Below are 227,801 nucleotides of genomic sequence, written 5' to 3' on the forward strand. Positions count from 1 at the left end.
GCCAGAACAGGTCCGCCATCGCCGCCTCCGTGCTGCAAACGGCGGCGCCAGAACAGGTCCGCCATCGCCGCCTCCGTGCTGCAAACGGCGGCTCTGAATCACAAAACCAGAATTCTCGCAACGTCTTGGTTCGGTTCACACCCTAGATACATGGGCTTTCAATGAGAGCGCACGGAATTTCTTCGAAGCTGCCGATTTCAAGCCGTTTAATATCGTCATGCGCAAGAAGCTAGGCAATTCTGCTTAGGTTGCGAGCGGGTGGGATGGCGATATCTACTTACCTAGATTATCGATCGGGAGAAGACCGGCGAAAATCCACCTGACCCATTCTTAGAGCGAATCCGCTGCGTCCGACCCCGTCCACGTCGTCGCGAGAAATTCGTATCGCGCTCGAAGGCGGATGTGTGGGGACGGGCAGTTTGGAACAGTCAGGAACCGAAATCTCGGAAGACCTACGGTCCACGCAGCGTCAAGCGGCGGCCAACGCTGCTTTCAAAGCTCGAATTTCCTGGTCGCGAACCTCCACGACCCTTCGCAGGTTGAGCAGTCCGATCACCTGCTTCGCCAGGGCGTTCAGGCACTCGGTCTGTTCCTCGTTCAGGCCACCCGGGCGCGCCACCGTGTCGATGACGCACAGCGTGCCCAGGGTCTGGCCCTCCGGCGAGGTCAGGGGGGCGCCTGCGTAGAAGCGGATGCCCGGTTCGCCCGTGACGAGGGGATTGGCGCAGGTCCGTTCGTCCTTGGTCAGGTCGGGGATCACCAGCAATCCAGGGCGCCCCAGGGCATGGGCACAGACCGACGCGCTGAGATCGGTCTCAGAGGGTTTGAAGCCGGAGCGGGCTTTGAACCACTGCCGGTCCGCGGCCACGAGGCTCACCAGGGCCACCGGGACCGCACAGACCGAACGGGCGAGCAGCACGATCCCGTCGAAGCTGGCTTCCGCATCGGTGTCGAGGATCGCGTAGGCATCCAGCACCGCCAAGCGGTCGGGGTTGCCGATAGCGGCCACCGGGTCACGGTCGTTGCTCATCCGGTCAATCTTTCCGTCGGCTGTCGGCAGCCCCGGAGGGCGAACCGATCAGGCGGCGCAGGACGCGGCCCACCTGTTCGGCCGAGTAGGGCTTTTGCAGCAACTCGAACCCATGGTTGTTCTGCCCGGCAAGAACGTGGCTGTAACCCGAGGTCAGCACCACAGGCAGCCCGGGGAAGTCGCTGCGGATCGCTTTGGCGAGTTCGAGGCCGCCCATTCCGGGCATCACCACGTCCGAGAACACCGCGCGGAACGTCTCCGTTCCGGTCTGAAGCCGCTCCAGCGCCGCTTCGCCGCTGACCACAAGCTCCGTCTGGCAACCAAGGTCTTCCAGAAGCTGGGTCGCGGTGAGCCCGACCTCGATGTTATCCTCGACGATCAGGATGCCTTGTCCGTAGCCCAGCGGCGACAGCAGCGCATCCGGATCCACGGAGTCGATCACCCCGGCTCCGCCTTCGGCCCGAGGCAGGTAGAGGGTGAAGGTCGTGCCGTGTCCGAACCGGCTGCTCACATCCACGTCGCCGCCCGATTGCTTGGCGAATCCGAAGACCTGGGAGAGGCCGAGGCCGGTGCCCTTGCCGACCTCCTTGGTGGTGAAGAACGGCTCGAAGATCCGCTCCATCTGCTCCGGGGCGATACCGCTTCCGGTGTCGGTCACCGAGACCGATACGAACGTCCCGTTCTGCGCGGGATGGCTTCGGATGACGGGGATCTGCTCCACGGGCCGCACGGCGACCGTCAGTTCCCCCTCGCCGTCCATCGCGTCGCGGGCATTGACCGCCATGTTGACCAGCGCGGTGTCGAACTGGCTCATGTCGGCATTGATGTAGCAGGGGGCCGGGGAAAGCTCGGTGGTGATCCTGATGCGGGAGCCGGTCAGCGTGCGGATCATCTCGCCGGTCCGGCGTAGGCTCTCGCAGGCGTCGAAGACCTCCGGCGTCAGCGGCTGCCGCCGTGAGAAGGCCAGCAACTGATTGGTGAGTCTGGCGGCGCGCTCGACCGTGTCGGAGATCGCGCCGATGTAGCGGGCACGACGCTCGTCGGAGAGATCGGGCCGCTTGAGCAGATCGGTGGACGACTTGATGACGGTCAGCAGGTTGTTGAAGTCGTGAGCGACGCCGCCGGTGAGCTGGCCCACCGCTTCGAGTTTCTGCGACTGTCGGAGGGTGTCCTGCGTGGTCGTCAGTTCCGCTTCGGCTCGCAGGCGGGCCGAGATGTCTCGGGCGTAATGGAATGCGCCGATGACCTGACCGGCATCATCCCGCAGCGGCGAGTAGGACACCTCCCAGTAAGGCTTGACCCGGTCGGGGTCGCCGAACTCCTCGGTCACCGAGAAGGCCTCCCCCGTCAACGCCCGCTCCATGAGATTGCGCATGACGGGCGCCTGGTCGGGCGGGAAGAGGTCCGGGAACACGTCTCCGAGCTGAACACGGTAGGCGAAGATCCGGTGGAATTCGTCGCTGTGCGCCTGGTTGAAGGCGATGAGGCGGAACTCCGTATCGAAGGCGCAGATCGGCGCGACGCTCGCCTCGACGAGATCGCCGTAGAGGCGGAGTTTGGCGGTGCGCTCGGCTACCCTCGCCTCCAGCGTGTCGTTCAACTCGCGCAGGGCGATCTCGGCCCTACGCCGCGCCGTGATGTCGGACGCCGCGCCGTACCACTCGGTAATGTTGCCCTCGGCATCCAGCAGCGGCACCGCGCGGGAAAAGGCCCAGCCGATGGTGCCGTCGACCTGATTGACCCGATGCTCGATGGAGTAGGTCGATTGGGTTCGGATCGCCCGTGCGATCTCCGCCCGGACGGCTTCCCGGTCGGCGGCCGGGATGTACTCGTCCAGCCAGTTCCGGTTCGCGCTGGAGGTGTCGGGGATGAAGTTACCGCCCGCGAGCTGGTCGAGTTCGGTCCAATCGGCGTTGATCCGGTAGCGCACCTCGGAGGAGCTGCGGATCAATGCAGCGAGGGTCTGCTCGCTTCGCTGGAGGGCGAGTTCGGTCTGCCGTCGTGCAGTGATATCGGAAAAGAGCACCGCGACCTGCCGCAGGCTGGCCGGCTCGACGCGATGCGCGGTGACGGCCAAGTCCCGCCCCGTGGCGACCAGGTGCTGCTCGAACTTGATCGGCACGCCGGTCCTCAAGACCTCGGCGTAGCGGTGCACCCACTCGTCGGCCTCGGCGCCGACGATCTCACGCAGGCGCTTGCCGACGGCATCCGGGATGCCAGAATTCGCGGTGTAGGCCGGGTTGGCCTCGATGTGGATGTAGTCGCTCAACGGTCCTTCGGGACCGTCCAGGAACTCGATGACGCAGAACCCCTGCTCGATGGAATCGAACAGCGTTCGGTAGCGCGCCTCGCCAGGATGACGGGCAAGGCCAGCCTCTGCGCTCATGGACGGGCGGTCGAGCTCGGTCATGGCTTCGAGGATGGGCCCGGCGATATCCGCTGAACGTCCTTCGTCTCCTGATGGGATCGCAGCAGGCGCACGGCCGCGCGGATCAGGTCGCTCGCGGAGGCATATTCTCCGCGCATGACCTGATCATCGACCCACGCGGCGAGCGGCTCGGTCAGCGCGATGTGGCGGGAGTGCTTGGCGGGCATAACCCTCGATAGCATCCTTCCTCGGCGGGGTGTTTCCTATTCGACACCTGCGACGCGATGGACGGCCCTTCGGACCAGCCCGGGCGTGATCTGAGCCAGTCCCTGAGAGACCAGCGTGAACCGTATCGCGTGACATCACGTCGTTGTGATCTAGGTTAAAAGAAGAAGCCATGTTCTTTGGCGAACTCGACCTAGGAAGGTTCGCCGGTGTCCGACGCAATCCGCAACTTAATGGACGTGATCCTGAGAGGAATCGTTGAGGACGAGGGATTTGCACGCGAACTGGCCGACGCTGCTTTCCAGCTTGGGTCTGACGACGACCTCGTGTCGGTTCAGGTTCTGTGCAGCCTGAGCCGGCAGCATCGCGTGCGCGCGATCAAGGGACGGGCCGAACTCGCTGCCCTCGCGGAGCGATACATCCGCGGCGAATGCCCGTGAGAGGATCGGGCTGGAGGAGCGCTCCTACGGCAGGAGCTTGTAGCCGCCGCCCTCGGTGACGAGAATCGCCGCGAGGGCCGGGTTCGGCTCGATCTTCTGGCGCAGGCGGTAGATGTGCGTCTCGAGGGTGTGGGTGGTGACCTGGGCGTTGTAGCCCCAGACCTCGGCCAGCAGCGTGTCGCGGCCCACCACCTCGCGCCCGGCCCGATACAGGAAGCGCAGGATCGCGGTCTCCTTCTCGGTGAGCTTCAGCTTGGAGCCGCGCTCGCCCACCAGCAGCTTGGCGCCGGGCCGGAAGGTGTAGGGACCGATCTGGAAGACCGCGTCCTCGCTGGCCTCGTGGCTGCGCAGATGGGCGCGGATGCGGGCGAGCAGCACCGCGAACTTGAACGGCTTCGTGACGTAGTCGTTGGCGCCCGCTTCCAGGCCCTCGACGGTGTCGTCCTCGGAATCCTGCGCCGTCAGCATGATGACCGGGCCGCGATAGCCGCCGCGGCGCATGGCCCGCACGCCCTCGCGCCCGTCCATGTCGGGCAGCGCGACGTCCATCACCACGAGATCGATGCGGTCGTCGGTGACGCGGGCGATGGCGCTCTGGGCGTCCACCGCCGTCAGCACGGTGAACTCGTCGTAGAGATCGAGCTGTTCCATCAGCGTCTCGCGCAGCGAGGCGTCGTCGTCACAGATCAGAAGGCGATGGGTGTTCGGCATCGACCGAAGGACTTTCAGGCAGTTTCGCGGGGTTCGTCTGCGGTTGTCGGGCTGCAGACGAACGATGACGCCGAGGCTTCGGCACACAAGCACATTCCAAGGCAACGATGATGACACGGTGGCATCGTCATGCCTTATGTAAATCACACCGTGCACACTTAGCCCACAATCTCAACTGCGCACAATACGGTTGTGCGCAGTCTATCCGGCCCCTACGGCGCGGCGCGGCCGAAAGTTTCAGGGGCCGGACCGGAGCGTCTGGCGCTCCGCATCGGGGAATCGCCCGGCCGGCCGCCCAGCCCCGGCGAAAAACTCGATTGGCAGCCTGCGGGCGGGCACGCGATAAGCGGCCGATGAAGCGCCCCCCGAAGCGAACGACCCAGCGCGTCGCCCTGCCACACCTGCGCGTGCGCGCCCTCGTCACGGACCGGAGCCGGGGCCAGCTCCTGGCGGGCGGGGCGATCGTCCCCTGCGCCCTCGGGCGGGCCGGGATCACCCAAACCAAGCGCGAGGGCGACGGCGCCTCCCCGCGCGGCCGCTTCCGCCTGCGCGGCGGTGTCTACCGGCCGGATCACTTCGCGAGCCGCCCGGCGAGTCCCCTCCCCTTGGCGCCGAGCGCGCCGGGGGACGGCTGGTGCGACGATGCGCGCGACCGGCGCTACAACCGGCCGATCGCCCTGCCGGCACCGGGGGTGGGGCACGAGCGGCTATGGCGGGAGGACGGACTCTACGACCTCGTGGTCGACCTCGATTACAACCGGGGGCCGATCCGACGCGGGCGCGGCTCGGCGATCTTTCTGCACGTGGCGCGGCCCGGCTTCCTGCCGACCGAGGGCTGCGTCGCCCTCCGGCGCGCCGATCTGGTCCGGCTGCTGCGCCGGATCGGCCCGCGCACGCACCTGTGGATCGGTTGATCCTGGCGGATCAAGTGAACCCCGCACCTCGGGCGGCGCGGGCCTGCAGGGCGGCGAGGCTGCTGCGCACGGCGATGGCGAGGGGCGTGTGCGGCTCCTCCCCCAGAAGGGCGACGAGGCGGGCATTGTCGAGTTCGAGGCTCGTCGACCACAGATAGCGCATCTCGATCACCTCGCGCAGGAAGGTGACGAAGGGCGCCCCGGCATAGACCGGCAGCCACCGGAACGGCCGGACCGGCGGGCGCGCGCCATGCGCCCGGCCCGCCGCTTCAGCCACCGCCTCGGCCACCGCATCGGCCACCGCATCGGCCATGCCGCGCCCGTGCAGGTGATGGCCGCGGAAGTGCAGGCTCAGGCAGCGCGGCAGGTCGGCCTCCCGGTCGGCGAGGCGCGCGAAGGTCTCGGCGAGATCGGGCAGGTAGGCCCAGGCATGGCCGGCGCCCGGCACCTCGGGGGTGACAACCCGGCGCACGGGTCGGCCCTCCCGCATCAGCACGGTGGTGACCCAGGAACTCGGGGCGCGCGGGCCGAAGAAGTCGCCGGCGCGGACCACCAGCGAGGCGAGGCCGGCCTCCGCCGCCGCCGCCGCGAGCATCGCCTCCATCTCGACCCGCACGGCCCCCTTGCGGGTGCGGGGATGGCGGGGCGCGTCCTCGCCGAGGCGGGCGCCGCCCTTCGGGGTGAACACATCCGGGCCGTAGACGTAGAGGCTTCCCGGCAGCAGCAGCCGCGCCCCCGCGCCCTGTGCCGCCGTGATCGCGTGGGCCAGCATCGGCATCGCGAGGCCGCGCCAGTTGCGGTAGCCGGGCGGGTTGGCCCCGTGGAACAGCACGCGGGCGCCGGCGGCGGCGCGCACCAGGTCGGCCTCCCGCAGGGCGTCGCCCGCGACCCAGTCGAGGCCCTCCGGCCCGCTCAGTCTGGCCCGGTCCGGGTCGCGGGCGAGGCCGCGTACCCGCCAGCCGTGCCGCAGCAGCGCCTCCGCCACCGCCCCGCCGATGCCCCCCGTCGCCCCCGTGACCAGGGCCAGTCGCTCCGTCATCGCCTTCACTCCTCTGTCGAAATCCACGCGAGGATGCAGGCGGCGAGGCTCTACGCCCATTGCCGAAAGGTAGTGACCTGCCATACGAAAATGCATGGATGGTCCTTTGGAACACCGAAACGCCGATCCGGACTGGCACCTGTGGCGGGCCTTTCTCGGCGTGGTCCAGGCGGGCAGCCTGTCGGGCGCGGCCCGCGCGCTGAGCCTGACCCAGCCGACCCTGGGCCGGCAGATCGCGGCCCTGGAGCGAAGCCTGGGCCTGACCCTGTTCACCCGGTCGAGCGACGGCCTGCGGCCCACCGACCGCGCCCTCGACCTGCTGCCCCAGGCCGAAGCGATGGCGGCGGCCGCGGCCGCGCTGATGCGGCGGGCCTCGGGCGCCCCCGACGCGATGCGGGGCCGCATCCGCCTGACCGCCAGCACCTTCCTGGGCGGCGCCGTGCTGCCGGCCCTGCTGGCAGGCTTCCACGACGCCCATCCGGGGGTCGACCTCGAACTGTCCTTGAGCGACCGGACCGAGGATCTGCTGCGCCGCGATGCCGATCTGGCCGTGCGCAACGTCGCCCCGACGCAGAGCGCCCTCGTGGCCCGGCGCATCGGCACGGCGCCGATCCGGTTCTACGCCCACCGCGCCTACGTCGCCCGGCGCGGCGTTCCGGCCTCGGCGGCGGATCTCGGCCGGCACAGCCTGATCGGGCGCGCGGCCCATGCCGAGCGGGTCCGCCCGAGCCTCGGCCACGACCTGACCTTCGCGTTCTCCTGCGCCGACGATCTCGGCCTGCTGGCGGCGCTGCGCGCCGGCTTCGGCATCGGCTACTGCCAGGACGGCATCGCCCGGCGCGACCCGGATCTGGTGCCGGTCCTGCCCGAGATCGTCCTGGCCGAGGTCGGAATCTGGCTCGTCATGCACGAGGACCTGCGCACGACGCGCCGCATCCGCGCCCTGTTCGATCATCTGGCCGGGGGGCTGAAGGCGTATCTGGACGGCCCGGAGCGGGATGTTTCGAGACGGTCGCCGAGGTCCTGATCGAGGCGCCCCCCCCGCGTGTTCGCCACACCCTTGCCGGCGGACCGCGTCCCCCTCCCCTGTGTGGGGAGAGGGAGCGGCGCTGTCCTGCCGAAGACCCCGGCTGCCGGATGCCCGGTCAGCCCGCCACGGCGGCGGAGACCGCCGTCAGGGCCGTCATGTTGACGATGCCCCGTACGGTGGCGGTGGGGGTGAGGATGTGGACCGGCTTTGCCGCCCCGAGCAGGATCGGGCCGACGGAGACGCTCTGGCCGGCCACCACCTTGAGGGCGTTGAAGGTGATGTTGGCCGCCTCCAGGTTCGGCATGACGAGGAGGTTGGCCTCGGCGGTGAGGGCCGAATCCGGCCGCAGGCGGCCCAGGATCGTCCGGCTGAGCGCCGTGTCGGCCGACATCTCGCCGTCGATCTCGAGATCCGGCGCGCGGGTGCGGATGAGCGCCAGGGCCTCCCGCATCTTGCGCGACACCGGATCGTCGATGCTGCCGAAATTCGACGCCGCGACCAGGGCGACGCGCGGCGTCTGGCCGAAGCGGCGCATCTCCGCAGCGGCCTGCACCGTCATGTCGGCGATCTCCGCGGCGCTCGGGTCGCGGTGGATGTAAGGATCGCAGATGAACAGCGTGTGCCGGGGCAGTTGCAGCAGGCCCATGGCGGCGAGCCCCTGCGCGCCCGGCTTCAGGCCGATCGCCCCGGCCACCTCCGCGAGGTGGGCCGGATAGGTGCCGGTGGTGCCGCAGAGCAGGCCGTCGACCGCGCCGGCGGCGAGGAGCCGGGCCGCCTGCACGGTGGCGCGGGCCTCAGACGCCGTCTCGGGCGCTGTCTCGGGCGCGGTCTCGGCGACGTGCACGTCGGTGCCGATGCGGATGCGCAGGCCGAGACCGGCGATCTTCCGGGCGATGGTCTCGGCCCGTCCGACCAGGACCGGGGTGGCGAGGCGCTCGTCGACCACCACCTGGGCGGCGCGGAGCACGCGGTCCTCCTCGCCCTCCGCATAGGCGATCCGCTTCAGGCCCGTCTCGGAGGCCGCGGCGAAGACCGGCTGCATCACCGTGCCGGAGGTGTAGACCAGGCGCTCCAGGGAGCGGCGGTAGGACTCGACGTCCTGGAACGGCCGGGTGGCGACGCCGCTGTCGATGGCGGCCTGGGCCACCGCCGGGGCGACGGTGGTGATCAGGCGCGGGTCGAACGGGCGCGGGATCAGGTAGTCGGGCCCGAAGCGCAGCTCGTGGCCGCCATAGGCCGCCGCGACCACATCCGACGGCTCGGCATGGACGAGGTCGGCGATGGCGCGCACGGCGGCGCGCTTCATCGCCTCGTTGATCTCGGTGGCGCCGACGTCGAGGGCGCCCCGGAAGATGAAGGGGAAGCACAGGACGTTGTTGACCTGATTCGGGTAGTCCGAGCGTCCGGTGGCGATGAGGCAATCCGGACGCACCTGCTTGGCCAGCGCCGGCAGGATCTCCGGGTCGGGGTTGGCGAGCGCCAGGATGATCGGCCTGTCGGCCATGCTGGCGACCATCTCGGGCTTGAGCACGCCGCCCTGGGAGACGCCGAGGAAGATGTCGGCATCCTTGACCGCATCGCCGAGGGTGCGTGCCTCGGTCTCGCGGGCATAGGCGCGCTTCTGCGCGTCGAGGGAGGCCATCCGGTCGGTGGAGACCACGCCGCGGGAATCGCAGACGACGATGTTCTCCTTGCGCAGGCCGAGGCCCACCAGGATGTTGAGGCAGGCGATGGCGGCGGCGCCCGCGCCCGAGCAGACGAGGCGGGCCGTCTCGATCGGCTTGCCCACCACCTGGAGGGCGTTGATCAGGGCGGCGGCGGCGACGATGGCGGTGCCGTGCTGGTCGTCGTGGAAGACCGGGATCTTCATGCGCTCGCGCAGCTTCGTCTCGATGACGAAGCATTCGGGGGCCTTGATGTCCTCGAGGTTGATGCCGCCGAAGGTCGGCTCCAGGCGGGCGACGGTCTCGATGAACTTCTCCGGGTCGGTCTCGTCGATCTCGATGTCGAACACGTCGATGCCGGCGAACTTCTTGAACAGGCAGCCCTTGCCCTCCATCACGGGCTTGCCGGCGAGCGCGCCGATATTGCCGAGGCCCAGCACCGCCGTGCCGTTGGTGATGACGGCGACGAGGTTGCCGCGCGAGGTCAGGCTGTAGGCCTCGTCGGGCGCGTGGTGGATGGCCATGCAGGCGGCCGCGACGCCGGGGGAATAGGCGAGCGCGAGATCGCGCTGGGTGCTCATGTCCTTGGTCGGCTGGACCGCGATCTTCCCCGGGGTCGGAAAGCGGTGGTAGTCGAGGGCGGCCCGGGTCAGGGCGGCCTCGGTGCCGGCATCGGCGTTGGCGGCGGCGCCCGCGGTGCGCAGGTCGGTGTCCTTGCTCATGGTGTTCGTTCCACAGATCGGTTGCTAAGGGGTCCGCGACGGGGCCGGCGCGTGCCTCGTCCGGGCATCGGCCGGCCGTTCCCGGTCCGCGTGGCCCGGGGTCGGGTCGTCGCCTGGGCGGCCCCCGGAGACGGGGCCGCGCGGTTCGCAGGCGGTCAGTGAGCCTTTTTCGGCCCGTCCTTTTTCGGCATGTAGAGGTCGGTGATGGTGCCTTCGAAGGCCTCCGCCGCCAGCCCGATCGTCTCCGACAGGGTCGGGTGCGGGTGGATGGTCAGGCCGATATCCTCGGCATCCGCCCCCAGCTCGATGGCCAGCGCCGCCTCCGCGATGAGGTCGCCGGCCGAGGGGCCGACGATGCCGCAGCCGAGGATGCGGTCGGTCTCGGGATCGAACAGCACCTTGGTCAGGCCCTCCTCGCGCCCGAGCGCCAGCGAACGCCCGGAGGCCGCCCACGGGAAGACGCCCTTGCCGAGCGTGATCCCCTTCGCCCGGGCCTCGTTCTCGGTCAGGCCGACCCAGGCCACCTCGGGGTCGGTATAGGCCACCGAGGGAATGACCTTGGCGTCGAAGGCGCTGGGCTTGCCGGCGGCGACTTCCGCCGCGACCTTGCCCTCGTGGGTCGCCTTGTGGGCCAGCATCGGCTGGCCGACCACGTCGCCGATGGCGAAGATGTGGGGCACGTTGGTCCGCATCTGCCGGTCCACCGCGATGAAGCCGCGCGCGTCGACGGCGACCCCCGCCGCCTCGGCGCCGATGCGATGGCCGTTGGGGCGCCGCCCGACCGAGACCAGCACCTTGTCGAAGGTGTCGGTCGCCGGCGCGCTGCCGCCCTCGAACGAGACCTTCAGGCCCTCGGACGTGGCCTCGACGGCGGTGACCTTGGCCTTGAGGTGGATCGCCTCGTATTGTTTCTGGATGCGCTTCATCAGCGGCATGACCAGGTCCCGGTCGGCGCCGGGGATGATCTGGTCCATCAGCTCGACGATGGTCACCTTCGAGCCGAGGGCGTGATAGACGGTCGCCATCTCCAGCCCGATGATGCCGCCGCCGATCACCAGCAGGCGGCCCGGGACGCCGTCGAGTTCGAGCGCCCCCGTCGAGTCGATGACCCGCGGGTCGTCATGCGGGATGAAGGGCATCTGCACCGGCTCGGAGCCGGCCGCGATGATGGCGTGGTCGAAACCGATCACGCGGGTCCGGCCCTCGTGCTCCACCGCGACCTGATGCGGTGAGACGAAGCGGGCCTCGCCCATCACCACCGTGACCTTGCGCTGCTTGGCGAGGCCCGAGAGGCCCCCGGTGAGGCGCTTGACCACCCCGTCCTTCCAGGCCCGCAGCTTGTCGATGTCGATCTGCGGCGCCGTGAAGCTGATGCCGTGCGCCGCCATGGCGTGACTCTCGTCGATGACCTTGGCGGCGTGCAGCAGGGCCTTCGACGGGATGCAGCCGACATTGAGGCAGACGCCGCCGAGATTCGGCCAGCGCTCGACCAGCACCACCGACTGGCCGAGATCGGCCGCCCGGAAGGCGGCGGTGTAGCCGCCGGGACCCGCGCCGATGACGAGCACCTGGGCCCGCATCTCCTCGCCGGACACGGGGGCCGCGCCCTTCGGAGCCGGGGCGGGCGCCGCTCCGCCGGTCGCGGTGGCCGAGGAGCCGTAGCCGGCCTGACCCTCGCCCGGGGCGTGGCCGCCCGGGGAGGCGGACGCGGCACCGGATGTCGTCGTGTCGGTCACCGTGGGCTTCGGCGCGCCGGTGCCGGCGGCCTCGGCCATCACCAGGATCAGGTCGCCCTGGCTGACGCTGTCGCCGGGCTTGATCCGCACCTCGGCCACCGTGCCGGCCACCGGGGACGGGATGTCCATGGTGGCCTTGTCGGATTCCAGCACGATGATCACGTCGTCGACCGCGATCACGTCGCCGGGGCCGACGCTGACCTCGATCACGGGCACGTTCTGGAAGTCGCCGATATCCGGCAGGTGGACGTCGTTGCTGCTCATCAGGTCACCTCACTCGTTGGGTCGCGCGGGCCGGGCTCCGTCGTCAGACGACGAGGCGGCGGACGTCCTCCAGGACGTGGGCGAGGTGGCGGGCGAAGCGCGCGGCGAGCGCGCCGTCGATGACGCGGTGATCGTAGGAGAGCGAGAGCGGCACGATCAGGCGCGGCTCGAACGCGGCGCCGTTCCAGACCGGGCTCATCTTGGCGCGGGCGACGCCCAGGATCGCGACCTCGGGGGCGTTGACCAGCGGCGTGAAGGACGTGCCGCCGATGCCGCCGAGGCTGGAGATCGAGAAGGTGGCGCCCTGCATGTCGGCCGCCCCGAGCTTGCCGTCGCGGGCTTTCGCCGAAATCGCCCCGAGGTCGCGGCTGATCTCGATGATCCCCTTGCGGTCGGCCTCCTTGATCACCGGCACCACGAGGCCGTCCGGCGTGTCGACCGCGACGCCGATGTTGTAGTAGCGCTTGAGGATCAGCGCGTCCTTCTCGGGGCTGAGCGAGGCGTTGAATTCGGGGTGCTTGCGCAGGGCCGAGACGGCGGCCTTGATCAGGAAGGCCAGCAGGGTGACGCGGTAGCCGTTGTCCTTCAGCGCCTTGCCCGCGTTGTCGAGCTCCTTGCGGTAGGCGTCGGTCTCGGTGATGTCCGACTCGTCCTGGTGGGTGACCAGCGGCACGTTGAGCCAGGACCGGTGCAGATGCGCGCCGGAGATCTTCTTGATCCGCGACAGCGGCTGGGTCTCGATCGGGCCGAACTTGGAAAAGTCCACCGCCGGGATCTCCGGGATGCCCATGCCGCCGCCGGCAAACGCGGCCGTGCCGGAGGCGCCGGCGGCCGGCGCGGCCGAGCGGGTGAGATGCCCCTTCACGTCCTCCTTGGTGATCCGGCCCTTCTCGCCGGTGCCCTTCACGGCAGTCAGGTCGAGGCCGAGTTCGCGGGCGAGGCGGCGCACGCCGGGGCTGGCATGGACCTGCGAGAAATCGGGAAGGGTGCCGACCGGCGCCGCAGGCGCAGTCGGGGCGCTCGGGCGGGAACTCGGGGCAGAACTCGAGGCCGGCTCCTGCTTGGCCAGGAGCGCGGCGCTGTCGGCGCCGGCCGGGGCCTCGGCGGCCTTGGCTGGGCTGCTGGAGGCCTTGGCGGGGCTGCTGGAGGCCTTGGCGGGGCTGCTGGAGGCCTTGGCGGGGCTGCTGGCCGCCTCGCCCTTGAACACCAGGAGCGGCGAGCCTTCGCTGACCTTGTCGCCCAGCTTGACCAGGATTTTTTCGACGACGCCGGCGCTCGGCGAGGGCACGTCCATGGTCGCCTTGTCAGATTCCAGCGAGACCAGCGGGTCGTCGGGTCCGATCGTGTCGCCCTCCTTCACGTGGATCTCGATGATCGGGATCTCCTTGAAGTCGCCGATATCCGGAATCTGGATCTCGATGCCCATTGCGCTTCTCCCTGGCTTGAGTCGGAACCTCTCGCGGGCTCCCTCGTCCGGTGATGTGTTCGGTGAAAGGTCGGGGATTCGGGGGCGCCGGATCAGACGGTCCAGGGTGCCGGCCGGTCCGTATCGATGCCGTACTTGGCGATGGCGTCGGCCACCGTCCGGGCGGGGATCACGCCGTCCTCGGCGAGGCTGTGCAGGGCCGCCACCACGACCCAGTGCCGGTTGACCTCGAAGAAGTCGCGCAGGCGGGCGCGGTAGTCGGAGCGGCCGAAGCCGTCCGTCCCGAGCACGCGGTAACGGCCCGGCACCCAGGTGCGGATCTGGTCGGCGAACAGGCGCATGTAATCGGTGGCGGCCACCACCGGGCCGGTGCGCCCGGTCAGGCAGGTCTCCATATGGGAGAGGCGCCGGCCCTCGAGCGGGTGCAGGAGGTTCCAGCGCTCCGCCGCCATGGCGTCGCGACGCAATTCGGTGAAGCTCGGGCAGCTCCAGATGTCGGCGCTGATCCCGAAATCCTGCGCCAGCAGGTCGGCGGCGGCGATGACCTCCCGCAGGATGGTGCCCGAGCCGAGGAGCTGCACGCGCAGACCCTCGGTCGTTTCCTTCGGGCCTTCCTTGAAGAGGTACATGCCCTTGATGATGCCGGCCTCGGCGCCCTCGGGCATGCCGGGGTGCTCGTAGTTCTCGTTCATCACGGTGATGTAGTAGAACACGTCCTCCTGCTCGGCATACATCCGGCGCAGGCCGTCCTGCACGATCACCGCCACTTCGTACGAGAAGGTCGGGTCGTAGGAGACGCAGTTCGGGATGGTCGACGCGATCAGGTGGCTGTGGCCGTCCTCGTGCTGCAGGCCCTCGCCGTTGAGGGTGGTGCGCCCGGCGGTGCCGCCGATGAGGAAGCCGCGCGCCCGCATGTCGCCCGCCGCCCAGGCGAGGTCGCCGACCCGCTGGAAGCCGAACATCGAGTAGTAGACGTAGAACGGAATCGTCGGCGCGTCGGAATGCGAGTAGGAGGTCGCGGCCGCGATCCAGGACGACATCGCGCCCGGCTCGTTGATGCCCTCCTGGAGCATCTGACCGTTCTTGTCCTCCTTGTAATACATGAGCTGGTTGGCATCCTCCGGCCGGTAGAGCTGGCCGACCTGCGAGAAGATGCCGAACTGGCGGAACATGCCCTCCATGCCGAAGGTGCGGCTCTCGTCGGGCACGATCGGCACGATGCGGTGGCCGATGGTCTTGTCGCGCAGCAGCGTGTTGAGGATGCGCACGAAGGCCATGGTGGTGGAGATCTCGCGGCCCGCGGTCTCCTTGAGCTGGGCCGAGAAGGCCGAGAGCGGCGGGATTTCGAGAGCCTGCGATTTGCGCCGGCGCGCGGGCAGCGGTCCGCCCAGGGCTTCCCGCCGCGCCATCAGGTAGCGGTGCTCGGGGCTGCCCTCGGGGAACTTGATGAAGGGGATCTCCGTCAGCTGGTCGTCGGTCAGGTCGATCTGGAAGCGGTCGCGGAACTGGCGCAGCACCGCCTCGCCCATCTTCTTCTGCTGATGGGTGATGTTCTGGCCCTCGCCGGACTCGCCCATGCCGTAGCCCTTGACGGTCTTGGCCAGGATGAGGGTCGGCTGGCCCTTGTGCCGGGAGGCGGCGCTGTAGGCGGCAAAGACCTTGCGCGGGTCGTGTCCGCCGCGGGTGAGGCGCCAGATGTCGTCGTCGCTCATGTCGGCCACCAGGGCCGCGGTCTCGGGGTAGCGCCCGAAGAAGTGCTCGCGGATATAAGCGCCGTTCTTCGACTTGAAGTCCTGGTACTCGCCGTCGACGCATTCCTCCATCAGGCGCGCCAGCATACCGGTGCTATCCTTCTGGATCAGGGCGTCCCAGCCCGACCCCCACAGCACCTTGATGACGTTCCAGCCCGCGCCCCGGAAATCGGCCTCCAGCTCCTGGACGATCTTGCCGTTGCCGCGCACCGGCCCGTCGAGGCGCTGGAGGTTGCAGTTGATGACGAAGACGAGGTTGTCGAGCTTTTCGCGCGCCGCGAGCGCGATGGCGCCGAGGCTTTCCGGCTCGTCCATCTCGCCGTCGCCCATGAAGGCCCAGACCTTGCGGCCATCCGTCTGCGCCAGGTTGCGGTGGTGCAGGTAGCGCAGGAAGCGGGCCTGATAGATCGCCATCAGGGGGCCGAGGCCCATGGAGACGGTGGGGAACTGCCAGAAATCCGGCATCAGCCAGGGATGCGGATAGGACGACAGGCCCTTGCCGCCGACCTCCTGGCGGAAGCCGAGGAGCTGGTCCTCGGTGAGGCGCCCCTCCAGGAAGGCGCGGGCATAGATGCCGGGCGAGGAATGGCCCTGCACGTAGATGAGGTCGCCGCCGTGGTGGGCGTCGGCCGCGCGCCAGAAATGCATGAAGCCGGTGTCGTAGAGGGTCGCGGCCGACTGGAAGCTGGCGATGTGCCCGCCGAGTTCCGACGAATCCTTGTTGGCCCGCAGGATGATCGCGATGGCGTTCCAGCGGATGGCCGAGCGGATGCGGTGCTCGATGACCCGGTCGCCGGGATGCGGGTCCTGCTTCTCGGGCAGGATCGTGTTCAGGTAGGCGGTGTTGGCCGAGTAGGGGACCGGAGCGCCCTTCTTGCGGGCCCCGTCGATGACCTGCTCGATCAGGTAATGCGCCCGCTCCGGCCCATCGACGTCGAGGACGCCGTCCAGCGAATCGAGCCATTCCTGCGTCTCGACGGGATCGAGGTCGCGGCTACGCTCCATGGCATCCTCCTGAAGGCTTTTTCTGCGGGCCTTGGGACCCGCTTATGTGGCTGATCCCCGCTGAGCAGCGTTCGTGCCACCTGCAACCAAGCCCGGTTCTCCTTTCGCCGCAATGGCTTCGGGGAATCACCCCGTATTTGGTCTGCGAATTTTGTTACGGGTTTCAGTTTTTTTGTCCGGGTTTCCGGACATGCGGCGGTCTGGTGCGAGGCCCCCCGCGAGCTGACGCACCCGCCATCGCCGGCCGCACCCCCTCCCCCCGACAGTCCCGATCCCGGCGACCGCCGGGGCGAGGCCGTGGGACGAGGCGAGCGTCGCACGAGAGATTCCGGAGCGAGGGGCTTCTGAACGCGAAAGAGCCGGTTCCGTCGCGACGGAACCGGCTCTCATGAAGGCGCCAGAACGGGTGGACCCGGCTCAGTGCACCAAAATCTTGGACAGGAAGTTCTGCGCCCGCTCGGAGCGGGCGTTGCCGAAGAAGTCGTCCTTGGTGGCGTCCTCGACGATCTCGCCCTTGTCCATGAAGATGACCCGGTTGGCGACCTTGCGGGCGAAGCCCATCTCGTGGGTCACGCACATCATGGTCATGCCCTCGCGGGCGAGCTGGACCATGACGTCGAGCACCTCGCCGACCATCTCGGGGTCGAGGGCCGAAGTCGGTTCGTCGAACAGCATCACCACCGGGTTCATGGCGAGCGCGCGGGCGATGGCCACGCGCTGCTGCTGGCCGCCCGAGAGCTGGCCCGGATACTTCTTGGCGTGGGCCGAGAGGCCGACCCGGTCGAGGAGCTTCAGGCCGGTATCCAGGGCGGCGCCCGGATCGCGCTTGAGCACCTTCATCTGGGCCAGGGTCAGGTTCTCGGTGATCGACAGGTGCGGGAACAGCTCGAAATGCTGGAACACCATGCCGACCCGGGCGCGCAGCTTCGGCAGGTTGGTCTTCTTGTCGTGCACGGCGGTGCCGTCGACCACGATCTCGCCCTTCTGGAAGGGCTCCAGGGCGTTGACGCACTTGATCAGGGTCGACTTGCCGGAGCCCGAGGGGCCGCACACCACCACGACCTCGCCCTTGTTCACGGCGGTGGTGCAGTCGGTGAGGACCTGGAAGTCGCCGTACCATTTGCTGACGGACTTCATGGTGATCATGGGGCCCGCGGTGCCGGGGGCCTGCGACGTGTTCAGCGGAGTGCGCATGGGAGGAATCCTCAAGGCTCGGGATGCGGCGGGACGCTCGGGCGTCAGCGGATGATGGCGATCTTCTTCTGGAGATGGCGCACCGCCATCGAGGCGATGAAGCAGACCGCGAAGTAGACCACGGCCGCGAACAGATACATTTCCACGAGGCGGCCATCGCGCTGGGCGATCTTCGAGGCCGCGCCGAGGAAGTCGGTGATCGAGAGCACGTAGACCAGCGAGGTGTCCTGGAAGAGCACGATGGTCTGGGTCAGCAGGATCGGGGTCATGTTTCGGAAGACCTGGGGCAGGATCACCGTGCGCATGGCCGAGAAGTAGGTCAGGCCCAGGGCCGAGGCCGCCGCCGCCTGGCCCTTGGGGATCGACTGGATGCCCGCGCGCATGATCTCGGAGAAGTAGGCCGCCTCGAACAGCGTGAAGGTCACCAGCGAGGAGGTGAAGGCGCCCACCGTCATCGGCCGGTCGGCCCCGGTCACCCACTGCCCGAGATAGGGCACCAGGAAGTAGAACCAGAAGATCACCAGCACGAGGGGCAGCGACCGCATCAGGTTGACGTAGCTCTTGGCCACCAGCGGCACCACCGGGATGCTGGAGAGCCGCATCATGGCGATGAGGGTGCCGAGGACGATGCCCCCGAGGGCGGCCAAAGCCGTCAGAGTCAGGGTGAAGCGCATGCCGTCGAAGAACAGGTACGGCAGCGCGGAGGTGATGACGGAGACGTCGAAATTCGCGAGCATCGCGGCGATCCTTGAAGAACGTGGCGGCGGGGGACGGGCCTTCAGCGATGGCCCGGGACGGCGACGCGACGCTCGATCCAGCCGGAGATGAAGATCACCACGACGTTGATGAGCACGTACAGGATGGTGGCGGCGGTGAAGGCCTCGAACACCTGGAACGAGAATTCCTGCATGGCGCGGGCCCGCGCGGTGAGTTCGAGCAGGCCGATGGTCAGCGCCACGGAGGTGTTCTTGAGGTTGTTCAGGAATTCCGAGGTCAGCGGCGGCAGGATCATCCGGTAGGCGCTCGGCAGGAGCACGTAGCGGTAGGTCTGGTACACCGTCAGGCCCATGGCGGTGCCGGCCATCTTCTGCCCGCGCGGCAGGGCCTGGATGCCGGCGCGCACCTGCTCGGCGACGCGGGAGGCGGTGAAGAAGCCCAGGCACACCACGGCGGTGTAGAACGGCGCGTTGGGGAGCTGCTTGACCCAGCTACCCCAGGATTCCGGCAGCACCTCCGGCAGGACGAAGTACCAGAGGAACATCTGCACCAGCAGCGGGATGTTGCGGAACAGCTCGACATAGACCGTGCCGACGGTGTTGGCGGTCTTCGACGGCAGGGTCCGCATCACGCCGACGACCGAGCCGAGGAAGAAGGCGATGACCCAGGCGCAGAGCGCCGTCACCACCGTCCACATCAGGCCCGAGAGCAACATGTCCGCGTAGGTCCCGGTGCCTTCCGGGGAGGCCTCGAAGAAGATGCCCCAATTCCAGTTGTAGTTCATCGCGTCGTCGTCCCCTGTGATCGGGCATCCGGGCGAGCGCCCGTGGCGAGAAGGCGGGCGCGCGCCCGTGAATGTGGCGGTGCTGTGTCGGACAGTGCCGAGACCTTGAGCGGAAGGTCCAGGGCCTTGACGGCCATGGCCGGGTCCCACGCTGACATTTCCAGAGATTTGCCGCTTTTCCGGGCAGGTGCAGCTTTACGGCACGCAGGTGCCCGCGCTCCGCGCCGAGGGGGCGGAGCGTGGGGCACGGGTCGATTCGGATCGGGTCGGGGGAAAACGGGATTCGGGCGCGGCATCGGTGGCCGGCCCCCAAGCATCATCCGGACCAGAGCGCGGGACTTGGCGCATCCTCGCGGGACTTGGCTCACCCTCGCGGGGCTTGGCTCACCCTCGCGGGACTTGGCGCATCCTCGCGGGACTTGGCGCATCCTCGCGGGGCTTGGCACATCCTCGCGGGGCGTGGCTCACCCTCGCGGGGCGTGCACGCCGCTCAGGCGTGGGCCGGATTGGCCGCCGGGGCAGCGTCCCGGGCCGGACGGCCGAGGGTGAGGATCAGCCCGGCGGCGACGAGGCAGAGAGCCCCGGCGGCGAAGAAGGCCGGCAGGTAGCTCGCGAGTTCGGTGCGCGAGAGGCCGGCCCCGTACGCGATGGTCGCCGCCCCGAGCTGGTGCCCGGCGAAGACCCAGCCGAAGACCAGGTTGGCGCGCTCGCGCCCGAACCGCGCCGCCGTCAGCCGGACGGTGGGCGGCACCGTGGCGATCCAGTCGAGGCCGTAGAACACCGCGAACAGCGACAGGCCGACGAAGGAGAAATCCGAGAACGGCAGGAACATCAGCGAGAGGCCGCGCAGGCCGTAGTACCAGAACAGGAGCCAGCGGTTGTCGTAGCGGTCGGAGAGCCAGCCCGAGGCCACGGTGCCGACGAAATCGAACACCCCCATGGCGGCGAGCACGCTGGCGCCCTGCACCGGCCCGATGCCGTAATCGGCGCAGAGCGGGATGAAGTGGGTCTGGATCAGCCCGTTGGTGCTGGCCCCGCAGATGAAGAAGGTGGCGAACAGCACCCAGAACACCCGGGTGGCGGCGGCGTCCCGCAGGGCCGCGATGGCCCCGCCGGCGCTCGGCCCGGGCGGGATCTTGCCCGCCACCGGCGGGATCTTGTCCATCGCTGGCGGGGTCTCGCCGTAAGGGGCCAACCCCAGATCTTCCGGGCGGTCGCGCATCAGGGCGAGCACGCCGAGGCCGGCCGCCAGGAGGAGCCCGCAGATCACCAGCAGCGCGGCGCGCCAGCCCAGGGCCTCGGTCAGGGCGGCCAGCAGGGGCAGCACCACCAACTGTCCGGTGGCGGAACTCGCGGTGAGCAGCCCGACGACGAGGCCGCGCCGGTGCGAGAACCAGCGGGTCGCCACCGTGGCCCCCAGCACCAGGGCGGTCAGCCCCGTGCCGATGCCGACCACCACGCCCCAGAGCAGGACGAGCTGCCAGACCTGGGTCATCCCCAGGGAGGCCAGCAGCCCGCCGGCGATGAGCAGGAGGGCCAGGAGCACGATCCGGCGCGGGCCGTAGCGGTTCATCAGGGCGGCGGCGAACGGCCCCATCAGGCCGAACAGGACCAGGCGCACGGCCAAAGCCGAGCCGATCGTCGCCGTGTCCCAGCCGAATTCCCTCTGCAGCGGCAGGATCAGCACGCCGGGCGCCCCGACCGCGCCGGCCGTCACCAGCATGGTCAGGAAGGTCACGCCAGCCACCGCCCAGCCATAATGCAGGCCGCGACGGGCCAACCCGGCCGCGACGGCATCGGAGAGGCGGAGGGTGGGATCGGTGGCCATGGCGCGTCGCTCCGAGGCGCCGGCTGCCGGGGCGCTGCGCCTTGCATAGGCGCATATGCACGTATTAGACAAGCGATCCGTGCCCGCCGGAGTGCCCCGTGGACGAGTTCCAGCCTCGCGCCGTGATCTGCCACTGTAACGCGATCCGCCAGGGCGCCCGTCAGGTGACGCAGTTCTACGACCGACACCTCGCCGCCATGGGCCTGCGCACCTCGCAATATTCCATGCTGATCGGCCTGCGGCGGCTCGGGCCGATCTCGATCAACGGGCTCGCCGACGCGATGGCGATGGACCGGACGACCTTGGGCCGCGCCCTCAAGCCCCTGGAGCGGGACGGCCTCGTGGGCGTCGGCCCGGGTCCGAACGGGCGGACGCGCGCCCTGCACCTCACCGAGGCCGGGCGGCAGCGCCTCGCCGAGGCCGAACCCCTCTGGCGCGTGGCCCAGGCGGATTTTGAGGCCCGCTACGGCGCGTCCGAGGCGGCGGACCTGTGCACCGCCCTGGCGCGGGTGGTCCAGATTCTGTGATGCGAGTTCCGCAGCATGAGGGTCGCTCAACCCCCCACCTCCAACGCCTCCCCGCAAACGCCTCCCCGCAGGAGGGAGGAGGGCTGCGTCACAGGTCCGAAAACCTGGATGCAGGAATCCAACGGCCTGTCGAAGGAAGCGTAGCGGGCTCGACGTCTCGGCACGATCAGCACGTGAGGCGGAGGGCCCGAGCGTCGCTCCCCCGTTGCGCGCCCCCTCGCCTCACCCCTTGCGCGGGCGGGCGCCGAAGATCGCGGTGCCGACGCGGACATGGGTGGCGCCCATCTGGATCGCGGCCGGGTAATCCGCGCTCATGCCCATCGAGAGGATCGGCAGGTTGTGACGCGCGGCGATGCGGGCCAGCAGCGCGAAATGGGCGGAGGGCGGGGCCTCGGCCGGAGGGATGCACATCAGGCCCTGGATCGCCAGGCCGTGGGTCTCGCGGCATTCGGAGAGCAGAGTGTCGACGGCGGCGGGCGAGACGCCGCCCTTCTGAGGCTCGTCGCCGGTATTGACCTGGATCAGCAGCTTCGGCGTCCGCCCGGTCCGTGCGATCTCCTTGGCGAGCGAAGCGGCCAGGGACAGCCGGTCGAGGCCGTGGATCACGTCGAACAGCTCCACCGCCTCGCGGGCCTTGTTCGATTGCAGCGGCCCGACGAGGTGGAGTTCGACATCCGGGTAGCGCTCGCGCAACGCCGGCCACTTGGCCTTCGATTCCTGCACGTAGTTCTCGCCGAACAGGCGCTGCCCGGCCTCCAGGGCCGGCAGGATGCCCTCCGCCGGGATCGTCTTCGACACCGCCACCAGGGCGACCGAGGCCGGATCGCGCTCGGCATCCTCCGCCGCCTGGGCGATCTGGTGGCGCACCGCCGCGAGCCCGGCCACCACGTCGGCGGCGCTCGGGGGAGAGGGGTTGTCGCCAGCGATTGGGGCGTCGGGAGCGGCGTCGGCCATGGTGCCTCGGAAATGCGTCGGGGGAACGGGTCCGGCAGGGACTGTCTGCCAGGGGGACTATCATTCCGAACGCAGGCCGCAAGACGGAAGCTCCCATCCGGGAGGCTTCACGCAGGCCGCAAGACGGAAGCTCCCATCCGGGAGGCTTCCGCGCAGGCTCGTGTTGACCCCTCCCCTCCCCGTGGTAGTCCGACCGTCAAACCTCCCGGCGGCCCCGCGACGACGCGCGGGCGGCCCCTCGCTTCCCGAACCCCGGCGCCCGGCCCATGACGACCACCCCCGCGACCACCCCGACGCCCGAGCGCTACAACGCCAAGGAGACCGAGCCGCATTGGCAGCAGGCCTGGACCGAGGCCGGCATCTACGCCACGAAGAACGACGACGACCGGCCGAAATACTACGTGCTGGAGATGTTCCCCTATCCGTCGGGGCGCATCCACATGGGCCACGTGCGCAACTACGCCATGGGCGACGTGGTGGCGCGCTACAAGCGGGCGCGCGGCTTCAACGTGCTGCACCCGATGGGCTGGGACGCGTTCGGCCTGCCGGCCGAGAACGCCGCCATGGAGCGCAAGGTCAACCCACGCGATTGGACCTACGCGAACATCGCGACGATGCGGGGCCAGCTCCAGAGCATGGGCCTGTCGCTCGACTGGAGCCGGGAGATCGCCACCTGCGATCCCGATTACTACAAGCACCAGCAGCGCATGTTCCTCGACTTCCTCGACAAGGGGCTGGTGACGCGCCGCACGGCCAAGGTGAACTGGGACCCGGTGGACCACACCGTGCTGGCCAACGAGCAGGTCATCGACGGGCGCGGCTGGCGCTCGGGCGCCCTGGTGGAGCAGCGTGAGCTGACCCAGTGGTTCTTCAAGATCACCGACTTCGCCCAGGACCTGTACGACGCCCTCGACGGCCTGGAGCGCTGGCCCGAGAAGGTGCGGGTGATGCAGAAGAACTGGATCGGCCGCTCGGAAGGGTTGGAGGTCCGCTTCGCCCTTGCGGCGCCGCCCGCGCATGGGGCGCCGGAGATCACGGTCTACACCACGCGGCCCGACACCCTGTTCGGCGCGAAGTTCCTGGCCATCGCCGCCGATCACCCGATCGCCGCGGCCCTGGCCCCGGCCCATCCGGCGCTCCAGAGCTTCATCGAGGAATGCCGCCGCACCGGCACGGCCCAGGCGGCGATCGATACGGCGGAGAAGCTCGGCTACGACACCGGGCTCACGGTGCGCCACCCCCTCGATCCGTCCTGGCTGCTGCCGGTCTACGTCGCGAACTTCGTGCTGATGGAGTACGGCACCGGCGCCGTGTTCGGCTGCCCGGCCCATGACCAGCGCGATCTCGACTTCGCCAACAAGTATGGCCTCGGCAACACCCCCGTGGTCTGCCCGGAGGACCAGGCGGCGGCCACGTTCGTGGTGACCGACACCGCCTATGACGGCGACGGGCGGATGATCAACTCGCGCTTCCTCGACGACATGACCACCGACGAGGCCTTCCACGCCGTGGCCAACCGGCTGGAGGCCGAGATCCTGGACGGCGCCCCGGTGGCGCAGCGCAAGGTGCAGTTCCGCCTGCGCGACTGGGGCGTCTCGCGCCAGCGCTACTGGGGCTGCCCGATCCCGATCATCCATTGCGACAGCTGCGGCCCCGTCCCGGTGCCGGTGGCCGACCTGCCGGTGAAGCTTCCCGACGAGGTCTCCTTCGACGTGCCCGGCAATCCGCTGGAGCGCGACCACGCCTGGCGCAACGTCCCCTGCCCCACCTGCGGCAAGCCGGCCCGGCGCGAGACCGACACCATGGACACCTTCGTGGATTCGTCCTGGTACTATGCCCGCTTCACCGCGCCCTGGCTCCAGGACGCGCCAACCGACCGCAAGGCGGTCGACCAGTGGCTCGCCGTCGACCAGTATATCGGCGGCATCGAGCACGCGATCCTGCACCTGCTCTACGCCCGCTTCTTCATGCGGGCGATGAAGGCCACCGGCTGGTCCGGCGTCTCCGAGCCGTTCGACGGCCTGTTCACGCAAGGCATGGTGGTCCACGAGACCTACAAGGATGCGGCCGGGGCCTGGGTGCCGCCCGCCGACATCCGGATCTCGGGCGAGACCGGCGCCCGCGAGGCGTTTCACGTGAAAACGGCGGCGCCGATCACCATCGGCGCCATCGAGAAGATGTCGAAATCGAAGAAGAACGTGGTCGACCCGGACGACATCATCGCCAGCTACGGCGCCGACACCGCGCGCTGGTTCATGCTCTCCGATTCGCCCCCCGAGCGCGACGTGATCTGGACCGAGGATGGGGTCCAGGGCGCCGCCCGCTTCGTCCAGCGCGTCTGGCGTCTGGTCTCTCTCGCGGCCGCCGGGGACGCCGCATCGGGCTCCCACGACGCCGCCCTGCGCAAGGCCGCCCACAAGGCCCTCGCCGCCGTGGAGGAGGACGTCGAGCGCCTGCGCTTCAATCGCTGCGTCGCCCACATCTACACCCTGGCCAATGCCCTCGACGAGGCGCTGCGGGGCGGTGTCTCGGGCCCCGTCGCGGGCGAAGCCGCCGGCATCCTGACGCAGCTCATCGCCCCGATGATGCCGCACCTCGCCGAGGCCTGCTGGCAGGCGCTCGGGCGTGACGGGATGGTGGCGCAGGCGGCGTGGCCGGAGGTCGAGCGCGGCCTGCTGGTCGAGGACACGGTCACCCTGCCGGTGCAGATCAACGGCAAGAAGCGGGCCGACGTCACCGTCCCGCGCGCCGCCGACGTGGCGGCCGTCGAGGCCCTCGTCCTGGCCGATGAGGCCGTGCAGAAGGCCCTCGAGGGGCGTGCCCCGAAGAAGGTCATCGTGGTGCCGGGCCGGATCGTGAACCTCGTGGTCTGACACGGTCGCCGACCATGATCCTGCCGGATAGGAAACGTAAAGCTTGCAGCGAATAGGCTGTCGTCGGACCCCGGTTCGCCGTACAGACGGACGGGACGAGAGAGCGGGACGACGGCAGGCATGATGCGCTTGGCAAACGGCACTGGGGCGGTTCGGACGCGGGCGACCGGCACGATCGGGCGTGCCGCGCGGGTCGTGGCCGTCGCCGCCCTGGCGCTCGACCTGTCGGCCTGCTTTCGCCCGCTCTACGGCCCCACGGCCTCGGGCGAACCGATGTCGGCCCTGCTCGCCTCGGTTCAGGTCGACGACGTCGCCATGGCCCAGGGCCAGGAGCGCCTGGGCCATTACCTGCGCAGTGAGCTGATCTTCGATCTCGACGGCTCGGGCCAGACCGCGCCGAAGCGCTACCGCCTGAAGATGCAGGGCAGCGAATCGGTGCAGACCCCGATCGTCTCGTCGCTGACCGGGCGCGCCGAGGCCGGCACCATCGTGGGCACCGTAAAATACGCCTTGGAGGATCTCAGCGGCACCAAGATCATCAGCGAGGGCGTAGCGACGTCGACGGCGACCTACGACCGCTCGATCCAGCGCTTCGCCAGCCTGCGCGCCGCCCGCGACGCCGAGATCCGACTGGCCAAGGTGCTGGCCGAGCAGATCAAGACCCGCATCGCCTCGGTGCTGGTGACGAAACCCTGAGCGGGACGCGCGCGTGACCGCCGTCAAGGCCGGCGACGTCGATGGCCTCATCCGGCGGGGGCCCGATCCGCGTATCGCGGTGCTGCTCGTCTACGGCCCCGATACCGGTCTCGTCTTCACCCGCGCCAAGACCCTGGCCGAAGCCTTCGTCAGCGATCCGGGCGACCCCTTCGCCATGATCAAGATCGACGGCGACGTGCTGGCGCAGGACCCCGGCCGCCTCCTCGACGAGGCCGGCACGGTCGGGCTGTTCGGCGGCACCCGCACGATCTGGGTCCGGGCCGGCAGCCGCAACTACGCCCCGGCCGTGGACGCCGCCCTGAAGGCGGAGATCCACAACGCCCGGATCGTGGTCGAGGGCGGCGATCTCGGCAAGTCCGCTCCCCTCCGGACGCTCTGCGAAAAGTCGCCGAAGGCCCTCGCCCTGCCCTGCTACCCGGATGACGAGCGGGCGCTCGGCGACCTGATCGACCGGACGCTGCAGGATCAGGGCCTGCGCATCGCACGCGACGCCCGGGACATCCTCGCCACCAGCCTCGGAGGCGACCGGGGCGCCAGCCTGTCGGAAATCGAGAAGCTGGCGCTCTACGCCCGCGGGCAGAGCCAGGTGAGCCTGGACGATGTCGAGGCGGTGGTCAGCGACGTCGCCGGCAGCGTGCTCAACACCCTGATCGATGCGGCTTTCGCCGGCCGTACCGGAGAGGTCGAGCGCGACTATCGCCGCTTCCGCCACGAGGGCATGGACCCGTCGGTGATGCTGGGCTCGGCCCTCCGCCATGCCCTGACCTTGCTGGCGACGCGCCTCGCCGGAGAGGGTTCGAGCGCCAGCCAGATGGTGGCGAACTGGCGCGGCCTGCATTTTCGGCGGAAAGCCCAGGTGGAGACGCAGCTCGCGCGCTGGTCACCCCCTGCCCTGCGGCACGCGATCCAGCTGTTGCAGGACTCGGTCCTGGCCTGCCGCCGGGCTGACCCGGAGCTGGCCCACGCCCACGCGTCGAGCACGCTCCTGCGCATCGCCGGCGAGGCGGCCCGGCGCCGCTGATCGGGCGGCCCCGGTGCGGGGCCTCAGGGGCGTGGCCTCAGGCCTCGGGCAGCGTCACCCGGAAGCGCCGGCACAGACCGTCGAGTTCGTCGGCGGTCTCGTAGCGGATGCGGATCTCGCCGGCGCCCGCGACCTTCGACTTCACCGCCACGCTGACGCCGAGCGCCCGCGCCATCGCCTGTTCGAGGGTGCGGATCTCCGCATCCTTGCCGGCGGCACGACGGGGCCGGCCGGGGCGGGGGCCGTCGCCCTCGGGCACCTCGGCGGAGGCCAGGGCCTCGACCTCGCGGACCGACAGGCCCTCCTCCACGATCCGCCGCGCCACGCCCTCGGGGTCGCGCACCGCCAGCAGGGCACGGGCATGGCCGGCGGTGATCTCGCCGGCGACGACCCGGTCCTGGATCGACGGCGACAATTGCAGCAGCCGCAGGGTGTTGGCGAGATGGCTGCGGCTCTTGCCGAGGATCTCGGCCAATTCGCTCTGGCTGTACTGGAACTCGCTCATCAGCCGCTCGTAGCCGGCCGCCTCCTCAATGGCATTGAGGTCGGTGCGCTGGACGTTCTCCAGGATGGCGAATTCGAGCGAGGTCCGGTCGTCGATCTCGACGGTGACGACCGGCACGTCGTGGAGGCCGGCCCGCTGGGCGGCGCGCCAGCGACGCTCGCCCGCCACGATCTCGTAGGTGTCGGGCACGCCCGCCAGCGCCCGGACCACGATCGGCTGGATGATGCCCCGCACCTTGATCGAGGCGGCCAGCTCTTCGAGATCCGACTCGTGGAAGCGGCGGCGCGGGTTACGTGGGTTCGGGCGCAGGAACTCCACCGCGACCCTGCGTTGCGCCTGGGATTTGCTCGCCTCGGCGTTGTCGTCGCCGAAATCCCCGATCAAGGCCGCGAGGCCGCGCCCGAGCCGGGGCCGCACCACATCATCCGCCATCGCCACCTGCTTCAACTCCGAACGCACTGGGTCATGTCATGGGGTGAGGGCAGGGCGCCCCCACCCGTCTCAGGCCGCGACGGGCAGGCGCCCCTCGCGCTGGATGATCTCGGAGGCGAGGCGCAGATAGGCCTGCGAGCCCGCGCATTTGAGATCGTAGAGCAGCACCGGCTTGCCGTGCGAGGGCGCCTCGGACACGCGCACATTGCGGGGGATCATGGTCTCGTAGACCTTCTCGCCCATGAAGCTGCGCACATCGGCCACCACCTGCGCCGACAGGTTGTTGCGGGGATCGAACATGGTCAGGACGATGCCCTGGATGGTGAGGCGCGGATTGAGCGCGCCCCGCACCTGCTCCACCGTGCGCAGCAGCTGGCTCAGGCCTTCGAGGGCGAAGAACTCGCACTGGAGCGGCACCAGCACGGCGTCCGAGGCCGCCAGGGCGTTGATGGTGAGGAGGTTCAGCGAGGGCGGGCAATCGATCAGCACGTAGGTTATGCCGGCCGTGCTGCCGGTCTCGCCGATGCCCTTGAGGACATTGCGGAGCCGGTGGGCGCGGTCGGGCGCGCTGGCCATCTCCAGCTCCAGGCCGAGCAGATCCATGGTCGAGGGCGCCACCATCAGCCGCGGTACCGCCGTGGGGATGCAGGCCTGGGCCAGGGACGCCTCACCCGCGAGCACGTGGTAGGTCGAGACTTTGCGTTGGCGCCGGTCGATGCCGAGCCCCGTCGAGGCGTTGCCCTGGGGATCGAGATCGATCACCAGCACACTCTCGCCGATGGCCGCCAGGGCGGTGCCGAGATTGATCGCCGTCGTGGTCTTGCCGACGCCGCCCTTCTGGTTGGCCAGGGCCAGGATGCGCAGCGGCCGATCCGGATGGGCTCCGGCCGTCGGTACGGGAGTCGGATCGCTTGTCATGAATCCACGCGAGATAGGGTCGTGACGCGGACGATCCGCGCTTCCGACTCGGTTCGGCTCGGCACGAGATCGTAAACGAATCTCCACCGTTGCGCGGCCTCGGTCAATTCCGACTGGACGTCACGTCCTTTCGGAAACAGGCCGACCGTGCCGGTTGTCAACAGGGGCTCGGCCCAGGCGAGAAGCTGGGTGAGGGGGGCGACCGCCCGGGCACACACCACGGCGACGCCCTGATGGGCCGCGATAGCCTGCTCGATGCGGGCGTTGTGAACCCGGGCCGGCGCCCCGGTGAGGCGGGCCGTCTCGGTGAGGAAGGCGCATTTCCGCGCGTTGCTCTCGATCAGGTCGACCCGGAAATCCGGGCGGTCGTGTCCGGCGATGGCCAGGACCAGACCGGGCAGGCCGGCCCCTGCCCCGAGATCGAGCCAGGTCGCGGCGTCCGGTGCAAGGTCCAGGAGTTGCAGCCCATCGGCGATGTGGCGACTCCAAACCTCGGACAGGGTACCGGGTCCGACGAGATTCTTGATGGTCTGCCAGCGCCGCAACTGCTCGACATAGATGTCGAGGCGCCGCGCTGTTTCACGTGAAACATGCGCTTCGGCCAGGATCCGGTCGCGGTCACGCTCAACCATGGGCCGCGACACCCCGACCGGCCCGGCGCGCATGAGCGGCCAGCAGGGTCAGCGCCGCCGGCGTCACCCCCTCGATTCGGGCCGCCTGCCCCAGCGTCCCCGGCCGCACCGCTTCGAGCTTCAACCGCATCTCGTTCGAGAGCCCGGCGATGCCGGCATAATCCAGGCGCACCGGCAAGGCGACGGCCTCGTCCCTGCGGAACGCGGTGATGTCGGCCTGCTGCCGGTCGAGATAGACCGCATAGGTCGCATCGGTGCAGAGGCGGTCGGCCACCCGTGCCGGCACGGCCTGCAATTCGGGCCAGACGGCGCCGAGGCGGTCCCAGTCGATCCCCGGATAGGACAGGAGTTGGAAAGCGCTCCGGCGAATCCCGTCCTGGTTGAGAGCGATGCCGACGGCTTGCGCCTGGTTCGGGGTCAGGCTCAGGGCATCGAGCTGCGCCCGCGCGGCGTCGAGCGCCGTCTGCGAGGCCGCGAAATGCTCGGCCCTGTGGCGACCGACGCAGCCCAGGGCGGCCCCCCTCGGGGTCAGCCGCTCGTCGGCATTGTCGATGCGCAGCGAGAGGCGATACTCGGAGCGCGAGGTGAACATGCGATACGGCTCGCTCACCCCGTGGGTGACGAGATCGTCGATCATCACGCCGAGATAGGATTCGGCCCGGTCGAAGATCGCCGGGGCCGAGCCGCCGACGAGGCGTGCGGCATTGATGCCGGCGACGAGCCCCTGCCCCGCCGCCTCCTCGTAGCCGGTGGTACCGTTGATCTGCCCGGCGAGGAACAGGCCGGGCAGGCGCTTGGCCTGCAGGGTGGCATCGAGTTCGCGCGGATCGACGTAGTCGTACTCGATGGCGTAGCCCGGTCGCAGGATCGTGGCGCGCTCAAGACCCGGGATCAGCGCGATGACATCGCGCTGGACGCTCTCGGGCAGGGCCGTGGAGATGCCGTTGGGATAGACGGTCGGATCGTCCAGGCCCTCCGGTTCGAGGAAGATCTGGTGTCCCTCGCGGTCGCCGAAGCGCACGACCTTGTCCTCGATCGAGGGGCAGTAGCGCGGCCCCCGGCTGGCGATGCCGCCGGAATACATCGGCGAGCGATGCAGGTTGGCCCGGATGAGATCATGCACCGCCTGCGTGGTGCGGGTGATGCCGCATTCGATCTGCGGCGTGGTGATCCGGTCGGTGAGGGTCGAGAACGGAACCGGATCGTCGTCCGCCGCCTGCATCTCCAGGCGCGACCAGGCGATGGTGCGGCCGTCGAGGCGGGCCGGCGTCCCGGTCTTGAGGCGTCCCAAGGCGAAGCCGGCGCGATCGAGCGTCAGGGCCAGACCCACCGAGGGCGCCTCGCCGACACGACCGGCCGGGATCTGGGTTTCGCCGATATGGATCAAGCCGCGCAGGAAGGTGCCGGTGGTGAGCACCACGGCGCCGCAGGGGAGGGCGCGGCCGTCGTTCAACAGGACCGCCGCGACACGTCCCTGCGTGATGGTGAGGTCGGCGACCTCCGCCTCGATCACCGTCAGGTTGGCGGTCTCGGCGATGGCGGCCTGCATGGCGCGGGCGTAGAGCTTGCGGTCGGCCTGGGTGCGGGGGCCGCGCACGGCCGGTCCCTTACGCCGGTTGAGCAGGCGAAACTGGATGCCGGCCGCATCGGCGACGCGGCCCATCAGGCCGTCGAGGGCGTCGACTTCGCGAACCAGATGGCCCTTGCCGAGGCCGCCAATGGCCGGATTGCAGGACATGGCGCCGATGGTGGCGGCCTGATGGGTCACGAGGGCCGTACGCGCGCCGATCCGGGCCGCGGCGGCCGCAGCCTCGACGCCGGCATGGCCCCCGCCGACGACGATCACGTCGTAGGAATCAGGTGTGTGGTGCATGGGATCGATTAAGCGTCTGGCGCGTGGATGGTCAACGCGCGCCGAGCGAAGATTGCGGTTTCCACGTGAAACAAGAGGCTTGTGCGCCCGCAGGACAACAGGGCGCTGCGCCTTGCGCCGGCGCTCGTCACTTGCCGATGCAGAAGCCCGCAAACAGCCGGTCCAGCATCTCCTCGACGCCGACATGCCCGGCCACTTCCCCCAGCGCACGGACCGCGAGGCGCAGATCCTCCGCCGCCAGTTCGGGCAGCGGGGCGCCGGCGAGCAGGCGGTCGAGATGGTCCCGGCATCGGCTGAGCCCGAGGCGGTGGCGTTCACGGGTGATCAGCGCATCGCCGCTTCCGATCGCCTGCGCGGCCCGGGCTTCGATGGCGGCGAGCAGGCGATCGAGTCCGGCCCCCGTCAGAGCCGAGATCGCGATGCAATCGGTGTCGTTCGAGGAATCGCCGAGACCGAGATCGCACTTGGTCCGGACGTGGAGCACCGGACTGCCCGGATCGGGCGTGGGTGTCGAGTCCCGCTCGGCGTCCGGCCCTTCCAGCATCACGATCAGGTCCGCCTGGGCCATGCGGGCCCGGGTTCGCCGGATGCCCTCCGCCTCGATGGCGTCCGCCGCCGCGCGCAGACCGGCCGTGTCGACCAGGATCACCGGCAGCCCGCCGAGGTCGCAGCGGACCTCGATGACATCGCGCGTCGTGCCCGGAAGATCCGAAACGATCGCCGCCTCGCGCCGGCTCAAGGCGTTCAGCAGCGTCGACTTGCCGGCATTGGGCGGACCGGCCAGCACCACGGTGAAACCGTCGCGCAGGCGCTCGCCCCGGTGACCATCCGCCAGGACGGCAGCAATCTGATCGCGAATTGCCCGCGCCCGCTGGCTCAGCGCCGCATCGAGCGCAGCGTCGTCGACATCGCCCTCATCGGAGAAATCCAGCGCCGCCTCGACGCCGGCCAGGAGATCGATGAGCCGGGTGCGCCAATCGGCGACCTGACGGCCGAGGGCGCCATCGAGTTGGCGCAGGGCTTGGCGCCGCTGCGCCTCAGTCTCGGCATCGATGAGGTCGGCGATACCCTCGGCCTCGGTCAGGTCGAGGCGCCCGTTGAGGAAGGCCCGGCGGGTGAAGGCACCGGGCTCGGCCGGTTGGCATCCGGGGATCTCCGCCAGCGCCCGCAGAACGGCCGTACGGACCGCAAGACCCCCATGCAGATGGAGTTCCGCCATATCCTCGCCGGTGAAGCTGGCGGGACCCGGCATCCAGGCGACCAGCGCCTCATCCAGCGGGTCGCCGTCCGGCATCCGCAAGGTGCGCAGCGACAGGCGCCTGGGAACCGGCAGGGGAGGGGCGAGGGCGCGGATCACCGCGGCCGCGTTCGGCCCGCTGATCCGGATCACGCTGACGGCGGCCCGGGCTGGCCCGGTCGCCGGCGCGAAGAGGGTGGTGGTTTCGATCATCCGTGCGGTGCCCCGCAACCCGACAATTCCGGTCTCAGAATATAGACCGGTCTCGGAATATCGTTATGCCGGCAAACCAAATTGGTTTCTTGCGGGAAATTTTTGGGAAATAGGCAGGACGATGCTTGTCCCCGGGGCAGCGCAAGCCCCGGGGTCACCCCGTCTCAGGTGTTCATCGAGTCGAAGAAATCGTTGTTGCTCTTGGTCTGGCGCAGCTTGTCCATCAGGAACTCGATCGCGTCGGTGACGCCCATCGGGTTGAGGATGCGGCGCAGGACGTAGGTCTTCTTGAGCGCGTCCGGCGGCACCAGGAGCTCTTCCTTGCGGGTGCCCGAGCGCGTGATGTCGATGGCCGGGAAGATGCGCTTGTCCGAGACCTTGCGGTCGAGAATGATCTCGGAGTTGCCGGTGCCCTTGAACTCCTCGAAGATCACCTCGTCCATGCGCGAACCGGTGTCGATGAGCGCCGTGGCGATGATCGAGAGCGAACCGCCCTCCTCGATGTTGCGGGCGGCACCGAAGAAGCGCTTCGGGCGCTGAAGGGCGTTGGCGTCGACGCCGCCGGTCAGCACCTTGCCGGAGGACGGCACGACGGTGTTGTAGGCCCGGCCCAGGCGGGTGATCGAGTCCAGCAGGATCACCACGTCGCGGCCGTGCTCGACCAAGCGCTTGGCCTTCTCGATCACCATCTCGGCGACCTGCACGTGGCGGGTGGCCGGCTCGTCGAAGGTCGAGGCGATGACCTCGCCCTTCACCGAGCGGATCATGTCGGTCACTTCCTCGGGGCGCTCGTCGATGAGCAGCACGATGAGGTAGCATTCCGGGTGATTGATGGTGATCGACTGCGCGATGTTCTGCATCAGCACGGTCTTGCCGGTGCGCGGCGGCGCCACGATCAGGGCGCGCTGGCCCTTGCCGATCGGGGCCACGATGTCGATGATCCGCGGCGAGAAATCCTTCTTCGGCGGATTGTCCAGTTCGAGCTTGAAGCGCTGCGTCGGGAACAGCGGGGTCAGGTTGTCGAAATGGACCTTGTGCTTGATCTTCTCCGGGTTCTCGAAGTTGATCGTGTTGACCTTCAGCAGCGCGAAATAGCGCTCGCCGTCCTTGGGACCGCGGATCGGCCCCTCGACCGTGTCGCCGGTGCGCAGGCCGAAGCGACGGATCTGCGTCGGCGAGATGTAGATGTCGTCGGGACCCGGCAGGTAGTTCGATTCCGACGAGCGCAGGAAGCCGAACCCGTCCTGCAGCACCTCGCAGGTGCCGGCGCCGATGATCTCGACCTCCTTGGCCGCGAGTTGCTTCAGGATCGCGAACATCAGTTCGGCTTTGCGCATGGTCGAGGCGTTCTCGACCTCGACCTCTTCGGCGAACGCGATCAGGTCGGTCGGCGTCTTGGATTTGAGGTCCTGAAGCTTGACCTCGCGCATGCCGTCGAGATCGGCGGCGACGATTCCGCCCTCGACCGGGCTTTCCTCGGGGAGGGCATCGTACTGTGACGTCATGGGGATTCAGAACCGGCGGGAAGGGCGAGGCGGGGCAGGGAAACAGGAACTGGCAGGTGGGGAGTTTGGTCGCCGGGCGCCGTTTCGGCACCGATCAGGCGGTCCGCTTCCAGGGGAAACGGCCCCGCGCATCGTCTTAGCGGAGCCTTGGGCTCACGGATGCAACACGGCGTAACGAGGAGAGGCCCTATCCGTAGCGCGTTTCCCGGGTTTTTGCAAGATCGCCGCGATGGGGCCTCTCAGCGGCGGCGCAGGCGCACGTAGAGGGCTCCGGCGCCGCCATGGTGGCGCGCCGCCTCCTCGAAGCCGAGCACCACGTGGCGCAGGTCCGGCGCGCGCAGCCAGTGCGGCACGCTGCGGCGGAGCACCCCGCGCTCGGAGAAGGCATCGTCGTAGGTGGGGCCGCCTTTGCCGGTGACCACGAGCACATGGGTGTGCCCGGAGGCGCGTGCCCGCATCAGGAAGCCGATCAGCGCGCCGTGCGCCTGGGCCTGATACATCCCGTGCAAATCGATCCGGGCATCGACCTGCAGCGCGCCCCGGCGCAGGGCGAGGCGCACGCGGCGCTCCAGGCCGGGCGCCGGGGCCGGGCTCGGCGCGATCACGGGGGCCGGCGCCGCCGGCGGCGGGCTCGGTTTCAGGGCGGCGCGCTTGGCCAGCGTCCGGGGCATCGGCTTCGGAGGCATCGGCTTGGGCGGCGCGGGTTTCGGGGGCTCGGATGTGGCGCTGGCAGCCTTCGCCGCGGCCTTCATCGCAGGAGGCTTCGCAGCGACAGGGGTGCCCATTCCGGTGGCGTCGGCGGCGTTTGCAGCCTTGGGCCGCCCCGGCCCGCGTCCGCGCAAGGGGGTGATCAGCCGGGCGATCTCACCCCACAGATAGGCGTCCTCGCTGGACAGGCCGCGCGGGCGTCGGGGCGTCTTCATGGCGCGCGGCGGGTCTCGGGGCTGGGCTTCGGGTTGGTTTCGGGTTTGGGCAGCAGCACCACGAACCCGACGGGATCGCGCAGGTTCCCGGCGGCGATGCCGGCCTCGGCGCCGGTGCCGAGATAGAGGTCGCCGCGGGCCGGGCCGACGATGGCCGAGCCGGTGTCGGCGGCGACGACGAGACGCCCCGGATCGGGGGAGCCGGCGATCCGGCCTTCGAGCCAGAACGGCAGGCCGTAGCGCCACAGGGTGGCGTCGACGGCGAGGTTGCGCCCGGGGCTCAGGGGCACGCCGGCCCCGCCCGGCGGCCCCAGCGCCGGGTCGTCGATCTCCGCCAGACGGAAGAAGATGTAGGAGGCGTTAACTCGCATCAGGCGCTTGGCCTGCGCGGGGTTCGCCCGCAGCCAGCCGGTCCAGCGCGCCAGGGTGAGCCCGTCGAGGGGCAGGTGCCCCTCCGCCACGATGAGCTTGCCGATGGAGGTGTAGGGGCGGCCGTTGCGGCCGTCATAGAGCACCCGGACCGAGCGCCCGTCGGTCAGGCGGACCCGACCCGAGCCCTGGACCTGGAGCACGAACAGGTCGACGGCGTCGCGCAGGTAGAGGAGGGGCCGCGCGCGGTCGCCCAGTACCCCGTCCTCGATCGCGGCCCGGTCGGGATAGGGCTCGAACCCGTCGCCGACCCGGCGCGCGGCGCGCAGGGCCGGATCCAGGCCGGGCCGCGTCTCGCCGGGCTCGAGCCCGACGAGGTCGTCGGGGCGCGCCAGCACCGCGGCGGTGAAATCCGGGCTCGGGGTGGCGGAGCCGACGAGTTCCGGCTCGAAGTAGCCGGTGAGAAAGCCCGTTCGCCGCTCCGGGTTGCCGCCGGCGGCGGGGCGGACGATGCGGTAGGCCGCGAAGGCTTCGGAAAAGAACCGCGTTGCCTCGGCCTCGGCCACGGTCTCGGGCATGGTCTCGGCCACGGTCTCGGCCCTGGCACAGGCCGCCGCCAGGGCCTCGGCCGAGCCCATGACGGTGGCGGGCTGGGGCGTCGCCGGGCGGGTCCGGCAGGTCCGCCGGAAGGCCGCGAGGGTCGCGGCCGGATCGGCACCGGGAAAGCCCGGCAGGGCGGCGGTGTCGACCGGCTCCAGAAGGGCATCGCCCACCCGAAACGACTCCCCCACCCGAAACGACTCCCCCACCCGAGACGACTCGCCCACGCGAAACGGCTCGGCCGCGGGGGCGGCCGAGCCGGGGGAGGGGAGGCTGAGGGCGGCGAGGACAGCCGCCGCTGGACGGGAGAACCGGGTCACGCGCGCTCGGGTACCTTGGACACCTTGGGCACCTTGGCGACCGGGCGGCTCAGGCGCCGGCTTCCGTGGCGACGAGCTGCCAGTTCGGGTCGCGGGCGCCGAGCGTCCGGGCGAAGGTCCAGACGTCGGGCACCTCCACCACCGCTTCGGCGCTGCCATCCGTCACCTGGCCCTGCGCGTCGCGGGTGGCGGTGATGAGGTGGGAGAGGAAGCGCACGGTGACCTGGGCCACGCGGTTCTTGACGTCGACGGCCACGATCTCGGCCTTGTCGAGGGAGACGAAGGTGGTTTCCACGGTCTCGCGGCGCGCCTCGCGGGCGTCGATCTCGCGCTCGAAGCCCTCGCAGACCTCCCGGGAGAGCAGGCTGCGCAGGGTCTTGCGGTCGCCCTTCGCGAAGGCGATCACGATGGCCTCGTAGGCGCTGCGGGCGCCCTCCACGAAGGCGCGCGGATCGAAGGCGGGCTCGACCTGGACGATGGCTTCGAGGCCGTGGGCGATGGCCGAGCCGGGCTCGGCGATGCCGCGCCAGTCGCGCACATCGGTCTTCACCGCACTCTGGCCGCGATCGGCCTGCGGCTGGGCCCGGTCGGCGCCCGGCAGCCGCACCACGTTGTCGGCCTCGCCGCGCGCGGCCGGCGGCTCGGTGCGGCTGCGGTCCACCGGCTTGAACGGCGAGCGCTCGGTGCCGGTCTTCTGACCCAGCACCGAGCGCAAGCGCCAGATGACGAAGACCGCCAGGGCGAGAAAGATCAGGGTCGTCAAGTCGAAGGAGTCCTGCATTACCGATCCGATCGTGGCCGTGGCACGAATACGTTACTTCCCGGGGCTCTGGAAACCCGGCCCGGCTCCTCGGCTGACGTGTCTGTCCGAGTCGCGCTCGACCGGAACGCGCCGAACCGAGCCGCATCCCGCCGAGATCCGTTCAGCCGGAAGACGCTCGACCCCGGTCGCGCATATCCGCCCATGTCGCGCATTCGCCGGGTCTCGCGCAAGCCGCGGGCCGGCTCGGCGCCTCTCGATGCGAAGATATGGATATCCGGTGCGCCGATTCCAGGTGAAGGCGCGCGCCTGCGCCGCCTTGACCCGGCCGGGCTGTCCCGCGGGGTTCGGACGGTCGGGTTGTCCGGGGTCAGGTCGTCCGGGCCGGGCCGAACCCGCCTTCGCCTTGTCCCCTGCGAGCGCGCGTGATAGCGCGCTATCGCGCCGGCCGGGCGGCGAGGGCGTGCCGGTGCGCAGGCCGGTCGACTCGGTTCCGGGGGCCGGGAGCACCGCTGTCCGAGGCCGCGCCCCCTCAAGATGTCGCCCCGCCGCGGACCGAAGACCCAGGAAGAGGACAGAACGCCATGGCCGACACTCCGAACCCGAACGGCAACAGTGGCGCCACGGCGCAGCCCGACGACGGAACGCCGACGATCAACGCGCTCGCGCAGTACAGCAAGGATCTCTCCTTCGAGAATCCGAATGCGCCGCGTTCGCTGCAGCCGCAGGAGACCGGCCCGCAGATCAACATCCAGGTGAACGTCAACGCCAAGCAGATCGCCGAGTTCGACTTCGAGGTCGACCTGACGCTGGAGGGCGATGCCAAGATCGCCGGTGAGGTGCTGTTCGCCTTCGAGCTGACCTATTCGGGCATCTTCCGCATGCGCAACATCCCGGAGGATCAGTTGCATCCGGCCGTGATGATCGAATGCCCGCGCCTGCTCTTCCCCTTCGCACGCCAGATCGTCGCCGAGGCCGTGCGCAACGGCGGCTTCCCGCCCCTGTACATCGATCCGATCGACTTCGTCGGCCTCTACCGCCAGAAGGCGATGGAATCGCAGGCCCAGGGCGCGACCGGACCGCTCGCCTCCTGAGGATCTGATCGTCCCGCATCCGCCGGCCCCTTGGCCAGTCGATGCGGGCGGCTGCCACACGTTGCATCGTCGCCGCATCGCACATCCCTGGATTGCTATAGCGACCGTCGCGCCGCGCCCATTCGGCGTGGCGGCCCGGGACAGAACCGGCGCGGGCCCGCTCCACTGCCGGACTCGCGGGACCCGCGGAGGATGCGATCACGCGCAGGGCTTCGGCCGCCGGCTCGCCGCAAGTGCCCGCACTCCGGTGGGCGGCCGCGCGGCCGGGCCGAACCACGACCGGACCCCGGGGCGGCACCAAACCTGAAACGGCACGAGGCCTGAATCAGGACGAGATCGGAATTGGATCGAAGAACGGGCTTGGCCGTTACTCACGTCCCGTTTCGTCGCGGCCGCCATGACGGCCGGCCGATCTGCGCCGTGGCACGTTCGGACCCCGAGGCGCCGGCGGATCGCCCCAGCCCCGGACGCGTATGCTCGCCACCCAGCACCTCGCCCTGATCAACGTCTTCACCGGCGACATCCAGGGCGGGCTCGGCCCGTTCCTCGGCACCTGGCTCGCGGAATCCGCCGCCTGGAGTCCTTCCCGGATCGGCTTCGTCACCACCCTGGCGGGGATCGGCTCGCTCCTCCTCAGCGGCCCCTTCGGCGCCCTGGTCGACCGCCTCGGCCGGCCTCGGCTGCTGATCGCCCTGGCCTGCGGAGCCATCCTGTGCGGCACCCTGCTGCTGCTGCCGGCGCGGGGCGTCCTCCCGGTCTTCGCCGCGCAGATGATGGCGGCGGCGGGCGGCACCCTGCTGCTCCCGGCCGTCACGGCCCTGACTCTCGGCATCGTCGGCAAGGACCGCTTCCCGAAGCAGCAGGGCCGCAACCAAGCCTTCAACCACCTCGGCATCCTGCTGGCAGCCGGCGGCATCAGCCTCGGCACCGGCTGGTTCGGCCCCGCCATCGCCTTCTGGGTGCTCGGCGGCATGGCGGTGCTGGCCATCGCGGCGACGCTGACGACGCCGGGCCATTGCTACAGCGAGCGCCGGGCCGTGGGCTGGCAGGAGGATGCGGACGACACACCGGAGCGCGCCGGCCTGCGCAGCATCGTGGCCAACCGCAAGCTCCTGGTGCTGGCCGTGGCGCTGGCGCTGTTCAACCTCGGCAACGGCGGCATGCTCTCGCTGCTCGGGCAGAAGCTGGTGGCCACCGCGGTCGACGCCACGAGCTGGACCGCCCGGTACGTCATGGTGGCGCAGCTGGTGATGATCCCCGTGGCGCTCTTCGCCGGATCGCTCGCCGACCGGCGCGGCCGGCGCCAGCTCCTCATCGCCGCCTGCGCGGTGCTGCCGGTCCGCGCCGTGCTCTCGGCCTTCATCGACGATCCCCTGTGGCTGATCTCCGCCGAGATCCTCGACGGCGTCGCCTCGGGCATCATCGGCGTCGCGGTGCCGGTGGTGGTCGCCGACCTGACCTGGGGTTCCGGACGGACCCAGACGGCGCTCGGGTCCCTCAACGCCCTCCAGGGCATCGGCGGCGCCCTCTCGGCCTGGTACGGCGGCCTCGCCCAGGCGGTGCTGGGCTGGACCGGCGCATTCCTGGCGCTGGGGGCACCCGCCCTCGTCGCCCTCGGCCTCGTTCTGTGGCTCGACACCACCAGCGAGGGCCGGGGCCGCGCGGCGAAGGGCGGAGCGAAGGCAGCCGAGAAGACCGGGATCGAGCCGGACGCCGACCGGCACGGCGCCTGAACGCCGCGTCGCTCCGGCGCCGATCGCCACCCGGCGGAACGGCGCCGGTCCGCTTCCGTTGGGCGAGGAGGCCCTGGCGGCGCGCAGGCTCCGGGCGGCGCGGACTCACCTCTGGAGCGAAGACACGATGGACGATCGACCCGACGGCCGAACCTTCCAGGTCACCGAATCGCGCGCCGTGCCCTGGCTCAGCATCGTGTTCGGCTACGGCCCGATGCTGCCCTTCGTGGTCGGCGCCGCCATCGCCTGGGTCCGGCCCGGCGACACCCTGGGCGAGGCCGCCCTGCTCCTGACCCTCCTGTGGGGCTGCGCCATCCTGCTGTTCCTGTCGGGCGTGCGCCGCGGACTCAGCTTCCGCACCGAGGGCGGGCCGACCCTCACCCAGATGGCCACCATGATCGGGCTGTTCAGTCTCGGCTTCGTCGCCCTGGCGCTGGCGATCCTGGACGAGGCGGTGGCCGCGCTGGTCCTGCTCCTCGTCGGATTCGGGGCGATCGCGGTGCTCGACCCGATCGCGGCCCGGCGGGGCGAGGCGCCCCTGTTCTTCGCCCGCCTGCGCCCGGTCCAGATCCCGATCGCGCTCCTCAGCCTCGCGGCCCTCCTGGCCCTGAAACTCTGACGCGCATCCCTGCCGGGGCCTGCGCGCTTGCCGCTCCCCGCCGCCCGCGATAGAGCCCCCGGGACCCCGAACAGCCCCGACGGACACGCATCCTATGGCCAAGGCCGATTCCAACCAGGCCGACTCGAACAAGGCCGACACGCTGAAGCCGCGCCTGCCGCGCGGTTTCGTCGACCGGCGCGCGGACGAGATCGCCGCCCAGCACCGCATGCTGGAGACGATCCGCCGGAGCTTCGAGCTCTATGGCTTCGAAGCGCTGGAGACGCCGTTCGTGGAGTACACCGAGGCGCTGGGGAAATTCCTGCCCGACCTCGACCGGCCGAACGAGGGCGTGTTCTCGTTCCAGGACGACGACGAATCCTGGCTGTCGCTGCGCTACGACCTGACTGCGCCGCTGGCCCGCCACGTGGCCGAGCACTTCGACGCGATCCCCAAGCCCTACCGGAGCTTTCGCGCCGGCTACGTCTTCCGCAACGAGAAGCCGGGTCCGGGCCGCTTCCGCCAGTTCATGCAGTTCGATGCCGACATCGTCGGGGCCGGCTCGGTGGCGGCCGATGCAGAGATCTGCATGCTGATGGCCGACACGCTCGAGAAGCTCGGGCTCACCGGCCAGTACGTGGTCAAGGTCAACAACCGGAAGGTGCTCGACGGCCTGATGGAGTCGATCGGGCTCAGCGGTCCCGACAAGGCCGGGCAGCGCCTGACCGTGCTGCGCGCCATCGACAAGCTGGATCGCCTCGGCGATGCCGGCGTGCGCGAATTGCTGGGCGCCGGCCGCAAGGACGAGAGCGGCGACTTCACCAAGGGCGCCGGGCTGGCCGATGAGGCGATCGGCCGGGTGCTCGCCTTCACCGGCTGGACCGGCCCCGGATCGGCCCCGGCCGAGACCGCCACCACGCTGGCGAATTTCGAAACCTCCCTGGCGGGCAGCGCCATCGGGCTGGAGGGCGTGCGCGAACTCGCCGACATGGCCGCCCTGTTCGCCGCGGCCGGCTACGATGCCCGCATCCGCATCGACCCTTCCGTCGTGCGCGGGCTCGAATACTACACCGGCCCGGTCTACGAGGCGGAGCTGACCTTCCCGGTCACCAACGACGAAGGCCAGGTGGTGCGCTTCGGCTCGGTCTCGGGCGGCGGCCGCTACGACGGCCTCGTGGGGCGTTTCCGCAGTGAGCCGGTGCCGGCGACCGGCTTCTCCATCGGCGTCTCGCGCCTGTTCTCGGCCCTGCAACTGGTGAAGAGCCCGCTCCTGGACGGCCTTGCCAAGCCCGGCCCGGTGGTGGTGCTGGTGCTCGACCGGGACAACATCGCCGATTACCAGCGCCTCGTCGCGTCCCTGCGGGAGGCCGGCATCCGGGCCGAACTCTATCTCGGCGGCTCGGGCATGAAGGCGCAGATGAAATATGCCGACCGGCGCGGCAGCCCGTGCGCCATCATCCAGGGCTCGAACGAGCGCGAGGCCGGCGAGGTCCAGATCAAGGACCTGATCGAGGGGGCCAAGGCCGCGGCCGCCATCACCAGCAACGCCGAGTGGAAGGCCGCGCGCCCGGCCCAGTTCTCGGTGCCGGTGGCCGAGATGGTCGAGCGGGTGCGCGAGGTCCTGGGGCGCCACTTCTGAGGCTCCGGGCTTCGCATATCCAGGGTCGCGACATCACAGCGTGCCCCCCTTCCGCCCTGTGGGAGGGGGCAGCGTGGACGTGGTTGGGTGACCCATTGCCGGCTGAGGCGCGCGGAGCCACCCCCACCTCCAAACTCCTCCCCACGAGGGGGGAGGAGCGCCGCGCCGAGCCTGCACGCTTGAACAGGAGGGCCACCCGGCCCGGCGATCAGGCGACCGAGATGTCGACCTGGATGTTGCCGCGGGTGGCGTGCGAGTACGGGCACACCACGTCGGCGCGCTTCACCAGATCCTCGGCCACCGCCCGGTCGAGGCCCGGCAGGGTCGCCTTCAGGGCCACCACGAGGCCGAAGCCGGTGCCGTCGTCGCGCGGGCCGATGCCGACGCTGGACTCGATCTTGGACTCCTCCGAGACCTGGATCTTGTCCTTGCCGGCCACGAACTTGATCGCGCCGAGGAAGCAGGCGGCGTAGCCGGCCGCGAAGAGCTGCTCCGGGTTGGTGCCGGCGCCACCGCCGCCGCCAAGCTCCTTCGGCGTCGAGAGCTTGACGTCCACCTTGGAATCGTCGGTCGCGGCGGAGCCTTCACGGCCGCCAGTGGCATGGGCGTGGGCGGTGTAGAGTGCCTTCATGGGTATCTCTCCTGAAGCTCGGACGAACGGATCGGGCGCGGTCCCGCTTCGACGTTTTCGATTGCGCGCAATCTAGTTATTTCCTCGCATAGGACTTGATTGTGCGCAATATGAAATTTGCATAAGACCATGATATCGCGTCGGCTTCGGTGCGATGCGCAGCGCGAAGGAAAGCCTCATCATGTCGGGACGGCAGACCCGCACGCTCCCGGAGCCCATCCCGGCTTCGGACACGACGGATGCCCTCAGCCTGGACAGCCAGCTCTGCTTCGCCGTCTATGCGACGGCCCATGCCTTCGGGCGCGCCTACCGCACGCTGCTGAGCGGCCACGACCTGACCTACCCGCAATATCTCGTGCTGCTGGTTTTGTGGGAGGAGGAGGGACTGACGGTCAAGGAGATCGGGCAGCGCCTGTTCCTCGATTCCGGCACCCTGACGCCGCTGCTGAAGCGCCTGGAGGGGGCCGGCCATGTCCGGCGCGCCCGCGACCGGGCCGACGAGCGCCAAGTCAGCATCTTCCTGACGGCGACCGGCCGGGCCCTGCGCGCCCGCATGGAATGCGTGCCGGGACTCGCCGGCGGCATGACCGGCCTCGATGTCGACGGGCGCCGCGCCCTCCTCGACACCCTGGTTCAGCTTCGGGCCTCGCTGCACGACGCGCTCGCGACCGAGAGGGCGACCGACGCCCCCGGTGCCAGCCCGGCGCCCTGATCCGACGACACGGTCCCCGAGACGAAGAAAGCCGGTCCCGCGTTCCAGCGGGACCGGCTCTCCGGAGCATCCGGGTGGCCCGGCCTCGAGGCCGGGTCCGGGGTGCTTACTTCTGAGTGCCGAGGTAGGCGATCACGTCGGCGAGCTTCTTGTCGTCCTTGAGACCCGGATAGACCATCTTGTTGCCCGGCACCTTGGCCTTGGGGTCCTTCAGCCACTCCTTGAGGTTGGCCTCGTCCCAGGTGATGCCCGAGCCCTTGAGGGCGGCCGAGTAGTTGTAGCCCTCGTGCGTGCCGGCCTTGCGGCCCACGACGCCCTTGAGATCCGGGCCGACGCCGTTCTTGCCGAAGGCGTGGCAGGCCTTGCAAGGCGCGAAGGCCTTCTCGCCGGCAGCGGCGTCGCCGGCCTCCTGGGCCTGGGCCGACAGCGGCAGCAGAAGCGCGAGCGCGGCGCCGAGGATGAGGTGACGCATGGTTGTTTTCCTCCGTTGGGCGGCAGAAGCCGCCTTGCTTATGGCAGAGCTTGACGATTTAGAACAGATTGAGACTGGAAACGTGCGGACTCCGCCGAGGGTGTCTGCGACGAAACGAAGCTTCACGGCAGAGTTTTCGTTCCTCCGGTTCTCGAAGAGCCGATCCCCGGGTGCGGTTGTCGTTCCGTTGCCTTAAGATCCCGGACAATCGTCGCCTCTCCGCGTTCCGGATGATCGGTCTAGACCGACGCACCTGAGCGCAGGCTGAAGACGAATCCATCGCGAGGAGCGCCCCATGTCGATCGCCTTTCCCGTGCCCGACGCCGCCATCGTCGCCCGCCGCGACGCGATCATCGCCGGCCTCCGGCCGCTGGTGGCGCCCGAGGCGCTGGTGACGACCGAGGACGAGCGCCGCGCCTTCGAGACCGATGGGCTCACCGCCTACCGCAAGATGCCGCTCGCCGTGGTGCTGCCCTCGACCACCGCGGAGGTCTCGGCCGTGATGGCGTTCTGCCACGCCAACGGCGTCAGGGTGGTGCCGCGCGGCGCCGGCACGTCGCTGGCCGGCGGCGCCATCGCGCAGGAGGACGCGGTGATCCTCGGCGTCTCGAAGATGAACCGCATCGTGGCGATCGATTTCGAGAACCGCACCGCCCGCGTCGAGGCCGGCATCACCAACCTGGCCATCTCGGGCGCCGTCAGCCACGAGGGCTTCTTCTACGCGCCCGACCCGTCGAGCCAGCTCGCCTGCACCATCGCGGGCAATATCGCGATGAATTCCGGCGGCGCGCACTGCCTCAAATACGGGGTCACCACCAACAACCTGCTCGGCGTCACCCTGGTGATGAACGACGGCACCGTGGTGGAGATCGGCGGCGCCCATCTCGACGCGCCCGGCTACGACCTGCTCGGCCTCGTCTGCGGCTCGGAGGGGCAGCTCGGCATCGTCACCGAGGCCACCGTGCGCATCCTGCGGGCGGCGGAGGGCGCGCGCCCGGCCCTCGTCGGCTTCGGCTCGGTGGAGGATGCGGGCGCCTGCACGGCGGCGATCATCGGCGCCGGCATCATCCCGGTGGCGATCGAGTACATGGACCGCGAGGCGATCCTGATCACCGAGGATTTCGCCCAGGCCGGCTATCCGCGCGACGCCGAGGCCATGCTGATCATCGAGGTCGAGGGCTCCGATACCGAGTGCACGGCGATGCTGGCCCGCATCGAGGCCATCGCCCGCGACTACAACCCGACCAGCATCCGGGTCTCGAAATCCGAGGCCGAGAGCGCCGCCATCTGGAAGGGCCGCAAGTCCGCCTTCGGCGCCACCGGCCGGATCTCGGACTACATCTGCATGGACGGCACCATCCCCACCGGCCAGCTCCCCGGCGTGTTGGAGCGGATCGGGGCGATCTGCGCCGAGAAGGGCCTGCGGGTCGCCAACGTGTTCCACGCCGGCGACGGCAACCTGCACCCGCTGATCCTGTTCGACATCAACACGCCGGGCGAGATGGAGAAGGCGGAGGCGGCCGGCGACGAAATTCTGAAGCTCTGCGTCGAGGTCGGCGGCTGCCTCACGGGCGAGCACGGCGTCGGCATCGAGAAGCGTGAGCTGATGCGCTTCCAGTATGCCCAGGAAGACCTGGAGCAGCAGATGCGGGTGAAGAACGTCTTCGACCCGCACTGGCTGATGAACCCCGCCAAGGTGTTCCCGCTGGAGGGGCGCCTGCTCGCCTGAAGCGCCGGGACTTCAGGCCTCGGCGCCGAAGGCCTCGCACCGGAAGGCGCCGTAATCGGTGCGGGCGAGGCGTTCGGCCAGAGCCGGCAGGAACAACGTCGCCTCCTCGGCGAGCCGCCACGGCGGGTTGATGACGATGAGGCCGTTGCCGTTGAGCCGGGTCGGATCGGGCTCGGACACCAGGAGGTCGAGGCGCAGGGCCGGGCGGGTCAGAACCCGGTCGAGCTGCGCCACCATGTGGTCGACCTTGGCCACGTCCTTGATCGGGTACCAGCCGAGATAGATGCCGGTGGGCCACTTGGCGACCGCCCGGGCCAATGCGGTCCCGAGGCGGTCGATCTCGCCCAGCTCCTCGTAGGGCGGGTCGATCAGGACCACGCCACGGCGCTCGGGGGGCGGGATCAGCGCGTTGAGCGCCGTCCAGCCGTCGAGATGTATCACCTTCGACAGGGAATCCTGGTTGAAGCGCAGCCGCAGGGTCTCGGCATCGGCCGGATGCAATTCCACGAACACGCCCTGATCGGTGGGGCGCAGGAACTCCCGGATCAGGGCGGGCGAGCCCGGATAGGTGTCGGCCCCGTGCCGCTCCCGCACCGCCGCCACAGCCGCGCGGTAGGGCGCGAGCAGGGCTTCCACGGCCTCGGGGAAGGGCGTGTCGAGGCGACCCCAGCCGTCACGCCACTCGCCGGTGCGGCCGGCCTCGTCGGCGGTGAGGTCGTAGAAGCCGAGGCCCGCATGGGTGTCGATCGCCCGGAAGCCCGTCGGCTTCAGGCAGAGATGCGCCAGCACCCGGCTCAGCACGAGATGCTTCAGGACATCGGCGAAATTGCCGGCGTGGAAGGCGTGGCGGTAATTCATGGGGTCCGGGCCTGTCTCACCCCGCCCCCGGCGCTCCGGCGCGGGGTGGGATCGCGCCATCCTCTAGCGCGCGGCGTCGATGGCAACCTCGCCCGAGCGGCAATTCTGGCGGGCCACCTCGGGGCAGGGGGTGAAGCCGCGCAGATCCTTGGAGAAGCAGATCCGCACCTCCTGGAGCTGGCCGCTCCGGCAGGTGACCGACATCATGTCGGGGCGCAGGCCACGGTTGGCCGCGACGAACTGCCGGGCGATCTCGATCGGCGCCAGCCGCGTGTCGCGCTCCGGCGCCTGGAAGGCATCCGGAATGGTCACCGCCGCGCGGGCGTCGCGCGCCGCTTGGAAATAGGAGACCGGGTCGAGCCCCGAACAGGTGCCGTGGGTGCGCCACTCGTGCCGGGCCAGCCCCTCGCTCGGGTAGACCTCGCCCGCCACCGCGATCGCCTGCCGGGTCGGCGAGCGCTCGACGGAGGAGCAGTTCGCCGGATAGCCGCGGGTGTATTGCGGCCACAGGCCGTGGACGACGAAGCCGAGGCCGCGTCCCGGCCGGCACTGGCCCTGCGCCTCGCGCCGGGCGCCCGGCCCCTCGCAATAGGTCGGCGACCAGGACAGGGCCAGGACGTAGAAGTCGAAGGAGCCCGGCGTGCCGCCGCGCTCGAAGCCCTGGGCCAGCGCGGGCGACGCCATCAGCGCCAGGGTCAGGCCCGCCAAGGCGCCGCGTGCGCGCGCCCCAGGCCCGGCGACAGGGCTCACGGACGGGCTTCGCGGCAGGCCGAGGAATAGGCGTAGGAGAGGTTACGATCGAGGCCGTGGACGCAGAACTCGATGCCCCAATCGGCGCCGATGATCCCGAGACCGTCGCGCACGGAGTAATCGACCTTGCGGCGGATGCCGTCCGAGGTGGTGGCGACCGCGCTGCAGAAGCGGCGCGGAACGTAGTCGAGGCCCCAGGGCCGCCACGCCGTGCGCTCGATGTGCTCGTAGCGCAGGATGGTCAGGGACGAGTTCCAGAACTTCGTCTCCTTCTCGGCGAAGTGCGACGAGAGTCGCTCCAGCACCTCGGGGGCCTGGCAGCCGGGGATGTCGGCCTCGTAGTTGAACTCGCGCTCCTCGGCGGGGGTGATCTCCTCGCGGCCGGAACGGGCGAGCGCCGGCTGAAGGCTGCCCGCCAGGACGAGGCCGAGGGCGAAGGCGGTGGAGAGGGGGTTCGGGCGCATGCCGGCGTCTTTGTTCCGCTGGAGTCCGTGAAGCATGCCCGGACGATGGCGCCTGGCTCGGCGCTGTCAAGCACGGCGCCGGCCGCGCCGTCGTTTTCCGGGCGCCCTGGGGTTCGCCGGGCACACCTGATCAGGCGGGAAGCATATCAGGCGGGAAGCATATCAGGAGCGAGCGGTCCCCCCGCGTCACATGACGTTTCGAGCCGTCAGTAGATCGGTTCGGCGAGGCCGGGACCGGCCGAACCCGGGGCGGCGAGCGAGAGCGGCTCGGCCTCGAATTCATGCGGCGGCAGGGCGGCCGCGACGCGCGAGCCCGGGACGCGCGCAACCGCCGGGCGCGACGCGGCGGCAACAGCCGCCGGGGGCGAGCGCATCGGCGCGGCCGGCGCCCGGGCGAGCTGCGAGGCGGCCGAAGAGGCAGGCGAAGAGGTTGGCGCCCTGGCGGGTTGGCGGGCCGACATCGGCGTCACGCCGTAGGGATCGTCCTCCTCCACGTCGATCGGGGCCTGCGGCGGGGCCGGCAGCCGCTCCGGCGGACGCGGCCGGGCGGTGGCGCGCGGCACGCCGTCGCCGCCGAGCTGGGGCACGAACTTGATCAGCGGCTGGCAGATGCGGCGCAGGCCGCGCGGATCGTGGCGGGCGAGGTCGACGTGGATGTGGTCGTAGTGGAACACGTTCGAGCCCGGCGCCAGCACGGTGGAGAACCGGGCGCAGGCCCCGAGGAAGACCTCGCGCAGGAAGCCCTGCTCGGCCTCGGTGCCGCGCCAGCCGCCCTTCACCGTGATGACGTAGCCGTCGGCGAGCTTGAACGACATGATGTCGACGGCATTGCCGAAGGAATGCTCGGAGAGCTTGGCGCCGGCCTGGTTGTTGCGGCCCCGGCAGGCATAGGTGCCGGCATTGATCTCGGCCACGGGCTGTCCGAAATACAGGTTGGCCGCCGGCTGGATCGTGTCGGCGAGCCAGGCCTCGGCCTCGGCCAGCGCCGGGCAGGCCAGGGTCACGCGCTGCTTGAGGGCCACGGTGCCCTTGCCGAGGCGGGTGACGCGGTAGGGCTGCAGCATCCCGCAGACGCCCGGCCCGCTGATCTCCTTGGACGGGGTGACGAACTCCGTCGTCTCCACGAGACGCTTGGCGTTGCAGGCCTGCTCGGTCTGGTCACGCCAGGGCTCGCGCTGCTCAAACTTGTTGAGTGCACAGCCGGTGAGGCCCGCGCCGAACAGCGTCAGGGCCGAGAACGCGAATACGCTACGCCACATGATGCGGACGATGCGCAGCGTTGCGTAAACGATGCGTCAACGATGCGGCGCGGAACCCGTGGGCTGTGGACGGGTGTTGACAGCGGCCCTTCGAGACGGGACCAAGCCTCCATGCTGTCCCTCGTCGATCTCCGCACCCGCATCGCCGCCGGTCATCTCGATCCCGCCGGCGCCATCCGTCTCGCCGAAGCCGCCATCGCGGCCCACGACCCCGGCATCGGGGCGATCGTGAGCCGAAATCCCACGCCGAAGGTCTCCGAAGCGGGACCGCTGGCCGGCATCGCCGTGGGCATCAAGGACATCATCGACACGGCCGACCTGCCGACCCAGATGGGGTCGCCGATCTATGCCGGCTGGCAGCCGAAGGCGGACGCCGCCATCGTGGCGCGGCTGCGGGCGCTCGGGGCTGTGCCGCTGGTCAAGACCACCACCTCGCCCTTCGCGAGCCACGACCCGACCGCGACGGTGAACCCGCGCGATCGCGGCCACACCCCCGGCGGCTCCTCGGCCGGCTCGGCCGCGGCCGTCGCGGCCGGGATGGTTCCCCTGGCGCTCGGCACCCAGACCGGCGGCTCGGTCATTCGTCCGGCGGCCTTCTGCGGCGTCGCGGCGATCAAGCCCTCGTTCCGCCTTCTGCCGACGGTGGGGGTGAAGACCTTCTCGTGGGCGCTGGACACCCTCGGGCTGTTCGGCGCCGGCATCGCCGACATCGCCCAGGCCCTGAGCCTGATCGCGGACCGGCCGGCCCTGGATCTCGGCGACGACGCGCCCGCCCCGCGCATCGGCCTGTGCCTGCAGGGCTTCGCCGCGGCCCCCGACGCGGCGGCGCTGGCCGCCCTCGACCGCGCCGCCCGCGCGGCCGAAGCCGCCGGGGCCCGGGTCGCGGACCTGACCCTGCCGGCGCCGCTGCCCGAGGCCTGGACCCGCCATCCCGTCATCCAGGATTACGAGGCGCGCCAGGCCCTGGCCTGGGAATACGCTCATCACCGCGCGCATCTCAGCCCGGAGCTCGGCGAACAGCTCGACGCGGCGCAGACCCTCGTCGCCGCCCAGTACGACGAGGCCCGCCGCAGCGCGCACCGCGCCCGGCGCGTCCTCAAGGACCTGTTCGGCGAGATCGACGTCATCCTGACCCTGTCCGCCCCGGGCCGGGCCCCGGCCGGCCTCGGCACCACGGGCGACGCCCGCTTCAACCGGCTCTGGACCCTGATGGGCGTCCCCTGCGTGACCGTGCCGGTCCCCGGCGACGGCCTGCCGCTGGGCGTCCAGATCATCGCCCGCTTCGGCGACGACGGCCGCGCCCTCGCGGTGGCCTGGATGATCGAGCGGGCGCTGGCAGCTTAGCTCCGGAAAGAACGCCGTGAATCGACCCCGTCCCGGCGCCAGCGCCGGCCTTTCCCCGCCCGGCCTCTCACCGATCGCCCCGATGCGTTCCTGGAAGCAGGCTGTGGCCCGGGCCTTCGACGGGGCCGAGGGCTATGACGGCGCGGCGGCGATCCAGGCCCTGGTCGCCGACCGGCTGGCGGCGCGCATCGCGGCCGCGCCGCTGGCGCCCGAGCCACGCATCCTCGAGGTCGGCTGCGGCACCGGATTGCTGACCGGCGCCCTGCACCGGGCCTTTCCGGACGGGTCCCTCCTCGCCACCGATCTCGCACCCGCCATGATCCTGCGCTGCCGCACGCGGCTCAGCCGCGCGCAGTCCCTCCGCCTCTGCGTGATGGATGCCGAGCGGCCCTGCCTGGCACCCGGCTTCGATCTCATCGCCTCCAGCCTGGCGGCGCAATGGTTCGAGGACCTCGCCGGCACGCTGGCCCGCCTCGCCGGCCTGCTGGCACCCGGCGGCCTGCTGGCGGTGGCGACTCTGGCCTCGGGCACCTTCGCCGAGTGGCGGGCGGCCCACGCCGCCCTCGGCCTGGAGGCGGCGACGCCGCGCTATCCCACCCGGGCAGATCTGGCGGCACTCACCATTCCCGGCTGTACCCTCGCGGTCTCGACCGAGCCCCTCGGCGAATCCCACGCCGATGGCCGCGCCTTCCTGGGGGCCTTGCGGGCCATCGGGGCCGGCACGCCGGGAGCGGGGACGCCGCTCTCTCCGGGCGCCCTGCGGCGGGTGCTGCGGCGGTTCGAGGCCGGTGGAGCGCAGGTGACCTACGAGGTCGCGACCCTGATCATCCGGCGGGAGCCCTGAGACTCCCGGACGAGCCGGGGGTTTTCACGTGCAACAGGGAGTGCAACAGTGAGCGCAACAGGGATTCGCGCATTTCAGGCCGCCGGAGGTCCGGCACCGGCCTCGCGGCGGCGCAGCAGGAACACGCCCTGCGCGCCCATCAGGTTCCACACCCACCAGGGCATCGAGAACCGCATCGGCCGGCCCCGCGCGTCGAGGGCGGTCGCCTTCTCGATCTCGGCATTGACCGTCCGGCACAGGCCGACGAAGTCCCGGATGGTGCAGTGGTGGATGTTCGGGGTCTCGTACCATTCCTCGGGCATCAGGGCCGTGACCGGCATCCGCCCCCGCAGCGCCAGTTCCGAGCGCACCCGCCAATGGCCGAAATTCGGGAACGAGATGATCACCTGGCGCCCGATGCGCAGGAGGTGCTCCAGCACGATGCGGGGATTGCGCGTCGCCTGGATGGTCTGGGACAGGACCACCACGTCGAAGGCGTCGTCGGGGTAGTTCGCGAGATCCGTATCCGCATCGCCCTGGATCACCGGCAGGCCCTGGGCGAGGCAGGCATTCACGCCCTCGCGCGAGAGTTCGATGCCGCGCCCGTCGACGCCGCGCCGGTCGCGCAGCAGGGCCAGCAGGGCTCCGTCGCCGCAGCCGATGTCGAGCACCCGGGCATTCGGGGGCACCAGATCGAGCACCACCAGGTGATCGACGCGGGTGCTGCCGGCTTCCGCCCGCGGCAGGGTCTGCGCCGTCTCCCAGGGCCGGGGGGCGGACATGTCCGGCCGCGTCACAGGCCGCGGGCCCGGGCGGCGGCGTCGATGAAGCCGCGCGCGGCGGCGAACATCACCGGTTCGTCGAGCAGGAAGGCGTCGTGGCCCTTGTCGCTCTCCACCTCGACGAAGGCGACGGGGGCCGAGGCGGCGTTCAGCGCGTGCACGATGGCGCGGGATTCCGAGGTCGGGAACAGCCAGTCGGAGGTGAAGGACATCACGCAGAACCGCGTCTTCGTCCCCTTGAAGGCGTTGGCGAGCACGCCGCCCTTGTCGGCGGCGAGGTCGAAGTAATCCATCGCCCGGGTGAGGTAGAGATAGGCGTTGGCGTCGAAGCGCTCGACGAAGCTGAGGCCCTGGTGGCGCAGGTAGCTCTCGATCTGGAAATCGGCGTTGAACGAGAAGGTCGGCGCCGAGCCGCCCTGGAAGCGCCGGCCGAACTTCCGGTGCAGGGCCGGCTCGGACAGGTAGGTGATGTGGGCGCCCATGCGGGCGACGCCGAGGCCCTTGGCGGGGCGGCTGCCGACTTCGAGGTAGCGCCCCTCCGCCCAGGCGGGATCGGCCATGATCGCCTGGCGCCCGACCTCGTGGAAGGCGATGTTCTGCGCCGAATGGCGCGGACCCGTGGCGATCGGCATCGCGGCGAAGACCCGCTCGGGGTAGCTCGCCGCCCATTGCAGCACCTGCATCCCGCCCATGGAGCCGCCGATGCAGAGGAATAGGTCGCGGATGCCGAGCCGGTCGAGCAGCATCGCCTGGGCGCGGACCATGTCGCGGATGGTCACCAGGGGAAAGTCGAGCCCGTAGGCCCGGCCGGTGTCCGGGTCGAGGGAGGCCGGGCCGGTGGAGCCCATGCAGGAGCCGATGACGTTCGAGCAGACGACGAAGTAGCGGTCGGTGTCGACGGGCTTGCCCGGCCCCACCAGGGTCTCCCACCAGCCGCGCTTGCCCGTCACCGGATGGGTGTGGGCGAAATGCTGGTCGCCGGTCAGCGCATGGCAGATCAGGACGGCGTTGGAGCGGTCGGCGTTCAGGGTGCCGGCGGTCCGGTAGGCGATCTGGAACGGCGCCAACTGCACGCCGGCATCCATCGCCAGGGGCTCGTCCCGGCCGAACTGCGCCACGAGGCCCTGCGGTTCGCGGGCCTGCGACCCCTCCGCACCCGTGCCATCGGCGCGCGCCGGTTCGTCTTCCGGCGTGCCTGGCTTGATGGCGGTATCCAGCGACATGGGCATGAACGGGTTAGGGCATGAACGGGTTGGAGGAGGCGGCGCGGCGATCCCTGAGGGCAGGAGCGGCGAAGGCCGGTATGGCATTCGCGCAGGGACCATGCGACTCGTGGCTTTGAGGTAGTGTGCGGCCCCTCACGCGTCAACGAAAGGGCTCTGCTGCAACGCTCGGCTCTGGCCCTTCGGCCCGCGCGATCGTAGACCGGGCGGCGGTGACGGGGCGGCGAGACCCCGCCGCCGGTCGTTTCCTTCACCTCCGCACCCGCGCGAGCCCCGCATGCGCTTCACCACGAGACCCGCGCCGCCCCTCGACAACCTCGGCGACCTGCGTGCCGAGATCGACCGGATCGACGCCGAGATGCATGCCCTGCTGATCCAGCGCGGATCGATCATCGACCGGCTGATCACGGTCAAGCGCACCTCGGCCAGCGGCTCGGCCTTCCGGCCGGGACGCGAGGCCTCGATGATGCGGCGGGTGGCCGAGCGCCATCGCGGGCTGCTGCCGCTCGACACCGTGGAGGGCATCTGGCGGGTCATTATCGCCACCTTCACCTACGTGCAGGCGCCGTTCTCGGTGCATGCCGACATCTCCGGCGGGGACGCGCCGATGCGCGATTCCGCCCGCTTCCACTTCGGCTTCACGGTGCCCTATCGGCCGCACCCGACCTGCCTCGCGGTGATCGAGGCGGTGGCGGCCTCGCGCGGCGACCTCGGCGTCTTCCGCCTCGATCCCGACGGCTCGGGCGCCCCCTCCGACGCGGCACCCTGGTGGGAGGGCCTCGTCGGGGAGGGCCGCCCCAAGGTCATCGCCCGCCTGCCCTTCATCGAGCGCCCCACCCACCCGGCCGGCACCCCGGTCTTCGTGGTGTCGAACCCCCTCGACGACCCGGCCGCGGCCCAGCGCGACTGGGTCCTGCACGCCACCCGCGTCGCGGCCTGGGAGCCGGACGCCGCCCGAGCCCTGCAGGATCTCTACGGCGAGGTCGTCGCCCGCGCCCCGCGCGGCGACGGACACGGCCTGCTCCTGGCCGTCCCGGGCGGCGTCGGCGCCCGCCAGCTGCACGAGGCGCTCACCCGCGCCGGGGCCGCGCCGGAAGCCCTCGACGAGATCGGCAGCCACGCCGCGCGTTTCCGGGTCTGAGGCGTTTTTCGGGTCCGAGGCGTTTTTCGGGTCCGAAGCGTTTTCGGACAGTCGCCGCCCCCCGCACCGACGGAGACCGTCACGGCCATGCCGATCCTCACCCTGGAGAACGCCCACGCCTGCGTGACGGAGGCGCTGGTCCGCTGCGGCACCGGTCCGGCGGCGGCGGAGAGCACCGCTCGCGCCCTGGTCGGGGCCGAGGCCGACGGCCTGGCGGGGCACGGCCTGTCGCGGGTGCCGGCCTATGCCGCGCAGGTCCGCGCCGGCAAGGTCGTGGGGCGGGCCGAGGTCGCGGTCGAGACCCCCCGGCCCGGCCTCCTCGCGGTGGATGCCGCGCACGGCTTTGCCTATCCGGCCCTCGATGCCGCCGTCGCCCATCTGCCCGCGATGGCACGCGCCCAGGGTATCGCCGCCGCCGGCATCCGGCGCTCGCACCATTGCGGCGCGGCCGGCCGCCCGGTGGAGGCCCTGGCCGAACAGGGCCTCGTCGCCCTCCTGTTCGCCAACACGCCCGCCGCGATGGCGCCGTGGGGCGGTGCGCGCGCCGTCTTCGGCACCAACCCGATCGCCTTCGCGGCCCCGGTGCCGGGCCGGGCCCCGATCGTCATCGACCTGTCCCTCTCGAAGGTGGCGCGGGGCGCCATCGTGACCGCCCGCCGGCGCGGCGAGACGCTTCCCGAGGGCTGGGCCCTCGACGCCGAGGGCCGGCCCACCACCGATCCCGACGAGGCCCTGGCCGGCACCATGGTGCCCCTGGGCGAGGCCAAGGGCACCGCCCTGGCGCTGATGGTCGAGATCCTGGCGGCCGGGCTGGTGGGGGCGCGCTTTGCCGGCGAAGCCTCCTCGTTCCTCGACGCGGCCGGCGACCCGCCCGGCACGGGCCAGCTCCTCATCGCCCTCGATGCCGGCGCCTTCTCGGCTGAGGCGGGATCGCGGTTCGCCCTGCTGGCCGAATCGATCGAGGCGCAGGACGGCGCCCGCCTGCCCGGAAGCCGGCGCCTCGCCCTGCGGGCGCGGGCGCGAACGGAGGGGCTCACCGTGTCCGAGGCGCTGCTCGCCGAGATCGCGGCCGCCTGAGGCGGCTCCGGCGCGCGTGAAACCCGGGATCGCCCTCCCGCCGGGATTCGACCGGGCAAGGATTTGGTGGGCAGGGATTTGGTGGGGCAAGGATTTGGCGGGGCAAGGATTTGACGGGGCCGGGATGGAACGCCCGATGCTCGCAAAGCCGGGCAAGCTTTGTTAGACGGACGCCAGCCCAGCCCCGGCGGCCTTCAGGTCTTCTGCTCCGATGTCCTCTGACACGATGTCTTCCGACACACTGTCTTCCACCTCACCGTCATCCGCCGCGCCATCGCGTCCGGTGCCGCGTCCGGGCGTGCTCGCCATCGAGGCCTACGTGCCGGGCAAGAGTGGCGCGCCGGGCCTCGGCACGGTGCACAAGCTCTCCTCCAACGAGACGCCGCTGGGTCCGAGCCCGAAGGCGGTGGCGGCGATGCGGGCGGAAGCGGCCAAGCTCGAACTCTATCCGGAGGGCACGTCGCGGGTGCTGCGCGAGGCGATCGCCGCCCGCTACGGCCTCGATCCGGCCCGCATCGTCTGCGGCGCGGGCTCGGACGAGCTCCTGTCGTTCCTGGCCTACGCCTATCTCGGCGCCGGCGACGAGGGCGTGTTCACCGAGCACGGCTTCCTGGTCTACCGGATCGCCATCCTGGCCGCCGGCGGCACGCCCGTGGTGGTGAAGGAGCGCGACCTGCGGGCCGATGTCGACGCCCTGCTGGCGGCCGTGACGCCGCGCACCCGGATCGTCTACCTCGCCAACCCCAACAACCCGACCGGCACCTACCTGCCCTTCGACGCGGTCCGGCGCCTGCATGCGGGCCTGCCGCCGAACGTCCTCCTGGTCCTCGACGGGGCCTATGCCGAGTACGTGCGGGCGAACGATTACAGTGCCGGCCTCGACCTCGTGCTCGAGGCCAACAACGTCGTGATGACCCGGACCTTCTCGAAGATCCACGGCCTGGCGGCGCTCCGCATCGGCTGGATGGTGGGTCCCGCCGAGGTGGTCGACGCGGTCAACCGCATCCGGGGGCCGTTCAACCTGTCGGGCGCCGGCATCGCCGCGGGGGCGGCCGCCATCGCCGACGACGTGCACGTGGCGGCGGCTGTCGCCCACAACGACACCTGGCTCGCCCGGATGATGGAGGCGGTGCAGGGGCTCGGCCTCATGGTGACGCCGAGCGTGGCGAACTTCATCCTGATCCATTTCCCCGACGAGCCGGGGCGCAGCGCGGAGGCGGCCGATGCCTTCCTGTCTGCCCGGGGCGTCATCACCCGCCGGGTCTCGTCCTACGGGCTGCCGCACGCCCTGCGGGTCACCATCGGGGGCGAGGCCGGCAACGCCGCCTTCCTCGACGCCCTGACGGCCTTCGTGCGGGGCGAGACCGGTGCCTGACATCACGACGCCTGAGATCGACACGCCCGACGTCCATACGCCCGGCATCGACACCCTGGCCATCGTCGGACTCGGGCTGATCGGCTCCTCGATCGCCCGCGGCGCCCGGCATTACGGCCTGGCCCGGCGCATCGTCGCCGTCGACCGCGATCCCGGCGTGCTGGAGCGGGTGCGGGCGCTCGCCCTCGCCGACGCGGTCACGGACGACCTCGCGACCGGCGTGGCCGAGGCCGACCTCGTCATCCTGTGCGTGCCGGTGGGCGCCGTCGGCGCGGTCGCCGAAATCATGGGACCCCACCTGAAGCCCGGCGCCATCGTGTCGGATGTGGGCTCGGTCAAGGCCTCGGTGGTCGCGGCCGTGGCGCCGCACCTGCCGGAGGGCGTCCATTTCGTGCCAGCGCATCCCGTGGCCGGCACCGAGTATTCCGGTCCCGATGCGGGGTTCTCGACCCTGTTCTCCGGGCGCTGGTGCATCCTCACGCCGGCCGAGGACACCGATCCGGCGGCGACCGCCCGGGTCCAGCGCTTCTGGGAGGGCCTGCGCGCCATCGTCGAGACGATGACGCCGGAGCATCACGACCTCGTCCTGGCGATCACCAGCCACGTGCCGCACCTCATCGCCTACAACATCGTCGGCACCGCCGCCGACCTGGAGGCGGTGACCCAGTCCGAGGTGATCAAGTTCTCGGCCGGCGGCTTTCGCGATTTCACCCGCATCGCCGCCTCCGACCCGACCATGTGGCGGGACGTGTTCCTGACCAACAAGGACGCGGTGCTGGAGATGCTGGGGCGCTTCAATGAGGATCTGGCGGCGCTGGCCCGCGCGATCCGCTGGGGCGATGGCGAGGCCCTGCACGACCTGTTCACCCGCACCCGCGCCATCCGCCGCGGCATCGTCGCCATGGGCCAGGAGACGGCGGAGGCCGATTTCGGCCGCGGTCGGCCGAACGACCCGGCGGCCTGAAGCGCCGCCGGCCCGGAATCCGGCCTCTCAGTAGAGCGGCGGCAGCTGCACGCCGGGGATCGGGAACGGGCCGAGCGTCACCCGCCCGTCACCGAGCCGCAGGGGCGGCAGGGGCTTGAGGGCATCGTCGGCCGAAGCCGCCACACCCGCCTCGGCGCTGGGTGTCGTGCGCCGGCCCATGAGCTGGCCCACGAGGCTGCCGATGAGCGCGCCCTTTTCCGCGCCGAAGCGTTGTCCCATGACCTGACCGACCAGGGCCTCGACGCCGGCCGCGCGCAGGTCGAGCTGGCCCTGCGGCCGGTGCTGCGCGTCGAGGTCGAGCCGTCCCTTGGCCTGGAGCCGGCGGTCGCCCTTGGCCAGCGACAGCAGGGCGAGGTCCAGGCTGCCGCCGGCCGCACGCCAATCCTCGAGTTCCCGGGCGACGGTGCCGGTACCGAGGGCGGTGGCGCGGTTCACCGTGGCGTCGAGGGCGAGATCGGCCGGATCGACGTTGCCGAGCGCCGCGTCGGCCAGGGGCAGGCGGATCCGGTTCACCCGCAGGCTGGTGTCGACGGCCCCCTCGGAGGCGAAGCGCCCCGGCGTCGGGCGGGCGTGGAATTCCAAGTGCCCGGTGTCGAAGTCGATCGGGTCCGCCCCGGCGCCGCGCACGGAGCCCTTGGCGTCGTTCGCCACCAGGGACGCCCGCACGAAGCCATCCGAGGCGCCGTGGAAGCTGCCCTCCAGGGAGGTCCAGGTGGCATCCGCCGTCAGGTCGCCCTGTTCCACGTGGAACGGGCCGCCGACCTCGAGGATGCCCTGGCGCGGCTGGTAGACCTGCACCACGGCGGTGACCGGCCCCAGGGTGAAGCGGCTGTCGGAGCGATCGAAGGCCAGGGAGGCGCAGCGCAGCTCGATCCGGAACGGATAGCCCGTGATGCTGCGATCGGCGCAGGTCCAGTTCCGTCCGTCGGCGGCTTCCCGAGCGAGCCACGCGTCCATCTCGGTCGCGGCCCGGTGGCGGATGTAGAACCAGCCGAGCGACCAGGCGGTCACCAGCACGGCGAGCAGGATGTAGGGGAGGAACAGCCCCTTGCGCGAGGGGGGGCGGGTCGGGGTCGGACTATGCGCCATCGCGTCTGGGTATCCTGCGCTCGCTTCACGGGATCGCGGCTCTCAGGGAGGCCGCCCGGATGCAAGGCTTGGCAGGGTTTCGGCGGCGAAAGCATGGCGGGGCCGTCATCCCGGCCCATCGGGTCTCGGCCGTCCCGCGTCGTGCGGGCCGGGCAGGCCACCCGTTTCCGGGCGACGGGCGACGCCGCGATCAGTTCGCGGCGTCGGCCCTCTGGTCGCTGCCGAGGTCGGCCACGATGGCCTCGCGCTCGGCCTCGTCCTCGGCGAGCCGATGGACATGCATCTCGGTGGCGCCCCTGTGGCGTGCCCGTGCGATCCAGTTGCGGTGCAGGCGCTCGCGCGGGCTCTGGCCGGCGGAGGCCACCGAGATCAGTTCGCCGACCCCGGACGCGTCGCGGCGCACGGCCATCACCACGGCCTCGCCCATGTCGTCGAGTTCCGGCTCCGCCAGTTCATGGATGCCGACCACGTAGCGCCGACCGGACCGGCCGCGCCACGCGCTCAGCACCAGGGCAGGCGTCCCCCGCAGGCCGGCTGTCGTCCTCAGGCGTTCCTCGCGCACTTCCTGCCTCCGGGCTCGATCGTCCTTCAGGTCGCGAAGTGCGGCCGACCAGGACAGGGCTCTCTTGTTCGCCATTTGTTCCACATTAATCTTAACGTTTCGTTGGCGTCAAGCACGACGCCTCGACCTCCAATGAGATGGGGATGAGTGGAGTTATCCACAAGCCATGCACAGGCCGGAGACGTCCTCAGGCGACGGGCGAACCCGTCCGGTCCACCCGTGTCCGAAGGTCGGGCTCGGATCCCGGACCAGCACCCGGAACGGGATGGCCGCCGGCTGCGAGTTCGGCCCGTCCGGCGGCTTCCAGCGCGTCCGAGGCCGATTCGATCCGGTCCTGCACCAGTTCGAGGAAGCGGGGCCGATCCAGGCCGGGCGGGATCGGGGCCAGGAACTCGATCACCGACGTTCCGGGGCGCCGCACCAGCCGGTGGCGGGGCCAGTGCAGGCCCGTGTTGAGGGCGACCGGCAGGCACGGCACCCCGAGGGCCGCATACAGGTGGGTGATGCCGAGCTTGTAGGCTGGGGGGGCTCCGGGCGCGCGGCGCGTGCCTTCCGGGAAGATGATGAGCTGGCGGCCCGCCCGGATCGCGGCGGCGGCGGCCTCGTTCATCGTCGCCATGGCGCGGGCGCCCTTGCTGCGGTCGATGGCGACCATGCCGGCACGGGACAGGTACCAGCCGATCAGCGGAATCCAGAGCAGCTCGCGCTTGAGGATGTAGGCGAAATCCGGGAAGGCGGTGACCAGCGCCAGGGTCTCCAGGGCCGATTGATGCTTGGCCGCCACCAGGAGGGGACCGGGCGGGATGTTCTCGACGCCGCGGAACTCCACCCGGACGCCGCCGAGCACGCGCAGCAGCCACAGGGTGACGCGGCCCCAGACCTGCGCCAGCCGGATCACCGCCCGACGGGAGACGAGGGTCGGCAGGCCGGCGATCGCGATGATCGTGGTGACGACGTAGAAGGCGAGGTTGAACGCGAGCGAACGAACGAGAAGCATCGGGAACCCGGATGAGACACCCCGGAACGGGGCGCGGCCCGACTCTCCTGTAGCGCGCAGTGCGGCCGCAGGCCAACCGAGGCTGGGTGGTCCCGGTCCGCCCCGGTACTCAGTAGCCGTCGGCCAGGGTGCCGCGCTGGCGTGGATCGGCGGCGCCGGCGAGGAGGCCGTCGGCGGCCTGGATCGAATTGGCCGAGCCGGAGGTGGCCCCGACCTTGATCCGGTGTCCGCGCGCCCGCAGGAGCGCCAGGGTGTCGGGCGACAGGCCCTCCTCGGCCATCAGCACGTCCGGCTGCCACTGGTGGTGGATGCGCGGGGCGGCGACCGCCTCGGCGAGGTTCATGCGGAAGTCGAGGACGTTGACGATGACCTGCAGCACCGTCGAGATGATGCGGCTGCCGCCGGGACTGCCGGTCACCAGCACGAGGCGGCCGTCCCGGAACACGAAGGCGGGGGTCATGGAGGAGAGCGGCCGGGCGCCGGGCGCCACCGCGTTGGCGACGCTGCCGACGAGGCCGTAGGCGTTGCGGGCGCCGGGCTTGGCCGAAAAGTCGTCCATCTCGTTGTTCAGGAGCACGCCGGTGCCCTCGGCCACCAGGCCGATCCCGTAGGAGAAGTTCAGCGTAGTGGTGTTCGAAACCGCGTTGCCGGCTCCGTCCACCACCGAGAAATGGGTGGTCTGGTCGGATTCGAAGGGCAGGGGATCGCCGGCCTTCACCGCGTCGGCGGGCCGGGCGCGGGCCGGGTCGATGCCGGCCCGCAGGCCCGCCGCGTAGGGCTTGGCGATCAGCCCCTCCACCGGGACCTGGGTGCGGGCCGGATCGCCGAGCCAGGTGGCGCGGTCGGCATAGGCCGGCTTCATCGCCTCGGCCAGGACGTGGAGGGCGTCGGCGCTCCCCGCGCCCATGCGGGCGAGGTCGAAGCCCTCCAGCACGTTGAGGATTTCGATCAGGTGGATGCCGCCCGAACTCGGCGGCGGCATCGACGCGATGGCGTAGCCCCGGTAGGTGCCGCGCACCGGCTCCCGGAGGACGGGGCGATAGGCGGCGAGGTCCTCGGCCGTCATCACGCCGCCGGCCGCCTGCACGGAGGCGGCGATGCGGGCGGCGATGGGGCCGGTGTGGAACGCGTCCGGGCCGGAAGCCGCGATGGCCGCGAGGGTGTCGGCGAGATCGGTCTGGACCAGACGGTCGCCGCGCTGGAGGGGTTTGTCGCCGGCAAAGAAGATCGTTCGCGAGGACGGCCAGCGGCCGAGCAGCCCGGCGGCGCGGGGCAGCGAATCGGCGAGACCCGACTCCACCGGAATGCCGTCGCGGGCAAGTTTCTCCGCCGGGGCGATCAGCGCGGCCAGGGTGAAGCGGCCCGAACCGTAGAGACGATGCGCCTCGGCCAGGCCCCGCACGGTGCCGGGCACGCCCACCGCCTTGCCGGTGCGGGTGGAGGCGGCGCGGTCGGGCTCGCCCCCGGCATCGAGGAACATGTCCGAGCGGGCTGCGGCCGGAGCGGTCTCGCGATAATCGAGGGCGATGGTCTCGTCGCCCTCCGCCCGGTGAATCATCATGAAGCCGCCGCCGCCGAGATTGCCGGCGCGCGGCAGGGTGACGGCGAGGGCGAAGCCCACCGCCACGGCGGCGTCGACGGCATTGCCGCCGGCCTTCAGGATCTCGACGCCGACGCGGGTGGCCCGCGCCTCCTGCGACGCGACCATGCCGTGGGCGCCCAGCACCGGCAGCAGGCGGGCGTCGTCGGACTGGATCGGCGGCGGCTCGGGTGCGGCCTGCGCGGCGCCGGACTCCCCAACGGTCCCCTGCGCCAAACCCTGTTGCACCGCGCCAGGCCCCGAAGCGGCGAGGACCAGGGCGAGGCCGAGGCGCGAAGGGGTGAGCCGCATGTCAGGCACGTCCGTTGTCGCGGTCGGAAGGGGCGCCGGAAAGGACGCCGGAAGGGACGCCGGAATGCCGGCCGGCGATCAGCCAGTACACGAGGCCGGAGGCGGCGCCGGTGAGGAACAGCACGGCGGTGATGCGGCCCTCCAGGGCCAGCGCCTCGGAGCCCGTCCCCGGCCGCGACAGGCCGCGGGCCAGCCAGGGCAGGCAGGCGGTGAGGAGGCCGGTGCCGGCGCCGTACCAGGTGGCGGCGCGCCAGTGGAGGACGGTGCCGAGGATCGCCACCAGCACGGGCGGCACCACGAGGAGCACGAACAGCGCGCGGGCGATGGCGGCCAACGCGAACAGCAGGGTCTCGGGGCCGATGCCCGAGGCGAGGTCGGTCAGGCCCGCGAAGAGGCCGACGAGGCCGAGGCGCGACAGGGCCGCGCTGGTCTCCGGGTCGAGCATCGCTCCGAGGGCCAGGATGGCGGCCCCGCACGGGATCGCCAGCACCAGCGCCAAAGCGGCGACGAAGAGGTGCCCGAGGAGACGCACCCGTCAGTCGTCGTCGCCGTCGTCGGCTCCCGCATAGACGCCCTCGGCGCCGATGCCATCCTCCAGCATCATGCGGGCGCGGGCCCGCAGCTTCTCGGTCTCGCTCTTGAGCTGCCCGCAGGCGGCGAGGATGTCCCGGCCGCGCGGCGTGCGGACCGGCGACGCGTAGCCGGCTTCATAGACGATCTCGGAGAAGCGCTCGATGCGCTCCCAGTCCGAGCATTCGTAGATGCTGCCCGGCCAGGGATTGAACGGGATCAGGTTGATCTTGGCCGGGATGCCCTTGAGCAGCCGCACCAGCTCGCGCGCATCCGCGTCGGTGTCGTTGATGCCCTTCAGCATCACGTATTCGAAGGTGATGCGGCGGGCGTTGTTCAGGCCCGGATACGACCGGCAGGCGGCCAGCAGCTCGGCCAGGGGATATTTTCGGTTCAGCGGCACCAGGGTGTCGCGCAGGTCGTCGCGCACCGCGTGGAGCGAGATCGCCAGCATGGCATGGGCCTCGTCGCCGAGGCGCTGCATCTGCGGCACGACTCCGGAGGTCGAAACCGTGATGCGCCGGCGCGAGAGCCCGAGGCCCTCCTGGTCGGCCATGACGCCGACGGCATCGACGACGTTGTCGAGATTGTACAGGGGCTCGCCCATGCCCATGAAGACGATGTTGGTGACCTTGCGCCGGGTCTCGTCCTCGCCGGGGGCGGAGGGGTTCTGCCCGGCCCAGTCGTTGAGATGGTCGCGGGCCACGACGAGCTGCGCCGTGATCTCGGCCGCCGTCAGGTTGCGCACGAGGCGCTGGGTGCCGGTGTGGCAGAACGAGCAGGTGAGCGTGCAGCCGACCTGGCTCGAGACGCAGAGGGTGCCGCGCCCGCGCCCCGGGATGTAGACGCACTCGATCTCGGCGCCGCGATTGTGGTCGTGCTTTCCGGTGGGCGCCATCCGCATCAGCCACTTGCGGGTGCCGTCGCGCGACACCTGCTCGGTGATCACCTCCGGCCGGTCGAGGGTGTAGGCCTCGGCGAGCTGAGCCTTCAGGCCCTTGCCGACATTGGTCATGTCGTCGAAGGCCTTGGCGCCGCGCACGTTGAGCCAGTGCCAGATCTGGCCCGAGCGCATGCGCTGCTCGCGTTCGGAGACGCCGATGGCCCCGAGCCGGGCCTTCAGCTGCTCGCGGGTGAGCCCCACGAGGGAAGCCCGCCCGAGCGGGGCCGCCTGCGGCTCGAACTCGGGCAGCTTCTCGATTGCGGAAACGGCGCTCGCGTCGCGCCGGGCGGTGTCGAACGACGCCGTCGCCATGATGGACTGAACCTTCGGACTTGGAATGGGTCCGATATAGGTGATTCAGGGCCGAAACGCGAATGCGGGTGAGGTCTGTGCCGGGATCATAACCGGCGACCCCGCCTCCGTGCCCCGTCAACCGACGTCTATGAGCCGGCAAACAATCTATTGCGCCGGCTTGGTTTCCGGTGCCGGCGCCGGAGGCGCTTCGGCCGAGGCCGGCAGCAGAACGTTCTTGGTGATGGTGCCCTCGGGGCCATACTCGCCGGCCACGGCGAGGCAGGCTTTCTCGCGGTTGAGCTGCATCTGGTTCGACATCAATGCGAAGATGGTCTGGACCCGTCCGCCGAAGGGTCCGCGCGGACCGACATCGGCCGCGCGTACGTTCTGCTTCTCCAGCAGCGCATCGAACTCCTCGGTGCCGATGCGATAGCCGCAGACGTTGGACGCGGCGAAGATGTAGGCGGCGAATTCCAGCGCCCGCGGCGACGGCGCGTTGCGGATCTGGGCCTGGGCGGAGGCCGGCAGCAGGAGGCACGCGGCGAGGCCGGCGGCCGACAGGGAACGGACGAACATGGGCGGGTTTCCTCGATCGCGGATTCTTAAGCTCCGCTTAGAGGCGTGAGATAGATCGCGCCGGCCCGTCGTCAAACCGCACGGCGGTTCAGGGGAGCCGCCAGTCGATCGGCGCGAGGCTGTGCGCCTCGAGCCAGGCATTGGCGGCGTCGAAGGGCCGGGACCCCGGAAAATCCCGCGCCCGGTTGAGCGGGGAGGGATGGCCCGACGCGATGACGCCGTGGCGCTCCCCGTCGATCAGCGCGGCCCGGGCGCGGGCCTGTGCGCCCCAGAGCAGGAACACGGCGGGCTGCGGGCGGGCGGAGATCGCCGCCACCGCCTGATCGGTGAGGGCGGACCAGCCGTAGCGCAGGTGGGCGCCGGCCTTGCCGGCCTCCACCGTCAGCGCGGCGTTGAGGAGGAGCACGCCCTGCCTGGCCCAGGGCGTCAGGTCTCCGCTCCGGGACCGGCTCGACTCCGTGGACGGTCCGGTGCCCGGCGGCAATTCGGCCAGGATCACCTTGAGCGAGGCGGGCAGCCGGCGGGGACCCACATACGAGAAGGCGAGGCCGTTGGCGTCGCCGGGGGTCGGATAGGGGTCCTGGCCCAGGATGACCGCCTTGACCCGATCCAGGGGCGTCAGCGCGAGGGCGTTGAAGATGGCGTCCGGCGCCGGCAGCACGGTGGCGCCCGCCTTGATGCGGGCATCGACCCGGGCGGCGACCGCCTCGGCGGAGCCGTCCGCGAAGAACGGCAGGGCGAGCCAGGGCGAACCGGAGCTTCGGAACCGGGCGAGGGCGTCGGCGACGGGGGTGTCGGGCATCAGCGGACCAGGATGCGCCCCTCGGTCGGGGCGGGGAGCGGGGCGTTGGCCCGGATATAGGCCATGACCTCGTTGGCCACGAGCTTGCCGTCGGTCCGCCCGATCAGGGTGCGGCCGCGCGCCAGTTCGCCGTAGCCGTTGCCGCCGTCGTACAGGAAGTTGTTCGACGCGACCGTGTAGGTCGCCTCCGGCGCCAGGGTCCGTCCGTCCACGGTCAGGTCGACGATCCGCCTCCCCGCCGGCGCGGCGGGATCGAGGGTGACCACGAGGCCGGAGACCTGCGGGAAACGGCCCGCGGGGCGGCCCCAGTCGGACAGCGCGCCTTCGAGGAGGCGATGGATCTGGGCACCGCTGAGGTCCACGAGCACGACGGTGTTGCCGAAGGGCAGTTCGGTGAGGATGTCGCGGCGGGTCAGCGTCGCCCCCGCCGGATAGACCCGGTTGCCCCGGATGCCGCCGCCATTGGTGATGGCGATCGCGGCACCGGTGGAGGCCCGCATCGCGTCGGCCACGAGGCTGCCGAAGCTCGCCTCATGCGCCCGCACCGTGGCGATGCGGCTGTCGAGGGGACCGCGGATCTCGCCCACCGGGACGTCGAGTTCCCGCGACAGAGCAGCTTCGAGGCGGCGCACCACGGCCTGGGTCTCGGGATCGGGGACCACCTGGGCCGAGTCGTGGACCCGGAAGCTCGGGCGCCAAGCGACGCTGCGGGTCTTGCCGGTTCCGGTCACCGTCGCGGTGACGTCGATGGCCGTGACGTAATGGGCGTCGAAGCTCGATTCCACCATCACGGTCTGGCCGTCGTAGCGCAGCATCAGGTCGTGGTCGTGGCCCGAGAGCAGGATGTCCACCAGGCGCGCCGCCACGATGGCGTCGTCCGTGGGCCGGGCCGTGTGGCAGACCCCGACCACGAGGTCGACGCCCTCGGCGCGCAGGGCCTGGACCTCGCGGGACAGGGTTTCGATCTCGGGTCCGAAGCGCAGGTCGCCCGATTGCGATTTCTCCGGCGTGCTCGCAAGCGCGATGCCGACCACGCCGACCCGGATGCCGCCGAGGGTGACCACCATGCGGTCGCGCAGGCCGGGGAGCGGCCGGCCCGCCCCGTCGCGCAGGTTGGCGGCGAGCGTCGGGAAGGTCGCCTCGCCGATGCGCTGGGCGAAGACCGCCGGGCCGAAATCGAATTCGTGGTTGCCCGGCACGAACACGTCGGGCGGTGCGAGGTTGAGGAGTTCGACGATGTGGGCGCCGCGATCGAAGCCCGACATCAGCGAGGGCGAGAGGGTGTCGCCCGCATGGGCGTAGAGCATCGGCACCCCCCGCGCCCGCTCGGCCTTCACGATGGCGGCCAGCCGCGCGAAGCCGCCCCGGCCGTCGATGTCGGCCATCTGGTAGACGTCGTTGACGAGGAGCAGGGTGAAGGTCGGATCGGGCAGCGAGGCAGGAACAGGGGCAGGAACAGGGGCAGCTACGGCCGGGCCGCTCAAGCCGGCGGCGAGGCCCATTCCGAGGCCGAAGGTCTGGCGGCGGTTGGGGCTCGGCATGGGGTCGTCCTGGCGGCATCGCGGGCGGCCCGGCGGAAGACCGCCGTCCGATCGGTTTTCTAGGCCGCCATCGATGATCCCGCTATGACGGTCGGGGCCGAGCCCGCGAGGATCGCGCGCGACTGTCACGGCCGCGCGCTCGTTTCGGACAGGTGAATCTTCGGGGAAGGTGGATCGAGGCTCTGCCCGCGCGGCCTCAGCGCGACACGAAGGTGTCGCGAACGGCCTTGGCGTTGCGGCGGACCATGGGCCAGAGCCAGGCGCCGGAGGCGAGGAAGACGCCCGGCGGCATCGGCTTCAGTTCCACCGCGAGGCGCTCGGCGAGGCCGGGGCAGGCCAGCGCCACGGGGGGGGCATCGGTCTTGCGGTAGACCACCGCGGTGTTCTCGCGCGGGTAATCCGGATGGGGCACGAGGCCGGACCGGCGGGCGTTGAGGTCGAAGGTCTCGCGCACGAAGCCGTGGACATGGGCGAAGTGGAAGCGCTCATGCGCCGGCTTGCCGGTGGTGGCCATGTCGGGCACGGCGGCGAAGAGAACGCCGTCCGGCTTCAGCCAGCGGGCCAGACGCTCCATCACGTCGGCGGGGTCGCGCAGGTGCTCCAGCACGTGCCGCGTCGTGACGACGTCGAAATACCCCTCGGGGAAGCGCGCATCCTCGTCGGCGTCGTCCAGCACCTCGACGCCGTGATGGGCGCGGGCGTAGTTGGCGTAGTCGCGCCCCGGCTCGACACCGATCGCCTCGCAGCCCTTGGCGCGGGCCTCGGCCAGGAACTCGCCCGATCCGGAACCGAAATCGAGCACGCGGGCACCCGGCTTCAGCTTGGGCGCCAGGAGGCCGGCGCGGAAGGCGGCCTCGCGGGCGGAGCGCTTGAGGTGGACGCGGGGCGGGCCGCCCGCGAAGGCGAGCTGGTAATCGGCGCGGTAGGCGTTGGCGTAGTAATCCGACAGCTCGGCCGGGGTGGGCATCGGGTCGGTGCGGATCAGGCCGCACTGGCGGCAGGCGATGGAACGCAGGATCTTCAGCCGCCGGTCGCTCTCGGCCACCACCACCGATTCCGCCGATCCGCAAAGATTGCAGGCGGTCGGTCCTCCCGTATAGGGATAGCCCGTGAAGGGCATGAAGTGGTTGAAGAAGTACCGGGGAGACGGCATGTCGCGCCTTCATCCATCGCGTGATCGCTGGAAGGCTCCGTGCTCTAGATCGATATGGGCACCGACACAACCTGTCCCCATCTGCGCCTCCCTCGAGCCCGGCTGCCCGGGCGTTACGGAAACCCGATGAACGAACGCGTCGCACCGCCGTCCCCGCAGGAGGGCCTGTCGCTCCCGACCACCGCCACGCACGCGCCCCTGCCGGCCGAGCATCCGCCGGTGCGCTGGGGTCGGGTCGGCGTGCTGCTGATGAACCTCGGGACGCCCGAGGGCACGAGCTACTGGCCGATGCGCCGCTACCTCAAGGAATTCCTGTCCGACCGCCGCGTCATCGAAGTGCCGCGCCTGATCTGGTGGCCGCTCCTCAACCTCATCATCCTGACCAAGCGGCCGGGGCCGAAGGGCCGCGACTATGCCAGCGTGTGGAACAACGAGCGCAACGAGGGCCCGCTGAAGACCATCACGCGGGGCCAGGCCGAGCGGCTGCAGGCGGCGATGGGTGATTCGGTGGTGGTCGACTGGGCCATGCGCTACGGCAAGCCGGAGGTGCGCCTGCGCATCCAGGCCCTGCTCGACCAGGGCTGCGATCGCATCCTGCTGGTGCCGCTCTACCCGCAATACGCGGCCGCGACCTCGGCCACCGCCTGCGACCAGGCCTTCAAGGCCCTGATGCAGATGCGCTGGCAGCCCACGGTCCGGGTCTCGGCCCCGTATCACGACGACCCGGTCTACATCGACGCGATGGCGACCTCGATCCGCGAGGGCCTGGCCAAGCTCGATTTCGAGCCCGAGGTGATCCTGACCTCGTTCCACGGGGTGCCGAAGAGCTACCTGCTCAAGGGCGATCCCTACCATTGCCAGTGCGTGAAGACCGGCCGCCTGATCCGCGAGGCCCTGGGCTTCTCGACCGACAAGATGCGCACCACCTTCCAGTCGCGTTTCGGCAACGAGGAATGGCTGCGGCCCTATACCGACGAGACCGTCCAGACCCTCGCCAAGAGCGGCGTCAAGCGTATGGCGATCGTGGCCCCCGGCTTCACCGCCGATTGCCTCGAGACGCTGGAGGAGCTCGACGGCGAGAACCGCCACTATTTCGAGGACAATGGCGGCGAGCAGTTCGCCTACATCCCCTGCCTCAACGACAGCGATCTCGGCATGACGGTGATCGAGACCGTGGTCCGGCGCGAATTGCAGGGCTGGCTCTAGATCGCGCGGCGCCGGGGCCATCGCCAAGCGCCGAGTCGGTTGCTACTAGAGCCCCCGATGAGGCGGCAGGCGACACGATGACCAGACCGGAGGCAGGCGGGGGAACCGCGGGCGAACAATCGCAGGATCACCTGCGCCTGCTCGCCCATTTCCAGGGCGCCGGCTACGGCGTCGTGACGCCGCCGGTGCTGCAGCCGGTGGAGCCGTTCCTGGAACTGTCGGGCGAGGACATCCGCCGACGCATCTTCGTGACCCAGGACGCCTCGGGCAGCGAACTCTGCCTGCGGCCGGAATTCACAATCCCCGTGTGCCGCCACCATCTCGCGCACGTGCCGAAACTCTCGGCACCCACAGGCGCCTCGTCGCCTGCACCCACGGCCCCGCGCAGCGCCGATTACAGCTATCTCGGGCCGGTCTTCCGGCTGGCCGGCGACGAGCCCGACGAGTTCCTCCAGGCCGGCATCGAATCGGTCGGGCGCACCGACACGCCGGCCGCCGATGCCGAGGTGATCGGCCTCGCCCTGGAAGGTCTCGCCCTGCTCGGACGCCCGGACGTCGCCGTCCGCCTCGGTGACATGGGCCTCATCGACGCGCTGCTCGACGCCCTCGCGGTGCCGCCGACCGCCAAGCGCCGCACCCTGCGGGCGCTCGCGGCCGGGCGCTCCCTCGATGCCGTCACCAACGGCCTGCGCACCGAGGACCCGCATGCCGGCCTCCTCGCGGCGATCCAGGGCCAGGACCCCAAGGGCGTGCGCGCCTTCGTGGAGGACGTGCTGTCGATCGCCGGGATCTCGCGGGTCGGCGGCCGCAGCGCCGGCGAGATCGCCGAGCGCTTCCTCGCCAAGGCCGCCGCGCAGGCCAGCGGCGGCTCCGGGCTCAACCCGGAGAACCGGGCCGTGGTCGAGCGCTATCGCGCCATCGAGGGCGACCCCGACACCGCCGCCGCCGCCATGCGCGACCTCGTCCGCGAGGCCGGCCTGGACCATCCCCCGTTGGAGGCGGCGCTGGAGCTGTTCGAGGAGCGCACCGGCTTCATGGCCGCCCGCGGCCTGCCCGTCGCGCGTTTCCGGTTCTCCGGGGGCTTCGCCCGCAACCTCGACTACTACACCGGCTTCATCTTCGAGGGCACGGCGCCCGGTGCGCCGAAGCTGCCGCTCGTCGGCGGCGGCCGCTACGACGGCCTGCTCCAGCATCTCGGAAGCCCCGTGCCGGTCCCCGCCGTCGGCTGCGCCGTCTGGCTCTCGCGGGTCGCCGCGGACGCCGAAACCGTGAAGGAGGCAGCCCGTGGCTGAACCGGATTCCCTCGTCCTCGCGGTTCCCTCCAAGGGCCGGCTGCAGGAGAACGCCGCCGCCTTCTTCGCCCGCGCGGGCCTCAAGCTGGCGCAGAACACCGGCGCCCGCGACTATCGCGGAAAGCTCGTCGGGGTGCCCGGCGTCGAGGTGCGCTACCTCTCGGCCTCCGAGATCGCGGCGCAGCTCGCCAGCGGCGCGGCGCATCTCGGCATCACCGGCGAGGACCTGATCCGCGAGTCGCTGCCCGACGCGCGCGGTCAGGTCGAGCTGCTGACGCCGCTCGGCTTCGGACAGGCCACGGTGGTCGTCGCCGTGCCGCAGGCCTGGATCGATGTCCGCGCCATGAGCGACCTCGACGAGGTCGCCGCCGAGATGCGGGTCCGCCACGGCAAGCGCCTGCGCATCGCCACCAAGTACATCAACCTCACGCGCCGGTTCTTCGCCGAGCACGGGGTCGCGGATTACCGCATCGTCGAGAGCCTGGGCGCTACCGAGGGCGCGCCGGCGGCGGGTTCGGCCGAGATCATCGTCGACATCACCACCACGGGTGCGACGCTGGCCGCCAACGCCCTCAAGATCCTGGAGGACGGGATCATCCTGCGCTCGGAGGCGAACCTCGTCGCCTCCCTCAACGCCCCCTGGGGCGAGCCCCAGCGCCGGGCCCTGCGGGCGGTGCTCGGCCGCATCCAGGCGGAGGAACGGGCCCGCACCACCCGCGAGGTCCGGGCCGCCATGCCGGACGACGGCGACATCGATCTCGCCGGCATCGCCGCTCTGCACGATGCCGAACTGCCCTACGGCGCCCCCGAGGGGCGTGGCGAGATGGTGCTGCACTGCCCCGTCGACGCGGTGTTCGAGCTCGCCGACGCCCTGGTCAAGGCCGGGGCCGGAGCCGTGAACGTGCGCAAGATCGACTACGCGTTCACCCCCGACAACCCGCTGATGGATCGTTTGCTGAGCCGGCTCGGATAGGAATTTCGCCGGCTTTCTTTTCACGCTCGGCGGGTTTGCTCGCCCGCTCGTGCTCGCTACAGCGGCCCCTGCTTGGCGAATTCCGAAAACACCGCCCGCAGGGTCTTGAGCCGGCCTTCATAGGCCTGCTTCAGGCAGGCGACGTCGCCGCCGCAGGTGCGGCGCTCGGTGAGCCAGGTTTCCTGATCCTCGCGCAGCTTGGCATTGCCGCCCATCGGCAGCATGGCCCGCAGGATCTCGAAACGGGTGGCCATCTCCACGTCGAGGTCGTTGAGGGACAGGTGAGCGCAGATCGCCTTCTCGTCGGCGGCCTCGGCCTTGTCGCAGGGAAAGCTGGCGGCCGAGGCCGGGGCCGCTGCCAGCGTGAGGGGCAGGGCGCCGAAGCGCAGGGCCTTGAGGAGAGGGCGGACGGTCGCAATCATGGTGGGCCTCGCGGGGTCGGTGGATCGAGGAATCGTCAGAAACCCAGCAGCCCCCGGGCGCGCAGCCGCGCCAGGAGCGGCAGCAGCGGCAGGCCGAGGATCGTCGAATGGTCGCCGGCGATCGCGGAGAACAGGTGGATGCCGAGGCCTTCGAGCTGATAGCCGCCGACGCTCGACCGGATTGTGTCCGGCCCGGCGCAGTCGACATAGGCGGCGATCTGCGCCGCCGTGAGGGGCCGCATGGTCAGGCGCGCCGTCTCCACGAAGGTTTCGACCACCCCGCCGTCGATGGCCAGCGCCACCGCCGAATGCAGCGCGTGGGTGCGCCCGGCGAGGCGGCCGATCTGCTCGCGCGCGGCGGCCGGGTCCGCCGGCTTGTGAAACAAGGTGCCGTCGCAGGCGAGGACCTGGTCCGCCCCGACGACGACGCGCGATGGCCGGCGCGCAGCGACCGCGCCCGCCTTGGCCTCGGCGAGGCGCCGGGCCAGGTCGTCCGGGGCGAGCCCGGCCGCTTCCGCCTCCACCGCGCGCTCGTCGACGCCGGGGTTTTCCGTCTCGACCGCCAGTCCCGCGCCGCTGAGGAGGCCGCGCCGCGTCGGGCTGGTGGAGGCGAGGAGGAGGGGCAGGGCCCCGCGCCACAGGGAACTCGTCATGCGGGGCAGCCCCTCAGGAGGCGATGAACTTGAGGCGGTGCTCGCGGTGCAGGTCGAGGATGGCCGCGGCCGTCTCCTCAATGGAGCGCCGGGTCACGTCGATGGTCGGCCAGCGATGCTTGGCGCAGAGGCGGCGGCAGGCGGCGATCTCGTCGGCCACCGCGCTGCGGTCGACATAGAGCGAGGAATCGTCGGCTTTCAGGCTGAGGAGCCGGTTCTGGCGGATCTGGACGATGCGTTCCGGGCTGGCGAGCAGCCCGACCAGGAGGGGTTTTCGCGCCGTCTCCAGGGTTTCGGGCAGGGGCATGCCGGGCACCAGGGGGAAGTTCGCGGTCTTCAGCCCGCGATTGGCGAGGTAGATCGCGGTCGGCGTCTTCGAGGTGCGGCTGACCCCGACGAGGATGACGTCGGCCTCGTTGACGTCGAGCGGCAGGTTGCCGTCGTCATGGGCCAGGGTGAAGTTCATCGCGTCGATGCGCTTGAAGTACTCGGCGTTGAGCATGTGCTGCGCGCCGGGCCGGGCCGTCGAATCCGCTCCCAGATAGGATTGCAGCAGCGCATGCACCGGCTGCAGCACCGAGAGGCAGGGCGAGCCGGTCTCGCGGCAGGCCGCCTCCAGCCGCTCGGTCAGGTCGTGGCCGACGAGGGTGTAGAGCACGAGGCCGGGAGCGGCCTCGATCTCGGAGATCACCCGCTCGAGCTGCGGGGCGGAGCGCACCAGCGGATAGACGTGCTCGATGGCCGAGACGCCCTCGTACTGGGCGGCGGCCGCGCGGCCCACGTTGATGAGCGTCTCGCCGGTGGAATCCGACACGAGATGCAGGTGGAAATAACTACGGCTCATCGAAGGGCTGTCTCCTCCGGCCTGAGGTCCAGGATGCATGACGATCACCCGTCATGGTCTTGTCCACCGGGCTCGGTCAGGGGAGTCGATAAGGGTGGATAAGCCGGCTTGCCCGAAGGGTCCAGCGGGGGCCCGGGTCGTGTTATCGACTCCGGCGTCAACACCCGATCACACCGGCGCGATTCCCGCGCGGTTTTGGGAGAATCCGGGACCGAAGCCCGGTCGGGCGCCGCCGGGCAGGGGCAAGGCACTGTAGGCCATCACCTATCCCGAACATTGGACCCAATCCGTTAAAGCCTGATTAACGCCGCGGCCGCGGGGACGCCCTGTGGACGATTTTCCGGTCCCGCCATCCAGCCCTCTAAAAGAAAAAACAGAGTCCTAGAATCTCTCTTTCCTTTTAGAGAGCCGGTGTGGGGATGACGTCCGGAGCGCCCATCAGGCACCCGGACCCAACAAGAGTTTTCGGGAGACACGGGTTTTCGGAAGACGTGTGTTTCCGGAAGAGGCGGGATTTTGGAAGAGGCGGGATTTTGGAGAGGGAGGGCTTTCGGAACAGGAGGTTTTCCGAGCGACACGGTTTCGGGAGGAAGACATTTCGGGAGGAAGACATCCGGCGCTTCGGTGCTACATACCGGCCACACGGGATTGGGACGTCGGGAGATCGGATGAGCCAGGCAGTTGCAGGGAACCGCACGGGACAGGACCGGGCGGTCCTGCGGGTTCTCGCGGGCGAGGCCCTGCCCCGTCCACCCGCCTGGATAATGCGCCAGGCCGGACGCTATCTGCCCGAGTACCGGGAGGTCCGGGCCAGGGCCGGTTCCTTCCTCGACCTCTGCTACAATCCCGACTTCGCCACCGAGGTGACGCTGCAGCCGATCCGGCGCTTCGGCTTCGAGGCCTCGATCCTGTTCTCCGACATCCTGGTGATCCCGGACGCGCTCGGCCAGACCGTGCGCTTCGTGGAGGGGGAAGGGCCGCGCCTCGACCCCATGGCGGGCCGGGCCGAGTTCGAGCGCCTGCGCGAGGCCGGCGATCCGGCGATCTTCGCCCACCTGGAGCCGGTCTTCGAGACGGTGCGGCGCCTGCGCGCGCAACTGCCCCACGAGACCACCCTGCTCGGCTTCTGCGGCGCGCCCTGGACGGTGGCGAGCTACATGATCGGCGGCCGCGGCACGCCGGACCTCGCCCCCTCCCGGGCGCTGGCCCGGCAGGACACCGCCCTGGTCGAGGCCCTGATCGACCGCCTCGTCACGGTGCAGACCGAATACCTCGTGCGTCAGCTCGAAGCCGGGGCCGATGCGGTGCAGATCTTCGAGTCGCATGCGGGCGCGCTGCCCGACGCCCGCGGCGCCGGCGAGATCACCGAGGAGGCCGTCAACGAGGTCGCCGAGAGCGCGCTTCCGGACGCGACCGAGCGCGATGCCCTGACGCGCTGGTCGCTCCAGCCCATCGCCCGGATGATCGCCGGGGTCCGGGCCCGGGTGCCGGGCGCCCGGATCATCGTGTTCGCCCGCGGCTCCGGGCTCGAAGGCCATGCCCGCGTGGTGCCCGAGACCGCCGCCGATGCGGTCGGGGTCGACTGGTCGGTGGATCTCAAGGCGCTTCGCCAGACGGTGCCGGCCAGCACGGTGACGCAGGGCAACATCCATCCGGAAACCCTGATCGAAGGCGGAGCTGCCCTCGACGCGGCGGTGGACGGGGTGCTGGCGGCCACCGAAGGGCTGCCGCACATCTTCAATCTCGGCCACGGCATCACGCCGCAGACGCCGATCGCCCATGTCGAGCGCATGCTCGCCCGATTGCGGGGCTGAGGCCGACGTGGACGGGCTCTACCCCTGGCTCAAGGCCCTGCACCTCGTCGCGCTCATCTCCTGGATGGCGGCGATGCTCTACCTGCCGCGTCTGTTCGTCTACCACGCCGCCCTGGTGCCGGGACCGCATGCGGCGGGCCAGTCCGAGACCTTCAAGGTCATGGAGCGGCGCCTGCTGAAGGCGATCATGACTCCGGCGATGATCGCCACCTGGGTGTTCGGCCTGACCCTCGCCTGGATGAGCGGCTACTATGCGGCCGGCTGGCTTCAGGCGAAGTTCGTGCTGGTGCTGGCCATGAGCGGCGTCCACGGCTGGCTCGCCCGGATGGTCAAGGACTTCGCCGCCGACCGGAACACGCGCGCGCCGAAATTCTACCGCATCCTCAACGAGGTGCCGACGCTGCTGATGATCCTCATCGTGATCCTGGCCGCGGTGAAGCCGAGTTTTTGGTGATCGTGTCGAACGCGGGCGTTTCTCTCGAGGCAGGACGCATTCCCGTCCCCAAACGGGGAGGGGAGGGAGCTGATCCGAGGCGGAGTTGATGGCCGAGCACGCGCACGATCACGATCATCACGGCCATCGCCATTCCCACGGGGGCGGCGGCCATTCGCATGGCGGTGGTGGCCATGTCCACGCGCCGGCCAGCTTCGGGCGCGCCTTCGCCATCGGCATCGCCCTCAACGTCGCCTTCGTGGTCATCGAGGCGATCTACGGCTTCGCCAGCGAGTCGATGGCCCTGGTGGCCGATGCCGGCCACAACCTCTCGGACGTGCTCGGCCTGCTGGTGGCCTGGATCGCCTCGGTGCTGGTGAAGCGCAGCCCGACGCCGCGCTTCACCTACGGCCTGCGCGGCTCCTCGATCCTCGCCGCTTTGTTCAACGCGGTGTTCCTGCTGGTCGCCACCGGTGCCATCGCTTGGGAAGCGGCCGTCCGCCTCCTCGCCCCCGAGCCGCAGCCGGTGGCGGGCCTGACCGTGATGGTGGTGGCCGGCATCGGCATCCTCATCAACGGCCTCACCGCCTGGCTCTTCGCCTCGGGCAAGGGCAGCGACATCAACATCCGCGGCGCCTATCTGCACATGCTGGCCGATGCCGCGGTCTCGGCCGGCGTGGTGGTCACGGGCCTCATCATCGTGCTGACGGGCGCGGCCTGGATCGACCCCCTGGTCAGCCTCGTCATCGCGGGTCTCATCATCTGGGCGACCTGGGGCCTCCTGCGCGACAGCGTGGTGATGTCGCTCTCGGCGGTGCCTCCCGGCATCGATCCGGCGGCGGTGGGCGCCTACCTGCGGGCCCGCGCCGGGGTGACCGACCTGCACGATCTCCACATCTGGCCGATGAGCACCACGGAGATCGCCCTGACGGCGCATCTCGTGATGGGGCCGGGCCACCCGGGCAACGGCTTCCTCATCGCCACCGCCGAAGAGCTGCGGACCCGTTTCGGCATCGGCCACACCACCCTGCAGATCGAGGAGGCGGGCGGCCCCGCCTGCCCGCTGGCCGGAGATTGCACCGTATGATCCGTGCCTTCGTCGTCGGACATCCCATCGCGCATTCGCGCTCGCCGCTGATCCACGGACACTGGCTGCAGGAGCACGGCATCGCCGGGAGCTACGAGCGCATCGACGTGACACCGGAGGTGTTCCCGGCGTTTCTCGCCTCACTGCGGGAGAAGGGCTTTGCCGGCGGCAACGTCACCATCCCGCACAAGGAGGCGGCGTTCCGGCTGGTCGAATCGCTGACGCCGCGTGCCGAAACGATCGGGGCGGTGAACACCCTGTTCTTCGACGGGTCCGAACGGCTCTGCGGCGACAACACCGACGCCCCGGGCTTCGTGGCCCATCTCGACCAGAGCCTCGGCCTCGACTGGACCGGGCGCGGCGGTGGCACCGCCCTGGTGCTCGGGGCCGGGGGCGCCGCCCGCGCCATCGTGGTCGGCCTCCTGGAGCGCGGCCTGGCGCGGGTCCGGGTCGCGAACCGGACGCCGGCCCGGGCCGAGGCCCTGGTCGCCCTCGATCCCGCGCGGGTCGAGGCCGTCGCCTGGTACGACCTGCCGGACGCGATGGCCCGCACCGGGCTCCTGGTGAACACCACCTCGCTCGGCATGGTCGGGCGCCCGCCCCTCGACCTCGATCTCCTGCCCCTGCCCGAGGATGCGGCGGTGGCCGACATCGTCTACGCGCCCCTGGAGACGCCGCTGCTGGCGGCCGCGCGGGCACGCGGGCTTCCCGCCGTCGACGGCCTCGGCATGCTGCTGCATCAGGCGGTGCCGGGCTTCGCCCGCTGGTTCCGGGTGACCCCGCGCGTGACACCGGCCTTGCGCGCCCGGATCGTGGCGGATCTCGCCCCCGCATGAGCATCCCGGGCATGAGCATTCTGGGCATGAGCATCCCGGGAAGCAGCGTCCCCGGAACTCGCCCGGTCGTCCTCGGGCTCACCGGCTCGATCGGCATGGGCAAGTCCGCCACCGCGGCGATGTTCGCGCGGCACGGGGTACCCGTGCATGACGCCGACGCCGCCGTGCACGCCCTCTACGGCGCCGACGGCGCGGCGGCCCCCGCCATCGGCGAAGCCTTTCCCGGCACCCTGGCGCCGGACGGCTCCGTCGACCGGACGCGGCTGCGCGAGGCCGTCATCGGCGCGCCCGAGCGCCTCGCCGCCCTCGAAGCGCTGGTCCACCCCCTGGCGCAGGCGGCGGCCCGCGCCTTCCTCGCCCGCCACGCCGGGGCGCCCCTGGTGCTCCTCGACATTCCGCTCCTGTTCGAGACCGGGGCGGCGGCGCGCTGCGACCGCGTCCTGGTCGTCACCGCCCCGCCCGAGGTGCAGCGCGCCCGGGTGCTCGCCCGGCCCGGGATGGATGCCGCGACCTTCGAGGCGATCCGCGCCAAGCAATGGCCCGACGCCGAGAAGCGGGCGCGCGCCGACTTCGTCCTCGACACCAGCCTCGGCTTCGCGCACGCGGAGGCCGAGGTGGCGGCCCTCATCCGGCAATTGACCGGGAGCGCCGGACCGTCCGCGCCTTGACGCGATCTTAGGACGGCGCATGGTCCGGTCGCCCGGACCCACCCTCAGGATTCTTCGATGCTGCGCGAGATCGTTCTCGACACCGAGACCACCGGAACGGATGCGAAGAACGGCGACCGCCTGATCGAGATCGGCTGCGTCGAGCTCATCAATCACGTGCAGACCGGCAAGGTCTTCCACAAACTCGTGAATCCGACCCGGCCGGTGTCCCAGGGCGCCTTCGGGGTGCATGGCATCTCCGACGCCATGCTCGCCGACAAGCCGCTCTTTGCCGACATCGTCGACGAATTTCGCGACTTCTGCGGCGATTCCCCCCTGGTGATCCACAACGCGCCCTTCGATGTCGGCTTCCTCAACATGGAATATGCCCGGCTCGGGGCGGTGGCACCCCCGCCCATCGACCTCGCCGACGTGGTCGACACCCTGCAGATCGCCCGCCGCAAGCATACGGGGGCCGCCAACAGCCTCGACGCCCTGTGCGCGCGCTACGGCATCGACACCACGCGGCGGACCAAGCACGGCGCGCTCCTCGACGCGCAGATCCTGGCGGAGGTCTATGTCGAGCTGCTCGGCGGCAAGCAGACCAGCCTGGGCCTCGCCATGACGGAAGTCGAGGAGGTGGTCATCATCGGGGACGGCGGCGAGGTCGTGCCGGTCGGTCCGCGCCAGCTGCGCCATCGGCTCACGGAGGCCGAGCGGACGCGGCACGCGGCCTTCATCGCGACGCTGGGCGGCGGTGGTGCCGTCTGGCGCGACTATCTCGGCGACGAAGAGACCGCCTGAGGGCACCGAGCGAACCGGTACGACCCGAGGGGGTCACACGGGAGCGGGGCGACGCCGCATTGCTGCGACGCACGAGACCGCATATTGCGCCGCAGCAAAGACCCCCCCATATACCATCCAGCTGGATGGTGACGGGACGGTACGATGCTCGATCTTGAGGACAAACCCAGGGCGCCGATCCGGGTCGGCGACACCGAGAAGATCACGATCAATCTCGGCTACGTCGATCTTGGCCATATCGACCTTCTCGTATCCGAGAGCGTCTACGCCAATCGGAGCGATTTCATCCGCACCGCCGTGCGCAACCAGATCGCCCGCCACGGCGACGTCACCCGGCAATCCGTGGCCCGGAAGGGCGTCGAACTCGGCCTGCGCCGCTACGACCGGGCCGAACTCGAAGCGGCGCGCGCCAGCGGCATCCGCCTCGATATCCGGGTGCTCGGACTCGCCAGCATCGCCCCCGACGTCACGCCGGAACTTGCCCGCGACGCCATCGCGTCGATCGAGGTCATGGGCAGCCTTCAGGCGAGCCCGGCCGTCAAGGCGGCCCTCGCCGACCGCCTGCGCTGACACTTCCGTTCTGATGCGTTTCCCGATCTCGCAGCGTTCGACTCACGGTCGAACCGGAAAGCGAACCCCATGACCGAATCTTCAAACCGGATGCAGGACCGCCTCGCCGACATGATGGAGGCGACCCGCCTCACGGCCGCCGGCCGGCTGCAGGATGCGACGGATCTGCTCCAGCGTGGTTTCGCCGGCGGTGCGTCGGCTGCCCGGCCTCCGGCCGAGATGGGCGCCGCGGTGAGCGATCCCCGCACCATCGATCTCGTCGCCGCACATGTTGAAACCGGCCCGGCTCCGGCCGGTGCCGGCCCAGCACCCGAGCCGAACGGGGCGCGCGCCCGGCCGACTGCCGCCGCCCCGGAGGAGCCCGGCCGCGCCGCAATCCTCCCCGCGATCCTGCCCGAGACGCTGCGCAAGGTCGTGGAGACGGTGACCCGGAGCATCGCCCCGGTGATCGGCGGGCTCGGACGGACCGGCCAGGGAGCGGCCAGCGCCGGCCTGGGTCAATTCGCAGCCGGCCTCGGCGGCAGCCTGAAACACGGTTTGGGCAATGGCTTGAGCGGTGGTCTGGGCAACGGATCCGGAACCGGCTTCAACCAGGCCCGGGCGCCCCTCACCGAGGGTGGCACCTTCACCGAGCACAGCTTCGCCAATGCGGCCGGGGCGCGGGACTACAAGCTGTTCGTTCCCAGCGACGCCCGCCCGAACCTGCCCCTGGTGGTGATGCTGCACGGCTGTACCCAGTCGCCCGACGACTTCGCCGCCGGCACCGGCATGAACGCGCTGGCCGAGACGGAAGGCTTCCTCGTCGCCTACCCGGCCCAGACCGGGCGCGCCAACGGCCAGCGCTGCTGGAACTGGTTCCAGCCCGTCGACCAGGGCCGGGATTCGGGCGAGGCCGGGATCATCGCCGGTCTGACCCGCGCCATCATCGCCGAGCACCGCATCGATCCGGCCCGCGTCTACATCGCCGGCCTGTCGGCGGGGGGCGCGGCGGCGGTGAACATCGCCCGGGTCTATCCCGACCTCTACGCGGCGGTGGGCATCCATTCCGGCCTCGCGGCCGGCTGCGCCCGCGACGTCTCGACGGCCCTGACCGTGATGCGGCTCGGTCCCGTGGCGTCGGCCGATGGCGCGACCACCGAGGTGCGGGTGCCCACCATCGTGTTCCACGGTGAGAGCGACGGCACGGTCAACCCGCGCAACGGCGAGCAGGCCCTGGCCCAGGCCGGCATCGACGGCCTGACGCCGGAGGCCACCGAGGCGACGAGCCCGGGCGGATTGCCCTACACCCGCACCCGCTACGCCGATGCGGCCGGACGGGTCGCGGTGGAGGGCTGGATCGTGCGCGGCCTCGGCCATGCCTGGTCGGGCGGAGACGCGGCCGGAAGCTACACCGACCCGCGCGGTCCCGACGCCTCACGGGCGATGCTCGACTTCTTCCGGGCCAGCCCCCTGGCGGCGCGAACCTGAGGCCTCACCCGACGGGCACGTTGTCGATGAGGCGCGTGCGGCCGAGATAGGCCGCTGCCAGCACCCGGGCCGGCCGGGTCGCGTGGCTCACGGGCGCCAGCGTCTCGGCGTCCCGGACCTCGAGATACTGCACCGGATCGAAGCCGGCCGCCGCCAGCGCGGCCCGGCCCCGCTCCACCAGGATATCGGCACTGGTCCCGGCCGCCAGCCCCGCGGCGATGTCGGACAGGACGGCCTGGAGGCGCGGCGCCCGCGCCCGCTCGTCGGGGGTGAGATAGCGGTTGCGCGAGGACAGGGCGAGGCCGTCCGCCTCGCGCAGGGTCGGCACCCCCTGGATCTCCACGGGCAGGTCGAGGTCGTGTACGGCGCGGCGGATCACCAGGAGCTGCTGGTAGTCCTTCTCGCCGAACAGCGCGCAGTCGGGCTGGACCTGGTTGAGAAGCTTGGCCACCACCGTGGCGACGCCGGAGAAGTGCCCCGGTCGGTAGGCCCCGCACAGGCCCTCGGTGAGCCCGTCGACCTCGATCCGGGTCGAGAAATGCTCGGGGTACATGCCGGACACCTCCGGCAGATAGGCGGCGTCGACCCCGGCCTCGGCCAGCAGGGACAGGTCGGCCTCGGTGTCGCGCGGGTAGCGCGAAAAATCCTCGTTCGGGCCGAACTGGGTCGGATTGACGAAGATGCTGGCCACGACGCGCTGCCCCAGGCTCCGGGCCCGCGCCATCAGGGCGAGGTGTCCAGCATGAAGCGCCCCCATGGTCGGCACCAGCACCACCCGCTCGCCGGCCCGGCGCCAGGCAGCGACCTCGGCGCGCAAGGGGACGACGGCCGTGAACCGGAGCAGGGCGGTGGAATCGGACATCGGCAGGTCGTCCTCGGCAAATTTTCGGTACGGTCGCGATGCGAACGTCGCGTTTCGCGCGAGACCTAATCGCACCGTCGCCGGGATGCCAGCCGCCTCAGGGACAATAGGGCCGCAGCGGCCGTCCGTAGGGATCGTCGATGCCGAGCGGCGGGGTGAAGCCGTAATAGCTCGGCTTGCCGAGCCCATAGGCTGAGCCGACATAGCTCGGATCGCCGGGGGCATCGGTGGGGATGGGAACCCGCCGGGGGATGCAGCCGGCCAGGCGCCGGCGCGGCACCGGTCCGCGGTGAACCACGCCACCGTCCTCCTCGGCTCGCGGGAAGTAGCGCGGCAGGCCCTCGGGCTCCGCCGGGGCGCCGTCCAACGCGCGGCCCGGGGTCGGATAGGCGAGGCCGCCGAAATCCGCCGCCCCGGCGGGGATCGGCGCCAGTCCGGCCAGGAGCACGAGCACCGGCCCGCCCCGTCTGATCGCCACAGAGCCACGCCGCATCGGGTCCCCCTCGCGCGAGACGACCTTTCCTCGCGGGACGACCTTGGCAGGCGGGCGTGAACCGACCGTTAACCATAGGCGGTCGCGATGACCCGGCCGATCGCCGCGTGGGCTGCGTCGCGCGCCTCGGCCGACGCCGTAGAGCCCGTCAGGTACAGCGCGGCGATCAGGGGCGGCCGGGCCGGTGGGCGCAGGATCGCCACCACGTTGGCGGTGCCGTAGGCGCCGCTGCCGGTCTTGTCGCCGACGCTCCAATCGCCCGGAAGCCCAGCCCGCAGCCGCTTCGTGCCGGTGCGGGCCGCTGTCATCCAGCCCTCGAGCCGGGCGCGACTGCCGGGCGTGAGCGCGTCGCCGAGGAGGATTGTCCGGACGGTCGCCGCCATCGCGGCCGGCCGGGTGGTGTCGCGCGGATCGCCGGGCTCCGCGCTGTTCAGGTCGGGCTCGGTGCGGTCGAGCCGGGTCACGGAATCGCCGAGGCTCCGGCAATAGGCCGTGAGGGCGGCGGGACCGCCGAGCGCCCCGAGCAGCAGGTTGGCGGCGGTGTTGTCGCTCCATACCATCGCGGCCGCGCACAGCGCCGCGACGGACATCGCCCCGGCTTCCGGCCCGCCCTCCTTGAGCGCCCCGCCCGTGATCGGGGCGTACACGTCGAGATCGGCCGCCGTGTAGGCGATCCGGCGGTCGAGCTGGTCCTGGCCGGCCTCGACCCGGGCCAGGATCGCGGCGGCGAGCAGCAGCTTGAAGGTGCTGCAGAGGGGGAACGCCGCATCGGCCGCAAGCTGCAGCGAAGGGCCGCCCCCCGTATCGAGGACGGTGATGCCGACCCGCCCGCCGAGGTCGCGCGCGATCTGTTCGAAAGCCGCGCCGGCCTCGACGAAGCGGTCCGGCGAGGCCTGAACCGAGCCCGACAGGACCGGCACGACCATAACCGGCAGGACCGCGCCAGCGCGCAGGATCGTGCGCCGGGTGAGCGTCATGGGGTTGCCGAGCGCGCCGGCGGCGCTGCGGCCGAGGGTGCCTTGCAACCGTCGAGGGCGGCGAGGCGCGGTCGCGTCTCCGCCAACGCCGGTGCCACCGTCACGGGCCTGGCCAGGGCATGGGCGAGGGCGGGCAAGTCGAGGGCAGGCAAGTCGAGGGCAGGCAAGTCGAGGGCCGCCGCCGGACCCTGGCCGTAGAGGCTGTCGTCCAGCGCCGCGAGCCCGGCCGCGATCTCCGGCTGCGTCTGCCAGGCGCGGGCCAGGTCGGGCCGCCCCGACAGGACGGGGTCGAGCACGGCGCGAAAGGCCCGCGCGTCCCTGGCCGAGGCGGCCCGCCTCAGGGCGCGCCGCGTTCGGGCGTCGAGACGGCGGCGGCGGACGTCGCGGCCGGTTCCGACGCCGATCAGGGCGAGGCCGAGCCCGAAGGCGCCGAGGGCGGCCGTCACCACCAGGAGGGGGGAGGCCGGCACGATCGGCTTGGCCTCGTCGTCGCGGTCGGGCAGGCCGCCGCCGATCTGGCGGGCCGGGATCTCGGCCTCGCGCAGGGTCCGGGACACCGTGTCGAACCACGGGATCACGATCGCGTCGAGGGGGATGACCTCATCGATGGCGGGGCGCACGTCCCACTGGTAGGTGGCGCGCGCCACCGGGCCGGACGGGGTGATGAGGGTCTCGCGGGTGACCGGTCCGGCGAAGGTGAGGATGCCGCGCGTGCGCATCACAGGCCGGGGCGGCAGCCCCTCGGCGACCAGGCCCTGCGCCTCCAGGGTGACGATGCGGCGGGTGGTCTCGCCGAGCTTCACCGTCTCGGGATCGGGGCTCCAGGAATCCGTGATCGTCACGTCCTTGGCCGGCAGCCACCACGGCTCCTTGGCGTCGGGGCCGCCCACCGGCTTGGTCCAGGTGGCGACGGGCAGGTTCACCGGAGCCGAGGGCACGTCGACCACGACGCGCTTGCCGCCCTCGTTGACGGTGAGGCGGTGGATGAAGGGATCGATGGTGAAGTCGCCCGGATGGTGCGGGAAGATCGCCACCACCCGGTCAAAGGCGATCGCCACCTGTCCGTCGGGCAGGCGGGTCTTCGACCAGGCGTCGCGGCCGAGCTGGGTCCAGCTGAAATTGGCGAGCGACGGCTGGATCACCTCTTCGAGCAGGATCGCCTGGCGATAGACGCCGTGGATGCGCAGCAGCACCATCTCCCGCGAGAACGGATCGGCGTTGCCGTTGCGTTCCGGGGTGACCGTGAGAGTGAGATCGCCGGGACTGATTTCGGCTCGGAGGGGAACGGGCGCGAGGAGGAAGGCCGTGAGGCAGGCAGCGACGATGCTGCGCCGGTGCAAGAATCCTGGCGGCTCGCCGTCATCCCGGGGCCGTGCGGCGGATGGCTCGGAACGATCGCTCACCATGGATTGCTCCCACCCGGCACGGCGGTGCCGGCCTCGATGCGGACCGCCTGCTCGGCCTTCAGGCGCAGCTTGAGATAGCGCCCCGGATCGTCCGGCAGGGTCTGGAGCCAGAGGCGGTCGGGCCGGATCTCGTGGGCTTCGAAGCTCTTGGTCACCCGGCGCACCTCCCGCTCGGGGGCGGCCGCGACCATGGCCGAGCCGGCGCCGGTGCGGCCGCGTCCGGCCGCGTCGCTGGCCGAGCCCCGGGCCTCGCCCTTGCCGGAATCCACCGAGACCTGCTCGGCCTTGCCGCGGCGGGCGACCTTGCTGTTGCCGGGGGTCGAGGAGGTGGTGCCGCCCTCCTTGTTGCCGGCGAGGCCTTCGCCGCTGGAGGTGGCCTGGGTGTCGTCGTTGGGGTCCTGGTTCGAGGTCTTGTTGTAGCGCGCGCCCACCGTGGCGGTGGCATTGGCCACGCCCCCGCCCTTGCCGGGATCGCCGGCGCCCTCGTCGACCAGGCGGGCGATCAGCGAGCGGTTGGCCTGGGCGTCGGCATCGCGCGGATTGTATTGAAGCGCGGCGTCGTAGGCGTCGAGAGCGCCCTGCAGGTCACCGGATCTCGCGAGCGCATTGCCGAGGTTGTAGGCGTTGCGGCGGCCGCCGCTGCGGAACAGCGCAGCGGCCTCGTCGTAGCGGCCGGCCTGGTAGAGGGCCGGGCCGCGCCAGGCCGGATCGTCGAGCACCCAGGCGGCGGCGCCGGGCAGTCCGGCGCCCATCAGGGTGCGGCCGAGGTTGGTGCGCGGCTGGGTGCTGGCGGTGAGGGCGAGGATGCCGGCGCCCGCGAGCCCGAGGCCGGCGAGGCGGGCCCACCGGGTCCAGTCCCGGGGCGGCGCGGGCAGGGCGGATAACAAACCGATCGCCATCAGGCGCTCCTCATCAGGCGGCCCTCCGGAACAGGACGAGGGCCGGCAGCAGCGCCAGCAGCACGAGCCAGCGCCCGAGATCGGCGAAGGCCAGCACGGTGTAGCCGCCGGCGGCGAGGTGCTGCGCCGTGCTGACGCCGACTGCATCGAGCACGGGGGCGGGCTGGTCGAGGACGGCGAAGCGCCCGGCGCCCGCATCGGCGAGGCGTTCGAGAGCGCCCCGGTCGGGTTTCGGCGAGCCTGTCGGCAGGCCGGGTCCGGCGGGCACGAACACACCGTGCAGGTGCCAGCCCTTCGCCCGGATTGCGGTCGCCTCCCGCAGGGCGGCGTCGCCGATGCCGTCGCCATCGGTGACCAGGACCACGTCGCCCGCGATCACGCCGGCCTCCTCCAGGGTGCGGCGGGCCAGCGCCAGCCCGCGCTCGGGATGGGTGCCCCGGTCGGGCACGGTGTCGCCGTCGAGGGCGAACAGGGTCGAGGACAGGGCGTCGCGGTCGGTGGTCGGCGGGGCGGCGAGGTAGCTGTCTCCGGCATAGACCACCACGGCGACGCTGCGGGTCCCGGCCGCCTCGGCCACGCCCTGGGCGATCTGGCGCACATCCTTGAGGTGCCCGCCCTCCGCGATGGAGCGCGACAGGTCGACCACCACCACGGTGGCGTCGAGGTTGCGGAAGGTGGCGGCGTCCGGGCGCTCGACGGCGGGGCCGGTCAGCGCCAGGGCGATCAGACCGGCCGCGAGGGCTGCGGCGAGGTTCGCCTGCCGGCGTCCGCCCAGCACCGCGCCGCGCTTGGCGAGGAGCGCCATCAGGGCGGGATCGACGGCCCGGGTCCAGTCGCCGAGCGGCGCCGAGCGCCAGGCGGCGCGCAGCGCCAGGGCGGCGACGAAGGGGATCGCCACGAGCCACCAGGGGCGCAGGACCGCGATGGTGTCGAGGACGCTCATGCGGTCCGCCGCGACGCGAGGAGGCCGGCCGCCGCCAGGAAGGCGAGGGCGGCGGGCCAGGGCCAGAGGTCTTTGCGCAGGGGAACCGGCGGGGCCTTGGCGCGACCGCCCTCGATCTGATCGATCGCCTCCGCCATGGCCATGAGATCGTCGGTGGTTTTCACGCGAAACATCCGGCCGCCGGTGAGGTCGGCGATGTCCCGCAGGGTTTCGGTGTCGACCACGTCCTGCTCGCCGTCGGCATTCGAGAGGTCGCGGGGGCCGAGCGCGATGGTGTGGACCCGGATGCCGAGTTCCTTGGCGAGGCCGGCGACGTCGCGGGGGGTGGTCTGGCCGGCATTGTTGGCGCCGTCCGTCATCAGGATCACCACTTTGGCGGTGGCCTGCGGCGCGCCCTCAGCCTGCGGCACGCCCCCGGCCTCGGCCCCCGTCGGGCTCAGGCGCTTCAGGGCGAGGCCGAGGCCGTCGCCGATGCCGGTGGAGCGGCCGACGAGGCCGATGGTCGCCTCGTCCAGGGCACGGGCGACCGTGGCGGTGTCGAAGCTCGGGCTGGCGGCGACGTAGGATTCGTTGGCGAAGATGACGAGACCGATGCGGTCGCCGGCCCGGCGGCGGATGAAGTCGGTGCCGACGCGCTTAACCGCGGCGAGCCGGGTCACGGTCTGGCCGTCGAGGGCGAAGTCGCGCCGCTCCATCGAGCCGGAGAGGTCCATCGCCAGCATGATCTCGCGGCCCGAGGCCGGAAGGGCGGTGGCCGGCAGGACGAGGCGGGGGCCGGCCAGGGCGACCACGAGGGCGCTCCACAGGGTCCAGATCAGGACGGCGCGACCCCGACCGCGCGCCGCGATGCTCTCGCCCCGCGCGGCCTCGGCCACCAGGGAGGCCGGCACCCGCAGGGCGCCGCTCGATCCCACCCGCTCGGCCGGCATCAACCGCGCGGCCAGCAGCGGCAGGGGCAGCAGCAGCAGGGCATAGGGACTCGCGAGGTCGAAGGCGGAGGCGAGGGCGGTGAGCCCTTGTGGCAAAAGTCCCGTCATCATGGCTCAGGCCCCGATCCGGGCGAACAGGCGGGCCAGTTCGGCATCCACCGGCCCGGGCTCGGGCGCGCCGCGCTGGTAGAGCCCATCGGCGAAGATGCGGCCGGCGCCGGCGCTGAAGAAGGTCGTGGCGAAGAGGCGGTCGAGGGTGGCGGCCCAGGCGGCCCCCTGCGCGTCCGCCGCCGCATCGCCCTGGAGCGTCCGGGCGAGGCGGCGAAGCAATTGGGCCTGGGCCACGCGGCGGCTCTCCGGCGGCAGGGCATTGGCGGCGGCGAGTTCGCGCAAGGCGGCCCGCCGCACCGAACCGCGCCGCCGGGCGCGCAACCAGCGCAGCAGGCCGAAGGCGAGGGCGGCCGTGAACCCGAGCGCGATGGCGAGCATCACGGCGCCCTGCGCGGCCCCGGTTTCGGCGGGCAGGTGCAGGCCGCGCAACTGGTCGAGGCTCGGAGCGGCGTCGGAGTTCACGCGGTGATCCCCTGATTCACGTGAAACACGTCAGAGCACCGCATCAAGGCGCTCCATCAGCGGGGCGTAGGCTTCGGGGCCGGCTTCCACGTCGAGGCGCAGGCCCTCGATGCCGCGCCGGGCATAGGCGACGAGGCGCGCATCCGCGCTCGGCGGCGCGTCGGCGCTCTTCCGTGCCGTGTCGGCCCGGCTCGCCTGGACGGTGCCGCGCCGGCCGTCCGGCGTGGCGAAGGGGTAGAAGCCGGGCGGGCGGGCGCGCTCGAAGGCATCGCTGACCAGGACGAGGCGAATCGATAGGCGTTCGGCCATGATGGTCAGGAGATGGTCGAAATCGGCGCCCGGCGTATCGAGGGCGCTGCCGATGACGAGGTGGCCACCCGAGGGCAGCAGGCTCTGGGCGAGGGTGAGCGCCGCCGCCAGGGGCGGATCCGCGCCGCCGGCCTCCGACAGGGCACGGGCATGGGCCAGCGCCAGGGCGCCGGTGATCGCCGTCATGGCCCGCTCGCCGCCGGCCGGGCGCACCACCAAGGGCTCGCCGGCCCCCACGGCCACGAGGCCGATGCGGCCGCCGTCGCCGACGATGCGCCAGCCGAGCAGCACCAGGGCCTCGGCCGCCGCCACCGAGCGGAGCGCCCGCCTGGTGCCGAATAGCATCGAGGGCCGGAGATCGACGAGGAGCACCACGGCGCGGTCGCGCTCGTCGTGGTGGGTGCGCACGTGCAGGATGCCGGTGCGGGCGGTGGCGTTGCGATCGATGTGGCGGCGGTCGTCGCCCTCGGACCACAGGCGCACGTCGTCCGGCTCCGAGCCGCGCCCGCGCCGCCGGGTCACGATCCCGCCGGGCAGGCCCGCGAGGGTCCGGGTGGCCGGGCCGGTGCCGCGCCGGGCGAGGTGGCGCAGGCCCATCAGCGCCTCGCCGGAGAGGTGGATGCCCGGCGCCAGCAGCGGGTCGGTGTCCGACAGGGCGGCGGGGGCCGGGCTCGGGACAGACATCGTCGCGCTCAGAGCGCCCGCACCCGCTGGATGAGGCCGCGGATGATGCCCCGCGCCGTCTGGCCCTCGGCCGCGGCGCGCCAGGTCAGGCCGATGCGGTGCGCCAGCGCGTCGGCGGCCAGATCCGCCACATCCTCCGGGATGACGTGGTCACGGCCGCGCAGATAGGCCCGCGCCTTGCCGGCGAGCATCAGCGCCAGCGTGCCGCGCGGCGAGGCCGGATGCTCGATGGCGGCGCGCAGGTCCGGGGCCGCCGCATCGGTGCGGGTGCCGGCGACCAGGCGCACGAGGTAGTCCTTGAGCGCCGGGGAGACGTAGACGTTGAGGGCGGCCTCGCGGGCGGCCCGGATCTCCGCCACCGAGAGCCGCACCGGCATGGCTTCGGCGTGGTGGTTCAATTCGCCCTCGACGAGATCGAGGATGCGGCGCTCGGCGGCCTCGTCCGGCATCTCCACCAGGACGTGGAGGAGGAAGCGGTCGAGCTGCGCCTCGGGCAGGGGAAAGGTACCCGCGTGCTCGATCGGGTTCTGGGTCGCCACCACCATGAACGGGTCGGGCAGGGCGTGGGTGTGGCCCGAGACCGTGATCTGCCCCTCCGCCATCGCCTCGAGCAGGGCCGATTGCACCTTCGGGGGGGCGCGGTTCACCTCGTCGACGAGGACGAGAGAGTGGAACAGGGGGCCGGGCAGGAATTCGAAATCGCCGGCATCCTGGCGCCACACCGTGGTGCCGGTGAGATCGGCCGGCATCAGGTCGGGAGTGCACTGAATGCGGGCGAAGCTGCCGTCGAGCCCGTCCGACAGGCGTTTGACCGCGCGGGTCTTGGCAAGGCCGGGGGCGCCCTCGATGAGGAGATGACCGCCGGTGAGGAGGCCGATCAGCAGGCGCTCCACCATCGCGTCGGCGCCGATGAGCCCGTGCAGCAGGCCGTCGCGCAGGGCGAGGATGCGCCCGCGCAGGGCGGCATCCACGGGCGGAGCGCCGGACGCCGGACGCTCGGCGAGGATCGCGCCGCTCATGCGGACAACGCCGCTGGTGCGAGCAGGCTCGCGTCGATCGGACGAATCGCCCGGATCGTCTGGGGGGCAGGAACGGTGGGCCGATCCATGCGCGTCTCCTCGGTGGCTTTTTTGGATGCGAATTCTTGAGCGATCCGCAGTCTTCGGGTGTGCCCGCTGCGCGGGGCGGGCGTCAATCCCGCGCCGACCTCCACGAGGCCGCAGGCTTGCGCTGGGGTTGCCCGTTCGAACACCCCGTTTCGAGCACGATCCGGACCGGAGCCTCGCCCGCCCAGACTTGCCTGCCCAGACTTGCCCGCGGGGATTCGCCCGCCCGGGCTGGATCAGAGCTTCTTCGACATCGGGGCCATGCCGTGGCCGGCCATGCCTTCGCAGCAGCAGGCGGCCTTCTTGGCCCGGGACGGTTTCATGCCGCCCGCACGCAGATCCATCTTGTTGCTCTTGCCGCACATCATGCCGGCGCCGCCGCCGCAGCAACCCGCAGCCTGGGCGGGGACGAAGCTGGCGAGCGCGAGGCCGGCGGCCAGAACGAACGGAGTCAGACAGGTCGGCATCGAATAGGTCGGCATCGGCGAAAATCCTGTTGGTCAGCAGTGAAGCGGTGGATGGAACCGGAGAACCGCCTGCTTCTAACAGAATCGTCACCGGCCGTGACTGCGAACCGTTGGCTCGGGGCGCGCGTTCCCCCGGCCCCTGCCGGAGGCGCCGCCCGTGACCACGGATCTGTTCCCCACCTTCGCGTCCCGTTGGATCGACATCCCGGCCGGGCGCTTCTTCGCACGGGTCGGCGGGCCGGAGGAGGCGCCGCCGGTGCTGCTGCTCCACGGCTTTCCGCAGAGCCACGCCTGCTGGCATCGGATCGCCCCGGCGCTCGCCGAGCGCCGCCGCGTCATCTGCCTCGACCTCAAGGGCTACGGCTGGTCTAGCGCGCCCGAGGGCGATCCGCGTCACGAGGCCTACGCCAAGCGCACCCTCGGGGCCGAAATGGTGGCCGTGATGGAAGCGCTCGGCTACGTCCACTTCGCCCTCGTGGGGCACGACCGGGGCGCCCGCATCGGCTACCGTCTCGCCCTCGACGAACCCGGCCGGATTGCCCGGTTGGCGCTCCTCGACATCCTGCCGACGCTGGTCCAGTGGGAGCGGATCGAGGCCGACCCCCCCAAACCCTCGCCGCGCACATCCTCGCACTGGCAGTTTCTGGCCGAGCCGGCACCGGGCCCCGAGCAGGCCATCGGCCGGGATGCGAATGCCTATTTCGAGGGGCTCCTGCGGGATTGGAGCGGGGACACATCCCTGCGGGCCTTCGCGCCCGCCGCCCTGCACCTCTACCGGCAGGCCTGGGGCGTGCCCGAGCGCATTCACGCCTTCTGCGAGGATTACCGGGCGGGAGCCACCCGTGACCGCGAGGCCGACCTCGCCGATCTCGCGGCCGGACGGCATCTGGCCTGCCCGACCCTGATCCTCACCGGCGACGGCTATCTCGATCGCAGCACCGAGACGCCGCTCGCCGCCTGGCAGCGGACCTTCGCGCCGAAGGCCGTCGCGACCGAGATCGCCTCCGGCCACTTCCTGGCCGAGGAGAACCCCGCCGCGACCCTGGCCGCCCTCCAGACCTTCCTGGACTGAGGGCGCACGGGCGTGATGTCCGGCGACTAAGTGCCGGCCGATCAAGTGTCCAGCGGAACGAGGTCGGCGATCCGAAGTCGTCATAACGGCTCGAACCTCATCCCCAAATGTTCCGTCCTCGACCCGGCGCGAGATGAGCGGAAACCCTCGGCAACATGGCAGGATAAGGAACCGGAAAAAATCACGCTGCGTGACTGAGCAAGGTCTGAATGCTTCGGAGGTACAACCAAGCGGACGCATAAGATTCATCAAATGCATCGAATTTCGGTTTCGTTAACGCTTGTTTCAGCGAATTATCACAGAACCGTGAGAGGAGCGCCGCGTCACCGAGAGGCCGATCATGGTCCCGCGACGGCGTCATCCACGGGGGTTGCGATGCGCGCGTTCAACGATCTCAAGCTGATGGCAAAGCTCGCCATTCCCAGCTTGGTCCTCATCCTGGTGGCGGTGGGCCTGGTGGCCCTGGCGCGCTCCAGCCTGGCGACGTTGGACCAGAACACGACGCAGATCATCGAGGTGCGCGCCACGCGGCTCTTCCTGGCCCAGAAACTGGCCCTGGCCATCGACGAAGCGGTGATTGCGGAGAAGAACGCCATCATCGAGACCGACGAGACCCTGATGAAGACGGAGTTCGGCCACTATCAGGCGAACCAGAAAACCGCTTCCGAGACCCTCGAGCGCCTGATCGCCCTGGCCGACACGCCGGAGCGCCGGACCATCCTCACGGGAGTTCGAACCGACCTCCAGAGCTTCTTCACCGCCGCCGAGCGCTCGGTCACCCTGGGGCTCCGCAACGAGAACGAGGCCGCCGCCCGCATCTCGAAGCAGGAGGTTCGGCCGGCCCGGATCAAGCTCACCGAGAGCGTGGCGACGCGCGTCGCCTCCAACCTGCGCGATCTCGATGCCGCCAAGCAGGACGCGACCGAGACGGCGCAGAGCGCCACCCGCACCCTCATCCTCACCGCCACCATCGGCCTCGGCATCGCGGTCGGCCTGCTGGCCCTCATCACGCTCTACGGCGTCACCCGCCCGCTCGCCGGCATGACGGCGGCGATGGAACGCCTGGCGGCCGGAGACCACGCGGTGGCGGTGGCGGGCCTCGAACGGCGGGACGAGGTCGGCCTCCTCGCCCGGTCGCTCCAGGTGTTCAAGGACAATGCCGTGGAGGCCCGGCGTCTCGCGGCCGCGCAGGCGGCGGAGGACGAGGCCAAGATGCGCCGGGCCCAGCGCCTCGACGCCCTCACCCAGGCCTTCGAGCGCAACGTCTCGACCCTGACCCAGGGGCTGGCGGGCGCCGCCACCGAGATGGAGGCCACCGCGCAATCCATGAGCAGCGTCGCCGGCCAGACCAACCAGCAGACCGTGATCGTCGCCGGCGCCGCCGAGGAGACCTCCGCCAACGTCCAGACCGTGGCCGCCGCCAGCGAGGAGATGTCGGCCTCGGTGCAGGAGATCGTGCAGCAGGTGAGCCTGTCGGCGCGCATCGCCAGTCAGGCGGTGGAGAACGCCCAGCGCACCGACGCGACCGTGCGGCGGCTGGCCGGCACCACGGAGCGGATCGGCGCCTTCGTCGACGTGATCTCCAGCATCGCGGCCCAGACCAACCTGCTGGCGCTGAACGCCACCATCGAGGCGGCGCGGGCCGGCGAGGCCGGGCGCGGCTTCGCGGTGGTCGCCTCCGAGGTGAAGGAACTGGCCGGCCAGACCGCCAAGGCCACGGGGGAGATCGGCGAGCGCATCACAGAGATCCGCAGTGCGACCCATGAGGCGGTGGCCGACATCGAGACGATCAGCCGGATCATCGCCGAGATGTCGACCTATGCCGGCTCCATCGCCGCCGCCATGGAGGAGCAGGGGGCCGCGACCCAGGAGATCACCCGCAACGTCCAGGAGGCGGCGCGCGGCACCGAGGAGGTGACCGTCAACATCGCGGGCGTGCGCGACGGGGCCGGCCAGACCGGTGCGGCCGCCTCCCAGGTGCTCAGCGCCGCCCAGGAACTGGCGCGGCACTCGGAGAGCCTGACCCGCGAGGTCGGCGGCTTCCTGGCCGATGTGAAGGCGGCCTGACGGCACCTCCAGGGCGTCACCCCTCTCCGGAGGCGGCGTACATCTCCAGGGTTGACGCCCTTGGCGGTTGGCGGGAAGGAGAACCCATCCTTCAGACGGATGCGCGGCCCCGCCCGGAGGCGGGACGGGGCCGCGCCCGCCGCCCGCACGAGAGCGAACCCGCGCATGACGACCTCCTTCCTGCCGATCGACCGCGCCGTGATCGCCCGCGAGGCGGCCAAGATGCTGCTCGAGATCAAGGCGGTGCATTTCTACCAGGACACGCCCTTCACCTTCACGTCGGGCTGGGCGAGCCCGGTCTACATCGACTGCCGCAAGATCATCTCGTATCCGCGCCTGCGCTCGACGCTGAACGATTTCGCCGCCGCCACCATCGTGCGCGACATCGGCTACGAGTCGATCACCCACGTGGCCGGCGGCGAGACCGCCGGCATCCCGTTCGCGGCCTGGATCTCCGACCGGCTGATGCTGCCGATGCAGTACGTGCGCAAGAAGGCCAAGGGTTTCGGCCGCAACGCCCAGATCGAGGGCGAGGTGGTGGAGGGCGCCCGGACCCTGCTGGTGGAGGATCTGGCCACCGACGGGCGCAGCAAGGCGCTATTCTGCAAGGCCCTGCGCGACGCGGGCGCCCAGGTCGACCACTGCTTCGTGATGTTCTTCTACGACATCTTCCCCAACAGCCGGCAGGCGATGGCCGATCTCGGCATCCAGCTGCACTACCTCACCACCTGGTGGGACGTGCTGGCGGTGGCCAAGGAGAGCGGCCACTTCGACCCGAAGGTGCTGGCCGAGGTCGAGAGCTTCCTGCACGAGCCGGCCAAGTGGTCGGCGGCGCATGGGGGCATCTCGGACTATCCGCAGGCGTGATCCGCCGGCCGGATCGCCTTGTCATGGTGCCGTCACGGGACACCGTCAGGGCAGCGCGATGAGTTCCATCCTGTCCGGGCCGCTGCCCGAAGCGGTCAATTCGGCGATCAGCCTCATCGTGGCCTTCGGGCTCGGCACCCTGATCGGGGCCGAGCGGCAATATCGCCAGCGCACGGCGGGCCTGCGCACCAACGTCCTGGTGGCGGTGGGGGCGGCGGCCTTCGTCGATCTCGGCATGCGTCTCGAAGGGGCCGCCGGCGGCACCCGCACGGTGGCCTACGTGATCTCGGGCGTCGGCTTCCTCGGCGCCGGCGTGATCATGAAGGAGGGCATGAACGTCCGCGGGCTCAACACCGCCGCGACCCTGTGGTGCTCGGCGGCCGTGGGCGCCTTCGCGGGCGCCGACTTTCCCCTCGAGGCGGCCTTCGTCACGGCGGCCGTGCTCGCCGGCAACACCCTGCTGCGGCCCCTCGTCAACGCCATCAATCGCGCGCCCATCGACGAGAGCCAGACCGAGGCCACCTACGAGGTCCAGGTGACCGTGGCGGCGGACGGTGCCGGCCCGGCCCGCGACCTGCTGGTCGAGCGCCTGGAAGCGGCAAAGTACCCGGTCGGCGGCATCGAAGTGGTGGAGCGCGGCGAGGACACCGTCGAGGTGGTGGCGACCCTGGTGGCGACGGCGGTGACGTCCGCCGAACTCGACGCCGTGGTGGCGGCCCTGGAGCGGATGCCCGGTATCGAGCACGCCACCTGGTCGGTGCAGACGGCGGATTGACCGCTCAGGTGCGCCGGCACACCTCGGCGCGGGCGGCCCGGATTGCCGGAACCGCTCATCCGTCCAACCTCCTCCGCTGAGGGTCGGGCGGCCCGGCCCGAGGGCGGCGCGCCCGTCCGCGAACCAGGGACACGATCACATGGCATCCCAGAAGAACGCGCTCATCGTCGGGGCCTCGCGCGGCCTCGGCCTCGGCCTCGTCGAAACCTTCCTGCAGCGGGGCTGGCGGGTGACCGCGACTCAGCGCTCCGCTTCCCCGGGCCTCGCGGCGCTGGCCGACGACGCTCTGACGATCGAGACCGCGGACATCGACGACGATGCCGCCGTGGCGGCCCTGCATGACCGCCTCGCCGGCCAGAGCTTCGACTTGGTCTTCGTGGTGGCGGGCGTGGCGACGCAGGCGCACGATCCGGCCCATGCCGTGCCGCGTGACGTGGCCGCCCAGGTCTACCTGACCAACGCGATCAGCCCGGTGCGCTTCGCCGAGGTCTTCCTCGACCGGCTGGCTCCGAAGGGTCTCGTCGCCTTCATGAGCTCGATCCTCGGCAGCGTCGGCCTCAACGATTCCGGTGGCTGGGAGACCTACCGGGCGAGCAAGGCCGCCCTCAACACCCTGGCGCGCAGCTTCGAGATCCGCCATCGCGAAACGGGGTTCGGCGTGCTGCTGCTGCATCCGGGCTGGGTCCGCACCGAGATGGGCGGAGCCGATGCCGACATCGACGTCGCCACCAGCGTCACCGGCATGGCCGACGTGATCGCGGCCCGGCTCGGCCGGACCGGGACGGCCTATCTCGACTACACCGGCAAGACGCTCGACTGGTAGCCTCTCACGCCGCGATCAGGGGCGTTCGATCGGCGGACGCCCGCGACGCTCGATGATGACTGGCGGCCGACGGCGCTCGACGATGACGGTGCGGGGGGCCCGGTTCGGGCTCGCCGCCGTGAAGATGCGCTCCGGCATCCGCTCGGGCATCCGTTCCACCTTGGCCTGGGCTGCGGCGACCACGTGCTCGCGCACCGCGTCGAGGGGCAGGCCGATCAGGCCGGCGGCGATCTCGACCTGCTGTTCGATGTCGTCAGCGAGATCCTGCGCGGCGGCGACCGCCTCGGGAATCGTCGGCGGCTCGCGCCGCACGCGGATCGGCGGCAGATCCTGGAAGGATTTCGAGGTCTTCTTCACGGCGCGACTCGCTAGGGGCATGCGCCGACTGTAATCCCGATTTGCCGGTTTGTGCAGTGCACACATTTGCGGGCGCCCCGTGCGTTTCCTGCAGTGGGACGCGTCGCGCGGCAGCCGGATGGATTTTCGATCAGGGATCCGGGTTCGGCGCGGACGGAGCGGCCTCCCGAGACGCAGGTTGCCGACCGGACAGGCAGTTTCCAGCGTCACCATGACGCAGACGGGGCGATCGCCGCGTCGGCGGTTGCGACGGGTCGAACCCCAGGAGATAGTCGCGCCCATGCCGACCGCCCTGCTCGACCTGTCCGACCCGCGCCTCGTCCCGGCCCGGCCCGAGATCGCCGATATCCGCCTGCGAGGCCGCGTCGACGCCGCCCGCTACGTGGTCGGCGAAGCGCGCAGCGTCGTCGTGCCGGCCGCGCCGCTGACGCGGGCGCCGCGCTTCGATGCCGGTCTCGAGACCGAGGCCGTGATGGGCGACGCGGTCACCTTCTACGGAGCCGACGAGGGCTTCGCCTTCGTCCAGCTCGCCCATGACGGCTATGTCGGCTACCTGCCGGAGGCGGCCCTCGGACCCGTCGGGGGGCCGACCCACCGCGTCACCGCCCTGCGCAGCTTCCTGTATCCCGGACCCGACCTGAAGCTGCCCGCCACCGGCTACCTGACGCTCGGCGCCCGCGTCCAGGTCCAGGACTCGGTCGGCGACTTTCATCGCCTCGCGACCGGGGGCTTCGTGTTCGCCGGACATTGCACGGCAGCCGATGTCCTGGAGCCCGACTACGCCGGCACCGCCGAGCGCCTCGTCGGCACGCCCTATCTCTGGGGCGGACGCACCAGCCTCGGGCTCGACTGCTCGGGCCTCGTCCAGCTCTGCCTGGCGCTGGCGGGGATCGCGGCGCCGCGGGACGCCGACCAGCAGGAGCGCGGGCTCGGCGAGCCGCTCGCCCCGGACGTCGACGGGCTCCGGCGCGGCGACGTCGTGTTCTGGCGCGGCCATGTGGGGCTGATGCTCGACGCCACCCGCCTCATCCACGCCAACGGCCACCACATGGCGGTGGCGGTGGAGCCCCTCGCCGAGGCCGTCGCCCGCATCCGGGAGAAGAGTTTCGGGCCGGTGACGTCGATCCGGCGGCTCAACCCTTCAGCCGCATCTTGATCCGGTAGACCAAGCCGTCGCGGACGTCGCGGTAGGCGTCGAGGCGCTGCTCGCGGGTGCCGTCCTGGATGTGGGTCGGGTCGGGGGTCGGCCAGTACTCGACCTCGACCGCGTTGGTACGGGTCAGTTCCAGGGCGGCGTGGTGGGCTTCTGGCGCCAGGGTGATGATGAGGTCGAAGTTCAGGCCCTCCCATTCCTCGAGCTGGGCCAGGGTGCGCGGCTTGTGGCGCGCGGCATCGATGCCGATCTCGTCCAGCGCCGCCACCATGAACGGGTCGGCGGGCTCGCCCGAGCGGACGCCGGCCGATTGCACGTAGATCGACTTGCCGAAGTAGTGGCGTGCGATGGCTTCCGCCGCGAGCGAACGCACGGCGTTGAAGTTGCACATGAACAGGGCCGACTGCACGCGCGTCTTCTTCGGGCCGGTCGCGTCCGCCATCCGGTCTTCTTCTCAGCCTCGCGCTTCGAGAGGGGGCGCCGCTCGGGCCTCGCGGGTCACGACTTCCAGTGCAAGGCGAAGACCAGGGTGAACAGGCGCCGCGCGGTGTCGTGGTCGAGGTCGACCTTGCCCTCCAGGCGCTGGCGCAGCAGGTCGGAGGCCTCGTTGTGCAGGCCGCGCCGGCCCATGTCGATCGCCTCGATCTGGGTCGGCGAAGCGGTGCGGATGGCGTTGTAATAGCTCTCGCAGATCATCTCGTAGTCGCGGATCACCCGGCGGAACGGGGTCAGCGACAGCAGGTGGGTCATGACGGGCTCGCCGTCCTCGCGCTTGATGACGAGGGCGAGCTTGCTCTCCACCAGGCCGAGGGTGAGGGCGTAGGGGCCCTCGCGCCCGGGAATCGTGAAGCTGTTGTCCTCCAGGATGTCGAAGATCGCGATGGCGCGCTCATGCTCCTGATCCGGGTTGCCCCGGCCGATCGACTCCTCGTCGAGGGTCACCACCGCGAGGCGGTGAGGCGATTGGGGCTCGCTGGATTTGGCCGCACCGGACATCGCACCCTCACAGGTTCAGGCGGATCGCCACCGAGCGGGCGTGACCCTCCAGGCCCTCCGACCGTCCGAGGGCGATGGCCGCAGGCCCCAGCGCCCGGAGGGCCGCCGGGTCGCAGCGCAGGATCGTGGTGCGCTTCATGAAGTCGAGCACGCCGAGCCCGGAGGAGAACCGCGCCGAGCGGGCGGTGGGCAGGACGTGGTTGGGGCCGCCGACATAGTCGCCGATGGCCTCCGGGGTGTGCGAGCCGAGGAAGATCGCGCCTGCGTTGCGCACCTTGGCGGCGAGCCCCTCGGCATCCTGCGTCTCGATCTCGAGGTGCTCGGGGGCGAGCCGGTCGACCAGCGGCACCGCCTCGTCGAAGTCCCGCACCACCACGATCGCGCCGTAGTCGCGCCAGCTCGCCCGCGCGATGTCGGCCCGCGGCAGGGTTCCGAGCGCCCGCTCCACCGCCTCGGCGACGTCGCCGGCGAGCGTCTCCGAATCCGTGATCAGGATCGATTGGGCCGCGGTGTCGTGCTCGGCCTGGGCCAGGAGATCGGCCGCCACCCAATCGGGATTGGCGTGCGCGTCGGCCAGGATCAGCACCTCGGAGGGACCGGCGATCATGTCGATGCCGACCTGCCCGAACACCCGGCGCTTGGCCGCCGCCACCCAGGCATTGCCGGGGCCGACGATCTTGGCCACGGGGGCGATGGTCTCGGTGCCGTAGGCAAGCGCCGCCACGGCCTGGGCGCCGCCGACCCGGTAGACCTCGTCGACGCCGGCGAGCTGCGCTGCGGCGAGCACCAGCGGGTTCATCGTGCCCTCCGGCATCGGCACCACCATGACGACGCGCGGCACCCCGGCGACGCGGGCGGGAATCGCGTTCATCAGCACCGAGGAGGGATAGCTCGCGGTGCCACCAGGGACGTAGAGGCCGACGGATTCCAGTGCCGTCCAGCGCCAGCCGGCGGTGACCCCCAGGCTGTCGGTGGCGCTGTGGTCGGCGGGCACCTGGGCGGCGTGGAACGACTCGATCCGGGCGGCGGCGAAGCGCAGGGCCTCCAGGGCCTCGGGCGGGCAGGCCGCGACGGCGGCCTCAATCTCGGCCGGGGTGACGCGCAGGGACGCGACGGTGAAGTCCTCGCCGAGCCGGTCGAAACGGCGGGTGTAGTCGACGAGCGCATCGTCGCCGCCCGCGACCACGCCCGCGATGATGCCGCGCACGGTCTCGTCGACATCCTCTGAGATCTCGCGCTTGACGCTGAGCAGACGCGCGAAGGCGGCGGCGAAGTCGCCGTCGCGGGAATCGAGACGGACCATCAGGTGTTTCCTTCTCGGGCCTGTCCCGCTGGAGCCTGTCCCGCGATCGCGGCGCGCCCGGCGACCACGGCCTCGTGGTCGGGACGCCCCTCGACCTCCCAGACCGGACCGAGATCCTTCAACTGGACCTCGATGCATTCGAGTTCGAGCTGGATCGCCGCGCCGCCGGCGAAGACCAGGGTGGCGATGCCGGACGGTGCCTCGGACGGCGCGAACGTGATGGCGAGGAGTTCGAGGGGCGTCTCGGCGTCCGCACCGGGCGTGATGCCGCGGGTGCGCACCTTCAGCACCCGCTCGAAATGGATGCCTGTCAGGCGGCGGCGCGGCGGCGCACCGTCCTCCGCCGACCAGTCGAAGCGACGCGCCACCAGGACGAACCGATGCTGCGCGCTGAGATAGGCGAGGTCGCTCCCCTTCAGGATCGCGTCCTGCAGGTGGGCGGAGATGACGCCCAGATCTTCGGCGTCGAGGGCAGCGAGCCTGAGAAGCTCCATGATCGGGTGTCGCGCTCCTGTCGGTGGGCCGGCCCGGTGCGGGCTCGGCCGCTCGCGGTGTGGGAGCCGTAGGTAGCGAGGCGACCCGCCCACGGCAACTGGCGGCTCGGAACTCCGCCATTGTCCCGCTTGCCGGACCTGCTACGGACGCGTCGCTGCGCCGGCTTCGTGTCGGTGTCGGCGAACGGAGTTTTGACCGTGTCTCTTCCCCCTCTGACCGAGGCCGCCGGCACCCCGGGTCAAGCCGAACTTTCCGCGCACTCCACCCGTCCCGCGCTGGCAGCGCCGGGTGCGGTCATCGCCATCCCGGTGCGCAACGAGGCCGAGCGCATCGCGGCCTGCCTGCGAGCCATCGACGCTCAGACCGGCATCCCACCGGGAAGCCTCGGCGTCGTGCTGTTTCTCAACAACTGCACCGATGCCACGGAGGCGATCGTGGCCGATCTCGTGCCGCGGATGTCGATGCCGGTCCGCGTCACCCATGTGACGTATGCGGGCGCCCATGCGGGCTGGGCGCGGCGCGAGGCGATGAACCGGGCGGCCGATTGGCTCGGGGCGGACGGCATGATCCTCTCGACCGATGCCGACAGCCGGGTTCCGCCGGACTGGGTCGCGCGCAACCGGGCCGCCCTCGACCGGGGCGCCGATGCGGTGGCGGGCCGCATCGCGCTCGATGCGGACGAGCGCGCCCTGCTGCCGCCCTCCCTGCATTGGCGCGGAGACCGGGAGGACATCTACAGCGATCTCCTCACCGAGGCCGAGGCGCGCATCGACCCCGATCCGCACGATCCCTGGCCCTGCCACCGCACCACCATCGGCGCCACCTTGAGCGTCAGCGTCGCGGCCTACCGGGCGGTGGGGGGCATGCCGGCGATCGCGCTCGGCGAGGATGGCGCCTTCGTGGCGCTGCTGCTCGCCCAGGGGCTGCATGTCCGGCACGATCCGGCCATTCTGGTCACGGTCTCGGGGCGCCTCGTGGGACGGGCGCCGGGCGGCGTCGCCGACACCATCCGGGCGCGCTGCGAGAAGCCCGACAGCCTGTGCGACGCCCGCCTCGAATCGGTACCGCGGGCCCTGTTCCGCTACGCCTGGCGCCGCCGGCTGCGCCGGCTGCACGCGGCGGGCCGGCTCGGCACCGAGCGCGGCTGGGCCAAGGCCCTGCGGATCACCGAGGCGGAGGCCGCCCGCGTCGCGGCCCATCCCCTGGCGGGCCACGCGGTGGCCGAGGCCGAACGTACCAGCCCGCGCCTGGTCCACCGGCCCCTCGGCCCGCGGCAATTGCCCGGCCAGATCCGGCTCGCCCGGGCGGTGCTCCCGGCGGTGCGCCTGGTCACCCGGTTCCTCGGCTGACATGCCCCTTTTTCCGATCACCGCAGGTCCTCAGGCGGCGTTCAGCCCGGGGTCGCTAGATCGGGGAGCAACGAGACGGACCATCCGAGGGGATCACGCCATGACCCGCAAGACCATACAGACGACGATCCTCGCCCTCGCCACCGCGGCGACGTTCGGCCCGGGCCTCGGGATCGTCGCGGCGCAGGCGCAATATTACGGCGACCACGATCGTCCCCATCGCTACGAGCGCCGCTACGACGAGGATCGCTACGAGCGCCGGCGCTACGACGAGGACCGTTACGACCGGCGACCGCGCGGCTACGGCGGCGAGGGCTTCGGACGCCTCTGCCTGACCCAGCGCGGCAACTGCATCACCCGCCCGCAGCCCTACGGCTCCCGCTGCGGCTGCGACATCCCCGGTTTCGGGCGCAAGCACGGCGAGATCGGCGGCTGATCCGCCCGGCTCTCCGCCCCGAGCGGGCGGCGAGCCGGTCCCGTCAGCTGCGGACGCGGGTGATCTCCGCGCCGCAGCGGGCGAGCTTGGCCTCCAGGGCCTCGAAGCCGCGGTCGAGGTGGTAGACCCGGTTGATGCTGGTCTCGCCCTCGGCCGCGAGCCCTGCGATCACGAGGGAGACCGAGGCGCGCAGATCGGTCGCCATCACGGGCGCGCCCTTCAGGCGCTCGACGCCCTCGACGATGGCCAGATCACCTTCGAGGCGGATCTTGGCGCCGAGGCGGGCCAGCTCCTGGACGTGCATGAAGCGGTTCTCGAAGATGGTCTCGCGGATGTTCGACTGGCCCTTGGCCAGCGTCATCAGCGCCATGAACTGCGCCTGCAGGTCCGTGGGGAAACCCGGGAACGGATCGGTGGTGATGTCGACGGCGGCGATGCCGCCACCGTTGCGGCGGATGCGGATCGTGTCGGTGCCGGAGGTGATCTCGGCGCCCGTGGTCGAGAGCACGTCGAGGGCCGAATGCAGCAGGTCGGCACGGGTGTTCTCCAGGGTGACGTCACCCCCGGTCATCGCCACCGCCATGGCGTAGGTGCCGGTCTCGATGCGGTCTGGCAGCACGTCGTGGCGGGCGCCGTGCAGGCGCGAGACGCCCTCGATGGTGATGCGCGGCGTGCCGGCGCCCTCGATGCGGGCGCCCATCTTGGTGAGGCAGGCCGCCAGATCGACAACCTCAGGCTCGCGCGCGGCGTTCTCGATCAGGGTCGAGCCGTTGGCGAGCGCCGCCGCCATCAGGGCCACGTGGGTGCCGCCGACCGTGACCTTGGGGAAGTGGATCTCGCCCCCGCGCAGGCCATTCTTGGCCTTGGCGACGACGTAGCCGCCATCGACCTCGACGGTGGCGCCGAGGCGCTCCAGCGCCATCAGCAACAGGTCGACCGGGCGCGTCCCGATGGCGCAGCCGCCCGGCATCGAGACCCGCGCTTCGCCGAAGCGGGCCAGCAGCGGCGCGATCACCCAGAAGCTCGCCCGCATGGTCGAGACCAACTCGTAGGGCGCCGTGGTGTCGATGACGTTGGAGGCGGTGAGGCGGATGGTCTGGCCGGTCTCGGTGGTCTGGCCCGGGCGCTTGCCCACCACCATGTGGTCGACGCCGTGATTGCCGAGAATGCGCAGGAGCGCGTTGATGTCGGCGAGCCGCGGCACGTTGCCGAGTTCCAGGGTCTCGCCCGTCATCAGGCTGGCGATCATCAGGGGCAAAGCGGCGTTCTTGGCACCCGAGATCGGGATCACGCCGTGCAGCGGGCGGCCGCCGATGATGTTGATGCGGTCCATCGTGTCTACAACCTTGCCTAAATCTTGCCCTCCGGGGGCGCAGGTCGCGCCGCTGACCGGAGACATCGAACGTGAAACCGGGCGGGACGCGCGCCGTCCGCGTGGAAACAGCACCGTTATAGCCAAGTTTTGTCGAAAAGGAGGTTCGGCGCGTCCGATTATGCTTCCCCGCCGGACTCGGGTGTTTCCTCGGGTCCGGAACCGAGCGAACGCCCGCGCACCTGTGCCTTCCGGCGGCGCAGGTTGTCGCGCAGGGCCGCCTTCAGGCGCTCGGCCCGTTGCTCGGCCGCGTTGCGCGGGGTCTTTTTCGTGTCGGCCTGCGTGTCGGCCTGGGATTCGTCGTCCGTCATGCGTCGCAGGGATCCGGTGGAGCGGGATCGGGCGGGGAGGGGCCTAGCGTGGTCCGCGACGCGCCGGGAGGCCCCGCGCGACCCATCGTCGCCACGTCGCTGTGTCGGCTTTGCATCCCCTGGTCGATGGATGCAAACCAGGAATGCGGATGTCGACTTGAACCAATTCCAAGTTCACCTGTATCGTCGCGACCGTGTCGGGGAAACCCGAAGTCAGGGCGAGCGTCGTCAGCAACTCCTTCATGGAGCGTGCGCCAAGCTCGCCACCGAGACCGATTGCATCAAGGGCCCCCCGCACGAGGGTCCGCGTGGAAACGATCCCGCCAGAGGCCGCGATTCCACCGCCGGCCCCTCAGCCCAAGCGTGAAGGACGGATGCCCGTGAACCGCATGCCCGCGACGATCAAGATCAGCGACACCAAGCAGGGAGCGGGCCAGCAGGGAGCGGGCCAGGGAGCGGGCTGTGAGTCCAAGCCCGCGATCACGTCTGCAATCAAGGCTGCGATCACGACGGGGTCCATCGGTCAGGGCCGGATCGACTACGAGTCGCATTTCCGCACCGCCCTCGACCGCCTGCACAGCGAGCGCCGCTACCGGGTGTTCGCCGATATCGAGCGCATCGCCGGCCGCTTCCCGACCGCGCATTGGCGCAAACCCGATGGCGGCACCTCCGAGATCACGGTCTGGTGTTCCAACGACTACCTCGGCATGGGCCAGCACCCGGACGTGGTCGGCGCCATGACCCGCACGGCCGCCCGCTGCGGCGTCGGCGCCGGCGGCACCCGCAACATCGCCGGCAACAACTCGCCGCTGGTCGACCTGGAGCGCGAGCTCGCCGACCTGCATGGCAAGGAGGCCGGCCTCGTCTTCACCTCGGGCTACGTCTCGAACCAGTCCGGCATCTCGACGATCGCCAAGCTGATCCCGAACTGCCTGATCCTGTCGGATGCCTTCAACCACAACTCGATGATCGAGGGCGTGCGCCATTCGGGCTGCGAGAAGCGGGTCTTCCGCCACAACGACCTCAAGCACCTCGAGGAACTGCTGATCGCGGCGGGCGACCGCCCGAAGCTGATCGCCTTCGAGAGCGTCTATTCCATGGACGGCGACGTCTCCGACATCGGCGCGATCTGCGATCTCGCCGACCGTTACGGCGCCATGACCTATCTCGACGAGGTCCATGCGGTCGGCCTCTACGGCCCGCGCGGCGGCGGCATCTCCGAGCGCGACGGGGTGATGCACCGGGTCGACGTGATCGAGGGCACGCTGGCCAAGGGCTTCGGCTGCGTCGGCGGCTACATCACGGGATCTGCGGTCCTGTGCGACGCGGTCCGCAGCCACGCTCCGGGCTTCATCTTCACCACCGCCCTGCCGCCCGCCATCGCGGCGGCCGCCATCGCCTCGGTGCGCTACCTGAAGCGCTCGACCGTCGAGCGCGAGGCGCACCAGCGCCAGGCCGCCCGGACCAAGACCGCCCTGGAGGCCGCCGGCCTGCCGGTGCTGCACACCGACACCCACATCGTGCCCGTGATGGTGGGCGACGCCGAGCTGTGCAAGGCGGCGGCCGATCATCTGCTGGAGCACCACGGCATCTACATCCAGCCGATCAACTACCCCACCGTGCCGCGCGGCACCGAGCGCCTGCGGATCACGCCCTCGCCCTTCCACGACGATGCCCGCATCGCCAAGCTGACGGCGGCGTTGACCGAGACCTGGGACACCCTCGACCTCCCGCGCGCCGGGACGGTGTTCGTCGAAGCGGCCGAGTAGCCGCCGCGCTTCAGTTCAGGCGCCAGATCGCGCCGGTGAGCATGGTCGCGAAGCCGACCCAGGCGGCGTAGGGCACCAGCAGCCACGCCGCGGCCCGGTCGAAGCGCCAGGACAGGCGGATCGTCCAGAGGATCATCACCCACATCGCGGCCGAGACCACCAGGGCGGCGCCCAGGGCGTGTGCGGCGAAGAAGGTCGGGGTCCAGGCGGCGTTGAGGGCGAGCTGCACCGCGAAGGCGACCAGCGCCAGCCGCCACGCGCCCCGGGTCGGACCCGTGCGGGGTTTCGCCCCGAGGAGCCGGAAGGCCGAGAGCGCGATCATCCCGTAGAGGATGGTCCAGGCCACCGGGAACGCCCAGTTCGGCGGGTTGAAGGACGGCTTCGTCAGCCCGGCATACCATCCGTCGATATTCGCACCGGTGGCGGACGAGCCGAGCACGGCCGTCAGCACCACCGGCAGGATCGCCACCGCCAGCCGCCACGGCAGGGCAAGGGCGGGCTCGGTGGGAATATGGATCGGCGACGATGCTGGCGCACGGGACATGACGAACGGGATTCCTTGCCTTCGGCGGGGTTCTCGCCCTGATATGGGGAGAACGCCTTGGAGAGAGACAGACCGCCTTGCCCGCGGTCCGTGCACCGGTCCGCGCCGGCCGGTCAACACAACCCTGACGGACGGACACGCCCCATGTCGGAACCGAACGCACCGAAGCCGCCTTCGGATGCCCCGCCCGCCTTCGCGAAGCGCAGCCTCGCCGCCCAGGCCCTGGGCCGTGTCGACCCGGTGACCCGGGCCGTGGTGGCGCCCCTGCACGTGGCCACCACCTTCCTGCGCGATCCCGACAACGGCTATCGCTCGGGCTTCTCCTACGCCCGCCCCGACAACGCCACGGTGCGGGAGGCGGAGGCCGTGCTGGCGATGCTGGAGGATGCGGCGGCCGGCGCCCTGCTGTTCGGCTCCGGCATGGCGGCGGCCACCGCCGTGTTCAGCGCCCTGGAGCCCGGCGACCACGTGGTGGCGCCCCGGGTGATGTACTGGGGCCTGAAGCGCTGGCTCAACGCCGAGATGCCGCGCCGGCGCATCGCGGTCGAGTTCGTCGACATGGACGATCTAACGGGCCTGGAGCGGGCGATCCGGCCGGGCGCCACGAAGCTCGTCTGGATCGAGACCCCCGGCAACCCGCTCTGGACCATCACCGACATCGCCGGGGCCGCCCGCCTCGCGCACGCGGCGGGTGCCCGGCTCGCCGTCGATTCCACCGCCGCCTCGCCGATCCACACCCGGCCGCTGACGCTCGGCGCCGACATCGTGATGCACTCGGCCACCAAGATCCTCAACGGCCATTCCGACGTGGTGGCGGGGGTGCTCGCCGGGGCGGTCGCCGACACGTTCTGGGAGCGTCTCGCCGCGATCCGCTCGGGCGGCGGTGCGATTCTCGGCCCGTTCGAGGCCTACCTGCTGATGCGCTCGCTGCGGACCCTTCCCCTGCGGGCGGCGGCGCAGGCCGCCGCGGCGGCCGAACTCGCGCGCCGGCTCCAGGCTCATCCGTGCGTCTCGCACGTGCTCTATCCCGGCCTGCCGGACGATCCCGGCCACGCGGTGGCGGCCCGGCAGATGGAGGGCGGCTTCGGCTTCATGCTGTCGATCCGGGTGCGGGACGGCGAGGGGGCGGCCATTGCGACCGCGGCGCGGGTGCGGCTGTGGAAGCGGGCGACGTCGCTCGGCGGCGTCGAGAGCCTGATCGAGCACCGGGCCTCGGTCGAGGGGCCGGATTCCCCGTGCCCACCGGATCTCCTGCGGCTGTCCACGGGGATCGAGGCGGTGGACGACCTGTTCGCCGACCTCGACGGGGCCCTCAGGAATACCTGATATTTTCGCGTGGTGCGGGGAACGGGATTCGCGCGTTGGTGCGCAGGATCATCCCGAGAGACCGCTCCACCATGCCGAAGCCTGCCCTCCTCACCGGAGCCTTCGCGCTCCTCCTCCTCGGCGCGCCCGCCCGGGCCGAGACCGGACCGCCCGAGCTGAACATCGAGAAGACCTGCCGGTCGGCAGCCTCCGCGAGCGTGAGCGACAATGCCAGCCAGGAAGGCTGCCTGCGCTCCGAGCGGGCCTCGCATGACGAGGTCAAGCGCCGCTGGAACGAGTTCACGCCCGCCGCCAAGCGGCAGTGCGAGAAGCAGTTCGAGGCCGGCGGCTTCCCGTCCTACGTCGAGATGGTCACCTGCCTCGAACTGGCCAGCGGCACCGGCCTGCCGCGACAGGCCGACGATGCCCGCGCCGGCCAGGGCACCAGCAGCGCCACGAAGGAGCCGAGCCCGGCCCAGCGCACCGACCCGATCAAGGTGCTGGAGAAGCAGTAGCGCCTCAGCTCGAGGAGGCCGGAACCTCGTCGGCGAGCCAGGTCGGTTCGACCCGGCCACGACCGGCCTCGGCCGCTCCGCCCCGGCTCTGCGCCAGGGCGGTGAGTTCGGGCGCGCGGGCCGTGTCGTCCACGGTCAGGAACAGGCGCCGGGCCTGCGAGATCCGGCCAAGTCGGGCGCTGCTGGTCAGCACGCTCTGGGCCGGGCTCGACAGCAGGCCGAGGGCGACCGGCGCCATCCAGAGGGCGAGCCAGGGATCGCCGGCCCAGGCAAGGCCTGCCGTCAGCAGGGCACCCGCCACGAGGGTGTCGACCTGGAGCCGGCACGCCTCCGTCCACGGCACGCGGCGGTCGTCGCGCACCTGTGCGTCCCAGCGCACCACCCGGCCGACGAAGGTGGTGGCGACGGCGCCTGCGGCGAACAGCGTCATCACCGGCCAGAGCAGGACCCAGATCGCCTGTTCGAGGATTGCGCTCTTGAGGAGCGAGGCGGTGCCGCCGAAGGCCGCCCGCCGCTCGGCCGAGGCGAGGACGTGGCCGAGACTGAGCAGCTTCGGCACAGCCAGGATTGTGACCACCAGGGCGGCCAGCGCGTGGGCGGCAGCCCCCGTTCCCGTGAGGCCGTAGCCGAGCAGGCCGAGATCGCCGGTACGGGACGCCTGAAGCGTGCCGAGGGCGAGGAACAGCACCCAGAGCGGGCAGGCCATGTAGGACAGGATGCCGACGGCGAGGTGCCAGCGGCTGGCGGGGCGCAGGCCCGGCATGGCCGTGACGCGCAGGTGCTGCATGTTGCCCTGGCACCAGCGGCGCTCGCGCCCGAGGAGGTCGACGAGATTCGTCGGCATCTCTTCCCAGGTGCCGCCCATCTCCGGCAGCAGGCGAACCTCCCATCCGGCCCGGCGCAGGAGCGCACCCTCGACGATGTCGTGGCACAGGATCTCGCCGCCCAGCGGCGCCTTGCCGGGCAGCACCGGCAGCTCGGCATTGTTGGCGAAGGCCGCGACCCGCACGATCGCGTTGTGGCCCCAGTAGCTCCCGTCCGGCCCCTGCCAGGTCTCCAGGCATCGGATGGAGAGCGGCGCGTAGAGCCGCACGGCGAATTGCTGGATGCGGGCGAACAGGGTGTCGCGCCCGGTGGCGTAGGACACGGTCTGGATCAGGCCGACCCGGGGGCTCTCCTCCATCAGCCGGGCGAGGCGGCGCATGGCGCTGCCGGTCATCAGGCTGTCGGCGTCGAGCACGATCATGAAGTCGTACGCGGACCCGTAGGTCTTGCAGAACTCGGCGATGTTGCCGGCCTTGCGGCCGGCATTGTCGCGGCGCCGGCGATAGCGGACCCGCGGCAGGCCGGGTCCGTTCTGGCGGGTCCAGGCCTCGATGCGGGCGAATTCATGCTCCTCCACCGCCGCGATGGCGCCGTCCCGCGTGTCGGACAGGACGAAGATGTCGATGTCGCCGCCGGTGCCCCCGGCCTGCTGAAGCGAGCGGGCCATGACCCGCAGGGCCGCGAACACCGCCACGGCGTCCTCGGCGTGGATCGCCACCACGGCGGCGGTGCGGCTCAGGCCCGAGGCCTCCGCCGGGATCGTGAGGGAGCGCCGCTCCAGGGCGGATTTCGCCCGGTCGCCGAAGGCCGTGGCGACGAGGCCGTAGACGTACTGCCAGGCCACGAAGGCCTGCCACGTCATCACGAGGGCGAACAGCCCGAGCACCGCACCGGCGAGGAGGCCGGACGGCGTCCCATAGGCGCCGAGCGCCAGGGCGGTGACAAGGGCACCGAGAGCCAGCGGCGGCAGGGCCAGCAGCAGGCGGCGGCCCAGAAAGGCGGCCGGCGCTTCCGGCCCGATTTCCACCGGCCCCGGGATTTCAGCCGCCGGGGCGTCGTGCGACAACCTGTGGGACATGGGGCGCGGGAAACTCGAAGGAGGGACACCGCGATCCACCACCGGGCACGATGCCGGCAAAGGGGAAGCGATGCGCGATGGCGAGGGTCTCGAAGGATGCGGGGACACCGAGTCCTTCTCGCGGCGGCAGGCCCTGCGAACCACGCTCGGCGTGGCCGTTGGGATGATCTTGCCTACCGCGCATGATCTGAATGCGGGCCGAACGCGCGCCGAGACCCCGGACTCCCGATCATTTGATGCGGTGAAGGCCAAAGCGCGCGCGCTCGCGGCCAGCCCGTACCAGGCCCGACCGGACGATCTGCCGCCGCCGCTCGCCGGCCTGTCCTACGACGGCTACCGCGCCATCACCTTCCGGCCGGAGGCGAGCCTGCCCCTCGGCCGCCGCTTCTCGGCCCAGCTGTTCCATCGCGGCTTCCTGCAGCGCAAGCGCGTCGCCCTGTACCGGCAGCCGCGCAACGGCCCGGCCCAACCGATTCCCTACGCCTCCGACCTGTTCGACCTCGGGCCGGCCCTGGGAGGACAGAGCTTCGCCCCCGATCTCGGCTTCGCGGGCTTCCGGCTGCACTACGCCTTCGGTGCCGATCGGCCGGGGGACCAGGAGGAGGTCCTGGTCTTTCTCGGCGCCTCCTACTTCCGGCTGCGCGGGTTCGGCCAGGAATACGGGCTCTCGGCCCGGGGTGCCGCGATCCGCACCGGGGGGCCCGGCACGGAGGAATTTCCGGATTTCACGGCCTTCTGGATCTGCGAGCCGGAGGCCGATGCCCGCACCCTCGAGATCTGGGCCCTGCTCGACTCGCCGAGCCTCGCCGGAGCCTACCGCTTCCGCGTGGCGCCGGGCGATCCGTCGGTGATGGACGTCGAGGCGTCGCTCCATCCCCGCACCGCCCTGGAGCATCTCGGGCTCGCCCCCCTCACCAGCATGTTCCTGCACGGGGCGAACGGGCCGGGCGCGCGGGGCGCCGAGCCCTTCGACGATTTCCGTCCGCAGGTGCATGATTCCGACGGGCTCGCGGTGGTGACGCGTGGGGAGCGCTTGTGGCGGCCCCTGGTCAACGGCCGGGCCCAGCCGCAGATCTCCGCCTTCGGCGCCGATCCGCTGGAGGGTTTCGGCCTGCTCCAGCGCACGCGCGACTTTCCTGCCTATCTCGACGTCCAGGCCCGGCACGAGGCCCGGCCCGGGCTCTGGGTCACGCCCGGATCGGGATTCGGAGCCGGTGCAGTCCGTCTGTTCGAGATCCCGTCCCGCGAGGAGTACATGGACAACATCGTGGCTGCCTTCGTGCCCGGCGCGCCCGTGCCGGCCGGGACCGAGCGCGCCGTGTCCTACCGCCTCACGACGGTGGGGGCCGAGCCGGCGAGCGTCGTGCCCGGCACCCTCGGCCGTGTGGTCTCGACCCGGGTGGGTTCGGCCGAGCGCCTGCGCCCGACCACCCCGCCGAGCCCGGGCCGGCGCCTCTACGTCGTGGATTTCGAAGGGCCGGGCCTGCCGGCCGACCGGGGCGCGACACCGACCGCGGACGTCTCCGCCAGCGCCGGCACGATGGTCGATCCCGTGGTGGAGTTCGTGCCCCAGACCGGCGGCTGGCGGCTCTACGTGGAGTGGCGCCCACCGACGCCGCTGCCGCCGGGCGACGCGATCCTGCGCGCCCGCCTCGTCCAGGACGGCCGGGCCGTGACCGAGACCTGGGACATGCCGGCCTGAACCGGCGGAGGGGCGGCGGGTTTGACCGGTCCGCACGCAGCCCTGTAGACACCCGGCCCCACCCGGAGACGCCTCATGGCCGCCATCAACACGAGTCTCGCCGCCGAACTCGGCGTCGCGGAATGGCAGGTGAAGGCCGCCGTCGACCTGCTCGACGGCGGCGCGACGGTGCCGTTCATCGCGCGCTACCGCAAGGAGGTCACCGGCACCCTCGACGACACCCAGCTGCGCAATCTGGAGGAGCGTCTCGCCTACCTGCGCGATCTCGAAGCGCGCCGGGCGGCGGTGCTGGAGGCGATCGATGCCCAGGGCAAGCTCGAGGCCGGGCTGAAGGCGCGGATCCTGGCCGCCGACACCAAGGCCCGTCTGGAAGACCTCTACCTGCCGTTCAAGGTCAAGCGCCGGACGAAGGCGCAGCTCGCCCGCGAGGCCGGACTCGAACCCCTCGCCGACGCCGTGCTGGCCCGGCCCGACCTGTCTCCGGAGGCGGCGGCCCGGACCTACGTGGACGCGGCCAAGGGCGTGGCCGATGCCGAGGCCGCGCTGGAGGGGGCGCGTGCTATCCTGATCGAGCGTTTCAGCGAGGACCCGGAACTGGTCGGGAATCTGCGCGAGACCGGCTGGCTGCGCGGCCGGATGGTCGCCACGGTGAAGGCCGGCCAAGCGGCATCGGGCGAGAAATTCTCGGATTATTTCGACTTCTCGGAAGCCCTCGTGAAGCTGCCCTCGCATCGCATCCTCGCCCTGTTCCGGGGAGAGAAGGAAGAGGTGCTCGACCTCGCCATCGCGGATGCGGTCGGCGACACGCCGGCCAAGGGCCAGCCCGGATCGCAGGAACTTCGCATCGCGAAAGCTTTCGGCATCCGCGACCAGGGGCGGCCGGGCGACGCCTTTCTGATGGAGACGGTGCGGCGGGCCTGGCGCACCCGCCTGAAGCCCGCCACCGATACGGACCTGCGCGCCCGGCTCTGGGCCGTGGCGGAGGCCGGCGCCGTCTCGGTGTTCGCCGGCAACCTGCGCGACCTCCTGCTGGCCGCTCCGGCCGGCGCGCGCCCGACCCTCGGGCTCGATCCGGGTTTCCGCACCGGCGTGAAGGTCGCGGTGGTCGACGCCACCGGCAAGGTGATGGCCACCGACACCGTCTACCCGCACGAGCCGCGCCGCGACTGGAACGGCGCGCTGGTCGCCCTGGCCAAGCTCTGCCGGGCTCACAAGGTCGAGCTTGTCGCCATCGGCAACGGCACCGCCTCGCGCGAGACCGACAGGCTCGCCGCCGAACTCATCGCCAAGCAGCCGGACCTGACGCTCACCAAGGTGATGGTCTCGGAGGCCGGCGCCTCGGTCTACTCGGCCTCCGCCTATGCCAGCGCGGAACTGCCCGAGCTCGACGTCTCGATCCGTGGCGCGGTCTCCATTGCCCGGCGCCTGCAGGACCCGCTGGCCGAACTCGTCAAGATCGAGCCGAAGGCGATCGGCGTCGGCCAGTACCAGCACGATCTGGCCGAGGGGAAGCTGGCGCGCTCCCTCGACGCGGTGGTGGAGGATTGCGTGAACGGCGTCGGCGTCGACGTGAACACCGCGTCGGCGCCGCTCCTGGCCCGGGTCTCGGGCCTGACCGCGCGGGTCGCCTCCAACATCATCGTGCACCGGGATGCCAACGGTCCGTTCCGCAGCCGCGTCAGCCTGAAGAAGGTGGCGGGGCTCGGCCCCAAGGCCTACGAACTCGCCGCCGGCTTCCTGCGCATCCGCGACGGGAGCGACCCCCTCGACGCCTCGGGCGTCCACCCGGAGGCCTATCCGGTGGTGCGCCGCATTCTCACCGCCACCGGCCAGCCGATCCAGGCGCTGATCGGCAATGCGGGCGCCCTGCGCAGCCTGGACCCCCAACAATTCACCGACGCGACCTTCGGCCTGCCCACGGTCACCGACATCCTGTCGGAGCTGGAGAAGCCGGGCCGCGACCCGCGCCCGGCCTTCCGCACCGCGACCTTCCAGGAGGGCGTGGAAAAGATCTCCGACCTGAAGCCCGGCATGCGGCTGGAGGGCGTGGTCACCAACGTGGCGGCCTTCGGCGCTTTCGTGGATGTCGGCGTGCACCAGGACGGCCTGGTCCACATCTCGATGCTGGCCGACCGCTTCGTGAAGGACCCGCGCGACGTGGTGAAGCCCGGCGACGTCGTGCAGGTGCGGGTGGTCGAGGTCGATCCCAACCGCAAGCGCATCGCCCTCACCATGCGTTCGGACGAGCCCGGCGCGCCGCGCCGTGACGGGCGGGAGGCCGCCCCCGCGCGGGGACCGTCCTCGGCACCGCGGCCGTCCTCCGCACCGAGGCCGTCTTCGACGCCGAAGCCGGCGGCGACCCCCAAACCCGGCGGCGCTCCTGTGGAGCCCGGTGGCGCCCTTGTCGAACCCGGCGGCGCCCTGGCCGAGGCCCTGCGCCGGGCCGCTCTGGCGAAGGGGATGCCGAAGCGCTGAGCGGCCGGCAGCGCTGAACGGTCGACGGGAGGCCTGCCTCCCGCCGGTCGCTCCAAAGTCCTCCGTTTGTCGTGTCGGGATAACCGGTTTCCACTGATCCCTGACAAACTCTAGTGGAAGAACGGCAGCGCGTGCGGCGCGTAGAGGCCGAAACCCAGGAGGGCCAGGCCCGCGATGCCGAGGACCCCGCCACCGACCACCAGGGCGAAGATGCCGGTGATGACCTCGGCCGACGCGAGCACGATGCCGATCTGGAAGGCGGCCGAGGCGAACTCGTAATGGTGGTAGCGGTGGAGGGCGAGGTCGCGCACCTCCTGCGAGTGCCGCGCCTTCTCGGCCAGCTCCTTGCGGCCCTCGCCGGTGGCGGGTTCGCTGTCCCAGCGGGCCAGGGTCTTGGCCCACTCGGCGCGCTTGGCCTTCACCGCCTCGGAATTCGCGACGTCCGGCGGCAGCAGCGCCAGGGTCTCGTCGGCGGTCTTGAGGACGGTGCCCCGGATGGTGCGGGCCTGGAAATAAGCCCATTGGTTGGAGGCCTCGACGTTGGCCCCGAGGGCGTCGGTCTGGGCGCCCTTCGCCAGGGTCTCGGCAAGCGCCAGGAACAGCGCCAGCACCGAGATCAGCAGCGCCACGCGCTTGTTCGAACTTCCCCCCGCCCCGTGACCACCCGACATGCCGACCCCGCTGAGATTTGGACGGCGGCAGTCACACCCGATCGCGTCCGCGGGCGCAAGGCGATTTTTCGTCAGTTCGGAAACACGTGGCCGCCGATGATCCACAGGCCCACGGGGCTTCCGGCCGCGAAGCGGTTGGTGTCGGCGGCCTCCACCACCACGGTCTTGCCCTCGGGCCGGTCGACCTCGATGCGCTGGCGCCCCTGCGTCCGGTAGGACGAGCGCACGACGCCTTCGAGATGGACCTGATCGCCCTCGGCGAACTGGAGCTGCCAAGGCCGGGCGTAGAGCTTGATCGGACCGACCAGGCCCTCGGGCGCCCTGACCGGGGTGAGGCGGCCGTTGACCCGGACCTCGCCTCCTTGCGCGATTGCCTCGACCTCGATGGTGTCGCCGAGAAACTTCAGCACCGTGGCGGAGACCGGGGCCTCCTGCACCTCGTCGGGGGTGCCGACCTGCTCGAGGCGGCCTTTGTCGAGCACGGCGACGCGGTCGGATAGCTCCAGGGCCTCGTCCTGGTCGTGGGTGACGAAGATCGTGGTCTGGCCGGTGCGGTCGTGGATCTCGCGCAGCCAGCGGCGCAGGTCCTTTCGGACCTGGGCGTCGAGGGCGCCGAACGGCTCGTCGAGGAGAAGCACGCGCGGCTCCACCGCGAGCGCCCGGGCCAGCGCGATGCGCTGGCGCTGGCCGCCCGAGAGCTGGCTCGGATAGCGGTCGGCGAAGCCGGACAGCTTGATCAGGTCGAGCAGGTCGCCGACCCGGCGCTTGATCTCGGCCTTGGCCGGGCGCTCGGACCGCTTCCGGGCATTGAGGCCGTAGGCGATGTTCTCGGCGACGCTCATGTGCTTGAACAGGGCGTAGTGCTGGAACACGAAGCCCACCGCGCGCTGCTGCACGGGCAACCGCGTCGCGTCCTCGGCCCCGAAGACGATGCGGCCCGCATCGGGAAAGTCGAGGCCGGCGATGATGCGCAGCAGCGTGGTCTTGCCCGAGCCCGAGGGGCCGAGCAGGGCCAGCAGCTCGCCTGCCCGCACGTCCAGGGAGAAGTCGTGCAGCACCGCGGCCGTGTCGAAGGTCTTCGACAGCGCCTCGACCCGGATGGCGGTGGAGCCGCCCGCCCGCTCAGTGCCCACGGGCGCCTGCGGCGATCTCGTCGGCATAGCGCCATTCGAGGACGGATTTGACGCAGAGGGTGACGAGGGCGAGGCCGGCCAGGAGGGAGGCGACGGCGAAAGCGGCAACGAAGTTGTACTCATTGTAGAGGATCTCCACGTGGAGCGGCAGCGTGTTGGTGAGGCCCCGGATGTGGCCGGAGACCACCGAGACCGCACCGAACTCGCCCATCGCGCGGGCATTGCAGAGGAGCACGCTGTAGAGGAGGCCCCAGCGGATGTTGGGCAGCGTCACCGTCCGGAAGGCGTGCCAGCCGGAGGCTCCGAGGGTCAGGGCCGCTTCCTCCTCCGCCGTGCCCTGTTCCTGCATCAGGGGGATGAGCTGGCGGGCGACGAACGGGAAGGTGACGAAGATGGTCGCCAGCACGATGCCGGGCACCGCGAAGATGATCTGGATGTCGTGATCGAGCAGCCAGGGGCCGAGCAGCCCCTGCGCCCCGAAGACCAGCACGTAGATCAGGCCCGAGACCACGGGCGAGACCGAGAACGGCAGGTCGATCAGGGTCACCAGCAGGTTCTTGCCCCAGAACTCGAACTTGGCGATGGCCCAGGAGGCCATAATCCCGAAGACCAGGTTGAACGGCACCGCGATGGCGGCGGTCAGCAGGGTCAGCCGGATTGCCGCGTGGGCGTCGGCCTCGGTGAAGGCGGCCAGATACGCCTCAATCCCCTTGGCGAAGGCCTGGGCGAACACGGTGAGGAGCGGCAGCACCAGGAACAGGGCCAGGAACAGGATCGCGACGGCGATCAGCAGCCAGCGGATCCAGCGGCCCTCGGTGACGACGCTGGCCGGACGCGCCTCGGCCAGGGCGACGGGGGCGAAGGTCTCAGACATAGCCGAATCTCCGCCGGCTCCAGGCCTGGATCAGGTTGATGGCGAGCAGGGTGAGGAACGAGATGCCGAGCATGAGGGTGGCGATGGCGCAGGCGCCGCCGTAATCGTACTCGGACAGCTTGATGACGATGAGGAGGGGCGCGATCTCGGAGACGTAGGGCAGGTTCCCGGCGATGAAGATGATCGAGCCGTACTCGCCGACGCCGCGCGCGAAGGCGAGGGCGAATCCGGTGAGCACCGCCGGGATCAGCGGCGGCAGCACCACCCGCACCAGGGTGTGGACACGGCCCGCCCCGAGGGTGGCGGAGGCCTCCTCGATCTCCTTGTCGATCTCGGCGATCAGGGGCTGCACCGTGCGCACCGCGAAGGGCAGGCCGATGAACACCATGGCGATGTAGATGCCGACCGGCGTGTAGGCGGCCTCGATCCCGATCCGGGCGAGCTGCGCTCCGACGAGGCCGTTGGGCGCATAGAGGGCGGCCAGGGCGATGCCGGCGACGGCGGTCGGCAGCGCGAAGGGCAGGTCCACCACCGCGTCCACGATCTTGCGGCCCGGAAAGCGATAGCGCGTCAGCACCCAGGCGATGAGGAAGCCGAACACCGAGGCGGTGAGAGCGGCCAGCAGAGAGACGCCGAAGCTGACGCGCAGCGCGCTGGCGACACGCGGGTCAGTGGCGACCTCCCAGATTCCCGAAAGCCCGAGCCCCGAGGCGCGCGTCACCAGGGCCGCCAACGGCAGCAGCACGATCAGGCCGAGGCAGGTCAGGGTGTAGCCGAAGGCGAGCCCGAAACCGGGGATCACGCTCGGGCGGAGGAAGCGCCGCTTCGCCCGGGTGGGCGGGTTGGCGCGCGGGGGCGGGGCCATGGCGGTGTCCTGCTCAAGTCTCGGGCCCCGCCCGGGCGGGGGCGGGGATCAGGTCGCGGCGGCTCAGCGCCCCGCCTTGCTCAACTGGTCGAACAGGCCCCCGTTGTCGAAATTCTTCTTCTGGATCGCGTCCCAGTCGCCCTGCAGGTCCTCAATCTTGAACAGCTTCAGCTCGGGCAGCTGCGCCAGATCCTCGGGCTTCGCGGCCGCCCGGTTCAACGGACGATAATGGTGCTTGGCGAAGATGGCCTGGGCCTGGTCGGAATAGAGGAACTGAAGATAAGCCTCGGCCTGCTTGCGGGTTCCCTTCTTGTCGACGTTCGCATCGACCAGGGCGACCGGCGGTTCGGCGTAGATCGAGGTCGGCGGCACCACCACATCGAACTTGTCGCGGCCGAACTCCTCGAACACCAGGTAGGCCTCGTTCTCCCAGGTCGGCAGCACGTCGCCGAGGCCCCGCTGGGCGAAGGTCACGGTGGAGCCGCGGGCGCCGGTGTCGAGCACGGGGACGTTCTTGTAGACCTCGCCCACGAAGGCGTTGGCCTTGTCGGCGTTCTTGCCCTCTTTTTCGTAGGCGTAGCCCCAGGCCGCGAGGAAGTTCCAGCGGCCGCCCGCGGAGGTCTTCGGGTTCGGGGTGATGACCTTGATGTCGGGCTTCACGAGGTCGCCCCAGTCCTTCACGGCCTTCGGGTTGCCCTTCCGCACGAGGAACACCACGGTCGAGGTGTAGGGCAGGCCCTGGTTCGGCAGCTTGGTGCGCCAGTCCGCCGGGATCTTCTTCGAGATGCGGCTGATGGCGTCGATGTCGGAGGGGATGCCGAGTGTGACCACGTCGGCCGGAATGCCGTCGATCACCGTGCGGGCCTGCGAGCCCGAGCCGCCATGCGCTGCGCGCACCGTGACGGTCTCGCCGGTCTTGGCCTTCCACGCCTCGCTGAACGCCGCGTTGATCTCGCGATAGAGTTCGCGCGTGGGATCGTAGGAGACGTTCAGCAGCTCGGTCTGGGCACACGCGAGGGTGGGCGCGAGCACGGCCGCGGCGAGGCCGGCGCCGAGCAGGACCGCGTGGCGCCGGGTGCGTCCGGTGGTCCGGGAAGGGGTCTCGCTCACGGGAATCTCCGAAATCTGCTGGTACGGCCCGACCTGGAGCGGTGACGCGACCCAGGCCAGACGACGCTGGTTTCGTTCGTTTTAACGAACGTTGTCAAGCGCTGCGGTGCGGCAGGAAAGAGGATCGGGAACAGAATTGTTCCGCCGGCCTCGCGCTGCTCGCTGAGCAATTTCCCGAAAAGGAAAGGTCCCTCTCGACTGGCCTCCGGTGCGAGAAGAAAATGCTACCTTGACGGGGGTTCTATAGAAAGGACGTTTTTTCGATCAACGTCGCGCAGAGCGGATCGCCGGAAAGCCCCGGTCGGGCCGGAACCGTCCGAGGACGCGAGGGCAGAGCCTGCTCGTGGGAAAGCCCGGTGCCGGAGCCATGCTCCAGACGGCGCCCGGGCGCGAATCCGTGACAGCCTCGGTCAAACGGAGGCGGCGCGAATCAGCCTACGGCCGAGGAAGGCCCCCGGTCGACGGTGTTCGGATTGTGCGGCGTGGGGAGGGGCCGGCTTGTGGGCGGGTGACGAACGGGCGCGAAGCGGGCCGGGTGCGGGGCCCCGGCGCGAGCCGGTCGCGCGTTCAGTCGGCCGCGACGGCGATGAGCGAGAACAGGGACGCCAGCAGAATGTTGCCGACGACGACGAGAGCGAGCGTGATCATGGATCTGCTTTGCGTACGAGCGCGGCGGAGTGCAGGCGCTCATCTGATGCAGGGTCCCTAGCCGTTCCTGCCTGAACTGTCCGTGAATTCCCGCACCCGCAGGGGAAACATCCGGAAACGCGGTAAACCCGTCACACCCGATCCGGCCGGGGTTTCGGGGCAGAGCTGGTTCGGGGCAGGGCTGGTTCGGTCGAGGTTCTCTGGGGGGCAGCCCTCAGCCCTTTGCCTTCCCGAGGCGAGCGATCAGTGCTTCCAGGCGGGTGCCCGGCGGGTCCGCCAGCATGCCGGCGTAGAAGGTCCGCAGGCTCTGGCCGAGATGGCGCCGGATGCCGGGGCTGAGCGACGGGGCGGCGGCCCGCGCAGCCTCCGGGGCGGGAGAGCCCTCGCTTCGGGTCTTGGGCATGGATCGCACCCCGGACATCTGCGGCTCGCATCCTGTCGAAGCCAAGGAAGGCCTCCGCGGCGGACGGCCGACGCGTGACCATGCCAGGGATCGGTTAAGGATACGCTCATGCAGAGGTCGGGCCGCAGAGATCGGGCCGTACAGGCCAGGCCGCGCAGATCGAGCCGCGCCCTGCGCGGGACCACGCCGCCGAGGGTTGTCAACTCCCTAAGCTAAAGCGTGGGTGTTAAAAAAAAGCTCCGCGCTTGGCCTCACGGGGAAACGGCGCGCGCACAACGACTTGGCCGCTCGCAGGCGGTTCGTCGCAATGCGGAAACGGCTAACGGAGGGTTTCAGGTTGTGGACGAATCTGCCGGGATTCGCTTACAACATCCAAGCTCACGGCGCCGCAGAGTGGTTGTTTCTCGAACTCCCGCAACCAACACCGGGAATTATATTTGGCATGCAGAATATTACCATTACCGAACGAGAACGTGATGCTGTATTAGCTGCGCTCCGCTATTACCAATTCTATCGGTTGCAGGGTCATCCCTTCAGCCCTCACCAGGATCACTTGATCGATGCAATCGCCAGCGGTTCCGGCGAGGCCCTCGATCTCGCTGAGATCGACGATCTCTGCGCCGGCCTGAACGGCAACGACCACGCTCTCGCGTCCCTCGCCAGCGCCTGACGCCCGCTTGGTTGGCCAAGACGCCCGCTTGGCCAAGGGCGCTTCGGACGCCGACCTGCACGCCACACGCGCCGGCCCCGGATGGTGGGGCCAGCGCCCACCGGATCAGCCCGAGCGGAGGTCCGTCGGGCCGATCCAAGACCTGAGACGCCAGAAACTCCTGAGATCCTAGATCCCTCAGAGACCGTCCGGCCTCAGGGCGCGGTGTCCACCTGCTTCTGGGCCCGATCGACCGCCGCGGCGCAGGCCTGGGCATCGCCCTTCTGGTCGGCCGTCCGCGCCTCGTCGAGGGCCACCTTCGCCTGCATCGCCTTGTCGCCGCCCTGACCGGCCTCAGCCGATTTCTCGGGCGGTGCGGCCTCCGCCGAGGCGCTGCCACCGCTTCCGGTGACGCCCTGTCCGGCGCGGGCGCTGGCCGCGGCCTTGCCGCTGGTATTGGCCGAGATCGCCTCCTTCGCCAGATCCTTCACGGGTCCTTCGAGCTTGGCGATCCGGTCGCCGCACGGCGTGGCGAGGGCCGGCGCCACACCCGTGGCGAGAAACCCGGCGGCCAGAGCCCCGCTGGCGAGAAACCCGGCGGCAAGCCTCACGAAACGCGTCATCGATTGCTGTCCTTGATTCGGTGAGGAAGGCCGGCCCTGAGAGGGCCGCACCCTGTCGGGTTCAACCGTCCGAAACGGACCCGGGCTCCCTCAAACCATGGGAAAACCGCGCGACGGGGCGTCGGACGGGGCCATTGGGTCTGCGGTTCGGGGCACACACAGGAAAACCCCGGCGCATAAAAACCTATGCGCATGAAAAAGCCCCCGGCCCGGGGGACCGGGCCGGGGGCTGCGCCGTCACGGCGATGCGTGGCGGCGATGCGTGGCGGCGATGCGTGGCGGCGATGCGTGGCGGCGATGCGTGGCGGCGATGCGTGGCGGCGATGCGTGGCGGCGATGCGTGGTGATGTTTCCCGGCGCGATCAGGCGCTCAGCTGGTCGCGAATCGGCAATTGCCGGATGCGCCGGCCGGTGGCGGCGAAGATCGCGTTGGCGATCGCCGGGGCCACGGGCGGCACACCGGGCTCGCCGACGCCGCCGAGGGGGCGGCTGTAGTCCGGGTTCGGCAGCAGGTGCACGTGGATCTCCTTCGGCGCCGCATCGATGCGGGTGATCTCGTAGCCGTCGAAGTTGTTCTGCTGCGCGCGTCCATCCTTGAAGGTGATCTCGGCCGAGAGCGCGAGGCCCATGCCCATGACGACCGCGCCCTCCATCTGCGAACGGATCCGCTCCGGATTGACCTGCGGCCCGCAATCGACGGCGATGTCGACGCGCTTGACCTGCACCTCGCCCTTCGGGCCGACCGCCACCTCCGCCGCCACCGCCGTGTGGGTGACGAAGCTGTAATGGCCGGCGATGCCGAGGCCGGTGCCCTTCTCCATCTTGCGGCCCCAGCCGATGCCCTTGGCGGCGGCCTCGATGACCTTGCGCAGGCGCGCCGTCTCGATCGGGTAGCGGGCCGGGTCCTCGCCGTAGTTCCAGACGTCGCTGATGCTCGTCGGGTCGATGACGCGGTCGGGACCGATCAGCGCCAGCAGGTACTCCTTCGGGTCCCGTCCCGCCGCGTGAGCGAGTTCGGACACGAAGGACTGGATCGCGAAGGCGTGCGGAATGTTCGAGACCGAGCGGAACCAGCCGATGCGTACGTGGGCGTCCGCCGCCGGGTTCTCGAGGCGGATGTTGGGCACGGCGAACGGCGTGTTGGTCAGGCCCATGCCGAGCTCGAACGGCAGCTCGTGCTTCGGATCGGGGGCGAAGATCGACCCGATGGTGGGCGCCGCCGAGCGGTGCAGCCAGGCGATCGGCATGCCCTTGTCGTCGAGCCCGGCCTCCAGCCGCTCCACCGAGATGGTGTGATAGTAGCCGTGGTGGAGGTCGTCCTCGCGGGTCCAGATCAGCTTGACCGGCGCGCCGTCCACGGCCTGGCTGCACAGGGCCGCTTCCAGCACGTAATCGGGCTTCGACTTGCGGCCGAAGCCGCCGCCGAGCAGCGTCACGTGGACCTTCACCTTGTCGGCGGGGAGGTTCAGCTTCTTGGCGAGGCGGTCATGGGTCGCCTGGGGCGCCTGGGTGTTGGCCCAGGCTTCGCAGAACCCGTCCTTGATCCGCACGGTGGCGGCCGGCGGCTCCATCGGAGCCTGGACGAGGTGGGGCACGAAGTACTCGGCCTCGAGCTTCGTCTTGGCCTTGGCCATGGCGCCGGCGACGTCGCCCTGGTCGCGCACGACCTTGCCGGGCGCCCGCGCCGCCTTTTCCAGCTCGCCCCGGAAGGCGACGGAATCGTAGGAGGCGTTCGGGCCGTCGTCCCAGGTGATCTTGAGGGCCTCGCGAGCCTTCATCGCCGCCCAGGTGTTTTTCGCAATCACCGCCACGCCGCCGATCGGCTGGAACTCGGACGGGATCTCGGGGGCGTCGATCTTGAAGATCTTGACGACGCCCGCGACCTTCTTGGCCTCGCTGTCGTCGAAGTTCACCACTTTGCCGCCGTAGACGGGCGGGCGGGCGATGAGGCCGTAGAGCATTCCGTCGAGGCGGGTGTCGATGCCGTACATCGCCGTGCCGACGGTGAAGTCGTGGTTGTCGATCAGGCCGATCTTGCCCTTGCCGATGTAGCGGAAAGCGTCCTGCTTCTTGAGCACGACGCTCTCGCGGGCTGGCACCGGGAGATCGGCGGCGGCGGCGGCGATCTCGCCGTAGCTCACGGTGCGCTTCGACTTGGCGTGGGTGACGACCGAGTTCTCGGCCTTCACCTCGCCTGCAGGCACGCCCCACTGCTTGGCGGCGGCCTGGACCAGCATGGCGCGGGCCGCGGCGCCGGCATGGCGCAGGTGCGGGAAGAAGTGGCGCAGCGAGCGCGAGCCGTCGGTGTCCTGGTTGCCGAAGCGGGTCTCGTCACCCCAGGCCTGCGCGACCTTCACCTTCGCCCAGTCGGCTTCCAGCTCGTCGGCCACCACCAGAGCGATGGAGGTGCGGACACCCTGGCCCATCTCCGAGCGATGGCAGGTCACCGTCACGGTGCCGTCGGGCGCGATGGCGATGAAGACCTTCGGGTCGTCCTGCCAGCCATGCGGCATGGCATCGGCGCCATATTTCTTGGGCTCGTCCTTCTTGTCCTCGGCCTGGGCCGGCTCACGCCAGGACAGGGCGAGCACCAGGGCGCCCATGCCACCGAGCATGGCGCGACGGCTGACATTGGCGAGGACGCTGGGACCGGACACGGTCTCGGCGGGGGCGAGGTCGGTCGGCGCGGTGGCGCGGTCCGCCATGGTCTGAGCTTCGTGGATCACAGGCGCTCTCCCTTATTCGCGGCGGGCTTCTGGCCGGCACCGGACGTTTGACCGGCACCGGACGGTTGGCCGGCAGCCTGGTGAATCGCGGCGCGGATGCGCGGATAGGTGCCGCAGCGGCACAGGTTTCCGCTCATCGCCTCGTCGATCTGCGCATCGGTGGGCTTCGGGGTGTCGGTCAGGAGCGAGGCGGCCTGCATCATCTGCCCGCACTGGCAGTAGCCGCATTGCGACACGTTGAGGTCGCGCCAGGCGACCTGGACCGGATGGTTGCCGTCGGGGGACAAGCCCTCGATGGTGACGACGGCCTGCCCCTCGGCGGCCGAGACGGGGGTGACGCAGCCGCGCACGGCGGTACCGCCCACGTGGATGGTGCAGGCGCCGCACAGGGCCTGCCCGCAGCCGAACTTGGTTCCGGTGAGCCCGACCTCATCGCGCAGATACCACAGCAGCGGCATGTCGGGATCGCCGTCGAAGCTGCGTTCAGCTCCGTTCACGGTCAGTTTGATCATCGGTGTATCCTGTCATGGATCAGGCCACGGGCCGGTGGGGATCGGCGTCACGCCAATCCGTCAACCGGCGGGAAGCCGTCAGGGTCACATGTCGGGCGTCGGGTGAGGCGACATCGGCCGCCGTCCCGCAGAAGAGTCCTGAGATGCGGCGGCGGATCCGGCTGCTCGATCACGAGAGCCGTCGCAGCGCGCGAAGCGCCCACGCCCCGCACCTCGGAATGAATACAATTAAACGCTGGGGCTGTTGCAGCGCAACCGGACGGAGGCGTCGTCATCCGTCTCGGATTCGGTGATCCGCCCCGCATGTGCCGTTGCGCACGGTGTGAAGACAGGGGCGTGATCCGAGGGCCGGTCCCGGATGTTGTCTCGTCCGGCTTGCGCCCCGATCGCGAAAAACCGACGGGCCTCGGTAAAATCCGGCTCATGTCCCGGTGTCAGGTCTCGACCAGCCCGGAACTCGATCCCGACGCCTCGGAATCGCCCGCCCCATGCGGCAGGGCCAGATAGTCCGACGAGCGCATCTCGATCAGGCGCGACACGGTGCGGTCGAACTCGAAGGCCTCGCGCCCCTCGGTGGCGGTGTAAAGGTCGTGCGGCTCGGCCGCCGCCGAGGCGATGAGCTTCACATGCGCGTCGTAGAGGGTGTCCACCAGGGTGATGAAGCGCTTGGCCTCGTTGCGGTTGTCCGGCCCCATCACGGGGATGTCGGAGAGGATGACCGTGTGGAAGGCGCGGGCCACCGCCATGTAGTCGGAGGCGCCGAGGGGCAGGGCGCAGAGATCCGCGAAGCCGAAGCGGGCGACGCCGCCGGTCTCCTCGGGCACGGCGACGTCGTGGCCCTTCACCCGCAAGGTGGCGGGGCGGCCCTTCGCCTTGCCGGTGAGGCCCTTGAAGGCGGCTGCCAGGGCCGCCCCCGCCTCGGCATCCGCCGGCACGTGATAGACCGAGGCGCCGCCGAGCTTTTCCAGGCGGAAATCCGTGCGGGAATCGAGGCGCAGCACCTCGACCCGCTCCTGGAGCTCGGCAATGAAGGGCAGGAACAGGGCGCGGTTGAGCCCACCCTCGTAGAGCCGGTCGGGCTCGACGTTGGAGGTCGCCACCACGGTGACGCCGCGCTTGAACAGGGCGCCGAACAGGCGGCCCAGGATCATCGCGTCGGCGATGTCGGTGACGGTGAACTCGTCGAAGCAGAGCAGGGTCGCTTCGTCGGCCAGGGCATCGGCCACCACGGGAATCGGGTCGTCGCCCTTGGCCGTGCCGGCCTTGAGGGCCTGGCGATGGGCATGGATGCGCTCATGCGCGTCGGCGAGGAAGCCATGGAAATGCACCCGGCGCTTCGGCTCCGGGGCGGCTTCGTGGAACAGGTCCATCAACATGGTCTTGCCGCGCCCGACCGAGCCCCAGATGTAGAGCCCCTTCGGCGGCGTCGCGGCGTCGTCCCGGCGTCCGAACAGCCAGCCGAGCGCGCTGCCCTTGCGGGCGCGCTTGCGCCGGCCGAGTTCCAGAACCAGCCGGTCGAGGGCGCGCACGAGGTGGACCTGCGCGGGATCGCGCTCGATGGACCCCGCGTGCACCAGCGCCTCGTAGCGGTCGGAGACCGGACCGGGGGACACGGCGCCGGCGATGGCCTGGTTCGACGGCCTCGGACCGGATGAGGAGGGGGCGTTCACGGTGCAGTCGACCTGTTCGCGGAGAGATCGGAATCGGGAGACGGGCGGCCGGTGGAATCGCATGCCCGGCGGTCTGCCGGTCTGACGCGGCCCTTCAGCCGGATCAAGCCCCGACAGGGTTATGCCTCGACCAGGGTATGGCCCACCCGGGGGACGGCGCCGGACGCACGGCAGCGGGGCGTTTTGCTGCATTGCACAAACGTGGCCGCGATGCCACATCGACGGAGCCTTGAGGGAGGCTACGCCCGGACCCGGCGCGCCCTGCGCGCCCCGAACCCGGAGACCGGCAACCGATGCCTGAGACGCGTCCGACCTTCCAACCGATCATCCGTCGCCTGTGGCCCAACGATGGCCCGGCGGTGGAAGCTTATTTCCTGCGGCTCGACCCTGAGACCCGCGCCAACCGCTTCATGGGGGCCCTGAGCGACACGGCCGCCCTCCGCTATGCCCGCACCGCCATGAGTGCCGAGGGCCTGATGTTCGGTGGCTTCGTCGACGGCACCCTGCGGGGGCTCGGCGAGTTGCGCCCTGCCTCCGCCCCGCCGCCCGGCTTCGTCCTCGGCGCGGAGGCGGAGGCCGCCTTCGCGGTGGAGACGCCGTTCCGCCGCAACGGCCTCGGCCAGGCCCTGTTCCGCCGCATCGCCGCCGCTGCCCGCAATCGCGGCGTCCGCGACCTGCACGTGCGCTGCCTGGCCTGGAACCGGCCGATGCAGGGCCTGGCCAACAAGGTCGGGGCGGACCTGCGCATCACCGGCGGCGAGGCGGACGGCGCCCTGCATCTGCCACGTCCGACTCCGGTCTCCCTGTGGCAGGAGGGCGTGACCGAGGCGGTCGATTTCACCCTGGCTCTCACGGCGGCGTGAGCGCGGGCTTTCCCGGACGCGGGCCGCGGAGTATCGAGAGACGAGGGTATCAAAGGACAACGAAGCCGCCGGGCTGGTTCGACCGACGGCCGGGAGGTCACCCACGATGACGGATGGATCTCGATGACCGATGCCTCTCGCCAAAGCCTTTTCGCCCTCATCGTCTGCGCCGCGCTCCTCGTCTGCGCCGCGCTCCTCGTCTGCGCCGCGCTCCTGCCGGGGGCAGCCTCGGCGCAGACGCGCCCCGACGTCACCGCCATGACCTGCGCCGAGGCCTCGGCGCTGGTCACGCGGGCCGGCGCCATCGTGCTGACCACGGGGCCGATCACCTATTCGCGCTTCGTGCGCGATGTCGGGTTCTGTCCTCTGCCGGAAACGACGCGCCCCTCCTGGGAGATGACGCGCGACGATCCGAAATGCTTCGTCGGCTACGTCTGCCGCGACAAGTTCAACGAGGGGCAGAGCCGCGACTGATCCACCGGCTCGAGGATCCCTCGAGATGGGGATCGTGGGTCAGGCCTGTGTCTCCACCCCCGCAAAGGCTTAAGGCCAAGCTGCCTTGTTGTCGCCCTGCGCCCTGCCGATGCTCGGCACAGAGACATCGCCCCCGAGAGGCCGAGCGCCCAACGAGAGGTCGAGTCCCCAGGGGCCGAGTCATGAACCAGCTCGAGATGAGTCTTCTCACGAACGCATCGGGGCTGCCCGTCGGCGTAACGAGCCGCCCGGCCGAAGTGTTGCTCGAACGTTCGGTGGCCGATGCTTTGCGGATCATCGCGGCGGCCTGCGCCGAGCGGAACGCAGCGCCGGTCAAGGCTGCCCGGCGCCAGCTCGCGGAAGTCTACGGCGCGACCCGTCTCAGCCGCCGGCGCGAACGCCAGGGCGCCTCGGCCTGACCGCTGTCACCGCGCCGGGCGCTCGGCCAGCCAGATGGTGTGGCGCGCGCCCCGCGACCGCCCGGCCCGGACGCCGACCGTCTCCACCCGGAAGCCGCCGCGCGCGAGGCGCTGGGTGAAGGCCGGGTCGGGATGGGCCGACCACACCGCCAACACGCCGCCGGGGCGCAGGGCCGCCCGCGCCGCCGCGAGACCCGCGGCGTCGTAGAGCCGGTCGTTGGCGCTGCGGGTCAGGCCGTCGGGGCCGTTGTCGACGTCGAGCAGGATGGCGTCGTAGGCGCCGCGCCCGGCCCGGATCACCTCCGAGACATCGGCCACCCGCGCTTCGACCCGCGGGTCCGCCAAGGCTTCGGAGGAGATGGGCGCCAGCGGGCCGCGCCCCCAATCCAGCACGGCGGGCACCAGTTCGGCCATCACGATCCGGGCCTTCGCGTCGAGGGTGTCGAGGGCGGCCCGCAGCGTAAAGCCCATGCCGTAGCCGCCGATCAGCCAGCACGGATTCGCCCGGATGCCCAGGCGTTCGCCGGTCAAGGTCGCCAGCGCCTCCTCCGAACCGCTGAGCCGGCTGTTCATCAGCTCGTTGGGGCCGAGCTGGATCGAGAACTCGGTGCCTCGCTGCCGCAGGCGCAGAGGCTCCGATCCGCCGGGCACGGGGGCGGTGTCGAGGACGACCCAGGGAATCATGGGCGGGGCCCGGCGATGAAGACGGTCATGCCATCCCGCTAGCACGGGCCGTGCGCCGGATCACGCCGGGGCCATCCTCCCCCGCCGACGGGGGAGGGGGCTTCCCGTGCTAGAACAGGCCTTCGATCTGCCCGTTGGCATCGAGGTGGATGCCTTCCGAGGCCGGGACCTTGGGCAGGCCCGGCATGGTCATGATCTCACCGCAGATCACCACAACGAAGCCCGCACCCGCCGAGAGGCGCACGTCCCGCACCGCGATGAGGTGGCCGGAGGGGGCGCCCATCAGGTTCGGGTCGGTGGAGAACGAGTACTGCGTCTTGGCCATGCAGACCGGCAGGTGGCCGTAGCCGTCCTTCTCGAACTGCGCGAGCTTGGTGGCGGCCTTCGATTCCACCTGGATGTCGCCGGCTCCGTAGAGCTTGGTGGCGATGGCGAGGATCTTGTCGGTGAGCTTGGTCTCGGTCTCGTAGGCGAAGGTCAGCGGCTTCTGCTCGCCCTCGGCCAGCTTGACCACCGCATGGGCGAGCTCCTCGGCGCCGGCGCCGCCCTCCGCCCAATGCTTGCAGGTGATGGCCTCGACCTGGAGCTGGTCGCGGCACAGCTCCTTGAGCTTGGCATGCTCGGCATCGGTATCGGCGTAGAAGTGGTTGACGCCGACGACCACGGGCAGGCCGAAGCTGCGCACGTTGCTGACGTGGCGGGCCAGGTTGGCGAAGCCCTTCTCCAAGGCGCCGAGGTTCTCGGAGCCGAGTTCCTTCTTCGAGACGCCGCCATGCATCTTGAGGGCGCGCACGGTGGCGACGATGACCACGGCCGAAGGCTTCAGGCCGGCCTGGCGGCACTTGATGTCGATGAACTTCTCCGCGCCGAGATCGGCGCCGAAGCCCGCCTCGGTGACCACGTAGTCGCCGAGCTTCAGGCCGGCGCGGGTGGCGATCACCGAGTTGCAGCCATGGGCGATGTTGGCGAAGGGGCCGCCGTGGATGAGGGCCGGGTTGCCCTCGAGGGTCTGCACCAGGTTCGGCTGCAGGGCGTCCTTGAGCAGCACCGTCATGGCGCCCGTGGCCTTGACGTCCTTGAGTGTCACCGGCTTGCGGTCGCGGGTCTCGGCGATGACGATGCGGCCGAGGCGCGCCTCGATGTCGTCCAGATCCTTGGCGAGGCAGAACACCGCCATGACCTCGGAGGCCACGGTGATGTCGAAGCCGTCCTCGCGCGGGAAGCCGTTGGCGACGCCGCCGAGCGACTGGGTGATGGCGCGCAGCGCCCGATCGTTCATGTCGACCACGCGGCGCCAGTGGATGCGGCGCACGTCGATGTTGAGCTCGTTGGCCCAGTAGACGTGGTTGTCGATGAGCGCGGCCGCCAGGCTGTGCGCCGAGGTGATGGCGTGGAAGTCGCCGGTGAAGTGCAGGTTGATCTGCTCCATCGGCACGACCTGGGCCTTGCCGCCGCCGGCCGCACCCCCCTTCATGCCGAAGCAGGGTCCGAGGGAGGGTTCGCGCAGGCACATCACGGTCTTCTGGCCGATGCGGTTGAGCGCATCGCCGAGGCCGACCGTGGTGGTGGTCTTGCCCTCGCCGGCCGGCGTCGGGCTGATCGCCGTCACGAGCACGAGCTTGCCCTCGGGCTTGGCTTCGAGCGACGTGATGAAGGCGTGGTCGATCTTGGCGATGTGCCGACCGTAATGGTGAAGCGCCTCGTCCGGAATCCCGATCTTGGCGGCAACCTCGGTGATCGGCTGTAGCGTGGCGGCGCGCGCGATCTCGATATCTGAGGGCATACTGCGTTTCTCCCGGATTGTTCTTGCGCGGTTGGGCCCGGCGCGGGGCCGGATCCATCCGCTGGCGTGTGTCGTCTGCCGAGAGACCGGATCCGTCGACGTTGGGCCGTACGGATCGGCCGAACGGCCACACAGGATCGATCGCATCAATTTGCGCGAAGGGACAAGCAAAAGCGCGTCGGAAATTTTGAATTCGCAGGCAAAATTTTGTTTGGGATCAGGTGCGTGTCATCCCGTGATGGCACTGGCCGTGTATCCGGCCTCCGACAGCGCCTCCGCGATGCTTGAGGCCTGAGCCGTGGTCGTGACTGCGATGCAGCCGTGATCGAGGTCGACCGCGACCTTGGCTTCCGGGTCGAGGCGCCGGATCGCCCGGCACACCGCCGCCACGCAGCCGTCGCAGGTCATGCCCTCCACCTGTATCAGGAGGTCCGATGGCGTCGCGTCCATGAGGTGCGCTCCGGGCTTCTCGTGCCGTCGGCCGCATTGTGATGCGGCGGCGGGCCGATGCAAGTTGCTGGACTGCGGTGCCGGACCTGGTGCGCCAACCCGGGGCCGGAACGCGGTCTTGCCGGGGAACGCCCGCCTGAACGGCGCGCACACAACGCGCCAAGCCACATTCCACCGGAAATTCGTTCCCGGCGGGCGGCGGTCCCTTGTGGGCCGGCGGCGTCTCGGCAACAAATGGCTGCGTGCGGGCGCGGGCTGGCACGCGCCCTGGTTTCATGTTTCGAGGATCGAAGACCCCGATGGCCCGGATCGTTGGCCGGCGTACGAGCCTGTGGGCCTTCTCCCTGCTCGGGCTCAGCCTCCTCGGGCCGCTGGCGGTGTTCAGCCCGCTCGGGGCGAGCCTCGGGCTCGCCGGGATCGGCCTCGTGGCGGCGCTCACCGCGCATCGGCGCGCCAGCACGCTGACGGCGCGCTGCGAGAAGCTGTCCGGCGAAGTCAACGTGCTGTCGCAGCGCCTGGTGCGCCTGGAGACGGTGACCCGAGCCCTGGCCGAGCAGCAGGTCCGCGCCGTCGAGGCCGGGCTTCCCGCGAGCGCCGCGCCTCCCGGTCTCGACAGCCCGCATTTCCTCGACAGCCAGGAACTGAACGCAGGGCTCGAAGAGGTCACGGCCGAGATCGGCCTGCTCAGCGGGATCGTGCGGGAACTGGCGGCGGTGGTCGCGGCCCAGGATGGCGAGATCGCCGGGCTCAAGACGGCCCCACCGGTTCCCCCCGTTCCCCCGGCTCCGTCGCGAGGCATCGCCCCCGATTTCGAACCCGACTTGCGCCCGGCGACCCGCGTCGCCGAGGCGGAGCCGGCCCGCCGGCCCGCCGCCGTCCCGGCAACCCCCTGGACCCCGCGCGCCCTGGGCCGGGTCGAACCGACCGGGGACGCGGCCCTGGTCGCGGCCTACGACGGCGACGGGCTCGAGGTTCATCTCCAGCCCATCGTGTCGCTGCCGCAGCGCAAGGTGGTGTCCTACGAGGCCGTGGCGCGCCTGCGCCTCGCGGGAGACTCCCTGGGAGCCGAGGCCTTCGTGCCGGTTCTGGAGCGCCATGGCCGCACCACCGATCTCGACCGCCGCATGCTCCAGCGCGTCGCCACCATCGCGCGTCATCTCGCCGGGCGCGGCAGCCTGGCGGCGGTGGCCTACGGGCTGTCGCCGCGCTCGCTGTTCGAGCCGGGTTTCCTGCGCTCCCTCGGCCGCCTCGTCGAGGGCGAGCCGGACCTGTCCGGGCGGGTGATGCTGGCTCTGCCGCAGCTGAGCTGGCGCAGCCTCGACGCGGAGCAGGCCGGGGCGCTGGCGGACCTGCGCGGCCGCATCGGCTTCATCCTGGACCGGCCCCTCGACCTGCGCCTCGACCCCCTGGCCCTGGCCGACCGGGGCGTCTCCCAGGTGAAGGTGCCGGTCGACCTGCTGCTGCGTCCGGGCACCCGCCAGGCGATGCCCGACATCGCCCTCGAGGATCTCGTGGCGTCGCTGGCACGGGCGGGCATCCGCCTCGTCGCCGAGCAGGTGGAGCGCGAGACCGACGTGCCCGATCTGATCGAACTCGATGTGCCGCTGGCGCAGGGGATCGTCTTCGCCCCCGCCCGGGTGGTGCGCGCCGAGGTGCTCAACGCCCCGCCCGAAGCGCCGGAGCCTGCGCCGCCGCCGAACGAGGACCCGGAGCCGCCGCCGCAGCGCCGCCCGTTTCGCGATTTCCTGCGCCGGGCCGGCTGAGGCGCGCCTGGACGCCGGGCCCTTCGGGAGCGATCGGCGCCGGGAAGGCCGGGGATCGAGACCGGCGAACCGCGGGCGGCGTTGATTTCCGGGGATGTCCCGCCTAACCGGACGGCGCTCCCTCCACGCCCGCCGCCAGGACAGGTCCGCCCGCATGACCGAGACGCCCGCACGCTCCGCTGCCTCCCGGCCCGTTCCGACCCTGGACGGTGTTGCGGGGATCGCGGAGCGCTACGACCTGATTCTCTGCGATGTCTGGGGCGTGCTGCATGACGGCACCAACGCCCATCCGGGGGCGAGCGACGCGCTGATGCGCTTTCGCGCCTTGCCGGAGGCGGGGCGGCCACGCCGGGTGGTGCTGGTCTCGAACGCGCCGCGCCCCTGGGCCGGCGTACAGGCGATCCTCGACGGGTTCGGCGTGCCCCGCGCCGCCTACGACGCCATCCTGACCTCCGGCGACCTCACCCGCAGCCTGATCGCGGCCCATCCGGGCGAGCGCCTGCACCATCTCGGGCCGGAGCGCGACGCCACGATCTTCGACGGGCTCGACGTGAAGCTGGTCGACGTGGCGGCGGCCGACCGCGTGGTCTGCACCGGCCTGTTCGACGACACCTGCGAGACCGCCGAGGATTACCGCGCGACGCTGGAGGCCATGCGGGCGCGGGCGGTGCCGATGATCTGCGCCAATCCCGATCTCGTGGTCGAGCGCCGGGGTGAGCTCGTCCCCTGCGCGGGCCTGATCGCGGAAGCCTATGAAGGCCTCGGCGGCGCCGTCACCTACGCGGGCAAGCCCCATCGTCCCGTCTACGAGGCGGCCCTGACGCTGGCGGGCGGCCTCGACGGGCGCGTGCCGCCGGAACGCGCCCGGGTGCTCGCGGTCGGCGACGCGCTGCGCACCGACATCGCGGGGGCGGCGGCCTACGGCATTCCCAGCCTGCTGGTGGCGCGCGGCATCCATGCGGAGGAGCTTGGGGTCTCGGCCGCGCACGCGAGCCTCGGCGACATCGCCGACTGGCTCGATCGTCAGGCTGTCCGGCCGGATGCGGTGATCGAGCGCCTGGTCTGGTGATCCTGGTCTGGTGATCAGGCGAACAGGGCGTCGATCTCGTCCTGGGCGACGGCCGGGCCGTTGATCTGCGGTCCGTTGAGGATGAGGAGTTCGCGGCGGACCCGGCGCTCCACCTCCTCCGGATCGATGCCGCCCTTGTCCTTGGCCTTGACGGCGCTGGCGAAGCGCGAGAGCCGGCTCTCGAGCTGATGCAGAGCCTCCACCACCTTGGCGATGCGCTGGCCGGTGATGTCCTGGAAGGTGCAGGCCTCGAAAATGTCGTTCATGCGCGCCTCGACGGTGGCGCGGTAGTTCTTGTCGTCGGGCAGGCCGAGGATCTCCTCGGCCGTGTTCATGATGGAATTGGTGGCGCCCGCCGTGGCGGCCACCACGCTGCCGAGTTCCTCATGGGCCATCGGCAAGCGGTCGCGGGTGAGTTCGTTGGCCCGGAGTGCGGCGATCTCGTTGCGCAGGTGCGCGATGTAATCCGCGATCTCGACCAGTTCGCGGATCAGGGATGGCTTGTCCGGCGAGGAATTCGCTTTGCGCGCCTGCTTGGCGAGTGGCATGGTCCCTTGCTCCCCCCTTACGGTGTGCGTCGGCGATCGATCAGGCGCCGCAGACCGCTTCGATCTTGCTCTTCAGCGTGGCGGCGTTGAACGGCTTGACGATGTAGTTGTTCACGCCGGCCTTCTTGGCGGCGATGACGTTCTCGGTCTTCGACTCGGCGGTGACCATGATGAACGGCGTGGTGCGCAGGGCTTCGTCGGCACGGACGTGGCGCAGCAGCTCGTAGCCCGTCATCGGCTCCATGTTCCAATCGGAGATGACGAGGCCGTATTTGCGGTTCTTCAGGCGGGCCAGGGCGGCGGTGCCGTCGGAGGCGTCGTCGACCTCTTCGAAGCCGAGCTGCTTGAGCAGGTTGCGGATGATACGGACCATCGTCTGATAATCGTCGACGACGAGGATCGGCATGCCGAGATCGAGGGCCATGAGTCGGTGTGCTCCGTCAGGGGAGGGCCGGCGCGGGGCACGGAACTCCGGGAATGTGCCGGAACGCCAAGCTTAGGGCGCTCCTTGGCGAGCAAACTACGCAGCATCGCATTGCGAAGCGGTTAACTGCCCACGCGTCGTATCTTGTCGTCCGGCTTCGTCGTGGCCCCGAGCTGCTCTGCGGCGCTGCGATAGACCGGGCTGTCCTTGACAAGGCCGTCCCGCTCGCCCCCATGCGGGCGGCATGTCCGCCCCTCCGTCCGATACCGGTTCCCCGCCGTCCAGCCTCGACGCGTTCGCCCGCGAGACCCTGGCCGATCTCGAGGCCCGCGCCCTGCGCCGCCGGCTGATCGACACCGCGCGCGGCCCCGGCGTCACCGCCCGACGGAGCGGCCGGACCCTGGTGTCGTTTTCCTGCAACGATTATCTCGGGCTCTCCGACGACCCCCGGGTGATCGCCGCCGGCCAGGCGGCCCTGGCGCGCTACGGAGCCGGGGCCGGGGCCTCGCGCCTCGTCACCGGCAACCACCCCCTGCTGGGCGCGCTGGAAGCCCGGCTCGCCGCCCACAAGGGCAAGGCCGCCGCCCTGGTCTTCGGCAGCGGGTACATGGCCAATCTCGGCATCGTGCCGGCCCTGGCGGGCGCCCGGGACCTGGTCTTGATCGATGCGCTCGGCCATTCCTGCCTGTTCGCGGGGGCGCAGGTCTCGGGTGCCACGATGCTGCGCTTCCGCCACAACGACATCGGCCACCTGCGGGACATCCTGGCCGCGCGGAGGGGCCGCCACGGGCGCGCGCTGATCCTCACCGAGCGGGTGTTCAGCATGGACGGCGACCGGGCTCCCCTGGACGCTCTCCTGGAGGTCGCCGCGGCCCACGATGCCTGGACGCTGGTGGACGATGCCCACGGCCTCGGCGTGGTGGAGGCGGGCGCCCGTGCGCCCCTGGAAATGGGCACCCTGTCCAAGGCGCTGGGCTCCTATGGCGGCTATCTCTGCGCCTCGCGCGAGGTCATCGACCTCATGACGAGCCGGGCCCGCAGCTTCGTCTACACCACCGGCCTGCCGCCCGCCTCGGCCGCGGCCGCCCTGTGCGCGCTGGACATCATCGAGGCGGAGCCCGAGCGCGCCGCCCGACCCCTGGCCCTGGCCCGCCGCTTCACGGCGCGGCTCGGACTGCCCGAGGCGACGAGCCCGATCGTGCCCGTCCATGTCGGGACGGCGGAAGCGGCGCTCGCCCTCTCGGCCGCCCTGGAGGCGCGCGGCTTCCTCGTCGTCGCGATCCGGCCGCCGACGGTGCCGGCCGGCACCGCCCGGCTGCGCGTGGCCTTCTCGGCCGCGCACGACACGGCGCAGGTCGACGCCCTCGCGGATGCTCTCGCCGAGGCTCTCGCGGATGCCCAACTCGGCCTCGCGCCCGACCGGCCGCCGGCCTGAGGCGTCCGGCCGAACCCTGCAGCGGGGCTTCGGCAAGGCCTGCCGCGCCGGAAACGCCATCGGCCTGTCGCGCTGGCCTCGTGCTCGACGCCGATCCCCGGCAGCCTGCCAGGGGGCACCATCGAGAGCCGGCTGACGCTCTATGCCTGCCCCGCCGTGCCGGTCTCGGGAATTACGGCGCCGGCCCTTGCCGTCCAAACCTTTCCGTCGATGAGCCCGCCTTGCCGCGTCTTCCACCGTGGCACGCCCCGGGCGCCGGAAGCCTTGCCGCCACTGACGGATCGCGCTAGGCAAACCCGGCGTGTCCGGTGCGGGTGCGGTCCTGGAGATCGTCCCGGACACCGAAACGCAAGCTGTCCCAACGGTTTGGGCCTGTAGCTCAATGGTTAGAGCCGACCGCTCATAACGGTCTGGTTGCAGGTTCGAGTCCTGCCGGGCCCACCACCGACGGCCTTTCCGGTCCATCCTGGGCCGATGCAAGAACAGGTCTGGTCGAACACGCGGCCTGAGGCTGCCTCGATTCCCCCTTTTTGGACACCTTTGGACCCCATCGCCCGGCGCGTCGTGCCGGATGGGGCTGTCCCGGGCATGAGCGGGCAGGCGCCACGGAAGAGGATGTCCGCCGGAGCGAAGTCGATACCGAGTAGTATGCCTCGGCGACAATGTCCTTATTCGGACCCTTGCCGACGCGACAATAACGTTAAATTACATGTGTTAATTTGCGAATATCTACCATCAATATCTATAATATATTTTAAAACTTATACCGAACAACAACTCGTCTATCAGTGGCATATCAGCAACGCTTCGGTTTGACCGCAGTTTTGCGTTTCGGCGTCTATCGATTTCATTAAGATATATGTTCATAGATTCCGTATAGGACGTCTCGCGGGCGGGGTGTTGATCGGCTCTGCAAGATGTCGGCTCCAGATCGGGCTGCGGCGACCGGATCGACATGGAACGCCGAACGGAACCTGGAGAATTGGACCATGCGCGCGTCGCGCCGTGAATTTATGACTTGGGTCACCGCGAGCGGTATTTCGCTCAGCCTGTCCCGCCTCGCCGCCGCCCAGGAGCCCAGCTTCGCCGCCCGCGAGACCTTACCGGGCCGGAACCACTGGAATCCCGCCTCCGGCGGCCTCGGTCGCATCGACGGCAGCCCGAAGGTGACGGGGGCGAAGCTCTATGCTTCGGATTTCCGCGCCGCCGACATGCCGGGCTGGCCGCAGACCACCTCCCACGCCCTGCTGGTGCGGGCGCCGGACGCGTCCCGCGTCTATCTCGGCCTCGATCTCGCCCGCCTCGACGGGCCGCTCAAGCCCACCGTGGTGGTGACGGCGGACGACGTGACTAAGGCCAATCTCACGGTTCCGGACTTCTATGCCGGCGACCTGTTCTGTCCGGTGGGCAAGACGCCGCTCTATCTCGGCCAGCCCCTCGCGATGCTGATCTTCGACAGCTTCGACGCCTTCGACCGGGCCCGCCTCGCCTTCCGCGACGGCACCCTGGTCCAGTTCGGCGACGAGACCGGCCCGGTCGAGGGCGAGAATTACGGCGCCTTCCGCTTCACCCGCGTCGCCGGCCCGACCCCGCAATCGCCCGACGTCTACTCGCCGATCCTGGCCGGATGGGTCAGTCCGGGCCGCATGCAGCATTCGCCCCTGCCGGTCTGGGAGCCCTACGCCCGGGAGACCTCGAAGCCCTACGGCAAGGCGGCCCGCTACGGCGAGGCCATCCGCGCCGAGCTGACGGGGACCGACCCGGACCTGCTGGTGCTCGACCGGCGCTTCGAGACCCAGTCGGTCGACCCGATGTTCCTCGAAACCGAGAGCGGCCTCGGCTGGTACGACGGCCGGAGCCGAAAGCTCGAACTGGTGCTCGGCATCCAGTCGCCCTACGAGGGCGCCGAGGCCATCGCCACCCTGCTGAGCAAGGCCAAGGCCGCGTTCAAGCCCAAGCACATCGAGGCCGATTTCGCCTATATGGGCGGCGGTTTCGGCGGGCGCGACCACACCCCCTTCATCCTCTACGTCACCCTGGCGGCGATCTTCTTCCCCGGCCGCCCGGTGCGCCTGGCGCATGATCGCTTCCAGCAGTTCCAGGGCGGCATCAAGCGCCACGCCTTCAAGATGCACACGCGGATCGGGATCAGCCGCAAGACCGGCAAGATCACGGCCTTCGCGGCCGACCACGTCCTCGACGGCGGCGGCCTCCAGAACTTCTCGACCAACGTCGCCACGGTGGCGGCGGCGGCGGCCATCGGCATCTACGACATCCCGAAGGTCGACGTCACCACGGTGGCCCTGCACAGCCGCGGCGTGACGGCCGGCTCGATGCGCGGCTACGGCACCGTGCAGACCATGACGGCGCTCGAAACCCTGATCGACGAGGCCGCCGCGGCGCTGCCGCTCGATCCGATCGCGTTCCGCCGCCGCAACGCCCTGGCCCCCGACGGCCGCACCATGATGGGCAATCGCTACACCGTCTCGGTGCGGACGCTGGAACTCCTCGACAAGCTCGAGGCGCATCCGATCTGGACGGCGCGGGCGGCGGAGAAGGCCCGGCCGAAGCGCGACGGCATCGTCGTCGGCACCGGCGTCGCCTGCGTCACCAAGGATTACGGCACCGGCGCCGACTGCTCCATGGGCCGCATCGAGATCGACCCCCAGGGCCGCATCTCGATCGCCTGCGATCAGCCCGAGATGGGCAACGGCATGGGCACCGCGCTGGCGAGCCGGGTCGCGATCCACATCGGCGGCCTCGCCGACGAGGTCGCCCTCGGCCAGCTCGACGCCTTCGGCGCCCTGGCGCTGGTCACCTCCGGCAATTCGTACACGATGGATCAGGCGACGCAGGACGCCGTCGAGAAGAACAGCCGCTGGGTTCCGGCCATCAGCTCGGCCACCGCGGCCTCGAACGGCGCCCATGTGGGCACCCACGCGGCGGCCGAGGCGGCCCGCGTCATCTTCCGGTTCGGCCTGTGGCCGGCGGCCCTCGCGCTGTGGAACATTCCGGCCACCGACCACCGGGCCGAGCAATGGGCCGAGGCGCGGTGGCAGGAGGGCCGTCTGGTCTTCGCCGATCTGCCGCCGCTGTCCCTGCCGGATCTCGCGGCCAAGGCCCATGCGGCCCGGCTGGTGACCGGGGCGATGACCCACTGCTTCTCGCGGTGGGCCTTCGCCAGCGCCACCTTCCCGATCCAGGACAAGCGCTATCGCGCCGAGGCGGACGCCCTCGCGGTCCGCCACGGCGCCGGCCCGTTCGAACGGGTCGCCCGCGTCGCCGTCGCGTTCCCGCCCACCAGCAACAACCGGATCGGCACCACCTTCGGAGCCCAGTGCGGCACCGTCGTGCGCGTCGAGATCGATCGGACCAGCGGGGCGATCCGGATCGCCAAGGCCTATTCGGTGGTGGAATGCGGCCGCGCCCTGGTCCCGGAAGTGGTGCGGGGCCAGGCCCAGGGCGGCTTCGCCATGGGCGTCGGCTACACCCTGCTGGAGACCCTGCCGCTCTACGAGGGCGGCCCCGGCAACGGCCAGTGGAATCTCGGCCAGTACGTGGTGGCCCGTGGATCGGACCTGCCGCTGCACGATCTCGAGATCGAATTGCTGCCGCCGGTCTCCGCCGACGAGCCGCCCAAGGGCATCGCCGAGGTGGTCATGATCCCCGTCGTGCCCGCCATCCTCAATGCCATCTTCGACGCGACCGGCCACCGCTTCTACTCGCTTCCGGTCACCCCCACCATGCTCAAGGGAGCCCTGGCGTGACGGCACTGGTCATCACCATCAACGGTCGGGTCCATGGTCCGACGGAGGTCCGCGACGACCTCACCATGAACGACTTCCTGCGCGAATATCTCGGGATGACGGGCACCAAGTTCGGCTGCGGCGCGGCGCAGTGCCTGAGCTGCGCCATCATCGTCGATGAACCGGACGGGACGAGTTCCACCAGCCCGACCTGCATCGTCCCGGCCGTGAGCTTCAACGGCAAGACGATCCGCACGGTCGAGGGGCACGCCAAGGGCGACGAGCTCAGCGTGCTGCAGAAGGCCTTCATCCACCACTTCGCGTTCCAGTGCGGATACTGCACGCCGGGCTTCCTCAACGAGGGCCAGGTGCTGCTCGAGCGTCTGGCCCGGACGCCGGTGGCCCGGGCGGACGTGGAATCCACCATCGCCGAAGCCCTCGACGGCCATCTCTGTCGCTGCACCGGTTACGTCAAATATCACGAGGCGGTCCGCTCCGTGATCCTGGCCGAACCCCAGCGCTACCTCCTCTGAAAGCCCGGCCGATGACCTCTTCCCTCCGGACCCGCGGCCTCGCCGCGGCGGCCGTCCTCGCCGTGTGCCTGGTTCGGGTCGATGCGGCCGAGCCGGTTCCGGCCGGCCGGCTCGCCCCGCCGCAGAGCTTCGACGCGATCGCCGACACCCACACGCGCTCGGCGGCGATCTTCACCGAACTCGGCAAGGTCCTGACCAGTCCCCGCTGCACCAACTGCCATCCGGCCGGTGACCGGCCCCGGCAGGGCGACCACAGCCGGCCCCACCAGCCGCCGGTGTTCCGCGGGCCCGACGGCTTCGGCACCGCGTCGATGCGTTGCGGGAGCTGCCACGGCGCCGCCAATTTCGAGCCCGGACGGATGCCGGGGCATTCCGACTGGCACCTCGCCCCGCGCTCGATGGCCTGGGAGGGCAGAAGCGTCGCCGAGATCTGCGAGCAGATCAAGGATCCGGCGCGCAACGGCCAGCGCAAGGTGGAGGACCTCCTGCACCACATCGGCCAGGACACCCTGGTCGGATGGGCCTGGGCGCCCGGATACGGCCGGACGCCGGCGCCCGGGACGCAGGCCGAGGCCGGTGCCCTGGTGGCGGCCTGGATCGCCAGCGGCGCCGCCTGTCCGCTGAAATAGGGCCGGATCGCGCGGGCTCGCGGCCCGGCATCGAACGCCCTCGTTCACCGAATACCCTGCCCCGGCGATCTGTTGAAGCGATCGCGCGGCGGCAGGCTTCGCAACGCATGCGACCCGTGCCCGGCGCCCGAGCCGGGTTCATGGTGCGCCCGGCGACGATCGGCCGGCCGGATGCGAAGGCGGAGCGGCGACATCAACCACGACCGCGACGAGCCCGGCTCGACCGCTGTCGGCCCGCGCTGCGGCGCGGCGGCGCACAGGCGCCGAACCGGCGAGCCCGACCGATGGGGCGGCTTATCGGGACTTGGACATTCACGGGAGAGACGTCGATGCTTACGTGTGCGGCCCGCCGGGGCCTGCTTCTGGCCTGCCGCGGGCATGTCCGTGCGGGGCTCGGCCTTGCGGGGCTCGGCCTTGCCGGTCTTGGCCTCGCGGGTCTTGGCCTCGCGGGGGTCAGCCTCATCGGAACCGCGTCGGCCGCGGACGGGCCCGCAGCGCCAGCGCCGCCCGTGGGGCCGGTCGCGGCACCGCCCGCGCCCTCGCTCTTCAGCTTCTCCGACACCATCATCAGCTACCGGTTCCAGGGGCCGTCCGCCGAGCCCGGGATCAGCGTCCAGGGCCCGGACGGCCGGCGCGAGCCCCGCGCGGTGCCCAAGAACGTGGTCAACCTGTTCCACGCCAATACCTGGACCTACGGCACCAACCTGCTCTCCCTCGACATCCTGCGCTCGGGGTCCCAGGACCCGGCGGGCGACAAGTTCGGCAACTTCCCCGGCGTCGGCGCGACCGAGTTCTACCTGATCTACCGGGGCGTCCTCAGCGGGAACCAGATCTTCGACACCGACGCCTTCAGCATCCCGGGCCTCGTCAAGGATATCGGGCTGTCCTTCGGGGCGGACATCAACACCAAGGACACGACCTTCGATTCCGAGAAGCGCGCCGGCACCTTCGGCCTCAACTTCGCGTTCGACGTGCCGGCCGGATACGTGAATCTCAAGGTCCAGGCCTACAAGGAGTTCTCGCGCAACGGCTTCGCGGTGGGCCGCTTCCGCAGCGTCGAATACCGGATGACGCCGGAATTCGAGCTGACCTATGCGCTGCCCCTGAGCTTCACCGGGCTGCCCCTGTCGCTCGCCGGCTTCAACACCGTGATCCTGCCCAAGGGCCGCTACGGACGCATCAACGAGAACGAGACCCAGGTCGAGTTCGTGTCGCAGACCAACCTGGTGCTGGATGTCGGCCAGCTCGTCGCCGGCACGCCCCACCGCTTCGAGGTGTTCGCCGGCTTCCAGTACTGGCACAACAAGTTCGGCGGCGATCCGCGCCGGACCATCAACACCGAGGAGAAGGCGCTGATCGCGGGCGTGTCGTATCACCTGCCGTGAGAGGATGTCCCGTCCGACGGTGCGTCTCCGGAGCGTCGGGCGCCAAGATCACGGATGCTTGGATCACGGATGCTTGGATCACGCAGGCTTGGATCACGCAGGCTTGGATCACGACTGCGAAGATCGCCGGGCGGGAAGCCGAAGCGCCGGCGGAAGGCGCGGTTGAAGGTCGGCACGTCGGTGAAGCCGCAGCCATACGCGATGGTGGCGATCTTCAGGCCGTCGTTGTCCGGCGAGGCCAGGTGGCGGTAGGCATGGGTCAGGCGCGCGGTCCGGATCTCCGCCGCGATGCCCTCGGTCTCGGCAAAGGCCCGGTAGAGCTGGGTTCGCGACAGCCCGAGCGCCGTGTGGATCTGCCGCGGGCAGAGGCCCGGGTCGTGCAGCCGCCGCTCGATCTGCGCCCGCGCCAGGGAGATCACCGCATCCCGCGACAGCTCCCTCCGCGACCGGCCGGCCGCCTCCGGGACGAGGCCCCGCAGCAGGTGCAGCAGGCTGTCCAGGGCCGCGTCCGCCTCGCCGTGGGACATCGCCCGCACCGAGCTCGCGAAGGCGCGGAACTGCGGCGCGAAGGCGGATATCGCGGGTCGGCTCGCCAGAATCCGCCCCGAGAAGGCATCGGCATCGCCGAACCACGCCTCGAACATCCGGCGCGGTACGGCGATGCGGAGTTCCTCGTAGGCGTTCTGGGACCCGGCCATGAAGGGCCGGTTCCGGACCAGGAAGCTGATGTCGCCGGCGGCGATCCGCCCGCCGCGGTCGTGCTGCTCCTGGTAGCCGATCCCGTCGAGGGCCAGGGCGATGGCGACCTGCTCGGGGGCGTTCCGGTCGATATGGCCGCTGCCGAACCGCAACCCCACCGGCGAACTCGCCGTGTGCGTCAGCGCCCAGTCCGCCGCGGCCACGGCCAGCCGCCTGGCCTGGAAGGGCGCCCGCGCCTGGACCCGCTCCACGTCGCCGAAGGGCGCCAGCGCGGTGGCGCGCCAGAACGCGAACGCCTGCCGGGGTTCGACGCAGGTCGTCGTTTCGATGACGCTGGGAACCACTGCCGGCCGAGACATCCTCAACGCTCCGATCGCGCGGGGTCGCCGACCCGGAGCCGGCGCGATTTCCACGGGTGTCGCGTTCCATAGCCGAAAGCGACGCGGCCCGGCAGCTCCAATTGTTGGAAACCGACCTGTGCCCGTCCGAGCCTGTTGACTCCGCCCAAGACTTGTCGCTCTCAAGATCCGCCGTACGGGCGCCCGGCGAAAACAAGACTAGAGCCCGCAACAGCGCGCCTCATTCACGGGGCGCCACACCGGAAATTAACGCGCCCGGTGGTTCCTGTCGGGCGCACGCATCGCCCGGCGCTCCGTCGGCCCGCCGCTTCCACGGACGCTTCCCGCATGAATCCCTACCTGCTCCTCGCCTTCGCGATCAGCGCCGAAGTGACCGCGACGCTGGCCCTCAAGGCCGCCGACGGGCTGACCCGGCCGGTGCCGACCGTGATCATGGTGGTGGGCTACGGCACCGCCTTCTGGCTGATGTCGAACAGCATGAACATGCTGCCGATCGGCGTCGTCTACGCGATCTGGGCCGGGGTCGGCATGGTTGGGGCGGCCCTCGGCGGCGCCCTCCTGTTCGATGAGCCCATCACCCTGTCGATGATGGCCGGCATCGCGGTGATCGCCGTGGGCGTGACCATCCTGGCCTCGGGCCAGAGCGCGGCCCACTGATCCGCTTTCAACCCCCGGACATGGGGTCCCCCTCCCGCACGAAGGGCTGTCCTCCGGTGCTTTTTCACCCCGAGCGCGGCCCGCGGTCCCGCCCCCACCGCGCGGGGCGCCCGGCCCTGGCCCTGAAGATCGGGCTCGTGGCGGCCGGGCTCCTGAGCGCCGTCGCCTGGGCGGCCACGGCCCTCCTCGGCGTGCCGAATCCCATCATCCTGGTGGCCCTCACCGTCCTCGAGCCCTCGGCCGTCGAACCCTGGTTCGCGCGCCGGCCGGTGCCGGCGGCGGCGACCCCGCGGGTCCTGCCGGTCCGGCTCCGCCCAATCCTCGACCCTGTGCCGTGGAAGGGCGGGCGGGTCTCCCTGGCCGAGATGCTGGCCGCGACCCACACCAATGCACTCCTGGTCACGCAGAACGGCATCCTGGTCCACGAATGGTATCGGCCCGGCTTCGACGGGGCGACGCGCTTTCCGTCCTGGTCGGTGGCGAAATCGGTGGTCTCGCTCCTGGTCGGGCAGGCGATCACGAAGGGGCAGCTCGCCGAGACGGACCGGGTCTCCGCCCTGCTTCCAGACCTGCGCCCGGATCTGCGCGACACCGCCGCCTTCGGCCGCATCACCGTCCGCGACCTCCTCGACATGACGAGCGGGCTCGCGGTGCCGGAGAACTACGATCCCTGGGACCCGCTGGTCGGCACAGCCGGGATGTACCTCACCCGCGACCTCCCGGCCTTCGTGCGGGACCACGCCCGCCTGTCGTCCCGGCCCGGCAGCAAGGGCCAGTACCGCAGCATCGACACCGAGGTGCTCGGGCTGATCCTGGCCGAGATCCAGGGCCGGCCCCTGGCCGACATCCTGTCGGAGCAGATCTGGAAACCGATGGGGGCCGAGGCGGAGGCGACCTGGAATCTCGACCGGCCCGGCGGGACCGAGAAGGCGTTCTGCTGCCTCAACGCCGTCGCCCGCGACTTCGCCCGCCTGGGGCTGATGGTGGCCGATCACGGCCGGGTGGGAGCGACGCGCATCGTGGCGCCGGGCTGGATCGAACGGATCGAGACGCCGGCCCGGCAGGAGGTCGACGGCTGGCCCTACTCGGCGCAGTGGTGGCACGTTCCGAACGGCGACGAGGACATCTCCGCCATCGGGGTCTACGGCCAGTACGTCTACATCAATCGCGACACCGGCACGGTGATCGTCAAGCTCAGCGACCACGGCGCGGAGCAGGACGAGGCCGACACCCTCGCGGTGATGCTCGCCCTCGCGCGCGACCTCGCCCGGCCCGGCCCGACGGCCAGGCCGTCCCCCGAATGAGACGCAGGGCCCCGACCCGGCGGAGCGCGGAACCGTGCCAGCCTTGTGCACGACCGCGATCCTCGACGCCGTGCCGAAGCGGCATTGGAAAACAAGCGTGGCGGGGATTTAGAAGCGAGCCGCAACGCCACCCATGATCGTGCGTGGAAGACCTGGAGTGGCGTAGCGGTTCTGAAACGCCCGGTCATAGAACGTCTCGTCGAAGAGGTTGTCGACGTTCAGGTAGACTCTGACGCCCGGCGTAATCTGATAATACGAGATCAAGTTGAAGACCGTGTATTCGGGAAGCTTGAAGGTCGACAAAGCCGTCCCGGCAACGCGTTGCCCGGCAAAACTGACGCCCCCGCCGAGCCCGAGACCCCGAAGGTCGCCGCTCTGGAACTCGTAGACGCTTTGCACGGAAAAGCTGTTCTCGGGGATATTCGCCAGCCGCGTCCCGACAGGAAGCGCGTTGTCACGGCTCACGGCCGCGTCGACATACGCGTAGGTGCCGATCACGCGCCAGCCCGGCGCCAGATAGCCCGCGAAACTCAGGTCGAAGCCACGGCTGCGGATCTCGCCTGCGGCCACGCTGAAGTTCACGTCGAGCGGGTCCGTTGTCAGGACGTTGGTCCGCTTGATGTCGAACACGGCCGCCGAGGCACTCAGGCGACCGTCGAGCAGGGTGAATTTGGCACCGGCCTCGACGCCCTCGCCCTCCTGGAACGCGAAGGGTCGGCCGGTCCGGTCCGCACCGGTGTTGGGCCGAAACGAGCGCGAGTAGTTGCCGTAGACGGAGACCGTGTCGAAGAGGTCGTAGACCAAGCCGAGACGGGGGGTCGCAGCGGTACCCTGCAGGCGCGTGGTCCGATTGTTGAGGAAGGAGGTCGAGACGAGGCCGATGTCTTCCACGCGCACGCCAACCAGTGCGTGGAGGCGCGGCGTGATGTCGATCTGGTCCTGGATGTAGCCGGCGAAGCTCTGCGTGTTCTCCAGCAGGTTGCTGACGGAGGCCGTGAGTGGGGGCAGGCGCTGGCCGTACTGAGGGGTCAAGAGATCGAGGAAGAACGGGTTGGTCGTCGCGTTCGAGCGGTTGAAGACCTCACGGTAGCGATAGCTGTCATAGTCCAGGCCCGTCAGCAGTGTGTGGCGAAACGGACCCGTCTCGAATTTGCCCGCGAGGTTCACCTGCAGGTCGAGATCGGACCAGGTCAGGTCACGCCGCTCGAACGTGCGCCGCAGGGTCCGTCCGTCGGCAAGGACGCCGATGGCCCCCGCACCGTCGCCGGCGAGATTGCCGGCCAGCACCTGCGCCCCGGCGCTGACCACCCAGTTCGGGTCGAGCCGATGCTCGATGCGCAGTTGGCCGAGGGCGTTGTCGTTGCGAACCGGGGCGATCCCCGGTTCCCCGATGAAGCGGGTCCTTGGGAGGGCACGGAGGTTGCCGGCGATGGGCACGACGCCGCGGTCGAAGGTCTGGCTGGTGCTGATGAGCTCCCCTTCGAGGGTGACGGTCGTGTCGGCGGTCGGCTTCCAGGCTATGACAGGCGCGAGGTAGTAACGGTCGCCGCGCACGAAGTCGCGGAAGCTGCCGTTGTCCTCAACGGCACCCGTGATGCGGGCGAGGACCTTGCCGTCCTCATCGAGGGCGCCTGTCGCATCGAACGTGCTGCGCTTGAGGTTGTAGCTGCCGTACTGCGTACCGATGGCGAAGCTGCGCTCGGCCAGCGGTTGCTTGGTGACGATGTTGAAGGTGCCGCCCGGATCGCCACGCCCGTACAGGAACGCTGATGGACCCTTGAGAACCTCGATGCGCTCGATGGAAGCGACATCGGGCGAATTCGGGAATCCTCGATTGATCGGAAATCCGTTGCGGTAGTATTCGCCGGTGGCAAAGCCCCGGATCGTGAACTCGGTCAGGCCCAAGCCTGCAAAATTGTTGGCGCGACCGACTCCGGCCAGGTCGAGAGCCGTGTCGACACGTGTGGCGGCTGCGTCTTCGAGCACCTGGTTCGGTACGACCACCACCGTTTGTGGCACCTCACGCAGCGGCGTGTCCGTGCGGGTCGCACTGATGCTATCCTTGGCAAGATAGCCATCGACCTTGAGAAGTGAGCCGCCATTGCCCGCGACAGCAAGTTCTTCGAGTTGCACCGCCTGAGCTGCGTCCGTGGCGGGCTGGGCTTGGGTCGAATTCGATCCAAGGCCGATCACTGAAACAAGGGATGTCATCGAAAGGACAGCAGTCGATGCCAGGCGAGCACCGTGGGACTTCTTATTCTTGATGGAGGGTGCCACGGACGCATACCAAAACTAACTCGGAGGCTGTGCGTTACGAGGCAGAAACATTTCCGGTCAACCTGGTCAGATCGAACTTCCAAGACGAAGACTTACATTCATTTCAATCTCGCTCTGTTGCTTTTTAAAAAGGTTCTAAATCAACCGACATCGCTGTGCCGTTGTGGCGCACGGGCCACATGAGCATGCCTGGCACCATCGGCGAGGCCCCCGGATCAGGCGAAGAGCGTCAGCGCACGCCCATCGCCCACCGGCCCGACGGCCAGGCCGTCCCCCGAATGAGACGCAGGGCCCCACTCCGGCGGAGCGGTGCCGATCCAAATCCTCGACGCTGCCGGTCAGAACTCGACGGTTGCGATGGAGCCTGACGGTTTGAGGCGGGTGGATAGCGGACCATGGCTCTCGATGCGGAAGCTGATGGCCCGGCGCCGCCCCGACCCGGACGCTCACCAACGCCGTCGCGGCGATCGAAACCTGCCGTTCGAGCCCGTGGCAAACGATTGACCGAGGCTGGTACGCCGTACACGGTCTGACACTCGAGGGTTGTGAGAATCACGAGCGCGTGCCGAATGACCATCGTTGATGCGCATATCGCGTCTTGGCGTCATGCGCCCTTTGCCGGGTGGGCGACGGGAGAGGCGTGGGATGTCATCCCCGGCTTGGCTGGCATGGTCGCGAGACTTCTGAAGACCCTCGGCTCCGAGTACGAGATCGAGGGCGATATCGCCATCCATCGCACGACCAGGGTCGAGACCGGCGCCGTACTGAAAGGCCCTCTGATCGTTGGCCCGAAGTGTCTTATTGCTATGGGAAGCTTGATCAGAGGTGGATGCTGGCTCGACAGCGACTGCATCGTCGGACCCGGAGCCGAACTCAAGACGACCATCCTGTTTCGAGGGTCGAAGCTCGCCCATTTCAACTTCGTCGGCGACAGCATCCTTGGCCGGGATGTCAATCTCGAAGCGGGCTCGATCATTGCGAACTACCGGAACGAGTTGGCCGATCCCCGCCTCCGTATCGGCTATAACGGCACGACGCTCGAAGCGGACACGCTGAAGTTCGGCGCACTTGTGGGCGACGGATGTCGCATCGGCGCGAATGCGGTCGTTGCGCCCGGCGCCATCCTGGCTCCCGGAACGGTGGTGTCCCGCCTCGGATTGATCGATCAGCGCCCCGTTTCCTGAGCGTCCCCAAAGCGGACCGGCGGATATCCGTCCCCCACGGCCATCGGTCACGGCCTGACCCAGCAGCCCGCAAGCGGAGATTTCCGAGGCCTGCACAGGGTCGCGACCCACCCCCGCCCGCCCGCCATCTTACAAAGGCGGTGCGGTCCGGCGCTGGTCCAGCCAGCCGCGCTTGCGGGCCACGGCCTCGGCGCGCCAGTTGCGCACGAGGCGACGACGGACGCCCTGCCAGGGGATGGCGGGGAGCGGCGTGACCGGATCGACCAGGGTGCTGAGCGCGCGGGCGTAATCGAGCACGAGGCCCGGCGTCCAGGTCATCGCCCCGGCCCCGTTGCGCAGCACGGCGGCCGCCCAGAATTCCGGGCTCATCACGGCCCGGACCAGCATCCACCACGGCCGGCCGTGGCGATTGAAGCTGCCCTCGATGGCGGCGTCGAGGGCGTTGGCCACCGCCGTCGAGCAGTTCCGCCCGACGAGGTTATAGGCGGTGTCCTGCCGATACCGCGCCCAGAAGGCGCGCAGGCGCGCCCCGTCGACCCCGTGCAGCGTCACCGTGACGGTCGCCTCGCACCAATCGTCCGCCTCCGCGCGATAGCTCGGCAGGAAGCGGCCCGGCACGTTGTTCTCCGGCCCGGCCCGCAGGGTCGCGCGCAGATTGTCCGGCGACCGGTCGATCTCCACGGCGGGGTAGTGGCTCACGTAGAGCGGGGTGTCCGGCCCGGCGTCTTCCGCGCCGCCGGTCTCGCCCGGCCCGCACATCTCCAGCGAGGCGTGGCCGGTGGAGATGTGGCCGCCCCCGTTCACCGAGACGACGTAGCGGTGAACGAGGCGCTGTCGGGCCGGGATGCTGGCCGTCCCGGTGGGGGTCCAGACATAGACCGTGACCGTGTCCGCGCCGCCCTCCGGCGTGGAGCGGCCGACATCCGTCGGGAGGCGCCGCAGCCGCAATCCCAGGAGCGCCACCTTGACGCCGCCCAGGATCAGGAAGGCGCCGATGCTGAAGCCGACCGTGCCGGCATACCAGGTCGGCCAGGGCTCCAGGGTCAGGAGGCCGAGGGCGACGCCGAGGCTTCCGTGGAACACCGACCAGCGCCAGCCCGGAAACCGCAGCACCTGCGAGAGGACGATCCGCGATGCGCCGTCGACCAGGAAGGCCGTGCCGAACAGCATCGCCAGCAGGAAGGTGCTGGAGGCCGAGGCCAGCATCGTCAGGACCGCGACCCCGAACAGCAGCGCCGCCTTGAGCAGGCGCAGGCGGCGCGCCGCCCCCGTGGCGATCAGGCCGCGGATGAAGGCCGCCACCGCCTCCAGGGCGAGCAGGAGGCCGAACCAGCGATCCGGAATGTGCGTCGCCCCGTCGAGGGCATCGGCCACCAGGGCCAGGCCCAGGATAATCCAGAGCACGCCCGCGCCCGTGACGAGGGGCCAGCGCCGGTGGACCGATTCCCGCCCGACCAGCAGCAGCCACAGGGGCAGGGTCCAGGGCCTGGCCGCGGGCGTGGACGAGGCCGCGAGCATGCCCACCACCGGGTCGCTGGTGCGCTTGGCCGCCCCGAGGTTGCGCAGCAACCGGCCCTTGGGGCCGGGCCGGGTCGGACGACGGGCGCCGCCCTCGGGCAGGCTGGTCGCCGCATCGGCGCGCGCACCACCGGACCGAGGGTCCGGCTGAGACGATGTGGTCACGCGTGACTCTCCCAACCGTACGCTCGATGGCCACGCAGCGGATCGCGGCGACGAAGGACCAAGGAACGATCCCCGTCCGCCCCGGTCTTTTCCTGGGAAGCGCGCCGGTTGTCCAGATGATCCGATTTTCGCGACGCCGATATGGTTTCCAAATGAAGGGCGACAGGTCGGCTCTGGTCGGCAGATCTTTCCCAGATCGATCCCGTGAAGATGTCGTTGATCATGTCCATGATCAGGCTGATTCTGGGATCAGAAAACACCGGATCGAAATCCGAAGGCTGTATCGCGAGATCTTCGAGTCTCCGGTTCTTCACGGGCGCGCCAGTTCCTCGACGGCGATCGTCATCGGCGCCACCGAGGGGCGGATCAGGCCGCGCGCCGGCGCGCCGAGTTCGAGAATCATCAGGATGCCGCCGGAGATCGCCAGGGCGCAGAGGAGCAGCGCGAAGATCACGGTGGTGTTGCGCGGCGCGAACAGGCCGAAGCTGGCAAACAGCATCGAGAGCCAGAAGATCATGAGAACCAGGAACGGGAGGGGCACCGCCAGACTCTTGCGCTCCACCAGGAGCCAGCGCGCATCCGCCATCTCGTCGACGATGCGCAGGGCCTGGGCCTGGACGCGCTGCGTCCGGTCCCCCGTGGGGCGAAGGTCGACGATCTGATCGCTGAGGGTTTCGAGCCGATGCAGGTTGTCGAGGCCGAGGCTGCCGTCCGGCGCCGACGTCGACAGCTCCTCGAGCTTCGTCCGCCCGTAGGTGTGCAGGTTGTCCTGGATCGGGAGCGTTTCGGGGCCGTAGCGCTTCAGGGCGCGGTCGAGCTTGATCAGGTCGACGGCGAGGGTCTGGATCGCGGTGGTGCGCAGCATGAAGGAGGCGCCGGCATTCGACAGCATGTGGCTGAGGACGAGGGCCGCCAGCGTGCCGACCACCGCCATGGAGACCGAGATGGCCGCGCGGGTCTCGCCGGACAGGTGCGGTGCCGGGAGCCGGCGCGCGGTCCAGACGCCCGCGAGCGCACCGAAGAAGATCGAGCAGAAGGCGATCGCGCTGACGAGAATCGAGGTCATGGGCGGATCTAGCGCCGAACCCGTCATCAAACCCTGAGAGGCGCGGGCGGGGCCGCCGCCTCGCCCGCGCCGGCCTCGGCTGCCGAATCCGGTCTCGCCTCCCGCGCCTGCGAGATTGCCCCGTCCCGCCGGCGGGTCGACAGGATCACAGGGGCGGGTTGGAAGACGCGATCCGGATCGGGGGCGTCGCGCGACCTTCGATCCCGGTGAAACCAGCCGGAATACTGAGAAGGATCGCGGTCGAAGGCCGTCGAACACTTGAGGCCGGCGATCTCCGTATCGATCGACAGCTTATCGAGCCTCCTGAGTTTACGGGGATCGGACGATGATGGTCCGTGTCGTTCTCCGGATCGATGTCCGATCTCCGCCAGCTTTCGCCGGGAAGATCTTTGTCGGCAGGGTTAGGGGCGCGTTACGGTCCAGGGCTGCCCGGGAGCGGCGTGACCGGGGCGGTCGTGACCACGCGGGCCGGATGTCGGCGTTCCGCGACGGTCGGGTTCACCGTTCGGTAGGCGCGGGGCCGTATCGTCGTGGCCAATTGATCGTGACGACCCATTGATCGTTGGGGAGAGACACACGTGGTCCTGAGCTATTGGCTCGATCAGCCGGTTTGGCTGATCTTCACGCTGCTGGCGGCGATCTTCGCGGTCTGCGGGGCCGTGATCACCCTCCTGTCGGTATCGTCCGGCACGCGGCCCGGGATCACGAAGCTCGGGCTCGGCCTGGTGGCACCGTATTTCAGCGCCATCTCGGTGATGCTGGCGCTCCTGACCGGCTTCGTCGCCAACGATGCCTGGGAACGGCAGCGCCAGGCCTCGAAGATCGTCCAGTCGGAGAAGATGAACCTGCTGGCGGTGGAGGACCTCAGCATCGCCACCGCCTCCGACATGACGGAGATCCGGGCGCGGCTGCGGACGTACACCAACGCCCTGATCGACGACGAATGGCCCAAGATGGCGGAGCTGGAATCGTCGCGCCCGGCCGGCGAGGCCCTAGGCCGCCTGCTGCAGGCGGTGGCCGACCCCCGCCACACCACCGAGGCCGGCGCCGCGGCCCATTCGGCGCTCCTCGACGCGGTGATGAACCTGCGCGCCGCGCGGGGCGACCGGCTGAGCCTGAGCGAAGCCCATGGCGATCAGTCGAAATGGCTGACCCTGATGGTGCTGGCGCTGCTCACCCTCCTCTCCATCGGGCTGATCCACGTGGACAAGCCGGTGCCGCAGGCGGTGGCGATGATCCTGTTCGCGATCGCCACGGTGACCACCCTCGGGGTGATCGCCCTGCACGAGCGCCCGTTCGACGGGCCGATGCCGGTCAGCGCCGCGCCGCTGGAGGCGGCCCGCGCCGTGATGATGGCGGAACTGCGCAGCGAGAGCACGGCGGCCCCGACCTGTCAGATCGGCAGCCCGCCCCCCGCGCGGTGACGCGGGGCCCCTAGGATTCCGGTCCGTCGGAAAGCCGGGGCCGCACCGCGAGGGAGGCCAGCACCACCGCCATGAAGAACAGGAAGTACTGGTTCACCGACAGTTCCTCGAACATCATCGACGGCACCAGGAACAGGGCGCTGTAGGCCACGAAGGGGCCGGCGGCCGCGGGGGACCGGGCGATCCGCAGGAGCCCGGCGAGGAGGAGCAGCGTGACCGCGACGCCGCTCTGGAGCGCGAGCGCGACGAATCCGTTATGCGGGGTCACGAGGCCGGTGAGGTTGCGCAGCTCGTCGCGCCGCGCGACCTCGCCGACACCGAACGGGTATTCCAGCACGAGCTGCAACGCCGTGAAGCCCGACAGGAAGCGCTCGTCGGCGTTGCCCGTGACGTTGCTGTCGCCGGCAAAGCGCGTTTCGATGGTCTGTGCCAGCTTCTGGGGCAGGGGGATCTCGCCCGTCATCGAGAAGACGATGAGCAGGATACCGAGGCCGGCGAGGACGGGCAGCACCACCTGGAGCCGAATGCTCCGCCGCATCAGGACGACCAGGACCAGCAACGGCATGAACAGGCCGGAGCGATTGTTGGTCAGGGGGAAGCTCGCCAGCAGGGCCGCGAAGTAGGCGAGATAGATCAGGTTGAGGCGATACCGCAGGCTCAACAGGAGGGCGGCGGCCCCGCCCAGGGCGAAGACGTGGCCGGTCTCGTTGCCCGAGGCCCAGATCCCGCCTTGCTTGTCCTCGACGAACAGCTTCAGATCCTCGTCCAGCCCGTCGGTGGGCACGCCCAGGCCGAAGCGGTCCAGCGGCAGCCCGGAGGTCGACAGCAGCAGGACGACGAGCGAGCCGAGCAGACCCGCGAGCAGACCCCAGCAGAAGGCGTGCTCGAGGCGCCGATCGCGGAACATCACCAGCAGGATGGCCGCCAGCACGAAGTAGAGGAGCAGCACCAGCGTCAGGTAGACGTCGCCCGCCTGCATCTGCGCCTTCAGCACCAGCGACAAACCGATCAGGATGCCGATGGTAGCCAGCGGCACGACGTGGCGCAGGCCCTCCGTGATCACCGCCCGGCGCAGCCCGAACCAGGGAATCAGCAGGAAGGGCAGCAGGTCGGACAGGCGCTGGAACGGCAGCCCGAAGGTCGACGTGAGCACGTTGAGCTGCAGGGCGGCTCCGAACAGGAAGACGGCGGCGCGGTCGGCCGCCACCGGCACAGCCCGCGCGCCTCCCGTCTCGGCCGCCGGCATCGCTGGTCTCGCCATTGTCCCGGAGCCTCCGAGAGGACGCCGTCCGCCCGGACGGGCGCACCGGCGGCCTCCCGCCCATTCTGGCGCGCAAAGGTTTGCGAAGCGTGCAGGCGTCGGACCCGAGGCGGTCAGCCGGCCCGGCGGGCGAAGAACCCGAGGGCCGCGCGAACCGTCGGGCGCATGAACAGGAGGGCGAGCCCCCCGTAGGCGAGCATGCCTACCCCTACGCTGGCGAACAGGCCGAGGCGGTCGCCGAGGGCGTGGTGGATCGGGTCCTGGACCAGAAGCACCAGGCCCGCCATCGCGCCCGCGCAGGCCGTGGCGGGCATCAACACCCGGGCGAGGCGCCCGTTGCTCACCGGCACGAGGCGCCCGGCCCGGACCACGATGAGCGGCGAGAACAGGTAGGCCCGAGCCACGTGGCCGATGACCAGCGCCGTCAGCCCGAAGGGTCCCGTGAGGATCGCCGCCACGGCCCCGAGGCCGAACTGGGCGGCCGCGAGGGCCAGGGCGGTGCCGCTGTGACCGAGCGCCGTGAAGATCATCCACAGCAGGGAGGTGGCGACGAATTCCGGGGCCAGCAGCGACAGGATCCGCAGGACCGGCACCGCATCGTGCCACTGCTCGCCGAACAGGAACGGGATCAGCGTCGGGGCGACGGCGGCCATGCCGAAGAAGGCCGGCAGGGCCAGGAAGGCGGAGGTCCGGGTAAAGTCGTGGAAGGCGGCGGCGAGGTCGGCCGGACGATCCTGCAGGCGGGCATAGGTGGTGAGGCCCACCGCCGAGAGGGGGATGACGGCGACCTGGCTGACGAGGTCGATGCAGCGCCAGGCGAGGCGCAGATGCCCGACATCGGTGGTGGACAGGAAGTAGGCGGCGATCACCTCCTGGCTGCGGATCGAGAACATCAGCAGCAGGTTGGTGGAGAAGATGCGCGAGCCGAAGGCGATCTGGCTCCGGGCCGCCGCGAAATCCAGGCGCCGGGCCGGGAGCCAGGGCATCGCCGCCCAGGTCAGGAGCGTAGTCGCCGTGGTGGCGACGAGACGCTGGATCACGAGGCTCCAGACGCCGTAGCCGGACAGGGCCAGAGCCAGGGCGGCGCCCCCTCCGAGGAGGTTGGCGCCCAGGGCCCGCAGGGCGAGCTTGCGGAAGCCGAAGCTCCGCTGGAGGCGCGCCTCGTGGATCGCGCCCAGGGCCGAGAGCACGAAGCAGGCGGACAGCGCGGTGAGGGCGGGGCGCAGCTCCGGCAGGTCGAGCAGCCAGGCGATCGGCCAAGACAGGCCGACGAGCGCCGCGGCATAGGCCACGCTGGAGGCGAGGGTCACCCAGAAGGCGGTGGCGGCGAAGTCCTCGTCGAGATCGGCCCTCTGGACCACCGCGTCGGGCAGGCCGCCCCGGGCCACGATCTGCAGGATGTCGATGAACACGGCTGCGACTGCGACGAGCCCGAATTCGGCGGGCTCGATGAGCCGGGCCAGCACCAGGAACACCCCGAAGCTGAGGACGACGTTGCCGACCGAGGCGAGCGCGACCCAGCGGGCCGCCGCGAAGGAGCGACCCGAGACGTCCGGCTCGTCGGCGAGTCCGAGTGCCGCCGGGGCGGTCGAAGCCTCGGCCGGAAGCAGGGCGGTGACGCTCACGCGCGCCCGGCCCGGCGCTCGGCCACGAGCTCGGCGTAGAGGTCGAGGTACTTCTCGGCGACGCGCTCGGAGGTGGATTCGCGGATGACGTGCTGGAAGCTGCGCTCGTCCGGCAGGCCGGCACGGCCCCCGGCGATCACGGTGCGGAGGCGCGCGGCGAGGTCCGCGTCGTCGCCCGGCGTGAACAGCCACGCGGCGTTGTCCTCACCGATCAGTTCGGGGATGCCACCGGAGGCCGCGCCGATCACCGGCACGCCCATCATGTAGGCCTCGTAGATCGTCCGCGGCGAGGGCTCGGCCCAGAACGAGGGCACGACGAGCACGTCGATCTCGCTCAGGAAGTCGGCGGGCTTGGCCCAGCCCACGAAGTCGACCGGCAGGCCCTCGGACTGCGCCTTGAAGCGATCGATCGAGTCGTCCATCGCCTGACCGGCCACGAGGCAGCGCCAATCGCCCGGGCCGACCGCACGGAACGCATCGATCAGCGTCCCCACGCCCTTCTCGACGTTGATGCGGCCGAGATAGCCGAAGGTCATGGGGCGGCCGGTGCGATCGATCCGGCGCCGGGCCTCGGGGTCGCCCCCCGGCACCGAGCAGGAATAGTAGATCACCCGGCGGCGCTCCGGCGCCAGGTGCCGGAACAGGCCGTGGTTCACGTGGGTCTTCAGGATCTCGGTCCCGACGCTCACCACGGCCCCCACCGCCCGGTTGGTGATCTGCTTGGTGGCATTCACCACCTTGCAGCCCAGGTGCCAGTGCGTGCACGGCTTGCCGTGCCGGAACATCGCGGCGTTGCCGCAGATCAGGTCGTACTCGCAGACGGTGTGGACGATCGGGATGCCGCGCTTGGCCGCCTCGCGCCAGACCAGGGTCGAGACGTCGAGGAGCGAGTGGGTGTTGACGAGGTCGGGCCGGAAATCGTCCAGGACGCGGCCGAACTCGGCCGCGACGGCGAAATTCCACTGCTGTTTGAGCTTCGCCCAGGTGCGCCCGACCCGCGTCGCCTTCGGCCAGTCTTCCAGCCAGAAATCGTTGTGGTGGGCCATCCGGTAGACGGAGACGCCGTTGCGCACCGATTTCGGCTCCGGCTCGCGGGCGATGCAGGCGGCCGCGACGGTGTGGCCGGCCGCCACCAGCTCCTCGGCGAGGTGCTCCACCGAGCGCTCGGCACCGCCCACGATGTAGGGCGGGTAAAGCGCGCTGAGATGCAGGATGCGCAACGGGCCGGTGCGCGCGCGGGCGACGGCCTCCTCGTCCCGGGATACCGGCGATTTGGTCGGTGCGGCCTCCAGCGCGGCGCGGGCGAGGCCCGGGTCGGGTGCGATCATGGCGGGACCAGTCATGGGCGGCACTCGTCGAGGTGCGGGGGTTCGGAGAGAGCCGCCGGCGAACGGCGATGGTGAGAGGCTGCGCCGCGCGTGCGAACGGCGGCGTAGAGATCGAGATAGGCGTCGGCGACGGCGGCCGGATCGGTGCCCTGCCGGACGGCGCCGGCGCGGGACAGGCCCTCTGCCAGACGGTCCGGCTCGGCGATGACCCGCGCCATCGCGGCGGCCAGGGCCGGCGCATCGCCCGGAGGAACCAGCCAGGGACCGTCGCCGACCTGCTCGCCGATGCCGCCCACCGCGGTTCCGATCACCGGCACGGCGCGGCCATAGGCCTCCGCCACGGTCCGGCCGAACGCCTCCGGCCAGACCGGCGGCACCACCAGGCAGTCGATGGCGTCGAGGAACACATCCCGCTCGGCATAGCCGACAAAGGTTACCGGCAAGCCTTCGGCCAGGGCGCGGTAGCGGTCGAGCCCGTCGGCCGCGCGGCCCGCGATGACGAGGCGCCATCCCTGCGCCGGCAGGCGGCGGCAGGCCTCCAGCAGCACGTCGGTGCCCTTGGCGGGTTCGATGCGTCCGAGGCAGCCGAACACCACCGGTGCGCCGGGCCGGCGGGGCTGGCGGGTCGAGGGGCCGCCCGGGGCGATCGGGTTCCAGATCACCCGGCGGAGCGATTCCGGGACGTCCGCGAAGAAGCCGGCCGCGCGGTGGCGGTCCAGGATGTCGGTGCCGACGGCCGCGACCGCCGTGACGGCCCGCTGGCACTGGCGGTGCGGCGCCGCGTAGAGCCGACACTTCAGGTGCTGCCCGGCGCAGGCGCGTCCGTGCTTCACCATCCCGCCATTGGTGCACAGGCTGGTGAAGTCGTGGAGGGTGTGGACCACCGGTCGCCCGAGGCGCCGCAGCAGGGGCCAGACCGCCGGGGTGATCTCGGAGATCGAGTGGGTGTTCACCACGTCCGGCGCGAAGTCGCGGACCGCCGCCTCCATGTGCACCAGGGTGTACCGGTTCCACTGGGCGGCCAGCTTGTAGCGCAGGCGGTCGAGGCGCCCGCGCTGCGGCCAGTCCAGCCCATGGAAGGGCGTGCCGTACCCGATCCGGTACACGGTCACGCCGTCCTGCACGGTCGGCGCCTCCCGGCGCCGCGAGACGCACGCCACCGCGACGGCGTGGCCGAGGCCGGCCTGGGTCCGGGCGAGGGTCTCCACCATCAGTTCGGCGCCGCCGACCTGCTCGGGGGCGTAGAGGGAGCTAAGGTGCAGGATGCGCATCCGCGGCCTCCCCGGTGGGTGTCGGACGAACGGTTTCCCGCAGGGCCTCGAGCAGCACGGCCTCGTAGCGCCGGGCGGTCTCGGCCCAGTCGTACCGGCGGGCATTGGCATGGCCGCGCGCGATCAGGTCCGCCCGCAGGCCGGGCTCGTGGAGCAGGCGGCGCAGGCCGGCCGCGAGGGCCGAGGCGTCGGCGGGATCGAAGGTGAGGGCCCCGGCGCCCGCGATCTCGGGCGTCGCCGAGCGGTCCGAGCACAGGACCGGGCAGCCGAGTTCCTGCGCCTCCAGCACCGGAAGACAGAACCCCTCCGCGAAGGAGGGCACGCACAGGCAGGCGGCGCCCCGGTAGAGGGCGGCGAGGCGGGCGTCGCCGATCCGCGACAGGCGGGTCAGGCGAACCGCGGCCCCCGCGAGGCCGGCCGCGAGAGTGTCGTCCGGGTCGTCGCCCACATGGACGATGGCGAGTTCGGGGTGGGTCGGGGCCAGCGCGGCGACCGCTCGCGCGAGGGTGGCGAAGTTCTTGTTGTGGGTGGCGTTGCCCACGGCCAGCACGTAGGACCCGGGAGCGACCTCCGAAGGCATGGCGACCTCCGAAGGCGTGGCGACCTCAGGAGGCCTGGTGGCCCCTCCCGCCCTGAGCATGGCGGCGGAGGGCACGGTCCGGGTCCGGCCGCGGAGCGCCGGATAGAACCGCTCCAGGCTGGTCCGGGTGGTGTCGGACACGGCGATCACCCGGGCGCTGTTGCCGAGGACCAGGCGGAAGATCAGGTTCGTGGTCAGCGCCTCGCGCAGCCCCGTGGAGTCCGGGATCGTGCGGAAGTAGAGGTCGTGCACGACGCTGACGCGCGCCCGGCCGCCGAAGGGGGCGCCGTAGGGGTCGGCGTTGAGCACCACATCGATGGCCTCTGCCCGGCACAGGGCCGGGACGGCGAAGGCCTGCCGCAGGACATCGAGCACCATGACGCGCGGGCGCGGGACGGTGACGACCTCGACCCGCTCGCGGATCGCTTCGGGAAGCTGGTCGCGGGTCCAGGGCGACCGCAGCACGATCGTGACCTGGCCCCGGTCGAGCAGCCCGGCGATCACCCGGAAGGCGACCAGCGCCACCCCGGACGGACGGCCGCCATGCTGGCTCGGCATATTGACGAGGACGCGGGGCATCGTGGCTCGGAGGCTCTGAGACGAGAGGGGAGGGGGATCGCCGCGTCGTCAGACGCGGGCGGCGACCTGGCGGATCAGCGTGGCGAGATCGTCCTGCATCCGGGCGGCCCCGTAGCGGGTGAGGGCTCGCTCGCGGGCCCGGCGGGTGCGCGCGGCGAGATCGTCGGGATGGGCCAGGATCGCCGTGAGGGCCGCGGCGATGCGGTCGGGCCGCCGTGGCGGAACCAGGGTGCCGAGGGCGCCGCCCTCGAGGATTTCCGCCGAGGCGCCCGCATCCGTGGCGACCACGGGCACGCCGGCCAGCATCGCCTCGACCAGGGTCCGCCCGAACGGTTCGGGATCGACCGACGGGTGGACGACCGCATCGACGGCCTGCATCAGGCGGGGTACGTCGTCGCGCTGCCCGAGGAACAACACCCGGTCGGTCAGGCCGCGCGCCGCCGCCAACTCCCGAAGCCGCGCCGCGTAGGCATCCTCGCCGAACAGGGCCGAGCCGACCACCACGCAGCGCAGACCCGGCACCAGCGCCAGCGCCTCGATCACCACATCCTGCCCCTTCCAGGGCGCGAGGCGGCTGAACACCCCGACGAGAGGGCCGGACGGCAGCCCGAGTTCCGCCCGCAGATCCGCGGCGGGACGCGGGTCGAGGATCAGGTCGAGGCCGTTGGGTACCACCGTCACCCGGTCCCGCCGCCCGCCGGCCTGCACGAAGGCCTCGGCTGCGGCCCGCGAGGGGACGACCACGCGCGCCGCGCAGGCATTGGCGAGGCGGGCCTGGACCGCGCGCTGCGCCCGTCCGAAATGGGCGCCGTCGAGGATGTCGTGCAGGTGCCAGACCAGGGGACGGCCCACGAGCCGGGCGGGCAGCGCCGCGAGCAGGAAGGCCTTCTGCGAATTGGCGTAGACCACGTCGCAGGCCCGGGCGGCCCGGCCGAGTTCGAGGGCGAGTCCGGCGAGGCGCCCGAGCACCGGAAGCGCGCGCAAGGGCGAGACATCCCGGCGCAGGCGCGTGAGGTCTGCGCCCCGGCGGGCGAGGCGGATGGTCAGGCCGGCGTTCCGCAGGGCGTCGGCGAGAGGGCCGCCCTCGAACAGGAACGCCGTCGAACCGGCCCAGGGCCGGACCACGTCGCGCAGGACGAGTTCGGCGCCCGACATGGTGCCGGTGTGGCTCACGAACAGCACCCGGGGCCGGGTGGCCGCCACGCGGTCCGGCACGCGGTTCGGCACGCGGTTCGGCACGGTCGTGTCGGCGGCATCGTGGGCCGCCCCGGTGGAGAGCGCCCCGGCCATCAGGCGGCCCCCGCGCGGTGCGGCAGGGGAAGCGGCGCGGGCTCGTAGGTCGGCTGGCCGCCCGGCTTCACCATCGTCATGGTGATGCCCAGTACCGCACCGCCGGCCTCGCGCAGGCCGGTGACGGTCTCGATGGTGTCGGAGAGCTGCGAGCGGCCGTAGCGGGTGCAGCACAGCACGCCGTCGACGTGCCGGGCCAGCATGTAGGCGTCCATCAGCAGGCTGGTGGGTGGGCTGTCGAGGAGCACGAGGTCGTAGCGCCGGCTCCAGGCCAGGAGGCCGGCCATGCGGGGGTGCATCAGCAGTTCCGTCGAGTCCGGCGTCGGCAGCCCGGCCGGAATGACGTCGAAGCCGTCGCAGGAGACCACCGCCGCGGCCGGATCGGTCGTGCCGCGGAGCACCCCCACCAGACCGGGGCTGCGCCCGAGCCCGAGCGTCGCCTCGAAATTCGGCCGTCGCAGGTCGCACTCGATCACCAGCACGCGGCGGCCGCTCGCGGCGCTGAGGCCGGCGATCGCGAAGGTCGTGAAGGATTTGCCTTCCCGCGGCTTGGCCGAGGTTACCAGGACCGTGCGCGAGCCGTTGCCGCCTGCCAGGAACAGGTGGGCATGCAGGGTGCGCAGCACGTTCCGCATCGCCGGATGTCCCTGCGCCCGCTCCAGGGCCTCGGCCAGGGGCAATTCGCGTCGGCGGTCGGAGAGGCGGCCGACGAGGCCGCCCGGATCGAGGCAGGGCAGCTGCGCGAAGACGGGAGCGCCGGTGCCGGCCACGAGTTGCGCGGGGGTGCGGACCCGCCGGTCCGCGAAGTCCCGCAGCAGGGCGGCGGCGGCGGCCAGCACGGTCGCCAGCACGAAGCCGCCCGCCAGGAACGGCACGGGTTTCGGCGAGAACGCTTCCTGGGGGATCTCCGCGAGGCTGACCAGCCGGGTGCTGCCGGTCAGGATGCGCCGCTCGGTCTCCAGCTCGCTCGCCCGCTTCACGAGGTCGGCGTAGCGGGCGCGCTTGATCTCCGCGTTGCGGACCATGCCCTCGATCGAGGCCTCGTCGTCCATCGCGGCGGCGGCTTCGGACTTGGCGCTGTCCATCTGCGCGCGCAGCGCCTTGGCCAGGGTGTTCGAGGCCTCATAGGTCTTGCGCAGGCCGTCGGCGACGTTGGTCCGTTCGCGCTCGATCTGGTCGCGCAGGCTGTTGCGCTCGGTCTGGAGCGCCCGCACGGACGGATGGTTGGGGCCGAGCAGGGTGCTCTGGTTGGCGAGCTGAGCGCTGACCCCGCTCAACTGCTGCTTGAGGTCGCCGACCGCCCGGCTCGCGAGGACCGCGGGGGCGCTGTCGGAGCCGCGACGGCGGTCGGCCTCGATCTCCTTGAGGCGCGCGGCGGCATCCGCCTTGGACCCCTCGGCGGCGGCGAGCTGCTGGCTGATGCCGGTGAGGCGCTCGGCGCTGATCGGCCCGGTCGCGCCCTTCACGAGGCCCTTGCGGCGCCGGAAGGCCTGGATGCGCGCCTCGTCGTCGCGGATCGAGCTGTCGAGCTGCTTGATCTCGGTGAACAGCCAGTCGGTCGCGGCCTTGCGGCTCGAGGCCTGCGCATTGCGCTGGTCCTCCAGGAAGGCGTTGATCAGCGCATTGGCCATCGTCTGCGCCACCTCGGGCAGCGGCGACTTGTAGGCGACGGCGATGACGCGGGATCGGCCGGCGCTGCCGACGAGATAGCGCTTCTGCAGGTACTCGACGAGCGCATCCCGGTCGGTGCCGAGCTTGATGCAGACGGCGTCCTTCTTGTCGGTGATCCGGTCGGGCCGCCCCCGGGTGACGGCCTGGCGGCACTCGGCCATCACGGCCTCGGCGAGGCCGTTGTCGGCGGCCAGGCGCATCAGGCGGGGGGACCGGAGCACCAGGATCTGGCTCTCGAGATCGGCGGGGTCGCCGAGCTTCTGGATCCAGGCCATGGACGCATTGTTGGCGCCCGGCTCGGGCTCGGCCACGATTACGGACCCGCTGGCGACGTATTGCGCGGGCGTCCGGATCAGGAGGGTCACGGCCAGCCCGAAGACCGCGATGAACACCGTCGCGAACAGGATGCGGCGGCGCCAGATCTTGAGGAGAGGCGCCAGGAGATGGCTGCCGCGCTCGCGTTCGGGCGCGGCGCGGCGGCTCCCGGAGGCCGGGACCCGATCGGGCAGGTCGAGGGTGAGGAGGGACATGCGCGCCTTCCCTCAGGATACGGCTTCGAGGCGGGGCAACGGACGCGGCGGCTCGCAGGCCGCCCGGTGCAGTGCCATCTGCTCGTCGACGAAGCGCGAGAACCGGAGCCGGAACACCTCGGCGGAGAAGGGCTCGGCCTGGGCCCGGCAGGCCTCGCGGGTGAAGCCGCTCTCCTGCCGGATGAACTCGCGGATGCAGGCCGCGATGGCCTCGGGTTCCGGCGTCTCGAAGAACAGGCCGGTGCGGTGCGGCCCATGCGGCTGGACGGTCTCGCGCACGCCGCCGCGACCGAGCGCCAGCACGGGCGTGCCCTCCGACTGGGCCTCCACCACGATAATCCCGAAATCTTCCTCCGCCGCGAACACGAAGGCCCGGGCCGTGGCCATGAGGTGGCGCAGATCCGCGTCGGGCACGAAGCCCGTGAAGGAGACGTTCGGGGTGGCGATCGCGCGCAGCCGCTCGCCCTCGGGGCCGGTGCCCGCCACCACCAGGTTCAGGTCGGGAAGCTGCGCGAAGGCGCGCACGACGGCCTCGACGTTCTTGTAGGCGACAAGCCGGCTCGCCACCAGGAAGTGGTTCGCGCGCGCCACGTCCCCCCGCTGGCTCGACAGCGTGACAGGCGGGTGGATCACCTCGGCCGTGCGCCCGTACACCTTGTGGATGCGCCGTGCCACGAACGCCGAATTGGCCACGATCGCGTTCGGTCCGGCCGCCGTCCTGTAGTCCCACAGCCGCATCCAGTGCAGGATCAGGCGGGCGACCAGGCCCTTCACGCCCTGCGCGCAGCCGCTCTCCCGCAGGTAGGTGTGCTGCATGTCCCAGGCGTAGCGCATGGGCGAGTGGACGTAGGAGACGTGGAGCTGGTCGGGGCCGGTGAGCACGCCCTTGGCAACCGCGTAGCTGCTCGAGACGATGAGGTCGTATCCCGACAGGTCGAACTGCTCGATGGCGATCGGCATCAGGGGCAGGTAGTGCCGATGACGGCTGCGCGCGAAGGGCATGCCCTGGAGGAAGCTGGTCCGCGCATCCCTGTACCCGAGCTGCGCCTTGTCCCGCTCGGACAGAAAGTCAAACAGCGTATAGACATCCGCCTGTGGATAGATCTTCAGCAGTTGCCGAAGCACCTGCTCGGCGCCGCCGACAACATAGAGCCAGTCGTGAACGATCGCGACACGCATCCGCACCATCCTCGCCGGCCCGCCGGTCGTTCGAACAGACTCCCGGCCGGTTGCCGTCAGGCCAGCCATATCAATCCGCGATCCATCAATTCAGGTGTACTACGGTCGCCACCGGTAAAGAAGCGGTATCTGGCGCGCTCCAAGTTGCGACAAAGTCGTGTCCGGAGGGCTTTATTGAAGAAATTGCGGTCATCATTTACCGGTGGTTAAGGCTGTCGCTGCGAAGCCGCGCCTTTCACGGTGTCACCGCTCCGGTCAGTGGTGCGGATCGGGGCCGCCGGTCGAGCCGGCGTCGAAGCGCGGCGCCCATGGGGGCTTCGACGCATCGAAACAGCCATTCCCCGAGGGCGACCGACGCGCCGAAGGCGATGACGAAGACCAGGACGACGCGGAGCGCTCCGGGCGCGACCAGCACGGCCGCCGCCTTCGCGGCGCTGTGCAGCATCAGGTTGTGGACGAGGTAGAACGCATAGCTGGCATTGCCCTGGGACAGCAGCCAGCGCGAGCGCAGCACCACGCCGCCCCGCTCCAGCAGCACCACGGCGCCGACCGCCAGCAACGCGGCCGTGCCCCAGACCAGCGGCCGGGCGAAGCCCGTCATCTCCAGATCCGCACCACGCGCGGCGGCCAGCGCCTGGGCGCCGAGGACGAGGGCGGCCGCGGCAACGAGGGCCGTGCCGGCCAGCCGCCGGACGGGAAAGCCCGCGGGCGGCTGGCCGAGGCGCAGATAGGCGTAGCCGAGGCCCGCCCCCGCGGCGAATTCCAGCACGATGGGCTTCGTGTAATAGGCCCAGTACAGGCCCGGCACCGGCGCGAGGCTGAGAAGGGCGAGGCCGAGGAAGCCGGCGACCAGCCCGATCAGACGGGCCTTGAGCGAGGCGACGAGCAGGAGTCCGGCGAAGCCGGCATAGAAGAACATCTCGTAATTGAGCGTCCACCCCACCGAGTTCAGCGGCTCGACGTAGCCGTTCCGGGAGAACGGAAGGAACAGCAGGGACTGCACGACGTAGTCGGGCCGGAGCGCGACGATCCCGATCGGCTTCAGGCCGGCCAGGACGATCAGCACCAGCGCGAGGGTGACGAGCCAGTAGACCGGGACGACCCGGATGGCCCGGCGCAGCAGGAAGGACCCGGGCGTCTCGCCGCCCCCGGCCGTGCTCACGAACATGATGAAGCCCGACAGGACGAAGAACACGTCCACGCCGACGGCCCCGAAGGCGAGGGCGTCCGGTCGTGGCAGGATCGGGGCCGCGTACAGGCCGAAATGGGTCAGGAAGACCAGGTAGGCGGCCAGGGCACGCAGAATCTGCAGGTTGTAGATCATGTCTCGCCGCCGGACCGCGTGCGGTCGTCCACCCGGCAGGGGCGGCACGCAGCCAGCGCCTGTCATGTCGAATGAAGCCTCGCGGCGCCTCCGAAGTCACGAACTTTCGCGGGTTATCCTGAATCGTGCCGATCTTCCGCGGACAGGATCAGAGTTTATTCATCGCTGGGATGTCTCGATCTTGTCTTGCGCCCATCCTGCGCGAACGCACGGCAACGCTTGCCCGTGTCTGGAGATGGCGGAAATGCGGAGCCTGTTCAATGTCGCGGATTCGAGCGAGGGGATGTTTGCCGCGCTAGTCCACCTGTCGACGCGTCAGGAGCCAAGAATAGCGAGTTTACCAATTAATCTTTAGTCGTTTGACAATCTCGATTGCTGATCAATACATGGACCTCCTTCGGGAATGGAGCGGTGCCTTGGTTACCTCAAACGATATTCGGACGATTCTCGGTTCGAACGAGGCGCTCGCCCCCGTTGCGCAGCAGATCGCCGAGGACGACAGTCTGTTCGACCGCGGTCTCGATTCGTTCGGCTCTGTGCAGCTGATGCTCGCCCTCGAGGAGCGTTTCGGCATCGAGTTTCCGGACGAGTTCCTGACCCGCCGGTCCTTCTCCACGATCCGGGCGATCCGCGAGACCGTGTCCGCGGTGTTGCAGTCGGTCGCGGCGTGAACGCCCTGGCCCAGCGTGCCCAGCGCGCGGCGGCCGTGGCGGCCCAACACGCCGACGCGGTCGACCGCGACGGCCGCTTTCCGGCCGAGGCGGTCGCGGCGCTGAAGGCGGAACGGCTGCTGGGCCTTCAGATCCCAAGCCAGTTCGAGGGCGAGGGCGCCGGTCTGCGCCAGGTGGCGGTGGTCTGCAGCACCCTCGGCCAGGCCTGCAGCAACGCCGCGATGGTGTTCGCCATGCATCACATCAAGGTCGCGAGCCTCGTGGCCCACGGGCTCGACAGCGCCTGGCACTGCCAGCTCATGGAGCGGATCGCGCGCGAGCAGCTGCTCGTGGCCTCCTCGACCACCGAGGCCGGCATCGGCGGCGACCTGCGCACCAGCTTCTGCGCCGTGGAGGCGGAGGACGGCGTGTTCTCCCTCGGCAAGGATGCGTCCGTCATCTCCTATGGCCGGCAGGCCGATCTCATCCTGGCCACCGCCCGGCGCCATCCGGACGCGGCGGGCTCCGATCAGGTGCTGGTGGCCCTCCTCGCCGACCAGATCTTCCTGGAGCGCACGAGCGTGTGGGACACTCTCGGGATGCGCGGCACCTGCAGCGACGGCTTTCGCCTGGAGGCCCGGGGCCTCCCGGTCGCGCAGATCCTGCCAAAGCCCTTCGCCGAAATCGCCGCCCAGTCGATGCTGGCCGCCTCGCATCTCCTGTGGAGCAGCGTCTGGTTCGGCATCGCGAATGCGGCCGTCGATCGCGCCCGCGCCTTCGTGCAGGGAGAGGCCCGGCGCCAGCCCGGACAGGTCCCGCCCACGGCCCTGCGTCTCGCCGAGGTCTCAAATACGCTCCAGGCCCTGCGGAGCGCCATCGTCGCCGCCCTGGTCCGTTACGAGGACGTACAGGGCGATGCCGACGCGATCGGCTCCATCGGTTTCGCGGTCATGCTCAACAACTTGAAGACCACCGCGTCCGAGATGGCCGTCGACATCGTGCAGCGTGCCCTCGCGATCGTCGGCCTCGCTGGATACAAGAACGGCACGCCTTTCAGTCTCGGCCGGCCCCTGCGCGACGTCCTGTCGGCACCGCTGATGATCGGGAACGACCGCATCCTCGCCAACACCGCCAAGCTCCTGCTCGTGCAGAAGGGTGGCGGACAGCTCATGAGCGCGTGATGGAATCGACCTTCTCACTTCCCGCCGACACCATCGCCGACGATGCGGGGACCGACGCACCGAGCTTTCTCGACCGCCTGTTCGACCAGGGCCTCCTGGTCCGCACCGGCGTCGACGGCCTCTACGGCCGCAGCGGCGACTTCGAGAGCGTGGTGGATGCCCTGGAGCGCCTGATCACCCGCCTCGGCGCGGCGGATGGGGCCGAGGTGATGCGCTTTCCCCCCGCCATGAGCCGGCCCGCCTTCGAGCGCAGCGGCTACCTGAAGGGCTTCCCGAACCTTGCCGGCACGGTGCACAGCTTCTGCGGCAACGAGGCGGAGCACGCCGAGCTTCTGGCCTGCGTCGAGGCCCGGAACGACTGGACCGGCCAGCAGCGGGCGACCGACATCGTCCTCACCCCGGCGGCCTGCTACCCGCTCTATCCCGCCGCGGCCGCGCGAGGCCCCCTGCCCGCCGGGGGCGGCCTGTTCGACCTGCAATCCTACTGTTTCCGGCGCGAGCCGAGCCTCGAGCCGACCCGGATGCAGCTGTTCCGGATGCGCGAATACGTCTGCATGGGCAGCCCCGAGCAGGTGCTGGCCTTCCGCGAATCCTGGCTCGCCCGCGGCACCGAGATGATCCGCAGCCTCGCCCTGCCGCTGGCGATCGATGTCGCCAACGATCCGTTCTTCGGCCGCGCCGGGCGCATGCTCGCCAACAACCAGCGCCAGCAGAACCTGAAGTTCGAGCTGAACGTGCCGGTCAACAGCGTCGAGAAGCCGACCGCCTGCCTCAGCTTCAACTACCACCAGGATCATTTCGGCACGACTTGGGACCTGCGCCAGGCCGATGGCAGCGTGGCCCACACCGCCTGCGTCGGCTTCGGCCTGGAGCGGATCACCCTCGCCCTCCTGCGCCATCACGGCCTGGACCTCGCCGCCTGGCCGGATTCCGTGCGCGCCACCCTGTGGGGCTGATCCGGTGACTGCCGCTCTCGCCCGGACGTCGCCCGTGCCCGGCGCCGACCAGCCCCATGCGCCGCACCCGCTCCACGGGGCCGACCGCAACTGGCCGGAGACGAATTGCTACGTCGACCTCTGGATCGAACTCCTGCACGGGCGCGGCCTCGTGCCGGAGGCGATGCTGGGCTTCACCCTGCGGCAGGATTTCGAGGGCGACCAGTTCACCTTCTTCAAGCCGCCCGCCGCCGACCTTGAACGGCTCTACGGGCTGGAGGTGCTGGAACTCGCGGTCTACGACGGCCTCGAGACGCATGCCCGGGCGCTGGCCGCCCGCGGACGGCCGGTGCTGGTGGAGGTCGATGCGATCCACCTGCCGGACACCCACGGCACCACCTACGGCCGGGACCACGGCAAGACCACGATCGGCATCCTGGCCCTCGATCCCGAGGCCCGGGAACTCGACTATCTCCACAATGCCGGCCGGTTCCGGCTCTCGGGCGACGATTACCGGGGCATCTTCGGTCCCGCGGTGCTGCCGCCCTACGCCGAATTTGTGAAGGCGATCGCCAAGCCCCTGGGCCCGGCCGATCTCCCGGGCGCTGCCCTCGACCTCCTCAAGCGCCATCGCGCCCGGGCCCCGGAGCGGAACCCGGTCGTGGCCTTCCGTGACACCCTCGCGGCGACGGCGCCTGCCCTGGTGACCCGCCCGCTCGCCGTCTTCCACGCCTACGCCTTCAACACCACGCGCCAGCTCGGGGCGAATTTCGAGCTGCTGGCGAGCCATCTCGCCTGGCTCGACGGAACTGGGCTCGACGGAACTGGGCTCGATGGCACCCGGCTCGATGGAATGGGGCGCGGTCTCTTCGGTCCCGCATCCGAGGCCGCCCATCGGCTTGGCGCCGAAGCGAAAGCCTTCCAGTTCCAGCTCGCCCGGGCTTTCCACCGGCGTAGCGCCGACGGGCTGACCCCGCGCCTCGACCGGCTCGCCGCCACCTACGCGGACGTGTTCGACGCCCTCGACCGCGCCCTCGACCGCGTTCCCGGCTGAGCGAGGCGGATCGTGGCTCGTCTTCGTTCGATCGGGGGTGTGGCGCCGCGGGCGGTGGCCGGCCCCTGGCGCCTCGCCCTGACGCCGCCCGGCGCCTGCGCCGGACCGGGCGACCTGGTGGAACGGGCGACCGACTGGATTCCGGCTCCCGTCCCCGGCACCGTTGCGGCCGCCCTCCGCGACGCCGGGCGCTGGTCGGAGGCTGCGCCGACGCCGATCCACGATCGCGACGCGTGGTATCGGACCAGCCTGCGCGAGACCGGTCCGGTGCGCCTGCGCTTCGAGGGTCTGGCGACCCTGGCCGAAATCTGGCTCGACGGCGTTCCGGTGCTGGTCACCCGCTCGATGTTCGAAGCCTACGTCATCGACGCCGATCTCCCTCTCGGAACCGATCTCGCCTCGGGAACGGATCTCGCGCTCTGCTTCCGGTCCCTGACGGCGCAGCTCGAACGGCCATCGAAGCGCGGCCGCTGGCGTCCCCGGATGGTCACTCCCGGCGCCCTGCGCCACGTGCGGACGAGCCTCCTGGGCTTCATGCCGGGCTGGTGCCCGGCGATCGATTGCGTCGGCCCCTATCGGCCCGTGACGGTGGAGCCGGCCCCGTCGCGGCTGGCAGAGGCCGATCTGAGGGCCTCCCTCGACGGCGCCACCGGGTCTCTCGCCGCACGGCTGCGCATCCCCGGCGGGGCCGCCTCCGTCACGCTCCGGTGCGACGGGCGGGAGGTCGGCCTGACCGAGGCCGAACCCGGCCTGTTCGTCGGCACGCTGGAGCTTCCCGGCGTCGCGCCCTGGTGGCCGCACACCCACGGGACGCCCCATCTCCACCCGGTGACGGTGGACATCGACGGCGCTCCCGTCGATCTCGGCCGGACCGGCTTTCGCACCCTGTCGCTGACCCGGCCCTTCGAGGCGGGGCTCTCGCTCGCGGTCAACGGCGTGCCGATCTTCTGCCGGGGCGCCAACTGGATGCCGACGGATCTCGTCGGCCTCGGATCGGAGGAGGACGCCGCCCTCGTCGCCCTGGCCCGCGAGGCCGGCATGAACATGCTGCGCGTGTCCGGCACCACGCTGTACCCGTCGTCCGCGTTCTTCGATCACTGCGATGCCGCCGGCCTCCTGGTCTGGCAGGACCTGATGCTGGCGAACTTCGACTATCCCCACGACGATCCGGACTTCGCCGCGAGCCTCGCCCGCGAGGTGGCGGGATTTCTCGACCGCACGCAGCTCGCGCCGTCCCTCGCGGTGCTCTGCGGCGGCAGCGAGGTCTGGCAGCAGGCCGCCATGCTGGGCGCCCCGTGCAGCGTCTGGGCCGATGCCTTCTGTGCCGAGACCCTGCCGGCGCAGGTCGCCACGATGCGCCCCGACCTCTTGGTGGTGCCGAACTCGCCCTCGGGCGGCGACCTGCCGTTCTCGGTGAGCGCCGGCTGCACCCATTATTACGGCGTCGGCGCCTATCGCCGCCCCCTGGAGGATGCCCGCCGGGCCGAGCTGGGCTTCGCCACCGAGTGCCTCGCCTTCGCCAATCTTCCGGATCCCGAGACCCCGGGCGGGATGGACCCGTCCGACCCGGCCTGGGACGCGGGCATTCCCCGCGACCGGGGGGCCGACTGGGATTTCGAGCAGGTGCGCGACCATTATGTCGCCCTCCTCTACGGCGTCGATCCCGCGACCCTGCGCGCCACCGATCCGCAGCGCTACCTCGAACTCGGCCGGGCCGCCGTCGCGGAGGTGATGGAGGCCACCTTCGCCGAGTGGCGCCGGGCGCGCTCCCCCACCGCCGGCGGCCTCGTCTGGTTCCTGCGCGATCTCGGGCCGGGCACCGGCTGGGGCGTGATCGACCGGACCCAGGCCCCGAAATCCGGCTGGTACGCCCTGAAGCGCGCCTTTCGCCCGGTTCAGGTCACCCTGTCGGACGAAGGGCTGAACGGGCTCCATCTCCACGTCCACAACGAGACCGCCGAGGCGCTGACCCTCGGCCTGCGCCTGACCTTCGCGGATCGGACCGGCCGGGTCGCGGCGAAGGCCGAGCGCGCTGTCGCGATCGGCCCGCGGGCCTCGCTGACCCTGTCCTCCTCCGAGATGCTCGGCCGCTTCTTCGATGCCACCGACGCCTATCGCTTCGGGCCGCGCATCCACGATGTCGCCCAGGCCTGCCTGACCGACGCGAGCGGCACCGGCCTGGCCGAGAGCTTCCACTTCCCCGGCCCGCGACCGATCGCCCGCACCGCGATCGGCCTGCGCGTGGAGCCCGTCGCCGGGGCTCGCACGCCGACCCTGCGGATCACGACGGATCACCTCGCCCTCGGTGTGCGGGTGAAAAGTCCCGGGGCGCGGCCATGCGACAACGGTTTCCACCTCGCGCCCGGGACGGAGCGGTTCGTCACGTTTCCCGGCGCCCACCACCTCCCGCAGGGGGAGGTGTCGGCCCTCAACAGTCAGGACATCGCGAGGTTCGGTCATGGTGTCTGATGTTCGCCCCGGAATCACGGGCGGTGCCGCCCCCTCGGCCGCCCCCTCGTCCACTTCCTCCTCCGCTCTCTCGGCCGCCACCCCGGTGACCTTCGGCGGCCTGTTCGGCTGGCTCCACCCGGCCGCGGGCCGGCGCGGCGTCGTGCTGTGCGGCGCGCACGGCTTCGAGCAACTGGCCGCCCACCGGCCCTGGCGGGCGCTGGCGGAAGGGCTCGCCGCGGCGGGCTGTCCGACCCTGCGCTTCGATTATCCGGGCGAGGGCGATTCCGGTGATGCCAGCGATGCCGGCGAGGTCCGGGTCGAGACGTGCGTCGCGGCGATCGGCCAAGCGGTCCGCTTCCTGCGCGAGGCGACCGGCGTCACGGAGGTCGTCCTGGTCGGCCTGCGGCTCGGGGCCAACCTCGCCGTCCTGGCGACCCAGGCGGAGCCGGTGGACCGGCTCGTCCTGCTGGCGCCGGCCGCCACGGGGCGGGCCTACCTGCGCGAGATGCGGCTGCGCGCCCGGACGGTCGGGGGCGTGGCGGAGGGGCCGGGTCCGGTCCAGACCCAGACCCAGACCCAAGCTCAGGCCTCCAACAGCCTCAGCGTCGGCGGCTTTCGCCTGGGGCCGGCCTTCCTGGCCGACCTCCAGAACCTCGACGCCAGCGCCATCGTGCGTCCGCCGGCACCGCAGGTCCTGCTCCTGGCCTCCGAGACCAAGGCCCTGGCGGCCCGGCTGACCGCTCTCGGCAGCGAAGTCGAGGCGGGGCCATTCCCCGGTCTGGCCGCGCTCATCGGGGACCCGATCTTCGCCGAAATCCCGGATGCGGCCTTCGCCCGCGTCACGGCCTTCGCTGCGGCGGGGATGACGCGCACCGAGCCGGCCGTTCCCCTGCGCCTCGCCCCGGCGCGCCTCGACGGCCCCGGCTGGACCGAGGCACCGGTGCGGTTCCACCCGGACCTGTTCGGCATTCGGTGCTCGCCCCGACGGAGGGAGCCCGATGCGCCGACGGTGCTGTTCGTGTCCACCGGCATGACCGTGCATTCGGGCTGGGGCCGGCAGACCACGGATCTCGCCCGCTCGCTCGCGGCCGACGGTGTCCCGTCGCTCCGCTTCGACCTCGCGGGGATCGGCGACAGCGGCGACCGGCCGGACGCGCGCAAGCCGCCGTTCGCCCCGGACGGGTTCGAGGACATCCGCCGCGCCCTCGACGCAGTCGCCGAGACCGGCAGCCGCGTCGTGCTCGTCGGCAATTGCAGCGGCGCCTACGCGGCGTTCCAGGCCCTGTGCCGGGACGCGCGGGTCGATGGCGCCCTCCTGATCAACCTCTACTGCTTCGACTGGGACCCGGGCCAGGACGTCGACGCCGTGATCCGTCAGGTCTTCGGCAGCACCTCGACCTATGCGGCGCTGCTGACCCGGGGCGCGACCTGGCGGCGGCTCCTGAGTGGCCAGATCCGGGTCGGCGCGATCGGCGCGACGCTGGCCCGGCGCGGGCTCGCAACCGCCCTGCGCCGCCTTCGGCGTTTGGTGAAGCCCGTCTCCCCCGGCGGCTCAGCCGCCCGGCGGGTGGCCCGGCTGCGGCGCCGCGGCGCCACGATCCGCCTGATCTACAGCGCGGGCGATCCCGGGCTCGCCGCCCTGCGCCGCCATCTCGGCCGCTCCCCCGGACGGGCGGACCGCCGCCTTGGCGCGCCGGTCACGATCGTTCCGGACATCGACCATAACTTCAGCTCGGCGGAGGCGCAGGCGCTGCTCGGACGGCATCTGCGCGAGGTCCTGCGGGCGGTCCAGGACGCGCCGCGACCGGACTCCGTGCCCGCCCCGCGCCCCCTCGACCCGCGCGCCGTCGCCCGCGTCGTCCTGGGTCGGGCATGAGCGGCCTCACCCGCCGCGCGGCCCTCGTCCTGACGGCCGGGGCGCTCGCGGGCCGGGCGGAGGCCGAGACCGTGCCGACGCATCGCTGCGCGGATCTCGTCGACGCCATCGGGATCAACGTGCATTTCGGCCATGGCGGCACGCCCTATGTGGAGCGCTTCGCGGCCTGTGCGGCGGCCCTCGACGACCTCGGCGTGCGTCACCTGCGCGACGACATCGTGCTCGTCGGGTCGGAGCCGGCCGGGCAGTTCGCCCGCATCGCCACCCTCGCCCGCCGGGGCTATCGCTTCAGTCTCGTGTTCTACGACGGCCTCACCCCCGGCCCGCGGGTGCCACCGGAGCGGTTCGCCGAGATCGCCGGCTGGGCGGCGGACGGACTCGTCATCGCGGAGGGCGGCAACGAGCCGCCGGTCGCCGCCGGGCCGGGCCTCGCCCGCCTCTCCGCCGCGCATCAGGCGGCCCTGTTCCGCGCCGTGCGCGAGGACCGGCGCTTCCCCGCCGTGAAGGTCGCCGGGCCGAGCTACATCCAGGCCAACATCGCGGCCGCCGAGAACCTGTCCGGATCGGTCGACTTCGCCAACGTCCACGCCTATCCGGGGCTCGAGCATCCCGAGACCCGGGGCGCGGGCAGCCTCGCGGGTTTCCTCGCGGCCGTGCGGCCGGTCTTCGGCACCGCGCCCGTGATCGTCACCGAGAACGGCTACCACACGGCCCTGGCCACCCGCAGCGCCCACCTGCCGGTCTCGGAGGGCATCCGCGCCCGCTACCTGCCGCGTCTTCTTCTCTGGAGCTACCTGCAGGGCGTGCGGCGAACCTACCTGTACGAGCTGATCGCCTCCTTCGACCGGGGCGACACCGACCCGGAGAGCCGGTTCGGGCTCCTGAACCCCGATGGCACGCCGGGCGCCTCGTTCGTCGCCGTGCGCAGCCTGATCCGTCTGTTCGGCGGCCACGCCGCGGAAGCCGGCCCTGCCGCGGGAGGCGGCCCCGACCCGATCGGCGTCACCTTGCCCGAAACGGTGCCGGACCTCGTGACGGCCCGCTTCCACCGGGCGGACGGCGCCGTGCTGGTGCCGTTCTGGCTCGGGCTCGACGGCTGGGACCGGCAGGCCCGCGAGCCCCGTCCCGACATCCCGGCGCGGTCCGTGACTCTGCGCCTGTCGCGGCCGCCGCACGCGGCGCGGCTGCACCGCTTCGGCGACGACGGGTCCGTGAGCGTCAGCGTCCTGCCGCCGGCTCGACAGATCGCGCTGGCGGCTTCCGACCGGCTCGGCGTGCTGGAACTCCGGTAGCCTCGGCGCGAACCGCACCCTGCGGCGGATCGACGGGTTGCGGCCGCCCGGCGTGCGGGATCGTTCATCATTTCCGCCGGGATGTGCTGGGCTAGTCTGTGGAAGCGTGCCGCGGCAATTGACTTTCCCGTCCCCTTGACCTCTTCGATGGGCTGGTGCGCCAACTCCATCAATTGATGGTTCGGTGCTCTCTTGATCGATGGTCCGGTCCTCCCGGCCACCATCACTCTCCCCCCCCCTCACACGGCATGTTCGCCGGGTCCGATGACGCGCGGAACCGGGCTTGCGGGCTTGGGGGACCCGGCTTGCGAGACCCGGACTGGGGGGCAGCTTTGGAAGGCAGCGGAATGATGATGGGCTCCGAGCGATCCTCCGGTGAAACGCGGGTGGCGCCCCCGGGCGGACGCGGGCGCCTCGCCGTGGCGGCGATGATCCTGTCGGCCGCGGGAACCTGTCCGGGGGATGCGCGGGCCGACGATCTCGGGAGCCTGTTCGCGCCCGGCACCGTCTACACCATCGGCGCGCTCGCCGGGACGGGGCCGCGCTTCCAGGGCTCGGACCGGACGTCGCTCTGGGGCTTGCCCTACCTGTCGTTCCGCCGGGCCGGGGAAGCGCCCGAATGGTGGTCGCCGGACGATGGCCTCGACGCCACCCTGGTCGAGGCGGGCGCCGTACGGATGGGGCCGGTGATCGACCTGCGGGAGGGGCGTTCGGCGCGGGATGTCCACTTCACCCCGGGCCTGCCGACGGTGCCCCTCACGGTGGGGCTCGGCGTCTTCGGAGAGCTGTGGTTCGCGGACGAGACCCTGCGCCTGCGCGCCGAGGTGACCCAGGGCGTCCGTGCCCGTGACGGTATCCAGATCAAGCTCGCGGGCGACGCGATCGGCCGGTTCGGGCGCTTCACCCTGAGCGCAGGCCCGCGCCTTGTGCTGGCCGACGCCGCGTCCCAGCGCATTGATTTCGGCGTTTCGGGGCGCGCACCAGGTCTCGCATCCTACGATCCGAAGGGCGGCCTCCGCTCGGCCGGCATCGGGGGGGCCGTCGCGTATGACTGGTCGGAGGCTTGGCAGACCCTGGTCTATGCCCGTTACGACCGGCTGGTGTTCGACGCCGCCCGCAGTCCGATCGTCCAGCGCTTCGGGTCGGTCGATCACGTCTCGGTCGGAGTCGGCGCGACCTATTCCTTCCGGGTAACGCCCTGAATCATGCGTGCCGCGCCAACGGATTTCGAGCACGATTTCGAGAGTCGTGATGCAAGGATGCATCAACGCATGTTAATCGACCGGGAAGCGGTTTTTGCCGGGATTATTCCTGAACTTGTCTGGCAGATACCCTCCCGTCTGGGAGGCGTCACGTGAAACGCGCATGATTCGCCGGTGCGACCGGTCCGATCGACGGAGCCGGACTCCATCATGTCTCCGATCCCGGCTTCGAGGATACGCGCCCCCCGGCAGCCATCCCGCTCGCGCACCGGCGACGGTCCTGCGGATGCCCGGATCGGTGGTGGGCGCCTCGGACCATGTCACGCAAATGGAGTGCGGACCGGCTATGGCGTCGCCCGGTGCGGCCGGGTCTCCGATTCCCGGTCCCATCTCGGACCTGGGGCTGGCCGGATTGCGGCTCCGCGCCGATCCGGGACGACGATCCGGGACGGTGACGCGCCCCCGACCTTCGCCTGACGCCTTCGTCCGGGGTGTCGTTCGCCTGATCCGCGATCGCTCCGGATGCCGCTCCACGACCAACCCGAAACGAAATTGCGCCTGATGACCAGGACACCCCGTGCGATCGCCAGGATCGTCATTCCCCTCGGGCTGCTGACCGGCGCCGTCGTGGCCGCCGGAGTCTGTCCCGGCCCGACCCTGGGCTTCATCACCTGGGCCGGGGCCTCGATCCGGGCGCCCTTCGCCGCGCCGGATGCCCCGGCTGCGGATGTCGTCCGCACGCGGGCCGCGCCGGTGGCCCGCGTCTTCCGTCCCAGCCCGGCGCAGCGCGCTGCCCTCGGCATCGTGCCCGTGACGGTGCGGAGCTTCCGGCCCGAGGGTATGGCGGAGGGCCGCATCGCCCTCAACGACGACGAGAACGTGCCCGTCACCTCGCCCTATGCCGGACGGGTGACGAAGGTTCTGGTGCGGGCGGGCGACGAGGTGAAAGCGGGCGACGTCCTCCTCACCCTCGAGGCGACCGACATGCTCCAGGCCCAGAGCGACTACCAGGCCGCACTCAACACGATCGCCAAGGCGACTGCCCTGCTGAAGCTGGACCAGACCATCGCGGCCCGGCAGCAGGAGCTGTTCCAGGCCAGGGCGGTGGCCCTGAAGGACTATCAGGCGGCCCAGAACGACGTGATCGGGGCCCAGAGCGACCTGCGGACCGCCGAGGCCAGCCTGGATGCGGTGAAGAACCGCCTGCGCCTGCTCGGCAAGACCGATGCGGAGATCGCCGCCTACGAAAAGAAAGGCACCCTGAGTTCCGAGACCCAGATCCGGGCGCCGATCGCCGGCACCATCGTCCAGCGCAAGGTCGGGCTCGGGCAGTACCTGTCGAGTTCCAGCGACCCGGTCTTCGTCATCGGCGACCTCTCGACGGTGTGGCTGGTGGCCAACGTGCGCGAGAGCGAGATCCCCCGGGTCCGGATCGGCCAGGAGGTCGCGGCGACGGTGGCGGGCTTCGGAGACCGGGTCTTCAAGGCGCGGGTCGACTACCTGGCGGCCAGCCTCGATCCGGCGACCCGCCGCCTCGCCGTGCGCAGCCAGGTCGAGAATCCGGACCAGGTCCTGAAGCCCGAGATGTTCGCCAGCTTCACCCTCTTCACCGGGCCGGAGCAGTCGGCACCGGCCGTGCCGGCGGGCGCCATCGTCTACGAGGGCGCGCGCGCGCATGTCTGGGTCGCCCGGCCCGACGGCGCCATCGAGGCCCGCGACGTCACCCTCGGCCTCACCGCCGGCGGCATGGCGCAGGTGACGGACGGGATCTCCGCCGGCGAGGCGATCGTCACCCGAGGCGCCGTGTTCATGGATCGGGCGACGAGCGGCGACAAGGCCTCCTGAGGGGCCGCACGCCCCTCCCACATGAACAGCCAGCCATGAACAGCCAGCCATGAACAATCCGCCATGAACAGCCTCATCGTCTTCGCCCTGCGCCAGCGCGTGCTGGTGTTCCTGCTGTTCGTGGCGATGCTGGCGCTCGGCTATGCCAGCTACACCCAGCTCAACATCGAGGCCTATCCCGATCCGGTGCCGCCGCTGGTCGACGTCATCACGCAGAATCCCGGGCAATCCGCCGACGAGATCGAGCGCTACATCACCATCCCGCTGGAGGTGCAGCTCGCCGGCATTCCCAACGCCACCGTGGTGCGCACCATCTCGCTGTTCGGCCTCTCCGACGTGAAGGTGCAGTTCACCTACGCCTTCACCTACCAGGAGGCCCTGCAGCGGGTGCTCAACCGGCTGGCGCAGCTGCCGCCCCTGCCCAACGGCGCTCAGCCGCAGATCTCGCCGACGAGCCCCGTGGGCGAGATCATGCGCTACAAGGTGACGGGTCCGAAGGGATACTCCTCCACCGACCTGAAGACCCTGCAGGACTGGGTGCTGCAGCGCCGGTTCAAGGCGATCCCCGGCGTGGTCGACGTGACGGCCTTCGGCGGCCGGACCAAGGAATACGAGATCGCGGTCGACCTCAACCGGCTCCAGGCCCAGGGCCTGACCCTGGTCCAGCTCGTCACGGCGCTGAACAATTCAAGCATCAATGTCGGCGGCCAGACCCTCAACGTGGGCGAGCAATCGGCCGTGGTCCGGGGCATCGGCCTCATCCGCGACATGGACGACATCCGCGACACGATGCTGACGCAGGTCAACGGCGTGCCGGTGCTGGTCCGCGACGTCGCCGAGGTCCGGGTCTCGCACGCGCCGCGCCTCGGCATCGTCGGTCATGACGGCGACAACGACATTGTCGAAGGTATCGTCCTGATGAGCCGGGACGGGCAGAGCCTGCCGACGCTGCGTCTGGTCAATGCCGAGATCGACAAGATCAACGCCAGCGGCATCCTGCCTCCCGACGTGCGGGTCGAGCGCATCTACGACCGCAGCGGCCTGATCCACACCACCACCCATACGGTGATGCACAACCTCGTCTCCGGCGTGGTGCTGGTCTTCGTCGTGCAGTGGCTGTTCCTGGGGAGCCTGCGCAGCGCGGTCATCGTGGCGGCGACCATCCCGTTCGCCCTCGGCTTCGCCATCCTGATCCTGGTCCTGCGCGGGGACTCGGCCAACCTCCTCTCCCTCGGCGCCATCGATTTCGGCCTCATCGTCGATGCCACCGTGATCATGGTCGAGAACGTGTTCCGGCATCTGGCCGAACCCGAGCATTCCGAGGATCAGCCTCCGCCGGGTGGCCTGACCGGGCGGCTCGGCACCATCGCGATCGCGGGGGCGGAGGTGAACCGGGCGATCTTCTTCTCGGCCACCATCATCATCGTCGGCTTCCTGCCGCTCTTCACCCTGACGGGCGTCGAGGGCCACATCTTCGGGCCGATGGCCAAGACCTACGCCTACGCCCTGATCGGCGGACTCCTGGCCACCTTCACGGTGTCGCCCGCGCTCTCGGCGCTGATCCTGCCGAAGCGCGTGGAGGAGCGCGACACACTGATCGTGCGCCTGCTACGCTTCGGCCACGTGCGGATCCTGCGCCTGGGCCTGCGCAACAAGGTGCTGTCGCTCCTCCTGCTGGCCGCCCTGCTCGGCGCCTCCGGCATCGCCGCCCGGACCCTCGGCCTCGAGTTCCTGCCGAAACTCGAGGAGGGCAATCTCTACATCCGCGGCACCATGCCGGCCTCGATCTCCCTCGAGGCGGGCAACGCCTCCGTCGAGCGCCTGCGCAAGATCATCGCCGAGGTGCCCGAGGTGGTGACGGTGCTGTCGCACCAGGGCCGCCCGGATGACGGCACCGACGCCACCGGCTTCTTCAACGTCGAAATCCTGGCGCCCCTGAAACCGTTCGACACCTGGCGCAAGGGCCTCGACAAGGAAGGGCTGGTCCGCGACCTCGCGGCCAAGCTGGACGAGGCCTTTCCCGGCATCGAGTTCAATTTTTCCCAGTACATCGAGGACAACGTCCAGGAGGCCGCTTCGGGCGTGAAGGGCGAGAACTCGGTCAAGATCTACGGCAACGACCTCAACGACCTGACGAAGACGGCGGAGGCGATCAAGGCCAGCCTGGCGAAGGTCCCCGGCATCACCGACCTCGCGGTGTTCGCCTCCCTGGGGCAGCCCACGGTGCGGATCGACATCGACCGGCGCAAGGCCGCGCGCTACGGCCTCTCGCCGGGAGACGTCAACACCACCGTGCAGGCGGCGATCGGCGGGCAGACGGCGGGCGACCTCTACGAATACGGCTCGGACCGTCACTTCCCGATGCGTATTCGCCTCGCCCCGCAATACCGGCGCAGCCTGGAGACCATCCGCAACATCACCGTCGGGGCGGCGAACCCGGCGGGCGGCGTGATCCAGGTGCCGCTGTCCGAGATCGCCACGGTCGAGCTCGTCTCGGGCGCCGCCTTCATCTACCGCGAGAACCAGGAGCGCTACATTCCGGTGAAGTTCTCCGTGCGCGGCCGCGATCTCGGCGGCGCGGTGCTGGAGGCCCAGGCCCGGATCGCCCAGGACGTGACCCTGCCGGCCGGGTTCCACCTCGAATGGGTCGGACAGTTCACCAACCTGCAGGACGCCGTGCAGCGCCTGACCCTCGTGGTTCCGGTGACGATCGGGCTGATCGCCCTGCTGCTCTACGTCAACTTCAGCTCCGTCACCGACATGGCGCTGACGCTCAGCGTGATCCCGATGGCAATGATCGGCGGCATCTTCGCGCTGGTCCTCACGCTGACGCCGTTCTCGATCTCGGCGGCGATCGGCTTCATCGCGCTCTTCGGCATCTCGACCATGGAGGGCGTCATCCTGCTGTCCTATTACAACCAGCTCCTCGAAGACGGCTGGGGGCGGGCCGAGGCGGTGTGGCAGGCCGCCAACGTGCGCATGCGGCCGGTCATGATGACCTGCGTGGCCGCCTGCGTCGGCCTGCTGCCGGCGGCGGTCTCCACCGGCATCGGTTCGCAGGTGCAGAAGCCTCTGGCCCTGGTGGTGGTCGGCGGCATCCTGCTCGCCCCGATCCTCATCCTGGTGGTGGTGCCGATCCTGATCGCGCTGTTCTCGCGCCGGGTCCCGGCCGCGACCCTGTCGCCGACGGCCGCCCGCGCGGCCGCCCGGGTCGAGCCCGCATGAGGACGCGATCACGCTTCTCCGGGCCGGCGAAGGCCCGCGTTGACTTCGGTGCCGGCCCGGCACCTCTACCGCCTCGGACGGCGACAGGAATCTCCGACACCATGGCGGCATCCCCCGAGATCAAGCTCCGGCCAGGCCGGGCGCCGAGCCTGCGCCCGATGGTCCGCACCGGCCTCGCCGCCCTGGCCCTGAGTGCGGTCGGCGGCTGCATGGTCGGGCCGGACTACGTGCCGCCCGCCGATCCGCCCGCCATCCGCTACACCCGCGAGCCGCTCGGCAACCCCACCGCCGCCGACGCCGTCCGCACCGTCCACGGCGGCTCGGCCGACCAGACCTTCGTGTCGGGTGCCGACGTGCCCGGGCAGTGGTGGACCCTGTTCCGTTCGCCCGCCCTCGACCGCCTCGTGGCCGAAGCCCTGGCCAACAACCCGAACCTCGACGCCGCGCAGGCGTCGCTCCGGATCGCCCAGGAGAACGTGGAGGCGCAGCGCGGCACGTTGTTTCCGGTGGTCGGTGCCAACGGCCTCGGCTCGCGCCAGAAGGCGCCCGGCGGCGCCCTGCAGGGGCCGCTCAACGACACGCGGCAGCTCTTCTACAGTCTCTACACGCCGCAGGTGACGGTCTCGTTCACCCCCGACGTGTTCGGCGGCAACCAGCGCCAGATCGAGTCGCTGGAGGCCCAGGCCGAGAACCAGCGCTTCCAGCTCGAGGCGACCTACCTCACCCTGACCACGAACGTGGTGCTGGCGGCGATCCAGGAGGCGTCGCTGCGGGCGCAGATCGACGCCACCCGCAAGGTGATCCAAGCCCAGACCGAAGTCCTCACCCTCTACAACAAGCAGCTCTCCCTCGGGCAGATCGCCGGGGCCGACGTGGTGGTGCAGCAGGCCGCCCTCTCGGTCTCGATGCAGCTGCTGCCGCCGCTGGAGAAGCAGCTCGCCCAGCAGCGCAACCTGCTCACCGCGCTGGTCGGGCGCCTGCCGAGCGAGGAGATCGCCGCCACCTTCACCCTGGCCTCCCTGCGCCTGCCGACCCGCCTGCCCGTCAGTCTGCCCTCGCGCCTCGTTCAGCAGCGTCCGGACGTGAAGGCGGCGGAGGCCAACGTCCAGCAGGCCAGCGCCGCAATCGGCGTCGCGGTGGCCAACCGCCTGCCGCAATTCAACATCACCGCCAATGGCGGGGCCAGCGCGGTGCGGATCGCCCAGCTCGCGGCCTCGACGGCCTCGTTCTACGGCATCGTCGGCACCGTGGCCCAGCCGATCTTCGATGCCGGAACCCTGTTCCGGCGCCAGCGCGCGGCGGAGGAAACGCTGGCTCAGGCCCAGGCCCAGTACCGCGCCGTGGTGATCGGCGCCTTCCAGAACGTCGCCGACACCCTGCGCGCGCTCCAGTCCGATGCCCAGGCGGTGGCGGCCGCCTCGGCCGCCGAGCGGGCGACGGGCCAGAGCCTGGGGCTGATCCGCAAGCAATACGCCGCCGGCGCCCTCAACAGCACGCAGGTGCTGATCGCGCAGCAATCCTACCTCTCGGCCCTGGTGACGTCGGCCGGGGCCCGGGCCAACCAGTATGCCGACACCGCCGCCCTGTTCCAGGCCCTCGGCGGCGGCTGGTGGAACCGGTCCGACGTGAAGCCGGCCCCGCCGAACCCTGACCCCGCCAAGTTCCTCTGAGACCGCGGAGGGGCGTCCGGTCCCAGCCCGTCGCGGACCCGGAATTCTCCGGCCCTTCGCCCTGCGGCAGGTCCGCCCGCCCGGGAACACCGGTGGCGGTCACCGGTTCGGGTTTCCGGGGAATGTCTCCCCGGAGCATCCGTCCCTTGCCAGCATCGCCATCAGGGCTCCGCTTCCTCGTCGCCGAGAGCGAGCCGCCGGAGGCCCGCGAAGAGCGTCGCGACAGCGTCGGGCGCTCCTCCGGCGAGACCTACGTGGCGATGCTGAACCAGCTCGCCCCGGGGGCGACCTGCCACAGGATCAAGCCGGCCGATGCCGACGGCGCCCTGCCGTTCGGCGAGAGCCTAGCCGGCTACGATGCGGTCTTCCTGTCCGGCTCGCCGCTGCATCTCTACGAGGAGACGCCCGAGGTCCGACGGTCCCTGGCCTTCATGAGCGCGACCTTCGCGGCGGGAACACCCGCCTTCGGCTCCTGTGCCGGGCTGCAACTGGCGACGGTGGCGGCGGGGGGCACGGTCCGGCAGAACCGCAACGGCCCCGAGGCGGGGTTCGCGCGCCGCATCACGCCGACCGAGGCGGGACGGTCCCATCCGCTCCTCAAGGGGCGGCCCGCCGCCTACGATGCGCCCAGCATCCATACTGACGAGGTCGAGACGCTTCCGGACGGCGCCGTCCTGCTCGCGGTCAACCGCAGCACCGTGGTTCAGGCGGCCGAAATCCGGCACGATGGCGGGACGTTCTGGGGCGTGCAGTACCACCCCGAGATCGGTCTCGACGAGGTCGGCGGAGCCCTGCGCCGGCAGGCCGACGGGCTGGTCGAGGCCGGGCTGGCGCGCGACCGAAGCGCGATCGAGGCCCAGGCCGACCTGGTGGAGGCGCTGCATCGCGAACCCGACAGGCGGGATCTGGCCTGGAGGCTCGGCCTCGACGATCAGGTCACCGACGTTGCGCAGCGCCAAACCGAGCTGCGCAACGTCATCGAAGCATTGGTCCTTCCCACCCGCAGCCGGCGCCGCTGAGGGCCGGGGCGCGGGCTGCGGGTTTCAGGAGCCGGACCGCGCCGCGCCGGTGTCGTGATGCTGCAGGCGATTCGTCCGCTCCCGAGCCCGCCGGCGCTGGGCCGAGAAGCCGATCCAGCGGGTGACGAGCGGTCCGCGGCGACGGAGCGCCTGGGGTGCGTCCTCCCGCCCGGTGAACGTCGCGGACGCGTCGTCCCGGCCCGGGGCATCCGAGCGCGCATCGTCGGCGCTCGTCATGTCCATGTCGGGCTCGTCGATATCGAACTCGTCCATGTCGGGCTCGTCGATATCGGACTGGTCCATGTCGGACTGGTCCCTATCCGCACCATACGGACTCGACTCGTCGGAGGACATCTCAAGAGACCGGGTGTTCTGGGATAGGGAGTGGCGGGCGAATGCCTCGGGATGAGTCTGTTCCGTCACGATCGTAAGCCTTCTCCGAGCCTGCTGAAGGGTGCGAGACATGGCCGTGCCTGTGGGGGGCGTCGCGGGACGCAGTTGGGCGACGGCCCGATCCGACGCATGCGCCGCCGCTGGGGCGGCATCGGTGCCCGTCTTGCCGCCGCGCATCGGGATCGTGTGGATGTCCGCGCTCATGACGCCTTTTGCCATCTGCTTGAGACCCAGCGTGATGCGCCGCGCGCATCCATGATCTCGTCTTGCCGCGGTGACCCCGTTGCGGGACCGCCAGCCTCTGCAGCAACATAGACGATTGCGCGGCCAGGTTGAGTCGGCCGGCTGGTCTGGGAGTCCAAATCTGTTGTCTCGGCGTCCCAAACCGGTACCCGGACGTGCCGCGCGGAGGCCGGAGCGGAACCGGACCCGGCCGGGCGGGTCCGCCTCGGACGTCCCGCACGCTGGGAGTCCGAGGCGGTGAATCCGAGACGGTGCATCGGGGTTCGGCGCCCGGCCGAATCCTCGCCCGGGCCGGACATCCCGCCGTCTCAGGCCGCGGCGGGCGCCTCGCCGGAGGCCCGCTCGTGGGCGAGCTTGACCACGCTGACCTGATCGACCTTGCCGGTGCCCAGCATGGGCACGCGATCGAGCACCACCACTTCGGCGGGGATCGCGATTTCAGGCGCGCCCTTGCCCTTGGCGAAAGTCTGATAGGCGGCGCGGGTGGCGTCCTTGCGCTCGGTGAACAGCACCAGCCGCTCGCCCTTGCGGGCATCCGGCACGGCGGCGACGGCGCTCGGAGTGTCGGGCCAGAGTTCGGCCGCGATGGCCTCGACGCCGGCCAGGGACACCATCTCGCCGGCGATCTTGGCGAAGCGCTTGGCGCGGCCCTTGATCGTCACGAAGCCCTGGGCGTCGATGGCGACGATGTCGCCGGTGTCGTGCCAGCCTCCGGGCGGTGCCTCGATGGTGCCGGGGCGCTCGGGCCGGAGATAGCCCAGCATGATGTTGGGGCCGCGCAGCGACAGGCGCCCGCCCTCCTCGATGCCCGGCACCGGCTCCAGGCGCCAGTCCTGGCCGGGCAGCAGGCGCCCGACCGTGCCGAAGCGGTTGAACATCGGGGTGTTGAGGGCGACCACCGGGCCGCACTCGGTGACGCCGTAACCCTCCAGGATGCGCAGGCCGAACTTCTCGCCCCAGGTCTTGCGGGTGGAATCCTTCACGGCCTCGGCCCCGGCCACGACGTAGCGCAGCGAGCGCAGATCGTAGGAATGGGCGGTCTTGGCGTAGCCGGCCAGGAAGGTGTCGGTGCCGAACAGGACGGTGGCGTTCGAGCCGTAGATGAGTTCGGGCACGATCCGGTAATGCAGCGGCGAGGGGTAGAGGTAGACCGGAACCCCGGAGACCAGCGGCAGCACCAGTCCTGCCGTCAGCCCGAAGGCGTGGAAGACCGGGAGCACGTTGAACACCTTGTCGCTCGGTCCGAAATCGATCCGGGCCGCCACCTGCGCGGTGTTGGCCAGCATGTTGCGGTTGGCCAGCGCCACGCCCTTGGGCGCCCCCTCCGAGCCGGAGGTGAACAGGATCGCGGCCGGGTCGTCGCCGGCCCTCGCCACCAGGGGGGCGCGCTTGGCGAGGAAGCCCCGGAGCTTGTCGCCCGTGCTGATCCCGGCCCGGATCTCCTCCAGGTAGACGAGGGTGACGGCGCCCTTGATCGCCTCGACGAGGGGGCCGAGGCGGCCCTTCTCGATGAAGGCGCGCGAGGTCAGGATGGTGTCGACCTCCGCGGTTCGGCAGGCCGACAGGATGTTGGCGGCCCCCGCCGAGAAGTTGATCATGGCCGGCACCCGCCCGGCCGAGGCCAGGGCGAACAGCGTCACCGCCGCGCCGTTGGCGTTCGGCAGCATCACGCCCAGCGGCTTGCCCGGGGCGCCGAGGCCCTGGAGCTTTCGCCCCAGGATGTTGGCGCCCATCACCAGGCGCGAATAGCTCAGGCGCCCCATGGGGTCCTCCACGGCGATGCGGCGCCAGCCGTGGCGGTCGCCCGCGTCGATGAGGGCCTGCATCAGGCCGCGATCGATGTCGGCGGTGCGGAAGACGAGGTCGGACATGATTCCGTACAAGGCGGCGCCCGCCGCCTGCCGGCGGGCCTTGCCCTTGAGGGCCGGGTCCACACTCAGGGCCACCGGCGACAGGATCGTGACGGTGACCTTCGGCCACCAGCGCCGCTTCACCTGGTTCTTCGACAGGCGCGAGAAGATCGTCTTCTCCAGGCCTTCGATCTTCACCGGCACCACCATGGCGCCGGACTTGTCGGCGATCAGCCCGGCGCCGTCATAGACCTTCATCAGGCTCCCGGTGACGGTGAGGCGCCCCTCGGGGAAGATGATCAGCGTCTCGCCGTTCTTGACCGCGTTGATCAGCGTGCGGGTGGCGAGCGGCCGGGTCGGATCCAGCGGCATCGCCTTCGTCATCGCCAGGAACGGCTTCACCCACCAGCGCTGCGCGATGCCGTGATCGACGGCGAAGACGGGTTCCTGGTCGAGGAGCGAGAGCGCCAGCGGCGCGTCGAGGAAGGAGACGTGGTTGAGGGCGACGATGGCGTTGGGGCCGGCCTTCTCGACATTCTCCAGGCCGCGCACCTCCAGGCGGTAGAAGGCCCGGAACAGGATCGACAGGAAATCGCGGAAGGGGCTCGTCGGCAGCACGGCCAGGATGACCGCGCCCGCCACGAGGTTGAGCGCCCCGAGCAGGGCCAGCAGCGTGGCCATCGACCAGCCGGCGCCCTGCAGGGCGGCGAGACCCAGCGCCCCCGCCACCATGAAGGCGGCGGTGAGCACGTTGACGGCGCCGATGACGCGGGCGCGCTTGTCCTTGTCGGTCCAGGCCTGCACGGCGGCGAAGGACGGCACGATGTAGAGCCCGCCCGCCACGGCCAGCCCGAACAGGTCGAGGGTGACGCGCAGGCCCGTGCCCGTGGTGAGGAAGTCCCAGGCCCCCAGGGGAGCGCCGGAGACCGGGGGCAGGTGCGCCACCGTCCAGGCGAGGTCGAGGCCGAACAGGCCCATGAACAGGGCGCCGATCGGGGTCGGCAGCAGCACGATGCGGCCGCTGGCGAGCCAGGAGGCGAGGCCCGACCCCACCGCGATGCCGATGGAGAACACCGCCAGCAGGGTGGTCACCACGGTCTCCGAGCCGTTGAGGCTCTGGCGCACCAGGACGGGGAGCAGCGACAGGATCACGGCGCCGACGAGCCAGAACCAGCTCACGATCAGCGAGCCGCGCCACAGCCGGGTGTCGCCCCACAGGTCGCGCAGGAGACCGCCGGTGGAACGCGCGACATTGGGATCGATGCGCAGCGTCGGGGCGGCCTCGCCGGTGGAGGGGATCGCCCGGGCCGAGAGCCAGCACAGGATCGCGAACACCATGATCATGGTGCTGAAGGCCAGGGCTCCGCCGCCCATGGCGGTGGCGAGGCCCGCCACGATGGTGCCGAGCAGGATGGCCAGGAAGGTCGCGGCTTCCACCAGGGCGTTGCCGGCGGTGAGTTCGTCCCGGCGCAGATGGTCCGGCAGGATGCCGTACTTGATTGGCCCGAACAGGGCCGCGATCGTCCCGAACAGGCCGAGGGCCACGAACAGCACCGGCACCGAGTGCATCCAGAAGCCGATGGCGGCGGCGGCGGCGGCGAAGATCTCGGCGAACTTCAGCCGCTTGGCGATCAGCGCCTTGTCGTAGCGGTCGGCCATCTGGCCACCGAGACCCGACAGGATGAAGAACGGGCCGATGAACACGGCGCCCGCCAGGGTCACCAGCATCGGCGAACCGCCACCGGCGCCGCCCACCTGGAACAGGATGAGGAACACGAGCGCGTTCTTAAGGAAGTTGTCGTTGAAGGCCGAGAAGAACTGGCACCAGAACAGCGGTGCGAACCGGCGCGTCGTCATCAAGGTACGAAACATGGAGGTCTCCTCGGACGACGCAACGTTGAGACGAGGCGCGAGCGACGTGGCGCTGATCGAAACGAGGCATGACTGCCTGCCCGGCGCCATACCGTCAAATGCTGAACCGGACATTCTTTGTACGGCGTTCAAAACCTATCTCGGTCACGGCCGGCGTTCAATCTGCGGATTGCACACCGTGCAATGCTGCGCGATGGTCCGGTGCGGAGACGCACGCGGTCCGGGATCGGCAGGGATCGGCGCAGATTGGAAGAGGAGGGCGAGCCGCGATGGCACGCGCAGAGAAGCGGGGGACCGGCCCGCGCGGTGAGCACAACCGGGAGGAATTCCTGGGGCTGGTGACGAAGGCGGCGGAATCCCTCGTGCGGCACGAGGGCCTGCGCGGGCTCGGCATGCGGCGGCTCGCCGGCGCCATCGGCTACGCGCCGAATTCGATCTACAACGCGGTGGGCGACCTCGACACGGTGGTGATGCGGGTCAATGCCCGCACCCTGGCGCGTCTGCATGCGACCCTGGAGGCGGCCGTCGCGCCCGAGGCGCCGCCGCTCGACGCGGCCCTGGGCCTGGCCGACGCCTACCTGGCCTTCGTGGCCGCCGATCCGCAGGTCTGGAGCCTCGTCTTCGAGCACCAGCTGGCCCCCGACAGCCGCTTCCCGGACTGGTACGCCGAGGCCCTGGGGCAGACCACCGACCTCGTCGACCGCGTGCTCGCTCCGCTGATCACCGACCCCGTGGAACGGCGCCAGGCCGTGGCCACCTTGTGGGCCGCCTTGCACGGCCTCGCCTCGCTCTCGACCTCGCGCAAGCTCGCGGTGCTGACGCCCGAAGCCCCGCGCGACCTCGCCCGCCTCCTGGTCCGGCGCTTCCTGGCGGATTCGGCGGGCCCGAGCCCGCACGACGTCTGAACGAGACCCGCAGGATCAGCGGGAAGACCCGCTGCGTCGCACGTGCAGGCCCTTGAACAGGGCCGGATGGGGATCGTTCAGGCCGCGCGGCGGCGGAAGTCTCAGCAGGGCATCGTCCGGGGCGATGCGCGTGAAGGTCTCCCGCTCCGCGTGCGCCACGACGCTGCGCCGCCCCTTGCGCGGGCGGATCAGCGTCCGGCGCGGCTCGGCCTGATCCGGGCCGAGGGCGGAAAGCAGCGACAGCCCCCCGAAGGCCAGGAGGCAGGCGAGGCCGATGCCCACCGAATGCCAGCTCGGCTCGGGGGCGGCCATCATGGTGATCACCCCCCCGAGGGCGACGGCCGAGGCGAGGACGCGCGGCGTGAGGATGTCGATGGCCATGGCGCCGATCCTCGTCCGTAGGCCATCACGAAGGCGTGAAGGGGACCGTTCCAATTGTCGGGATCGGCGGCGCCCCTGCGATCCGGGACGTCTCGTTGCATCACCGCCGGATACAGGCCTCGACAACATTCATCAGACCCTTCGGCGCGGATGCGCCTCGCGGGCAGCGACATCGGTCGTCACCGGCCACGCTCCGAGCCGATGTAACTTGAGCGATGATTTGGTTTGATTTGTAGTTTCCCAGAATGCAACCGATAGTAGAAAGTATCCATCTGCAAAAGCAATGTTTTAAGCTTTGCATGTCAGTTGTTCTCGGCCGCGCATGCAGATTCGAGCTGATCTGCCGTCGGGATGAGGTGGGTCGTGTCCTTCAAGAATATGTCCATTCGGGTCCGCCTGATCGCGGCGTTCTCCCTGCTGACAGTTTTCGTCGTCGGCGTGGGCGTCCTCGGACTTCTGGGAACCGAGCGCATGCGCGCGCGCGGCGTGGAGATCGAGACCAACTGGCTTCCGAGCATCCGGACGCTCGGCGAGATCGACACGCTGACGGCCCGGACCAGCGCCGTCATCCTGCGGCACGCGCAGGCCACCGAACCGCAGCTGGTCGCCTCGATCGAGGCGGATCTCGAGCGCTTCGACAAGAAGGTCGCCGAGAAGCGGGCCGCCTACGAGCCGATGATCAGCTCTCCGGAGGAGCGGGCGCTCTACGATGCGTATGTCCGCGCGTCGGCGAACTTCCTGGTGGTGCGTCAGGCCATCCTGGATCTCTCCCGCAAGGGGCAGAAGACCGAGGCCGTCACGTTATACGAGACCCAGGGCCTGCAGATCCGCCGGGCCGCCTCGAGCGCATTGGAGAAACTCACCACCCTGAACAATGACGGCGCCGATCAGGCCCAGGCCCGCAGCAAGGACGTCTTCGAGCAGACGCGGACGCTGGGCCTCGCCGCCGTCCTGCTCGCCGTCGTTCTGTCGGCTGTGTCCGCCTTCCTCATCATCCGCGGCGTGACGGGAGGCATCGGCTCCGTCGTCCAGCCGATGCAGGCGCTGGCGGCGGGCGACCTCGCCGTGACCATCCCGCATCAGGGGGCCCCGACCGAGATCGGCCGCATCGCCGACGCCGTGCAGGTGTTCAAGGACGGGCTGATCCGCATGCGGGTGTTAGAGGAGGAGACCGTCCTGGCCCGCGCCGGCGCCGAGGCCCAGCGCAAGGCCGCCATGCGGTCGATGGCCGACGGCTTCGAGGGCGCTGTCGGCGGCATCATCACCATGGTCACCAGCGCGGCCACCGAGCTGCAGGCGACGGCCCAGAGCATGGCCGGCACCGCGACCCAGACCGCCAACCAATCCACCAGCGTCGCGGCGGCTGCAGAGGAGGCGGCCTCCAACGTCAACACCGTGGCGGCGGCGGCCGAGGAACTCGGGTCGTCCGTGGAGGAGATCGGGCGTCAGGTCGGCAGTTCGGCGGCGATGGCCCAGACGGCCGTGGCGGAGGCGGCCCAGACGGCGGCCTTCGTGCAGAACCTGAATGCGGCCGTGGGCCGGATCGGCGACGTGGTCACGATGATCACCTCGATCGCCGGTCAGACCAACCTGCTGGCGCTCAACGCCACCATCGAGGCGGCGCGGGCGGGCGAGGCGGGCCGCGGCTTCGCCGTGGTGGCGGCGGAAGTGAAGGAGCTCGCCAACCAGACCGCCCGGGCCACCGAGGAGATCGGCGGCCACATCAGCCAGATCCAGGGCTCCACCGCCCAGGCGGTTCAGGCGATCAGCGGCATCGCGGCCCGCATCCAGGAAATCAGCGGCGTCGCGACCTCGATCTCGGCCTCGGTCGAACAGCAGGGGGCGGCCACCCAGGAGATCGTCCGCAACGTGGCCCAGGCGGCCATGGGCACCGGAGCCGTGACCTCTAATATCGCGGGTGTCGCCGGAGCCGCCGAGGAGACCGGAGCAGCCGCGAGCCAGGTCCTCGGGGCAGCCTCGGAGCTGTCGCGCCAGTCCGAACACCTCAACACCGAGGTGCACCGCTTCCTCGCCACCGTGCGGGCCGCCTAACAGGCGCCATCGTGCGAGCCGCCTGAAGGAAACTCCACGGGTGGCGGCAACAGCGATGCGAAGGCCCGGAGCGATCCGGGCCTTCGCATCGTATCGGCTCAGCGGTTGCCGCTGCCGGACTTCGTGCTGGCGGCGCCCGACGCCGAGGTCGCCCCCGTCTCGGACATGCCGGAGCGGCCTGTCGAACCGGTGGTCGTGCCCTTCTCCTGGCCCGGCGCGTAGCCGGAGGCTCCGGGGGAGCCGTACTGCGACCCGTTCTGCTGCATCTCCTGGCCGGGTGCATTGTTGGCGGAACCCGGACCGCTGCCGGCGGCGAGGGCGGCCGTGCTGAGGGCGATCGTGCTGGCGAGGGCGAGCGTGACGGCTTTCATGAAGAACTCCTTGCACCACTGCATGCGACGCCGAGATATCTGGTACCCAAAACCTCTCGTATCCGAGGTCTCTGATATCCGAGACATCTGGCATCTCTGCTTTCAGGGCCGGAAAACGTCCGCCTGACCGGAAGCGTTCCCGAAAGAAGCGGGTTGCCGCGCCGCGTTCGTTGCTGTGCTGCAAACAGAAAAGGCGGTCTCCGGTCTTGCGGAGACGCCGCGTACAGCGTGGCAATACCTTCGGCGCAGGGCGCGCGATCCCAGGACGTTACGGCAGCGCGGCTTCCGCCTGGCGGTAGGCGACCCCGTGGGCGACATAGCCCTCGACCACGCGGGCCATCATCGTGCGCTTCTCGGCGTCGAGGGCACCGAGGATGCGGGCGGGCCGCCCGCCCCAGAGATGGCCTCCCTCGAGCAGCTGGCCCGGGTCGGTGGTGGCGCCGGCCGCCAGCAGCACGTCGTCCGCCACCACCGTGCCGGGGGCGACGACGCAGCCGATGCCGATGAGGCTGCGGGCGCCGATCCGGCAATCGGAGAGCCGGACGTTGTGCCCGATGGTGGTGTCGCGCCCAAGGACGACGCCCTCGCCCCGTGTCCGGATGACGGTGTTGTCCTGGATGTTGGTGTTGGCGCCGACCACGATGGGGCCGACCTCGGCATGGAGGTCGCAGGAGAACAGCACGCTGGACCCGGTCCCGAGGGCGATGCGGCCGCGCAGGCGTGCGGTGCGGGCGACGTAGACGCTGGGCTCCAGCTCGGCCGCGTCGGCGGGGAGCAGCGCGGGCAGGTCGCCGGAGGCCTCGCGCAGGCGCTCGGCCTGCTCGGCGATCTCCGGCAGGGTGATCGGACGCACCGGCTTGGCGGGGCTGCCCGCATAGGCGAAGCCGGCGGCGAGATGCGCCCGGGGAAACACGGTGGCGCCCGCCTCGATCAGCACGCCGCTCTCGACGCTCGCCCCGTCGAGCACGATGACGTCGTCCTCGATCACCACGTCCGAGCCGACCGTGCAGGCATGCACCACCGCGTTGCGGCCCACCGTCACCCGGTCGCCGACAACGGTGGGGTAGGTGTTGGTGGCGATGTGCACGGTGGAGCGGTGGCCGAGCCAGAAGCGCTCGCCGATGGTGATGCGGTCGCCGTCCGCCCGGATGACGCTGTTGTCGCCGAGCCAGGCCTGGGCCCCGAGGGTGGCGTCGCCGATCACCGTGCTGGCCCGGCCGCACCAGACCGGACGGGCCGAGAAGACCGGCAGGAGGCCGTCATGAGGCAGGATCAGCTCTGGCGTCACGGCGAAAATGTCCTTCGCATCCCGGTGGTGTCGCCGGGCATTCGGGGGCATAGAGCGCCCCTGCCCGTGAGGGCAGGTTCGTCGCCGTCCGTCAAGGGTTCCGTTTTCGCGCGCGGGTCCACCCGAACGACGGCCCGACGGGTCCGACGCCTGCACGGAGGCGGGCGAACCGGTTTCGTCCCGCGGTCACGCGCGTTCAACGGGGAGGGTCCATGCCCGACGTCAGCATCCAGAGCGCGCCCTTCGATGCGAGCGCCGAGATCGCCCGCCTCACCCGCGACCTCGGGGGCCGGGCGGGCGCCATCGTCACCTTCACGGGCCTGTGCCGCGACGAGGGCGGACGCCTGACCGGGCTCGAACTCGAGCATTACCCCGGCATGGCCGAGACCGAGATCGCCCGCGTGGTCGAGACGGCCCGGGCGCGCTGGCCGCTCCAGGGCGTGTGCGTGATCCACCGGCACGGTCTCGTCGCCCCCGGGGAGGGGATCGTCCTGGTGGTCACCGCATCGAGCCATCGGGTCGCGGCCTTCGAGGCGGCGAGCTTCCTGATGGATTACCTCAAGACGCGCGCCCCGTTCTGGAAGCGCGAGCACCTGGCCGACGGCACCACGGGCGGCTGGGTCGAGGCGACCGAGGCCGACGACGCGGCCGCCGCGCGCTGGGTGTAGAAACGCCAGTGCGGCGATCGGCCGATGCGGCCGCCGGCCGAGACTCCCGCTGGGCGAGACTCCCTCTGGGCAAGACTCGGGCGATCGTCGAAAGCCGGCGCTCGCCCGATCCGGGAGCGGAACTCAAGCGTGGCTGGCGACATCCCCCCGCCTGGGGATCCTCCACGGGTCCTCCACGAACACGCGTGCCCCAGGCACCCCAGGAGCCCGACCCGCCCATGGCCATCCCCTTCCTGCGACCGGATTCCGCCGGTCCGCGTCCGCAATCCTGGTCGCCCGCCGTGTCCGGCATCGCCGTCGTGGCATTCGTCGCCGTGCTGGCCCTGGCCTGGATGGCGGCCTCGACCCTGCTCCTGGTCTTCGCCGGCATCCTCCTCGGGGTCTTTCTCGACGGCCTGACCCGTCTCCTCGGGCAGGTGCTGCCGGCCAGCCGGGGCTTGCGCCTCAGCCTCGTCAGCCTCGTGCTGGCGGGCCTGACCCTCGCCCTCATCGCCTTCGGCGGCGCCACGATCGTGCAGCAGGGCCGGGATCTCGGGCAGACGGTGGCGGCCCAGGCCGGCACGGTGCGGGATCGCCTCAAGGAATACGGCATCGACGTGCCCCAGATCGCACCCGGCAAGGGTAGTGGCGATGCCAAAGCCAGCGACGTCAAGGCTGGCGACCTGAAGGCCGATGGCGGCGACAAGGCGGCCGGCGACTCGGAGGCCCCGGAGGAGGCCGATGCCGGCGCGCCGGACCGGAAGCCCGGCGGCCTCGCCGGCCTTGCCTCGGGAGCGATGAAGAGCCCCGGTTCCCTGCTGTCGGATGCCGGCAGCGTGCTCGGACCGGCGGCCACCGTGGTGATCGGCCTGTTCAACGCGCTGGGCAACGCCCTGGTCATCGTCTTCCTGGGGCTCTCGGTGGCGGCCGATCCGGGCGCCTATCGCGACGGTCTCGTGCGCTTCGTGCCGCCGGCCCACCGGGAGCGGGCCACCGCTCTCCTCGACGGCATGGGCGAGACCCTGCGGCACTGGTTGTTCGGCCAGCTCATCACCATGGCGGTGATCTTCGTCTGCACCTGGGCCGGCCTCGCTTTTCTCGGCATCGGCGGTGCCCTCATCCTCGGCCTCCAGGCCGGTCTCCTGGCCTTCATCCCCACCATCGGCCCGCTGATCGCCGGCGTGGTGATCCTGCTCGCCTCGCTCGCTTCCGGCACCACGGCGCTCTTCGGAGCGCTCGGCGTCTATCTCGCGGTGCAGACCCTGGAGAGCTACGGCCTCACGCCCTTCATCCAGAAGCAGGCCCTCGACATCCCGCCGGCCACGATCTTCGCCGGCCAGCTCGTGCTCGGCGTGATCTTCGGCCTCTGGGGCATCGCGCTGGCCCTGCCGCTGATGGCGGTGGCGAAGGTGCTGCTGGCCCAGCTCTACATCGAGGATACCCTGCACGAGGAGGCGGAGGCCTGAGCGCCCGGCCTCACTCGTCCATCAGGGGGTGCAGGTCGCGGACCATGCTCTTCAGCCGCTCGTCGAGGACGTGGGTGTAGATCTGCGTCGTCGAGATGTCGGCGTGGCCGAGGAGTTCCTGGACGATGCGGAGATCCGCGCCGTTCTGGAGGAGGTGGCTGGCGAAGGCGTGGCGCAGCACGTGCGGGCTGATCCGGTCGGCCCGGAGGCCGGCGGCGCTCGCCACGGCCTTCAGGTCCCGGGCGAAGGATTGCCGCGTCAGGTGCCCGCTCTCGCTGTCGGCGGGAAACAGCCAGGGGCCGTCGCCGGCGAGGTGGGCGAGGTGGTCGCGCATGGCGCCGCGGGCGATCTCGGTGAGCGGCACCAGCCGCTCGCGGCCTCCCTTGCCCTTGACCACCAGGTAGCGCTCCTTCGTGGAAGCGGCCGCGCGGGGTAGGGCGATCAGCTCGGAGACGCGCAGGCCGGTCGCGTAGAGCAATTCGATCAGGCACAGCATGCGGGTGCCGCGCGCATCCCCGGCCGCGGCCTCGCGCGCCACGGAGAGCAGCCGGTCGACCTCCGCCACCGACAGCACCTTCGGCAGGGCCCGCACCCGGCGCGGCCCACCGATCGGTGTGCTCGGGTCGTCCTCGGCGAGGCCCTCGGCATAAAGGAAGCGGTGGAAGCCCCGGATGCAGGACAGGCGCCGCGCCGCGGAGGCCGCCGACAGGCCGCGCGTCTCCAGGTCGGCGAGATAGGCGCGGAGGGGGGCGGCCTCCATCGCGACGGGGTCGTGGCCGCCGCGCGCCAGGGCGGCGAGATAGTCCGAGAGGTCGCGCCGGTAGGCCGCGAGGGTGTTGGCGGCCGCCCCGCGCTCGGCGGCGAGCATGTCGAGGTAGTCGCGGATGAGGCGTTCGCCGGGATCGGGCGTCGTGTCGGGCGTCGTGTCGGGACTGGCCCCGGATTCGGACGGGATGGCCCGGGTCACCGGTTCGGCGGCTGAAGCTTCGAGGCGGGAATGGTCACGCTCATCTCGCGCGGGGTCGGCACCACGAAGGTCGCCAGCGCGAACATCGCCGCGAAGGCGAGCCCGCCCAGGATGGCGAGGATGGCGAGGAAGCGGAACAGGGTCGGCACTCGGACGAACCTCGATCGTGCGGCGCTGAAGACGAAGGGCGCGCCTCGGGGGGCAGGTGGCTTCTACTGGCTTCAGCGGCCGCATGCCCGTGCAGGCCATGGGCGGCTGACGACGTGCGGCGGACGGCCAGCTTGGGGTTGCATCACGCGCGGGCGCCGATGGCAATGACTTCGCGGCCACAGGCGGCGCGGCATTCCCGTGCGCGACCGGCGCCAGACGCTTCGCCCCCACCGGAAAACGCGCTAAGACCCGCCCAACGATGTGCAGATGTCCGTGATGACCGAAGTCCCTTCTCAGGGCGGCGACCCGCCCCCGGGCGACCCGCCGGATGCCGCAACCGGCGGCGAGCCGATCGAACTGCGCCTGCGCCGGGCCCTCGGTCACCGGTCGATCGTACTCGTCGGTCTGATGGGCGCGGGCAAGAGCACCGTCGGCCGGCGCCTCGCCACGCGCCTCGGCCTGATGTTCAAGGATGCCGACAACGAGATCGAGACGGCGGCCAAGCTGACGATCCCCGATATCTTCGCGATCTACGGCGAGCCGAGCTTTCGCGATGGCGAGGAACGGGTCATCGCCCGGCTGATGCGCGAGGGACCGCTGGTGCTCGCCACCGGCGGGGGCGCCTTCATGCGCGAGACCACCCGCGCCCGCATCGCCGAGGGCGGCGTCTCGATCTGGCTCAAGGCCGAGCTCGACGTGCTGATGCGCCGGGTGCGCAAGCGCGGCGGGCGCCCGCTGCTCCAGACCGAGGACCCGGAGGAGACCCTGCGCCAGCTCATGGCCCAGCGCCATCCGGTCTACGCCACCGCCGACGTGGAGGTGATCTCCCGCGACGTCGCCCACGACCGGGTGGTTCAGGACGTCATGGAAGCCCTCGACGCCTATCTGACCCAACCCTCCCAGCCAGGAATCGCCGCCCAGTGACCGACCGCCTCACCGTCGGCGTGCCCCTCGACCAGGGGCGCGCCTACGACATTCTGATCGGGCGCGGCCTCCTCGACGAAGCTGGCCGCCACGTCGCGGCCCTCGGGGCCAGGGCGGCCGTGATCGTGTCCGACACCAATGTGGCCGCCCTCTACGGCGATAGGCTGCGGGGAAGTCTGGAGGCGGCGGGCCTGCGCTCCGGGCTCGTCACCGTGGCGCCGGGCGAGGCCTCGAAATGTTACGCCACCTACGCGGCGGTGTGCGACGGGCTCCTCGCCCATCGGGTCGAGCGCAACGATCTCGTGGTGGCGCTCGGCGGCGGGGTCGTGGGCGATCTCGCGGGGTTCGCGGCCGCCACGCTCCGGCGCGGCGTGCGCTTCGTCCAGGCGCCCACCTCCCTGCTCGCCCAGGTCGATTCCTCCGTGGGCGGCAAGACCGGCATCAATTCGCCCCACGGCAAGAACCTCATCGGCGCCTTCCACCAGCCCCGCCTGGTGCTGGCCGATACCGCCACCCTCGACACTCTGTCGGAGCGCGAGATGCGGGCCGGCTACGCCGAGGTGGCGAAGTACGGCCTCATCAACGACGCCGCCTTCTTCGATTGGTGCGAGGCGCACTGGGCCGGCATCTTCGCGGGCGGGCCGGAGCGCGACGAGGCGGTGGCGATCTGCTGCCGCTCCAAGGCCGGCGTGGTGGTGCGCGACGAGCGCGAGGACGGCGAGCGTGCCCTGCTCAATCTCGGCCACACCTTCGCGCACGCCCTGGAGCGCCTGACGCATTACGAATCCGCCCGCCTCGTCCACGGCGAGGCGGTGGCGATCGGGCTGGCGCTCGCCTTCCGCTTCTCCGCCCGCCTCGGCCTGTGCCCGGGCCAGGATGCCGGCCGCGTCGCCAACCACTTGGCGCTGGCCGGCCTGCCGACCCGGCTCCAGGCGGTACCGGGCGGCTGCGGCGATGCCGACGCTCTCGTCGAGGCCATGGCGCAGGACAAGAAGGTCCGCGATGGGGCGCTCACCTTCATTCTGGCCCGCGGCATCGGCCGGAGCTTCATCGCCCCCGGCATCGACGGCGCGGCGGTCCGCGCCTTCCTCGACGACGAATTGAGCGCCGCTTGAGCGCCGCCGACGTCGAGACCCTGCGCCGCCGCGTCGCGACGCTGGAGGCCGAGATCGGCCGGCTGCGCGAGCCGCCTCAGGCTCAAGGCAAGCTGCCGCAGGGCCTAGGCAAGCCGCCGCAGGCACAAGGCAAGCTGCCGCAGGGCCTAAGCCAGCCGCCGCAGGGACAGGGCGATCCCCCGCAGGGCCCCACCGAACCGGAACTGCGCCTCATCACCGATGCGCTGCCGGTGCTCGTGGCCTCGATCGACCGTGCGTACGTCTACCGCTTCAACAATCGCCACTACGAGGCCTGGTTCGGGCGCGACCGCGCGGACCTGACCGGCCGCCACGTGCGCGACGTGCTCGGGCCGGAAGCCTTCGCGGAGCGGCGCCCGTTCATGGACCGGGCGCTCGCCGGCGAGGCGATCATCGTCGACGGATTCCTTCCGACCCGCGACGGCCGGCGCCGCGCCTGCACCATCCAGTACATTCCGCGCCGGACCGAGACCGGGATCGTGGAGGGGTTCTTCGTCCTCGCCATCGACATGGACGAGCGCCGGGCGGCGGAAGCCCGGCGGATCGCCGTGGCCGAACTCGGCGCTCGCCTGCGCGACCTCGACGACACCGCCGAGATCGCCTTCGCGGCCTCGGAGATCCTCGGCACCACCCTGGGGGTCAGCCGGGCCGGCTACGGCACCATCGACCCGGTGGCCGAGACCATCGTGATCGAGCGCGACTGGAACGCTCCCGGCATCCGGAGTCTGGCCGGAACCCTGCAGTTTCGCGATTACGGCTCGTATATCGAGGACCTCAAGCGCGGCGAGACCGTGATCTGCGTCGATGCCGATCACGACCCGCGTACCGCCGCCGGCGCCGAGGCCCTGAAGGCGATCAGCGCGCAGTCCTTCGTCAACATGCCGCTGACCGAGCACGGCGGCTTCGTGGCGCTCCTCTACCTCAATCACGCCACCGCCCGGTCGTGGTCGGCGGACGAACTCGCCTTCATACGCAACGTGGCCGAGCGCACCCGGGCCGCCACCGAGCGCAGCCGCGCCACCGCCGCGCGCCGGGCCAGCGACGCCCAGTTCCGCGCCTTCGCGCAGGCGGTGCCGATCCACGTCTGGGCCGCCTCGGCGGCGGGCGACCTCGACTGGTTCAACGCTCAGGTCTACGCCTATAGCGGCGTGGCGGAGGGGGGCCTCGACGGCGCCGCCTGGGCCGGGCTCGTCCATCCCGAGGACCGCGCGGCGGTGATCGCCACCTGGGGCGCGGCCCTGGCCGAAAGCCGGTCCTACGAGACCGAGTTCCGCATCCGGCGCAGCGACGGCGCCTATCGCTGGTTCCTGGTTCGGGCCGAGCCGATCCGGGCGCCGGACGGGACCATCCAGCGCTGGGTCGGCACCAACACCGACATCGAGGACCGCAAGGCCGCCGCGGCCGAACTCGCGCGCCTCAACACCAGCCTGGAGCGCCAGGTCGAGCGCCGCACCCGCGAGCGCGACCGCATCTGGGACACCACCACCGACCTGATGGGGACCGCTGGGCTCGACGGCTACCTCAAGACCGTGAACCCGGCCTGGGAGCTCACCCTCGGCTGGAGCGAGGCGGAGCTGCTCAGCCGGCCCTTCGCCGTGTTGATCGATCCCGCCGACCATGCCGAGACGGCCGAGGTGGTCGGGCGCCTCGCCCGCGGCGAGACCGTGACGGGCTTCGTCGACCGCGTCTTCACCAAGGCGGGCGAGCGCCGCATCGTGATGTGGACGGCGGCCCCCGACGGCGAGATCTTCACCCTCATCGGGCGCGACATCACCGACCAGCGCCGCACCGAGGATGCCCTGCGCCAGGCGCAGAAGATGGAGGCCGTGGGCCAGCTCACCGGCGGCCTCGCCCATGATTTCAACAACCTGCTCACCGGCATCTCGGGCAGCCTGGAGCTGCTCCAGACCCGGATGGCGCAGGGGCGGGTCACCGACCTCGACCGCTACATCAACGCCGCGCAGGGCGCGGCCAAGCGGGCCGCCGCCCTGACCCATCGCCTGCTCGCCTTCTCGCGGCGCCAGACCCTCGATCCGAAGCCCACCAACGTGAACGGCCTCATCGCGGGCATGGAGGATCTGGTGCGCCGCACGGTCGGCCCCCAGGTGACCATCGAGGTGGTGGGAGCGGCCGGGCTGTGGACCGCCCTGGTCGATCCGAACCAGCTCGAGAACGCCCTGCTCAACCTCTGCATCAACGCCCGCGACGCGATGCCGGAGGGTGGGCGCATCACCATCGAGACGGCCAACAAGTGGCTCGATGCCCGGGCGGCCCGCGAGCGCGAGTTGGAGCCCGGCCAGTTCCTGTCCCTGTGCGTGACCGATACCGGCACCGGCATGACCCGCGAGGTGATCGGCCGGGCCTTCGATCCGTTCTTCACGACGAAGCCCCTCGGCGAAGGCACCGGCCTCGGCCTGTCGATGATCTACGGATTCGCCCGCCAGTCGGGTGGCCAGGTGCGGATCTACTCGGAAATCGGCCAGGGCACGACGGTCTGCCTCTACCTGCCCCGCCATTACGGGGTGGCCGAGACCCGGGACGGGGAGGCCGATCTCGCCCATGCACCCCGGGCCGAGCAGGGCCAGACCGTGCTCATCGTCGATGACGAGCCCACCGTGCGCATGCTGGTCACCGAGGTGCTGGAGGATCTCGGCTACACCGCCATCGAGGCGGCGGACGGGGCGGCCGGGCTCAAGGTGCTCGAATCCGACGTGCGCCTCGATCTCCTCGTCACCGATGTCGGCCTGCCGGGCGGCATGAACGGGCGCCAGATGGCCGATGCCGGCCGCGTCGTGCGCCCCGGCCTGAAGGTGCTGTTCATCACCGGCTACGCCGAGAACGCGGTGCTGGGCAACGGCTACCTCGATCCCGGCATGCAGGTGCTGACGAAGCCTTTCGTGATGGAGGCGCTGGCCGGGCGTATCCGGGAGCTGATCGCCGAGGGGTGAGGGCGCCGGAGCCGCCCGCGCCGTCGCCGCGGGCGGCTCCGGCGCCGGCGGTCATCGCCCCTCGTTGTCCCTGTTGTGGTCGTCGACGGTTCCGGTCATCGATTCCGGTCATCGGTTCTTCTGGCTCAAACATCCTCCGGCATCGGCGCGCATGGAACCCCATACCGACCTCTGGCTGGCCGCGAGCATCGTGGTCATCTCGCTCCTGCTCTCGGCCTTCTTCGCGGGCGCCGAGACAGCCTTCACGGCCGCGTCCCGGGCGCGGATGCTGGCCCTGGAGAATGCCGGCGACGTCCGCGCCCGCCTCGTCAACACCATCCTGGCGAGCCGCGAGCGCTTCATCGGCGCCATGCTGATCGGCTACAACATCGTGGCGATCGGCGCTTCCGCCTTCACCACCAGCGTGCTCACCACCCTGTTCGGCAAGAGCGGCGTGCTCTACGCCACCGGCGTGATGTCGGTCCTGGTCATCATCTTCGCCGAGGTGCTGCCCAAGACCCTCGCCATCAACAAGCCGGACAACGCCGCGCTGGTCATGGCCCGGCCGGTGGCCTTCGCGGTGGCGGTGCTGGGGCCGGCGGCCCTGGCCATCGAGGCGCTGGTGCGCGCCATGCTGCGGCCCTTCGGCATCCGGATCGGCGAGCGCCAGACCATCCTGTCGGCCACCGACGAGATCCGGGGCCAGCTGGCCCTGCTCCACCGCGAGGGCGGCGTCGCCAAGGCCGAGCGCGACATGCTCGGCGGCCTGCTCGACCTGTCCGACCTCACGGTCTCGGAGGTGATGGTCCACCGCACCAAGATGCGGACCATCGATGCCGATCTGCCCTCGCAGGAGATCGTGCGCGCGGTCTTGGCCTCGCCCTACACGCGCATGCCCCTCTGGCGCGGCACGACGGAGAACATCGTCGGCGTGCTGCACGCCAAGGACCTGCTGCGTGCCCTGGATGCCGCCGGCGGAGACGCCTCCGGCCTGCAGGTCGAGGCCCTGGCGCTGGAGACCTGGTTCGTACCGGACACCACCTCCCTGCGCGACCAGCTCAAGGCCTTCCTCACTAAGAAGACCCACTTCGCCCTGGTGGTCGACGAGTACGGCGAGGTGATGGGCCTCGTCACCCTCGAGGACATCCTCGAGGAGATCGTCGGCGACATCGCCGACGAGCACGACGTGACGGTGTCCGGCGTCCGGCCGCAGGGCGACGGCTCGGTCCATGCCGACGGCAGCGTGCCGATCCGCGACCTCAACCGGGCCATGGACTGGGACCTGCCCGACGACGAGGCCACCACCATCGCGGGCCTCGTCATCCATGAGGCGAGGGCGATTCCCGACACCGGGACCGCCTTCAACTTTCACGGATTCCGCTTCCAGGTGCTGCGCAAGGCCCGCAACCGGATCACCGCCCTGCGCATCACGCCGCTGGGACCCGCCCCGCGCAAGCCGGAGCCGTAAAGCCCGAATCCTGACGCCGGAAATTTGCAACATCCGAAAGGTTTCACGGTCGGGGACCAGGATGTGGGCCGCCCGAAATCCAACGGACCGGGGCCGGCGTCTGGTCCTCCGGACCCTCCCGGATGTAAGGTGGAGCGCAACGGCCGGATTGTCGGCCCTATCGACGGCGCGATCGGCGCTCGTATCAGGAAACGGGCTGGGAACGAGACCGATCGATGCTGCTCGATGCCTCGACCCTGCTGCTGGTGACCGTGATCCTGACCTTCATGGTCGGGAGCCTGTTCCTGCTGTCGTGGAGCCAGGCACGCCACGTCCACGCCCTGGCGATCTGGGGCGTCGCCCACATCACCGGCGCGGTGGCGTCGGCCCTGCTCGCCCTGCGGGGAATCATTCCGGACGGGATCTCGATCGGCGTCGCCAACGGGGTGATGATCGGCGCCTACGGGCTGATCTGGACCGGCACCCGCGCCTTCGAGGGACGACGGGCGCGGCCGGTGCCGGTGGCGGTCGCGGTGGCGCTCTGGAGCGGCGCCTGCCTGATCCCGGCCTTCTACGCCTCGCTGCCCGCCCGGGTCATCCTGGCCTCCAGCCTCGCCGCCGGGTTCTGCTTCCTGGCGGCGCGGGAGCTGTGGCGGGCGAGGGCCGAACCGCTGGTGTCGCGCTATCCCGGCATCGGCCTGCTGCTGCTCTACGCCATCGCCTACGGGATCCGGGTGCCGCTCGCCCTGGTCGCCCCGCCGCAGGTGGGGCCGAATTCGCTGCAATCGCCCTGGCTGACGATCCTGTGCCTGATCGGCATGCTGTTCACCCTGGCGATCGCCTTCGTGTTCATGTCGCTGACCAAGGAGCGGGCGGAGCACCTCCAGCGGCAGGCGGCGGATACCGACGCCCTCACGGGCGTCCTGAGCCGGCGCGCCTTCGTGGCCCGGGCCGAGGCCGCCCTCATCGAGAGGGGGCCCGCCGTCACCCTGCTGCTGTTCGACCTCGATCACTTCAAGCGCATCAACGACCGGCACGGCCACGCGGTCGGGGACGGCGTCCTCGTCGGGTTCTGCCACGCTGTGACGGCCCTACTGCCGGATTCCGCCCTGTTCGGCCGGATGGGCGGCGAGGAATTCGCCTGCCTCCTGCGCGACCTCACGCCAGAGGAGGCCCTGGCCAAGGCCGAGTTCCTGCGCCGCGCCACGGCCCGCATCGCCGTGCCGGAACTGCCGCAGCTCGCCATCAGCGTCAGCATCGGGCTGGCGACGGCGGAGGGGCCGTCCCCCCGCCGAAGCGCAGGGCGTCGGCTCGACGCCCTGCTCAGCCGGGCCGATGCGGCCCTCTACCGGGCCAAGCGCAACGGGCGGGGACGGACCGAGCCCGCCCCGCACACCTTACGCCGGGTTGCCTGAGGCCCGGGGCCCGCGAGGACCCTTCCAGGCCTTGCAGAGCCTTGCGAGCCCTTGCAGACCCTTAACGAGCCTTGCAGACCCTTACGGAGCCTTCGGGGCGGGGGCCGGCGGCGCGGGCGCGACGGCCGGGGCGGCGGCGGTGCGCTCGATCTTGGCGCCCTCGCGCAGCTTCAGGATCAGGTCCTGCTGGGCTTTGCGGGTGAGATACTGATCCACCTGCTCCTTCATCTCGTCGAAGGTCGGGACCGGCTTGGTGCGCTTCTCCTCGAGCTTGATCACGTGCCAGCCGAACTGGGTCTTGACCGGCTCGGACACCTGTCCGGGGCTCATCTTGAAGGCGGCCTCGGCGAAGGGCGCGACCATGCGCTCCTTGGTGAACCAGCCGAGATCGCCGCCCTCGGTCTTCGAGCCGGGGTCCTTCGACACCTCGGCCGCGACCTTGGCGAAGTCCTCGCCGCCCTTGATGCGCGCGGCGATCTTCTTGGCGTCGTCCTCGTTCTCCACGAGGATGTGGCGGGCATGCACCTCCTCCTCGGGCTTCATCGCCTTCACGGTCTGGTCGTAGAGGGCCTTGGCCGCCTCCGGCGTCGCCGCCTTCTTGGCCTCGCGCTCCAGGTACTCGTCGAGCAGGAGCTTGTCCTTGAAGTAGGCGAGCTTGCGCTGGAAGTCCGGCGAATCGCCCACCTTGGCGGCGCTCGCCGCCTGGGCGCCGACCTTGAGGTCGATCATGTAGTCGACCAGGAGGTTCTTCTTCTGGGCGTCGTCCACACCCGGCAGCGACAGGGCCGGGTCCTCGGACGCGATGGCGAGATCGCCCGCCGTGATCGGCGCCCCGTTGACCTTCGCCACCACCGTCTCGGGGGCCACGGGAGCGGCCGGCGCCGCTGACGGCGTCGCTGCGGGCGTCTGGGCCTGGGCCTGGGCGGAGGCCAGGGGCAGGCCGAGGGCGAGGGCCACGGCCCCCGTGCGCAGGAGGCCGGAACGCGAGAGGAACTTGGTCATCGTCATGGAGGCGTCCTTGGGAGCGCCGCCCGCGTCCCGGCAGGCCGGAGGTCGTCGCAGAGGCGGTCGGAGAAAGTCGGTCGCGAAAGTGTCGCGATGGTGAAGTGCGGCGGCAGGCCGCCGCGGTTCTGCCGCGACATCAGGTGGCGCGCGATCCCCGCGATGGCAAGCGCGGTCGTCGCGATGGGAAATCGCGGGCCCTGGGCCGGCCTGACGAATCCGGACGCTCCGGCCCGTCGATCGTCAGGGCACCACGTGGCCCAAGGCTTTTGCCGCGAGGGCGGAAGGCTCCGCCACGAGGGCGACCCGGACCGGCCATCACGATGCCGGGAGATCGCCGCACCGGTGACCCGCGCGGATCGAACGGGCCGGTTGCGGCGTTGGGGGCCGCTGCCGGTGGCCGAGCGGCGCCGTGGGTGACGGACGGCGCGGGCGGGTCTGCACACGGCCCGGCTCTTTCGGATGCGCCGGTCCGTATTTACCTCTATAAGCCCGGCCAACATTCGCCTTCAGACTTATTCGATCGACCGTAGGTTCACGATGCTCGGTGCCCTCGCCAAGAAGATTTTCGGCTCGTCCAACGACCGGCGCGTGAAGGGCTATCGTCCCCGTGTGGCCGAGATCAACGCCCTGGAGCCGCAGGTCGCGGCGCTCTCGGACGACCAGCTCCGCGCCCGCACCGACATGCTGAAGGCCGAACTCGCCGCCGGCAAGAGCCTCGACGACATCCTCGTGCCCGCCTTCGCCACCGTGCGCGAGGCGGCCAAGCGCGTGCTCGGCCAGCGCCACTTCGACGTGCAGCTCATCGGCGGCATGGTGCTGCACGAGAGCGGCATCGCCGAGATGCGGACCGGCGAGGGCAAGACCCTGGTGGCGACCCTGCCGGTCTACCTCAACGCCCTGTCGGGGCTCGGCGTCCACGTGGTCACGGTGAACGACTATCTCGCCGCCCGCGACGCGGAGTGGATGGGCCGGGTCTACCGCTTCCTCGGTCTCACCGTCGGCACCATCGTGCACGGGCTCGACGACGGCCAGCGGAAGGAGGCCTACGCGGCCGACATCACCTACGGCACCAACAACGAGTTCGGGTTCGACTACCTGCGCGACAACATGAAGTACGAGCTCAGCCAGCTCTCGCAGCGCGGGCACAACTTCGCGATCGTCGACGAGGTCGATTCGATCCTGATCGACGAGGCCCGCACCCCGCTCATCATCTCCGGCCCGGTCGACGACCGCTCCGAACTCTACGTCTCGGTCGACGCGTTGATGCCCCACCTGGAGCGCGAGCATTACGACCTCGACGAGAAGCAGCGCACCGTCTCTCTGACCGAGAGCGGCAACGAATTCGTCGAGGACCTCCTGCGCGGGGCCGACCTGCTCAAGGAGGGCGACCTCTACGACGCGCACAATGTCAGCCTCGTCCACCACGTGAACCTGGCGCTTCGCGCCCACACCCTGTTCACCCTGGACAAGGACTACATCGTCAAGAACGACGAGGTGGTGATCATCGACGAGTTCACCGGCCGCATGATGCAGGGCCGGCGCTACTCGGAAGGCCTGCACCAGGCCCTCGAGGCCAAGGAGCGGGTGACGATCCAGCCCGAGAACCAGACGCTGGCCTCGATCACCTTCCAGAACTACTTCCGGCTCTATTCGAAGCTCGCCGGCATGACCGGTACGGCCTCCACCGAGGCCGACGAGTTCGCCGAGATCTACAAGCTCGAAGTGGTCGACATCCCGACCAACAAGGAGGTCGAGCGCGTCGACGAGGACGACGAAGTCTACCGGACCGTCGATGAAAAGTACCAGGGCATCATCGCCGAGATCGGCAAGGCGCATGAGCGCCATCAGCCGATCCTGGTCGGCACCGGGTCGATCGAGAAGTCGCAGCACCTCGCCGAGATGCTGGTCAAGGCCGGTTTCCGCCAGCTCGACTACTCGGACCCCAACGCCCTGACGGACGTCTACGCCGCCGCCCGCGAAGGCCGGGTGACCAAGCGCTTCGCCGTGCTCAACGCCCGCTTCCACGAGCAGGAGGCCTATATCGTCGCCGAGGCCGGCGTGCCCGGCGCCATCACCATCGCCACCAACATGGCCGGGCGCGGCACCGACATCAAGCTCGGCGGCAACGTCGAGATGCGGGTCGAGAAGGAGCTGGCGGGCCTGCTCGAGGGCCCCGAGCGCGACGCGAAGATCGAGGCGATCAACGCCGAGATCGCCGAGAACCGCGCCAAGGTGCTGGCCTCCGGCGAGGCGGCCGACCCGGCCGTCGGCCGCAAGACCGCCCTGCCGGGCGGCCTCTACATCATCGGTACCGAGCGCCACGAATCCCGCCGCATCGACAACCAGCTGCGCGGCCGCTCCGGCCGCCAGGGCGATCCGGGCCGCTCGAAGTTCTACCTGTCGCTCCAGGACGACCTGATGCGGATCTTCGGGTCCGACCGCATGGACGGCATGCTGACCCGCCTGGGGCTCGAGCAGGGCGAGGCGATCATTCACCCCTGGATCAACAAGGCGATCGAGAAGGCGCAGCAGAAGGTCGAGGCGCGCAACTTCGACATGCGCAAGAACGTGCTCAAGTACGACAACGTCATGAACGACCAGCGCAAGGTCGTGTTCGAGCAGCGCCGCGACTTCATGGGCCAGGACAGCGTGCGCGACACCGTGGACGAGATGCGCCACGGCGTCGTCGACGACCTCGTGGCCGTGCACGTGCCCGAGAACGCCTATGCCGAGCAGTGGGACATCGAGGGCCTGCGCGAGCGGGTGCAGTCCCTGCTCAACCTCGACGTGCCGGTCGAGGACTGGGCCAAGGAGGAGGGCATCGCCGACGAGGAGATGCGCGACCGCCTGCGCCAGGCCGCCGACGAGGCCTATGCCCTGCGCACCGAGAAGAACACGCCCGAGGTGATGACCTATGTCGAGAAGCAGGTGCTCCTGCAGACCCTCGACCATCTCTGGCGCGAGCACCTCGTCACCCTCGACCACCTGCGCCAGGTGGTGGGCTGGCGCGGCGTCGCCCAGCGCGATCCCCTCAACGAGTACAAGTCCGAGGCCTTCGAGCTGTTCAACGGCCTGGTCGCCGCCCTGCGCGAGCAGGTCACCCAGCAGCTCTCGCGCATCGAGATCATGTACGAGGGCGCGGAGGGTGGCGCGGCGGAGGATCCCTTCGCCCAGCCCGCCCTGCCGCCGATGTTCGGCCAGCATCTCGATCCGGTCACCGGCGAGAACGAGATGGCCTCGTACGGCACCGGCAGCGACGGCGGTGCGGGACCGGCCTACGGCTACGCCGCCCGCGAGCTATCCGCCGAGGGCGCCGTGCTGGAGCGGGACCCGCAGGATGCCTCCACCTGGGGGCGCGTCGGCCGCAACGAGCCGTGCCCCTGCGGCTCGGGCAAGAAGTACAAGCACTGCCACGGCACGCTGTCGGCCTGAACCATGTCTGACGCCGACACGTCTCAGGGCGACCCGTCCCAGCGCCACCCCTCCGGCGTCGTCTACGGCATCGAACCGAACCTCGACGCGGCGGAATTCCGCCGCGTCCTCGTCGAGTCGGGCCTCGCGCCCCGGCGCCCGTCCGACGACCTGCCGCGCCTCGCCCTGATGCTGGAGCGGGCCGATCTCGTGGTCACCGCCCGGCGCGACGGCGCACTGGTGGGGATCGCGCGCACGCTCACGGATTTCGAGTTCTGCGCCTACCTGTCGGACCTGGCGGTGAGCCGCTCGGTGCAGGGGCTCAAGATCGGCCAGGGCCTCATCGCTGCCACCCGTGCGGCCGTCGGCCCGCGGGCGTCGCTGCTGCTGACGGCGGCCCCGGACGCCATCACCTTCTACGATCACATCGGCATGCCGCGCGTGGCCGACGCCTTCCGCTACGACCGCGAGGCCTGAACCCCCGCCGCTCCGTTCTCCGCTTGCCCGAAAACGAACCCATTTGGCAGCCAAGCCACATGGACAAGCTTGAGGGAGCGAACGGACCGGCATGCAGGGATTCCAATCGGCGAAGACGTTGCCTGTTCTTGGGCTCATCCTGGCGGTCCCGGGTCTCGGCGGGTGTAATACCTACGGGCCGACTTCCGGAGGGACGGGTACGACCCTCGCCGCCAAGCCGGTTGCCGTCACCGACGAGGAGCGCGACTGCCTCGGCCGCGCCATGTACTTCGAGTCGAACCGCAGCGATTCCGAGGGCCTGCTCGCGGTCGGAACGGTGGTGATGAACCGGCTCGAGGCGGCGGCTTTCCCGAATGGCGGCATCTGCTCGGTGGTCGGCCAGCCCCGGCAGTTCGCTCCCGGCGTGCTGACGAAGAAGATGGACGAGCGGAGCCTGCAGAAGGTCGCCGAGGTGACCGACGCGGTGCTGGACGGCAAGCGCCACCCCAAGGTCGGCCGGGCGATGTACTTCCACACCGCCGGTCTGCGCTTCCCCTACAACAACATGCACTACGTGGCGGTGGCCGGCGGCAACGCCTTCTACGAGAAGCGCAAGCCCGGCGCCGTGGCGCAGGCCGCCCCTCCGACCGCCCTGGCCTTCGCCGCCGCCGAGCCGCCCGCGACGCCGGTGGCGACCTCCCCGACCCTGGTCGTACCGCCGGCCGTCGCCCCCTCGACCGCCGCCAGCCCTGCGCTGTCCGCGAGCCCTGCTGGAGCACCCAATCCTGCCGAGGCCATGCGTTCTGCTGGAGCCATGAATTCTGCTGGAGCCACGAGTTCTGCCGAAGCCATGAGTTCTGCCGCCGTTGCCGGTCCTGCGTCGGCGAGCCCAGAGGCCGGCGCCAAGACCGGGCACACGACTGCCGCGTCCAAGACCGCCAACTCCAAGACCGCCAACTCCAAAACGGCCGCCTCCAAGGACACCCCGTCCAGGACGCCCGAGCCCAAGGCCGTCGCGAAGGCACATGGCGCGCGAAACCGACTCGCCCTGACCCCGGCCGCCCTGGCGCCCGAGCCACCTCCGCCGACGGTTCTCAACTTGCCCCGGCCGTGATCGGGGTCTCGCCCGCCCGAGGACGCATGGCGGAGTCGACCGGAGCCTGACCCCGCGCCGGTTCCGGCGCGACCGTGCCGCTTTCGGTCGCGGGGATCGGAGGGGCCGTGCACCCTATCTGAGATCGGGCCTCTTCCTCTCCGCAGGCCCATCCCAGCAGGTCCCGATGAACATGCTTCAGCCGGTCGCCAACCTCGCAACGGCGTGCACGCGCGCGGTTGTCCGTGCGCTCACTCGGGGCTTCGATGCACTGACAGGCTTGGTCGGACGCCTGAACGATCGCGTCGAAGCGCATCTGCGCGATCGGACACCGCTGCTCAGGGCCTATTACGCGCGTCCGGCCCATCGGCTGGCCGCGCCGCTGCCCGACCTCGGCGGGCCGATCGACTTGGCGCTGCGGGGTGGCATTCGCGAGACTGGTCCGGGCCGAACGACGGAAGCCTCGGCGCCGTAATCCTCTGCCGTGACCTCGGCCCGGTGCCGCGACGGGGGCCAACGCTTTCGCGCAGCCCGGTCGACGCTTCGTCCGGATGCCCGGGAACCCGCCCGGCGCGGCCCCCCGGACTTGGAAGCCCCGGTCGGCGCGTTCCCTAGACCGTCACCTGCGTTCCCACCTCGACCACGCGGCCGGTGGGGATCTGGAAGAAGTCCGTGGCGTCGTTGGCGTTCTTGGCCAGCGTGATGAAAATCCGGTCCTGCCACAGGGGCATGCCCGAATGGGCGGCCGGCCGGATCGAGCGGCGGGACAGGAAGAACGACGTCGCCATGATGTCGAACTTGAAGCCCTGCTTGCGCAGCAGCGTCAGGGTCCGGGGGATGTTCGGCGTCTCCATGTAGCCGAACTTCATCACCACCTTGTGGAAGTGCGGGCCGATCGGCTCGATGTGGATGCGGTCGGATTCGGCGGCGCGGGGCGTGTCCACGGTCTCCACGGTGAGCACCACGTTCTTCTCGTGCAGCACCTTGTTGTGCTTCAGGTTGTGCAGCAGGGCAGCCGGGGCGATGTAGGGGTCGCTGGTGAGGAACACCGCGGTGCCGCGCACGTGATGCGGCGGGCTCTTCTCCAGCATGCTGACGAGTTCGGTCAGCGGCACGTCGGTCTTGCGCGTCTTGTTGATCAGGATGCCGACGCCGCGCACCCAGGTCCACATCATGACCATCAGGGCGCCGGCGAACAGCAGGGGCACGTAGCCGCCCTCGAACACCTTCAGCATGTTCGACAGCAGGAACAGGAACTCCACCGCCGCGAAGGGCAGGATCGCGAGGCCGGCGGCCCAGGGCGACCATTTCCAGGTCTTCCACAGCACCAGGAAGGCGAGGCTCGCCGTGATCAGCATCGTGCCCGTCACGGCGATGCCGTAGGCGGAGGCCAGGGCCGCCGAGGAGCGGAATAGGATCGCCAGGATCACCACGCCGACCATCAGCAGCGCGTTGATCTGCGGCAGGTAGATCTGGCCCGAATGCGATTCGGAGGTGTGGCGGATCTCCAGGCGCGGCAGCAGGCCGAGCTGGATCGCCTGGCGCGACAGCGAGAAGGCGCCGGTGATCACGGCCTGGCTCGCCGTGACGGTGGCGGCGGTGGCGAGCAGCACCATCGGCAGCAGGCCCCATTCGGGCACCAGCTGGAAGAACGGATCGGTGGTGTCGGGCTTCGACAGCACCAGGGCGGCCTGACCGAAATAATTCAGCACAAGGCAGGGGCCGACGAGGCCGAGCCAGGCGATCTGGATCGGGCGGCGCCCGAAATGGCCGAGATCGGCGAACAGGGCCTCGGCTCCCGTCACGGCCAGGAACACCGCGCCGAGCGCCACCAGGGCGCCGGTGCCGTGTCCAAGGAGATAATGCACCGCGTAATACGGGTTGAGGGCCCAGAACACGTCGGTGTTCGCCAGGATGTGGGGCACGGCGGCGAGCGCCATCGCGGCGAACCACACCACCATCACGGGGCCGAAGAACGAGGCCACCTTGCTGGTGCCGCGCACCTGGATGAGGAACAGCGGCACGATGATCGCGATCGTGATCGGCAGCACGTAGGAATCGAAGGCCGGGGTGACGAGCTTCAGGCCCTCCACCGCCGAAAGCACCGAGATCGCCGGCGTGATGATGGCGTCGCCGTAGAACAGCGAGGCGCCGAGCAGGCCGAACATGAACACCACGCGGGAGCCGCCGAGCGCGCTGCGGGCCAAAGCCATCAGCGAGAGGATGCCGCCCTCGCCGTTGTTGTCCATCCGCAGCAGGATGACGACGTACTTGATGGTGACGATGAGGACGAGCGCCCACAGGATCAGCGAGGCGACGCCCAGCACCTCCTCGCGCAGGAGGATGCCGTCGGCCCGCGCCGAGACCAGGGCCTCGCGGAAAGCGTAGAGCGGGCTGGTCCCGATGTCGCCGTAGACCACCCCGACGGACCCGAGGACCAGCGTCCACAGGCCCGCCGGGCCGTGGGCCCGTGCGGTCTCGGGCGAGGCCTCACCGGCAGGAGAAGGCCCGGCGGCAGGAGAAGGCCCGGCGGCCGGAGGTGCTCCGGCGCCATCGGGTTTGGCGGCGGGCGCGCTCGAAGGGGCGGTTTGCGTCATTCGGCTCGATCGAGGCTCATGGCGAGCCCAACGTCCCGCGGCGCGGGTTGGGTCGCGCGCGGGAACGCCGGGGCCGGCCCGACGGGGTCGGGCGGCGGGGGACGGTCGCGTTCACGCTATCATGCGGCGCAGTACGCGAGAACGGCAACCTGGGACCGGTTGCCGTTCGTCGGAGTTCGGTCCGGACAGTGTCCGGGGATCTTTGCGCGTCCGGCCGCTACTCGGCGGCGGTGCGAGCCCCGTTGCCGAAGCGCCGCTCGATGTAATCGGTCACCACGGTCTCGAAATCCTTGGCCAGGGTCGGCCCGCGCAGGGTCATGGCCTTCTTGCCGTCGATGAAGACCGGCGCCGTCGGGGTCTCGCCGGTGCCCGGCAGGGAGATGCCGATATCGGCGTGCTTCGATTCGCCGGGGCCGTTGACGATGCAGCCCATCACCGCGACGTTGAGACCCTCGACGCCCGGATAGGCCTTCTTCCATTCCGGCATCGAGGTGACGATCCAGTTCTGGATGTCGCGGGCGAGCTCCTGGAACGTGGTCGAGGTGGTGCGGCCGCAGCCCGGGCAGGCGGCGACGAGGGGCACGAAGGTGCGGAAGCCCATGGTCTGCAGCAATTCCTGCGCGGCCTTGACCTCCACCGTGCGGTCACCGCCCGGCTCGGGGGTGAGCGAGTAGCGGATGGTGTCGCCGATGCCTTCCTGCAGCAGCACGCCGATGGCGGCGGACGCCGCCACCAGGCCCTTCGAGCCCATGCCGGCCTCGGTCAGGCCGAGGTGGATGGCGAAGTCCGAGCGGCGCGCCACCTCGCGGTAGACCGCGATCAGGTCCTGCACCGCCGAGACCTTGGCCGACAGAATGATCTTGTCCTGCGGCAGGCCGAGTTCCACCGCACGCTCGGCCGAGCCGAGGGCCGACTGCACCATGGCCTCGCGCATCACCGCGCGGGCGTCGATCGGCCGGGGCGAGCGGGCATTCTCGTCCATCAGATGGGTGAGCAGCGCCTCGTCGAGGGAGCCCCAATTGGCGCCGATGCGCACGGTCTTGTTGTAGCGGATCGCCTGCTCGATGATGGTGGAGAACTGCGTGTCCTTCTTCTCCTTGAAGCCGACATTGCCCGGGTTGATCCGGTACTTGGCCAGCGCCTCGGCGCAGGCCGGATGGTCGGACAGGAGCTTGTGGCCGATATAGTGGAAGTCGCCCACCAGCGGCACGTGCACGCCGATGCGGTCGAGGCGCTCGCGGATCTTCGGCACGGCGGCGGCGGCCTCGTCGCGATCGACGGTGATGCGCACGAGTTCCGAGCCGGCCCGGGCGAGCTGGGCCACCTGGGCCACGGTGCCGTCGATGTCGGCGGTGTCGGTGTTGGTCATCGACTGGACGACGATCGGCGCGCCGCCGCCCACCGTCACGGCGCCCTCGCCGGCCCCGATGGTGACGCCGACCGTGCGGTGCCGGGGGCTCGGTCCTGCGATCTCGGGGCCGGTGCCGCTGATCGGGTTGGCGGGGGTGGCGTCCATGATGTCCATCGTTGACTGTGCGCTCCGAGGAACGTCCGCCGGCGACCGGAGGCCGTCGACCGGGCCGGGCCGGGCGGCGGCCCGATGCCGCTGACAATACGCCCTCGATCGTTTAGCTGAGATGACGGCGGGCGGGCGTCAAGTCCGCTGCGTCACCCGAAGACCGGACGGCGCAGCGAACGCGCTGATCGTATTCGGCTTCTCCCATGTCCCATCCCGGCCGCGATGTCGAGGTTCGGGGCCGGTGTCGGGCAGCAGGCCTGCGCGCCGGACAGGGAACCGCCGCGTGTTCCGACGTGTTTGTGGCCTTGCGGCATCATATATTGCGGTGCAACATTCACGTCTGGAGTTCGCCATGCTCGATCCGCACCAGGAGCCGTCGATCGATTCGCTTCCCGATGTTCCGGTCGCGTGCGATCTGCCGATGCAGCCGGCCGTCGCCACCCGGGTGATGGCGGGGCCGCGCGCGGAGAAGACGGTGGCGCTGGCGCTGCAGGGCGGCGGGGCGCATGGGGCCTTCACCTGGGGCGTGCTCGACGCGCTGATCGAGGATGGGCGGCTCGGCTTCGAGGCGATCACGGGGGCCAGCGCCGGGGCCATGAACGCGGTCGTGATGGTCGACGGCTGGCTCGAGGACGGGCCGGACGGCGCCCGCCGCGCCCTGGAGCGGTTCTGGCGCGAGGTCAGCCTCGACGGCGACCTGTGGCCGGCCCAGCGCCGCGCCTTCAGCGGCCTGTTCGAGTTCTGGTCGAACAACCCCGTCGCCGAATTCTGGACCCGGGTGCTGAAGACCAGCCCCTACACGTCGAACCCGCTCAACTACAATCCGCTGCGCAAGGTCCTGGCCGCCCAGGTCGATTTCGAGCGTCTGCGCGCGGCCGAGACCGCGGCCGTGTTCGTGTCGGCCACCAACGTGTGGACCGGCAAACTCGCGGTGTTCGAGCGCGCGTCGCTCAACGTCGACCATCTCATGGCCTCCGCCTGCCTGCCCACGGTGTTCCAGGCGGTGGAGATCGACGGCGTCCCGTACTGGGATGGCGGCTACCTCGGCAATCCGCCGCTCTATCCCCTCTATCGCGGCGCCGAGACCCGCGACATCGTCCTGGTGCAGATCAACCCGGTGGAGCGCCGCGAGACCCCGCGCACCCCGCAGGAGATCCAGGACCGCCTCAACGAGATCACCTTCAACGCCAACCTGATGCGCGAATTGCGGGCCATCGACTTCGTCGACCACCTGATCGCCGAGGGCGTGCTCGGGCGGGGCGAGTACCAGTCGCAATACGTCCACCGCATCGACGGCACCGGCGCCCTCGACGAGTACCAGGCCTCCTCGCGCCTCGATGCCCGCTGGCGGGTGTTCGAGCGCCTGCGCGACAAGGGCCGGGGCGCGGCCCAGGCCTGGATCGCCGAGAACTACGAGCAGATCGGCCGGACCTGCACCCTCGACCTCGAGGCGACCTATCGCTGAGGCCCTGAGGCTGAGGCGCCTTGCGCCTCGGGCGTGAGGATTTCGTCCCGCCCTGGCACGCCGGGCAGGATTAAAACGGACTTCGCGCGCGTTATCCCTTCATGACGACCGAACCGAACCGGCCCGGCCCGACCGCCATCGTCGATCTGCTCGTTCCGCTCAGGCGCTACGCCCGCGCCCTGACGCGCGACACCCTGCGGGCCGACGACCTCGTGCACGATGCCCTGGTGCGCGCCCTCGAATCGGGGCAGGCGGCCCGGCCGAACACCAATCTGCGGACCTGGATGATGACGGTCCTGCACAACGTCTTCATCGACGACCAGCGCCGGAAGCGCGTCGAGGCCCGCCACGCCGACACGCTGGTCCAGATGAGCGAGGACATGGCGCCCCCGGCGCAGGAGGCGCAGGTCCGCCTCGCCCAGATCCGCCGCGCCTTCCTCACCCTGCCGGAAGAGCAGCGCGCCGCCCTCCACCTGGTCACCCTGGAAGGCATGGCCTATGCCGACGCGGCGGCCGTCCTCGGGATTCCGATCGGAACGCTGATGTCGCGCCTCGGCCGGGGCCGCGCCGCCCTGCGGGCCTTCGAGGAGGGCGAGCGCCAGACCAGCGGGGTCGCCGAGCGGCGCCAGCGCTTGGCCGCCGAGCGTCCGCGCCTCCGCCTCGTTGCGCAGGACGACGCGGACGAGACCGATTTTCGCCGGACCGGCCGGGCCATCGGCGACACCTGACCTTCGAAGCGAATCGGGAGGAGCGGCCAGACGGTGCCGTGTCCGCCCCCAGCGTGGCCGGGACGTCTTGTCCAGGGACGCGCCCCCTGTATCTGACCGGAGTCGACGCCATGAACCAGACCGCGATGATCGATCCGATTACCGACGACGACCTCACCGCCTTCGTCGACGGACAGCTCGACGGATTGCGCCGCCTCGACGTGGAGGCGCATCTGGCGCGCAATCCCGAGACCGCGGCGCAAATCATGGCCGAGCTGCATGACCGCGACGCCCTGCGGCAGGCCTTCTCCGTCCAGCCCGGCCCGGGCCCCGAGCGGAACCGGGCAGCCGCGCGCCGCCTCGACCGGTCCCTGGCGTGGCGCCGGTTCGGCGACCGCCTGCGCCGGGCGGCCGTGATCGCGCTCCTGGTCGGCACCGGCTGGCTCGCCCATTCCGATGGCCCCTTCCTCGGCGTGCCGGATACCTTTGCCTCCCCGGTCGATCCGGCCCTGATGGCCGATGCGCGCCACGCCCGCGAGGCGGCGCAGGTGCGGGCCCGGATCGCCGCGCAGCGGGTCGATCAGGCCCCGGCCTACGATCGCGCCGGCATCGCGGCCGCCACCGGCATCGCCCTGCCGGACCTGCCCGCCGGCTGGACCGTGCGCGACGTGCAGATCGTGCCTGCCCGCAACGGAACCGGCGTCGAGGTGATGATCGACGCGGGCGCCCTCGGCGAGGTTTCCCTGTTCGCCACCCGCGGTTCCGACCGCGGCGTCGCCCCGAGCGAGATCACCAGCCCGGGTGACGGCGAGACCGCCTACTGGACCGCCGGCCACTCGGCCTATGCGCTCAGCGGCGGCCACGATCATGCCGGCCTGGAGAGCGCGGCCCGCAGCCTCGCGGATCGCACCGCCACCAAGCTCTGAACCCGGGGCGGTCACCCAAGACGATCCGTCAGCCAAGACGATCCGTGGAGGCCGGCACCGGAGGCCGGCCGATCGCCCCGGGGTTTCGTCGCGGGCGCGGGACCCCACCAGCCTTCGAGACAGCCCGCCGACACGGTCCCGGGGATCGGCCTTGGCCGCCGCCGCGCCGATGTCGCCGCACGGCGAGATTGTTCAGGAAACAGGGCGCGGTTCGGTCGACGTTCAGGTCAGGAATGCCACATGCCCGTTGTCTGGGAACCCTATAGGCCCGTGGCACTTGCTGTGTTCTGACCTCCGACCCGAGATGCCGATGGCCCGCCTGTCTCTTCTCCTGACATTTGCCGCGGCCATGCCTGCGGCCATGCTCGCCACGCTGCCGGTGGGCGTTCTGGCCCAGACCGCACCGGGTCAGCCTGCTCCTCCTCAGACCTCTCCTGTCCCCACTTCTCCCGCCACCACTGCTCCTGCGCCGAACAAGCCGGCCGAGGCTGCCCAGAAGCCCAACTCGGCCCCGGCCGTTTCCGCCGCTCCCCTGACGCCGGGCAAGCCCGCGCGGGCGCCCTACCTGTCGGATGCGCAGGCCCCCGACACCGTGGCGATCCTCGGCGCCCCGCCCCGGGGGCAGTCGGCGGCCGAGGCGGCCGACAAGGCCGCCTTCGTCGCCACCCGCGCCCTCAAGGGCACCCCACGCTGGGCCCTCGCCACCACGGATGTGGCCGATGGGGCCTCCGCGATCCTCGACGATTTCGCCTGCGTGATCGGCCAGCGCATCGAGCAGTCGCGCGCCCCGGCCCTCATGACCCTGATGGAGCGTGCGCGCCTCGACATCGCCCACGCCACCCGGGCGCCGAAGCTGCATTACCGCCGGCTGCGCCCCTTCGTCGGCAACGATGCCGAGATCTGCGTGGTCCGCACCTCCGAGCTGGGCAACGCCTTCAGCTTCCCGTCCAGCCACGCGACGCAATCCTGGACCTATGCGGCGATCATGGCGGCGCTGATGCCCGAGAAGGCAACGCAGTTCTTCGTCCGCGCCCGCTCGTACGGCGAGAGCCGCATCGTCTGCGGCCTGCACTGGGCCAGCGACATCGAGGCCGGCCGCACCGCCGGCAGCGCGGTCTTCGCCGCGCTCCAGGGCGATGCGACGTTCCGGGCCGATCTCGAGAAGGCGCGGGTGGAACTCGGCAAGCTCCTGGCCTCCGGCGGTGCCGCTCCGGATCAGGCGGTCTGCGCCCGCGAAGATGCCGCGGCGCGCGAGCCCATCCTGTAGTCCGCGATTCCATCCTGTAGGGCAAAAACCCAGGTCCGGACCTTTCCGACTGGCTTGCGGCGGGCGTGCGATCTCGGCGATCCCACCGTGTCGGGCGTCGACTCACCCTCGATAGGTTCTGTCGTAAACGCCGAAGGGCCCGGCCGGTTTTCCGGGCGGGCCCTTCGAGTTTTCCCGTGAAACGTTAACCACGTTCGATCAGGCTTGGCCCCCGTCCCGCTTGAGGGGGCGGCCTGCCGGCGAGCTGGAGGTCGTGGTCGAAGACGGGCCGCGTCGCCGCCGCCGGGCCAGCATGTTCAATCCCTCCACGCCGGCCGAGAACGCCATGGCGGTGTAGATGTAGCCCTTGGGCACATGGGCGCCGAAGCCTTCCGCGATCAGCGTCATGCCGATCATGATGAGGAAGCCCAGGGCCAGCATCACCACGGTCGGGTTGGCGGCGATGAAGCGCGACAGCGGATCGGCGGCCAGCAGCATCACCGTCACGGCGGCGAGCACGGCCACCACCATGATGGGAACATGCTCGGTCATGCCCACCGCGGTGATGATGCTGTCGATGGAGAACACCAGGTCGAGGACCAGGATCTGTCCGATGGCTGCCGTGAAGCCGATGGCGGCCTTGCCCCCGAGGGTGTCATGCCCCTCCGGCTCCGGATCGACGGTGTGGTGGATCTCCTTGGTGGCCTTCCACAGCAAGAACAGGCCGCCCGCGATGAGGATGAGATCCCGCCAGGAGAAGCCCTTGCCGAAGACCTCGAAGACCGGCTGCGTCAGGGCGACGATGTACGCGATGGTGGCGAGCAGGCCGAGGCGCAGGATGAGGGCGAGGCCGATGCCGATGCGCCGCGCCTTCTGCTGATGCTCGGGCGGCAGCTTGTTGGTGAGGATCGAGATGAAGATGAGGTTGTCGATGCCGAGCACGATCTCCATCACCACCAGGGTGGCGAGGGCCGCCCAGGCGGTGGGATCGTTGGCGAGTTGAAGCAGGCTGTCCACGTTGGCCTCGTCGAGTCGGTCGGGCATGGCCGCGGATCGGTTCGCGGCGCGGAATACCCCGGGAGAGGGGAGGGGCCGGCTCGGCCCCCGGAAGATTTCGAGAAGGGGCCATCGGCCCCGGGACGCCCTCCGCAGGTCTGCGCGATCAGGCCGGGAGGTCGGCGTGGTCCGCCGGCACGCCGGGTCGCTCGGCCGGCGCCGGGCTGAAGATCCGCACCGCCCTCGGCACGACCTTGAAATGGGCCGGCGTGTAGGTCGACAATTCGCCGTCGGTGTTCACCGGGCGCGGCTTCTTGGTCTTGACCACGATCTCGGTGGTGCTGAAGGCCCGCACGTCGGCCGCCTTGCCCTGGGTGCCCTTGCGCAGGGCCGGCAGCAGCATCAGCAGCCGCCACCAATGGGCGACCTCGAGGCTGTAGAAGTCGAGCTTGCCGTCATCGACGGTGGCCGTCTCCTCCACGGTCATGCCGCCGCCGTAGTGCCGGCCGTTGCCGACCGAGACCTGGATGGTGCGTACCGTCTCGGTCTGGCCGTCATGCTCGATATAGACCGTGAAGGGCCGCATCCGCCGCAGCACGCGGATCGCCGCGATGCCGTAGCCGAGGGTGCCCCAGGTCTTCTTCGATTCGGCCGTGAGGTCGCCGGCGAGATCCGCCGAGAAGCCGATGCTGGCGACGTTGAAGTAGTAATGCCCGTTGACGCAGCCGAGATCGGCGGGCCGCGCCTCCGCCTCCGTGATCAGGCGGGCCGCCTCGACGGGATCGACCGGCAGTCCGAGCGAGCGGGCGAGATCGTTGGCGGTGCCGAGGGGCAGGATGCCGAGGGGCAGGCCCGTCTCCACCAGGGCGGGAGCGGCCGCGTTGAGGGTGCCGTCGCCGCCGCCCAGGATGACGAGGTCGCAGCCGGCGGCGTGACGCTTGATCACCGCGGAGCAATCGGCGTCGCCCGGCGGCTCGTAGGGCTCGATTCCCCCGGCACGCAGCACGTCGCGCACCGCGTCCAGGGAGAAGCCGCCGTTGCGGGCCTTCGGGTTGACGAGAAGAAGCGCCTTGCGGGACGGCGCGCTCATCGGAGCGCTCCCATCCGGCGCGACTGGGCTCGGCCCGGCAAGGTTCGGCCCGGCTCAGGATCGTGGGGAAGACCGGGACCTTGAAGACAACGATGAACCATGAGGTCTGAAACCCTCCGGTGCGTTCGCGCCGCGTCAGCGCAAAAGCATGGAAGGGTCCGACATCACGGTCAACGCCTCGACCGCCAGAGGGGCCCGGACCCGCACCACAAGTTGGGCGCAGGCTTGGCAATGACAAGAGCCCCGGGCGATCACAAGAGTCCCTGCCGTCACAAGAGCCCCCGCCATCACAAGCCCCCCATCACAAGAGCCCCGGCGATCGCCAGAGCCCGCCGATGCCGCGTGCCCCCAGGCCGATCGGACGCCGGTGCGGGCCGGTCTGGTGGAAGCGGGACCGGATCGCCGGTCGATCGATGCCCGCAATCCCCGCACCCTTCCACAGGGACTGATGGAAACGGGGGCCAACCGGCGGGATGCGGCGCCGGGTTCAGGGAAACTTAGCGGGCACACCCGACGTTTCATTTCGGTCGACCGGTCCGACACCCGCCTTTCCGAAATCCAGGCCGCGACCCCGGTGATGATGCCATGCGCCACGGTCCACGCTTCCACGGAATCGGCTTCGGCCGACGCGACGTTCCCGGACTCGATTCGGGCCGGCATGATCTTTTCGGTCGGCATGATCTTTTGGGTCGGCTCGGCCTGCTGTCGTCGGCCGTGCTGATGAGCGCTGCCTTTTCCCTCGGACCTGCCCAGGCCCAGAGCCGTCCGGGCTGGGTCGATCCGCCGGCACGCCAGCCGGCACAGGCCGAGACGCCGGTCGCAGACAAGCCTGCATCCGGGAAAGCGGGAGTCGGAACCTCCTCGGCCGGTACCTCCTCGGCCGAGACAACGACCCTCGCCGACACTCCGCCCTCGGCGCGGGCGCAGGCGGCGGCACCCGCCCGGGACGGCACCCGGTCCGAGCGGACGCCGATGGCCTCGCCGCGCCGCCGCCTCGCCGAGCCCGCGCCCGAGGGCCGGCGCGCGCCCCGGATGCGCGAGAGCCGATCCGCCTCCGATCGCCTGCACATTCGCCCGCGCCTCGCCGAGACGCCGATGGCGTCTCCGGCCATCGATTCCGAGGCCCGCTTCCCCGAATGGGCGATCGCGGCGACCCGCCTGACCGAGCGCTACCTCGACACCGTTTCGGCACCGGGTGACGCGATGGTGTCCGCCGCGCCCCGCTTCTACGCGGAGCGCGTCCGCTTCCATGGCCGCACCGTCTCGCTGGCGGCCCTGATGGCGGAGAAGCGGCGCTTCGTCCGGCGCTGGCCGGAGCGGCATTACGCGACGCAGGGCGGCACCACCCGGACCGCCTGCCACGCGGCCAGCGCCACCTGCGTCGTCCGCACCACCTTCGATTTCCGCGCCGACAATCCGGCGCGCGGCGTGCGCTCGCAGGGCGTGTCCGAACTGACCCTCACCATCAGCTTCGCCGGCGAGCGCCCGCTCATCGTCGCCGAATCGAGCCGGGTCGTGCGCCGCTATGGTGCCGGGCCGCAGAGCGCTATAGCGGGGGCTCCGCGCGGTGCCTGAAGCCGGCTCGCCGCGGGCACTGCGTCATGTCCGGAGTTGTTCGCGTCTTGGATGAACGAAATCCACCCTCGCCGGTGTCGAGCGACGCCCGACGGGATGCGACGAATCCGGACCGCGCGGCCCTGCGCGCCGGGATCGCGGCCGAGATCGCGCGCCAGGGCGTCCATCCGGTGGCCGAACGGACGCTGGCCCTGCTGGCGGAAGCGGCGCTCGTCGCGACCCCGGCGCCCCCGGGCTACCGGGTGATCGACCGGACCGGTGCCCCGCGCCACATCACCGACCCCGACGGCAATCCGGTGCCGATGGATGTCGCGGCCCTGTTCGCGGAATTCCGGGAGCGTCATCCCGCCCTGTTCCGACCCGTTCCCGAACCGGAGCCGGAGCCGGAGCCCGTCGTGGTTCCGCCCCCGGATGTCCGGGCCGCGACCGCGCGATTCGTGGCGGCGCAATCGGTGCGCGTCCGCGCCCTGGCGGATGGGGCGGCCCGGCGCGGTCGCGCCCTCGGCGCCGCGTTCGGCGGTCGGCTGGCGACGCTGCGGCGTGATCGGGCGGCGCGTTTCGCGTCGGGTGACGCGACCTCGGCGTATACCAGCGCGTCGGATTCCGAGGTCCGTGCCCCGGTCCCAGTCCCGGTCCCTACCCTTGCGCCGGGCCGGGCCGGCCTCGTCGCGGACCGGGTCCGGGACGGCGCGCGCCGCGCCGGCGGCTATGCCCGCGGCCGGATCGTCGACAACGCGTCCCGCCTGCGCGAGGTCACCCGCGACCGCAACGTCCTGCGGGACGCCCTGTCCCGCCCCGCCCTGCTGCTCGGCATCGGCGCCATCGCCCTGGTGAGCCTGGCCGCCCTGCTCGGTGGACGAATCACGGCCCCCGATACCGCGCCCTCCGACGCCCCGCCCGTCGAGGCTGGAAGCTCCGCGCAGCCTCCCTCCCAGACCTCCGCCGCGACGCCGTCGCCCAGTGCGCCGGACATGAGCCCGGCCCCGGCCGAGGAGGCCCCTCCGAAGCGGACCGCCACCAACGAGATCAGCGGTCCGGTGGAGGTCATCGACACCGCCACCCTTCGGGTCGGCGGCAAGCTGGTGCGGCTGTTCGGGGTCGAGTGGGTGCGCGGCGGACAGGCCGACGAACTCATCCGATACCTCGCCGGGCGCACCGTGACCTGCCAGCCGGTGGCCGGCAGCGAGGCCCGGCTCTGCGCGGTGGACGGGCGCGACCTTTCGGAGGTGGTGCTGTTCAACGGCGGTGGCCGCGCCTCCCCCGAGGCGACCCCCGACCTCGTGGCGGCCGAAGATCACGCCCGGGCCGAACGTCTGGGCGTCTGGGCGCGCTGACCGCGATCCCCGACGGCGTGCGACGAACCGGCTGGTTCGTTCGCCACCAGCGTTTGCTTCCGCTTGCGTCCACCGGTCCCGGCGGTCTCAATGCCGGCGGGAATCGGGGGGCTCGAAGAATGGATCTGTCTGTGGGTGTGAGCATCGCGGCGGTGGTGCTGGTGGCGCTTGTCGTCGTCACACTCGCCATCGGCATCAACATCGTGCCGCAGGGCCACGTCTATACCGTGGAGCGGTTCGGCAAATATCATCGCAGCCTGGAATCCGGGCTCGGGCTGATCGCGCCCTACGTCGAGCGCATCGGTCGGCGGGTCAACGTGATGGAGCAGGTCATCGACGTGCCGAGCCAGGAGGCCTTCACCCGCGACAATGCGGGGGTACGGATCGACGCGGTGGTCTTCTATCAGGTGCTCGATGCGGCGCGGGCCTCCTACGAGGTCTCGAATCTCGAAGTCGCCATGATGACCCTGACCATGACCAACATCCGGACGGTGGTCGGTTCGATGGACCTCGATCAGTTGCTCTCCCACCGCGACGAGATCAACGAGCGCCTGCTGCGGGTGATGGATGCGGCGGCCTCGCCCTGGGGGGTGAAGATGACCCGCATCGAGATTAAGGACATCGTGCCCCCCGCCGACCTGGCCGGCGCCATGGCCCGTCAGATGAAGGCCGAGCGCGAGAAGCGCGCCTCGGTTCTGGAAGCGGAAGGCCACCGGCAGGCGGATATCCTGCGCGCCGAGGGACGCAAGCAATCGGCGATTCTGGAGGCGGAGGGCCGCAAGGAAGCGGCGTTCCGCGATGCGGAGGCGCGTGAGCGCGGCGCCGAGGCCGAGGCGCGGGCGACGCAGCTGGTCAGCGAGGCCATCGCCAAGGGCGACATCGCGGCGGCGAACTTCCTGGTGGCCGAGAAGTACGTGGAGGCGGTGAAGGCGATCGCCACGGCCCCGAACCAGCGCGTCGTGGTGGTCCCGATCGAGGCCGCGGCCCTGGCCGGCACCCTCGGCGGCATCGCAGAAATCACCCGCAGCGTCTTCGGCGAGGGCGCCCAGGCCCGAAAGAGCACCGGCTTGCCTCCGAATGTCGGGGGAGCCGGCCGATGATCGCCGCGTTCGTGGCAGCAATCGGGCCGGCCTGGACCTGGATCCTCATCGGCCTCGTGCTGATGGGAACCGAACTCATCGCATCCGGCGTGTTCCTGCTCTGGCTCGGTCTTGCGGCCCTCGTCACGGGCCTGCAGATCCTCCTCGTGCCGTTGCCCTGGCAGGGCCAGCTCCTGCTGTTCGCCGCATTGTCGGTGGCTTTCGCCGTGGTTGCGAGCCGCCGCACCCAGGCCGGCGCGAATGCCTTGAATCAGGGCGCTCAGGGCCTCCTCGGGCGCGACTACCCGCTCGCCGCCGCCATTGTCGATGGCGAGGGACATATCCGCGTCAACGACACGCTCTGGCGCGTCGCGGGGCCCGACGCGCCCCTCGGCACACGGGTCCGGGTGACGGGGGTCGAAGGCACCCTGCTCATGGTGGTGGCTCTCCCGGCTCCCGTGTGACGCGGCTGTGCTTTGCGCCGGCTGACGGGGGCGTTCCGGCGTGTTCCGGTTTGCCTCGGGGTTGCCTTTCGTCGGCCAGCCCACTCATGAAGCTGAAGCTGGCGTCGGTCGGGCGCAAGAGCCGCGATGGCTGCCCGGCGCAGCCCGATACCTAAAGGAACCCGAGCAATGCAGAGTTTCGTCCGCGCCAAGCTGCACGGCATCAGGGTCACGGGGGCCGACCTCAACTATCACGGCTCGATCACGCTGGACGCGGATCTCTGCCGGGAGGTCGGGCTCGATCCCCTCGAGTTCGTCGAGATCTGGAATAAGATGTCGGGCGCACGGATCAGCACCTACGTCATCTACGGACCGGCCGGCTCGGGCTGCTGCATCCTCAACGGCGCGGCCGCCCGGACCTGCCAGGTCGGCGACGAAATCATCATCGCCTCCTCGACCTATGGCACCGTCGACGACGTGATGGCGCGCAAGCCGCAGGTCCTGATCTTCGGAGACGGCAACACCGTCACCGATCGCGTGATCTACGACGTCTTCCGCGACGCGGAGGGACGCATCGACATGCGGATCATCGAACCGGCACAGGACGTCTCAGCGAAGCCGCAGATCGCGCATCGTATCCGTTTCACCTGAGGGCCGCGGAGCCCGCAGCTCAGAGCCCGCGCCTCAGCGCCCCGCATAGGCAAAGTGCTCGCGCCGGCGCTCGATCGAGGAGGGAATTCGCAGGGATTCCCGGTATTTCGCCACGGTACGGCGAGCGATGTCGATGCCTTCGTCGCGGAGCTTCTGGACCAGGGCATCGTCCGACAGCACGTCGCTCGGGGCCTCGCCGTCGACGAGTTGCTTGATGCGATGGCGCACCGCCTCCGAGGAATGAGACGCGGTGCCGGCCGCGCCCGGAATCGCCGCGGTGAAGAAGTACTTCATCTCCAGCGTGCCCCGGCTGGTGCCGATCGACTTGTTGGAGGTCACCCGCGAGACGGTGGATTCGTGCATGCCGATGGCCTCGGCCACGGTCTTCAGGTTGAGCGGGCGCAGGTGCGCGACGCCGTGCAGGAAGAAGGCATCCTGCTGGCGCACGATCTCGGAGGCGACCTTGAGGATGGTGCGGGCCCGCTGCTCCAGGCTACGGGTCAGCCAGTTGGCGGTCTGAAGGCATTCCGACAGGAAGGCCTTGTCGCCCTCGGCGGCCGCTCCGCGTGAGACGCGGGCATAGTAGCTCTGGTTGACCAGGACCCGCGGCAGCGCCTCGGCATTGAGCTCCACGAGCCAGGAGCCGTCCGGCGCGGCGCGCACGAACACGTCCGGGATCAGCACCTCGACGGCGCGGGCCCCGAAGGCGCGGCCGGGCTTGGGATCGAGCCGGCGCAGCTCCGCCAGCATGTCGACGAGATCCTCGTCATCGACGCCACAGAGCCGACGAAGCGCCGCGAAATCGCGCTTGGCCACGAGGTCGAGGCGCGAGACCAGCGCTTGCATGGCGGGATCGAAACGGTCGCGGTCGCGCAGCTGGAGTGCGAGGCATTCGGCGAGATCGCGCGCAGCGATCCCCGCCGGCTCGAAGCTCTGGACGAGCTTCAGCACGCGGGCGACCCGGTCAAGCGAGGCGCCGAGGCGCTCGGCCACCGCGTCGATCGATTCGCGCAGGTATCCGGCATCGTCGACGGCGTCGATGAGAAATCCGCCGATCAGGCGGTCCATCGGATCGCGGGTGGCGAGGTCGAGCTGGGCGCCGAGATGTTCGCGAAGAGAGACCTCGGCGGTCAGCGTCGCCTCGAAGTCGGGGGCCTCCCCCTCGAAGCTTCCGCCGGTGTTGCCGTAGGGAGCCGGCGTCAGCGAGAGCATGTCGCCGGAGGCCGCTTCGCGCGCATGGCTCGGATTCTCGTCCGAGAAGACATTGTCGAGGCGGGTGTCGAGGGCACTTTCCATGTCGGCGCCGCTCGCCGTCAGCGTCGTGGCGATCCACGGCTCGTCGCCACCGTCGTAATCGCCATCCTCGCCATCTCCGGCC

The 227,801-nt window shown here is 70.6% G+C and carries 197 protein-coding genes, 1 tRNA gene and 1 pseudogene (1 of these 199 running past the window's edge); 93 read left to right on the forward strand and 106 right to left on the reverse strand.

The genetic code is table 11. The features are described 5' to 3' along the window. Positions 1-469: 469 nt before the first annotated feature. From ASF60_RS16630 to ASF60_RS16640, 3 genes are read right to left on the reverse strand one after another with little or no spacing between them, the layout of a single operon-like run. On the reverse strand, positions 470-1,030 hold the full coding sequence (locus ASF60_RS16630) for a GAF domain-containing protein (protein WP_056187371.1): 561 nt from the start codon (positions 1,028-1,030) through the stop codon (positions 470-472). Positions 1,031-1,034: 4 nt separating this feature from the next. Further along, on the reverse strand, positions 1,035-3,416 hold the full coding sequence (locus ASF60_RS16635; protein WP_082508042.1) for a PAS domain-containing protein: 2,382 nt from the start codon (positions 3,414-3,416) through the stop codon (positions 1,035-1,037). A 20-nt stretch (positions 3,417-3,436) separates the two neighbouring features. After that, positions 3,437-3,625 carry a ribbon-helix-helix domain-containing protein gene (locus ASF60_RS16640; RefSeq protein ID WP_056187375.1) on the reverse strand — a complete coding sequence of 63 codons (189 nt, stop codon included), beginning with the start codon at positions 3,623-3,625 and terminating at the stop codon, positions 3,437-3,439. A 207-nt stretch (positions 3,626-3,832) separates the two neighbouring features. On the opposite strand from ASF60_RS16640, the gene ASF60_RS16645 reads away from it, so the two are divergent. Then, on the forward strand, positions 3,833-4,063 hold the full coding sequence (locus ASF60_RS16645; RefSeq protein WP_056187380.1) for a hypothetical protein: 231 nt from the start codon (positions 3,833-3,835) through the stop codon (positions 4,061-4,063). Positions 4,064-4,087: 24 nt separating this feature from the next. Here the strand turns inward: ASF60_RS16645 and ASF60_RS16650 are convergent, their stop codons facing one another. Then, the gene (locus ASF60_RS16650; protein WP_056187383.1) at positions 4,088-4,774 is read right to left on the reverse strand and encodes a response regulator transcription factor; all 687 of its coding nucleotides are present in this window, start codon (positions 4,772-4,774) and stop codon (positions 4,088-4,090) included. Between the two features lie 353 nt (positions 4,775-5,127). Here ASF60_RS16650 and ASF60_RS16655 point away from each other — a divergent pair, with 353 nt between their 5' ends. Beyond that, entirely contained in the window at positions 5,128-5,688 is a 561-nt protein-coding gene (locus ASF60_RS16655) for a L,D-transpeptidase family protein (RefSeq protein ID WP_056187385.1), read from the forward strand. Between the two features lie 10 nt (positions 5,689-5,698). Here ASF60_RS16655 and ASF60_RS16660 read toward each other — a convergent pair whose 3' ends face one another. Further along, positions 5,699-6,727, reverse strand: coding sequence for an NAD-dependent epimerase/dehydratase family protein (locus ASF60_RS16660; protein ID WP_056187980.1), 1,029 nt, complete (start codon positions 6,725-6,727; stop codon positions 5,699-5,701). Positions 6,728-6,821: 94 nt separating this feature from the next. On the opposite strand from ASF60_RS16660, the gene ASF60_RS16665 reads away from it, so the two are divergent. Beyond that, positions 6,822-7,754: a LysR family transcriptional regulator gene (locus ASF60_RS16665; protein WP_056187388.1), complete on the forward strand. Its 933-nt coding sequence runs from the start codon at positions 6,822-6,824 to the stop codon at positions 7,752-7,754. A gap of 118 nt (positions 7,755-7,872) precedes the next feature. Here ASF60_RS16665 and ASF60_RS16670 read toward each other — a convergent pair whose 3' ends face one another. The 8 genes from ASF60_RS16670 to ASF60_RS16705 all read right to left on the reverse strand — a co-directional run bounded on the left by ASF60_RS16670 (position 7,873) and on the right by ASF60_RS16705 (position 20,848). Then, positions 7,873-10,143: an NADP-dependent malic enzyme gene (locus ASF60_RS16670; RefSeq protein WP_082508021.1), complete on the reverse strand. Its 2,271-nt coding sequence runs from the start codon at positions 10,141-10,143 to the stop codon at positions 7,873-7,875. A 155-nt stretch (positions 10,144-10,298) separates the two neighbouring features. Then, positions 10,299-12,143, reverse strand: coding sequence for a dihydrolipoyl dehydrogenase (lpdA, locus tag ASF60_RS16675; RefSeq protein ID WP_056187391.1), 1,845 nt, complete (start codon positions 12,141-12,143; stop codon positions 10,299-10,301). A 43-nt stretch (positions 12,144-12,186) separates the two neighbouring features. Then, positions 12,187-13,569: a dihydrolipoyllysine-residue acetyltransferase gene (aceF, locus tag ASF60_RS16680; protein WP_056187395.1), complete on the reverse strand. Its 1,383-nt coding sequence runs from the start codon at positions 13,567-13,569 to the stop codon at positions 12,187-12,189. Between the two features lie 92 nt (positions 13,570-13,661). Next, complete coding sequence (gene aceE / locus ASF60_RS16685; RefSeq protein ID WP_056187400.1) at positions 13,662-16,325, reverse strand: pyruvate dehydrogenase (acetyl-transferring), homodimeric type; 2,664 nt, start codon at positions 16,323-16,325, stop codon at positions 13,662-13,664. A gap of 417 nt (positions 16,326-16,742) precedes the next feature. Further along, entirely contained in the window at positions 16,743-17,471 is a 729-nt protein-coding gene (locus ASF60_RS16690) for an amino acid ABC transporter ATP-binding protein (protein ID WP_056187987.1), read from the reverse strand. A 92-nt stretch (positions 17,472-17,563) separates the two neighbouring features. After that, entirely contained in the window at positions 17,564-18,256 is a 693-nt protein-coding gene (locus tag ASF60_RS16695; RefSeq protein ID WP_056187403.1) for an amino acid ABC transporter permease, read from the reverse strand. Positions 18,257-18,297: 41 nt separating this feature from the next. After that, a complete protein-coding gene (locus ASF60_RS16700) occupies positions 18,298-19,020 on the reverse strand; it encodes an amino acid ABC transporter permease (protein ID WP_056187406.1) in 723 nt (240 codons plus the stop codon). A gap of 490 nt (positions 19,021-19,510) precedes the next feature. After that, entirely contained in the window at positions 19,511-20,848 is a 1,338-nt protein-coding gene (locus ASF60_RS16705; RefSeq protein WP_056187409.1) for an MFS transporter, read from the reverse strand. A 98-nt stretch (positions 20,849-20,946) separates the two neighbouring features. Here ASF60_RS16705 and ASF60_RS16710 point away from each other — a divergent pair, with 98 nt between their 5' ends. Then, the gene (locus ASF60_RS16710; protein WP_056187412.1) at positions 20,947-21,375 is read left to right on the forward strand and encodes a MarR family winged helix-turn-helix transcriptional regulator; all 429 of its coding nucleotides are present in this window, start codon (positions 20,947-20,949) and stop codon (positions 21,373-21,375) included. Positions 21,376-21,597: 222 nt separating this feature from the next. Here the strand turns inward: ASF60_RS16710 and ASF60_RS16715 are convergent, their stop codons facing one another. Then, positions 21,598-22,329: a YggS family pyridoxal phosphate-dependent enzyme gene (locus tag ASF60_RS16715; protein ID WP_056187415.1), complete on the reverse strand. Its 732-nt coding sequence runs from the start codon at positions 22,327-22,329 to the stop codon at positions 21,598-21,600. A gap of 266 nt (positions 22,330-22,595) precedes the next feature. Here ASF60_RS16715 and leuS point away from each other — a divergent pair, with 266 nt between their 5' ends. The 3 genes from leuS to holA all read left to right on the forward strand — a co-directional run bounded on the left by leuS (position 22,596) and on the right by holA (position 26,940). Further along, positions 22,596-25,202 (forward strand): leucine--tRNA ligase, encoded by a 2,607-nt coding sequence (gene leuS, locus ASF60_RS16720; protein WP_056187417.1) that lies wholly within the window; start codon positions 22,596-22,598, stop codon positions 25,200-25,202. 120 nt (positions 25,203-25,322) lie between these two features. After that, positions 25,323-25,898, forward strand: a complete 576-nt coding sequence (lptE, locus tag ASF60_RS16725; RefSeq protein WP_244478473.1) for an LPS assembly lipoprotein LptE — start codon at positions 25,323-25,325, stop codon at positions 25,896-25,898. A 13-nt stretch (positions 25,899-25,911) separates the two neighbouring features. Further along, entirely contained in the window at positions 25,912-26,940 is a 1,029-nt protein-coding gene (holA, locus tag ASF60_RS16730; protein ID WP_056187419.1) for a DNA polymerase III subunit delta, read from the forward strand. Between the two features lie 37 nt (positions 26,941-26,977). Here holA and ASF60_RS16735 read toward each other — a convergent pair whose 3' ends face one another. The 9 genes from ASF60_RS16735 to ASF60_RS16775 form a co-directional block, all read right to left on the reverse strand. Continuing rightward, positions 26,978-27,877 carry a ParB/RepB/Spo0J family partition protein gene (locus ASF60_RS16735; protein ID WP_056187992.1) on the reverse strand — a complete coding sequence of 300 codons (900 nt, stop codon included), beginning with the start codon at positions 27,875-27,877 and terminating at the stop codon, positions 26,978-26,980. Between the two features lie 69 nt (positions 27,878-27,946). Continuing rightward, positions 27,947-28,795, reverse strand: a complete 849-nt coding sequence (locus tag ASF60_RS16740; protein WP_056187421.1) for a ParA family protein — start codon at positions 28,793-28,795, stop codon at positions 27,947-27,949. Then, positions 28,792-29,427: a 16S rRNA (guanine(527)-N(7))-methyltransferase RsmG gene (gene rsmG / locus ASF60_RS16745; RefSeq protein WP_056187995.1), complete on the reverse strand. Its 636-nt coding sequence runs from the start codon at positions 29,425-29,427 to the stop codon at positions 28,792-28,794. The genes ASF60_RS16740 and rsmG overlap by 4 nt, the downstream gene beginning before the upstream one ends. Then, on the reverse strand, positions 29,420-31,300 hold the full coding sequence (gene mnmG / locus ASF60_RS16750; protein WP_056187424.1) for a tRNA uridine-5-carboxymethylaminomethyl(34) synthesis enzyme MnmG: 1,881 nt from the start codon (positions 31,298-31,300) through the stop codon (positions 29,420-29,422). The genes rsmG and mnmG overlap by 8 nt, the downstream gene beginning before the upstream one ends. A 127-nt stretch (positions 31,301-31,427) precedes the next feature. Next, positions 31,428-32,750, reverse strand: coding sequence for a tRNA uridine-5-carboxymethylaminomethyl(34) synthesis GTPase MnmE (gene mnmE, locus ASF60_RS16755; protein WP_056187427.1), 1,323 nt, complete (start codon positions 32,748-32,750; stop codon positions 31,428-31,430). A 164-nt stretch (positions 32,751-32,914) separates the two neighbouring features. Further along, positions 32,915-34,255, reverse strand: a complete 1,341-nt coding sequence (gene rho, locus ASF60_RS16760; protein ID WP_056187430.1) for a transcription termination factor Rho — start codon at positions 34,253-34,255, stop codon at positions 32,915-32,917. 239 nt (positions 34,256-34,494) lie between these two features. Continuing rightward, positions 34,495-35,178 carry a Smr/MutS family protein gene (locus ASF60_RS16765; RefSeq protein WP_056187433.1) on the reverse strand — a complete coding sequence of 228 codons (684 nt, stop codon included), beginning with the start codon at positions 35,176-35,178 and terminating at the stop codon, positions 34,495-34,497. Continuing rightward, on the reverse strand, positions 35,175-36,467 hold the full coding sequence (mltA, locus tag ASF60_RS16770) for a murein transglycosylase A (protein WP_443136769.1): 1,293 nt from the start codon (positions 36,465-36,467) through the stop codon (positions 35,175-35,177). The genes ASF60_RS16765 and mltA overlap by 4 nt, the downstream gene beginning before the upstream one ends. A 49-nt stretch (positions 36,468-36,516) precedes the next feature. Next, positions 36,517-37,248: a Tim44/TimA family putative adaptor protein gene (locus tag ASF60_RS16775; RefSeq protein ID WP_056187439.1), complete on the reverse strand. Its 732-nt coding sequence runs from the start codon at positions 37,246-37,248 to the stop codon at positions 36,517-36,519. A 563-nt stretch (positions 37,249-37,811) separates the two neighbouring features. Between ASF60_RS16775 and secB the strand changes: the two genes are divergently transcribed. From secB to hisS, 4 genes and pseudogenes are all read left to right on the forward strand, one after another. After that, positions 37,812-38,321 (forward strand): protein-export chaperone SecB, encoded by a 510-nt coding sequence (secB, locus tag ASF60_RS16780; RefSeq protein WP_056187442.1) that lies wholly within the window; start codon positions 37,812-37,814, stop codon positions 38,319-38,321. Between the two features lie 473 nt (positions 38,322-38,794). Beyond that, positions 38,795-40,016: pseudogene (locus ASF60_RS16785) on the forward strand (MFS transporter); the annotation flags it as partial. Between the two features lie 165 nt (positions 40,017-40,181). Further along, on the forward strand, positions 40,182-40,673 hold the full coding sequence (locus ASF60_RS16790) for a DUF3429 domain-containing protein (RefSeq protein ID WP_056187998.1): 492 nt from the start codon (positions 40,182-40,184) through the stop codon (positions 40,671-40,673). A gap of 94 nt (positions 40,674-40,767) precedes the next feature. Then, on the forward strand, positions 40,768-42,291 hold the full coding sequence (gene hisS / locus ASF60_RS16795; RefSeq protein WP_056187448.1) for a histidine--tRNA ligase: 1,524 nt from the start codon (positions 40,768-40,770) through the stop codon (positions 42,289-42,291). Positions 42,292-42,499: 208 nt separating this feature from the next. Here the strand turns inward: hisS and ASF60_RS16800 are convergent, their stop codons facing one another. Continuing rightward, positions 42,500-42,922, reverse strand: coding sequence for an organic hydroperoxide resistance protein (locus tag ASF60_RS16800; RefSeq protein ID WP_056187450.1), 423 nt, complete (start codon positions 42,920-42,922; stop codon positions 42,500-42,502). Between the two features lie 181 nt (positions 42,923-43,103). Between ASF60_RS16800 and ASF60_RS16805 the strand changes: the two genes are divergently transcribed. After that, positions 43,104-43,634, forward strand: coding sequence for a MarR family winged helix-turn-helix transcriptional regulator (locus ASF60_RS16805; RefSeq protein ID WP_082504156.1), 531 nt, complete (start codon positions 43,104-43,106; stop codon positions 43,632-43,634). Between the two features lie 106 nt (positions 43,635-43,740). Here ASF60_RS16805 and ASF60_RS16810 read toward each other — a convergent pair whose 3' ends face one another. Further along, on the reverse strand, positions 43,741-44,106 hold the full coding sequence (locus ASF60_RS16810; RefSeq protein ID WP_056187453.1) for a c-type cytochrome: 366 nt from the start codon (positions 44,104-44,106) through the stop codon (positions 43,741-43,743). Between the two features lie 295 nt (positions 44,107-44,401). Here ASF60_RS16810 and ASF60_RS16815 point away from each other — a divergent pair, with 295 nt between their 5' ends. Further along, positions 44,402-45,835, forward strand: a complete 1,434-nt coding sequence (locus ASF60_RS16815) for an FAD-linked oxidase C-terminal domain-containing protein (protein WP_056187456.1) — start codon at positions 44,402-44,404, stop codon at positions 45,833-45,835. Positions 45,836-45,847: 12 nt separating this feature from the next. Here the strand turns inward: ASF60_RS16815 and ASF60_RS16820 are convergent, their stop codons facing one another. The 4 genes from ASF60_RS16820 to ASF60_RS16835 all read right to left on the reverse strand — a co-directional run bounded on the left by ASF60_RS16820 (position 45,848) and on the right by ASF60_RS16835 (position 49,166). Then, the gene (locus ASF60_RS16820) at positions 45,848-46,693 is read right to left on the reverse strand and encodes a 23S rRNA (adenine(2030)-N(6))-methyltransferase RlmJ (RefSeq protein ID WP_056187459.1); all 846 of its coding nucleotides are present in this window, start codon (positions 46,691-46,693) and stop codon (positions 45,848-45,850) included. A gap of 63 nt (positions 46,694-46,756) precedes the next feature. Then, positions 46,757-47,377 (reverse strand): ribonuclease T2 family protein, encoded by a 621-nt coding sequence (locus ASF60_RS16825; RefSeq protein ID WP_056188004.1) that lies wholly within the window; start codon positions 47,375-47,377, stop codon positions 46,757-46,759. 62 nt (positions 47,378-47,439) lie between these two features. Continuing rightward, a complete protein-coding gene (locus ASF60_RS16830) occupies positions 47,440-47,907 on the reverse strand; it encodes a hypothetical protein (protein WP_056188007.1) in 468 nt (155 codons plus the stop codon). Positions 47,908-48,113: 206 nt separating this feature from the next. Further along, entirely contained in the window at positions 48,114-49,166 is a 1,053-nt protein-coding gene (locus ASF60_RS16835) for an extensin-like domain-containing protein (RefSeq protein ID WP_056187462.1), read from the reverse strand. 111 nt (positions 49,167-49,277) lie between these two features. On the opposite strand from ASF60_RS16835, the gene ASF60_RS16840 reads away from it, so the two are divergent. Both ASF60_RS16840 and ASF60_RS16845 read left to right on the forward strand, forming a co-directional pair. Next, positions 49,278-50,510: an amidase gene (locus ASF60_RS16840; protein ID WP_056187466.1), complete on the forward strand. Its 1,233-nt coding sequence runs from the start codon at positions 49,278-49,280 to the stop codon at positions 50,508-50,510. A gap of 82 nt (positions 50,511-50,592) precedes the next feature. Continuing rightward, entirely contained in the window at positions 50,593-51,354 is a 762-nt protein-coding gene (locus ASF60_RS16845) for a methyltransferase domain-containing protein (RefSeq protein WP_056187469.1), read from the forward strand. A gap of 74 nt (positions 51,355-51,428) precedes the next feature. On the opposite strand, the gene metW is transcribed toward ASF60_RS16845, so the two are convergent. Next, positions 51,429-52,115, reverse strand: a complete 687-nt coding sequence (gene metW, locus ASF60_RS16850) for a methionine biosynthesis protein MetW (RefSeq protein ID WP_056188009.1) — start codon at positions 52,113-52,115, stop codon at positions 51,429-51,431. Positions 52,116-52,126: 11 nt separating this feature from the next. Beyond that, complete coding sequence (gene metX, locus ASF60_RS16855) at positions 52,127-53,338, reverse strand: homoserine O-acetyltransferase MetX (protein ID WP_443136770.1); 1,212 nt, start codon at positions 53,336-53,338, stop codon at positions 52,127-52,129. 277 nt (positions 53,339-53,615) lie between these two features. Here metX and ASF60_RS16860 point away from each other — a divergent pair, with 277 nt between their 5' ends. The 4 genes from ASF60_RS16860 (at position 53,616) to ASF60_RS16875 (ending at position 57,895) form a co-directional block, all read left to right on the forward strand. Beyond that, positions 53,616-54,479 (forward strand): chorismate mutase, encoded by an 864-nt coding sequence (locus ASF60_RS16860; RefSeq protein ID WP_056187475.1) that lies wholly within the window; start codon positions 53,616-53,618, stop codon positions 54,477-54,479. Between the two features lie 87 nt (positions 54,480-54,566). After that, on the forward strand, positions 54,567-55,556 hold the full coding sequence (locus tag ASF60_RS16865) for an Ldh family oxidoreductase (protein ID WP_056187479.1): 990 nt from the start codon (positions 54,567-54,569) through the stop codon (positions 55,554-55,556). A 226-nt stretch (positions 55,557-55,782) separates the two neighbouring features. Beyond that, on the forward strand, positions 55,783-56,931 hold the full coding sequence (locus ASF60_RS16870) for a pyridoxal phosphate-dependent aminotransferase (protein WP_156634215.1): 1,149 nt from the start codon (positions 55,783-55,785) through the stop codon (positions 56,929-56,931). Then, positions 56,924-57,895: a prephenate/arogenate dehydrogenase family protein gene (locus ASF60_RS16875; protein WP_443136771.1), complete on the forward strand. Its 972-nt coding sequence runs from the start codon at positions 56,924-56,926 to the stop codon at positions 57,893-57,895. Before ASF60_RS16870 ends, ASF60_RS16875 begins: the two co-directional genes overlap by 8 nt. 27 nt (positions 57,896-57,922) lie before the next feature. Here ASF60_RS16875 and ASF60_RS16880 read toward each other — a convergent pair whose 3' ends face one another. The 10 genes from ASF60_RS16880 to ASF60_RS16925 form a co-directional block, all read right to left on the reverse strand. Beyond that, entirely contained in the window at positions 57,923-59,005 is a 1,083-nt protein-coding gene (locus ASF60_RS16880; RefSeq protein ID WP_056187482.1) for a DUF2125 domain-containing protein, read from the reverse strand. Between the two features lie 190 nt (positions 59,006-59,195). Next, positions 59,196-59,642: a hypothetical protein gene (locus ASF60_RS16885; RefSeq protein WP_056187485.1), complete on the reverse strand. Its 447-nt coding sequence runs from the start codon at positions 59,640-59,642 to the stop codon at positions 59,196-59,198. Positions 59,643-59,754: 112 nt separating this feature from the next. After that, positions 59,755-60,564 carry a lysophospholipid acyltransferase family protein gene (locus ASF60_RS16890; RefSeq protein ID WP_056187490.1) on the reverse strand — a complete coding sequence of 270 codons (810 nt, stop codon included), beginning with the start codon at positions 60,562-60,564 and terminating at the stop codon, positions 59,755-59,757. Between the two features lie 109 nt (positions 60,565-60,673). Further along, positions 60,674-62,455: a gamma-glutamyltransferase gene (gene ggt / locus ASF60_RS16895; RefSeq protein WP_082508022.1), complete on the reverse strand. Its 1,782-nt coding sequence runs from the start codon at positions 62,453-62,455 to the stop codon at positions 60,674-60,676. 1 nt (position 62,456) lies between these two features. Next, positions 62,457-62,987 carry a hypothetical protein gene (locus ASF60_RS16900; protein ID WP_056187493.1) on the reverse strand — a complete coding sequence of 177 codons (531 nt, stop codon included), beginning with the start codon at positions 62,985-62,987 and terminating at the stop codon, positions 62,457-62,459. A 3-nt stretch (positions 62,988-62,990) separates the two neighbouring features. After that, complete coding sequence (gene rlmN, locus ASF60_RS16905) at positions 62,991-64,280, reverse strand: 23S rRNA (adenine(2503)-C(2))-methyltransferase RlmN (RefSeq protein ID WP_056187495.1); 1,290 nt, start codon at positions 64,278-64,280, stop codon at positions 62,991-62,993. Positions 64,281-64,427: 147 nt separating this feature from the next. Continuing rightward, positions 64,428-64,838: a hypothetical protein gene (locus tag ASF60_RS16910; protein ID WP_056187498.1), complete on the reverse strand. Its 411-nt coding sequence runs from the start codon at positions 64,836-64,838 to the stop codon at positions 64,428-64,430. 88 nt (positions 64,839-64,926) lie between these two features. Next, positions 64,927-65,640, reverse strand: a complete 714-nt coding sequence (locus tag ASF60_RS16915) for a uracil-DNA glycosylase (protein WP_056187500.1) — start codon at positions 65,638-65,640, stop codon at positions 64,927-64,929. Then, positions 65,640-67,181 carry a bifunctional metallophosphatase/5'-nucleotidase gene (locus ASF60_RS16920; RefSeq protein WP_056187503.1) on the reverse strand — a complete coding sequence of 514 codons (1,542 nt, stop codon included), beginning with the start codon at positions 67,179-67,181 and terminating at the stop codon, positions 65,640-65,642. Before ASF60_RS16920 ends, ASF60_RS16915 begins: the two co-directional genes overlap by 1 nt. 196 nt (positions 67,182-67,377) lie before the next feature. Further along, entirely contained in the window at positions 67,378-68,334 is a 957-nt protein-coding gene (locus ASF60_RS16925; RefSeq protein WP_056187506.1) for a class I SAM-dependent methyltransferase, read from the reverse strand. A gap of 126 nt (positions 68,335-68,460) precedes the next feature. On the opposite strand from ASF60_RS16925, the gene hemH reads away from it, so the two are divergent. The 3 genes from hemH (at position 68,461) to hisG (ending at position 71,805) form a co-directional block, all read left to right on the forward strand. Beyond that, complete coding sequence (gene hemH, locus ASF60_RS16930) at positions 68,461-69,540, forward strand: ferrochelatase (protein WP_056187510.1); 1,080 nt, start codon at positions 68,461-68,463, stop codon at positions 69,538-69,540. 77 nt (positions 69,541-69,617) lie between these two features. Continuing rightward, on the forward strand, positions 69,618-70,832 hold the full coding sequence (locus tag ASF60_RS16935) for an ATP phosphoribosyltransferase regulatory subunit (RefSeq protein WP_056187522.1): 1,215 nt from the start codon (positions 69,618-69,620) through the stop codon (positions 70,830-70,832). Beyond that, positions 70,825-71,805, forward strand: coding sequence for an ATP phosphoribosyltransferase (hisG, locus tag ASF60_RS16940; protein WP_056187525.1), 981 nt, complete (start codon positions 70,825-70,827; stop codon positions 71,803-71,805). The genes ASF60_RS16935 and hisG overlap by 8 nt, the downstream gene beginning before the upstream one ends. Before the next feature lie 56 nt (positions 71,806-71,861). Here the strand turns inward: hisG and ASF60_RS16945 are convergent, their stop codons facing one another. The 3 genes from ASF60_RS16945 to ASF60_RS16955 are packed head-to-tail and all read right to left on the reverse strand — an operon-like array spanning position 71,862 to position 73,724. Then, positions 71,862-72,227: a lysozyme inhibitor LprI family protein gene (locus ASF60_RS16945; RefSeq protein WP_056187528.1), complete on the reverse strand. Its 366-nt coding sequence runs from the start codon at positions 72,225-72,227 to the stop codon at positions 71,862-71,864. Positions 72,228-72,262: 35 nt separating this feature from the next. Next, a complete protein-coding gene (locus ASF60_RS16950; RefSeq protein ID WP_056187531.1) occupies positions 72,263-72,880 on the reverse strand; it encodes a Maf family protein in 618 nt (205 codons plus the stop codon). Between the two features lie 13 nt (positions 72,881-72,893). After that, a complete protein-coding gene (locus ASF60_RS16955) occupies positions 72,894-73,724 on the reverse strand; it encodes a pyruvate, water dikinase regulatory protein (RefSeq protein WP_056187538.1) in 831 nt (276 codons plus the stop codon). 668 nt (positions 73,725-74,392) lie between these two features. On the opposite strand from ASF60_RS16955, the gene ASF60_RS16960 reads away from it, so the two are divergent. From ASF60_RS16960 to ASF60_RS16995, 8 genes are all read left to right on the forward strand, one after another. Then, positions 74,393-75,538 (forward strand): uroporphyrinogen decarboxylase, encoded by a 1,146-nt coding sequence (locus ASF60_RS16960; protein WP_056187541.1) that lies wholly within the window; start codon positions 74,393-74,395, stop codon positions 75,536-75,538. Then, positions 75,504-75,992, forward strand: coding sequence for a protoporphyrinogen oxidase HemJ (hemJ, locus tag ASF60_RS16965; protein WP_056187544.1), 489 nt, complete (start codon positions 75,504-75,506; stop codon positions 75,990-75,992). Before ASF60_RS16960 ends, hemJ begins: the two co-directional genes overlap by 35 nt. Before the next feature lie 88 nt (positions 75,993-76,080). Then, positions 76,081-77,058 carry a cation diffusion facilitator family transporter gene (locus tag ASF60_RS16970; RefSeq protein ID WP_082508023.1) on the forward strand — a complete coding sequence of 326 codons (978 nt, stop codon included), beginning with the start codon at positions 76,081-76,083 and terminating at the stop codon, positions 77,056-77,058. Next, positions 77,055-77,894, forward strand: coding sequence for a shikimate dehydrogenase (locus ASF60_RS16975; RefSeq protein WP_056187551.1), 840 nt, complete (start codon positions 77,055-77,057; stop codon positions 77,892-77,894). The genes ASF60_RS16970 and ASF60_RS16975 overlap by 4 nt, the downstream gene beginning before the upstream one ends. A gap of 26 nt (positions 77,895-77,920) precedes the next feature. Further along, a complete protein-coding gene (gene coaE, locus ASF60_RS16980; RefSeq protein ID WP_056188021.1) occupies positions 77,921-78,562 on the forward strand; it encodes a dephospho-CoA kinase in 642 nt (213 codons plus the stop codon). A 57-nt stretch (positions 78,563-78,619) separates the two neighbouring features. Next, complete coding sequence (dnaQ, locus tag ASF60_RS16985; RefSeq protein WP_056187554.1) at positions 78,620-79,345, forward strand: DNA polymerase III subunit epsilon; 726 nt, start codon at positions 78,620-78,622, stop codon at positions 79,343-79,345. Between the two features lie 144 nt (positions 79,346-79,489). Next, a complete protein-coding gene (locus tag ASF60_RS16990; protein ID WP_056187558.1) occupies positions 79,490-79,915 on the forward strand; it encodes a hypothetical protein in 426 nt (141 codons plus the stop codon). A 69-nt stretch (positions 79,916-79,984) separates the two neighbouring features. Beyond that, the gene (locus ASF60_RS16995) at positions 79,985-81,382 is read left to right on the forward strand and encodes an extracellular catalytic domain type 1 short-chain-length polyhydroxyalkanoate depolymerase (RefSeq protein ID WP_056187561.1); all 1,398 of its coding nucleotides are present in this window, start codon (positions 79,985-79,987) and stop codon (positions 81,380-81,382) included. A gap of 4 nt (positions 81,383-81,386) precedes the next feature. Here ASF60_RS16995 and panC read toward each other — a convergent pair whose 3' ends face one another. The 11 genes from panC to ASF60_RS17050 all read right to left on the reverse strand — a co-directional run bounded on the left by panC (position 81,387) and on the right by ASF60_RS17050 (position 91,045). Beyond that, positions 81,387-82,244, reverse strand: a complete 858-nt coding sequence (panC, locus tag ASF60_RS17000) for a pantoate--beta-alanine ligase (RefSeq protein WP_056187564.1) — start codon at positions 82,242-82,244, stop codon at positions 81,387-81,389. Positions 82,245-82,341: 97 nt separating this feature from the next. Further along, positions 82,342-82,737, reverse strand: a complete 396-nt coding sequence (locus ASF60_RS17005; RefSeq protein ID WP_056187567.1) for a hypothetical protein — start codon at positions 82,735-82,737, stop codon at positions 82,342-82,344. Positions 82,738-82,805: 68 nt separating this feature from the next. Then, the gene (bla, locus tag ASF60_RS17010) at positions 82,806-83,714 is read right to left on the reverse strand and encodes a class A beta-lactamase (RefSeq protein ID WP_056188023.1); all 909 of its coding nucleotides are present in this window, start codon (positions 83,712-83,714) and stop codon (positions 82,806-82,808) included. Further along, positions 83,711-85,120 carry a BatD family protein gene (locus tag ASF60_RS17015; RefSeq protein WP_082508024.1) on the reverse strand — a complete coding sequence of 470 codons (1,410 nt, stop codon included), beginning with the start codon at positions 85,118-85,120 and terminating at the stop codon, positions 83,711-83,713. The genes bla and ASF60_RS17015 overlap by 4 nt, the downstream gene beginning before the upstream one ends. Further along, complete coding sequence (locus ASF60_RS17020; protein ID WP_056187570.1) at positions 85,114-86,019, reverse strand: tetratricopeptide repeat protein; 906 nt, start codon at positions 86,017-86,019, stop codon at positions 85,114-85,116. Before ASF60_RS17020 ends, ASF60_RS17015 begins: the two co-directional genes overlap by 7 nt. Positions 86,020-86,032: 13 nt before the next feature. Then, entirely contained in the window at positions 86,033-86,962 is a 930-nt protein-coding gene (locus ASF60_RS17025; RefSeq protein WP_056187573.1) for a vWA domain-containing protein, read from the reverse strand. Beyond that, the gene (locus tag ASF60_RS17030; RefSeq protein WP_156634235.1) at positions 86,959-87,999 is read right to left on the reverse strand and encodes a VWA domain-containing protein; all 1,041 of its coding nucleotides are present in this window, start codon (positions 87,997-87,999) and stop codon (positions 86,959-86,961) included. Before ASF60_RS17030 ends, ASF60_RS17025 begins: the two co-directional genes overlap by 4 nt. Before the next feature lie 6 nt (positions 88,000-88,005). Further along, positions 88,006-88,464: a DUF4381 family protein gene (locus ASF60_RS17035; protein ID WP_056187577.1), complete on the reverse strand. Its 459-nt coding sequence runs from the start codon at positions 88,462-88,464 to the stop codon at positions 88,006-88,008. A 30-nt stretch (positions 88,465-88,494) separates the two neighbouring features. Next, on the reverse strand, positions 88,495-89,457 hold the full coding sequence (locus tag ASF60_RS17040) for a DUF58 domain-containing protein (protein ID WP_056187581.1): 963 nt from the start codon (positions 89,455-89,457) through the stop codon (positions 88,495-88,497). Positions 89,458-89,465: 8 nt separating this feature from the next. Further along, on the reverse strand, positions 89,466-90,476 hold the full coding sequence (locus ASF60_RS17045; RefSeq protein ID WP_056187584.1) for an AAA family ATPase: 1,011 nt from the start codon (positions 90,474-90,476) through the stop codon (positions 89,466-89,468). Positions 90,477-90,799: 323 nt separating this feature from the next. Beyond that, positions 90,800-91,045, reverse strand: coding sequence for a hypothetical protein (locus ASF60_RS17050; RefSeq protein ID WP_056187587.1), 246 nt, complete (start codon positions 91,043-91,045; stop codon positions 90,800-90,802). 142 nt (positions 91,046-91,187) lie between these two features. Here ASF60_RS17050 and ASF60_RS17055 point away from each other — a divergent pair, with 142 nt between their 5' ends. The 5 genes from ASF60_RS17055 to ASF60_RS17075 all read left to right on the forward strand — a co-directional run bounded on the left by ASF60_RS17055 (position 91,188) and on the right by ASF60_RS17075 (position 96,634). Next, complete coding sequence (locus ASF60_RS17055) at positions 91,188-92,102, forward strand: alpha/beta fold hydrolase (protein WP_056187590.1); 915 nt, start codon at positions 91,188-91,190, stop codon at positions 92,100-92,102. A 375-nt stretch (positions 92,103-92,477) separates the two neighbouring features. Next, the gene (locus ASF60_RS17060) at positions 92,478-94,169 is read left to right on the forward strand and encodes a methyl-accepting chemotaxis protein (protein ID WP_056187593.1); all 1,692 of its coding nucleotides are present in this window, start codon (positions 92,478-92,480) and stop codon (positions 94,167-94,169) included. Positions 94,170-94,334: 165 nt separating this feature from the next. After that, the gene (locus ASF60_RS17065) at positions 94,335-95,036 is read left to right on the forward strand and encodes an orotate phosphoribosyltransferase (protein WP_056187596.1); all 702 of its coding nucleotides are present in this window, start codon (positions 94,335-94,337) and stop codon (positions 95,034-95,036) included. A 58-nt stretch (positions 95,037-95,094) separates the two neighbouring features. Continuing rightward, entirely contained in the window at positions 95,095-95,811 is a 717-nt protein-coding gene (locus ASF60_RS17070) for an MgtC/SapB family protein (RefSeq protein ID WP_056187599.1), read from the forward strand. Between the two features lie 139 nt (positions 95,812-95,950). Beyond that, complete coding sequence (locus ASF60_RS17075) at positions 95,951-96,634, forward strand: SDR family oxidoreductase (protein WP_056187603.1); 684 nt, start codon at positions 95,951-95,953, stop codon at positions 96,632-96,634. Between the two features lie 15 nt (positions 96,635-96,649). On the opposite strand, the gene ASF60_RS17080 is transcribed toward ASF60_RS17075, so the two are convergent. Beyond that, on the reverse strand, positions 96,650-97,012 hold the full coding sequence (locus tag ASF60_RS17080; RefSeq protein WP_056187606.1) for a hypothetical protein: 363 nt from the start codon (positions 97,010-97,012) through the stop codon (positions 96,650-96,652). A gap of 271 nt (positions 97,013-97,283) precedes the next feature. Here ASF60_RS17080 and ASF60_RS17085 point away from each other — a divergent pair, with 271 nt between their 5' ends. Then, positions 97,284-98,147 carry a C40 family peptidase gene (locus tag ASF60_RS17085; protein WP_056188031.1) on the forward strand — a complete coding sequence of 288 codons (864 nt, stop codon included), beginning with the start codon at positions 97,284-97,286 and terminating at the stop codon, positions 98,145-98,147. Here ASF60_RS17085 and ASF60_RS17090 read toward each other — a convergent pair. The 4 genes from ASF60_RS17090 to ASF60_RS17105 are packed head-to-tail and all read right to left on the reverse strand — an operon-like array spanning position 98,125 to position 100,937. Beyond that, positions 98,125-98,586 (reverse strand): arsenate-mycothiol transferase ArsC, encoded by a 462-nt coding sequence (locus ASF60_RS17090; RefSeq protein WP_056187609.1) that lies wholly within the window; start codon positions 98,584-98,586, stop codon positions 98,125-98,127. The two genes, ASF60_RS17085 and ASF60_RS17090, sit on opposite strands and share 23 nt — an antisense overlap. Positions 98,587-98,642: 56 nt before the next feature. Further along, on the reverse strand, positions 98,643-99,140 hold the full coding sequence (locus ASF60_RS17095; RefSeq protein ID WP_056187612.1) for a UPF0262 family protein: 498 nt from the start codon (positions 99,138-99,140) through the stop codon (positions 98,643-98,645). 7 nt (positions 99,141-99,147) lie between these two features. Further along, entirely contained in the window at positions 99,148-100,443 is a 1,296-nt protein-coding gene (gene hisD, locus ASF60_RS17100) for a histidinol dehydrogenase (protein WP_056187615.1), read from the reverse strand. Next, the gene (locus ASF60_RS17105; protein ID WP_056187619.1) at positions 100,443-100,937 is read right to left on the reverse strand and encodes a DUF2948 family protein; all 495 of its coding nucleotides are present in this window, start codon (positions 100,935-100,937) and stop codon (positions 100,443-100,445) included. The genes hisD and ASF60_RS17105 overlap by 1 nt, the downstream gene beginning before the upstream one ends. 276 nt (positions 100,938-101,213) lie before the next feature. On the opposite strand from ASF60_RS17105, the gene ASF60_RS17110 reads away from it, so the two are divergent. Beyond that, positions 101,214-102,287: a glycosyltransferase gene (locus ASF60_RS17110; protein ID WP_244478488.1), complete on the forward strand. Its 1,074-nt coding sequence runs from the start codon at positions 101,214-101,216 to the stop codon at positions 102,285-102,287. Between the two features lie 100 nt (positions 102,288-102,387). Next, a complete protein-coding gene (locus ASF60_RS17115; protein WP_244476996.1) occupies positions 102,388-102,723 on the forward strand; it encodes a hypothetical protein in 336 nt (111 codons plus the stop codon). Positions 102,724-102,766: 43 nt separating this feature from the next. Here ASF60_RS17115 and murA read toward each other — a convergent pair whose 3' ends face one another. After that, positions 102,767-104,056 carry a UDP-N-acetylglucosamine 1-carboxyvinyltransferase gene (murA, locus tag ASF60_RS17120; protein ID WP_056187622.1) on the reverse strand — a complete coding sequence of 430 codons (1,290 nt, stop codon included), beginning with the start codon at positions 104,054-104,056 and terminating at the stop codon, positions 102,767-102,769. Between the two features lie 158 nt (positions 104,057-104,214). After that, positions 104,215-104,406, reverse strand: coding sequence for a hypothetical protein (locus ASF60_RS17125; protein ID WP_056187626.1), 192 nt, complete (start codon positions 104,404-104,406; stop codon positions 104,215-104,217). A gap of 380 nt (positions 104,407-104,786) precedes the next feature. On the opposite strand from ASF60_RS17125, the gene hemA reads away from it, so the two are divergent. After that, entirely contained in the window at positions 104,787-106,175 is a 1,389-nt protein-coding gene (gene hemA / locus ASF60_RS17130; protein ID WP_443136772.1) for a 5-aminolevulinate synthase, read from the forward strand. Positions 106,176-106,185: 10 nt separating this feature from the next. Here the strand turns inward: hemA and ASF60_RS17135 are convergent, their stop codons facing one another. Next, positions 106,186-106,719, reverse strand: coding sequence for a TspO/MBR family protein (locus ASF60_RS17135; protein ID WP_056187630.1), 534 nt, complete (start codon positions 106,717-106,719; stop codon positions 106,186-106,188). A gap of 144 nt (positions 106,720-106,863) precedes the next feature. On the opposite strand from ASF60_RS17135, the gene ASF60_RS17140 reads away from it, so the two are divergent. Both ASF60_RS17140 and ASF60_RS17145 read left to right on the forward strand, forming a co-directional pair. Beyond that, positions 106,864-108,045: a trans-sulfuration enzyme family protein gene (locus tag ASF60_RS17140; RefSeq protein WP_056187634.1), complete on the forward strand. Its 1,182-nt coding sequence runs from the start codon at positions 106,864-106,866 to the stop codon at positions 108,043-108,045. Positions 108,046-108,116: 71 nt separating this feature from the next. After that, positions 108,117-108,539, forward strand: coding sequence for a hypothetical protein (locus ASF60_RS17145; protein WP_056187637.1), 423 nt, complete (start codon positions 108,117-108,119; stop codon positions 108,537-108,539). Positions 108,540-108,543: 4 nt separating this feature from the next. Here ASF60_RS17145 and mdoH read toward each other — a convergent pair whose 3' ends face one another. Then, a complete protein-coding gene (gene mdoH, locus ASF60_RS17150; RefSeq protein WP_056187640.1) occupies positions 108,544-110,442 on the reverse strand; it encodes a glucans biosynthesis glucosyltransferase MdoH in 1,899 nt (632 codons plus the stop codon). Between the two features lie 241 nt (positions 110,443-110,683). Between mdoH and ASF60_RS17155 the strand changes: the two genes are divergently transcribed. Then, entirely contained in the window at positions 110,684-112,144 is a 1,461-nt protein-coding gene (locus tag ASF60_RS17155; RefSeq protein WP_056188042.1) for a glucan biosynthesis protein, read from the forward strand. Between the two features lie 75 nt (positions 112,145-112,219). Further along, the gene (locus tag ASF60_RS17160; protein ID WP_056187643.1) at positions 112,220-114,619 is read left to right on the forward strand and encodes a Tex family protein; all 2,400 of its coding nucleotides are present in this window, start codon (positions 112,220-112,222) and stop codon (positions 114,617-114,619) included. 110 nt (positions 114,620-114,729) lie between these two features. Here the strand turns inward: ASF60_RS17160 and ASF60_RS17165 are convergent, their stop codons facing one another. The 6 genes from ASF60_RS17165 to ASF60_RS17190 all read right to left on the reverse strand — a co-directional run bounded on the left by ASF60_RS17165 (position 114,730) and on the right by ASF60_RS17190 (position 120,323). After that, a complete protein-coding gene (locus ASF60_RS17165; protein WP_056187647.1) occupies positions 114,730-115,290 on the reverse strand; it encodes a DUF4337 domain-containing protein in 561 nt (186 codons plus the stop codon). A 71-nt stretch (positions 115,291-115,361) separates the two neighbouring features. Then, a complete protein-coding gene (locus ASF60_RS17170; protein WP_056187650.1) occupies positions 115,362-116,450 on the reverse strand; it encodes a sulfate/molybdate ABC transporter ATP-binding protein in 1,089 nt (362 codons plus the stop codon). Beyond that, positions 116,413-117,297, reverse strand: coding sequence for a sulfate ABC transporter permease subunit CysW (cysW, locus tag ASF60_RS17175; RefSeq protein WP_056187653.1), 885 nt, complete (start codon positions 117,295-117,297; stop codon positions 116,413-116,415). The genes ASF60_RS17170 and cysW overlap by 38 nt, the downstream gene beginning before the upstream one ends. After that, a complete protein-coding gene (cysT, locus tag ASF60_RS17180; RefSeq protein ID WP_056187656.1) occupies positions 117,290-118,162 on the reverse strand; it encodes a sulfate ABC transporter permease subunit CysT in 873 nt (290 codons plus the stop codon). Before cysT ends, cysW begins: the two co-directional genes overlap by 8 nt. Before the next feature lie 63 nt (positions 118,163-118,225). Beyond that, on the reverse strand, positions 118,226-119,272 hold the full coding sequence (locus ASF60_RS17185) for a sulfate ABC transporter substrate-binding protein (RefSeq protein ID WP_056187659.1): 1,047 nt from the start codon (positions 119,270-119,272) through the stop codon (positions 118,226-118,228). Between the two features lie 862 nt (positions 119,273-120,134). Continuing rightward, on the reverse strand, positions 120,135-120,323 hold the full coding sequence (locus ASF60_RS17190) for a hypothetical protein (protein ID WP_056188045.1): 189 nt from the start codon (positions 120,321-120,323) through the stop codon (positions 120,135-120,137). Between the two features lie 442 nt (positions 120,324-120,765). Here ASF60_RS17190 and ASF60_RS17195 point away from each other — a divergent pair, with 442 nt between their 5' ends. Further along, positions 120,766-120,993, forward strand: a complete 228-nt coding sequence (locus ASF60_RS17195) for a hypothetical protein (protein WP_056187662.1) — start codon at positions 120,766-120,768, stop codon at positions 120,991-120,993. 194 nt (positions 120,994-121,187) lie between these two features. Here ASF60_RS17195 and ASF60_RS17200 read toward each other — a convergent pair whose 3' ends face one another. The 4 genes from ASF60_RS17200 to zapE form a co-directional block, all read right to left on the reverse strand. Beyond that, entirely contained in the window at positions 121,188-121,595 is a 408-nt protein-coding gene (locus tag ASF60_RS17200; protein ID WP_056187665.1) for a hypothetical protein, read from the reverse strand. 362 nt (positions 121,596-121,957) lie between these two features. Continuing rightward, positions 121,958-124,321, reverse strand: coding sequence for a xanthine dehydrogenase family protein molybdopterin-binding subunit (locus ASF60_RS17205; RefSeq protein ID WP_056187668.1), 2,364 nt, complete (start codon positions 124,319-124,321; stop codon positions 121,958-121,960). Further along, on the reverse strand, positions 124,318-124,833 hold the full coding sequence (locus ASF60_RS17210; protein WP_056187671.1) for a (2Fe-2S)-binding protein: 516 nt from the start codon (positions 124,831-124,833) through the stop codon (positions 124,318-124,320). Before ASF60_RS17210 ends, ASF60_RS17205 begins: the two co-directional genes overlap by 4 nt. A 434-nt stretch (positions 124,834-125,267) precedes the next feature. After that, the gene (gene zapE, locus ASF60_RS17215) at positions 125,268-126,458 is read right to left on the reverse strand and encodes a cell division protein ZapE (protein ID WP_056188047.1); all 1,191 of its coding nucleotides are present in this window, start codon (positions 126,456-126,458) and stop codon (positions 125,268-125,270) included. Between the two features lie 338 nt (positions 126,459-126,796). On the opposite strand from zapE, the gene ASF60_RS17220 reads away from it, so the two are divergent. From ASF60_RS17220 to ASF60_RS17230, 3 genes are all read left to right on the forward strand, one after another. Beyond that, positions 126,797-127,366, forward strand: coding sequence for a GNAT family N-acetyltransferase (locus ASF60_RS17220; protein WP_056187674.1), 570 nt, complete (start codon positions 126,797-126,799; stop codon positions 127,364-127,366). A gap of 123 nt (positions 127,367-127,489) precedes the next feature. Next, complete coding sequence (locus tag ASF60_RS17225) at positions 127,490-127,840, forward strand: hypothetical protein (protein ID WP_056187677.1); 351 nt, start codon at positions 127,490-127,492, stop codon at positions 127,838-127,840. A 197-nt stretch (positions 127,841-128,037) separates the two neighbouring features. After that, positions 128,038-128,259: a hypothetical protein gene (locus ASF60_RS17230; protein WP_056188050.1), complete on the forward strand. Its 222-nt coding sequence runs from the start codon at positions 128,038-128,040 to the stop codon at positions 128,257-128,259. A gap of 6 nt (positions 128,260-128,265) precedes the next feature. Here ASF60_RS17230 and ASF60_RS17235 read toward each other — a convergent pair whose 3' ends face one another. The 3 genes from ASF60_RS17235 to ASF60_RS17245 all read right to left on the reverse strand — a co-directional run bounded on the left by ASF60_RS17235 (position 128,266) and on the right by ASF60_RS17245 (position 131,176). Next, positions 128,266-128,943: a spermidine synthase gene (locus tag ASF60_RS17235; protein ID WP_056187680.1), complete on the reverse strand. Its 678-nt coding sequence runs from the start codon at positions 128,941-128,943 to the stop codon at positions 128,266-128,268. A gap of 109 nt (positions 128,944-129,052) precedes the next feature. After that, positions 129,053-130,726: a formate--tetrahydrofolate ligase gene (locus tag ASF60_RS17240; RefSeq protein WP_056187683.1), complete on the reverse strand. Its 1,674-nt coding sequence runs from the start codon at positions 130,724-130,726 to the stop codon at positions 129,053-129,055. Between the two features lie 228 nt (positions 130,727-130,954). Continuing rightward, positions 130,955-131,176, reverse strand: a complete 222-nt coding sequence (locus tag ASF60_RS17245; RefSeq protein ID WP_056187687.1) for a heavy-metal-associated domain-containing protein — start codon at positions 131,174-131,176, stop codon at positions 130,955-130,957. A gap of 299 nt (positions 131,177-131,475) precedes the next feature. Between ASF60_RS17245 and ASF60_RS17250 the strand changes: the two genes are divergently transcribed. Further along, positions 131,476-132,939: an EAL domain-containing protein gene (locus ASF60_RS17250; protein WP_082508026.1), complete on the forward strand. Its 1,464-nt coding sequence runs from the start codon at positions 131,476-131,478 to the stop codon at positions 132,937-132,939. Between the two features lie 154 nt (positions 132,940-133,093). Then, positions 133,094-134,008, forward strand: coding sequence for a TIGR01459 family HAD-type hydrolase (locus ASF60_RS17255; protein ID WP_056187689.1), 915 nt, complete (start codon positions 133,094-133,096; stop codon positions 134,006-134,008). 14 nt (positions 134,009-134,022) lie between these two features. Here ASF60_RS17255 and ASF60_RS17260 read toward each other — a convergent pair whose 3' ends face one another. Together ASF60_RS17260 and ASF60_RS17265 are read right to left on the reverse strand one after the other, a co-directional pair. Then, the gene (locus tag ASF60_RS17260) at positions 134,023-134,556 is read right to left on the reverse strand and encodes a protein phosphatase CheZ (RefSeq protein WP_056187692.1); all 534 of its coding nucleotides are present in this window, start codon (positions 134,554-134,556) and stop codon (positions 134,023-134,025) included. A gap of 40 nt (positions 134,557-134,596) precedes the next feature. Next, on the reverse strand, positions 134,597-134,980 hold the full coding sequence (locus tag ASF60_RS17265) for a response regulator (protein ID WP_018046001.1): 384 nt from the start codon (positions 134,978-134,980) through the stop codon (positions 134,597-134,599). Between the two features lie 244 nt (positions 134,981-135,224). Here ASF60_RS17265 and ASF60_RS17270 point away from each other — a divergent pair, with 244 nt between their 5' ends. From ASF60_RS17270 to ASF60_RS17295, 6 genes are all read left to right on the forward strand, one after another. After that, on the forward strand, positions 135,225-136,415 hold the full coding sequence (locus ASF60_RS17270; protein ID WP_056187694.1) for an aminotransferase class I/II-fold pyridoxal phosphate-dependent enzyme: 1,191 nt from the start codon (positions 135,225-135,227) through the stop codon (positions 136,413-136,415). 368 nt (positions 136,416-136,783) lie between these two features. After that, a tRNA-Ile gene (locus ASF60_RS17275) sits at positions 136,784-136,859 on the forward strand. Between the two features lie 545 nt (positions 136,860-137,404). Then, positions 137,405-140,182 (forward strand): xanthine dehydrogenase family protein molybdopterin-binding subunit, encoded by a 2,778-nt coding sequence (locus ASF60_RS17280; RefSeq protein ID WP_056187697.1) that lies wholly within the window; start codon positions 137,405-137,407, stop codon positions 140,180-140,182. Beyond that, a complete protein-coding gene (locus tag ASF60_RS17285) occupies positions 140,179-140,694 on the forward strand; it encodes a (2Fe-2S)-binding protein (RefSeq protein WP_056187700.1) in 516 nt (171 codons plus the stop codon). Before ASF60_RS17280 ends, ASF60_RS17285 begins: the two co-directional genes overlap by 4 nt. 11 nt (positions 140,695-140,705) lie before the next feature. Continuing rightward, positions 140,706-141,323: a hypothetical protein gene (locus ASF60_RS17290; RefSeq protein WP_056187701.1), complete on the forward strand. Its 618-nt coding sequence runs from the start codon at positions 140,706-140,708 to the stop codon at positions 141,321-141,323. A 329-nt stretch (positions 141,324-141,652) separates the two neighbouring features. Then, on the forward strand, positions 141,653-142,708 hold the full coding sequence (locus ASF60_RS17295; protein WP_056187705.1) for a hypothetical protein: 1,056 nt from the start codon (positions 141,653-141,655) through the stop codon (positions 142,706-142,708). Here ASF60_RS17295 and ASF60_RS17300 read toward each other — a convergent pair. Beyond that, positions 142,696-143,766 (reverse strand): helix-turn-helix domain-containing protein, encoded by a 1,071-nt coding sequence (locus ASF60_RS17300; RefSeq protein ID WP_082504114.1) that lies wholly within the window; start codon positions 143,764-143,766, stop codon positions 142,696-142,698. The genes ASF60_RS17295 and ASF60_RS17300 overlap by 13 nt on opposite strands. 327 nt (positions 143,767-144,093) lie before the next feature. Here ASF60_RS17300 and ASF60_RS17305 point away from each other — a divergent pair, with 327 nt between their 5' ends. Together ASF60_RS17305 and ASF60_RS17310 are read left to right on the forward strand one after the other, a co-directional pair. Continuing rightward, positions 144,094-144,423 (forward strand): DMT family transporter, encoded by a 330-nt coding sequence (locus tag ASF60_RS17305; RefSeq protein ID WP_056187707.1) that lies wholly within the window; start codon positions 144,094-144,096, stop codon positions 144,421-144,423. Positions 144,424-144,479: 56 nt separating this feature from the next. Next, positions 144,480-145,727 carry a serine hydrolase domain-containing protein gene (locus ASF60_RS17310; protein WP_443136773.1) on the forward strand — a complete coding sequence of 416 codons (1,248 nt, stop codon included), beginning with the start codon at positions 144,480-144,482 and terminating at the stop codon, positions 145,725-145,727. A gap of 108 nt (positions 145,728-145,835) precedes the next feature. On the opposite strand, the gene ASF60_RS17315 is transcribed toward ASF60_RS17310, so the two are convergent. Beyond that, complete coding sequence (locus ASF60_RS17315) at positions 145,836-147,938, reverse strand: TonB-dependent siderophore receptor (protein WP_082508028.1); 2,103 nt, start codon at positions 147,936-147,938, stop codon at positions 145,836-145,838. A gap of 635 nt (positions 147,939-148,573) precedes the next feature. On the opposite strand from ASF60_RS17315, the gene ASF60_RS17320 reads away from it, so the two are divergent. Continuing rightward, the gene (locus ASF60_RS17320) at positions 148,574-149,188 is read left to right on the forward strand and encodes an LpxA family transferase (protein ID WP_056187710.1); all 615 of its coding nucleotides are present in this window, start codon (positions 148,574-148,576) and stop codon (positions 149,186-149,188) included. A gap of 129 nt (positions 149,189-149,317) precedes the next feature. Here the strand turns inward: ASF60_RS17320 and ASF60_RS17325 are convergent, their stop codons facing one another. From ASF60_RS17325 to ASF60_RS17330, 3 genes are read right to left on the reverse strand one after another with little or no spacing between them, the layout of a single operon-like run. Further along, positions 149,318-150,871 (reverse strand): HdeD family acid-resistance protein, encoded by a 1,554-nt coding sequence (locus ASF60_RS17325; protein WP_056187713.1) that lies wholly within the window; start codon positions 150,869-150,871, stop codon positions 149,318-149,320. Beyond that, complete coding sequence (locus ASF60_RS24660) at positions 150,868-151,185, reverse strand: hypothetical protein (protein WP_056485728.1); 318 nt, start codon at positions 151,183-151,185, stop codon at positions 150,868-150,870. Before ASF60_RS24660 ends, ASF60_RS17325 begins: the two co-directional genes overlap by 4 nt. Continuing rightward, positions 151,182-151,937, reverse strand: a complete 756-nt coding sequence (locus ASF60_RS17330; protein WP_056187716.1) for a bestrophin-like domain — start codon at positions 151,935-151,937, stop codon at positions 151,182-151,184. The genes ASF60_RS24660 and ASF60_RS17330 overlap by 4 nt, the downstream gene beginning before the upstream one ends. A 578-nt stretch (positions 151,938-152,515) precedes the next feature. Here ASF60_RS17330 and ASF60_RS17335 point away from each other — a divergent pair. Continuing rightward, positions 152,516-153,361, forward strand: a complete 846-nt coding sequence (locus ASF60_RS17335; protein WP_056187718.1) for a bestrophin-like domain — start codon at positions 152,516-152,518, stop codon at positions 153,359-153,361. 10 nt (positions 153,362-153,371) lie between these two features. Here ASF60_RS17335 and ASF60_RS17340 read toward each other — a convergent pair whose 3' ends face one another. The 9 genes from ASF60_RS17340 to ASF60_RS17380 form a co-directional block, all read right to left on the reverse strand. Continuing rightward, positions 153,372-154,622: an O-antigen ligase family protein gene (locus ASF60_RS17340; protein WP_056187723.1), complete on the reverse strand. Its 1,251-nt coding sequence runs from the start codon at positions 154,620-154,622 to the stop codon at positions 153,372-153,374. 113 nt (positions 154,623-154,735) lie between these two features. Then, positions 154,736-156,247: a lipopolysaccharide biosynthesis protein gene (locus ASF60_RS17345; RefSeq protein ID WP_056187725.1), complete on the reverse strand. Its 1,512-nt coding sequence runs from the start codon at positions 156,245-156,247 to the stop codon at positions 154,736-154,738. Beyond that, positions 156,244-157,590 carry a glycosyltransferase family 4 protein gene (locus ASF60_RS17350; protein WP_244478474.1) on the reverse strand — a complete coding sequence of 449 codons (1,347 nt, stop codon included), beginning with the start codon at positions 157,588-157,590 and terminating at the stop codon, positions 156,244-156,246. The genes ASF60_RS17345 and ASF60_RS17350 overlap by 4 nt, the downstream gene beginning before the upstream one ends. After that, a complete protein-coding gene (locus ASF60_RS17355) occupies positions 157,587-158,846 on the reverse strand; it encodes a glycosyltransferase family 4 protein (protein WP_056187729.1) in 1,260 nt (419 codons plus the stop codon). Before ASF60_RS17355 ends, ASF60_RS17350 begins: the two co-directional genes overlap by 4 nt. Continuing rightward, positions 158,827-160,005: a glycosyltransferase family 4 protein gene (locus ASF60_RS17360; protein ID WP_056187733.1), complete on the reverse strand. Its 1,179-nt coding sequence runs from the start codon at positions 160,003-160,005 to the stop codon at positions 158,827-158,829. The genes ASF60_RS17355 and ASF60_RS17360 overlap by 20 nt, the downstream gene beginning before the upstream one ends. A gap of 48 nt (positions 160,006-160,053) precedes the next feature. Further along, complete coding sequence (locus ASF60_RS17365; protein ID WP_056188064.1) at positions 160,054-161,160, reverse strand: glycosyltransferase family 4 protein; 1,107 nt, start codon at positions 161,158-161,160, stop codon at positions 160,054-160,056. Positions 161,161-161,294: 134 nt separating this feature from the next. Next, positions 161,295-163,496 (reverse strand): GumC family protein, encoded by a 2,202-nt coding sequence (locus tag ASF60_RS17370; RefSeq protein ID WP_056187737.1) that lies wholly within the window; start codon positions 163,494-163,496, stop codon positions 161,295-161,297. A gap of 12 nt (positions 163,497-163,508) precedes the next feature. Further along, positions 163,509-164,675, reverse strand: coding sequence for a glycosyltransferase (locus tag ASF60_RS17375; RefSeq protein ID WP_056188066.1), 1,167 nt, complete (start codon positions 164,673-164,675; stop codon positions 163,509-163,511). A gap of 235 nt (positions 164,676-164,910) precedes the next feature. After that, a complete protein-coding gene (locus tag ASF60_RS17380; RefSeq protein WP_056187740.1) occupies positions 164,911-165,999 on the reverse strand; it encodes an acyltransferase family protein in 1,089 nt (362 codons plus the stop codon). A gap of 416 nt (positions 166,000-166,415) precedes the next feature. Here ASF60_RS17380 and ASF60_RS17385 point away from each other — a divergent pair, with 416 nt between their 5' ends. From ASF60_RS17385 to ASF60_RS17440, 12 genes are all read left to right on the forward strand, one after another. Continuing rightward, positions 166,416-166,670, forward strand: a complete 255-nt coding sequence (locus ASF60_RS17385) for an acyl carrier protein (protein ID WP_156634221.1) — start codon at positions 166,416-166,418, stop codon at positions 166,668-166,670. Then, positions 166,667-167,830 carry an acyl-CoA dehydrogenase family protein gene (locus ASF60_RS17390; RefSeq protein ID WP_056187743.1) on the forward strand — a complete coding sequence of 388 codons (1,164 nt, stop codon included), beginning with the start codon at positions 166,667-166,669 and terminating at the stop codon, positions 167,828-167,830. The genes ASF60_RS17385 and ASF60_RS17390 overlap by 4 nt, the downstream gene beginning before the upstream one ends. Next, complete coding sequence (locus tag ASF60_RS17395) at positions 167,830-168,786, forward strand: amino acid--[acyl-carrier-protein] ligase (protein ID WP_082508034.1); 957 nt, start codon at positions 167,830-167,832, stop codon at positions 168,784-168,786. The genes ASF60_RS17390 and ASF60_RS17395 overlap by 1 nt, the downstream gene beginning before the upstream one ends. Before the next feature lie 4 nt (positions 168,787-168,790). Continuing rightward, positions 168,791-169,819: a DUF1839 family protein gene (locus ASF60_RS17400; protein WP_056187746.1), complete on the forward strand. Its 1,029-nt coding sequence runs from the start codon at positions 168,791-168,793 to the stop codon at positions 169,817-169,819. Between the two features lie 12 nt (positions 169,820-169,831). Further along, on the forward strand, positions 169,832-172,288 hold the full coding sequence (locus ASF60_RS17405; protein WP_056187748.1) for a glycoside hydrolase family 2 protein: 2,457 nt from the start codon (positions 169,832-169,834) through the stop codon (positions 172,286-172,288). After that, positions 172,278-174,146 (forward strand): alpha/beta fold hydrolase, encoded by a 1,869-nt coding sequence (locus tag ASF60_RS17410; protein ID WP_082508035.1) that lies wholly within the window; start codon positions 172,278-172,280, stop codon positions 174,144-174,146. The genes ASF60_RS17405 and ASF60_RS17410 overlap by 11 nt, the downstream gene beginning before the upstream one ends. Next, on the forward strand, positions 174,143-175,438 hold the full coding sequence (locus ASF60_RS17415; protein ID WP_056187751.1) for a hypothetical protein: 1,296 nt from the start codon (positions 174,143-174,145) through the stop codon (positions 175,436-175,438). Before ASF60_RS17410 ends, ASF60_RS17415 begins: the two co-directional genes overlap by 4 nt. A 347-nt stretch (positions 175,439-175,785) precedes the next feature. Beyond that, on the forward strand, positions 175,786-176,640 hold the full coding sequence (locus tag ASF60_RS17420) for a MipA/OmpV family protein (RefSeq protein ID WP_056187754.1): 855 nt from the start codon (positions 175,786-175,788) through the stop codon (positions 176,638-176,640). Between the two features lie 561 nt (positions 176,641-177,201). Next, a complete protein-coding gene (locus ASF60_RS17425) occupies positions 177,202-178,485 on the forward strand; it encodes an efflux RND transporter periplasmic adaptor subunit (RefSeq protein ID WP_244478475.1) in 1,284 nt (427 codons plus the stop codon). Between the two features lie 63 nt (positions 178,486-178,548). Then, positions 178,549-181,710, forward strand: coding sequence for an efflux RND transporter permease subunit (locus tag ASF60_RS17430; RefSeq protein WP_056187758.1), 3,162 nt, complete (start codon positions 178,549-178,551; stop codon positions 181,708-181,710). A 101-nt stretch (positions 181,711-181,811) separates the two neighbouring features. Then, entirely contained in the window at positions 181,812-183,380 is a 1,569-nt protein-coding gene (locus ASF60_RS17435; RefSeq protein ID WP_244478476.1) for an efflux transporter outer membrane subunit, read from the forward strand. A 146-nt stretch (positions 183,381-183,526) separates the two neighbouring features. Then, complete coding sequence (locus ASF60_RS17440) at positions 183,527-184,399, forward strand: type 1 glutamine amidotransferase (RefSeq protein ID WP_200940994.1); 873 nt, start codon at positions 183,527-183,529, stop codon at positions 184,397-184,399. Between the two features lie 24 nt (positions 184,400-184,423). On the opposite strand, the gene ASF60_RS24665 is transcribed toward ASF60_RS17440, so the two are convergent. Continuing rightward, positions 184,424-184,702 (reverse strand): hypothetical protein, encoded by a 279-nt coding sequence (locus tag ASF60_RS24665; protein WP_156634225.1) that lies wholly within the window; start codon positions 184,700-184,702, stop codon positions 184,424-184,426. Between the two features lie 641 nt (positions 184,703-185,343). Then, positions 185,344-188,757, reverse strand: a complete 3,414-nt coding sequence (locus tag ASF60_RS17450) for an acyl-[ACP]--phospholipid O-acyltransferase (RefSeq protein WP_056187767.1) — start codon at positions 188,755-188,757, stop codon at positions 185,344-185,346. Positions 188,758-189,026: 269 nt separating this feature from the next. Between ASF60_RS17450 and ASF60_RS17455 the strand changes: the two genes are divergently transcribed. Continuing rightward, entirely contained in the window at positions 189,027-189,662 is a 636-nt protein-coding gene (locus tag ASF60_RS17455; protein WP_056187771.1) for a TetR/AcrR family transcriptional regulator, read from the forward strand. A gap of 15 nt (positions 189,663-189,677) precedes the next feature. On the opposite strand, the gene ASF60_RS17460 is transcribed toward ASF60_RS17455, so the two are convergent. Then, positions 189,678-190,043 (reverse strand): hypothetical protein, encoded by a 366-nt coding sequence (locus ASF60_RS17460; protein WP_056187774.1) that lies wholly within the window; start codon positions 190,041-190,043, stop codon positions 189,678-189,680. Positions 190,044-190,406: 363 nt separating this feature from the next. Here ASF60_RS17460 and ASF60_RS17465 point away from each other — a divergent pair, with 363 nt between their 5' ends. Continuing rightward, positions 190,407-192,095 (forward strand): methyl-accepting chemotaxis protein, encoded by a 1,689-nt coding sequence (locus ASF60_RS17465; RefSeq protein ID WP_056188078.1) that lies wholly within the window; start codon positions 190,407-190,409, stop codon positions 192,093-192,095. 98 nt (positions 192,096-192,193) lie between these two features. Here the strand turns inward: ASF60_RS17465 and ASF60_RS17470 are convergent, their stop codons facing one another. Beyond that, positions 192,194-192,466: a hypothetical protein gene (locus ASF60_RS17470; RefSeq protein WP_082508046.1), complete on the reverse strand. Its 273-nt coding sequence runs from the start codon at positions 192,464-192,466 to the stop codon at positions 192,194-192,196. A 268-nt stretch (positions 192,467-192,734) separates the two neighbouring features. Beyond that, on the reverse strand, positions 192,735-193,754 hold the full coding sequence (locus ASF60_RS17475; protein WP_056188081.1) for a gamma carbonic anhydrase family protein: 1,020 nt from the start codon (positions 193,752-193,754) through the stop codon (positions 192,735-192,737). 212 nt (positions 193,755-193,966) lie between these two features. On the opposite strand from ASF60_RS17475, the gene ASF60_RS17480 reads away from it, so the two are divergent. Both ASF60_RS17480 and ASF60_RS17485 read left to right on the forward strand, forming a co-directional pair. Continuing rightward, the gene (locus ASF60_RS17480) at positions 193,967-194,422 is read left to right on the forward strand and encodes a molybdenum cofactor biosynthesis protein MoaE (RefSeq protein WP_056187780.1); all 456 of its coding nucleotides are present in this window, start codon (positions 193,967-193,969) and stop codon (positions 194,420-194,422) included. Positions 194,423-194,640: 218 nt separating this feature from the next. Beyond that, positions 194,641-195,867, forward strand: a complete 1,227-nt coding sequence (locus tag ASF60_RS17485; protein ID WP_056187783.1) for an AI-2E family transporter — start codon at positions 194,641-194,643, stop codon at positions 195,865-195,867. 10 nt (positions 195,868-195,877) lie between these two features. Here the strand turns inward: ASF60_RS17485 and ASF60_RS17490 are convergent, their stop codons facing one another. Both ASF60_RS17490 and ASF60_RS17495 read right to left on the reverse strand, forming a co-directional pair. Further along, positions 195,878-196,834 (reverse strand): site-specific tyrosine recombinase XerD, encoded by a 957-nt coding sequence (locus ASF60_RS17490; RefSeq protein ID WP_443136774.1) that lies wholly within the window; start codon positions 196,832-196,834, stop codon positions 195,878-195,880. Continuing rightward, complete coding sequence (locus ASF60_RS17495; RefSeq protein ID WP_056187786.1) at positions 196,831-196,983, reverse strand: hypothetical protein; 153 nt, start codon at positions 196,981-196,983, stop codon at positions 196,831-196,833. Before ASF60_RS17495 ends, ASF60_RS17490 begins: the two co-directional genes overlap by 4 nt. Before the next feature lie 277 nt (positions 196,984-197,260). On the opposite strand from ASF60_RS17495, the gene ASF60_RS17500 reads away from it, so the two are divergent. The 5 genes from ASF60_RS17500 to ASF60_RS17520 all read left to right on the forward strand — a co-directional run bounded on the left by ASF60_RS17500 (position 197,261) and on the right by ASF60_RS17520 (position 204,830). Then, on the forward strand, positions 197,261-197,908 hold the full coding sequence (locus tag ASF60_RS17500; protein ID WP_056188087.1) for a shikimate kinase: 648 nt from the start codon (positions 197,261-197,263) through the stop codon (positions 197,906-197,908). Beyond that, positions 197,905-199,023 carry a 3-dehydroquinate synthase gene (aroB, locus tag ASF60_RS17505; protein ID WP_056187789.1) on the forward strand — a complete coding sequence of 373 codons (1,119 nt, stop codon included), beginning with the start codon at positions 197,905-197,907 and terminating at the stop codon, positions 199,021-199,023. The genes ASF60_RS17500 and aroB overlap by 4 nt, the downstream gene beginning before the upstream one ends. Further along, the gene (locus tag ASF60_RS17510; RefSeq protein ID WP_056187792.1) at positions 199,020-201,989 is read left to right on the forward strand and encodes a PAS domain S-box protein; all 2,970 of its coding nucleotides are present in this window, start codon (positions 199,020-199,022) and stop codon (positions 201,987-201,989) included. The genes aroB and ASF60_RS17510 overlap by 4 nt, the downstream gene beginning before the upstream one ends. A gap of 151 nt (positions 201,990-202,140) precedes the next feature. Continuing rightward, positions 202,141-203,436: an HlyC/CorC family transporter gene (locus ASF60_RS17515; RefSeq protein WP_056188090.1), complete on the forward strand. Its 1,296-nt coding sequence runs from the start codon at positions 202,141-202,143 to the stop codon at positions 203,434-203,436. Positions 203,437-203,651: 215 nt separating this feature from the next. Then, the gene (locus ASF60_RS17520) at positions 203,652-204,830 is read left to right on the forward strand and encodes a GGDEF domain-containing protein (RefSeq protein ID WP_056187795.1); all 1,179 of its coding nucleotides are present in this window, start codon (positions 203,652-203,654) and stop codon (positions 204,828-204,830) included. A gap of 81 nt (positions 204,831-204,911) precedes the next feature. Here the strand turns inward: ASF60_RS17520 and ASF60_RS17525 are convergent, their stop codons facing one another. Then, on the reverse strand, positions 204,912-205,838 hold the full coding sequence (locus ASF60_RS17525) for a peptidylprolyl isomerase (protein ID WP_056187798.1): 927 nt from the start codon (positions 205,836-205,838) through the stop codon (positions 204,912-204,914). A 534-nt stretch (positions 205,839-206,372) separates the two neighbouring features. Between ASF60_RS17525 and secA the strand changes: the two genes are divergently transcribed. The 4 genes from secA to ASF60_RS17545 all read left to right on the forward strand — a co-directional run bounded on the left by secA (position 206,373) and on the right by ASF60_RS17545 (position 211,270). Further along, positions 206,373-209,267 (forward strand): preprotein translocase subunit SecA, encoded by a 2,895-nt coding sequence (secA, locus tag ASF60_RS17530; protein WP_056187801.1) that lies wholly within the window; start codon positions 206,373-206,375, stop codon positions 209,265-209,267. Between the two features lie 3 nt (positions 209,268-209,270). Continuing rightward, positions 209,271-209,723, forward strand: coding sequence for a GNAT family N-acetyltransferase (locus tag ASF60_RS17535; protein WP_056187804.1), 453 nt, complete (start codon positions 209,271-209,273; stop codon positions 209,721-209,723). Positions 209,724-209,814: 91 nt separating this feature from the next. Beyond that, positions 209,815-210,816 (forward strand): cell wall hydrolase, encoded by a 1,002-nt coding sequence (locus ASF60_RS17540; protein ID WP_056187807.1) that lies wholly within the window; start codon positions 209,815-209,817, stop codon positions 210,814-210,816. A 172-nt stretch (positions 210,817-210,988) separates the two neighbouring features. Further along, positions 210,989-211,270 carry a hypothetical protein gene (locus tag ASF60_RS17545; protein ID WP_056187810.1) on the forward strand — a complete coding sequence of 94 codons (282 nt, stop codon included), beginning with the start codon at positions 210,989-210,991 and terminating at the stop codon, positions 211,268-211,270. 136 nt (positions 211,271-211,406) lie between these two features. On the opposite strand, the gene ASF60_RS17550 is transcribed toward ASF60_RS17545, so the two are convergent. Together ASF60_RS17550 and ispG are read right to left on the reverse strand one after the other, a co-directional pair. Continuing rightward, complete coding sequence (locus ASF60_RS17550; RefSeq protein ID WP_056187813.1) at positions 211,407-213,392, reverse strand: potassium transporter Kup; 1,986 nt, start codon at positions 213,390-213,392, stop codon at positions 211,407-211,409. 217 nt (positions 213,393-213,609) lie between these two features. Beyond that, entirely contained in the window at positions 213,610-214,917 is a 1,308-nt protein-coding gene (ispG, locus tag ASF60_RS17555; protein WP_056187816.1) for a flavodoxin-dependent (E)-4-hydroxy-3-methylbut-2-enyl-diphosphate synthase, read from the reverse strand. Between the two features lie 346 nt (positions 214,918-215,263). Between ispG and ASF60_RS17560 the strand changes: the two genes are divergently transcribed. The 4 genes from ASF60_RS17560 (at position 215,264) to ASF60_RS17575 (ending at position 219,276) form a co-directional block, all read left to right on the forward strand. Next, entirely contained in the window at positions 215,264-216,376 is a 1,113-nt protein-coding gene (locus tag ASF60_RS17560; protein ID WP_056187818.1) for a patatin-like phospholipase family protein, read from the forward strand. A gap of 101 nt (positions 216,377-216,477) precedes the next feature. Beyond that, entirely contained in the window at positions 216,478-217,104 is a 627-nt protein-coding gene (locus ASF60_RS17565) for a sigma-70 family RNA polymerase sigma factor (RefSeq protein ID WP_056187821.1), read from the forward strand. A gap of 110 nt (positions 217,105-217,214) precedes the next feature. After that, the gene (locus ASF60_RS17570; RefSeq protein ID WP_244478477.1) at positions 217,215-218,009 is read left to right on the forward strand and encodes an anti-sigma factor family protein; all 795 of its coding nucleotides are present in this window, start codon (positions 217,215-217,217) and stop codon (positions 218,007-218,009) included. Positions 218,010-218,319: 310 nt separating this feature from the next. Continuing rightward, positions 218,320-219,276, forward strand: coding sequence for an acid phosphatase (locus tag ASF60_RS17575; protein ID WP_244478478.1), 957 nt, complete (start codon positions 218,320-218,322; stop codon positions 219,274-219,276). A gap of 198 nt (positions 219,277-219,474) precedes the next feature. Here the strand turns inward: ASF60_RS17575 and ASF60_RS17580 are convergent, their stop codons facing one another. Then, on the reverse strand, positions 219,475-220,272 hold the full coding sequence (locus ASF60_RS17580; protein ID WP_056188099.1) for a TerC family protein: 798 nt from the start codon (positions 220,270-220,272) through the stop codon (positions 219,475-219,477). Between the two features lie 145 nt (positions 220,273-220,417). Next, positions 220,418-221,341, reverse strand: coding sequence for a lipid kinase (locus tag ASF60_RS17585; RefSeq protein ID WP_056187824.1), 924 nt, complete (start codon positions 221,339-221,341; stop codon positions 220,418-220,420). 720 nt (positions 221,342-222,061) lie between these two features. Between ASF60_RS17585 and ASF60_RS17590 the strand changes: the two genes are divergently transcribed. The 5 genes from ASF60_RS17590 (at position 222,062) to panD (ending at position 226,423) form a co-directional block, all read left to right on the forward strand. Further along, positions 222,062-222,916, forward strand: coding sequence for a hypothetical protein (locus ASF60_RS17590; RefSeq protein WP_056188102.1), 855 nt, complete (start codon positions 222,062-222,064; stop codon positions 222,914-222,916). Positions 222,917-222,963: 47 nt separating this feature from the next. Further along, the gene (locus ASF60_RS17595) at positions 222,964-224,250 is read left to right on the forward strand and encodes a thermonuclease family protein (RefSeq protein WP_244478479.1); all 1,287 of its coding nucleotides are present in this window, start codon (positions 222,964-222,966) and stop codon (positions 224,248-224,250) included. Positions 224,251-224,369: 119 nt separating this feature from the next. Next, entirely contained in the window at positions 224,370-225,350 is a 981-nt protein-coding gene (locus ASF60_RS17600; RefSeq protein WP_056187830.1) for an SPFH domain-containing protein, read from the forward strand. After that, a complete protein-coding gene (locus ASF60_RS17605) occupies positions 225,347-225,793 on the forward strand; it encodes an NfeD family protein (RefSeq protein ID WP_056187833.1) in 447 nt (148 codons plus the stop codon). The genes ASF60_RS17600 and ASF60_RS17605 overlap by 4 nt, the downstream gene beginning before the upstream one ends. Positions 225,794-225,961: 168 nt before the next feature. Next, positions 225,962-226,423, forward strand: coding sequence for an aspartate 1-decarboxylase (gene panD, locus ASF60_RS17610; protein WP_056187836.1), 462 nt, complete (start codon positions 225,962-225,964; stop codon positions 226,421-226,423). 33 nt (positions 226,424-226,456) lie between these two features. Here panD and rpoN read toward each other — a convergent pair whose 3' ends face one another. Beyond that, a protein-coding gene (rpoN, locus tag ASF60_RS17615) for an RNA polymerase factor sigma-54 (protein WP_082508038.1) crosses the window boundary here: on the reverse strand, positions 226,457-227,801 show its 3' portion. Its footprint extends 218 nt past the window's final position; 1,345 of the gene's 1,563 nt are visible here — the last part of the coding sequence; its start codon lies off the right edge, out of view — the gene reads right to left on this strand; the stop codon is at positions 226,457-226,459.

The sequence above is a fragment of the Methylobacterium sp. Leaf113 genome (assembly GCF_001423325.1).
GTDB lineage: Bacteria > Pseudomonadota > Alphaproteobacteria > Rhizobiales > Beijerinckiaceae > Methylobacterium.

Excerpts from the sequence above, each read along its gene's own strand:
- ASF60_RS16630 (WP_056187371.1), bottom strand. The coding sequence starts at position 1,030 with ATGAGCAACGACCGTGACCCGGTGGCCGCTATCGGCAACCCCGACCGC.
- ASF60_RS16635 (WP_082508042.1), bottom strand. The coding sequence starts at position 3,416 with ATGAGCGCAGAGGCTGGCCTTGCCCGTCATCCTGGCGAGGCGCGCTAC.
- ASF60_RS16640 (WP_056187375.1), bottom strand. The coding sequence starts at position 3,625 with ATGCCCGCCAAGCACTCCCGCCACATCGCGCTGACCGAGCCGCTCGCC.
- ASF60_RS16650 (WP_056187383.1), bottom strand. The coding sequence starts at position 4,774 with ATGCCGAACACCCATCGCCTTCTGATCTGTGACGACGACGCCTCGCTG.
- ASF60_RS16655 (WP_056187385.1), top strand. The coding sequence starts at position 5,128 with ATGAAGCGCCCCCCGAAGCGAACGACCCAGCGCGTCGCCCTGCCACAC.
- ASF60_RS16660 (WP_056187980.1), bottom strand. The coding sequence starts at position 6,727 with ATGACGGAGCGACTGGCCCTGGTCACGGGGGCGACGGGGGGCATCGGC.
- ASF60_RS16665 (WP_056187388.1), top strand. The coding sequence starts at position 6,822 with ATGGATGGTCCTTTGGAACACCGAAACGCCGATCCGGACTGGCACCTG.
- ASF60_RS16670 (WP_082508021.1), bottom strand. The coding sequence starts at position 10,143 with ATGAGCAAGGACACCGACCTGCGCACCGCGGGCGCCGCCGCCAACGCC.
- lpdA (WP_056187391.1), bottom strand. The coding sequence starts at position 12,143 with ATGAGCAGCAACGACGTCCACCTGCCGGATATCGGCGACTTCCAGAAC.
- aceF (WP_056187395.1), bottom strand. The coding sequence starts at position 13,569 with ATGGGCATCGAGATCCAGATTCCGGATATCGGCGACTTCAAGGAGATC.
- aceE (WP_056187400.1), bottom strand. The coding sequence starts at position 16,325 with ATGGAGCGTAGCCGCGACCTCGATCCCGTCGAGACGCAGGAATGGCTC.
- ASF60_RS16690 (WP_056187987.1), bottom strand. The coding sequence starts at position 17,471 with ATGATCACCATGAAGTCCGTCAGCAAATGGTACGGCGACTTCCAGGTC.
- ASF60_RS16695 (WP_056187403.1), bottom strand. The coding sequence starts at position 18,256 with ATGCTCGCGAATTTCGACGTCTCCGTCATCACCTCCGCGCTGCCGTAC.
- ASF60_RS16700 (WP_056187406.1), bottom strand. The coding sequence starts at position 19,020 with ATGAACTACAACTGGAATTGGGGCATCTTCTTCGAGGCCTCCCCGGAA.
- ASF60_RS16705 (WP_056187409.1), bottom strand. The coding sequence starts at position 20,848 with ATGGCCACCGATCCCACCCTCCGCCTCTCCGATGCCGTCGCGGCCGGG.
- ASF60_RS16715 (WP_056187415.1), bottom strand. The coding sequence starts at position 22,329 with ATGGCCGACGCCGCTCCCGACGCCCCAATCGCTGGCGACAACCCCTCT.
- leuS (WP_056187417.1), top strand. The coding sequence starts at position 22,596 with ATGACGACCACCCCCGCGACCACCCCGACGCCCGAGCGCTACAACGCC.
- lptE (WP_244478473.1), top strand. The coding sequence starts at position 25,323 with ATGATGCGCTTGGCAAACGGCACTGGGGCGGTTCGGACGCGGGCGACC.
- ASF60_RS16735 (WP_056187992.1), bottom strand. The coding sequence starts at position 27,877 with ATGGCGGATGATGTGGTGCGGCCCCGGCTCGGGCGCGGCCTCGCGGCC.
- ASF60_RS16740 (WP_056187421.1), bottom strand. The coding sequence starts at position 28,795 with ATGACAAGCGATCCGACTCCCGTACCGACGGCCGGAGCCCATCCGGAT.
- rsmG (WP_056187995.1), bottom strand. The coding sequence starts at position 29,427 with ATGGTTGAGCGTGACCGCGACCGGATCCTGGCCGAAGCGCATGTTTCA.
- mnmG (WP_056187424.1), bottom strand. The coding sequence starts at position 31,300 with ATGCACCACACACCTGATTCCTACGACGTGATCGTCGTCGGCGGGGGC.
- mnmE (WP_056187427.1), bottom strand. The coding sequence starts at position 32,750 with ATGATCGAAACCACCACCCTCTTCGCGCCGGCGACCGGGCCAGCCCGG.
- rho (WP_056187430.1), bottom strand. The coding sequence starts at position 34,255 with ATGACGTCACAGTACGATGCCCTCCCCGAGGAAAGCCCGGTCGAGGGC.
- ASF60_RS16765 (WP_056187433.1), bottom strand. The coding sequence starts at position 35,178 with ATGAAGACGCCCCGACGCCCGCGCGGCCTGTCCAGCGAGGACGCCTAT.
- ASF60_RS16775 (WP_056187439.1), bottom strand. The coding sequence starts at position 37,248 with ATGCAGGACTCCTTCGACTTGACGACCCTGATCTTTCTCGCCCTGGCG.
- secB (WP_056187442.1), top strand. The coding sequence starts at position 37,812 with ATGGCCGACACTCCGAACCCGAACGGCAACAGTGGCGCCACGGCGCAG.
- ASF60_RS16790 (WP_056187998.1), top strand. The coding sequence starts at position 40,182 with ATGGACGATCGACCCGACGGCCGAACCTTCCAGGTCACCGAATCGCGC.
- hisS (WP_056187448.1), top strand. The coding sequence starts at position 40,768 with ATGGCCAAGGCCGATTCCAACCAGGCCGACTCGAACAAGGCCGACACG.
- ASF60_RS16800 (WP_056187450.1), bottom strand. The coding sequence starts at position 42,922 with ATGAAGGCACTCTACACCGCCCACGCCCATGCCACTGGCGGCCGTGAA.
- ASF60_RS16805 (WP_082504156.1), top strand. The coding sequence starts at position 43,104 with ATGTCGGGACGGCAGACCCGCACGCTCCCGGAGCCCATCCCGGCTTCG.
- ASF60_RS16810 (WP_056187453.1), bottom strand. The coding sequence starts at position 44,106 with ATGCGTCACCTCATCCTCGGCGCCGCGCTCGCGCTTCTGCTGCCGCTG.
- ASF60_RS16815 (WP_056187456.1), top strand. The coding sequence starts at position 44,402 with ATGTCGATCGCCTTTCCCGTGCCCGACGCCGCCATCGTCGCCCGCCGC.
- ASF60_RS16820 (WP_056187459.1), bottom strand. The coding sequence starts at position 46,693 with ATGAATTACCGCCACGCCTTCCACGCCGGCAATTTCGCCGATGTCCTG.
- ASF60_RS16825 (WP_056188004.1), bottom strand. The coding sequence starts at position 47,377 with ATGGCGTCGCCCGCGCTGGCCCAGGGCTTCGAGCGCGGCGGCACGCCG.
- ASF60_RS16830 (WP_056188007.1), bottom strand. The coding sequence starts at position 47,907 with ATGCGCCCGAACCCCCTCTCCACCGCCTTCGCCCTCGGCCTCGTCCTG.
- ASF60_RS16835 (WP_056187462.1), bottom strand. The coding sequence starts at position 49,166 with ATGTGGCGTAGCGTATTCGCGTTCTCGGCCCTGACGCTGTTCGGCGCG.
- ASF60_RS16840 (WP_056187466.1), top strand. The coding sequence starts at position 49,278 with ATGCTGTCCCTCGTCGATCTCCGCACCCGCATCGCCGCCGGTCATCTC.
- ASF60_RS16845 (WP_056187469.1), top strand. The coding sequence starts at position 50,593 with ATGCGTTCCTGGAAGCAGGCTGTGGCCCGGGCCTTCGACGGGGCCGAG.
- metW (WP_056188009.1), bottom strand. The coding sequence starts at position 52,115 with ATGTCCGCCCCCCGGCCCTGGGAGACGGCGCAGACCCTGCCGCGGGCG.
- metX (WP_443136770.1), bottom strand. The coding sequence starts at position 53,338 with ATGTCGCTGGATACCGCCATCAAGCCAGGCACGCCGGAAGACGAACCG.
- ASF60_RS16860 (WP_056187475.1), top strand. The coding sequence starts at position 53,616 with ATGCGCTTCACCACGAGACCCGCGCCGCCCCTCGACAACCTCGGCGAC.
- ASF60_RS16865 (WP_056187479.1), top strand. The coding sequence starts at position 54,567 with ATGCCGATCCTCACCCTGGAGAACGCCCACGCCTGCGTGACGGAGGCG.
- ASF60_RS16870 (WP_156634215.1), top strand. The coding sequence starts at position 55,783 with ATGTCTTCCGACACACTGTCTTCCACCTCACCGTCATCCGCCGCGCCA.
- ASF60_RS16880 (WP_056187482.1), bottom strand. The coding sequence starts at position 59,005 with ATGGCGCATAGTCCGACCCCGACCCGCCCCCCCTCGCGCAAGGGGCTG.
- ASF60_RS16885 (WP_056187485.1), bottom strand. The coding sequence starts at position 59,642 with ATGGCGAACAAGAGAGCCCTGTCCTGGTCGGCCGCACTTCGCGACCTG.
- ASF60_RS16890 (WP_056187490.1), bottom strand. The coding sequence starts at position 60,564 with ATGCTTCTCGTTCGTTCGCTCGCGTTCAACCTCGCCTTCTACGTCGTC.
- ggt (WP_082508022.1), bottom strand. The coding sequence starts at position 62,455 with ATGCGGCTCACCCCTTCGCGCCTCGGCCTCGCCCTGGTCCTCGCCGCT.
- rlmN (WP_056187495.1), bottom strand. The coding sequence starts at position 64,280 with ATGGCGACGGCGTCGTTCGACACCGCCCGGCGCGACGCGAGCGCCGTT.
- ASF60_RS16910 (WP_056187498.1), bottom strand. The coding sequence starts at position 64,838 with ATGTTCGTCCGTTCCCTGTCGGCCGCCGGCCTCGCCGCGTGCCTCCTG.
- ASF60_RS16915 (WP_056187500.1), bottom strand. The coding sequence starts at position 65,640 with ATGCCCGACACCCCCGTCGCCGACGCCCTCGCCCGGTTCCGAAGCTCC.
- ASF60_RS16920 (WP_056187503.1), bottom strand. The coding sequence starts at position 67,181 with ATGCCGAGCCCCAACCGCCGCCAGACCTTCGGCCTCGGAATGGGCCTC.
- ASF60_RS16925 (WP_056187506.1), bottom strand. The coding sequence starts at position 68,334 with ATGCCGTCTCCCCGGTACTTCTTCAACCACTTCATGCCCTTCACGGGC.
- hemH (WP_056187510.1), top strand. The coding sequence starts at position 68,461 with ATGAACGAACGCGTCGCACCGCCGTCCCCGCAGGAGGGCCTGTCGCTC.
- ASF60_RS16935 (WP_056187522.1), top strand. The coding sequence starts at position 69,618 with ATGACCAGACCGGAGGCAGGCGGGGGAACCGCGGGCGAACAATCGCAG.
- ASF60_RS16945 (WP_056187528.1), bottom strand. The coding sequence starts at position 72,227 with ATGATTGCGACCGTCCGCCCTCTCCTCAAGGCCCTGCGCTTCGGCGCC.
- ASF60_RS16950 (WP_056187531.1), bottom strand. The coding sequence starts at position 72,880 with ATGACGAGTTCCCTGTGGCGCGGGGCCCTGCCCCTCCTCCTCGCCTCC.
- ASF60_RS16955 (WP_056187538.1), bottom strand. The coding sequence starts at position 73,724 with ATGAGCCGTAGTTATTTCCACCTGCATCTCGTGTCGGATTCCACCGGC.
- ASF60_RS16960 (WP_056187541.1), top strand. The coding sequence starts at position 74,393 with ATGAGCCAGGCAGTTGCAGGGAACCGCACGGGACAGGACCGGGCGGTC.
- hemJ (WP_056187544.1), top strand. The coding sequence starts at position 75,504 with ATGTCGAGCGCATGCTCGCCCGATTGCGGGGCTGAGGCCGACGTGGAC.
- ASF60_RS16970 (WP_082508023.1), top strand. The coding sequence starts at position 76,081 with ATGGCCGAGCACGCGCACGATCACGATCATCACGGCCATCGCCATTCC.
- ASF60_RS16975 (WP_056187551.1), top strand. The coding sequence starts at position 77,055 with ATGATCCGTGCCTTCGTCGTCGGACATCCCATCGCGCATTCGCGCTCG.
- coaE (WP_056188021.1), top strand. The coding sequence starts at position 77,921 with ATGAGCATCCCGGGAAGCAGCGTCCCCGGAACTCGCCCGGTCGTCCTC.
- dnaQ (WP_056187554.1), top strand. The coding sequence starts at position 78,620 with ATGCTGCGCGAGATCGTTCTCGACACCGAGACCACCGGAACGGATGCG.
- ASF60_RS16990 (WP_056187558.1), top strand. The coding sequence starts at position 79,490 with ATGCTCGATCTTGAGGACAAACCCAGGGCGCCGATCCGGGTCGGCGAC.
- ASF60_RS16995 (WP_056187561.1), top strand. The coding sequence starts at position 79,985 with ATGACCGAATCTTCAAACCGGATGCAGGACCGCCTCGCCGACATGATG.
- panC (WP_056187564.1), bottom strand. The coding sequence starts at position 82,244 with ATGTCCGATTCCACCGCCCTGCTCCGGTTCACGGCCGTCGTCCCCTTG.
- ASF60_RS17005 (WP_056187567.1), bottom strand. The coding sequence starts at position 82,737 with ATGCGGCGTGGCTCTGTGGCGATCAGACGGGGCGGGCCGGTGCTCGTG.
- bla (WP_056188023.1), bottom strand. The coding sequence starts at position 83,714 with ATGACGCTCACCCGGCGCACGATCCTGCGCGCTGGCGCGGTCCTGCCG.
- ASF60_RS17015 (WP_082508024.1), bottom strand. The coding sequence starts at position 85,120 with ATGGTGAGCGATCGTTCCGAGCCATCCGCCGCACGGCCCCGGGATGAC.
- ASF60_RS17020 (WP_056187570.1), bottom strand. The coding sequence starts at position 86,019 with ATGGCGATCGGTTTGTTATCCGCCCTGCCCGCGCCGCCCCGGGACTGG.
- ASF60_RS17025 (WP_056187573.1), bottom strand. The coding sequence starts at position 86,962 with ATGAGCGTCCTCGACACCATCGCGGTCCTGCGCCCCTGGTGGCTCGTG.
- ASF60_RS17030 (WP_156634235.1), bottom strand. The coding sequence starts at position 87,999 with ATGACGGGACTTTTGCCACAAGGGCTCACCGCCCTCGCCTCCGCCTTC.
- ASF60_RS17040 (WP_056187581.1), bottom strand. The coding sequence starts at position 89,457 with ATGTCTGTCCCGAGCCCGGCCCCCGCCGCCCTGTCGGACACCGACCCG.
- ASF60_RS17045 (WP_056187584.1), bottom strand. The coding sequence starts at position 90,476 with ATGAGCGGCGCGATCCTCGCCGAGCGTCCGGCGTCCGGCGCTCCGCCC.
- ASF60_RS17050 (WP_056187587.1), bottom strand. The coding sequence starts at position 91,045 with ATGCCGACCTATTCGATGCCGACCTGTCTGACTCCGTTCGTTCTGGCC.
- ASF60_RS17060 (WP_056187593.1), top strand. The coding sequence starts at position 92,478 with ATGCGCGCGTTCAACGATCTCAAGCTGATGGCAAAGCTCGCCATTCCC.
- ASF60_RS17065 (WP_056187596.1), top strand. The coding sequence starts at position 94,335 with ATGACGACCTCCTTCCTGCCGATCGACCGCGCCGTGATCGCCCGCGAG.
- ASF60_RS17070 (WP_056187599.1), top strand. The coding sequence starts at position 95,095 with ATGAGTTCCATCCTGTCCGGGCCGCTGCCCGAAGCGGTCAATTCGGCG.
- ASF60_RS17075 (WP_056187603.1), top strand. The coding sequence starts at position 95,951 with ATGGCATCCCAGAAGAACGCGCTCATCGTCGGGGCCTCGCGCGGCCTC.
- ASF60_RS17080 (WP_056187606.1), bottom strand. The coding sequence starts at position 97,012 with ATGCCCCTAGCGAGTCGCGCCGTGAAGAAGACCTCGAAATCCTTCCAG.
- ASF60_RS17090 (WP_056187609.1), bottom strand. The coding sequence starts at position 98,586 with ATGGCGGACGCGACCGGCCCGAAGAAGACGCGCGTGCAGTCGGCCCTG.
- ASF60_RS17095 (WP_056187612.1), bottom strand. The coding sequence starts at position 99,140 with ATGTCCGGTGCGGCCAAATCCAGCGAGCCCCAATCGCCTCACCGCCTC.
- hisD (WP_056187615.1), bottom strand. The coding sequence starts at position 100,443 with ATGGTCCGTCTCGATTCCCGCGACGGCGACTTCGCCGCCGCCTTCGCG.
- ASF60_RS17105 (WP_056187619.1), bottom strand. The coding sequence starts at position 100,937 with ATGGAGCTTCTCAGGCTCGCTGCCCTCGACGCCGAAGATCTGGGCGTC.
- ASF60_RS17115 (WP_244476996.1), top strand. The coding sequence starts at position 102,388 with ATGACCCGCAAGACCATACAGACGACGATCCTCGCCCTCGCCACCGCG.
- murA (WP_056187622.1), bottom strand. The coding sequence starts at position 104,056 with ATGGACCGCATCAACATCATCGGCGGCCGCCCGCTGCACGGCGTGATC.
- ASF60_RS17125 (WP_056187626.1), bottom strand. The coding sequence starts at position 104,406 with ATGACGGACGACGAATCCCAGGCCGACACGCAGGCCGACACGAAAAAG.
- ASF60_RS17135 (WP_056187630.1), bottom strand. The coding sequence starts at position 106,719 with ATGTCCCGTGCGCCAGCATCGTCGCCGATCCATATTCCCACCGAGCCC.
- ASF60_RS17140 (WP_056187634.1), top strand. The coding sequence starts at position 106,864 with ATGTCGGAACCGAACGCACCGAAGCCGCCTTCGGATGCCCCGCCCGCC.
- ASF60_RS17145 (WP_056187637.1), top strand. The coding sequence starts at position 108,117 with ATGCCGAAGCCTGCCCTCCTCACCGGAGCCTTCGCGCTCCTCCTCCTC.
- mdoH (WP_056187640.1), bottom strand. The coding sequence starts at position 110,442 with ATGTCCCACAGGTTGTCGCACGACGCCCCGGCGGCTGAAATCCCGGGG.
- ASF60_RS17160 (WP_056187643.1), top strand. The coding sequence starts at position 112,220 with ATGGCCGCCATCAACACGAGTCTCGCCGCCGAACTCGGCGTCGCGGAA.
- ASF60_RS17165 (WP_056187647.1), bottom strand. The coding sequence starts at position 115,290 with ATGTCGGGTGGTCACGGGGCGGGGGGAAGTTCGAACAAGCGCGTGGCG.
- ASF60_RS17170 (WP_056187650.1), bottom strand. The coding sequence starts at position 116,450 with ATGCCGACGAGATCGCCGCAGGCGCCCGTGGGCACTGAGCGGGCGGGC.
- cysW (WP_056187653.1), bottom strand. The coding sequence starts at position 117,297 with ATGTCTGAGACCTTCGCCCCCGTCGCCCTGGCCGAGGCGCGTCCGGCC.
- cysT (WP_056187656.1), bottom strand. The coding sequence starts at position 118,162 with ATGGCCCCGCCCCCGCGCGCCAACCCGCCCACCCGGGCGAAGCGGCGC.
- ASF60_RS17190 (WP_056188045.1), bottom strand. The coding sequence starts at position 120,323 with ATGCCCAAGACCCGAAGCGAGGGCTCTCCCGCCCCGGAGGCTGCGCGG.
- ASF60_RS17195 (WP_056187662.1), top strand. The coding sequence starts at position 120,766 with ATGCAGAATATTACCATTACCGAACGAGAACGTGATGCTGTATTAGCT.
- ASF60_RS17200 (WP_056187665.1), bottom strand. The coding sequence starts at position 121,595 with ATGACGCGTTTCGTGAGGCTTGCCGCCGGGTTTCTCGCCAGCGGGGCT.
- ASF60_RS17210 (WP_056187671.1), bottom strand. The coding sequence starts at position 124,833 with ATGATCAAACTGACCGTGAACGGAGCTGAACGCAGCTTCGACGGCGAT.
- ASF60_RS17220 (WP_056187674.1), top strand. The coding sequence starts at position 126,797 with ATGCCTGAGACGCGTCCGACCTTCCAACCGATCATCCGTCGCCTGTGG.
- ASF60_RS17225 (WP_056187677.1), top strand. The coding sequence starts at position 127,490 with ATGACCGATGCCTCTCGCCAAAGCCTTTTCGCCCTCATCGTCTGCGCC.
- ASF60_RS17230 (WP_056188050.1), top strand. The coding sequence starts at position 128,038 with ATGAGTCTTCTCACGAACGCATCGGGGCTGCCCGTCGGCGTAACGAGC.
- ASF60_RS17235 (WP_056187680.1), bottom strand. The coding sequence starts at position 128,943 with ATGATTCCCTGGGTCGTCCTCGACACCGCCCCCGTGCCCGGCGGATCG.
- ASF60_RS17240 (WP_056187683.1), bottom strand. The coding sequence starts at position 130,726 with ATGCCCTCAGATATCGAGATCGCGCGCGCCGCCACGCTACAGCCGATC.
- ASF60_RS17245 (WP_056187687.1), bottom strand. The coding sequence starts at position 131,176 with ATGGACGCGACGCCATCGGACCTCCTGATACAGGTGGAGGGCATGACC.
- ASF60_RS17250 (WP_082508026.1), top strand. The coding sequence starts at position 131,476 with ATGGCCCGGATCGTTGGCCGGCGTACGAGCCTGTGGGCCTTCTCCCTG.
- ASF60_RS17255 (WP_056187689.1), top strand. The coding sequence starts at position 133,094 with ATGACCGAGACGCCCGCACGCTCCGCTGCCTCCCGGCCCGTTCCGACC.
- ASF60_RS17260 (WP_056187692.1), bottom strand. The coding sequence starts at position 134,556 with ATGCCACTCGCCAAGCAGGCGCGCAAAGCGAATTCCTCGCCGGACAAG.
- ASF60_RS17265 (WP_018046001.1), bottom strand. The coding sequence starts at position 134,980 with ATGGCCCTCGATCTCGGCATGCCGATCCTCGTCGTCGACGATTATCAG.
- ASF60_RS17270 (WP_056187694.1), top strand. The coding sequence starts at position 135,225 with ATGTCCGCCCCTCCGTCCGATACCGGTTCCCCGCCGTCCAGCCTCGAC.
- ASF60_RS17280 (WP_056187697.1), top strand. The coding sequence starts at position 137,405 with ATGCGCGCGTCGCGCCGTGAATTTATGACTTGGGTCACCGCGAGCGGT.
- ASF60_RS17290 (WP_056187701.1), top strand. The coding sequence starts at position 140,706 with ATGACCTCTTCCCTCCGGACCCGCGGCCTCGCCGCGGCGGCCGTCCTC.
- ASF60_RS17295 (WP_056187705.1), top strand. The coding sequence starts at position 141,653 with ATGCTTACGTGTGCGGCCCGCCGGGGCCTGCTTCTGGCCTGCCGCGGG.
- ASF60_RS17300 (WP_082504114.1), bottom strand. The coding sequence starts at position 143,766 with ATGTCTCGGCCGGCAGTGGTTCCCAGCGTCATCGAAACGACGACCTGC.
- ASF60_RS17305 (WP_056187707.1), top strand. The coding sequence starts at position 144,094 with ATGAATCCCTACCTGCTCCTCGCCTTCGCGATCAGCGCCGAAGTGACC.
- ASF60_RS17315 (WP_082508028.1), bottom strand. The coding sequence starts at position 147,938 with ATGACATCCCTTGTTTCAGTGATCGGCCTTGGATCGAATTCGACCCAA.
- ASF60_RS17320 (WP_056187710.1), top strand. The coding sequence starts at position 148,574 with ATGACCATCGTTGATGCGCATATCGCGTCTTGGCGTCATGCGCCCTTT.
- ASF60_RS17330 (WP_056187716.1), bottom strand. The coding sequence starts at position 151,937 with ATGACCTCGATTCTCGTCAGCGCGATCGCCTTCTGCTCGATCTTCTTC.
- ASF60_RS17340 (WP_056187723.1), bottom strand. The coding sequence starts at position 154,622 with ATGGCGAGACCAGCGATGCCGGCGGCCGAGACGGGAGGCGCGCGGGCT.
- ASF60_RS17350 (WP_244478474.1), bottom strand. The coding sequence starts at position 157,590 with ATGACTGGTCCCGCCATGATCGCACCCGACCCGGGCCTCGCCCGCGCC.
- ASF60_RS17355 (WP_056187729.1), bottom strand. The coding sequence starts at position 158,846 with ATGCGCATCCTGCACCTTAGCTCCCTCTACGCCCCCGAGCAGGTCGGC.
- ASF60_RS17360 (WP_056187733.1), bottom strand. The coding sequence starts at position 160,005 with ATGCCCCGCGTCCTCGTCAATATGCCGAGCCAGCATGGCGGCCGTCCG.
- ASF60_RS17365 (WP_056188064.1), bottom strand. The coding sequence starts at position 161,160 with ATGTCGGGCGCCGAACTCGTCCTGCGCGACGTGGTCCGGCCCTGGGCC.
- ASF60_RS17370 (WP_056187737.1), bottom strand. The coding sequence starts at position 163,496 with ATGTCCCTCCTCACCCTCGACCTGCCCGATCGGGTCCCGGCCTCCGGG.
- ASF60_RS17375 (WP_056188066.1), bottom strand. The coding sequence starts at position 164,675 with ATGCGTGTCGCGATCGTTCACGACTGGCTCTATGTTGTCGGCGGCGCC.
- ASF60_RS17380 (WP_056187740.1), bottom strand. The coding sequence starts at position 165,999 with ATGATCTACAACCTGCAGATTCTGCGTGCCCTGGCCGCCTACCTGGTC.
- ASF60_RS17395 (WP_082508034.1), top strand. The coding sequence starts at position 167,830 with ATGGAATCGACCTTCTCACTTCCCGCCGACACCATCGCCGACGATGCG.
- ASF60_RS17410 (WP_082508035.1), top strand. The coding sequence starts at position 172,278 with ATGGTGTCTGATGTTCGCCCCGGAATCACGGGCGGTGCCGCCCCCTCG.
- ASF60_RS17415 (WP_056187751.1), top strand. The coding sequence starts at position 174,143 with ATGAGCGGCCTCACCCGCCGCGCGGCCCTCGTCCTGACGGCCGGGGCG.
- ASF60_RS17420 (WP_056187754.1), top strand. The coding sequence starts at position 175,786 with ATGATGATGGGCTCCGAGCGATCCTCCGGTGAAACGCGGGTGGCGCCC.
- ASF60_RS17425 (WP_244478475.1), top strand. The coding sequence starts at position 177,202 with ATGACCAGGACACCCCGTGCGATCGCCAGGATCGTCATTCCCCTCGGG.
- ASF60_RS17430 (WP_056187758.1), top strand. The coding sequence starts at position 178,549 with ATGAACAGCCTCATCGTCTTCGCCCTGCGCCAGCGCGTGCTGGTGTTC.
- ASF60_RS17435 (WP_244478476.1), top strand. The coding sequence starts at position 181,812 with ATGGCGGCATCCCCCGAGATCAAGCTCCGGCCAGGCCGGGCGCCGAGC.
- ASF60_RS24665 (WP_156634225.1), bottom strand. The coding sequence starts at position 184,702 with ATGGACCAGTCCGATATCGACGAGCCCGACATGGACGAGTTCGATATC.
- ASF60_RS17450 (WP_056187767.1), bottom strand. The coding sequence starts at position 188,757 with ATGTTTCGTACCTTGATGACGACGCGCCGGTTCGCACCGCTGTTCTGG.
- ASF60_RS17455 (WP_056187771.1), top strand. The coding sequence starts at position 189,027 with ATGGCACGCGCAGAGAAGCGGGGGACCGGCCCGCGCGGTGAGCACAAC.
- ASF60_RS17460 (WP_056187774.1), bottom strand. The coding sequence starts at position 190,043 with ATGGCCATCGACATCCTCACGCCGCGCGTCCTCGCCTCGGCCGTCGCC.
- ASF60_RS17470 (WP_082508046.1), bottom strand. The coding sequence starts at position 192,466 with ATGAAAGCCGTCACGCTCGCCCTCGCCAGCACGATCGCCCTCAGCACG.
- ASF60_RS17480 (WP_056187780.1), top strand. The coding sequence starts at position 193,967 with ATGCCCGACGTCAGCATCCAGAGCGCGCCCTTCGATGCGAGCGCCGAG.
- ASF60_RS17485 (WP_056187783.1), top strand. The coding sequence starts at position 194,641 with ATGGCCATCCCCTTCCTGCGACCGGATTCCGCCGGTCCGCGTCCGCAA.
- ASF60_RS17500 (WP_056188087.1), top strand. The coding sequence starts at position 197,261 with ATGACCGAAGTCCCTTCTCAGGGCGGCGACCCGCCCCCGGGCGACCCG.
- ASF60_RS17515 (WP_056188090.1), top strand. The coding sequence starts at position 202,141 with ATGGAACCCCATACCGACCTCTGGCTGGCCGCGAGCATCGTGGTCATC.
- ASF60_RS17520 (WP_056187795.1), top strand. The coding sequence starts at position 203,652 with ATGCTGCTCGATGCCTCGACCCTGCTGCTGGTGACCGTGATCCTGACC.
- ASF60_RS17525 (WP_056187798.1), bottom strand. The coding sequence starts at position 205,838 with ATGACGATGACCAAGTTCCTCTCGCGTTCCGGCCTCCTGCGCACGGGG.
- secA (WP_056187801.1), top strand. The coding sequence starts at position 206,373 with ATGCTCGGTGCCCTCGCCAAGAAGATTTTCGGCTCGTCCAACGACCGG.
- ASF60_RS17535 (WP_056187804.1), top strand. The coding sequence starts at position 209,271 with ATGTCTGACGCCGACACGTCTCAGGGCGACCCGTCCCAGCGCCACCCC.
- ASF60_RS17540 (WP_056187807.1), top strand. The coding sequence starts at position 209,815 with ATGCAGGGATTCCAATCGGCGAAGACGTTGCCTGTTCTTGGGCTCATC.
- ASF60_RS17545 (WP_056187810.1), top strand. The coding sequence starts at position 210,989 with ATGCTTCAGCCGGTCGCCAACCTCGCAACGGCGTGCACGCGCGCGGTT.
- ASF60_RS17550 (WP_056187813.1), bottom strand. The coding sequence starts at position 213,392 with ATGACGCAAACCGCCCCTTCGAGCGCGCCCGCCGCCAAACCCGATGGC.
- ispG (WP_056187816.1), bottom strand. The coding sequence starts at position 214,917 with ATGGACATCATGGACGCCACCCCCGCCAACCCGATCAGCGGCACCGGC.
- ASF60_RS17560 (WP_056187818.1), top strand. The coding sequence starts at position 215,264 with ATGCTCGATCCGCACCAGGAGCCGTCGATCGATTCGCTTCCCGATGTT.
- ASF60_RS17565 (WP_056187821.1), top strand. The coding sequence starts at position 216,478 with ATGACGACCGAACCGAACCGGCCCGGCCCGACCGCCATCGTCGATCTG.
- ASF60_RS17570 (WP_244478477.1), top strand. The coding sequence starts at position 217,215 with ATGAACCAGACCGCGATGATCGATCCGATTACCGACGACGACCTCACC.
- ASF60_RS17575 (WP_244478478.1), top strand. The coding sequence starts at position 218,320 with ATGGCCCGCCTGTCTCTTCTCCTGACATTTGCCGCGGCCATGCCTGCG.
- ASF60_RS17585 (WP_056187824.1), bottom strand. The coding sequence starts at position 221,341 with ATGAGCGCGCCGTCCCGCAAGGCGCTTCTTCTCGTCAACCCGAAGGCC.
- ASF60_RS17590 (WP_056188102.1), top strand. The coding sequence starts at position 222,062 with ATGAGCGCTGCCTTTTCCCTCGGACCTGCCCAGGCCCAGAGCCGTCCG.
- ASF60_RS17600 (WP_056187830.1), top strand. The coding sequence starts at position 224,370 with ATGGATCTGTCTGTGGGTGTGAGCATCGCGGCGGTGGTGCTGGTGGCG.
- ASF60_RS17605 (WP_056187833.1), top strand. The coding sequence starts at position 225,347 with ATGATCGCCGCGTTCGTGGCAGCAATCGGGCCGGCCTGGACCTGGATC.
- panD (WP_056187836.1), top strand. The coding sequence starts at position 225,962 with ATGCAGAGTTTCGTCCGCGCCAAGCTGCACGGCATCAGGGTCACGGGG.